Source organism: Microbacterium radiodurans, from assembly GCF_008710705.1.
In the GTDB taxonomy this organism is placed as follows: domain Bacteria; phylum Actinomycetota; class Actinomycetes; order Actinomycetales; family Microbacteriaceae; genus Microbacterium; species Microbacterium radiodurans.
On the sequence record NZ_VYRZ01000001.1, the window covers coordinates 505,129 to 735,814 of the forward strand.

The window sequence follows — 230,686 nt, forward strand, 5'->3', positions numbered from 1 at the left end:
GCGTGCCGGTCTTGTCCCAGACGGAGGCCAGCCAGTCGCGGACGATCTGCTTGTCGTAGCTCGCCATGCGCTCCTCCGGGGTCGCGCCGGTGCGCCAGGCCGCGGCATCCCAGTACCGCGACGAGTCGCTCGTGAGCACCTCGTCGGCGAGGGTCAGGGTGCCGTCGGCGTCGAGCCCGAACTCGAACTTCGTGTCGGCGAGGATCAGGCCCTTCGCCTCGGCGAGTGCGGCGGCGCGGGAGTAGATCTCGAGCGAGGTGTCGCGCAGCGCGACCGCGATGTCGGGGCCGACGAGCTCGACGGTCCGCTCGAACGAGATGTTCTCGTCGTGCTCGCCCAGCGGGGCCTTGTAGGCCGGTGTGAAGATCGGCTCGGGTAGGCGGTCGCCATTGACGAGTCCGGACGGCAGCGGGATGCCGCACACCGTCCCGTCGGCCTGGTACTCCGCCCAGCCCGATCCGGTCAGGTACCCGCGCACGACGCATTCGATCGGCTGCATGTCGAGCTCGCGCACGACCATCGAGCGGCCGGCGACCTCCGCGGGCGCCGCCGCGCCGGCGACGAGGTGGTTCGGGATCGCCCGTCCGCCGTCGGCGCCGCCCAGCTGGTCGAACCACCAGCGGCTGAGCCGGGTGAGCAGCTCGCCCTTGCCCGGGATGCCGGGCTCGAGCACGTGGTCGAATGCGCTCACACGATCGCTGGCGACCACCAGCATCCGCTCGGTCGCACCGCCGTCATCGGCACCGTCGCTCGTGCCCTCGTCGGGCCGGTACAGGTCGCGGACCTTGCCGGAGTAGACGTGCTTCCAGCCGGGCAGATCGAGGGCGCTCACCCGGCCATTATCGCGGACGCGCGCGTCGCCGCCGGATCGGGCGTATAGTCCACGTGGACTAATCGAGCGTCGATCCAATAGAGGGGTGCCATGACGGATGCCGTCGAGCGACTCACACCGCTCGGGCTGATGGTGCTCGCCCTTCTCGACGAAGACGACATGCACGCCTACGAGATGCTGCGGCTCATGCGCGCGCGCAACCACGGCCGCATCGTCGCTCTGACGCAGGGCACGCTCTACCACACGGTCGCCCGACTCGAACGGCACGGCATGATCGTCGATCTCGGCGTCGACCGGGCGGGCAACCGTCCCGAGCGGACGACCTACCGGCTGACGGATGCCGGGGCCGCCGCGCTCCGCGAGTGGGTCCGGCGCGAGCTGCCTCGCGCCGACCGACCCGACCGGTTCGCCGTCGCGCTCGCCGAGGCCCACAACCTGCCGCGCGACGACGTCATCGCTCTGCTGGGCGAGCGCCGGCACGCCGTCGCCCGACGCCTCGCCGAGCACATCGAGCGACGGGAGCAGGTCCTGGCCGCGGGCGTGCTGCCGCAGTTCCTCCTGCAGGCCGAGCGCGAGGATGCGCTCGCGGCCGCGGACCTCGACTGGCTGGATGCGGCGATCGACCGCATCCGTCGACCCGACCTGGTGTGGGGCGTCGCCGACATCCCGCCCACCGACCGCTATCTGGCACAGAGAGAAGCCGCCCGCTCATGAGCGAGAAGACCACCACCGCCGCCCCGGCCCGGGGCGCCGCCGATCCCACCGCGAATCCCTGGCCCGCTCTGTGGGCCATGGTCATCGGCTTCTTCATGATCCTCGTCGACACGACGATCGTGTCGGTCGCCAATCCGGCGATCAAGGCCGCGCTCGATCCGGGCACGGCGAACCTCGACAACGTCGTGTGGGTCACGTCGTCGTACCTGCTCGCCTACGCGGTGCCGCTTCTCGTGACGGGCCGGCTCGGCGATCGGTTCGGGCCGAAGAACATCTACCTGATCGGCCTCGCGATCTTCACCGTCGCCTCGCTCGCCTGCGGGCTCTCGGGATCGCTCGCCGTGCTCGTCGTCGCGCGCGCCGTGCAGGGACTCGGCGCCGCGCTCATGACGCCGCAGACCATGGCGGTCATCACCCGCACCTTCCCGCCGGAGCGACGGGGTGCGGCGATGGGCCTGTGGGGCGCGACGGCCGGTGTCGCGACGCTCGTCGGACCGCTCGCCGGCGGCCTTCTCGTCGACGGCTTCGGCTGGGAGTGGATCTTCTTCGTCAACATCCCCGTCGGTGTCGTGGCCTTCGTCCTCGCGTGGCGTCTGGTGCCGCAGCTCGAGACCCACGCCCACCGCTTCGACGTGCTCGGCGTCGTCCTGAGCGCCATCGCGCTCTTCCTCATCGTGTTCGGCCTCCAGGAGGGCGAGCACTACGACTGGGCCGCGTGGGTCTGGGGCATGATCGCCGCCGGCGCCGTCGTGCTGGTGGTCTTCGTCTGGACGCAGGCGCGCACGAAGAACGAGCCGCTCGTGCCGCTCGAGCTGTTCCGCGACCGGAACTTCTCCGTCGCGAACCTCGCGATCGTGGGTGTCGGTTTCACGGTGACGAGCATGGCGCTGCCCCTCGCCTTCTTCACCCAGCTCGCCCGGGGGCTCACCCCGACCGAGTCGGCGCTGCTCCTCGTGCCGATGGCGGTGCTCTCGGGAGGGCTGGCCCCGGTCGCCGGACGTCTGCTCGACCGGGTGGACCCCCGCATCCTGCTCGTTCCGGGACTCACCCTGATGGTCGCGGGTCTTGTCGGGTACGCCCTGCTCATGAACACGGATTCGCCCGTGCTGCTGCTGCTCATCCCGGCCGCGGTCATCGGCGTCGCGAACGCCGGCATGTGGGGTCCGCTCGCGACGACGGCGACGCGCAACCTGCCGCCGCGGCAGGCGGGCGCGGGCGCCGGCATCTACAACACCACGCGCACCGTCGGTTCGGTCATCGGCTCGGCCGCGATCGCCGCATTCATGCAGGCGCGACTCGAGGCCAATCTCCCCGGCGCGGGGGATGCCGCGGGCGCCGACTTCGGCGGCGGCTCGGGCGCGGGCATGCCGCCGGCGGTCGCCGAGGGATTCTCGGCGGCGATGGCCCAGGCCATGGTGCTGCCGGCTGTCGTCATCGCGCTCGCGGCGATCATCGTCCTGTTCCTGAAGCGCCCCGCGCACCTCGTCCGCGACTGAGTCGCGGCGTCGCTCGCGTCGCGACCCGGGTCAGTCCGCGACGCGGGCGGCGATGTCGGTGCGGTGGTGCGCGCCGTCGAGGGAGATCTCGCCCAGGGCGCGGTAGGCGCGTTCGCGCGCCTCGGCGAAGTCGGCTCCTCGCGCGACCACGTTGAGGACGCGTCCGCCCGTCGCCACGAGCTCCTCGGCGCCCGTGGCCGTGCTGAGAGCGGTGGCCGCGTGGGCCAGGTGCACGCCGTCGACGGATGCCGCGGCATCCAGACCCGTGATGGTGCGACCTGTGAGGGGGCTCTCGGGGTAGCCCTCGCTCGCCAGCACGACCGTGACGGCGGCGTCCGGCGAGAACGTCGGCTCGGGCTCGTGCTCGAGGCGGCCGCTCGCCGCGGCCATCAGCAGCTCCGACAGCGACGAGGTGAGCCGGGCCAGGACGACCTGGGTCTCGGGGTCGCCGAAGCGCGCGTTGAACTCGATGACCTTAACGCCGGCGTCGGTGAGGATGAGTCCCGCGTAGAGCAGGCCGATGAAGGGCGTGCCCTCCTGGTCGAGGTGGCGGATGACGGGCTCGGCCACCGTGCGGGTCACCTCGTCGACGAAGGCCTGCTCGCCGCCGAAGCCGTCCGCGAGCCAGGGGAGCGGCGAGTACGCTCCCATGCCCCCGGTGTTAGGGCCCGCGTCGCCGTCGTAGGCCCGCTTGTAATCCTGCGCGGGGCTCAGGGCGCGGACGGTGTCGCCGTCGGAGACGAAGAAGAGCGAGACCTCGGGCCCGGCGAGGAACTCCTCGACGAGCACGGCTCCGCTCGGCAGGTAGGTCTCGGCGTGCGCGAGGGCGGCGTCGCGGTCGTCGGTGACGATGACGCCCTTGCCGGCGGCGAGCCCGTCGGCCTTCACGACGTGGGGCGCTCCGAACTCGTCGAGCGCGGCGGCGACCTCGGCGCGGGTCTGCGCGCGGACGGCGCGGCCGGTCGGGACGCCGGCCTCGTCCATCACCCGCTTCGCGAAGGCCTTCGATCCCTCGAGCTGCGCGGCGACGTGGCCGGGGCCGAAGACCGGGATGCCGCGCTCGCGCAGCGCATCGGCGACGCCGGCGATGAGCGGCGCCTCGGGGCCGATCACGACGAGGTCGATGGCCGCGGCGTCGGCGTACTCGGTGACGGCGGCGGGGTCGTTCTGGTCGAGGCCCGGCACGAGCTCCGCGTCGCCGGCGATACCGGCGTTGCCGGGAGCCGCGAGCAGCTCGTGGCCGGCTCCCTCCGCAGCGAGAGCGAGGATGATGGCGTGCTCGCGCGCGCCCGAGCCGAGGACCAGGATCTTCACCCCGCCAGCCTACCGACGGCAGCGGTTCGCCCACCCGGCCGCCGACGCGGTCACCGACGCGATCGAGGGAGGCCCCTCCCCGCAACACGTTCTCAGGACATCAGGCGGGGATCGGGTCTGGCAGGGGCCCGACCGCGGGCTCGTCCTGAGAACCGCACGCTGCGAGCGTCGCGCGCAGATCATCCCCGCGCGTACGAGCCCTTCGGCCACGCACGTTCTCAGGAAGAACGCGGCATGCTGGCCGCTTCAGCCGCGCGGTCGCCGAGCTTTCCTGAGAACCGCCCCATTCGGGTGGCCGCCCAGCGGGGACCGCGCCGGCGGTACGGTGAACGGCATGGCACGCACGATCGACACCGGAGACGGGCGGGCGGCCCTCGCAGCCGTCACGGCCGCCGAGGCCGCCGGCGGCAAGCCGCCACGCACCGACCTCGCCACCGCCGTGCGCTATCTGCTGCAGCTCCTCGTCGAGAAGGCGCCCGGCACCTCGGTCGAGATGCGCGTGCCGCCCTTCGGCGCCGTGCAGGTCGTCGAGGGCCCGCGTCACACGCGCGGCACGCCGCCGAACGTCGTCGAGACCGATCCCGCGACCTGGATCGCCCTCGCGACCGGTGACCTCGCCTGGGCGGATGCCGCGACCGCCGGCCGCCTGCGGGCGTCGGGCACGCGCGCGGATCTCTCGCCGCTGCTCCCGCTGCGACCCTGAACGGGAGGCGGCACCGGCCGCGCTAAGGTTAGGTAAGCCTGACCTCATCTCGCATCCCGTCGCGGATGCGCGACCCGACCACAGGAGCCAGCGATGCGTTCTGCCGTCCTCCGCCGTGCCGCCGTGCCGGCGCTGATCGCCGCGACCCTGCTGACCGCGGCCGCACCGGCCGCTGTCGCATCGGCGGCGCCCGGGGTCGCTGCGCCTGCCCCCGCCGCCTGCACGATCACCGACGCGAGCGTCACCTGGGGATTCAAGGAGTCGTTCCGCTCCTACATCTCCGGCTCCATCGCGAAGGGGGCATGGGAGCCCTTCGGCGGCGTCGGCTACGAGACTCCGGCCTTCACCTGGACCGGCGGCGCGGGTGCGTTCGACCCGGCGACCGGTACCGGCTCGATCGCGTTCCCCGGCGGCATCCGATTCACCGGGCACGACGGACTGCTCGACACCACGGTCCAGAACGCCACCCTCGAAATCAGCCCCGGCACCGGGCGCGTGCTGCTCGATCTCTCCGGCGTCTCGATGGAGGACGTCCTCGCCGGCGATGCCACGGTCGCGACGACGCCGCAGGTCCCGCTCGTGACCCTCGACCTGTCCGCCCTCGCCGTCGATGCCTCGGGCGACGCGCTGTCGCTGACCGCGACGGATGCCGCGACGGCGATCACCGCCGAGGGCTACGACGCCTTCGGCAACTACGAGACCGGCACGGCCTTCGATCCGCTCACCCTCACGGCGTCGGGAACCTGCGCCGCCCCGACCCCGACGGCCGAGGAGACGCCCGAGGCCGCCGAGCCGGTCGTCACGTCGACGCCGGCCGCGGCGGAGTCGGACGATCCGCCCGGATCCGCTCTGCCGATCGCGTTGTTCGCGTCGATCGGCGGTGCCCTCGTGGCCGTCATCGGCGGCACGACGGCGGCGGTCGTGGCGACCAAGCGCAAGCGCGCCGGCGCGTGACGCGCCGCTCGCGGCGGATGCGTTCGGTCGTCGCCGCCACCGCCGCCCTGACGGTCGCTCTCGTGGCGTCGCTCGCGGGGTGCGCCCCGGCGGGTGCGCCCTCGGGCGATGTCGCGGTCGCGATCGATCGTCCACCGCTGGCCGAGCTGACGGCGCTCGATGACCCCCGGTCGTTCGAGGGACCCTCGACCGCGATGCTCGCCGATGCGGCCGTCGAGCCGGTGGCCGCCGAACCCGCGCAGAGTCTGCCGGTCACGATCACCTCACGCGATCTGTCGGGCGAGGTCGAGGTCACCGTGGCCGACACGTCCCGCGTCGTCGCGATAGATCTCTCGGGCTCCCTCGCGGCGACGGTCTGGGGACTCGGCTTCGGCGACAGTCTCGTCGGACGCGACGTGTCGACGACCTTCCCCGGTGCCGAAGACCTGCCGGTCGTGACCGGGAGCGGGCATACGGTCAACGCCGAGGCGATCATCGCGCTCGCCCCGACCCTCGTCATCACCGACGGCAGCATCGGACCCGTCGACGTCGTCCAGCAGCTGCGCGACGTCGGCATCGCGGTGGTCTTCGTCGATCGATCGTCGTCGTTCGACGGCGCCGCCGACCTCGCACGTCAGGTGGCCGCGGTCTTCGGCGCCCCCGCCGCCGGGGAGCAGCTCGCGGAGCGCATCGCCGGCGAGGTGGATCGGACGCGCGTCGAAATCGACCGACTGGCTCCGGATGCGGCATCCGATCGCCTCCGGATGGTGTTCCTGTATCTGCGCGGCTCCGCCGGTGTCTACTACCTGTTCGGCTCGGAGTCGGGGGCCGACGAACTCGTCTCGGCGCTCGACGGTGTCGACGTCGCCGGCGAGCTGGGGTGGGAGGGGATGCGCCCGTTGACCGACGAGGCCATGGTCGCGGCCGATCCCGACCTCATCCTCGTGATGACCGACGGGCTCGCGTCGGTCGGCGGTGTCGACGGGCTGCTCGGCGACAAACCGGCGATCGCGCTGACGACGGCGGGACAGCATCGGCGCATCGTCGACATGGCCGACGGCCAGATCCTGTCGTTCGGACCGCGCAGCGCCGCCGTCCTCGACGCGCTCGCGCGCGCGATCTACGCACCCGAGGCGGGCTCGTGACGGCGAGGCTCCATCGGCGGAACCTCGTCGTGATCGCCGCCGCCGGGCTGCTCGGCTGCGGCGTCGTCGCGTCCGCGGCTCTCGGCCAGCTGCCGATCGGTCCCGCCGAGGTCGTCGGGTCGATCGCGCGCGGCGTCGGCATCCCGAACGCGTGGGCTCCGGCCGAGCCGCTCATCGAGCAGACGCTGTGGCAGATCCGCTTTCCGCGGGTGGCAATGTCGCTCCTCGTCGGGGCGCTCCTCGCCGTCGCGGGCGCGGTGATGCAGGCGATCTTCGCCAACCCGCTGGCCGAGCCCGGCGTCGTCGGGGTCTCATCGGGCGCCGCCGTCGGCGCGGCAGCCGCCATCACGTTCGGGCTCACCCTGTTCGGTCCCTGGTCGATCGCGGTCTGCGCGTTCGTCGGCGGACTGATCGCCACACTCGTCGTCTACGCGGCAGCGCGGTCGCAGGGCCGAACGGAGTCCATCACGCTGATCCTCACCGGCATCGCGGTCAACGCGTTCGCGGGGGCGGCGCTCGCGCTGCTCATGTTCGCGGGCGACTCGGCCTCGCGCGAGCAGATCGTCTTCTGGCAGCTCGGATCGATGAACGGCTCGCGATGGAACGAGGTCGCGGTCGTGGCCACGGTCGGTCTCGTCGGCCTCGCCGTCGCGATCGTGCTGGCGCGGCGGTACGACCTGCTCGCCCTCGGCGACCGGACGGCAGCGCACCTGGGGGTGCGTGTGGAGGCGCTGCGCATCGGATCGATCGTCATCGTCGCCCTGTTGACGGGCGTCGCGGTCGCCTTCGTCGGCATCATCGCGTTCGCGGGCCTCGTCGTTCCCCATATCGTCCGGATGCTGCTGGGCCCGGCGCACCGCGCGCTGCTCGTCGTCTCGGCGGTCGGAGGCGCCGTCGTGCTCGTCTTCGCCGACCTGCTCGCCCGCACGCTCGTCACCTCGGCCGACCTGCCGATCGGCATCCTCACCTCCCTCGTCGGCGGGCCGTTCTTCTTCTGGCTCATCCGGCGCCAGCGTCGCCGGGCCGGAGGATGGGCATGAGCGGCGTCGCGTTCGCCGTCGAGCGGGTCGGGCTGCGACTCGGCGCCGCGAACGTGCTCGAAGACGTCTCGCTCGACATCCGCTACGGCGAGGTGCTCGCCCTCGTCGGTCCCAACGGGGCGGGCAAATCGACCCTGCTGTCGGTGCTGACCCGCGATCGGGTGCCGACGTCGGGGGCGGTGTCGCTCGACGGCCGCCCCCTCGACGCCTGGACCTCGCGCGAGCTGTCGCGCGCGCGATCCGTGCTGCTGCAGGCCAACGCCGTGGCGTTCCCCTTCACGGCCCGGCAGGTCGTCGAGATGGGGCGGACGCCGTGGGTGGGCACGGCGCAGTCGGATGCCGACGACCGCGTCATCGCCGAGGCCGTCGCGCGCGCGGACGTGGGCCACCTCGCCGACCGGGCGTATCCGTCGCTCTCCGGCGGTGAGCAGGCGCGAGTCTCGCTCGCGCGCGTGCTCGCGCAGAACACGGCCGTCGTGCTGCTGGACGAACCGACCGCGGCCCTCGATCTGCGACATCAGGAGGACGTGATGACGCTCGCGCGAGAGCTGACAGGCGCCGGACGCGCGGTCGTCGTCGTGCTGCACGATCTCTCGCTCGCGGCGGCCTACGCCGATCGCGTCGCGGTGCTCGCGGCCGGTCGGCTCGTCGCGCACGGCGAACCCGCAGCGGTGCTCACGGCGGAGCGCGTCGCCGACGTGTACGACATCGCCGTGCGCGTCATCAGCGACCCAGATACCGGGCGACCGGTCATCCTCCCGCGGCGTCCACCCGTCTGACGCGCTTTCAGCCAGTTCCCATCCTGTACTAAGGTGAGGCTAAGCTAACTTCGCATCAGGGGGATCTCCGCATGAACAGATCGAGGAGGGCGGCCGTGCACCGGTCGCTCGCGAGCGTCCTGACCGGCGCGCTCATCGCCATGGCCGCCGTCGTCGGTGTCGGCGCCCCGGCCTCCGCGGCCGGTGCCGCGCTGACCACGACCGAGGCACCGCGCTCCGGCGGAACGGTCACGGTCACGGGTTCCGGCTTTGCCGCCGTCGATCCGGGCGTCTACGTGGGCTTCGGCCCCGCGGGCCTGCCCGGCTTCTATGCCGGCTCGAGCGCCATGCTCGACGTCGTCTGGGTCGCACCGAAGAACGTCGACGGCACCGGCGACGCGGGCCGAACGGCCCACCTGGCGGCTGACGGAACCTTCTCCGTCACGTTCAGCGCCCCCGCGCACACCGCCGGCGCCGCGCTCGCCGTGTACACCTCCAAGGCGCACGGACAGGGCTTCGCCGACCCGAGTCAGAACACGACTCAGGCGGTTGCGTATGCACCTGCTCCCGCGCAGCAGACCTCCACGACGCTCGCCATCTCGCCGATCGGCACCGCGGTCGAGGGGGCCGAGGTGTCGCTGACGGCGACCGTCGCCCCGGCGGCAGCCGGCACGGTCACGTTCTCCGACGGCGCGAGCCCGCTCGGTTCCGCACCCGTCGAGGGCGGCGTCGCGACACTGAAGACGAGCTCGCTCGCCGTCGGAGCCCGCAGCCTCGCGGCGTCCTTCGCGCCGGCTGACACTGCGGCCTTCACCGCCTCGTCGTCGGATGCTGTCGCCTACACCGTCACGGCGAAGCCCACTGTGCCGGTCGACCCCGAGCCCGAAGAGCCCGCCCAGCCGCAGCAGGCGAGCGTCGTCGTCTCGAAGACGACCGGCCTGAACCCCGCCGGCGAGACGGTCACCGTCACCGGCTCGGGATTCCTGCCGAACGCGCCCGCGACCGACGCGACGCGACGGCCCCTCGCGACCGATACCGGCACGACTTTCGGCGGCGCCTACGTCGTCTTCGGCTCGTTCGCCGACTCATGGAAGCCGTCCGAGAAGGCTCCGAGCGCGACTCGATCGGTGCTTTCCCAGATGTGGGCTCTGCTGGCCGATGATGTTCCGAAGCTCGGTAACGCGGCGTCCAGTGCCGTCGTCGTGAACACCGACGGCACCTTCTCCACCGAGCTCGTCCTGACGCAGGATGACGCGAAGGCGATCGCGAACGGCACGTGGGGCGTCTACACCTACGCCGCCGGCGGCGCCGTGTACGCGCCGTTCGAGACCGCGACCCCGGTCACCTTCGCCGCCGCGCCCGTCGAACCGCAGCCCGAACCCCAGCCCGAGCCGCAGCCGGGCCCGAAGGTCACGGTCACGCCGAGCGCCGCACTCGACCCGGCACAGGACAACGTGCTGACCGTCGCCGGAACCGGCTTCACCGGACCCGGCGCTGCGAACGGCGCATATGTGCTCTTCGGTGAGACCTCGATCTGGTCGGGCGGAGAGAACAACCCGCTCCCCGCCGCTGGATGGATCGCGCAGGCGCACGTGCCCAGCGAGAAGAGCGGCGGGCTGAGGAACGGCGCCTTCTCCATCACGCTCACCGTTCCCGCCGGCGCCCTCGACGCGTCGAAGAGCTACCAGGTCGTGACGTCCGCCGCGCACGGCCTCTCCGAGAAGAACCGGTCGCTCGACACGTTCACGCCCATCGCCGTCGCGCAGCCCTCGAAGCCCTTCGTCGGCTTCCCGCAGTCAGCGACCGTCCAGCCCGGCGGCACGCTGCAGATCGTCGGCGGCGGCTTCGTTCCCGGCGACCTCGTGACCGCGACGGCGTTCTCGGAGCCTGTCGTGATCGGCACGGCCGCCGCCGATGCCTCGGGACGCGTGAGCTTCTCGTGGGCCGTTCCCGCGTCGTTCGCGGCCGGGTCGCACACGCTCGAAATGAGCGTGAACGGCGTCGCCGTGGCATCCGCGCCCTTCTCCGTCGTCGCGGCCATTGTGCCGCCGGCGGTCGAGGTGCCCGCCGCACAGCCGTCGTGCGTCGCACGCTCGGTCTCGGGAGCGACGATCCAGTGGGGAGTGAAGGAGTCGTTCCGCAGCTACATCACGGGTGCGATCGCGAAGGGCGAGATCTCGGGCGGCTGGGGCACCGGCTCCGGCGCGTTCAGCCCCGAGAACGACCGCGGCCGCGTCAGCTTCGGCGGGGCGGTGCACTACACCGGGCACGACGGCCTGCTCGATGTGACGCTGTCGAACCCGCGCATCCAGATCACCGGCCAGAACACGGCCGCGCTGATCCTGAACGTGCAGTCGAAGGGCTTCAACGGCTCGCCCGACGTGAACGCGAACGGGGTCGTCTTCGCGAACCTGTCGCTGCCCGCCGCGACCGAGTCCGCCGGACGCGTCAGCTGGAACGGCGCGGGCGCCACGCTGACCGCCGCCGGTGCCGAGGCCTTCGCCGGGTTCTACGAGGCCGGCGACGCGCTCGACAGCGTCAGCTTCACGTTCCCGCTCGGGGCCGAGGTCGCGTGCGACGGCACGACCGACGCGACGCTCGCCGCCACCGGTGGCGACGCTCCGGCCGGGACGCTCTGGCTCGGCATCGGAACGCTGCTGCTCGGTGCGCTCGCCCTGTCGATCGCACGGCGCCGCGTCGAGGCGTGAGCTCGCGGGGCGTCCGGTTCGATCCGGGCGCCCCGCTGCCGCTCTCGCGGTGAGCAGTGCGACCCCGCGACCGCTCTCGCGGTGAGACAATGAAAGCATGGCTGAAGAGATCACCGAACGGGTCGAGACGGCGAGCGTCCGTCGCGTCCCCAAGTACGGCGTATTCCTTCTGCTCGGAGCCGCCCTCGGCATCATCGCGGCTCTGGCCCTCACCTTCGGATTCGACGACGGCACGGCCACATCGGCGTCGGGACTCGAGTACTCGGTCGGTCAGGTCTTCGGCTTCACCGCTCTCGGCGCGATCCCGATCGGCATGGCTCTCGGCGGCGTCGTCGCCCTCGTGCTCGACCGCGTCAACCGTCGCCACACCCGTGAGGTGCGCATCGCGCACGATCGCGTGCGCGTGCTGCCCGACGACGAGCCCGCCGCTCGCGCAGCGGACTGAGCCGCCGGCATCCGTTTCAGGCGCACTTCTGCGCATCCGGCGCGGGTATATCTGCGCCCGACGCGCGAAAGTGCGCCGTACGCTGCGGAGCCCGGGCCAGACGCGGAACGGATGCCGCCGGGTCAGGCGATCTCGGCGATGATCGGCGCGATCGCGGCGTCGAAGGCCACGACGTCGCCTCGCAGGCCATCGGTCACCGCGATCGTCAACGAGCCGATCCACCAGACGCCGCGTTGGGTCAGCGGGAGCACCTGGACGTTCAGCTCGAACGAGTGTGCGCGGCGCCCGACGCGTCGCTCGTGCTGGGCCAGGGCGCTCGCGTATCCGCGGTAGGCGACGCCGCCCGCGGCCTCGGCGCGAGCGGCGTACCGGGCATGCGCCGACCGCGCGAAGTCGACGGCGTCCGCGGCGTGGGGAGCGATCGCGGATGCGAACTCGGCGAAGCCCTCTGTGGGAAGCGCGACGAGCGTCTCGAAGCCCTCGATGAGATCCAGCGGCACGGGAGAGGGATGCGCCTGCGGCTCGATCGTCATCTCCCAGTACGCGCGCCACTGCGCGGCGAGCACTTCCTGCTCAGCGGTCGTCCGCTCCGGCGGCGTCGTCGGCGCGATCCCTCGGAGGTGTGGCACCTCGTCGAGCTCGCGGATGCCGAGTACCTGACGCAGATGCAGCGCCACGAGCGCGGCCGGGGCGGCATCCTCCCGCACCACCCACTCCGGAGCCCCCGCCGCGTTCATGGCGCCCAGTTTAGGGCGGACGCGGTGCCACGCGGCCGGGCCCGACGGCGACGGGATGCCGCCGAGCCCGATGCCGCGCGCGGGTCAGACGAACTCGATCGTCGCCTGCTCGTTGTTCAGCACGATCACGGGGGTGATCGCGGAGTAGCCGGCGTCGCGGATGGCCGCGGCATCGAAGCGCAGCAGCTCTGCGCCGGCCCGGACCTCCTCGCCCTGCTCGACGAGCGGTTCGAAGCCGCGGCCCTTGAGCTCGACCGTGTCGACGCCGACGTGGATGAGCAGCTCGGTGCCGTCGGCGAGTGTGAGACCGATTGCGTGCCCGGTCGGGAACACGGTGGTGACGGTGCCGTCGGCGGGCGCCACCACCGTGTCGGCGGTCGGTTCGATCGCCAGCCCCGGCCCCATGGTCCCCTGCGCGAACATCGGATCGGGCACCTCCGACAGCGGGCGCACCGCACCGGCGATCGGCTGAGCGAGGCGCACGACCGCGGGCGCCGCGGTGACGGTCGTGGCCGCCGCGGCATCGGTCGACGCGGATGCCGCGGGCTCGACGGAGCGTCCGGCGATGACGTCCTCCATGGCGTCCTTCACGAACTGCACGTTGAGCCCGTAGACGACCTGCACTGACTTGGCGCCCGAGGTGATCGTGCCGGCGGCGCCGGCGCGCTTGAGGGCCGCGGCGTCGACGCGAGATGTGTCGGCGACTTCGAGGCGCAGCCGCGTCGCACAGTTGTCGAGCTGGACGATGTTGTCTCTACCGCCGAGTCCCGCGACGAACTTCTCGGCCGTCGGGCGGTATCCCGCGTCGCGGACAGCGGCCGGTCCGATGTCCTCGAGGAGCTCGTCGTCGTCCTCGCGGCCGGGCGTCTTGAGGCGGAACTTCAGGATGAGGAAGCGGAACACAACGAAGTAGACCGCGAACCAGAAGACACCCATCACCGGGATCATCCAGGGGTTCTGCGCGAGCGGGTTCACCCAGCCGAGCACGAGATCGATGAAACCGGCCGAGAAGCCGAAGCCCATGCGGGTCGGCAGCAGCGCCGCGATGAACAGCGAGATGCCGGTGAACGCCGCGTGCACGAGGTAGAGCCACGGGGCGAGGAACATGAAGGCGAACTCGAGCGGCTCGGTGATGCCGACGAAGAACGCGGCGACGGCCGACGAGAGCAGGATGCCGGCGACCGCCTTCTTGCGCTTGGTCTTCGCGGTGACGTACATCGCGAGGGCCGCGCCCGGGAGGCCGAACATCATGATCGGGAAGAAGCCGGTCATGTACTGGCCCGTGACGCCGTAGACGCCGTCACCGCCGGAGCCGGCGAGGAAGTTGTTGAGGTCGTTGATGCCGGCGACGTCGAACCAGAAGACCGAGTTCAGAGCGTGGTGCAGGCCGAACGGGATGAGCAGGCGGTTGAGGAATCCGTAGATGCCGGCGCCGACGGGACCGAGTGTGGAGATCCATTCACCGAAGGTCACGAGCCCGCCGTACACGACCGGCCAGACGAACAGCAGCACCACGGCGACGACGAGTGAGACGCCCGCCGTCACGATCGCGACCGATCGCTTGCCCGAGAAGAACGACAGGGCGTCGGGCAGTCGCGTGTCCTTGAAGCGGTTGTACGCCCAGGCGCCGATCAGGCCGCAGATGATGCCGACGAAGACGTTCTTGATGTTGCCGAACGCGGGGTCGACATCGGCGACATCGGCGATGCCGAGGAATCTGCCCACGGTCTCGGGCGCCAGGAGGGTGGTGACGGTGAGCCAGGAGACCAGCCCTGCGAGCGCGGAGGTGCCGTCGGACTTGTTGGCCATGCCGATCGAGATGCCGATGGCGAACAGCAGCGCCATGTTGTCGAGCACCGCAGCGCCGGCGGCGAGGAGGAACGTCGAGGCGATGTTGGCGCCGGCCGCCGCCACGATCCAGTTGCCGAGACCCATGAGGATGGCGGCGACGGGCAGGACGGCGACGGGCAGCATGATCGACCGGCCGAGTCTTTGGAAGAACTTCACGAGTCACTCCGATGTGCATGGGATCTGGGGGATCTGACAGGATTGATTAAGAACGTTTCCGAATTATCCTCGGGGAACTGTACTCGACCGGAAGGCGGATGGCGATGACACCTGCGGCAGCATCCATCTCCGCGCGGTCGCGCGGTCGCCGCATCCGTCCCGAGGACGCCCGCAGCAACAACCGGGTTCTGGTGCTCCAGGCACTCCACCGCGAGGCCGGACTCTCCCGCGCCGACATCGCCCGGGCGACCGGGCTGTCGCAGGTGACGATCTCAGACCTCGTGGGCGAGCTCGTGAGCGAGCAGCTCGTCATCGAGAGCGGACCGGCGCGACGCTCCGGTCCCGGCGCGCCCTCGCGCGCCCTCGCCCTCGCGAGCGCAGCGCGGAACGTCGTCGCCGTGTCGATCTCGAGCGGCGATACGTTCGAGGGAGTCGTCGCTGACATGGCCGGGGTCGCGGTCGCTCGGGAGGTACTCGCCCGCGACGGCGCGACCGGTGCCGACGCGCTCGCGCTGCTCGTCGACCTCATCGACCGTCTCATCGACCGCGCCGAGGCGCCGCTGCTGGGTGTCGGCGTCTCGACCCCGGGTGTCGTCGACGGCGCGGGGATCGTGCGCGAGTCGTCGCACCTCGCGTGGACCGACGTCGCGCTGCGCGACCTCCTGCGCGAGCGCACCGGACTTCCCATCGTCGTCGCGAACGGCCTCAACGCGGCGGGAGTCGGCGAACTCAGCCACGGGCAGGTCGACCACGACCTGCTGCTCGTGCGCATCGGCGCCGGTGTCGGCGCGGCGGCGATCGTGAACGGCTCGGTCGTACACGGTCGCAATTGGACGGCGGGCGAACTCGGCCACGTCGTGGTGACGGAGGGCTCGGGCCCGGTCTGCGCCTGCGGCCGAACCGGCTGCCTCGAGGCCTGGCTGTCGGTGCCGAAGCTCGAAGCGCGACTGCGGAAGGCGCCCGATGCGGATGCCGCGTCCGCCGTCCGCCGGCAGGCCGGATACTGCCTCGGCATCGCACTCGCTCCGCTGGTCGCGGCGCTCGGCCTCACCGATGTCGTCCTGAGCGGGCCGGCCGAGCTCATCGACGGCACCCTCGTCGACGCGGCGCGCGCGGCCATCGGCGCCCGCGTGCTCCCCATCGTCTTCGACGATCTCGTCGTCCGCCGCGCCGAGGCCGACGGCGATCTTCGTCTGCGCGGCGCCGTCGCGCTCGTGCTCGCCGAGACCCTCGGGCTCGCCTGAGCCGCCCGGCGCGGGCGTGCCGACCACCTGACCCCACCCGATCCATCCGACCGAAAGGCAGCAGCGCCATGGCAGAAGTGATCATCGTCCCCGGCGAGGAGGACGGCGGCCGTCTCGTCGCCGACGCCGTCGTCGACCTCGTCCGCGCCCGCCCCGATGCGGTGCTCGGCCTCGCCACCGGTTCGACGCCGCTCGCCGTCTACCGGCACCTCGCCGCACGCGTGCGGGACGAGGCGCTCGACGTCTCGCAGGTGCGCGGATTCGCGCTCGACGAGTACGTCGGGCTGCCCGCCGGACACCCCGAGAGCTATCGGAAGGTCATCGAACGCGAAGTCATCGAGCCGGTCGGCCTCGACCCCGAACGCATCGCGGTGCCCGCGGGCGGCCTCGACGGCGTCGAGACGGCCGGCGAGCGGTACGAGGCGGCCATCCGGGAGGCCGGCGGCATCGACCTGCAGATCCTCGGCATCGGACGCACGGGCCACATCGGCTTCAACGAGCCGGGCAGCTCGCTCGCATCCGCAACGCGTGTGAAGACCCTGACCGAGCAGACCCGCGCCGACAACGCGCGCTTCTTCGACTCACCGGACGACGTGCCGATGCACTGCATCACGCAGGGGATCGGCACGATCCTCCGCGCGCGTCACCTGGTGCTGCTGGCCTTCGGCGCGGCGAAGGCCGACGCCGTCGCCGCGGCCGTCGAGGGCCCGGTCAGCACCTCCGCGCCGGGATCGGCGGTGCAGCTGCATCCGCACGTCACGGTCGTCGTCGACGAGGCCGCAGCCGGCGCTCTCACTCAGGCGCCGTACTACCGGCACGCCTGGGCGAACAAGCCGGCCTGGCAGGGGATCTGACCGCGCGCGAGCCGCTCCGGCGGCCGCCGCGGCTCGGGAGTGCCGTCCCTGCCGGTACTCTGGACGACGTGGCCTCGAGTCCCACTGATCCCTATACCCAAGCCGGCGTCGACACCGCGGCGGGAGACCTCGCCGTCGAATTGATGAAGTCGGCCGTCCGTCGCACCCACGGTCCGGAGGTCCTCGGCGGCGTCGGCGGCTTCGCCGGCCTCTTCGACGCGTCCGCTCTGCTGGGCTACACCAAGCCCCTGCTGGCCACCTCGACCGACGGCGTCGGTACGAAGGTCGCCATCGCGCAGGCGATCGACAAGCACGACACGATCGGCCAGGACCTCGTCGGCATGGTCGTCGACGACATCGTCGTGGTCGGCGCCAAGCCGCTGTTCATGACCGACTACATCGCGTGCGGCAAAGTCGTGCCCGAGCGCATCGCCGACATCGTCCGCGGCATCGCCGACGGATGCGCGGCGACCGGCACCGCCCTCGTCGGGGGCGAGACCGCCGAGCATCCGGGCCTGCTCGGCATCGACGACTACGACGTCGCCGGTGCCGCCACCGGCATCGTCGAGTCCGCCGGAGTCCTGGGCGCCGAGCGCGTGCGGGACGGCGACGTGGTGCTCGCCCTCGCCTCGAGCGGTCCGCACTCGAACGGCTACTCGCTCGTCCGGCACATCGTCACGGGTGCCGGCATCGGCTACGGCGACCACGCCGCGGAGTTCGGACGCACGTGGGGCGAGCAGCTCCTCGAACCGACCCGGCTCTACACGACGCCGCTGCTGCGCCTGATCGAGCAGCTCGGCGACGGCATCCACTCCCTCAGCCATGTCACCGGCGGCGGCATCGCCGCGAACCTGGCTCGCGTGCTCCCGAAGGGCTCGTGGGTCGACGTCGACCGCTCCACCTGGTCGCCCTCGCCGGTGTTCCGGGTGCTCGCCGACCTCGGCGGTCTCGAGCTCGAGCGCACCGAGGGCACGTGGAACCTGGGCGTCGGCTTCTTCGCGGTCGTCGCATCGGACGTGGCGGATGCCGCGACCGCGGCGCTCCGGGCCGAGGGGATCGACACGTGGCAGGTCGGCGTCGTGGGCACGGGTGCCCGCCCCGCCGGAGACTACGAGCAGGGCGCCAAGGGCGTCGACGGCGGCGCCGTCCGCCTCATCGGCGCCTATCGCGAAGCAGGAGCGAACTAACACCCCATGTGCGGAATCGTCGGAATCGTCGGGCAGTCTCCGGCGAACCAGGAGATCTACGACGCCCTGCTGCTGCTGCAGCACCGCGGTCAGGACTCGACCGGGATCGCGACCGCGGAGAACAGCGGCGTCTTCCACATCTTCAAGGCGAACGGGCAGGTGCGCGAGGCCGTGCGCACGCGCGACATGCGTTCGCTGCTCGGCAACATCGGCCTGGGCCACGTCCGGTACGCGACGAAGGGAACGGCATCCAGCGAAGAAGAGGCGCAGCCCTTCTACGTCAACGCCCCCTACGGCATCGTGCTCGTCCACAACGGCAACCTGACGAACACGCGCGAACTGACCGGCGAGTTGTTCAGCAAGGACCGCCGGCACCTGAACACCTCGAGCGACACCGAGCTGCTCGTGAACGTCCTCGCCAACGAGCTGCAGACGACGGTCTCGGGTCTCGATCTCGACCCCGAGCAGGTGTTCCAGGCCGTCGAGCGGGTGCATGAGCGCGTCGAGGGCTCGTACGCCGCGATCGCCCTCATCGCCGGGCACGGCTTGCTGGCCTTCCGCGACCCCTTCGGCATCCGTCCGCTCATCCTCGGCACGCGCCGCGCCGAGAACGGCCGCGACGAGTGGACCGTGGCATCCGAGTCGCTCGTGCTCGAGAACGGCGGCTTCGACGTCGTTCGCGACGTCGAGCCGGGCGAGGCCGTCTTCATCGACAGCGCGGGCACGCTCTTCACGCGTCAGTGCGCCGAGCAGACGCAGCTGGCGCCGTGCTCGTTCGAGTACGTCTACCTCGCACGGCCCGACTCGATCATGAACGGCATCTCGGTGTACGAGGCTCGCCTGCGCATGGGGGAGCGCCTCGCCGACACGATCGCGAAGTACACCCCGCGCGAGGCCATCGACGTCGTCATGCCGATCCCCGACTCGGCGCGTCCCGCGGCGATGCAGGTCGCGCGCAAGCTCGGCATCGAGTACCGCGAGGGGTTCTACAAGAACCGCTACGTGGGTCGGACGTTCATCATGCCCGGCCAGGCCGTGCGCAAGAAGAGCGTGCGCCAGAAGCTCAATGCGATGTCGAGCGAGTTCACGGGCAAGCACGTCCTGCTGATCGACGACTCCATCGTGCGCGGCACGACGTCGAAGGAGATCATCCAGATGGCGCGGGATGCCGGGGCCACGAGCGTCACGTTCGCCTCGGCGGCGCCGCCCGTGCGCTACCCCCACGTCTACGGGATCAACATGCCGTCGCGCCACGAGCTCGTCGCCCACGGCCGCACGATCCCCGAGATCGCCGAGGAGCTCGGCTGCGACTACCTCGTGTACCAGGAGATCGACGACCTGAAGGCCGCGATCGTCGAGGGCTCCGACATCGACGACCTCGACATGAGTTGCTTCGACGGCCGCTACGTCACCGGAACGGTCAGCGAGGAGTACCTCGACTGGGTCGAGGGCACGCAGCAGTCGTGAGTTCGCTCTGGCGCGGCCGTCTCCTCGCCTTCGTCGGCGTGATCCTCGTCGCCTTCTCGCTGCGCTCCGCGGTCGCCTCGCTGTCGCCGATCCTCGCCGAGATCGACGCCGACCTCGGGGTCGCCTCGTGGGTCGCCGGGCTCATCGGCGCCGCACCGCCGGTGTGCTTCGCGGTCTTCGGTCTGCTGACACCCGCCCTGGAGCGCCGGTTCGGCCTGCAGCGACTGGCCGTCGGCGCGATGGTCGTGGCGGCGATCGCGCTGCTCGGACGCTCGCTCGCGCCCGACGCGGTGACACTGCTCGCCGCGACGACGGTGCTCTTCGCGGCGATCAGCATCGGCAACGTGGTGCTGCCGCCGCTCATCAAGACGTATTTCCCCGACCGGGTCGGCACGATGACGTCGATCTACTCGACGATGCTGGCGGTCGCCGCCTTCGTGCCGCCACTGGTCGCCGTCCCGATCGCGGATGCCGCGGGCTGGCGTCTCTCGCTCGGTCTGTGGTCGGTGTTCGCCTTCCTCGCGATCATCCCGTGGGTCACGGTGCTCGTACGATCGCGTGCGGCCGCCGGCGTCGCCGCGGACGGCGTGGAGGTCGCCGAGCCGGCGCCCCGGGCGCTCGCGCGCATGCTGCGGCTGCCGACGGCCTGGGCGATCGCGGTGACGTTCGCGGTCTCGGCATCCAGCGTCTACGCGTCGTTCGCGTGGCTGCCGGTCATCCTCGTCGACATCGCCGGCGTCTCCCACGGTGCGGCAGGTGCGCTGCTGGCCCTGTTCGGCGGGATGGGTCTGCCGTGGTCGATCCTCGTGCCGCTCGTGATCACCCGGTGGCGACGTCTCGGCGTCGTCTACGCCGTCGCCTTCACCGCGGGGATCCTCGCGGTCGCGGGGCTCCTGATCGCGCCCGGCTCGGCGGTGGTGCTGTGGGTCGTGCTGCTGGGCACGCCGCAGATGCTCTTCCCCGCGGCCCTCGTGCTCATGCAGCTGCGCGCGCGCACGCACGAGGGCACGGTCGCCCTGAGCGGATTCGCGCAGAGCGTCGGCTACGCCGTGGCGGCGATCTTCCCGATCGCCTTCGCGGTGCTGCACGAGGCGACCGGTGAGTGGGCTGCTCCGATCCTCATGATCGGGGTGCTCATGATCGCGACGATCCCTGCCGGAATCGTCGCATCACGACCCTCCACCGTCGAGGACGAGTGGGAGCGGCACCACGGACCGTGGCGCTGAGCGTCAGGCCTTCTCGTCCTCGTACTCGTCCGAGTACTGGTCAGCCCACTTGTCGACGTACTGTTCGTCGTCCTGGTGGCCCAGCTCCTTCTCGAGCGAGGAGAAGTTGACATTGTAGGTGTCGTACTTCAGCTCACGCGCGATCTTGGTGTGCTTAGCCTTCTGACGGCCACGCCCCATGCGAGACCCCCTCATTTCTGAGTCACGGGCAGTGCGGCTACGCCCGGAGCATTTCACGATCCGGCGCAACGCCGGCAAAGAGTAGCATTCAGAATAACACGGTGGCCACGGGCGCTCGCTGTCCTCGTCGCCGAGACGGGGGGAACGCCATGACCGAGCACCGGATCCACGACGACGAAGCGCGGCTGCCACGGACGCCGGTGATCGTCGGGGTGATACCCGGCCAGTACACCCGGGTCACGACGGAGGCCGCGCGCTACGCGAAGCTGCACGGCGTCGGACTCATCGTGGCTCACGTCGACGTCACCCGATTCGTCACCTACGAAGACCCCGACGGCTACGTCCACACCGCGCCGATCGACCTCGGCGCCGTCTCCAGCGCAGCGCAGCTCGAGCAGATCCGGGATGCCACGGCCGCCGCGCTGACAGGATCCGGGGTCGAGTGGGTCGTCCACCAGCTCGTCGGCGATCCGGCCCTCGCGATCAAGCACCTCGCCGACCGTCTCGACGCGCGGCTCCTGGTCGTCGGCACCCGTCGGCGCCGATTCGGCGAGTCGATCCGCGAGTTCCTCACCGGGTCGGTCGCCGCTCGACTCGCCCACCGGCAGAAGCGACCGATCCTGGTCGTGCCGCTCGGCGAGTCGGCGTCCGACGACGAAGAGCTCTGGACCGAGGCCTGACGTCGCCGCGATCGACCCGCGAGAATATCGAGGTGGCACTCACGCAGACCCTCGCCTCCATCGAGTTCGAGGTGTTCACCAGGTTCGGGCACCGCGAGATCGCCGACGAGCTGTGGCGCCGAGGTCTCGAGGTCGACCGGGATGCCTCCCGCGAGGCCCGGCGCCGGGTGCGAGCCCGGTTCGGCGAACGGTCTGAGTACGGCGGCCGCATCCTCCCCCTTCTGGGCGTCGCCACGATCATCGGGATGAGCGGGGCGATCGTGGGCGCCATCGCTCCGACGCACCGCAATACGCGTTACTCGCCGCTCGCGACGTACGCGGACGCGATCCTCCTCGTCTCCGTGGTCGGTCTCGTGCTCGTCTATGCGGTCGCCGTCGTCATGGCAGGATCGCGGCCGGTGTCGGCCGGCGTGCTGGGCTTCGCCACGCGCATCCTCCTGCCGTGGGTTCCCGCTGTGGCGGCGGCGGGCTTCGCAGCGGACCGCGCCGCGGCGCCGTGGCCGTTCGTCTTCGCCGCGACGGGAGCGGGCGTCGCCGCGCTGATGACCGGATGGTTCTGGATCGTCCGACGGTGCCGCCCCGTCGACGCGGGCACGATCGACGCGGCGCCCGCGTCGGCGATCGAGGAGCAGCTGCCGCTGCTGCGGGACGCTCAGGAGCAACTGCGGATCGACGTCGCCGAACGGCTGCGACAAGTCGGGGCTGACGAGGCGCAGCTCGTCGAGTGGCGGACGGGCGTCGCGGGCGAGCAGGGACTCGAGGATTCGGCCGCGGCGCCTGCGGGCGATGCGATGATCCGCGAACAGACGGAGCGATGGCTTCAACGCGACCACCGGTTCCGTTCCCCGGCGAGGGGAGCGGAACCGGTGGGTGAGGCGGGTGACGGGTCAGCCGCGTAGCGCGCGCTGGACCTCCGATCTCGCCGCGTCGAGGGCGGCGACGAGATCGTCGACGACGGACTCCTCGAGCGAGCCGCCGCGGGCGACGTGCGTGCGGAGGTCCGCACGCAGGTCCGAGCGGAAGCCGTCGACGGCCGCGTCGGCCCGCTGCACCTGAGCCCGGGACGATGCTCGTGGGCTCTCGGGCTCGGGTGGGCGCGTCGAAGCGGAGCGACCGGCGTCATCACGCGCCGCCGCGAGGTCCGCCTGCAGGCTCTTCATCGCCGCGCGGACGCTTCCACGCACCTCGTCGGCGATCAGTCGCACGGTGTCGGCGAGACCGGCCTGGATGCCGTCGAGGTCGCCGCGCCTCGCCTCGAGATGCTCGCGACCGGCATCCGTGATCTCGTAGACGGTCTTCCGGCCGTCGACGGTCTTGGTGACCAGGCCGTCCTCCTCGAGCTTCGCGAGGCGCGGATAGATCGTGCCGGCGCTGGGGGAGTAGGTGCCGCCGGTCCGGTCGGTCAGCGCCTGCATGAGGTCGTAGCCGTGACGAGGCGACTCGTCGAGCAGGGCGAGCAGATACAGGCGCAGATCGCCGTGGGAGAAGACGGGGGGCATGTCAGTACTCCTCGGGAGTCGGCTGCGAGGGCTCGGACGGGATGCCGGCGGCATCCGGAGCGCCGTCGAGCGGCGCGGTCGGTCGGCGCAGAACCGTGAGGTCGCCCGAGACCGAGTTCGCCCGGAGGTCGACGAACGAGCCGCTGAGCTCGCCGGTCGAACCGGCGAAGCTCGTCGTGGGGCCCGCGCCCTGGCCCGAGCGCACGACGCCGTCGATGAGTACCCGGCCGCTGACGCTGCGCACCTGGTAGTTGGCGGCGACGTCCTCGTCGAGTCGGACGGTCGCGTCGCCGCCGACGGTGTGCAGCGAGATCGACTGCACCGGCCCGGTGGAATCGACGAGCATCGCACCCGACACCGTGTCGATGGACGCCTTGCGCAGAGCTCCCGCGGCCGTGACGTCACCCGAGACCGAGTTGGCGCTGAGCGCGCCCTCGAGCCCACGGATCTGAACGTCGCCCGAGACGGCGTTCGCGCTGACGTCGCCCGTGATGCCGTCGACGATCACGTCGCCCGAGACGGTGTTGACGCGGGCGTCGGCGGCGAGCCCGGTGATCAGCGCGCTCGCGCTGACGACGCCCAGGTTCAGTTCGGTGCCGCGGGGGACGGCGACGCTGATCTCCGCTTTCGGTCCGACCGATCCGAAATTGCGGAAGACCTGCAGGAAGTTGTCCCAGCGCAGCTGGGGGTGGTCGATCTCGACGATGTCGCCGGTCGCCTCGATGCGCAGGTCCTTGCCGGTGACGGCGTGCACTTCGATGCGGATGCCGGGCTCGTCCGACGCGACGATGTCGATCTGGCCGCCGACGAGTCCGACTTTGAGCTTGCGGACGTCGTCGACGTCGATGACGCGGGTCTCGCCGGGGTGGACGATCCACTTCTGCAGAGTCATGGTGCTCCTTCGATTCAGCGACCGAGGCGGCCGTGTCGTTCGCGATATATCGCGTTCTACAGACGATAACACGATATATCGCGTCTGTCAGCCCCGTCCCACCGAAAACGCCGGACGCCCCCACCACAGGGCGGGGGCGTCCGGCGTGCGGTGCGCGTCGTCAGGCGCGCTTGTTACCGCTGATCAGTCGGAAGAGGAACGCGATGAGCGCGATCACACCCACGATCAGGGCGACCCAGAGCAGCCAGTTGAGGGCGCTGCTGAGTCCGCCGACGATCGCGAGCACGATCGCGACAACGATGATGATGATCAGGAAGATGTTCATGGGGGCTCCTTGTCTGTCTCCCAAAAGTCCGTCCCGGAGGACGAGCACGCCGGTGAGCGCTGATTGAACGTTAGAGATCCCCGAACATGCGTCGCGAGGTCTTGACGCCGAATCCGGCACGGTGGTAGCCGCGCGCCCGTGCGATATCGGGCTGTCACGGTGCGTCCGGCGTGTCAAGGACGTGCACGCCCGCGTCGAGCGCTCGTACGGTTCGACCAGGACTGGGAAGGGAGCGAGTCATGCCCCAGGGACGAGGATCGAACAGCCTCAAGGACCCCGAACTGTACGAAGAGCTCCGCGACGACGGCGCCTCGAAGGAGAAGGCCGCACGCATCTCGAATGCCGCCGCCCGTGACGGGCGGAAGGCGGTCGGACATCGCGGCGGCACCTCCGGCGACTACGAGGACTGGACGGTCGCCGATCTGAAGAAGCGCGCGAAGGAGCTCGGGATCTCGGGCTACTCGGGCAAGAAGAAGGCGCAGATCATCTCGATGCTGCGCGACCACTGACGTGCCGCGGCTCATTCGGGTTCGCCCCGACGAGGATGCCGGCATCCGCCGCGTCCGCGCGGGCAAGAACTTCCGCTACGTCGGCGCCGACGGCTCGACGGTCGGTCGCCGCGACCTGGCCCGCATCCGCGCCATGGTCATCCCGCCGGCGTGGAAGGATGTCTGGATCAGCGCCGAAGCCCAGGGGCACATCCAGGTCGTCGGCACCGACGATGCGGGGCGACGCCAGTACATGTACCACCCCGACTGGACCGCGCGCCGCGATAAGGGCAAGTACGCCCGCGCGCTCGAGCTCGCCGATGCTCTGCCGCGAGCGCGCTCGCGCGCGACCGCGGGGCTGCGCCGATCCGAGCTCGACCGGGAGCGGGTCCTCGCGACCGCGTTCCGCATGCTCGACCGGTCGGCGCTGCGCATCGGCTCGCAGCGCTACCTGCTCCAGCACGGCAGCCGCGGGCTGACCACGCTCCGGCGCCGCGATGCGACGGTCGCCGACGCGATCGTGAACCTCGCGTTCTCGGGCAAGAGCGGGCAGAAGCAGGCGCTGCAGATCGACGACCCCGATCTCGCGGCCGCCATCCTCCTTCTCATCGAGGGACGGCCGGCGTCGCCCCTGCTCGCCTGGCAGCGCGAGCGCCGACGCGTGCCGCTCACCCCGAACGACGTCAACGCCTACGTACGGGCGCTGACGGGAGGCCCGTTCACGGCGAAGGACTTCCGGACCCTCCGTGGAACGGTGATCGCTGCCGACGCCCTCGCGCGCATCGGCATCGCCGAGACCGCCCGCGCCATCCAGAAGGCCGAGGTCGAGGCTGTGCGCACAGCGGCGACCGCCCTCGGCAACACCCCGTCGGTCGCGCGCAGTTCGTACATCGACCCGCGCGTCTTCCAGCGCTACCGGTCGGGAATGCTCCTCGACACGGGAGTCTCTCCCGAGAAGGCGATCCGCGCCCTCGTGCTCGGCTGATCCGGTGGGTTCGCCCCGCCACGGGCGCCGGTGTGGCGGCAAGCGATCGGCGGCGCGCGACGCTACGGTGACGACGTGGCGCAGCCGGTGCGGATCTCACCCTTCACGCTGCTGGTCGTGATGATCGGCGGCGCGATCGGGGTCTCGGCGCGGGCCGCGCTCACCGTGCCGATCACCGGCTGGACCCATCCTCTCGTCGTCCCGGCGGTCACGCTCGGGTGCAACGTCGTGGGCTCCTTCCTCCTCGGCGTCGTCGCCGGCCGCCTGGGCGACGCCGCTCCACGCCGGCGCGCATTCCTCGGCACCGGCGTGCTCGGCGGGTTCACGACCTACAGCGCATTCGCGGTGCAGTCGATCCAGGTCGCGACGGCGGCGCCGGTCGTCGGGCTCGCTCTCGTCGCGCTCTCTCTGGCGGGCGGGGTGGTCGCAGCGGCGCTCGGCCTCGTCATCGGCGGTCGGGCACGTCCGCACACCGCCGACGGAGCCGCGTCGTGAACGGCGGGATGCTGGTCGCGCTCATCGTCGCCGGCGGCCTCGGAGCCGGCGTCCGCTACGTCGTCGACGCGCTGGTGACCCGCGGTCGGCAGGGCGCGTTCCCCATCGGCATCCTCGTGGTCAACGTGACCGGGTCGACGCTGCTCGGCCTCGTCACCGGTCTCGGCGCCCTCGTCGGGCCGGACTGGCTCGCAGTGGTCGGGGTCGGACTGCTCGGCGGATACACCACGTTCAGCACCGTCTCGCTCGACACCGTCGAACTCGCACGTCGCGGACGGCGGGACTGGGCCGTCGTCAACCTCGCGGGCACTTTCGCCGCTTCGGTCGTCGGCGCCGCCATCGGTCTCGTGATCGGCGGCATCCTGCCCCGTTGACCGCGGCGCCGGATCTCGCCGGGCCTCACGGTCGCCGCGCGGAGTGCGCGTGGGATACTTGCCTCGATACATCCGTGTATCGACCGGGTGATCCACCGCCCGGACTCACCGTCCCCGCCCGCACCGCAGACCGCGTCACCACCCCGACGCTCCGAGGGATCCCGTGTCGAAACTCGCCGTCCTGAGCCTCAAGAACCGTGCGCTCATCGCGCTCATCACGATCGTCGCCGCGGTCTTCGGCGGTCTCGCCCTGACCAGCCTCAAGCAGGAGCTCATCCCCTCGATCGAGTTCCCGCAGCTGTCGGTCGTCACGACCTACCCGGGCGCGTCGCCCGAGGTCGTCAACACCGACGTCTCGACGCCGATCGAGACGGCGATCCAGGGAGTGCCGGGACTCGAGAGCACGACCGCGACGAGCTCGACGAACGCGTCGATCATCCAGGCGTCGTTCACCTACGGCACCGATCTCGCGACGGCCGAGCAGAAGATCCTGCAGGCGATCAACCGCATCGAGAGCCAGCTGCCCGACGGGATCACCCCGAACGTGCTGAGCTTCTCCATCGACGACTTCCCCGTCATCCAGCTCGCGGTGACCGGCTTCGACGACGAGGAGTCGGTGCAGGCGCGGCTCGAGCAGACCGTCATCCCCGACCTCGAGGACGTCGACGGGGTCAACTCCGCGCAGGTCGTCGGCGGGCGCACCGAGCGCATCACCATCACCCCCGACCAGACGGCGCTCGCCGAGGCGGGCTTCACGCAGCAGGCGATCCGCGATGCGCTCGAGCAGAACGGCGTGCTCTTCCCGGGCGGTCAGATCGTCGAGGGCGACCAATCCCTCACCGTGCAGACCGGCGCGAAGGTCGCCTCGATCGACGAGCTCTCGGCGCTGCCGCTCGTCCCCTCGGACGCTGCGCAGCTGGCAGCCGGCACCACCACCATCGCGGATGTCGCCACGGTCGCCCAGGAGCCGTCGCCGATCACGTCGATCTCCCGGGTCGACGGCGAGCCGGCGCTCACCATCGCCGTCAACAAGCTCCCCGCCGCCAACACCGTCGACGTCTCGCGCGGCGTGCTGGCCGCGCTTCCGGCGCTCGAGGACGACCTCGGCGGCGAGGCCGCGTTCACCGTCGTGTTCGATCAGGCGCCCTTCATCGAGGAATCGATCGCCGCACTCGCCCAGGAGGGCCTGCTCGGCCTCGTCTTCGCCGTGCTCGTGATCCTCGTGTTCCTGCTCTCGGTGCGTTCGACGATCGTCACGGCGATCTCGATCCCGACGAGCGTGCTCATCACCTTCGTGGGCATCCAGGCGTTCGGGTACTCGCTCAACATCCTGACCCTCGGCGCGCTCACCATCGCGATCGGCCGCGTCGTCGACGACTCCATCGTCGTCATCGAGAACATCAAACGGCACTACGTCGACGGCGCCGACAAGCTCGCCGCGATCACGCTCGGCGTGCGCGAGGTCGCCGCGGCGATCACCGCCTCGACCATCACCACGGTCGCGGTGTTCCTGCCGATCGCGTTCGTCGGCGACCTCACCGGTGAGCTGTTCCGCCCGTTCGCGCTCACGGTCGCCATCGCGATGTCGGCCTCGCTGTTCGTGTCGCTCACGATCGTCCCGGTGCTCGCCTTCTGGTTCCTCCGTCCGGGAAAGCCGGTGACGGACGCCGCCGGCAACCGCATCGACCCGGAGCACCCCGACGCGCCGCCCTCCCGCCTGCAGAAGGCGTATCTGCCGGTGCTGCGCTGGACGCTCCGGCATTCCGCCGTCACCCTCGTCGTCGCGGGGCTCGTGCTGCTGGGCACCGGGTTCACGGTGCCGCTCATGAAGACGAACTTCCTGGGCGACTCGGGGCAGAACACGTTCACGATGACCCAGACGCTCGGCCCCGCGGCTTCCCTCGACGCCGAGGATGCCGCGGCCCGGCGCGTCGAGGAGGCGATCACCGGCATCGAGGGCATCGACGCCGTGCAGGTCTCCATCGGCTCGTCGGGCTCGCAGCTGCGCGACGCCTTCGCCGGTGGCGGCGGCGGGATCACGTACTCGATCACCACCGACAGCTCGGCCGACCAGCTCGAGATGCGCGACCGCGTGCAGCGGGCCGTCGCGGATCTCGACGACGTCGGCGAGATCCAGATCGCGGCCAGCGGCGGCGGGTTCGGCTCGAGCGACATCGAGATCGAGGTCACGGCGCCCGATCAGGGCGACCTGCAGCAGGCGACCGACGCGGTCATCGCGTCGCTCGACGGCGCCGACGGCATCAGCCAGGTGGCGTCCAACCTGTCGGCGTCGCTGCCGTACATCGCCGTGACCGTGGATCGGGAGGCCGCGGCATCCCTCGGTCTGTCGGAGGTCGCCGTCGGCGGCATCGTCTCGAGCACGATGCAGCCCCAGTCGATCGGCACGGTCGAGATCGACGACACCTCGGTCACCGTCTACCTCGCCGCGGCGCAGGCGCCCGCATCGATCGACGAGCTGCGCCAGCTGACGATCCCGACGGCGACCGGGCCGATCCCGCTGCAGGATCTCGCCTCGGTCGAGGAGAGTCAGGGCCCGACCTCGGTGACGACGCAGCGGGGTCAGCGCACCGCGACGGTCACCGTGACGCCCTCGGGTGACGACCTGACGACGGCCTCCGCGACCGTGCGGACGGCGCTCGACACCGTCGATCTGCCGCAGGGAGCCGACGCCGAGATCGGCGGTGTGCTCACGCAGCAGCAGGACGCGTTCGGCCAGCTGGGCCTGGCCGCGCTCGCAGCCATCCTCATCGTCTACATCGTCATGGTCGCGACGTTCAAGTCGCTGCGCCAGCCGCTGCTGCTGCTCATCTCGGTGCCGTTCGCGGCGACCGGTGCGATCCTGCTGCAGATCGCCACCGGCATCCCGCTCGGCGTCGCATCGCTCATCGGCGTGCTGATGCTCATCGGCATCGTGGTCACGAACGCGATCGTGCTCATCGACCTCGTCAACCAGTACCGCGAGAAGGGGCTCACGGCCCACGACGCCACGATCGCGGGCGGGTCGCGGCGCCTGCGGCCGATCCTGATGACCGCGCTCGCGACGATCTTCGCGCTGACGCCGATGGCGCTCGGCATCACGGGGCACGGCGGGTTCATCTCGCAGCCGCTCGCGATCGTCGTGATCGGCGGGCTCATCTCGTCGACCGTGCTGACGCTGCTGGTGCTGCCGACCCTCTACAACCTCGTCGAGGGCGCGCGCGAGCGCCGTGCGCAGCGGCGCGCCGGTGGAGCGCACGCCGACGGCGAGGACGAGGATCCGGAGCGCCACCCCCGCCGCGCGCTGCGCCACGCCGACGACCACTGACCGGTGCCCGGCCCGCGCGGCCCGGCCCGCTGCGGGGCCGGGTTCCCTGCGGGGTCGGGTTGGCTGCGGGGTCGGGTTGCCTGCGGGGTCGGGTTGCCTGCGGGGCCGGGATGCAAGGGATCGCACGCGACACCCCGGGGTCGGGGGCCGCGTGCCGGCGCGGCGGGCACATTTCCTTGCATCCGGGCTCATGTCCGGGCTCGGGGCGGGCTGCGGGGTCGGGTTGCCTGCGGGGCCGGGATGCAAGGGATCGCACGCGACACCCCGGGGTCGGGGGCCGCGTGCCGGCGCGGCGGGCAGGATCCCTTGCATCGCGGCGCGCGCCGCAGCGAACGAGGTGTCGGCGGACACGTCCGATTCCCAGGGGGATGCCGTATCGTTGGCGGGTCGGCTCGGGACAGCGCGTGATCGCGACAGGTTTTGTGAGTCCCTGGGGCCGATGGTGAGCGCCGATCGGCGCGCATGACCATCATGTGAATGGCCCCCGGCCGACGGATGTCCGGGTTTGCCCGCGTGCGCGCGGGCGCTGTTCTCGTGCAGAGAACCCAGAAGGACACACCCATGCCCAAGAACAAGAAGCCGGCCGGCGGCCGCGCCCAGAACTTCGAGCCCCGCTACGGCAAGAAGACCTCGTATCAGGATGCGAAGCGCCGCCCCGGCCAGTCCTCGGCGGGCACGCCCGGCAGCAAGAGCCCCGGTCACCGCGGGTACCGCCCGGAGGCCGAGGAGGCCCCGCGCAAGAACCGCTGGAACGCGCAGGAGCGCGCCGGGCGCGACGAGGCCCGTGGCATCCGTTCGCAGGCCCGCGACGATCGCGCGCCGCGCGGCGGCCGCGATGGCCGTGACGACCGCGCGCCGCGCGAGCAGCGCGGCTACGGAAACGACCGTCGCTCGGATGCCGGCGGCCGCCGCCCCTACGAGGGCCAGCCGCGCGACGACCGCCGCACCTTCGGCGACGCACGTCCCTCGTACCGCGACGATCGTCCGCGTCGAGACGATCGTCCGGCGCGCTCGTTCGATGACCGTCCGCGTCGTGAGTTCTCGGACCGCCCGAACCGAGACGACCGTCCGCGTCGCGACTTCTCCGACCGTCCGAACCGGGATGACCGTCCGCGTCGGGACGATCGTCCGGCGCGTTCGTTCGATGACCGTCCGCGTCGGGACTTCTCGGACCGTCCGAACCGAGACGACCGTCCGCGTCGGGACTTCTCCGACCGTCCGAATCGCGATGATCGTCCGCGTCGTGATGACCGTCCGGCGCGTTCGTTCGATGACCGTCCTCGTCGCGACTTCTCCGACCGTCCGAACCGCGATGACCGTCCGCGTCGGGATTTCTCGGACCGTCCGAACCGCGATGATCGTCCGCGTCGTGATGACCGTCCGGCGCGTTCGTTCGATGACCGTCCGCGTCGTGATTTCTCGGACCGTCCGAACCGCGATGACCGGCCCCGCCGCACCGACGGCCCGAGCCGCTCGAACTGGGCTGCGGAGACGGGCGCGAAGGCGCACCAGGATCACGTCGACACCGTGCACGAGCGGCTCCAGGCCGAGGCGGTGGATGCAGCATCCGTCGCCCAGTCGTCCTTCTCCGATCTCGGACTCGGCGACAACATCGTCCGCCAGCTCGACGCGCTCGGCGCGGCATCCCCGTTCCCGATCCAGGCGGCCACGATCCCGCCGATCCTCGAAGGCAAGGATGTTCTCGCGCGCGGCCGCACCGGTTCGGGCAAGACCATCGCGTTCGGCGCACCGCTCGTCGAGTCGATCCTGCGCAGCCAGGCCGGCAAGCGCCGCGAGTTCGGCCGGTCGCCGAAGGCGCTGATCCTCGCTCCGACGCGCGAGCTCGCCCTGCAGATCGACCGCACCGTTCAGCCCATCGCTCGCAGCGTCGGCCTCTTCACGACGCAGATCTACGGCGGTGTGCCGCAGGCCCGCCAGGTCGGTGCGCTGAAGAAGGGCGTCGACATCATCATCGGCACCCCCGGTCGCATCGAGGACCTGCAGAACCAGGGCAAGCTCGACCTGTCGGAGGTGCAGATCGTCGTCCTCGACGAGGCCGACCACATGAGCGAGTTGGGCTTCCTCGAGCCGATGCAGCGCATCCTGCGCCTCGTCCAGGACGGCGCCCAGAAGCTGCTCTTCTCGGCCACGCTCGACCGCGAGGTCGCCGCGCTCGTCGACGAGTTCCTCGTCGAGCCCGCGGTCTACGAGGTCGCCGGTGAGAGCCAGGACACCTCGACCATCGACCATCGCGTGCTCGTGCTCGACCACCGAGACAAGGCCGAGATCCTGAACTCGCTCGTCGATCGTGACGGCAAGACGCTCGTCTTCTCGCGGACGCGCGCCTACGCGGAGATGCTCGCCGAGCAGTTCGAGGACGTGGGGATCCCGGCTGTCGCCCTCCACGGCGACTTGAACCAGGGCAAGCGCACGCGCAACCTGCAGCGCCTGACCGACGGCAAGGTTCGGGTGCTCGTCGCGACCGATGTGGCAGCGCGCGGCATCCACGTCGACGACATCGACCTGGTCGTGCAGGCGGACGCGCCCGACGAGTACAAGACGTACCTGCACCGCTCCGGCCGCACCGGACGGGCCGGGCGTACGGGAACCGTCGTGACGCTCATCACCCGTCAGCGCCGCCGCCGCATGACCGAGATGCTCGAGCGCGCCGAGATCGAGGCGCCGTTCGACGACGTCCGTCCCGGCGACGACCTGCTCGAGGAGGTCTCGGGCCGCCAGGCGTCGAACGTCGACGCCTGACCCCGCCCGGGCCGACCCGCCAGCCGGCCCGATCGCCAGCCGGCCCGCGAGTCGAAGGATCGATTCGCGGGCCTGTGCGTGTGCGGGCGCGGGCGCACGTGCGTGCGCGCGCACGCGATAGTGGGGCGAGAGCGAGAGGGCTACGGGGTTGGCGCGTGGACGGGATGCCGGTGAGATCAGGGCATGCGACGACAGGCCACGCTCCGATCGTCCGTGATCGCCGCCGCGGGGATGCTCGTTCTCGCGGGATGCGCACCGCCGGCGGCGGAGGCCCCGGCGGCATCCGGATCCTCGACCGCGATCGCACCGGCACCGGACGCGACACCTGATGTGACGACGCCGTCGAGCACCCCCACGTCGGCTTCGAACGGCATCGCGACCGGCTTCGCGGTCCCGGCGTGCGAGCAGCAGGTCGACGAGGCGGCGGTCCAGTCCGCCTTCGGTTCCGACGTCTCGTTCATCGCCGACGTCACCGAGACCTGGGAGCCGGTGGGTCCGGCGGCGCAGGAGGCACTGGCCGGTGCGACCGCGGCCGTCGCGTGTCTCTGGGGCGTGCCGAACTCGGGCCGGGGCGTGTCGATCGCGGTCGCCGACCTCGGAGATCCCGCAGCGGACCTGATCGCCGCACTTCGCGACTCCGACGCCTACGTCGAGTCGGATGCCGAGGGCGCGCTGCTCTTCGCGGCGGACGCCATCGAGACCGGAGACGTGACGTCCTCTGTCGCGTACGTCTTCGACGGCGTCGCGTGGGTCAGCGTGAGCGGCGGCGAACTCGCCGATGCCACGTCCGCGCGCGAGGTCGCGCTGGCGGTGCACGCGGCCCTGCGCGCCGGATGACGCCCGCGCGTCAGAACAGGGTCGGTGCCTCGGCGCGGGCTGCGGCGGCGCGACCCCGCGCGGTGGTCACCACGGGCCCCGGGCGGAAGCGCCGCGTGGTGGGCTGCGCCTCCTCCTCCTCGAGTCCGCCGCGCATCCGATGCCGTGCGAGCAGCGGGCGGACCCGCTCGGCCAGCATCCGGCGGTACCCCTGCGGCGTCTGCACCGCGGCCCCCGGGTAGAGACCGCGGTACGCCGGCACCAGATCCGGACGCTCGCGCGCGAGCCACTGCTGGAACCACGGCTTCACGCCGGGGCGCAGGTGCATCGCGCCGTACACGACACGGGCCGCTCCGGCATCCGCGATGTCGCTCAGGGCGGCGTCGAGCACCTCCACCGAATCGGTCAGATGCGGCACGATCGGCATGAGGAACACCGTCACCCGGAAGCCCGCGGCGTTGGCCGCGCGGACCGTCTCGAGCCGCGCCGCGAACGTCGGCGCGCCCGGCTCGAGCAGGTGACGCAGCGGCTCGTCGAGGACGGCGATCGACATGGCGATGTCGACGGGCACGGATGCCGCGGCATCCGTCAGCAGCGGAAGGTCGCGACGCAGCAGCGTGCCCTTGGTGAGGATCGAGAACGGCGTGCCGCTGTCGACGAGCGCCGAGATGATGCCTGGCATGAGCCGGTAGCGCCCCTCGGCCCGCTGGTACGGGTCGGTGTTCGTGCCGAGCGCCACCTGCTCGCGGGCCCAGCTCGGCTTCGCGAGCTCCCGCCGCAGCACATCGGCGACATTGAGCTTGACGACGATCTGCGAGTCGAAGTCGGCTCCGGCGTCGAGGTCGAGGTACTCGTGCGTGCCGCGGGCGAAGCAGTAGACGCATGCGTGGGTGCAGCCCCGGTAAGGGTTGACGGTCCAGTCGAACGGCATCGCCGAGGGGCCGGGCACACGGTTGAGGACCGAGCGCGACATGACCTCGTGGAAGGTGATCCCCGCGAACTCCGGAGTCGTCACCGAGCGCACGAGACCGTTCAGGTGCTCCATCCCGGGCAGGGCGGTGTCGTCCGCCACGCCCAGCTGCTGCCCTTGCCACCTCATGCGTACATTCGAACATCGCTTCGACGAGCTGTCAACCTCGGCGGGCGCGGGGCACAATGGACGGGTGGCGGACCCGACCGATCCCGAGTCGCGTCGCGCGCGCCGACAGCGCGAAGCGGCGACGCGTCCGCTGCCGACCCGTCGCGAGGCGCGGGCCGCCGCCACGCGCGGCCAGCGCCGGCATCCTCCCGCCGTCTACCTGCGTCGGCGCATCGTGGCCGGCGCGATCGCCCTGGCGCTCGTCGGCAGCGCGGTCGGGGGCATCGCCGCCGGCGTCTCGGCTCTGCTGGGCACGTCGACGGTCGACACGGATGCCGCCGCGCTCGTCGACCTGCCCGCCGGAGTCAGCGCCTCGCTCGCCACCGTCCTCCCCGCTCCGGCGCAGACGGGTACGGCGGCGGCTCCCGACGCGGCCCCCGACGCCGCCGACACCGCTCCGGAGGGTGATGCGAGCGTCGCGGCGGCGTGCAACGATCCCGCCGTGCAGCAGGCCCTGGACGAGGGTCGCGACGGCGATGTCATCGCCGCGTTCGGCGGGGGCGAGGGGTTCCGCGCCGCGGTCGCGAACGGGGAGGCGCCGTGCATCGACCTGCACCAGGCCCGCCACGTCTGGGTCGTCGTGAACAAGCTGAACGCCCTCGATCCGATCGACTACTGGCCCGAGCCGCAGGCGCGTGCCGAGGGCGTGCAGCGTACGAGCGGCGGTCACATGCGCTCCGACGTCGCGGGTGCCGTCGTCGAGCTGGCCCGCGCAGCGGAGGACGAAGGGGCCGGCGCGATCGGGGTGAACAGCGGCTTCCGGTCCTTCGATCTCCAGACCTCGACCTACCGCGGCTACGTCGGACAGCTCGGCCAGGAGGGAGCCGACCTCACGAGCGCCCGCCCGGGCTACAGCGAGCATCAGACCGGTCTCGCGGTCGACGTCGTCGCCTGCGCGGACGGATGCGGCACGATCGAGCGTTTCGGCGGAACGGCGCAGTCCGAGTGGGTCGCCGCCAACGCGTGGCGGTTCGGCTTCATCGTCCGCTACGGCGACGGCGACACCCCGACGACGGGGTACGAGTACGAGCCGTGGCATCTGCGCTACGTCGGTGTCGACCTCGCGCGCGCCTACTCGGACGGCGGATACCGCACCCTCGAAGACTTCTTCGGGCTGCCCGCCGCGCCCGATTACGCCGACTGATCCAACCGGCCGTCCGTCGACTCGCCACGTTCTGCGGATGCGGGCGCTGCGGCATCCGCTATTTCTGGCGAGTCGACCGATGCGGGTCAGCCGGCGCGGCGGCGGGCGAGGCTGGCGACGCACAGGGCGAGACGCGCGCGACCCCCGACCGCGGCGAGCGGCTCACCCCGATGCCCGTTCGCTCGCGCCGATCCGCCAGTAGCCGACGAAGCTGACGCTGTCCTTCGACACCCCGCGCTCGTTCACGAGCAGCCGGCGCCCCGCCGCCACGAGCGACTGCTCGCCGACGATGAAGGCGTGCAGCGGTGCCGGCGGCAGGTCGGCGGCGGCGAGTGCGCCGAGGGCGGACGACCCCGGCTTCGCCCCGTGCCCGCGGACGAGCCAGCGGACCTCCACGCCCGTCGGCGCATCGAACGGGAGGACGTCGTCGGCGGTCGGCGCCTCGATCAGCGCCAGCCCGGATGCCGTCGCCGGCAGCGCGGAGCAGATGGATGCGACGGCGGGTGCCCCGGTCTCGTCGGCCACGAGGACGACGCGGTCGACCCCGCGGTCGGGATTGAACCGCAGCCCCTCGTCGATGATCACGACGCTCTCGCCGGCGTGCGCCTGCTCTGCCCAGCGCGACGCCGGACCCGCGGTCGGACCGGACCCGTGGAGGACGAAGTCGACGTCGATCTCGGGCCCGCCGGACGGGCCGGTCGCGCGATAGGCGCGCACCGAGTAGTTACGCATCACGGGGCGTTCCCCTTCGGGGATGCGCAGGTACTTGAGGTACCCGAACAGCGTGTTCGCCTTCGCGGGAACGCGGTCGAGACCAGCATCCCCGCCGACGGGCAGGAAGATGCGGAACCACTGGTCGTAGCCGAGGGGGACGAAGCCGCCGACATCGCCGCCGCCGAGTGTGACGCGCATCCAGTGCGGCGCGATGCGCTCGGCTCGGACGACCCTCAGGTGCAGCAGCCCGGCGGACGCTGGTTCGACGAGGCCGGCGGTTCGGGCCATGCGGGTGTCCTTTCGTGGAAGTTCGAGCGACGTCAGGGAGCCCAGGGGACGAGCGCGACGAGCACGACACCCGACACGAGCCAGAAGACGGCGACGAAGACGACGTCGCGGCGCCGGAACGGCACGGAGTGACGCTCGGTGCGGTCGCGGTGGGCCCCGAACGCGCGGGAGTCCATCGCCAGGGCGACGCGTTCGGCGTGCCGGATCGCACCGGCGAGGAGCGGCACGACGTAACCGCTCCACCGGGCGACGGCGGCGAACGGTCCTCGGCCGCCGTGCGCTCCGCGGACGCGGTGGGCCTGCCGGATGAGGTCGAGCTCGTACGCGAAGCGCGGGACGAACCGGAACGCCGCGAGTGCCGTGTAGCCGACGCGATAGGGCACGCGCAGCTGCTGCACCGTCGCACGGACGAGGTCCGGGCCGGTGGTCGTGAGGCCCGCGATGAAGGCGAGCGCCGCGATGGCCCCGAGCCGGAGGCCCGTCGCGAGTCCCACCTCGAGTGCGCCCGCATGCAGTGTCCAGGCCCCGAGGGACACGACCGCGCGCGTGTCCGACACGCGCGCGGCATCGACCCACAGCGACATGCCGAGCGAGAGCAGCGCGATGCCGATCGGCAGGGCGATCAGCAGCAGCGCGGCCGAGCGTGCGGTCCACCGCGCGCCGACGAGCAGCACGGCGTAGGCGATCCCGAGGAAGACGAGCGGCGTCGTCAAGTCTCGGGCGAAGACGAGCGCGAGCATCGCGGGAACCGGGGCGGCGAGCTTGGCGAGCGGATTCAGCCGGTACAGCGCCCGCCGCGACGGGACGGCGGGAGCGCACGGGTCGATACCCGTCGCGGCCGTCCCGCTCGTCGCGCTCATCGGAGGGGCGCTCATGCGCGCGCCCGCGGCAGGTCGTCGAGGCGGACGAGGTCCGACAGCTCGGGCGCGGCATCGAGGCCCTGCAGCGCCCGCCGGAGGGGTGGCATCCGCAGCGACGCCGAGCGCAGCAGGGCGTCGTCGCCGAGCACCTCCGCCACCGGGGCGTCGGCGAGGATGCGGCCGGCGCCCACCACGACGGCCCGGTCGGCGTGCTCGCTGACGAGCTGCATGTCGTGCGTGACGACGAGGACGGTCGTGCCGGCCGCGTTGACCTCGTGGAGGAGGCCCAGGAGTTCGTCGGCGCGGGCTCGATCCTGCCCGAACGTCGGCTCGTCCAGGGCGAGGACGGGGGCGCCGGCGATGAGCGCGGTTCCCACCGAGAGCCGCCGTTTCTGGCCGCCGGAGAGGAGGAACGGATGCCGGTCGGCGTGACGCTCGAGACCGAAGCGCGCCAGCATCCGTCCGACTCGATCGCGCACCTCGTCGTCGCCCAGCCCCTGACGGCGGAGGCTGTGCGCGAGCTCGTCGTGGACGGTGTGAGCCACGAACTGGTGCTCGGGGTTCTGGAAGACGAACCCGATCCGGCGGGCGAGCGCACGCGCGTCGGTACAGGTCGGATCGACGCCGTCGACGACGATGCGACCGCGCGGTGCGCGCACGACGCCCGCGATCGCCTGGATGAGACTCGTCTTGCCGGCGCCGTTGGCGCCCACGATCGCGACGAACTCGCCGCGGCGCACCTCGAGGTCCACGCCGTGCAGCACCTCGGTGCGGCCCCGCCGCAGCGTGAGCCCGCGCACGGACACCGCGGCATCCGACACCGCGGCCTCGGCGCCGCGCTCGCCGCGCTCGCCGCGCGCGATCCTCGGAGAATCGCGCCGATCTCGGACGATGGCGGCCGAATCGTCCGAGACCGGCGCGACCTTCCGGGCTTCGTGAGCGGATGCCGCGGCCTCGAGGCCCGCGCGGAGCTCCTCGGGCGTGAGGGGCAGTGGATCGAGTGTCCAGCCGGCGTCGCGGAGTCGGAGGGCCGCGAGCGTCGCGACCGGCAGCCAGACGCCGAGCGCAAGGAGTTCGGCGCCGCGGGCGCGGAGGACCTCGTCGACGGTGCCGTCTGCGACCGTCCGCCCCTCGTGGTCGAGCGCGACGACCCGATCGGTGAAGGCGATGGCGGCGTCGAGGTTGTGCTCGACGAGCAGGATGGCGCGGTCGCCGGCGGCGGAGATCTCCGCGAGTGCGGCGTAGACCTCCTCGATGCCCGCCGGGTCGAGGTTCGCCGTCGGTTCGTCCAGGACGATGAGCGGTGAGTCCATCGCGAGCGCGCAGGCGATCGCGAGGCGCTGCCGGCCGCCTCCCGAGAGCCGGTCGGGGTTGTCGTGTCGACGATCCCAGAGGCCCATGCGGCGAAGGGCCCGCTCCGCTCGGGCGAGCACCTCGTCGACGGGCATGCGGAGATTCTCGGGACCGAAGGCCACCTCATCGAGCAGCGACCCGGTCACCAGCTGCGCGTCGGGATCCTGGAAGACCATGCCGACGCGCGTGCTCAGCTGCGGGATGGGGGTGGTCGCGGCATCCATCCCCGAGACCCGCACCGCACCCTCGACGACGGCGGGGATCGACTGCGGGATCAGGCCGTTCGCGGTCAGAGCGATCGTCGACTTGCCCGACCCGCTGGGCCCGAGAAGCAGCACGACCTCGCCCGGCGCGACGTCGAAGGTCGCCCCGCGGGTGGCTGCGGCATCCGAGCCCTCGTACGTCACCGCGAGGTCGCTCACGGCGAGCAGCGGCGCGGGGGAGGTCACGGGCGTCCTCGGATCAGCGAGTCGGGTCGGGTCGGGTCGGGTCAGGTCGGGTTTAGCTTAGCCGACCCTAACTTCCGCCGCGGGGCGGAGTCAGCGCCGGGCGACGCCGGCGCGACGGAGGCCGGCCCCGACGCCGAGTCCGATCGCGGTCCACACGACCGGGCCGAGCACGGCGAGCGTCAGGTAGACGATCTGCGCCCACAGCGCGAGGGCCCCGAGATCGGCGATGAAGAACACCGCCAGAGCCACGACGAGTCCGATCACCACGGCGGAGACGAAGAACCGCCACGGCGCCCACGACCTGTACCGCACGAGGGCGGCGACCCCCTCCTGCAGAGCTCCGAACAGCAGCGCCGTTCCGAGGAAACGGAAGGTGTACGGGGGAGCGACGGCCGCCGAGGCGAGCGCGGCGATCAGGTGCGAGACGAGCGCGACCCAGGGCAGGCGCAGCACCTCCTGCGCGACGATGCCGGGCAGCACGTGCACGCCGAGGACGAAGCCGTAGAGGATCGGCGCCGCCGCGATCACCGGAGCGGCGAGCCACCCCTCGATTCCGCCGAGAAGGCCCGTGGCGACCCCGATGGCGGCGCACACGAGCAGAACGCGCGTGGAGAGACGGGATGCCGGGGCCACCCTCTCAGCGTAGCCGCGCGGCACCGCGTCCCGTTCCGGGTGTCGTCGGCCTCGGCGCAGACGAGCCCGACCTGACAGGAACCCCAGGGTTCCTTGAGCGCAGCCTGTGAGCTAGGTTCGACTTCACCGCGCGCCGACGACGCCGCGCGGATCGCTCATCCATCCCCCCACTGGAGCGCACATGGTTCGCACCACCCTGCGGACAGTCGCGGCCGTATCCCTGGCCGCACTGTTCACGAGCACCGCCGCAACGGCATCCTTCGCTGCAACGGGAGAGGGGGTGAACATTCCGGCTCCGGTCACCGGAGAAGACGGGCGCTACATCGTCCTCCTCGAGGAGGCGCCCGTCGCGACCTACGAGGGCGGCGAGTCCGGTCTCGCGCCGACCAAGCCCGACGAGGGCGATCGCCTCGACGCGCAGTCACGCGCGGCGACGGATTACTCCGACTTCCTCGAGCAGCGCCAGGAGGCCGTGGCCGACGAGGTCGGCGTCACGCCCGACACGACCTACAGCACGACCCTGAACGGCTTCGCCGCCGACCTCACCGCCGATCAGGCGGGCAAGCTCGCGGCGACGAAGGGCGTCCTCGGGGTCTTCCCCGATGAGATCCGCCACGTCGACGCCGTTCCGTCGACGGAGTTCCTCGGGCTCGAGGGCGCCGGCGGCGTCTGGGAGAAGGTCGGCGGTATCGACGCCGCGGGCGAGGGCGTCGTGGTCGGTGTCGTCGACACCGGCATCGCGCCCGAGAACCCGGCGTTCGCGGGCGACGCGCTCGGCACGTCGGCCGGGAACGCCCCGTACATCGACGGCGGCGACGTCGTCTACACGAAGGCGGACGGCGGCGAGTTCCGCAGCGCCATCGTCGACCAGGATGCCGGAACCAAGGACGCCTGGGACGCTTCGCTGCTGAACACCAAGCTCATCGGCGCCCACTACTTCGGCGAGGGTGCGGCGGCGAACGGGTTCTCGTTCGACGCCGACTACCTCTCGCCCCGCGACGGCGACGGGCACGGCTCGCACACCGCCAGCACCGCCGCCGGCAACGACGGCGTCGAGGCGACGGTCGAGGGAATCGACTTCGGTGCGATCTCGGGTGTGGCCCCGGCCGCGAAGGTCGCCTCGTACAAGGCGTGCTTCGTCGGACCCGACCCGCTCGTCACGACCGATGACATCTGCGCGCTGAGCGACCTGCTCGGCGCGATCGACCAGGCCGTCGCCGACGGCGTCGACGTCATCAACTACTCGATCGGCGGCGGCTCGGCCACGACCGTGCTCGCCCCGGAGGACATCTCGTTCTTCAACGCGGCAGCGGCCGGGGTCTTCGTCGCCACGAGCGCCGGCAACTCCGGTCCCGACCCGGTCACGGCCGACCACGCATCGCCGTGGTACGCGACCGTCGCGGCATCCACCGTCCCGACGTGGGAAGGCACCGTTCGTCTGGGTGAGGAGGGCGACACCGCCGCGGCGCAGTTCGCGGGCGCGTCGGTCTCGGTCGGCTTCGGCAGCACGATCTCGGGTCCGTCGGTCTTCGCCGGCGACGCCGGCCTGGCCGGTGCCGAGACGCCGAACCTCTGCCTGCTCGGATCGCTCGACCCCGCGGCGGTGACCGGCAAGATCGTCGTCTGCGACCGCGGATCGAACGCCCGCGTCGAGAAGTCGCAGGCGGTCGAGGAGGCCGGCGGTATCGGCATGATCCTGACGAACGTCACGCCCGCCTCGCTCGACAACGACTTCCACGTCGTCCCGACGGTGCACATCGCCGACACGGCCCGCGCCGCGGTGCTCTCGTACGTGCAGGGCGGCACCGACCGTGTCGTCACGCTGATCGGCGAGAACATCACGGGCATCGAGACGCCCGTGCCCCAGGTCGCCGGCTTCTCGAGCCGCGGGCCGATGCTCGCGGACGGCAGCGACGTCATCAAGCCCGACATCACCGCTCCGGGCGTCGCGATCCTCGCGGCCACCCAGAACGGAGTCGACGAGGACCCGACCTTCGGCATCCTCTCCGGCACGTCGATGTCGTCGCCGCACGTCGCCGGCCTCGCCGCTCTGTATCTCGGCGAGCGTCCGAACGCGACCCCGGCCGAGGTCAAGTCGGCGATGATGACCACCGCCTACGACACCGTGGACGCCGCGGGCGACGCCGTCACCGACCCGTTCACGCAGGGTGCCGGTCACGCCGACCCGACGAAGTACTTCGAGCCGGGTCTGCTGTACCTGAACGGTCCCGCCGACTGGGCCGCGTACCTGCAGGGGCTCGGGCTGCGCGACTTCCAGGTCGACCCGATCGATCCGAGCGACCTGAACCTGCCGTCCATCGGCATCGGCGCTCTCGGGGCGCCGCAGACGGTGAAGCGCACGATCACGGCGACGGAGGCGGGCACCTTCGCGGCGCAGGCCTCGGTTCCCGGCGTGGACGTCTCGGTCTCGCCGTCGTCGGTGACGCTCGCCGCCGGCGAGTCGGCCGACGTCGAGGTGACGTTCTCGCGTACCGACGCGCCGCTCGGCGAGTGGGCCACGGGGTCCCTGACCTGGACGGGCGGAGCGAACGACGTGCGCTCGCCGATCGCGGTCTTCCCGGTTCCCGTGGACGCACCCGCTCAGGTGACCGGCACCGGCACGAGCGGGAGCGTCGACGTGACCGTCGCGCCGTCGCTCACCGGTGAGCTGGCTCTCGGGTTGTCGGGTCTCGTGCCGCAGGAGCTGCTCGTGAACCCGGACTTCCCACCGGTTCCCGGTCACTCCGGTGACCAGGACTCGTTCTACGACGAGGGTGACGCCGGCTTCAACGCGTACGAGATCGTCGACGTCCCGGAGGGCACCGAGTACGTCCGGTTCGCCGTCGAGACGGAGCAGACGGAGACGACCGACCTCGACATGACCGTGTACCGCGTGGTCGGCCCGGACGACCTCCGGTACTACGAGCAGTGGTCGTCGGCGACGGCGTCGGCGAACGAGTCCGTCTCGCTCACGACGCCGACGGCGGGAACGTACCTGGTCATGGTGAACCGGTACTCGTACAGCGCGCCGTTCACCTACGACCTCACCTCGGCCGTGGTGGCCCCGGGCGTCAGCGGCGGAGACTTCACCGCGACCCCGAACCCGCTGCCGACGGTGCAGGGCGAGGACGCCACGTACACCCTCTCGTGGTCGGGTCTCGAGCCCGAGCGCACCTACCTGGGCGTCGTCCGCTACGGCGATTCATCGATCCGCACGATCGTCGAAGTGGAATCGGGTGCCGCCGCTCCGGTCGCCGTGGTGGCCCCCGAGGTCACCGGCAAGGCGAAGGTCGGCAGCACGCTGAAGGCCACGGCGGGCGAGTGGGATCCCGCCGAGGTGACGGTCGCGTACCAGTGGCTGCGCGCGGGCGAGCCGATCGAGGGCGCGACGTCGGCCTTGTACCGGGTGACCCGTGCCGACGTCGGCACGGCCCTGTCGGTGCGCGTCACCGCGACGGCCGAGGGCAACCCGACGGCGGGTACGTCGGTCTCGAACGAGGTGTTCGTGAAGTACAACTCCTCGACGACCGCGTCGGTGAACCGCTACGTCGGGACGTCGTCGCAGTCGTACGCCGTCACGGTGCGGGTCACTCCTACCGGTGGCGAGCCCGCGACCGGTGCGGTCGAGGTCTGGGTGAACGGTTCGACGTACGCCGGTGAGCTCGTCGACGGTGTCGCCCGGATCGAGCTGCCGAGGCAGTCGCGAGGCATCAAGATCGTGCTCGCGACCTACCCGGGCAGCGAGACGGTCGAGGGCTCGGTGGGCCTCAGCGGATTCCTCGTGCTGTGGTGATGACCGGCTGATCCCGCCTCCGCGGGAGCGCGCGGGGCGTCCGGACGTCGGTTCGGACGCCCCGTTCGTCGTGGCGGCGAGCCCGAACGCCCGCGTCACACGACGATCGGCCGCGGGACGACGACGTCTCCGCTGTCGATGACCGAGCGCAACCCGGTCAGGATCGCCTCCTCCGGTCGGTACGCCGGGAGATAGCCGAGCACGCGCTCGGACTTCTCGATCGACAGCACGTGGTTGCGGTGCAGGTGACCCCAGCTCGCGTCCGCGAACTCGTTCGTGGTCCCCGCCCGGAACGTGTCCCACCCCACCGACTCGAGGTGCGCCTGCTGTCCGAACCAGCCGGCGGCGATGTGCGCGAAGCCGGTCACGTTGAGTGCGGTCGCCGCGACGGCGTGGAAGTCCTCGCCTGCCGCCGCGTCACGCTGCTCGAGGGCGAGCTGGAAGAGCTGCGCGACGTCGTCGGCGTGCACGTGGTGCATGTACTCGGCGCCGCTTCCCGGTATCCGCAGGATCTCGCCCGCGGCGAGCGTCGACCAGGCGCGCGGGTCGAGGTTGCCGAGGGGGCCGATGGGCGCCCAACCGGGTCCCGAGATGTGACCGGGGTGGATCGACGTGGTCGTGAGGCCCCCGGCGGCGGTCTCGGCCTTCAGAAGCTGCGCGATTGCCTCCTTCTGTTCGCCGTACTCGTCGATGGCGGGCGTCCCCTCGCCCTCCGCGATCGGGGCGAACAGCGCCGGACCGTACCGCCAGAGCGACCCGCAGTGCAGCAGGTGCGCAACCTCGCCGCGGATCCCGTCGACGAGGGCACGCGCCGAGTCGGTGGTGAAGCAGAGGAGGTCGACCACGGCATCCGGTCGCAGGTCGGCGACGCGGCGTGCGAACACGCCGTTGCTGTCCTCCTGTGCGCGGTCGGCGGTGACCTGCTCGACCTCGCGCCACTCGACGGCATCGGTGTACGACGTGCGCGTACCCCGCGTGATGTTCACGACCTCGTGACCCGCTCGAACGAGGCGGGGCACCAGGAAGGTTCCGATGTGACCACTGCCACCGACCACGACGACTCTCATGCGACCCTCTTCCCCGCGGCCCGCACCATCCGACCGACGCCACCACGCTAGAGCGCGCGCCGTCGTCGGAACACGCACTGGCGCCGAGCGGAGGGACGTGCTTCGCGTGGATCGGGCCCGAGGGCCGACGGGCATGAGAGCATCGCGTCATGAGGATCACCCAGGTGCGCAACGCGACGGTGTTGATCGAGTTCGCCGGGTTGATGGAGTTCGCCGGGCTCCGCGTGCTCGTCGATCCGATGCTGGGGGCGAAGGGCTCGCAGCCGGGCTTCCTCGGCGTGCGGCGCAATCCGCTCGTGGATCTCCCCGTGCCGCTCGACGACCTGGTCCACCCGGATGTCGTGGTCGTCACGCACACGCATCCCGATCACTGGGATGCCGCGGCCGCCGCGCTCCTGCCGCGTGACGTTCCCATGCTCGTGCAGCACGCGGGTGATCGGCAGATCCTCCTCGATGCCGGTTTCGAGGACGTCACCGTCCTGAACCCGTCCCACATCGTCTCCGGGACGACTTTCACCCGCACCGGCGGCCAGCACGGGTCGGACGAGACGCTCGCCGCACGACCGGGCCTCGGCGAGGTGATGGGCGTGGTCATCGGGCGCCCCGGCGAGAGGACCGTCTACATCGCGGGAGACACCGTCCTGACCGGCGCGGTCGAGGATGCCGTGTCGACGCACCGCCCCGATGTGATCGTGCTGAACACGGGCGAAGCCGTCCTCCCCGGGCTGGACCCGATCCTCATGGGAGCCGACGACGTCGTCAGCGTCAACGCGCTCGCGCCGGCGGCCACCCTCGTCGCCGTTCACATGGAGGCCCTCGATCACTGCACCGTCACCCGGGCGCACGTGCGCGAGACGGCTGCGGCGCACGGCATCTCGGGAGTCGTCCTCGTTCCCGAGGACGGCGAGACGCTCGAGGTCTGACCCTCCCGTCGGGGCGACGCGCCCGGCCTGCGTCAGAGCGCGCTCTCGATGAGCCGCCAGGTCAGCTCCGGGTTCTCGAGGAACATGGCGTGCCCCAGCGAGTCCTCGCGGACCACGCGCCACCCTGCGGCCTCGAGCTGCGAGGGCAGCGGATCGGGAACGACGTAGCGGGCGTCGCCCGAGAGGATGACGGTGGACTCGGCTGTCTGCCGCACGACGGCGAACGGGTGCGTTCCGACATCCTGGAGCACCGCCAGCGCCATGCGACGATCCCAGCGGGTCTGCGCCGTGCGCTCGACCTCGCGGCGCTCGGGTGTGAGAGCGGGCGTCCGGATCCCGCGGCTCTGCGCCGCCGCGAAGAGGGGGATCGTCCAGCGTGCGCGGCGGACGAGGAACCCGCCGAGACCGCGGTCGGGAAGGGCGAGCTTGAAGCCGGGATCGAGGTAGACCGCGCGCCGCGGCCCCAGGCGGCCGACGGCGCGCGCGACGACGGCGCCGCCGAGCGAGTGCGAGACGACGGCGTGCAGGCCGCGGGGCAGCGTGTCGACGAGGTCGTCAGCGAACTCCTCGAGCGAGTAGCCCGGGGCGCGCGCCGAGCGACCGTGACCACGGAGGTCGACGGCCGTCAACGTGTACCGCCCGGTCGCGTCCGCGATCCCGAGGAGCTCCTCCCACACGGTCGCATCGTTGCCGAGCCCGTGCACGAACGCGACATGCTCCGGTCCCGAGCCTGCGCTCTCGACGTGCAGCTTCATGCTTCGACTCCGTTCGAATGCCTCGAGGTCAGACGCGTCGGCGGCGCGGCGTCAGCCGCACGTGGGGGAGCGGCGGGGCCGGAATGCGCTCGTCGCCGTGCCCGACGACATGGCCGAAGCGATCGGATGCCGCCTCCCACGCATCACGCGCGACCTCGATCTCGTCGTGGCTGCGGCCGACGAAGTTCCACCACATGACGATCTCGTCGCCGAACGGCTCGCCGCCGAGAAGGAACACGGTCGTGTCCTCGTCACCCGCGGCGAGGCGGACCCCGCCTCGCCTGTCGCCGAGGTAGACCAGGGCGCCGGGGGCGACGGCATCCGCGCCTGCGTCGTCCGCGTCGTCGGTCTCCACCCGGATGGAACCGAACACGGGCACGAGGGCGTGCTCCCATGCCGGGTCGAGAGGAAGGTCGACGGTGGAGCCCGCCGGCATCCGGATCTCCGCCCCGACGATCGGCGTGTGCATGGTCGCGGGCGAGCGCGTGCCGCCGAGCGAACCGACGACCACCGTCGCCTCCGCGCCTGCGCCGAACGCGAGGACGGGCAAGTCGTCGTGCCGTTCGAAGGCGGCGGCGCCGTGACGCCGTCCCTCCGGCAGAGCCACCCACAGCTGGAGTGCGTCCAGCGGGATCGGCTCGTCACCGACCGAGTACTCGGAGTGGGCGATCCCCGCGCCGCTGGTCATGATGTTGAGCGCCCCGCGCTCGATGACGACGTCGCTGCCGAGGGTGTCGCGGTGATGCACCTCTCCGGCGAGCGGCCAGGTCACCGTCTGCAGGCCGATGTGCGGGTGCGGCTCGACCCGCATCCGCGTGCGCTGCGGACCGAACCGGTCGAGGAAGCACCACGCCCCGACGAGCGGCAGGTCGCGCTGGGGCAGGAAGCGGTGCACCGACATCGCCCGCACCCCGCCGAGAGGAACCTCGCGCGCCTCGAGCGTGAGCGTGCGCGGCCCGGGCGAGCCGTCGCCGGGATCCTCGTCGACCGGTGCCGCCTCGGCGTCGAAGCGCGTCACGCCGAGGGCTCTCCCGTGTTCGGCGCCTCGGCAGCCGCGGGGGCGTCCTCGTCGCGCCAGTCGATCTGCAGTCCGGCGACCTCGTTCTCGCGCAGGTACTTCACGATGAACGGGCACTCGGGCACGACGATCTCGCCGCGCTGCGCGACGTCCGCGAGCGCGTCGGCGGCCAGCGCCTTGCCGAGCCCGCGTCCCGAGAACGCATTGTCGACCACCGTGTGATCGAAGACGAGCCGGTCGCGGCTGTCGCGGCGGAAGCCGGCGAAGCCGGCCGGGACGTCGTCCACGAACAGGTCGTAGCGGTTCTTCTCGTCGTTCCGGGTGACGGTGTGTGCAGCATCGGCCATCGGTCTGCTCCTCTCGCTTGTCTCCACCGTAGGCGTCGCCCGAATCGTTGCGCCAGGGCGTGCAGAACTCCGTCGATTCTGCTCCGCGCCGACCGGGCGGATGCAACCCGGTGCGCGGCGCGGCCGATCGGGCGACGATGGAGCGATGAGGATGATGCGCACCGGCTCGCTGCGCCGCCGACCGCCGCGCGGCCGATCCCGGCGCAGCCGATCGCCGCGCGTGGGCAGCGCCCTCGCGATCGGCCTCCTCGCGGCGGCGCTCGTCGCGGGGTGCGCCCCCGAGCCGGCGCCGTCCGGGACGTCCGACCCGGACCCGACGCCGTCGCAGGCCGCCACGAGCACCCCGACACCGACCCCGACCCCGACTCGGAACGCGGCCGACGAGCTCGGCGCCGCCGTATGCGTCGGTCAGCTGTTCATGGTCGGCACCGAGGTCGACGCGCTCACCCCCGAGGCCGTCGCTGCCGTGCGCGACCGGGGCGTCGGCGGGCTCTTCCTGCACGGCCGATCCACCGCGGGGGTGGCGGCGACCGCCGCGCTTGTCGAGCAGGTCCGCACGCTGGTGCCGGCGGCATCCCCTCGGCTGTGGGTCGCGACCGATCAGGAGGGCGGCGAGGTGCAGGTGCTCCGCGGGCCCGGCTTCGACGACATCCCGTTCGCGATCCGTCAGGCCGATCTCGGCCCCGAGGCGCTGCGCAGCGCGGCGGCGACGTGGGGCGGGCAGCTCGCGGCGGCGGGGATCGACGTCGACCTGGCACCCGTCGCCGACATCGTCACGAGCGCGGACGTCCGCTTCGACAACGCGCCGATCGGCGCCCTCGGGCGGCAGTACGGCTACGACGAGGCGACCGTCGCGGCGGATGCCGGGGCCTTCGCCGCCGGCATGCGCGATGCCGGCGTGATCCCGACGTTCAAGCACTTCCCCGGGCTCGGCCGCGTGCAGGCGAACACCGACTACTCCGCCGACGTCGTGGACACGACGGTGGGTCCGGACTCGCCGGACGTCGACGTGTACCGAACGCTGACGGCATCCGGGCCCGCGCTCGTCATGGTGGGCACCGCGCACTACGCGAACATCGATCCCGACAACCCGGCCGCGTTCTCGCCCGCGGTGCTCGATCTGTTGCGCGAGCGCGTCGGCTTCGACGGCGTGGTCATCACCGACGACCTGTCGGCGGCCGCGGCAGCCGAGGTGCTGAGCCCCGGCGACCGGGCGGTCTCGGCCATCGCCGCAGGCGCCGACATCGTGCTCGCCTCGGCCGACCCGACGGTGCTGCCGGCGATGCACGACGCCGTCGCGGGCCGTGTGCAGTCCGACGCGGCCTTCGCGCAGCGGGTGCTCGGCTCGTGCGAGCGGGTGCTCGAGGCGAAAGAGGCGGGCGTGCGGGGCTGACCGCCGCCGGCAGTGCCGCCGCCGGCCGACGCGGGTAAGGCAGACTCGAGGGATGACCGCTGCGCCGCTGCTCGACCTCATCGGGCCGGAGCCCTCCGACGACGCGATCTACGACGCGTTCACGGCCTGGGCCGACGGGCGCGGTCTCACCCTCTACCCGGCGCAGGACGAAGCCGTCATCGAGCTCGTCTCGGGCGCGAACGTCGTGCTCGCCACTCCGACGGGCACGGGCAAGTCGCTCGTCGCGGTCGCGGCGCACGCGGCATCCATCGCCCGCGGCGGACGCACGTATTACACCGCTCCCATCAAGGCGCTCGTGAGCGAGAAGTTCTTCGCCCTCGTCGAGATCTTCGGCGCCGACAAGGTCGGCATGGTCACGGGCGACTCGTCGGTCAATCCCGAGGCGCCGATCGTCTGCTGCACCGCCGAGATCCTCGCGAACCTCGCCCTCCGTCAGGGCGCCGACGCCGACGTCGACCAGGTCGTCATGGACGAGTTCCACTTCTACGGCGACCCCGATCGCGGCTGGGCCTGGCAGGTTCCGCTGCTGACCCTGCCGCGCGCGCAGTTCCTGCTCATGTCGGCCACGCTCGGCGACGTCACCGACCTCGCGGACGACCTCTCACGTCGTACGGGACGGCGGACGGCCCTGGTCACGGGCGTCGAGCGCCCCGTGCCGCTGCACTTCTCGTACGAGCGGCGTCCGGTGCACGACGTCCTCGAGCGCCTGCTCGAGGAGCGCGAGACGCCGGTCTACATCGTGCACTTCTCGCAGGCCGCCGCCCTCGAACGCGCCCAAGCGCTGTCGAGCGTGAAGATCACGACACGCGAGCAGCGGGACGCCATCGCCGAGGCGATCGGCGGCTTCCGCTTCACGACCGGCTTCGGCAAGACCCTGTCGCGCCTCGTGCGCGCCGGCATCGGCGTGCACCACGCCGGGATGCTGCCGCGCTACCGGCGCCTCGTCGAGACGCTCGCGCAGCGCGGCCTGCTGAAGGTCATCTGCGGCACCGACACGCTGGGGGTGGGCATCAACGTGCCCATCCGCACGGTGGTCATCACGGCGCTGTCGAAATACGACGGAACCCGGATGCGGCAGCTCACCGCCCGTGAATTCCATCAGGTCGCGGGTCGTGCGGGCCGGGCCGGTTTCGACCCGCACGGCAACGTCGTCGTCATGGCTCCGGAGTGGGAGATCGAGAACGCCGTCGCGCTCGCCAAGGCGGGCGACGATGCGGCCAAGCGTAAGAAGATCGTGCGCAAGAAGGCGCCGACCGGGGTGGTCAATTGGGGCGAGGGATCGTTCGAACGGCTCATCGACGCGCAGCCGGAGCCCCTGACGCCGCAGCTCCAGCTCAGCGCGGCGATGCTGCTCAACGTCATCGGCCGCGGAGGCGACGTGTTCGGCAACGTCCGGTCGCTCGTCTTCGACAACCACGAGCCCCGGGCGCGGAAGTACGCCCTCGCCCGCCGCGCCCTCGCCATCTTCCGCACCCTGGTCGCCGCCGGCATCGTCGAGATCGTCCGCCCCGCTTCGCCCGCGCCCTCCGTCGAGTCGCCACGGAATGTGGATGCGGCGGGTGCGGCATCCGCGATTTCTGGCGAGTCGACGATCAGGCTCACGGTCGACCTGCAGCCGAACTTCGCGCTCAACCAGCCGCTGTCGCCGTTCGCGCTCGCGGCGATCGAGCTGCTCTCTCCCGATGACGCCGAGACGGGCACCGGGCACTACGCGCTCGATGTCGTGAGCGTGATCGAGGCGACGCTCGACGACCCTCGCGCGATCCTGTCGCAGCAGGAGTACAAAGCCCGCGGTGAAGCGGTCGGCGCGATGAAGCGGGACGGCATCGAGTACGACGAGCGGATGGCGCTGCTCGAGGAGATCACCTGGCCGAAGCCCCTCGCCGACCTGCTCGCCCAGGCGTTCGAGACGTTCGCGTCGAGCCAGCCGTGGGTGCGCGACTTCGAGCTGTCGCCGAAGTCGGTGGTGCGCGACATGTTCGAGCGGGCGATGTCGTTCGGCGAGTTCGTGTCGTTCTACCAACTGGGTCGCAGCGAGGGTCTCGTGCTGCGCTATCTGAGCGACGCGTACCGGGCGATCCGGCAGACGGTGCCGGCCGAGGCGCGCACCGACGACCTCATGGACCTCATCGAGTGGCTGGGCGAGCTCGTCCGTCAGGTCGACTCGAGCCTCGTCGACGAGTGGGAGGCGCTGGCGAACCCGACCGACGACCCGGACGCTCCGGTGGTGCCGCCCGCACCGCCGTCGATCCTGACGAACCGTCGCGCCTTCACGGTGCTCGTGCGCAACGAGCTCTTCCGCCGCGTGCAGCTGGCCGCGCTGCAGGACGACGAGGCGCTCGAGGCGCTCGACCCCGAGGTCGACTGGCCCGCGGTGCTCGACCGCTACTACGACGACCACAACGTGGTGCTGACCGGCGGTCCGGCGCGCTCGCCGTCGCTGTGCGTCATCGACGAGTCGTCGACGGATGCCGGTGTCTGGCGCGTCGAGCAGATCATCGACGACCCCGCGGGCGACCACGACTGGCGCATCCGCGCCGAGGTCGACCTCGAGGCGTCTGTCGAGGCGGGCACCGCCGTCGCGCGGGTGATCGAGGTCGTCCGGCTCTGAGGGGTCGGCGGCGGGTGCGGCCCGCGGCGGCGCCGGATGGCGGCGGCGATGTGGGCGGGTGGCGGCATGATGGGCGCGTGGCCACACATCTCGGGTTCCTGCGGGCGATCAACCTCGGCGCGACGCGCGTCTTCCCGAAGGACGACATCCGCCGCGTGACCGAGGTCGCCGGGTTCGAGAACGTGCAGACGCACATCAATTCCGGAAACATCCGCTTCGACACCCGGATGCGCGCCCGTGCCCGGATCGAGCACGCGATCGAGCGCGCCTACGCCGCCGATCGGGGCTTCGACGTGCCGACGATCACCTTCCGCGCCGACGAGTTCGCCGCGCTCGCCGCCGACGCGGCGGCGCTGAGCGACGAGAACCCCGGGCTCGCTCGCCACTACGTCTACCTGCTCAAGGACGAGCTCGACGCCGAGACGTCGGAGCTCGTCGAGGCGCGGACGACCGATGCCGGGCGCATGATCGTCCGTGGCCGCGCCGTCCATGCACTGCTCCAGCCCGGCTATCAGGACGGCGTCGTCGACCCTCTCGGCGCCGCGAGACTGCTCGGCGTCGCCACGAACCGCAATCTCACCGTCGTGCGCACCCTCGCCGAGAAGTGGTGCTGAGCAGGCCGTCCCTGTGAGCTCGCGAGGCGGATTGTCGGATGCCGCGGCTATCGTGAATCGGGTGAGTCGAGAGCAGCCGTCCTGGGAATCCGACCCGTACGCCGACCTCGACTGGAACCCCGACGACGTTCCGCCGCCCGAGGACTTCGACGCGCCGCCGCCACCCGAGTTCGACGGATACGGCGCCGCGGTGGCGCGCGCCACGCGCGACCGGGCGGGGTCGGATGCCGGCGGCTCGGCCCCTGCCGGCTCGTACGCCACCGCGCGACGCACCGCCCGTCCGAACGCGAGCGCGGTGGCGGCGGCGCCGGCATCCGTCCTCTCGCTCGAGCGTCGCGACTTCACGAACGCCGATCCGCGCACCGTGCTGAAAGAGGTCTTCGGCTACGACGACTTCCGCGGCGATCAGGGCGACATCGTCGCCCACGTGGTCGGCGGCGGCGACGCGGTCGTGCTGATGCCCACCGGCGGCGGCAAGTCGATCACGTACCAGGTTCCCGCGCTCGTGCGTCCCGGCACGGGGCTCGTCGTCAGCCCGCTCATCGCGCTCATGCACGATCAGGTCGATGCCCTGATCGCCAACGGCGTGCGGGCGGCCTACCTCAACTCGACCCAATCGCCGGCCGAGCGCGCGGGCGTCGAGCAGGCCTACCTCTCGGGCGAGCTCGACCTGCTCTACGTCGCCCCCGAGCGTCTGAGCGTGCCTCAGACGACGCAGCTGCTCCAGCGGGGCGCCCTGAGCGTCATCGCGATCGACGAAGCGCACTGCGTGTCGCAGTGGGGTCACGACTTCCGGCCCGACTACCTCGCGCTGGGCGACCTCGACGAGCGGTTCCCGGGCGTTCCGCGCATGGCACTGACGGCGACCGCCACACGGGCGACCCATCAGGAGCTGACCGAGCGCCTGCGTCTGCCGCAGGCCCGGCACTTCGTCGCGAGCTTCGACCGCCCGAACATCCAGTACCGCATCGAGCCCAAGGTCGACCCGCGTCGTCAGCTCGTCACGTTCATCCGCTCGATGCCCGAGGGCTCGGCCGGCATCGTCTACGCGCTCAGCCGCAAGTCGGTCGAGCAGACCGCCGACTTCCTCGCCGCGCAGGGGCTCGACGCCCTGCCGTACCACGCGGGCCTGCCGGCCGAGATGCGCGCGAAGCATCAGTCGCGCTTCCTCCGCGAGGACGGCGTCGTCATGGTCGCCACCATCGCGTTCGGCATGGGCATCGACAAGCCCGACGTGCGTTTCGTCGCCCACATCGACCTGCCGAAGTCGGTCGAAGGGTACTACCAGGAGACCGGACGCGCGGGTCGCGACGGCGAGGCGTCGATCGCGTGGATGGCCTACGGTCTCGGCGACGTCGTGCAGCAGCGCCGCCTCATCGACCAGAGCCCCGGCGACCGCACCTTCAAGATGCGCATGGGTCAGCACCTCGACGCGATGCTCGCGCTGTGCGAGACGGTCGCGTGCCGGCGCCAGAACCTGCTCGGGTACTTCGGTCAGGAATCCGAGCCCTGCGGCAACTGCGACACCTGCCTCACGCCGCCCGACACGTGGGATGGTCTCGTCCCCGCGCAGAAGCTCCTCTCGACGATCGTGCGCCTGCAGCGCGAGCGCAACCAGTCGTTCGGCGCGGGACACCTCGTCGACATCCTGCGCGGCGCCTCGACCGAGCGCATCCGGCAGCAGCGCCACGACGAGCTCGCGACGTACGGGCTCGGCTCCGACCTGTCGGATCAGGACTGGCGCAGCGTCATCCGTCAGCTGCTCGCCCGCGGCATCCTCGTCGCGCGCGGCGAGTACGGCGTGCTCGCGGTCGGCGATGCCGGGGCGCCCGTGCTCAAAGGCGAGGCCGCCGTGCCGCTCCGCCGCGACGTGCTCGGCCGCGGCTCGAGCAGCGGCGGCTCGCGGGTGCGCAAGGCGGCCGCCGCCGAGCAGGTCGCCGAGGGCGATCGCGACCTGTTCGAGGCGCTGCGTGCGTGGCGCGCCGAGCAGGCCCGGGAGCAGGGGGTGCCCGCGTACATCGTGTTCGGCGACGCCACGCTCCGTGCGCTCGCCGATCGCCGGCCGCGCTCGGCCGCCGACCTCGAGGGCATCACCGGCATCGGCGCCAAGAAGCGCGAGGCATACGGCGACGCGGTCCTGGCCGTCGTGGCATCCCACTGAACACGCCCACCCCACCCGTCCAGCTCGCGAGTCGATCGACGTCGCGCGAATCCATCAGGGCAGCACGTCGGCGAGGTGCGCGGCCAGGTGCGCGGCGACGTCGACGGCGTCGTTGTCGTAGAGCCATTGGTACTGCAGGCCCTCCCAGAGCGCGAGCAGCCAGATCGCCTCGACCGCCGGATCGCGATGCGCTGACAGGATGCCGTCGGCCTGCGCGACCCGGAACAGCTCCGCGATCCCGTCCATCGCCCGCTCGAACCGATCGCGGAAGTAGTCGTGCGCGGGGTGGGCGTCCGGGATCGCCTCGCAGCTCAGCACCGCGTAGACCTCGATGAGTCCGGGTTCGTTCCGTGCGTTGTACGACGCGCCCGCGGACATCGCCCGCAGCTGCGACGCGGCATCCGCTTCGGCGACGGCCTCCGCCGTGATCGAGATGCGCGTGTCGCGTTCGAGGAGGACCGCGCGCAGCAGGTCCTCCTTGGTCGGATAGTGGTGCATCAGCGCCGACTTGGACGCACCCACAGCCGAGGCGATGTCGCGCAGGCTCGTGTCGATGTAGCCCTGGGTCGCGAAGAGCGCCATCGCGTCCGTGACGATGCGCTCGCGCCGGCGCCGTCCCACCCGATACCCCTCGGGCGGCGCCGCGATCCCGGGTGCGAGCGTCCAGCGGGGTTCGACGATCGAGCCGGGCTCCCGGCGCGGCGCCGTCGCGGGATCGACCCAGCGCGGCTGCCTTCGGAGGTGCTCCGCGTGCGTCGCGAGCGCGGCGGCGACGTCGACCCGATCGGGCAGGTACAGGCGCATGACCTGCAGGCCGTCCCACGCCGCGGAGATCCGGATGCTCTCGTCGCGCGGATCGCGGTCGGTGTGGACGGCGCCTGCGGCGGCGAACTCCCGCATCGACCGGGTCGCCAGCTCGCGCAGGCGCGCGTACCGCGCGGCCATCGGTCCGTGCGCGGGATGCGTGCGCGCGCATGCCTCGCCGCTGAGTGCCGCGAAGAGCTCGAGGTAGCCCGGTGTCCGTTCGTTCCGGGCGGCGAGGGCTGCGAGCGGCAGCTCGGCGCCGTCCGCCCCGGCGGGCACCAGCGCCTCGTTCTCGGCTTCGAAGGCTGCGACGATCTCGGCGAGCAGCTGCTCTTTCGAGGCGTAGTGCTTCCGGAGCCCCGGGTGGCTGATCCCGGCCTCGCCCGCGATGTCGCGAAGCGACGTCGTGCGGTAGCCGCGCTCGACGAAAAGCGTCCGGGCGGAGTCGAGGATGCGCGTGCGCGTGAGCTCTGCCCGCGCGCTGCGCGTCCGGCCCGGGGTCCGGCCCGGGGTGTCGGGGGTCGGCGTCCGCGCCGTCGATGCCGCTGTGGCCACGCCGTCCTCCTCGATGTCAGTCTAGGCCGTCGGGTTTCCGATCGGACGGATTTCAGTTACGGAGCGGTCGGTTTTGCGCGTACCATCGGTCGCACCGGCGAGGAAGCCGGCATCAGAGGAGTGACATGACCACCGAACGCCCCTGGCTCGACACGAGCCTTCCCGTCGCCGACCGTGTCGAGCTGCTCCTGGCCGAGATGACCGTGGAGGAGAAGGCGGGGCTCTTCTTCCAGACGATGATCGCCCTGGGGCCGGACGGCGAGCTCTCCGACGGCGACGCGGCCTTCGGCCTGCCCTCGACTGCCGAGTACGTGAACGAGCGGCACATGACCCACTTCAATCTGCTCGGGGCCGCGCCGACCGCCGGCACGATCGCGCGGTGGCACAACCGGCTGCAGGAGCTGGCGGCATCCACCCGTCTCGGCATCCCGGTGACGATCTCGACCGATCCGCGCCACTCGTTCACCGACAACCCGGGCGCGGCGATGCTGGCCGGGCCGTTCTCGCAGTGGCCCGATGCGCTCGGCCTCGCCGCGACGCGGGATGAGGAGCTGGTGCGCCGTTTCGGCGACATCGCCCGCCGGGAGTACCTGTCCGTCGGCATCCGGGTCGCGCTGCACCCGCAGGTCGATCTCGCGACCGAGCCGCGGTGGGCGCGCCAGCTGCAGACCTTCGGCGAGGACGCGGAGCTGTCGGCCCGCATGGGAGCGGCGTACATCCGGGGGTTCCAGGGCGACGAGCTCGGCGCCGAGTCGGTCGCGGCGATGGTCAAGCACTTTCCGGGGGGCGGCCCGCAGCAGGACGGCGAGGACCCCCATTTCGCCTACGGCCGCGAGCAGGTGTATCCGGGAGACGCGTTCGAGCTGCACCTCGAGCCGTTCGCCGCGGCGTTCGAGGCAGGTGTCAGCCAGGTCATGCCCTATTACGGGATGCCGGTGGGCACCGAGTACGAGGAGGTCGGCTTCGGCTTCAACAGATCGGTGCTCACGGGTCTGCTGCGCGAGCGCTTCGGTTTCGACGGCATCGTCTGCACCGACTGGGGCCTCGTGACCGACAGCGAGATCCTGGGAACAACGTTCCCTGCCCGCGCGTGGGGTGTCGAGCACCTCACGCCGGCGGAGCGCATGGCGAAGATCCTCGATGCCGGAGCCGACCAGTTCGGCGGCGAGAAGTGCACCGAGATCCTGCTGCAGCTCGTCGCCGAGGGAGTGGTGACCGAGGAGCGCCTCGACGTCTCCGCGCGCCGGCTGCTGCGCGAGAAGTTCGTGCTCGGGCTGTTCGACGCCCCGTACGTCGACGCCGATGCAGCCGACGACATCGCGGGTTCGGCGGAGTTCCGGGCGGCGGGGGATGCGGCGCAGCGCGCCTCGATCACGGTGCTGCAGTCGTCGTCCGCCCTGCCGTTCGAGCGCGGCGCGAAGCTGTACGTCGAGGGCGTCGACCCCGAGGTCGCCGCCCGATACGGACAGGTCGTGGCCACGCCCGACGAAGCAGACCTCGCGGTGCTGCGGCTCCAGGCGCCGTACGAGGAGCGGGGCTCGGCGTTCGAGAACTTCTTCCACGCCGGATCGCTCGATTTCGCGGCCGACGTCATCGCGCACGTGGCCGAGGTCGCTGCGGCGGTCCCGACCGTCGTCGACGTCTACCTCGACCGGCCCGCGATCCTCGGCCCGATCGTCGAGACCGGCGCGGCCGTCCTCGGCAACTGGGGCGCGAGCGCGGCGGCGCTGCTCGACGTGCTGAGCGGCACCGCGCGGGCCGAGGGGCGGCTCCCGTTCGACATCCCCCGGTCGATGGCGGCGGTCGCGGCATCCCGGCCCGACGTCCCGTTCGACACCGAGGACCCGCTGTTCCGGTTCGGCCACGGCGTGGCGCTGTAGCCGGCGCAGGAGATACGGCGGAGGCAGGACGTTCCCGAGGGATTCGTCCTGCCTCCGCCGTTTCGCCGGGCTTCGCCGGCGCCCCGGCCGTCCGGCCTATTTGATCGAGCCGCGCATGACCCCGGAGATGACCCAGCGCTGCGAGAAGATGTAGACGATCAGCAGCGGCGCCATGGCCATGAGGTACGAGGCGAAAGCGACGGTGTAGTCGGTGTTGTACTGCCCCTGGAACACGTACTGCGCGAGCGACAGCGTCCGGTCCGACGGCGAGGTCAGCACGACGAGCGGCATGATGAAGTCGTTCCACGCCCAGACGCACGTGAGGATGCCGACCGTGGCGTTCATGGGCATGAGCAGGGGGAAGATGATCTGCCGGAACACCCGCCAGGTCGACGCCCCGTCCATCCGCGCCGCTTCCTCGAGCTCGATGGGGATCGAGCGGATGAAGGCCGTGTAGATGAAGATGTTCAGGCTCAGCCCGTAGATCGTGTACAGGACGATCATGCCCGCGGGGTTGTCGAGCCCCAGGATCGAGGTCTGCTTCACGAGCGGCAGCATGATGATCGGGAACGGGATGAACAGCGCCGCGAGCAGGTAGTAGAAGACGCCCTTGAAGAACGGCCGGTGGATGTTGCGCGCCAGCGCGTAGGCGACCAGCGAGCTCGTGAAGAGCGTGAACACGACCGAGCCGACGGTGATGATCGCCGTGTTCATCAGGGCCTGCGGGAAGTCCGTGCGTTCCCACGCGATCGCGAAGTTGCCCCAGTTGATCGGCCACGGGAGCTCGAACCCGGTGCCGCCGCTGAGCTGGCCCGGTGTCTTCAGCGCGACGGCGACCGCGAGGTAGAGCGGGATGATGACCGTCAGCGAGCACACCGCGATGAGCGCGGTGGCCCACCAGTTGGTGCGGCGGGTGTCGTTCTCGGCGTCGCCGTCGCCGCGCCGACGGCGACGGGGGAGGACGACCGCGGTCGTCGATTCGGCGGTTTCGATCGGGGTGGTGACGGAGCTGGACATCAGAAGTCGGCCTCTCTGCGCTGAAGGACCCGGAATTGGAGGAGCGAGACGATCGTGATGACGATGAAGAAGATCACCGCGTTGGCCGTCTGGTAGGCGAATTCGCCACCGGTGAAACCGCCGCGGAATATCAGCATCGTCACGGATTCGGTGGAGGTCCCGGGCCCGCCGTTGGTGAGGGCGATGATCGGGTCGAAGACCTGCAGGAAGCCCTTCAGGCTCAGCACGACGTTGATCGTGAAGAACGCGCTGATGAGCGGGAAGGTGATCGAACGGAACTGACGCGCCGCGGTCGCGCCGTCGATGGATGCCGCCTCGTAGATGTCGGCCGGGATGGTCTGCAGCCCCGCGAGGTAGATGATGATCGAGAAGGCGCAGGCCTGCCAGACGGCGAGCACGACGACCGCCGTCCACGCCCAGTCGGGGTTCGTGAGGATGTTGTCGCGGAAGAGCGGGATGCCCGACAGAATCTTCGGCAGCGAGTTCGAGAACAGGAACTGGAAGACGTAGCCGACCACCAGCACCGCGAGGATGTACGGCACGAAGTAGACGCCCCGCCAGAAGTTCCGTGCCCGGATCTTCGCGTTCAGCCCCAGCGCGATGGCGAGCGAGATGGCGTTGGTGAGCACCGTCGCGACGATCGCGAAGAGGAACGAGAACTCGTAGGCCTCGAGCACGCGGTCGTCGCGGAAGATGTTCGCGTAGTTCGCGATGCCGACGAAGTCCCACGTGCCGTACCCGGCGTAGTTCGTGAAGCTGAAGAAGATGCCGATGACGACCGGGACGGTGTGGAACGCCGCGAAGGCGATCACGGCCGGCCAGACGAACCAGTAGTAGGCGCGCGGTGCGAGCGTCTTCCGGCGCCGCTCGGCCGGGCGGGTGCGCGAGATCGAACGGGTGCGTTCGTCGGACGCGGTGAGCGTGGCCATCTCAGTCCTCCGTCGGAGTGATCGTGCGAGCGGCGACCTTGCGCCACTCGTTGTCGAGCGTGCGGAGCGCCCCGTCGGCGTCGTCGTCGTACAGGAACTGCTGCACGACTCCGACGAGCGGGATGGCGGTGGGCACCTGATGGTCGATGAAGCCGGTGATGCGGCTGTCGTCGAAGTACGGCGCCACCGACTGCAGGGCCGGGTCGTCGCTGAGCGTCGCGCCCTGGACCGACGGCACCATGGTCTGGGATGCGGCGAACCGCTCGATCACCTCGGGCTGGAAGAGGTAGTCGATGAAGCGGAGCGCCTCCTCCTTGTGCGGGGTGTTGCGCGCCATGGTGACCGTGACGTCGACGCCCGATACCAGCATCCGATCGGCCGGGTCCTCGGGCACGGGGTACGGGAAGATCGCCGCGTCGATGTCGGGGTTCACCGCCTTGACCGGGCTGAGCGCCCAGATGCCCTGGAGCATCATGGCCGCGCCGCCCTGGGCGAACAGCGAGGTGCTGTCGTCGTACGACGCTCCGCGGTAGCCGTCCTGCGAGTAGGAGAAGAGCTGGGCCTGACGCGCCATCGCGTTCGGAAAGTCCTTCTCGAACGACACCGATGCGTCCGGCCCGACGTTCTCGCCCTCCGTGCGCATCTCGTCGAAGAAACCGTCCTGGCTGTAATAGGCGCCGATGCCGTTCCACGACGGCATCGCCGTCCAGTTCTCGGCGAGCGAGGTCGAGAACGGCGTGATGCCGCGCTCGACGAGCAGGTCGCACAGCGCGATGAGCTCGTCCCACGTCTCGGGGGCCTCGAGACCCTGCTCGTCGAAGATCGCGCGGTTGTAGATGATGCCGTTGGCGTTGTTGACGTATCCCAGGCTGTTGACCTCGCCGGGGGCGTTCCCGAGCTGCGCGAGGATGTCCTGCACTCCGGGGTTGATCGTCTCCAGCACCGGCTCGTCGCTGAAGTCGTAGAACACCCCGGCTTCGGCGAGCTTGCCGAAGTTGCCGTTGGCGTTCAGGGTGATGACGTCGGGCGTCCGGTCCTTCACCAGGAGGGTGCGGATGAGGGTCTCGGAGTCCGCGACCTGGTTCTGCACCACCCGGATGTCGGGATTCTCGGCCTCGAAGTCCGCGATGATCCGGTCGAAGTCCTCGAGGGCCTCGCCCTTGAACTGGAAGAAGTCGAGCGTTGTCACCCCGTTCGAGGGGTTCGCCGCGCAGCCGCCCGTCGCGATCGCCAGCCCGGCGAGGCCGACGACCGCTGCGGCGGCGCGAAGGAATCGATATCTCATGAGTGCGCCTCCTCGCGCTGATGGGGATGCCGCGTCTATGCGGCAGGTGTCTCTTCGGATTCGGCCGCGGTGATCTCGACCACCACGGACTGCTGCGGGTTCTGAACGGGCGGGCGAACGCCGACGACGCCGAGCTGGCGTCCGGTCAGGACGGTGTCGTGGTGCGCCCAGACGAGCGGCGACTGCGCCGGCTGCTCGACGATGCCGCCCGGGGTGACGAGGCGGACGCGGTACTCGCGGTCATCGTCCAGGCCCGGGAAGCGGACGCGGCCGGTGGGCGAGGAGATGAGCGTCTGCGTCTGCGAGATCGTGAAGAACGCGGCATCCCGATCCGCCGACACGACGCCGCGCACGTCGAGGCCCGGGTCGGCGACGTCGGTGTTCACGAGCGTGCCCGAGGCGACCAGCGGGCGGACCCGCTTCGAGAGCGCGACCCAGGCGCCGACGGCCGCGGCATCCTCGTCCGAGAGCGTCGTGACGTCCCACTCGATCCCGAAGTGTCCGAACAGGGCCACGGCGCCGCTCATCGCGAGCGAGACGGTGCGGCCGGTCGAGTGCACGTGCGGAGTGGTGAGGTGCATGCCCATCATCTCGGGCGGCACCACCAGTGCGGTGTAGCGCTGGTTCTCGAGGCGCTCGACGGGGTCGAGGCAGTCGCTCGTCCAGATGCGATCGGTGCGGTCGAGGATGCCGAGGTCGACCCGGGCCCCGCCCGAAGCGCAGCTCTCGATCTCGAGACCGGGATGCGTCGCCTTCAGCTCGTCGATGAGGCGGTACACCGCGAGGGTGTGCGCGTGCACCTGACGCGCCCCGCCGGGACCCGACGAGGCGTCGAGGAGGTCGCGGTTGTGGTCCCACTTGATGTACGAGATCGGGTATTCGTCGACGATCGCGTGGATCCGCTCGGCGAGGTACGCGTACGCGCCGGGATGCGCGAGGTTCAGCACCTGCTGCTGGCGTGCCGACGGCGGCAGCTCGATGCGTCCGCGGAACAGCCACTCGGGGTGCTCGCGCGCGAGGTCGCTCTCGGGATTGACCATCTCGGGCTCGAACCACAGTCCGAACTCGATGCCGAGCCCGGTGACGTGATCGGCGAGCGGGTGCAGGCCTTCGGGCCACACCGTGCCATCGACGTACCAGTCGCCGAGGCCCGCGGTGTCGTCGCGACGGCCGTGGAACCAGCCGTCGTCGAGGACGTATCGCTCGACACCCAGCCGCGCGGCGGCGTCGGCGAGCTGCATCAGCTTATCGAGCGAGTGGTCGAAGTAGACCGCTTCCCATGTGTTGAGGGTCACGGGGCGGGGGCGGGTGGGATGCTGCGGGCGTGCGCGCCACTCCTGGTGGAACCGCGCCGCGAGGGCATCGAGTCCGTCGCCCCAGGAGCCGAGAAGATCGGGCGAGGCGACCGACGCGCCTGGAGCCAGGATGATCTCGCCGGGCGCGTAGAGCTCGCCGCCGGAGAGGAAGACCTCGCCCGTGGTGCCGCGCTCGGCGAGCACGCGCTGATTGCCGCTCCAGGCGAGGTGGATGCCGTGGACGCGGCCGTGTTCGAAGCCGAAGCCCGGACGACCCGCCGCCAGCAGCAGAGTCGCATCGGCGCCCGGGCGACCGCGGCGGCTCTCGCGCAGGTGGGTGCCGAAGGTCAGGTCGTGGCGCTGCGACGACCGTTCGCGGAGGTGCCGACCCGTCGTGTCGAGAATCTCGGTCGCGTCCCAGGGGAGGGGCAGGAGCGCCTGCAGCGCCTGCACGGTGTACGGCGTCTCGCCGGTGTTGCGCAGGGTCGAGCGGCTCCGCACCAGGCCCGAGGTGCCGACGGAGAGCTCGATGAGCAGGGCGAGGCCGGATTCCTCGTCGACGAGCTCGAGCTCGAGGGCCGACGTGGTCGATCGTGCTTCGTCGAGCACGAGGAGGACGCTGACGCCCTCGCCGTCCCGGTGGCCTTCGACCGCCGGAGTACCGAGCCAGCCGGCGGCCTCGGTGGGGACGAGCGTCAGCTGCGCGGTCCGGTCGAGGCCGCCCGAGACGCGTTGCTGGCGCGCGGCGGCGGCGAGCGAGGACAGTGCGCGGTCGGAGGTCTCGCCGAGGTCCTCGCCCCAGTGCACGATCGCCGGGTTCGGCTGCGCGGCGAGGTCGACCACGACGCTCGTGCCGCCGTTGCGCAGGTGCACGACCGGCGTCGTGGCCGGCGAGACGAGCGATGCGGAGTGAGGGACGTCGTTGTCGATGTCGAGCATGGGTTAGTTCTATCACGGAAATAAAGGACGGACAATAGTCGGCTGGGGTCGGTCTGGCCCTCGATTCCGGCCGGAGTTCGTGCCAGGATGGAACAAACGTCAGGAGCATGATGAGCGACAGCGAGGCCGCACTCGCCCGTGCCGTGCTGATCCACGGACCGCTGTCGCGGCGCGACCTCACCGCTCGGCTCGGGCTGTCGGCGGCGAGCCTGACGCGACTCGCGAAGCCCCTCCTCGACAGCGGCCTGCTCATCGAACTCGACGACGTCGCCGATGGGTCGATCGGCCGCCCCTCGCGGCCGCTCGACATCGCACCGGACGCAGGACGATTCGTCGGCATCAAGCTCACCGGCGACCAGCTCGTCGCGGTGGGCACCGACATCCGGGCCGAACCCGTCGCAGCCCTCGAGCGCACGCTGACCGACCGCTCGCCCGATGCCGTCTCGGCGGCGATCGTCGATGCGGTGGGCGCCCTCGATCTGCCCGGAATCGTGGGCGTCGGCATCAGCCTGGGCGGCAACGTCCGTGACGGGGTCGTCCGGTACGCCGACTTCCTCGGCTGGGGCGAGGTCGATCTCGCCGGGCGGCTCGAGCCGGCGCTGGGGGTGCCCGTCACGGTCGAGAACGACCTCGTGGCTCTGACCGAGGCCGAGCGGTGGTTCGGAGCGGGGCGGGGCCTGCCCGGCTTCACCACGATCACGATCGGCGCAGGAGTCGGCTACGGCCTCGTCGTCGCCGGCGAGGTCGTGCGGACGGCCGACGCCTCGGTCGGGACGGGCGGGCACATCCCTCTCGATCCCTACGGGCCGCTGTGCTCGGGCGGTCATCGCGGATGCGCCCAGGCGATGCTGTCGTCGGGGTCGATCACGGCTCAGGTCTCCGCCGCGCTCGGTCGCCCCGTCGGCTATGCCGAGACGCTCGCTCTCGCGGCCGACGGCGAGGCTGTCGCGCGCTCCGTCGTCGCCGGTGCCGGACGGGCTCTCGGGCGGTTCATCGCGCTCGCCGCCAACCTGTCTCTGCAGTCCACCGTCGTGCTGGCGGGCGAGGGCATCGGCCTCTTCGGCGTGGCGGAGGCGGAGGTGCGCGCCGAGATCTCGGCCGGTCGCGACCCCGAGGCGACCCCGGTCGACATCCACGTCGACGACAGCGGCTTCCGTGCGTGGGCGCGCGGCGCGGCGGCGGTCGCCGTTCAGGCCGCGATGGCCCGCATGCAGTCCGCCCGCTGACGGCCGCCCGGCAGCGCGATGTAGCCCGGGCACAAGCCCCCGCGCAGACGTCGCGCGCACTTGTTGTGCGGATCAGCCAACGCAGTTGGGTGAGCGTTGTGGGAGTCCTACCGTGGACGGGTAACTCCGATCCTTCCGACGTCGAAAGGCACGTGATGACCGACGCCGCTGTTCGCCCGCAGAAGCCCGCGACCGCACCCCGCACCCCCGCCGGGGGTGCTCCGACCGCTGCCCACACCGCCGACGAAGCGCACGAACCGCGCATCGACATCGGCGGGGTGACCGATCTGCTCCTGGGCACGTGGGCGAAGACCCGGCGCGAGGCGCGGGAGATGATCAAGGATCCGGTGTTCTGGCAGATTCCGGGCGAGCCGATGGCCGAGCATCGGGAGCGCATCCTGAAGCAGTTGCACCTGCTCGTCGAGCGCGGCGCCTCCGGGCGGGCCTACCCCGAGGAGTACGGCGGCGGCGGCGACAACGGAGCGAACTTGGCCGGCTTCGAGGAGCTGGTGCTCGCCGACCCGAGCCTGCAGATCAAGTCGGGCGTGCAGTGGGGACTGTTCGGCTCGGCGATCCATCAGCTCGGCACCAAGCCCCATCACGACGCGTGGCTGCGCGACGCGATGGAGATGCGTCTGCCCGGAGCGTTCGCGATGACCGAGACCGGCCACGGCTCGGATGTCGCGGCGATCGGCACGACGGCGACCTACGACCCGGCGACGGAGGAGTTCGTCATCCACACGCCCTTCCGCGGCGCATGGAAGGACTATCTCGGCAACGCGGCGGTTCACGGCAAGGCGGCGACGCTCTTCGCGCAGCTCATCACGAACGGCGTGAACTACGGCGTCCACTGCTTCTTCGTCCCCCTCCGCGATGACGAGGGGAACTTCCTCCCCGGCATCGGCGGCGAGGATGACGGGGTCAAGGGCGGCCTCAACGGCATCGACAACGGTCGCCTGCACTTCGACCGGGTGCGCATCCCCCGCTTCAACCTGCTCAACAGGTATGGCGACGTCGCCCCCGACGGCTCGTACACGTCGGCGATCGAGAGTCCCGGTCGCCGGTTCTTCACGATGCTCGGAGCCCTCGTGCAGGGCCGCGTCTCGCTCGACGGATCCGCGACGACGGCGTCGGCGCTCGCGGAGTACATCGCCATCACCTACGCCAACCAGCGTCGGCAGTTCGACTCGGGCGCGGGAACCGACGAGGTGACCCTCCTCGACTACGGACGGCACCAGCGTCGTCTTCTGCCCCGTCTCGCGCAGACGTACGCGCAGTACTTCTCGCACGACGAGCTGCTCCAGGCGTTCGACGGCGTCTTCTCGGGCCGTACCGACACCCCCGAGGGGCGCGAGAACCTCGAGACCCTCGCCGCGGCGCTCAAGCCGCTGTCGACGTGGAACGCGCTCGACACGATCCAGGAGTGCCGTGAGGCCTGCGGCGGCCAGGGGTTCCTCGCCGAGAACCGCATGGTCGACCTCCATCACGACCTCGACGTCTACGTCACGTTCGAGGGCGACAACAACGTGCTTCTCCAGCTCGTCGGCAAGCGGCTACTGAGCGACTACGCGAAGCGGTTCCAGGGGGCGGATGCCGCGGCGCTCGCCAAGTTCGCCGCGGTATCCACCGCGGAGCGCGTCTTCCACGGCGCCGGGCTCCGCCAGCTCGGGCAGTCGGTCGCCGATTTCGGTCTCACCTCGCGCTCGGTGGAGCTCGGTCTGCGGGCTGACCAGCAGCACGAGCTCCTCGCCGGGCGCGTCGAGCAGATGGTGGCCGACGTCGCCGCCGCGCTGCGCCCGGCCGCGAAGCTCTCGCAGGACGAGGCCGCGGCGCTGTTCAACACGCATCAGTCCGAGCTCCTCGACGCGGCGCGCGCGCATGGCGAGCTGCTGCAGTGGGAGGCCTTCGCCGAGGGCATCAAGCGCGTCGAGGACGACGGCACGCGGCAGGTGCTCGTGTGGCTGCGCGACCTGTTCGGCCTGACGCTCATCGAGCGGCACCTCGCCTGGTACCTGCTGAACGGCCGCCTCTCCGCGCAGCGGGCGGGCTCGGTCACGCGATACGTCGATCGGCTCTGCGCTCGGCTCCGCCCGCACGCCCAGGATCTCGTCGACGCCTTCGGGTTCGCGCCCGAGCACGTGCGCGCGCCGATCGCCTCGGGTGCCGAACGCGCCCGTCAGGACGAGGCGCGCAGCTACTACGCCGATCTCACCGCCTCCGGCGAGGCGCCGGTGCCCGAGAAGAAGGCGGCGAAGGCCCGCGCGAACTAGCCGGGCGGCCAGGTCCGGCATCCCGGTCCCTTACGGCCGGTTCTCAGGACGAAGCGGGGGTACGGGCCGGTGGCGGCTGTGCCCGGTGCCGTTTCTCCTGAGAACGGACCGGCACGGCTGGCGGAGAGCCGCAGGCGCGGAGGGAGGGGTCGGACGTGCGGGCGCCTGCCTCCCGGGCGGCCCTTTCGGCCGGTTCTCAGGACGAAGCGGGGGTACGGGCCGGTGGCGGCTGTGCCCGGTGCCGTTTCTCCTGAGAACGGACCGGCACGGCTGGCGCAGAGCCGCGGGCGCGGGGAGGGGACGCGTGCTCAGCCGGCGCGATGGCAGCCGACGAGGTGGTCGTCGACCATGCCGCCGGACTGCATGAGCGCGTACATCGTCGTCGGGCCGACGAATCGGAAGCCTCGCGTGCGCAGCGCCGCGCTCATGGCGGTGGATTCGGGCGTGACGGCGGGGACGTCCGCGAAGCTTCGCGGCCGGGGGCGGCCCGGTGCCGGCGCGAATGACCACATCAGCTCGTCGAACGCACCGGGGGCCAGCTCGAGCAGGAGGCGCGCGTTGCCGATCGCGGCCTCGATCTTGGCGCGATTGCGGATGATGCCGGCATCCAGCATCAGTCGTTCGACGTCGTCGCCATCGAAGGCCGCCACGCGAGCGGGCTCGAATCCTGCGAACACCTCGCGGAAGCGGGGACGCTTGCGCAGGATGGTGATCCAGCTGAGGCCCGCCTGGAAGCCCTCGAGGCTGAGCTTCTCGAACAGCGCCCGGTCGCCGTGGAGCGCGCGACCCCACTCCTCGTCGTGGTAGCGGCGATACTCGGCGTCGTCGCCCACCCAGCCGCAGCGCGCGAGGCCGTCGGGTCCGAGGATGAGGTCCGGCATCCCGTCAGGCTAGCCGCCGGCCGGGGGACGAGGGGGACGCGCGGATGTCGGCATCGCACGCCATGATGAGAGACGACCGACAGGAGGGCCCGTCATGGCCGCGGCATCCGACGACCACATCGCCGACGCGCACGACACGATCCGGGTGCGGGGCGCCCGGGCGAACAACCTCACGGGGGTCGACGTCGACATCCCCAAACGCCGCCTCACGGTGTTCACCGGCGTGAGCGGGTCGGGAAAGTCCTCGCTCGTGTTCGGCACCATCGCCGCCGAGTCGCGCCGACTCATCAACGAGACGTATCCGACGTTCATCCAGCAGTTCATGGCGCAGATCGGGCGCCCCGATGTCGACGCGCTCGAGAACATCAGCCCGGCGATCATCGTCGACCAGGAGCGGATGGGCGCGAACGCGCGCTCGACCGTCGGCACCGCCACCGACGTGCACGCGATGCTCCGCATCCTCTTCAGCCGCCTCGGCCAGCCCTTCGTCGGATCGCCGCAGGCCTTCTCGTTCAACGTCCCATCGGTGTCGGGCGCCGGCGCCGTCACGATCGCCGTGGGCAAGGACAAGGGCAAGAAGGAGCGCCGCTCGTTCGAGATCACCGGCGGCATGTGCCCGAACTGCGAAGGCCTCGGCGAAGTCAGCGACATCGACCTCGACGAGCTGTTCGATCGCTCGAAGTCCCTCGCCGGTGGCGCGATCAGCGTGCCGGGCTACAGCCCCGACGGGTGGATGGTTCGCGGGTACAGCGAGTCGGGACTCCTCGACGCCGAGAAGCCGATCGGCGAGTACTCCGAACGGGAGCTGCAGGACTTCCTCTACAAGGAGCCCACCAAGGTCAAGATCCAGGGCATCAACATGACCTACGAGGGACTCGTCCCCAAGGTCACGAAGTCGATGCTGCAGAAGGATCGCGACGCGCTCCAGCCCCACGTCCGGGCGTTCGTCGATCGCGCGGTGAAATTCATGCCGTGCCCGGAATGCGACGGCACGCGACTCAACGAGGGTGCGCGGTCATCGAAGATCCAGGGTGTGAGCATCGCGGATGCCGCAGCCATGCAGATCACCGATCTCGCCGCCTGGCTGGCCACCGTCGACAGCCCCGAGGTCGCGCCGCTCATCGACGCGCTCCGGAGCGCCGTGAGCTCCTTCGTCGACATCGGGCTCGGCTACCTCTCGCTCGACAGGTCGTCGGGCACGCTGTCGGGTGGGGAGGCGCAGCGCACGAAGATGATCCGCCACCTCGGGTCGAGCCTCACCGATGTGACCTATGTCTTCGACGAGCCGACCGCCGGTCTGCACCCCCACGACATCCAGCGGATGAACCGGCTCCTCGAGGGGCTGCGCGACAAGGGGAACACCGTGCTGGTCGTCGAGCACAAACCCGAGGTGATCGAGATCGCCGACCATGTCGTCGACCTGGGGCCCAGGGCCGGGCGGGGCGGCGGCCGGATCGGCTTCACCGGCGACGTCGCCGGTCTCCGGGCATCAGACACGCTCACCGGCCGTCACCTCGATCACCGCGCGCGGCTGAAGGATGCCGTCCGCGTCCGGACGGGAGCGCTCGCGATCCGCGGAGCCGACCAGCACAACCTGAAGAAGGTCGACGTGGATGTGCCGACCGGCATCCTCACCGTCGTCACCGGCGTCGCCGGGTCGGGGAAGTCGTCGCTCATCCACGGGAACCTCCCCGGCAGGACCGGAGTGATCGTCGTCGACCAGTCGCCCATCACCGGCAACCGGCGCAGCAGCCCCGCGACCTACACCGGCATGCTCGACGCCATCCGATCGGCCTTCGCGAAGGCGAACGGCGTGAAGCCGGCGCTCTTCAGCGCGAACTCGCAGGGCGCGTGCCCCGCGTGCAAAGGGCTCGGCGTCATCGTGACGAAGCTCGGCATCACCGCTTCGGTCGAGACCCCGTGCGATCTGTGCGAAGGCACCGGATTCAGCGCCGAGGTGCTCGAGTACACCCTGAACGGCAAGAACATCGCCGAGGTGCTCGCCCTGAGCGCGGCCGAAGCGGCCGAGTTCTTCACATCCGGTCCGGCTCGCGCCACCCTCGGCCGGCTCATCGACGTCGGCCTCGGCTACCTCACACTGGGTCAGGCGCTCAACACTCTCTCGGGCGGCGAGCGGCAGCGCCTCAAGCTCGCGATCTCGATGGCGAACACGGGCGCGGTCTACGTCCTCGACGAGCCGACCACGGGCCTGCATCTCGCCGACGTCGACAACCTCCTCGCGCTGCTGGATCGCCTCGTGGATGCCGGCAACACCGTCATCGTGATCGAGCACCACCAGGCCGTGATGGCCCACGCGGACTGGCTGATCGACATCGGCCCCGGTGCCGGCCACGACGGCGGTCGCGTGGTCTTCGAGGGCACGCCGGCGCAGCTCGTCGCGGACGGCGACACCCTCACCGCACAGCACCTGCGCCGGTACGTCTCCTCCTGACTCACATCGGCGCGTCGATGCACATGGGGAGAACTCCCCATGTCAAGCGTGACGGGCCGGTCGACGCCTGACGTAGGGTTGACTCGCAGTTTGGTCCAGTGCGCGCCCGGTTTCTTCTCGGAGCTCGACGCCGCGCACTCGCCCGGGGGGAGCCGAGCACGATGAAATCCGCAGCGTGGCTGCGCGCACGTCCGCGCACGCTGATCTCGACCGGCATCGTCACGATCGCCGCCCTGACCGTCGGCACGCTCGCGGTCGCCTACGAGGGCGACCCCACCACCGAGGTCGACCTCCACGACGGCGGCGTCTGGGTCACCAAGCAGTCGAGCCTGCTCGTCGGGCACTTCAACAACGAATCGCGCGTCCTCGACGGGAGCCTTCGCACCGCGACTGCCGACTACGACATCCTCCAGTCCGGCGCACGGGTCATCGTCGTCGACGCCGACGGGTCGGCGATGTCGGCGGTCGACCCCGCCCAGGTCGTCCTCTCCGGAACGGCCGAGGTGCAGCCGGGAGCGAGCATCGCGCTCGGCTCCGACACGGTGTCGGTGCTCGACGCCGCCGGTGATCTCCGGACGGTCCAGTTCGCCGGCGTGAACGGCTTCAGCTTCGACGGGAACGATCCGATCGCCGAGCTCGGCGACGGCGCCGCTGCCACGGTCGGCACGGACGGCACGATCTACGCCGCCTCCGCGGCGGGCGCCTCGCTCTACGCCTACGCTCCGGTCGGCGACGGCACCGTCGCGCAGACCGCGGAGCGCGACCTCCCGGGCGTCGCGGAGGACCACCCCCTCGCGATCACGTCTCTCGGCCGCGTCCCCTTCGTCCTCGACGAGGAGACATCGACCCTCTTCGGCGGCGACGGGAGTCAGACCTCCCTGCCGAGCGAGGCGCGTCTGCAGCGGCCGTCGAACTCGACGGACGCGCTCACCGTGAGCACCAGCAGTGCTCTGCTGCGCGTGACCCCGGGCGGACAGACGACGACGATCGACGCCGGCGCGGAGGGCGTGGCGGCCGAGCCCGTCTTCGTGGGCGGCTGCGCCTACGGCGCCTGGTCGGGGTCGGGTATGTTCGTCCGCGACTGCCCCGGCGAGGCCGACGACGTCGTGCAGCAGATCGAGGGCATCGAGCCCACCGCGCAGCTCGAATTCCGGGTGAACCGCGACGTCGTCGTGCTCAACGACGTGTTCGGCGGCGCCGCCTGGCTCGCCAGCGAGAACATGCAGCGCGTCGACAACTGGCCCGACATCACTCCCCCCGAGGGCACCGGTGACGAGGAGCAGGAGACGACGGAGGAGACCGTCGAGACGGCTCTCCCCGAACGCAGCGAACAGAACACGCCGCCGATCGCGGTCGACGACCAGTTCGGTGTGCGCCCGGGCCGCACCACCGTGCTGCCGGTGCTCTTCAACGACACCGACGCCGACGGCGACGTCCTCGTCGCCTCGGCGACGAGCGATCCCGCCTTCGGCGAGATCTCGCAGATCCAGAACGGCGGGGCGCTTCAGATCGCCGTCCCCGAGGACGCCTCGGGGTCCACCTCGTTCACCTACACCGCCGATGACGGTCGCGGCGGGCAGGCGTCCGCCACCGTCTCGCTGACGGTGCGCGACTTCGACGTCAACTCCCCGCCCGCGCAGCAGCGCGTGACGCCGGTGACGGTGGAGGCGGGAGGCACCGCCTCGTACAACGTGCTCACCGAGTGGATCGACCCCGACGGCGACGACATCTTCCTGAAGTCCGTCGTCACGGACGGCGGCGACGAAGCCGACTTCACCTCGGACGGCCAGATCACCTACCGCGCGATCGGCGCCGTGCAGGGGCGCAAGGACGTCCCGATCATCGTGTCGGACGGCACCGACGACGGCCCCGGTGTCCTCCGCATCGATGTCCGCCCGCCGGGGACGACGGTACCGGTGACCAACGCCGATCACGTCGTCACGCGCGTCGGCCAGTCGGTGACGGTCTCGCCGCTGACGAACGACACGAGCGCCGGCCGCGAACCCCTCCGCCTCACCCGGGTCGACGACGTCGAGGGCGCGACGATCCAGACCGACTTCGCCGAGCAGACCTTCACGTTCTCCTCCGACGTCGTCAACACCTACTACGTCGACTACCTGGTCTCGTCGGGGCCGAACAGCGTTCCCGGCCTCGTGCGCGTCGACGTGCTGCCGGCCGCCGACACCGATCTGCCGCCGGTGGCGGTGCGCGATGTCGCGCTCCTGCCGACGGGTGGCGACGTGCTCGTCAACGTCCTCGGCAACGACACCGATCCCGCCGGCGGCATCCTCGTCGTCCAGTCGGTGACGTCCGATTCCGAGAGCGGCGTCAACGCCGCCGTCCTCGGGCACGAGACCGTCCGCATCACCGACCAGGGCTCGCTGAGTCAGCAGACGCGGGTGTCGTACACGATCTCGAACGGCAAGCAGTCGGCCACGGGCGAGATCGTCGTCATCCCGATCCCGGCACCCGAGCGCCTGCGGCCTCCGATCGCGAACAACGACACCGCCGTCGTCCGGGTCGGCGACGTCGTCACGATCGATGTGCTCGCCAACGACTCGCACCCCAACGGCGACAAGCTCACCGTCGCGCCCGACCTGATCCCGCCGCTCATCGACGAGGCCGACGGCCAGATCTTCGTCTCCGAAGACAAGCTCCGCTTCCGCGCCGGCCCCGAGGCCAAGACCGTCAACGCGACCTACGAGGCCGTCGACAGCACCGGCCAGCGCGCGGGTGCGTACGTCACCATCCAGATCCTGCCGATGCAGGACGAGGCGAACGCCGCGCCGCGACCGCGCGACCTGACGGCGCGCACGCTGAGCGGGTCGCGCGTCACGATCCCCGTGCCGCTCGACGGCATCGACGAGGACGGCGACTCGGTCGAACTGACCGGTATCGCGAGTTCCCCGGGCAAGGGGCGCATCGTCGAGACCGGATCGAACACGTTCGTCTACGAGGCCTTCGACACGAGCGTCGGCTCGGACTCCTTCACCTACCGGGTGCGCGACCGCCTCGGCAAGGAGGGAACCGCCCGCGTGCAGGTGGGCATCGCGCCGCCCGAGACGACGAACCAGGCCCCATACGCGGTGAAGGACTCGGTCATCATGCGCCCCGGCCGCCAGGTGGCGGTCTCGGTGCTCGAGAACGACTCCGATCCCGACGGCGACCTCTTCGGTTTCGCAGCCGACGCGCTCGAGATCCCCGACGTCCCGGGCCTGGATGCCGAGGTGTCGGGCGAGCAGGTCATCATCACCGCTCCGCCCGAGCCGATGAACACCAGCATCCAGTACACGATCGAGGACGCCCGCGGCCTCCAGGCGACCGCACCGGTGCAGATCACGGTCGAGGAGGACGTGCCGCTCCAGCGGCCGATCGCCCGCGACGACCGCGTGCGCGCCGAGGACGTCGATGAGAACGGCGTGGCCGAGGTCGCCGTCCTCGACAACGACGACGACCCCGACGGCACGCGAGCCGCCCTCGAGGTGACCCTCGGTGAGGGGGCGGAGAACGCGACGCTGCTTTCCAGCAAGTCCGTCAGCGTGCAGCTGACGGAGGCGCGCCAGCTCATCACGTACTACATCACCGACGAGGACGGCCTGACGGCCGCCGCCTTCATCCACGTGCCGTCCCTCACCGAGCTGCCGCCGAGCCTCATCTCGACCGAGCCCCTCGTCGTCCAGAGCGGTGAGACGGTCGACCTGCCCCTCGCCGAGTACGTCCGGGCATCGGGCGGGCGGACCGTCGTGGTGACCGAGGCCGAGAAGGTCACGGCCGCACACGCCAACGGCGGCTCGCTCATCAAGGACGAGCAGACCCTCACCTACACCTCCGCGGCCGACTACTTCGGCCAGGACGCGCTCACCTTCGAGGTGACCGACGGCGCCGGGCCCGACGACCCGAACGGTCGCAAGGCGACGCTGATGATCCCCATCACGGTCACCCCGCCCGACAACCGTCCGCCGACCATGACCGGCGCACAGCTCGACGTCGCGCAGGGCGAGGATCCCCGCACGCTCGACCTCGCGGCTCTCGCGTCGGATCCTGATCCCGACGACGCCGGCAACCTGGAGTTCGATCTCGCCGGCGGCACACCCGCGGGCATCAGCGCCTCCGTGGACGGCTCGGTGCTCTCGGTCTCGGCCGACACGACGATCCAGAAGGGCACGACCGTCTCGCTGCAGGTCAGCGTGACCGACGGTGAGTCCGACCCGGTGACCGCGGCGATCGCGGTGACGGTGACGGCATCGACGCGTCCGCTGGCGACGGCCAACGACGACGTCATCACCGAGGCCGACCAGGGCGCCACCATCTCGGTGCCCGTGCTCGACAACGACGTCAACCCCTTCCCCGAGACACCGCTGAAGGTCGTCGGCGCCTACACCGAGACGACGGGTGCCGACGCCATCGTCTCCGGCGACCGCGTCGAAGTGACGAGCCGGTCGGACTTCGTGGGCACGCTCGTCGTCCGCTACCGCATCGCGGATGCCACGAACGACCCCGACCGCGAGGTCGAGGGGCACATCCGCATCACCGTGCAGGGGCGTCCCGACGCTCCCGGCAAGCCCACGGTCACGAGCGTCGAAAGTCGCACCGTCGTGATGTCGTGGTCGCCGCCGATCGACAACGGCACGCCGATCACGGGGTACACCGTCACGTCGACCTCGGGTGGGTACACGAAGGCCTGCCGCTCGACGACCTGCACCCTCGACGGTCTGACGAACAACGTCGAATACAACTTCGTCGTGACCGCCACCAACCGCGTCGGCGAATCGGACCCCTCGCTGCCGTCGGAGACGGCCCGTCCCGATCAGCGTCCGGAGACGCCCAATCCGCCGAGCCTCGTGTTCGGGGACCGCAGCCTGCAGGTCTCGTGGACGGTGCCCCGCACCGAGGGCTCGCCCGTCGAGAGCTACAGCCTCCAGATCTCGCCCGCGCCGCCGAACGGCGTGGCGGAGAAGACCGGCGTCACCGGCACCACCATCACGTGGGACGGCCTCCAGAACGGCATCTCGTACCAGGTGCGCGTCCGCGCCCACAACCGCGCGCCCGAGCCCTCGAGCTGGAGCGTGTGGTCGCAGGCGATGGTGCCGGCCGGCAAGCCGGATGCTCCGAACGCGCCGAGCACGCAGCGCCTCGATCCCGTCGGCAACCGCTCGCAGATGCAGGTGTCGTGGAACAAGCCCGCGACCAACGGCGACGAGATCGCCGGGTACCAGCTGAACGTGCAGCGTGGCGGATCGGTCGTCAATACGATCAACGTGCCCGCCGGGCAGACCAGCCAGGCGGTCACCGTCGACACCTCGACGACCGACTACACCTTCACCGTCCGCGCCCAGAACAAGGCCGGCTGGGGCGAGTGGAGTTCACCGTCCGCGCCGCGCCGTGCCTTCACGCCGCCCGGCGCGCCGACCGGGGTGGCCGCGACCGAGGGTGACAACCGTGTGGGCGTCACGTGGACCGCGGGTCCCCTCAACGGCGCGAACGCCGGCGAGGTCCGCTACGAGTACTCCGTCAACAACGGCGGCTGGCGCAGCGACTGGGCCGGCGGCGGCAACGGCGGATCGGGCACGATCGGCAACGGTCAGGTCAACAACAACGGCTCGTACTCGGTGCGGGTGCGCGCCATCGCCAGCGCCGACGGGTCGACCTACACGAGCGATCCCTCGGGAGCATCGAACCAGGTGGCGCCGTACGGCCAGATCGGCAACCCGTCGGCCAGCGCGACGCGCGACGGCAACCGCGTCACGCTCTCGTGGTCGTCGCCGGCACGGAACGGCCGGGACATCACCACCGAGATCCGCATCAACGGCGGCGGGTGGCAGCGGGTCGATGCGAGTGGCACGAACAACCGTGGCGACGTCGGCTGGAGCAGCACCCAGTCGATCGAAGTGCGCACGAGCGCGGCGGGCAGCAACACGACGTCCGCCTCCGCCTCGGTGCGCACGCCGGATCAGCCGCCGCCGCCCCCGGCGCGCGCGTGGGTCGAGAAGGGCACCCCGGTCGGCGGCTGCGTGAACGGCTGCTTCCGCCTGCGCGTGCACACGTCCAACTTCCCGGGCGGCAGCTACAACGTCGACTGCTACGACGCGGGACGCAAGTTCAACACGTGGAGCGGCCCGTACAACGTGCCGTCGAACGGAACGTTCGAGCTGCAGTGCTACATCGGTGCGGACGGTCGCGACATCTACGCCAAGATCGTCGGCTGGGGTGACACCGAGCATGCGCCCTGGTGATCGGCGCGTCGGCACGATCGCACGGAAGACCCGCGGACCCCACCCCTCATGAGGAACGAGAACGAACGATGAGCATGACACCCGAACAGGCGGCCTGGTTCCGGGAGACCTTCACGCGCCTGATCGACAACGTCGACACCGCGGTGCTCGGCAAGCGCGAGGTCGTCGCGCTCGTCCTCTCGGCGATGCTCGCCGAGGGGCACGTGCTGCTCGAGGACGCGCCCGGCACGGGAAAGACGAGCCTCGCGAAGGCGATCGCGGCCAGCGTTCAGGGCACGTCGAACCGCATCCAGTTCACGCCCGACCTGCTGCCCTCCGACGTGACGGGTGTCACGATCTACGACCAGGCGAACAAGCGGTTCGAGTTCCACCGCGGGCCGATCTTCTCCTCGATCGTCCTCGCCGACGAGATCAACCGCGCCTCGCCGAAGACGCAGTCGGCCCTGCTGGAGGTCATGGAGGAGTCGCGGGTCACCGTCGACGGCGTCGCCCACGAGGTCGGTCGTCCCTTCCTCGTGATCGCGACGCAGAACCCGATCGAGCAGGCCGGAACCTACAAGCTCCCCGAGGCCCAGCTCGACCGCTTCATGGTCAAGACCTCGATCGGCTATCCGACGCTCGCCGTCTCGGAGCGGATCCTCGTGGGCGCCGTCGACCGCAACCCGTCGGCGGGACTGAAGCCCGTCATCACGACGCGCGCGGTCGGCGAGATGGCCGACCTCGCCTCGACGGTGCACATCGACCCCGTCGTCGCCCGCTACGCCGCCCAGCTCGTGGAGGCAACGCGCGACGCGCCCACCACCCGACTCGGCGTCTCGGTGCGCGGGGCGATCGCGATGATCCGCATCGCCAAGGTCTACGCCGCCGCGCAGGGCCGGCACTACGTCGTGCCCGATGACATCAAGCTGCTCGCCGTCCCGGTCTGGGCGCACCGCCTGGTGCTCGACCCCGAGGCGGAGTTCACCGGCACGACCGCCGAGTCGGTCATGACGAACGCCCTCGCCGACGTCGAGGCGCCCCTGGCGCGGGCAGACGCTCGATGACGACAGCCCCGGCGGCCGAGACGACGGCCGCGAACACCGCAGCCGAGACGACGGTCGGGCGGACCGTGACGGTCGGGTCGACGACACTGTCGGCGGATGCCGCACCCGTCACCGCGGTCGCGCCCACGCGCGTCGAGGTGGTGCGCGAGCGACTCGAGACGTGGTGGGGCGTCACCCGCCGTGCGATCGCTGTCATCACCCGGACCGTCCGCCCGCTCGGCTGGGTGCTCCTGGCGGCGACCGTCGTGCTGTGGTGGGTGGCTCTGGCCTTCGGATGGCAGGAGATGATCATCGCCGCCGTCGTGCTGACGGCGATCGTCGTGCTGAGCGTGCCGTTCCTCTTCGGCGGCACCGCCTACGACGTCGAGCTCGACCTGACCCGCACGCACGTCGTGGTGGGCGAGCGCGCCATCGGCGGGCTGTCGCTCGTCAACAGCACGTCCCGGTCGATCCTGCCCTCCCGCGTTGTTCTGCCGGTCGGCTCGGGCCGCGGCGAGTTCGATGTGCCCCGGCTGGCGCCGAAGGCCGAGCACGACGAGCTGTTCGCCATCCCCACGACCGCGCGCGGTGTCCTCGCGGTCGGCCCGGTGAGCGTGCTGCGCGGCGACCCCCTCGGTCTCTTCGAGCGCAGCAGCGACCGCCGTCAGGCCGTCGACCTCTACGTCCACCCCCGCACGGTCGCTCTCGAGGGACTCTCGCTCGGTCGCCTGCGCGACCTCGAGGGTCTGCCGTCGACGCAGCTCGCGAGCGACGACGTGTCGTTCCACGCCCTTCGCGAGTACCAGCCGGGGGACGACCTCCGGCACGTGCACTGGAAGTCGACCGCGCGCGTCGGCGAGCTGATGATGCGGCAGTACGAGGAGACGCGCCGCTCGCACTTCGTGCTCGGGCTCTCGACCCACCCGTCGGACTACGACGGCGCCGAGGAGTTCGAGCTGGCCATCTCCGTCACGGGGTCGCTCGGCCGACGCGCTCTGCGCGACTCGCGGATGCTGGAGGCCCGCACCCAGCGCGGCCCGCTCCGCACCGACGGCGGCCGCCGCCTCCTCGACTCCCTGTCGGCGCTCGACTACTCCCGCCCCCGAGACGGCGGCATCGTCGCCCTGGCCGGGACCATCGCGGCCGAATCGCACGCGGCCGCCATCGTCGTGCTGATGTGCGGATCGGGTGCCGCCGCGGCCGAGCTCAAGCTCGCCTGCGCGCGGCTGCCCCAGGGCGTGCGCACCCTGGCGGTCGTGACCGATTCCTCGGTCGACTCGCCCCTCCTCCGGCGCGTCGGCGACGCCGACGTGGTCAGGATCGGCGCGCTCGACCAGCTCGCGCCCGCCATCCGCAAGGTGCTCTCGTCATGACCCTCGTCACCCGCCGCCTGATCCTCGACCTCACCGCGGTGGCGCTGCTGCTCGCCGTCGCCGTTGTCGGCTTCGGACCGACCTTCGACGGGCCGGCCCACCTCGTCGCCGGATTCGGCGCGATCGTCCTGGGCCTCGGCATCGCCTGGCTGTGCGCGTGGCGCCGGTGGGGGATCCTGCCGGCGGCGGGCCTGACCGTCGCCGCCTACTTCCTCTTCGGCGGCGCGCTCGCGCTTCCCCAGACGACCGTCCTCGGCGTCATCCCGACCCTCGACACGTGGAATCAGCTCGCCGTCGGCGCCATCCAGTCGTGGAAGCGGCTGCTCACCACCGTCGCCCCGGTCGCCCCGTACGACGGGCACCTCATCGTCCCGTTCCTGCTGACCCTCGTCGCGGCGGTGCTCACGGCATCCCTCGCGCTGCGCCTGCGGCAGGCCGCGTGGAGCCTCATCCCCGTGACGGCGTTCCTGACGGGCCAGATCCTCCTCGGCATGACCGAGCCCGCCGTGCCGATCGTGCAGGGCGTCGTCTTCGCCGTCGTGGCCGCCGTCTGGCTGGCGCTGCGCCAGGCGTGGGACCCGAACAATGCGGCCGTCCGCATCGAGCCGACGGACGTCTCGGACGCGCAGACCGTTCGCCATTCCCGCATCCGCCGACTCGTCTCGGGAGCCGCGGTCGTCGCGATCGCGGTCGGAGCGGGCGTCGCCACGGCGGCCTTCGCGAGCACCCCCACCACCCGGTACGTCCTGCGCGACATCGTCATCCCGCCGTTCGACGTGCAGCAGTACGCGAGCCCGCTGCAGTCGTTCCGCGGGCTCGTGCGCGACGACGCCGACACCGAGCTGTTCACCGTCTCGGGCCTGCCCGAGGACGGCCGCATCCGTCTCGCCACCATGGACGCCTACAACGGCATCGTCTACAACGTCTCCAACGACGGGGCGGGTTCGTCGAGCTCGTTCACGCCGCTGCGCTCGAACATGTCGCCGGATGCCGTCGGCTCGCCCGCCGAGCTCGACATCACCATCGGCGACCTCGGCGGCGTGTGGCTGCCCGATGCCGGGGCCGTCCGCAGCATCGAGTTCACCGGCGACCGTGCCGACGAGCTCCGGCGCACGGCGCACTACAACGACGCGACCGGGACGGCGGCGGTGACGGCGGGGCTCACACCCGGCGTCACCTACACCGTCGACGCGGTCATGCCCACCGTCCCGAGCGACGCGGCTCTCGCCGATGCGGAGTTCGCACCCATCAAGATGCCGCGGCAGGACGGCATCCCCGATGGCCTGTCGCAGGTCGCGACCGACGCGGTGGGCGACGCCGACACCCCGATCAAGCAGGCTCGCGCCCTCCAGACCTGGCTCTCGACCGACGGCTACTTCAGCCACGGGCTCGAGGACGACCCGTACTCCCCGTCGGGCCACGGCGCGGCGCGGATCACGAGCTTCTTCGGCGGCGACGAGATCATCGGCGACGACGAGCAGTACGCGGCCGCGATGGCGCTGCTCTCCGCTCAGCTCGGCATCCCGGCGCGTGTCGTGATGGGCTGGCGCCCCGACGAGGGCGCGCCGTCCGGCGACTTCGTGGCGACCGGCGACAACGTGCACGCCTGGGTCGAGATTGCCTTCGACGGCTTCGGCTGGGTCCCCTTCGATCCGACGCCCGACGAGGACAACGAGCCCAACGAGCAGACGACCACACCGCGCGCCAACCCCAAGCCGCAGGTGCTCCAGCCCCCGCCGCCCGCGCAGGAGCCCGCCGAGCTGCCCCCCGCGATCGCCAACGACCGCGATCAGGAGGACGAGGAGGAGGCCGGCTTCGACTGGATCGGCGCCATCCTCGCGCCGGTCGGCATCGGCCTCGGCGTGCTGATCGTCCTGTTCGCGCCGTTCGTGATCATGGGCGCCGTGAAGACCGCCCGGCGGACGCAGCGCCGGAACGCCGCGCGTCCGGCCGATCGGATCTCGGGCGGATGGGACGAGCTCGTCGACCGGGCCGTCGACCTCAATGCGCCGGTGACCGCCGGCGCCACCCGCACCGAGAGCGCCGCGATCGTCGGCACCGCTATGGCCCAGCCCGAGGTCACCGAGCTCGCCCGCTCGGCCGACGCGCGGGTCTTCGGTCCGGGCGATCCGACGGCGGAGGACGTCGACGCGTTCTGGCGCGAGGTGGACGCTATCGTCGTGGGCATGACATCGCGGGTCTCGGTCTGGCGGCGACTCGCCGCCCGGCTCAGCGTGCGGTCGCTGCGGCGTCGGCGTCGATCGGCGACGGCGCCGGAGGGGGTGGCCCGATGAGCGCGCTGCTGTACGACACCGAGCCCCTCTCCGGGGTGCCCCACCTGCACTCCGGGGCGCGCGCGACGCTGCGATGGGACGACGGCGCCACGATGGCGGTCTACGGTCGCACGGTCTTCGGCCGCGATCCGATCCGCGTCCCGGGCAGCGACACGGTCGTTCTGCGGGACGAGACGCTCACCCTGTCGCGGACGCATTTCGAACTCGTGCCGCTCGCCTCGGGCGGTCTGGCCATCATCGACAGGTCGTCGACGAACGGCGTGGTCGTCGACCGCGACGGCGGGCCGCGACCGCTCGTGGCGGGTCAGCCCATCGAGCTCCGCAGCGGCGACCGGCTGCAGCTCGGCGATCGGTGGCTGACCGTCGAGGTCGCGCGGTGACCGCTGTCGCCATCACCGTCGGGCACGGCGCAGCGACCCACCCGGGCCTGCGCGGTCGCGCGAACGAGGACGCCTACCTCGCCGCGTCGCCCATCTTCCTCGTCGCCGACGGCATGGGCGGACACGAATCGGGTGCGCGCGCCAGTGCGGCGGCGATCGGCGAGTTCCAGCGCTTCGTCGGGGCGTCCAGCGTGTCGAACACCGACGTGCGCCAGGCGATCGCCCGCGCGCGCGAACGTGTCGACGCCCTCGCCTCCGACCAGCGCGCCGCGGGCACCACGTTGACGGGCGTCGTGCTGACGCTCGTCGGCGACGCCGGGTACTGGCTCACGCTGAACATCGGCGATTCGCGCACCTATCGCTGGGCGCGAGGCGCCCTCGAGCAGGTGAGCGTCGACCATTCGGTCGTGCAGGAGCTCGTCGACGCCGGCGAGATGGACGCCCTGACGGCGGCCACGCACCGGCGCCGCAACGAGATCACGCGGGCGATCGGGGCGGGCAGTCGGGGCGAAGCGGATTTCTGGATGCTGCCGGCCGAGCGCGGCGACCGCATCCTGGTCTGCTCCGACGGCCTGTCGACCGAGCTCGACGACGAGCGCATCGCCCGCATCCTCGACGAGGAGCGCGAGCCGCAGGATGCCGCGCAGCGCCTGGTGCACGAGGCTCTGCTGCACGGGGGCCGCGACAACGTGACCGTCATCGTCGTCGACGCCCTGGGAGACCCCGGCGACGACGACTTCGACACGGTGCCCGCGGGCGGACGCGATGCCGACACCGACACCCGGCCGCGTGCGGCCCTGGGAGGGAGATCCTGATGGTCGAGGTCCGGTACGTCCCGGCGACGGGAACGGAGCCCTGGCGGGTCGCGCTGGCTCCGGCGACGGTCGTGGCGCTTCCTCCGAACGTGTCGATTCCGACGGTGGAGGCGGTGTGGCGCCGCCTCGGCGAGCGGGGCATCGGCGCCGTCATCGAAGCGCTGACCGGCGCGTTCGGAACGTCGCTCGCGGCGATCCCGGACTTCGTGCTGGTGATCGCCGAAGAGGGCGGCCTCCGCGTCGCTCTGCGGGGGCCGGTCGAACTCGTCGTCGAGACGGCGACCGAGCCCGTCGCGATCTCCGGCACCGGCGTCTCGACCTGGGTGGAGCGCTGGGTGCCCGATGCCCACCGCGCCACGGCGGTCTTCGGAGAGGGAGCTGACGACACGCTCGCGCTGCCCGTCGTGCAGGGAATCGTCGCCGCCGACGCCGTCGCGGTCAGTCTCGCGGCGATGCGCCCGCTGGCGCGCCCGGCGGCGGCGCCCGAGCCTGCGGCGCCCGAAGCCCCAGCGCCCGAACCGGCCGAGCCGGCCGGACCGGCCGAGCCCGCCGCCGATGCCGAAGCCGATGCCGGTGATCGGGAGCCCGCGGTCGACTCCGTGCCCGTCGCGCTCATCGTGCAGTCGGCCGAGCCCGCGCCGGTCGAGCCCGCGCCGGCGGAGACCGTCGTGCCGTCGACCGGCGAGACGGCCGCCGCCGACGACCACCTCGCGATCTGGGGCGAGACGATCGTGCGCGAGAGCCCGGCGCCGAACGAGGCGCCGTCCGACCCGCACGTGCCGCTGTCGCCCGAAGACGAGGCGACGATCGTGTCGACCCCTCCCGCGGTCGTGCCGATGGATGCCGCGGCCGCGCCGCGCGCGGGAGACCACGACGGCGAGACGATCGCCGTCGCCGACATCCGCGCGATGCGCCGGGGCGCGGCGGGCGATGCAGGCGCGGCGGTCTACGAGTCGACGGAGATCCCGGCGCCGCGGCGGCGCGGCCGCATCCGGATCTCCGACGGCCAGGTCATCGAGCTCGACGCCACCGTCATCGTCGGGCGCCGACCGCGTTCGCCCCGCGCGACCGGCGACGCCCTGCCGACGCTAGTCGCGGTGGAGAGCCCCGAGCAGGACATCTCGCGCAACCACCTCGAGATCCGCGCCGAGGGAGAGCACGTGCTCGCCGTGGACCTCGACACGACCAACGGCTCCGTGCTGCTGCGCGGGGGGCACGACCCGGTGCGGCTGCACCCCGGCGAGCCGACGATGATCGTGGGCGGCGACGTGATCGACATCGGCGACGGCGTCACGATCTCGTTCGAGGATCTCGCGTGAACGCCAAGCGACCGCCGGCGCCACCGCCCCAGCTGCCCGGCTTCACCTACCTCGAGCTGCTCGGCTCGGGAGGGTTCGCCGACGTCTACCTCTACGAGCAGCACCTGCCGCGGCGCAAGGTCGCCGTGAAGGTCCTGCTCCCGGAGAAGATGGCCGGGGGATCGGCCGAGCAGTTCACGGCCGAGGCGAACGTCATGGCCATGCTCTCGACGCACCCCGCGATCGTGACGATCTACCAGGCCGGCATCGCCGAGGACCGCAGGCCGTACCTCGTGATGGAGAACTGCCCGCGGCCGAACCTGCAGGTGCGCTATCGCGCGGCGGCGTTCTCGGTCGCCGAGGCGCTGCGGGTGGGCGTCCAGGTCGCGGCGGCCGTCGAGACCGCGCACCGCGCCGGCATCCTGCACCGCGACATCAAGCCGGCGAACATCCTCGTCACCGAGTACAACCGCCCCGCCCTCACCGACTTCGGCATCGCGACCACCACCGACGCCGCCGACGCGTCGGCGGCGATGTCGATTCCGTGGTCGCCGCCCGAGGCGTTCGGAGAGGGCCCCGACTCCGGCGTGCGGTCGGACGTCTACGCGCTCGGCGCCACCGTGTACACGCTGCTCGCGGGCAGGTCGCCGTTCGAGGAGTCGGGCGGGCGCAACGGCGCCGCCGACCTCATCACCCGCATCGAGACGACTCCGCTGCAGCCTCTCGACCGAGCGGACGCGCCCGCCTCCCTGCAGCAGGTGCTCGCCCGCGCGATGGCCAAGAGCCCCGGCGAGCGGTTCGACACGGCCGTCGCCTTCGCGCGTGCGCTCCAGCGTGTGCAGATCGAGCTCGCGCACTCGGTCACCCCGATCGACATCCTCGACGATTCGCCCGAGCCCGAGGAGGAGGACGACGCCGAGGGCGAGCTGACGCGCGTCCGCGGCATCGTCAGCATCGAGCCGACGACGGCGCCGCCGGCGGGTTCGACGCGTCGCAAGGACGCCGCGCCCGCGTCGGGCGGGGTCGGGTCGCCGTTCGCGCCCGGTGCCGGGTCGCCCGGCACGCCGACGGCCGGCTCGCCGTTCGCCCCCGGCGCGATCGACGACGCGACGGCCCTCCGTCCCGGGGGCGACCCGACCGTTCGCCGCCCGCGGACCGTGGCGCCGTCCGCGCCGCCGGTCGATGCCACGGTGCAGCGGCGGTCAGCCGCGCCGTCGCACGGCGCAGCATCCGCGAGCCCGGACGCGACGGGTGCCGCCGTCGCCCCGGCGACGACGGGTGTCGACGCCGCCCACGGCGCAGGAGCCGGCGTCGCCGGTGGGGCGGATCCCGCGCCGAAACGGTCGCGCACCGGTCTCTGGGTCGGGCTCTCGATCGGCGCCGCGGCGCTCGTCGTCGTCGCGATCGTGGCGGGCGCGACGCTCCTGCGGCCGCCGGCGGCTGCGGAGTCCGATCCCACGGCGACCCCGACCGGCGCGCCCCAGGATCCCCTCGCCGGGTTCGTCCCGAAGCTCGGCGACGTCGCGGGAACGGCCGCGGGAGCAGACGTGGTCTTCACGTGGACCAATCCCGACCCGCGCGAGGGCGACAGCTATCTCTGGTACCCCGTCACCCTCGACGGTGAGGCCGCGGCACCGCAGCGCGTCTCGGAGGCGACGGCGACGCTCCCCGCGGATGCGTCCGGCCGCACGTGCATCGAGGTGCAGCTCGTCCGCGAGAACGGCGGCGCGGGCGAGGCGACGCGCAGCTGCATCCCCTGAGCCCCGCCCCGCGAGTCCCGCTGGGTGCGGGATCAGACGGCGCGCGCGCCCAGGACCTTGACGATGATCGACCGGCGGCGGAGCTCCGCGATCGTGCGCGTCTCCTCGTCGGCATCGCGCCCGAGGGCATGCACGTCGGCGACGACGACGACGTCCCCCGCGGTCAGATGCCCGAACAGGCGCGAGAGGCGCTGCTCCCAGCTCTCGCCGATCTCGGGCGCCGGATGCCGGAACCCCTCGATCGGCACCCCGAACTGCGCGAGGGCGTCGCGCTGGGCCACGATGGTCGGCATGTCGTCGCGTGAGACGACGAGGCCGACGAGACGCGCACCGGCGGGACGGGCGGCCCACCAGGCGGGATTCGGCTGCAGTGCGGCGATGCTCGCCGGCAGCTCGCCGGCGTCGGCCACGGCCTCGGCCAGCGCGATCGTCTGCGACTCGGCGTAATCGGCCGGAGGCAGCGGGGTCCGGTCGTCATCGGTCGGCGTCGTCACGCTTCCATTGTCGCCGAACCGGTGCCGAATCCGACACGTCACGGCCCGACACGCGTTCAGTCGTCGCTCTGGCGCATCTCGAGACTCACCTGCTGCGCGTCGAGGCGGCGCTGCGACTCGCGCAGGGCCTCCGAGGAGTAGGCGCCGGCGCGCGCGAGCTCGAGAAGTCGTGCTCGCATCGTCGTGATCGTGAGCAGCTGGAGCTCGCGGGCGAGTATGCCGGCATCCTCGTCGGCCGCCCGTTCGAGGCGCGCGCGGGCCCGTGACACCGCGACCGGATCGAACCTCCCGCCCTCGTCGGTCGTCAGGGTCGGATCGGCCAGCCGCTCGAGCGCCGCGATCCGCAGATCCCGCTCGAGCGCCGCGCGCTCCTCGCGTTCGAGCGTCGCATCGTCGCCGCCGGGGATGCGCAGCATCCGGACGAGGGCGGGAAGGGTCAGCCCCTGCAGCAGCAGGCTGATCACCGCGACGAGGAAGGCGGTGAGGATGAGGAGCTCGCGATCGGGCGTCTCGCGCGGCAGGGTCTGGGCCGCGGCCAGGGTGACGACGCCCCGCATCCCGGCCCAGACGATGATCGTGCCGTGCTTCCACCCGAGCGGAGACGCCTCGTAGTAATCGAGGTCGTTGAACGCTCGGGTGACGCGGTCGCGCATACCCGGGAGTCGGCGCCGGGTGATGCGCGGGTCGCGCCACCGGCGCTCGAAATCGGGCGGGAGGTTCTCGAGCCGCTCCGAGATCTGCTCGAGGCGGTCTCGCTGCCGGCTGCGGGCGCGGCGGCCCTGGACGAACAGCAGCGCCGACACGTACAGGGCGCGGATGAGCAGCAGGATCGCGAGGGCGGCGACCGCGAGCAGCAGCGCCTTGCCGGGACCGCTCTGCTGCCGGTAGTTGTCGTCGAGGATGCCGCGGAGCTCGAGCCCCATGAGAAGGAAGACGCCGCCCTCGAGGATCAGCTCGACCGTCCGCCAATTGATCTCGTCCGAGACGCGCTGCTCCGCCGTGAAGCGTCGAGCCGCGCCCTGACCCGTGGTGATGCCGGCGGTGACGGCGGCGACCAGTCCGGAGCCGCCGAGGTGCTCGGTCGGGAGGTACGCGACGAAGGGGACGACGAAGCCGAGGGCGGTCGCGGCGACCGTGTTCATGCGGGCGCGGATCCACAGGTTGAGCAGGCCCACCAGGATGCCGACCACGACGGCGGCGACGATGCCCCAGACGAACATCCCCACCGTGTCGGCGAACGCGAACCCGCCTGCGATGGCCGCGACGGCGCTCCGGAGCAGCACGAGAGCGGTGGCGTCGTTGAGCAGGCTCTCGCCTTCGAGGATCGTGACGACGCGCGGCGAGATTCCGAGGCGCTTCACGATCGAGGTCGCGACCGCGTCGCTCGGAGACAGGATCGCCCCGAGCGCGACCGCGAGAGGGAACCCCAGCTGCGGCAGCACGAGCATGAGGAAGCCGCCGATGGCGAGCGCGCTGACGACCACGAGGGCGACGGCGAGGCCCGAGATCGAGGGCAGATCGCGTCGGAACTCCACGGCGGGCAGCCGCACGGCCGCCGCATAGAGCAGCGGCGGCAGGACGCCGATGAGGATCCATTCGGGATCGACCTGGATCGGGGGGAAGAACGGGAGCCACGACGCCGCGAGCCCGATCGCCACCAGGATCAGCGGGCCGGCGACCCCGAGGCGCTTCGACAGCGACGTCGAGATCGCCACGACGACGACGCCGAGGATGAGAGCGGGGAGGAGTTCCACGCGTGGCGGTTCAGATGAGACCGAGCGCGCGGACGGCGTCGCGCTCCTCGACGAGCTCGGCGACCGAGGCGCCCAGGCGCGCGCACCCGCGGTCGTCGAGGTCGAGGTCCTCGACGATGCGGTAGCCCGAGCCGTCGCTCGTCACGGGGAAGGAGCAGACGAGGCCCTCGGGCACGCCGTACTCGCCGTGGGAGACGACCGCCGCTGAGGTGCGGCCGCCGCCGGTGCCGAGCAGGTCGTCGCGGACGTGGCGCAGCGCGGCATTGGCCGCCGAGGCCGCCGACGACGAGCCGCGCACCTCGATGATCTCGGCGCCGCGCCTCGCTACGCGCGGAACGAACTCCTCGTCGAGCCAGCGGGTCGCGGCATCCGTGCCCCCCAGACGCTCGGCGAGCAGCTCCGGTGCCGCGCGCCCGCCCACGGTCGCGTGGGCGATATCGGGGAACTGCGTCGCCGAGTGATTGCCCCAGATCGCGACGCCGGTGACGTCGGCGACGGGCGCCTCGAGCCGTGCCGCGAGCTGGGCGACGGCACGCTCGTGGTCGAGACGGGTGAGAGCGGTGAAGCGCTCGGCGGGAACCCCGTCGGCGGATGCCGCGGCGATCAGCGCGTTCGTGTTCGCCGGGTTGCCGACCACCACGACCCGCACGTCCGCGGCGGCCGCCGCGGCGATCGCCGCACCCTGCGGAGCGAAGATGCCGCCGTTCGCCGCGAGCAGGTCGCCCCTCTCCATCCCGGCCGAGCGCGGCCGGGCGCCCACGAGCATCGCGACGTTCGCACCGGCGAAGGCGGCCCGCGGGTCGTCGGTCACCTCGACGGCCTGCAGCAGGGGGAACGCGCCGTCCTGCAGCTCGAGCGCGGTGCCCTCGGCCGCGCGGATGCCGGCGGGGATCTCGAGCAGGCGGAGCCGGACCGGGCGATCGTGCCCGAGCATCTCTCCGGCCGCGACGCGGAACAGCAGCGCGTAGCCGATCTGACCGGCGGCGCCGGTGACGGTGATGGTGGTGGCGTCCATGCCACCGAGCCTATGCCCGGCGTTCCACCGTCGCGAGGCGCAAGTCATCTCATTTGACCTATACGGTCGTATAGTGAATAGTGAAGCTCGCGAAGCCGCACGAGTGGGGCTTCTTGACATCACATCCATGTTCGCTTATATCGGTGACTTACCCATTTGAGCGCTCGAGAAAGAGAAATGCCATGGTCACCTACACACCCGTCGGCCGCGACACCCTCGCCCTCCGCGGCCGGTACGGCTGGCCTGTCGCCGCCGGATCGCTGATCGCGACGGGCGGGGTGCTGCTCACCGCCGCCACCGCGATCGAGGTATGGGTCGGTGTCGCGTCTTCCGCGACCGCCGCGGTGGCCTTCTGGTCGTTCTTCGTCGTGAGCACGATCGCGCACGTAGCGGCGATGTTCCCGCTCGCGCTCGGCGCCGGCGACGGCCGCGGCGCCGCCGGTTCCTCGGTGATCGGCAAGGTCGCGCTGCTCGGCTTCGGCGCGGTCCTCCTCACCAACCAGAGCACATACCTCCTCCGCGCCTATCTCCTGCCGGAGGCCGCCCCCCTGGCGCCGGGCGGTGCGGCCTTCCTCCTCTCCCTCGGTGTCGCTCAATCGCTGTTGTTGGTCGCCGGTGGATTCGCCATCGCGCGGGCCCGGGTCCTGCGAGGGTCCGCGCGCTGGGCGGTGCTGGTGCTGGCTGCGGTCGCGCTCCTGCTCGGCGTCACCATCACCGTCAGCACCGACCTCGATGTCGTGACCACCGCGTACTTCGCCTCCACGATCAGCCAGATCGTCGCCGGCATCCTGATCGCACGAGCGGCCGTCTCCGCGCAGGCGAAGTAGCGTTCTCTCGTGACCCGCAGCTACCACTCGCCGCAACGCCAGGCGGAGGCGGCGTCGACCCGCGCGAGCATCGTCGACGCAGCGGCGCGCCTGTTCGTCCGCGACGGCTACGTCGCCACGTCGGTCAAGGCCATCGCCGCCGAGGCGAGGGTGTCCATTCCGACGGTGAACCTCAACGGGCCGAAGCACGCCCTCCTCATCGCCGCCTTCGAGCGATCGTTCGCGGGAGACGAGGGCCGGCACTCGCTCACCGAGCGCCCCGCGCTCGCCGCCATCATGGCCGAGCCCGACACGGAGCTCGCCATCACTCGATACGTCGACTTCCTCATCGCGGCCAACCAGCGATCCGCCGCCATCGTGCGCGCCATGCTTGCGGCATCCGACAGCGACGACCACGTCCGTGCGGCCTATCGCGATCTGGAGCTGCGCCGCCACCGCGACATGACGCTCGCCGCGGGATGGTTTCTGCAGCGAGGGCGCATCCGCGTCGAGCAGCTCGCGGTGGCGGCCGACGTTCTCGGGCTGATCACCGGCCCCGACCCCTGGACTCACTTCACGGTGGTCCGCGGATGGGATGTCGACGCGTACCGCGCCTGGCTGATCGCGCAGCTCGTCCACCTCGCCGAGAATCTCGGCGCCGGCATCGCAGCCCCGGGGGCGAGAGCGTGAGTCGGTCCGCTCTGCTGTGCAGCATGCCCGCCGTCGGCCACGTCGGCCCGCTGCTGGTCGTCGCGAGGGAGCTGCAGCGACGCGGCTGGCGGGTCCGGATGCTCACCGGAGCCCGCTACGAGTCGATGGTGACCCGCGCGGGCATCGCATTCCACCCTCTCCCTCCCGAGGCCGACACGCTCGACTCGATCGGCGAGGACGACCGCGACCGCGGACTCGCCACGATCAACCGGGGCGTGGAGCGTGCATTCGTCGAGCCCGCCGCTCCGGCCGCCGCGCGGCTCGAGGAGCTGCTGCGTGCCGAGCCTTCCGACGTGGTCCTCCACGACATGACGTTCCTCGGCGTGCAGACGCTCTTCGGGCGCCCCGCGTCCGAGCGGCCCCTCACGGTGATGTGCGGCATCGGACCGGCGGGCTTCTCGAGCAGGGATGCCGCGCCGTACGGCCTCGGCATCACGCCGACCCGACCGCGCGTGGTCAATCGCGTCCGCAACCGGATGCTGGGCGTCACCGCGCGGGCTGTCCTGCGTCCGGTGCACCGGGCGCTCGACCGGTTCCTCGCGGATGTCGGTGCGCCGCCGCTCGACGGCGCCTTCTTCATGGACGCGCTGTCGCGCAGCGATCTGCTCGCGCAGTTCACGGTGCCGGGTTTCGAGTACCCGCGCAGCGACGCCCCCGGGCATCTGCAGTTCTACGGGCCGATGACGGAGCCGTCGGCCGATCGCACCGCGGCGCCACCGTGGTTCGCGGACCTCGATCCGAGTATTCCGCTCGTCCACGTGACCCAGGGCACGGTGGCCAATACGGACTTCCACGAGGTCGTCCTCCCCACCGTGACGGCGCTGGCCGACGAGCCCGTGCAGGTCGCCGTCACCACGGGCGGCCGCGATGTCGCCGACCTCCCGGATCTGCCGCCGAACGCATTCGCCGCGAGCTACCTGCCCTACGATGAGTTGCTCGAGCGCACCCGTGTGCTCGTCACGAACGGCGGGTACGGCGGCCTCCACCACGCCATGCGTCACGGCGTGCCGATCGTCATCGCGGGAGATTCCGAGGACAAGGTCGAGACATCTGCGCGGGTTCAGTACGCCGGCGTGGGAATCAACCTGCGAACCGGCACACCGTCGGCGGACGCCGTCCGGGTGGCCGTGCGGCGCATCCTCGCCGATCCGAGATACGCGGCGAACGCGCGGCGCCTGGGCGACGCGGTCGAGGCCTCCCGCGGAGCCCGGGGCCTCGTCGACGACATCGAGGCGGCGCTCGCGGTGTGATCGCGGACGGTACCGGTGGCAGCGGCAGGCCGGAGCCGCCGGTACCGTGAAAGCATGACTTCCTCCACCGCCGCGGGTACGCGGTGAGCGTGCCGTCGGTGCTGGCCGACGTGCTGTACCCCGACCTCGAGCCGTACGAGACCGGCTTCCTCCTCGTCGGCGACGGCCAGCGCGTCTACTGGGAGCAGTCGGGCAACCCCGACGGCAAGCCCGTCGTCTTCCTCCACGGCGGCCCCGGCGGCGGGACGAGCCCCTGGCATCGGCGGTTCTTCGACCCCGAGAAGTACCGCATCATCCTCTTCGACCAGCGCGGATGCGGCCGCTCGACCCCGCATGCGAGCGACCCCGCCGCCGACCTCCGGTACAACACCACCTGGCATCTCGTCGCCGACATCGATCTGCTGCGACGCAACTTCGGCATCGAGCGATGGATGGTCTTCGGCGGCTCGTGGGGGTCGACGCTCGCCCTGGCCTACGCGCAGACGCACCGCGACGCGGTGACCGAGCTGGTGCTCCGCGGCATCTTCACGCTGCGCCGGCACGAGCTGGAGTGGTTCTACGAGGGCGGTGCCGGCGCGCTCTTCCCCGACCTGTGGGAACGCTTCATCGCACCGATCCCGGTGCTCGAGCGCAGCCGCATGATCGAGGCGTATCACCGGCGGCTGACCGACCCCGACCCGGAGGTCCACGGCCCGGCCGCCCTCGCCTGGACCACGTGGGAGGCCTCGACGATCACCCTGCGGCCCGACCCGGGTCTGGTCGCCTCGATGACCTCGGCCGAGGCGGCGACGGCGTTCGCCCGCATCGAGAACCACTACTTCGTGCACGGCGGGTGGATGCGTGAGGGCCAGCTGGTGGCCGATGCCGCCGCGGGTGCGCTCGCCGGCATCCCCGGAGTGATCGTGCAGGGACGCTACGACGTCTGCACGCCCGTGATGACCGCCTGGGACCTGCACCGCGCGTGGCCCGAGGCCGACTTCGTCGTGGTCGACGACGCCGGGCATTCAGCGGCTGAGCCCGGCATCGCCGCAGCCCTGGTCGCCGCGACGGATCGGTTCGCCGCGGCATCCTGACCGCGAACGCGAGAAGTCGTCGCGACCTGCTGCCTCCCGGGGCGGGAAACAGCGGATCGCGACGACTTCTGAGAGCGGATGCCGCGGGTCAGCGGCTGCTGCGACGTCCGGCGCTGTTCTGGCGGACGACCGAGCCGACCATGAGCTTGCCGCCGGCGCCACCGGTGGAGGAGGCGCGGCGACCGGTGCGGCGCGGGTTGCCGGCGGGCGCGGCATCCCGCGTCTCGCGCGGGGCGCGCTCCGCCGGCTGACCGCCGCGGGCGGGCTGCTGCGCGCCGCGACCCGACTGCTGACCGCGGCTCTGCTGACCGCGACCGCCGGCGCCGCCGTCGCGGGTCTGGCCGCCCTGGCCGGACTGGCCCTGGCCGCCGCGACCGCCGCCCTGGCCGCCGCGGCCGCGACCGCCGGAGCGGCCACCACCCTGCGGGGCGGCGCCGTCGCGGGCATCGCGAGCGGCGCGCTTGCGCTGTGCGTTCGCACCCTGGCTCGTGCCGCGGGGAGTCGCCTCGACCGGGGCCGGGGTGACGTAGGGAGCGACCGTGCCGACGAGCGCGACCACCTCGGGCGAGGTGGCGGTGACCGACTGCGGGGTGACCGCGATGGCGGCCTTGCGCAGCAGATCCTTGACGTCGCGCTCCTGGCCGGGCATGACGAGCGTGACGACCGCGCCCTCGGCGCCGGCGCGGGCGGTGCGGCCCGAGCGGTGCAGGTACGCCTTGTGCTCCATGGGCGGGTCGACATGGACGACGAGCTCGACGTCGTCGACGTGCACACCGCGAGCGGCGACGTCGGTCGCGACGAGCACCTTGGCCGTGCCGGCCGAGAATGCCGCGAGGTTGCGGTCGCGCTGCGGCTGCGAGAGGTTGCCGTGCAGGTCGACTGAGGGGATGCCCTGCGAGGTCAGCTGCTTGGCGAGCTTCTTCGCGGCGTGCTTGGTGCGGGTGAAGAGGATGCGGCGGCCCATACCCGAGGCGAGCGCCTTGACGACGTCCTTCTTCTCCTCGGCGCCGGCGAGGTGGAAGACGTGGTGGGTCATCGCGGCGACGGGGGAGTGCGCCTCGTCGACGGAGTGCAGCACCTCGTTCTGCAGGAAGCGCTTGACCAGCTTGTCCACGCCGTTGTCGAGCGTGGCGCTGAACAGCATGCGCTGTCCGTCGCGCGGCGTCTTGTCGAGGATGCGCGTGACGGCCGGGAGGAAGCCGAGGTCGGCCATGTGGTCGGCCTCGTCGATGACCGTGATCTCGACCGAGTCGAGCGTCAGGTGGCGCTGCTGCAGCAGGTCTTCGAGGCGGCCGGGGCAGGCGACGACGATGTCGACGCCGGCGTTCAGCGCCTGCACCTGGCGGGTCTGGTTCACGCCGCCGAAGATCGTCGTGGTCTTCATGCCGTAGGCCGCCGCGAGCGGGGCCAGGGTCGCGTTGATCTGGGTGGCCAGCTCGCGGGTGGGGGCGAGGACGAGGCCCAGGATGCGGGTCGCGCGACGGGTGCCGCCGGCGAGCTCGCCGCCCAGGCGCGCGGCCATCGGGATCGAGAAGGCGAGCGTCTTGCCCGAGCCGGTCTTGCCGCGTCCGAGGACGTCGCGGCCGGCGAGGGTGTCGGGGAGGGTGTCGACCTGAATCGGGAAGGCCGTGGTCTTGCCGTCCTTCGCGAGGGCGTCGACGAGCGGAGCGGGCACGCCGAGCGTGCGGAAAGTGGTGTCAGTCATGGGGAGTTGTTCTCCGGGCGCACGTCGGCGCCCTGGTCGGTGGCCCGGATGCGGGTGCGCATGCGGGGTCGCCGTACGAAAGTGTCCGCGGGATGCCGGTCGTGACCCGGTGCGCGGAAGGCGTTCTACGACGCGTGCGGCGCGAGCGCGCCACAAGTCCCCCCAGCCTACCAGTGCCCGCCCGTCCGCCGGTCGCCGCCCGGGCGGCCCTCGAGTGCCTGTGGTGCGGTCGCCGCCCTGTGCCTCACGTGCCGCTTGTGCCGCCTGCGCCGCGCGTGCCGGGATGCGAGGTTTCCGACCCGACACGCCGGCTCACCGGCATCCGCTGCGGCGTGTCGGTCCGAATGCCTTGGATCGCGGCACACGGCGGTGGTCCGGCAGGGCGGTGGTCCGGCGAGGCGGTGGTGCGGTGGTGCGGTGGTGCGGTGGTGCGGCTGCAGCTCGGTCCGGCGGGGGACGAAGAGCCGGCAGTCGGTCCGAGCCGGTCGATCGGATGCCGCGGTGCCTGTGCCGGGATGCAAGGTTTCCGACCCGACACGCCGGCTCACCGGCATCCGCTGCGGCGTGTCGGCCAGAATGCCTTGGATCGCGGCACGCGGCGGTGGTCGGACGGGGCGGTGGTCGGACGGGGCGGTGGTCGGACGGGGCGGTGGTCGGACGGGGCGGTGGTCGGACGGGGCGGTGGTCCGACAGCGCGGTGGTGCGGCTGCCGCTCGGCGGGGCACCGCACGGTTCGGAGTCGGCAGTCGGTCGGAGCCGGTGGATCGGATGCCGCGGCGCCTGTGCCGCGATGCAAGGTTCTCGACCCGACATGCCGGCTCACCGGCATCCGCTGCGGCGTGTCGGCTCAGGTCCCTTGCATCAAGGCACGCGCCACGCACGCGCCAGGCGCGCGCCACGCACGCGCCCGGCGCCACCCCGGGGGGAGCGGGTCAGATCAGCGACAGCTCGCGCAGCTTCGCGGCGACGTCGTCGTTGCTCGGCTCGACGTGGTGGGTCGCGTCGGGGTAGACCACGACGGGGATCTGGGTGCGACCGGAGATCTCGCGGGCGACGTCCGCGGCGGCGGGGTCGGCCTCGAGGTCGACGTAGGTGTAGGCGACGCCGAGGTCGTCGAGCTGCGACTTGGTGCGACGGCAATCGCGGCACCAGTCGGCGCCGAACATCGTGATGGTGGCGGCGTCGTCGATGGTGGCGGTCTCGGGAGAAGTCATGATCCCAGGGTACGTCCGCTCAGTACTCAGCGGCTCGGGCGCGCTCGGGGGCGACGGCGAGCGAGGCGTCGACGGGCTGGCGCTTGGGCGCGTACACGACGAGGGCGTGGAAGACGAACCGCACGACGAACGCGGCGATCAGGGTGAGCCCCGCGGCGATGACGCTCGGGATGTGGGCGTTCTCGACGAGCACCCACAGCACCGGTATCCGGATGATCGCCTCGACGTTGTTGAACGTGAACGACTTCACGAATCGCTGCCGCATACTGCCGGACTCGGCGCGCATGTCGGAGAAGACGAGGTACTCGAGCAGCAGGAAGTTGCCGATGATCGTGATCTCGCTCGCGATGATCGACGCCGGCAAGTAGTCCATACCGAGGCGGATGAGCCCCCACATGATGACGAGGTTCGCGATCGCGCCGACGCCGCCGACGAGGGCGAACGCCGACATGCGGCCGAATCGGAGCATGAGCAGCTGCGTCAGGAAGCGGATGCCCTGCGTGAACGACGCCTTCGACGCGCCGGCGAAACGCGATGCGAAGGCGAACGGGACCTCCCCGACGCGCAGGTGGCGCCGGGCGAGGATCTCGAGCAGGATCTTGAACCCGCGCGGCCGGAGCGCATCGATGTCGATGGCGTCGCGATTCACGAGGAAGAATCCGGTCATCGGGTCGCTGCAGTCGCCGAGCTTGCGGGGGAACATCGACTTCGTGAGCAGGGTCGAGGCCCGCGAGACGGTGGTGCGGGTCGCGTCGGCGAGGCCCTTCGAGTCGCCGCCGGCGATGTAGCGCGATGCGACGACGACGTCGACGTCGTCGCGGTCGGCCCGCGCGAGCAGGCGGGGGACGTCCTCGGGCGGATGCTGCAGGTCGCCGTCCATCACGAGGCACCAGTTCGAGGTCGCCGCCCGGAGCCCCTCGACGACGGCGCCGCCGAGTCCGGCGGTGGGCGCGTCGCGGTGGATGAGGCGCACGGGGAAGTCGGCGGTCTGGGCGGCCGCGGCGATGATCTGCGGGGTGTCGTCGGTCGAGTCGTCGACGAAGACGACCTCGAAGAGCCGGTCATCGACCGCGTCGCCGATGCGACGCAGCAGCTCGGCGACGTTCGGACCTTCGTTGAAGGTCGGCACGACGATCGTCAGATCCATGTGTCGCTCGCGTTCTCCTGGCAGGGAACTCTCAGATTAGTGACGATCGGTGAACGGTCGCTGAAGTTGTCCTATGGCTATCCAATGAGCACAGCCGGGGGTATCGTTCCCGGTTCCGCGCCCGCGAGCCGTCAGCCGATCGCACGTTTCAGGTCGTCGACCGTCATCCCGTAGTTGATGCGGATGCAGGGGAGGGCGAGCTTGTCGGTGCCGATCGAGACGTAGCCCTGCTCGATCGTGCGGGCCATCTCGAACCCGGCCGCGGCGACGCCCTCCTTCGCGGTCTCGTTGTAATGGCCGAACGGGTAGGCGACGACCTCCTTCGTGCCGCCGAGGACGCTCGCGGAGGTGTCCAGATCGGTGACGATCTGGTCCTTCGACCAGTTCACGATGCGGCCCTGGCCGTTGTCGCCGGCGGTGTGCATGTCGTGCGTGTGCGACCGCTTGAGCACGTAGGGCGTGAGGTCGGGGCCGGGGCCGTTGACCGTGATGACGAAGGAGGTGGTCATCACCTGGTGCTTCTCCACGAGCGGCACCGCCAGCTCGAGCCACGACGGATCGGCGTCGTCGTCGGTGACGATGACCGAGTGATCGGGCAGGTAGAGGGCGCCGTCGATGAAGGCGCTGAGCTCCGGCCAGGTCGGCAGGTAGAACTGCTGCTCGGAGATGTAGGCCAGGTGCGCGTCCCAGTCGCCGACGTACGCGTAATTGCCGCGCAGCCAGCCCGACTCGCCCTCGGGCTTCGTCGTGAACTGGTGGTACATGAGGATCGGGATGCGGGTCTTCGCCGCCTCGTTGTCGGCGGGGCTCATCCAGGATCCGTAGAGGGTGCGTTGCTGCGCGTCGCAGGCCACGGCATCCGCTCCGTTGATCCGGCCGGGGATGGCGCGGGCGGCAGCGTCGTCGGGCGTCGCGTACCACCCGGCGAACACCTCGCCGTCGCGCGTCGGGATCGGGAGCGACGCGTACAGCGATCCCTGGCTCTCGAGGAGCGGGGCGAGGTCGATGCCCTCGCCCGCGAACGACACGGCGCACGCCGCCGGGTCGGTCGTACCGGCGAGCAGCTGCTGGGCCGGGGTGAGCGGCGTGGGGTCCGGCGTCGGCGTCGGCGTCGTGACCGCGGGCGTCTCGTCGCCGGCGGCCGGGGCGCTCGGCGGTTCGGAGCGCTGCAGGACGGTGACGACGCCCACCGCGGCGACGGCGACGGCGGCGACGACCGCGCCGGTGATCGTCCCGATGAGGATGCGGCGGCGTCGCTGCTGCCGGCGGCTCGTCGATCGTCGTGTCGCGGCCATCGGGTGTCTCCTCACGCGGGCGCGTCGCTGCGCGCTCCGTCCCGCATCCTAAGGCGCCGAAGCCGGGATCCTCTGGTGCCGAGGCCGGGCGGCGAGGAGGATGACGGCATCCGAGTCGATGGGGGATGCCGCCGTGCCGATGTATCTGATCTCGTTTCCGAGCGCCGCGATGGTCGTCGCGGACGATGAGCTGCCCGCGGTGTCGGCCGCGTCGCGAGTCGTCGTCGATGAGGCGCGTGCTGCCGGTGTGTGGGTGTTCGGCGGCGGAATCGACGGGTCAGTGCCGCCCGTTCGTGTCGACGCCGACGGCGTGGCGGTCGCCGGCACCTACGAGCAGACGCGGAGCCTCGAGGGCGGCTACGCGGTTCTCGACCTTCCGACCGTCGAGGACGCGCACGCGTGGGCGGCGAAGCTCGCTGCGGCGTGCCGGTGCGCGCAGGAGGTGCGGCTCTTCGGCGACGGTGCGGGCACCTGATCTGCGCGGCGCCTGTCTCAGCGCCGTAGTCCGGCTCGCTCGCTTCCGACAACCCCCTTCGCCGAGGCGCCGGGGTCGGGATAGTCCTGGGGCATGAGCAGCCCCGGCATGCGCGGTGAGAAGAGAGGCCGTGTGCGGATCGGCATCTCCGGCTGGCGTTACCCGAGCTGGCGCGGCGACTTCTACCCGCCCGGCCTCGTGCAGCGACGGGAGCTGTCATACGTCGGCGAGCGGATGACGACCGCCGAGGTGAACGGCTCGTTCTATTCGCTGCAGCGGCCGGAGAGCTACTGCCGGTGGCGGAGCGAGGTGCCGGCGTCGTTCGTCTTCGCGGTGAAGGGCTCGCGCTACGTGACGCACATGCTGCGGCTGCGCGGTGTGGAGACGGCGCTGGCGAACTTCTTCGCGTCGGGCGTGCTCGCCCTCGGAGATCAGCTCGGGCCGGTGCTGTGGCAGCTGCCCGAGCGAGAGGCGTTCGATCGCGACGTGCTCGAGGAGTTCCTGGCCGTCCTGCCGCGGACGATGTCCGCAGCGCTCGCGCTCGCCGAGCGCCACGATGAGCGGTTGGACGGGCGCGCCTGGCTGCAGATCGACGAGGACCGTCCGATCCGGCACGCGCTCGAGCCGCGCTCGGAGACCTTCGGAACCCCGGATGCCGTCGCCGTCCTGCGTCGCACCGGCACCGCCCTCGTCGTTGCCGACACGGCGGGGCGCTGGCCCCGGTTCGACGAGGTCACGGCGGACCACGTCTACGTGCGGTTGCACGGGGCGACCGATCTCTACGCGAGCGGGTACACCGAGGCCGAGCTCGCGACGTGGGCGAAACGGATCCGGGGATGGGCGGACGGCTCGGATGCGCCGGACGGACGTCCGCGCGACGTCTGGGTCTACTTCGACAACGACGCTCGCGGTCACGCCCCGCACGACGCGGTGGCGCTCGCGGCGCGCGTGGCCGCGTCGTACGGGGGATGACGGATGCCGCGTGTGCTCGGGGAGCGCGTCGCCTGTCAGTAGGCGGCGGACTGCCCGCCGTCGATCGGCAGCACCGTCGCATTGACGTACGAGGCGTCGTCCGAGAGCAGGAAGGCGACGACCGCCGCGATCTCGGGAGCCTCGCCGTACCGCTTGGTCGGGTTGGCCTGGATGAACTCCTCGGCGGCCTTGCGGGGGTTGTCGGGGTCGATCTGCTTCATCGAGTTCTCGACCATCGGTGTCCAGATGGCTCCGGGGGCGATCGCGTTCAGGCGAACGCCGTACCGGCCGTACTCGACGGCGGAGTTGCGCGTGAGGCCGACGACGCCGTGCTTGGCGGCGGCGTAGCCGGACTGGTTGCCGACGCCCCGGATGCCACCGACGCTCGCGGTGTTCACGACGGAGCCCGAGCCCTGCTCGCGCATGATCGGCAGCACCTTCTCGAGCCCGAGGAAGACGCCGCGCAGGTTGATCGCCACGACCTTGTCGAACTCGTCGGCGGTGAAGTCCTCGGTGAGGTTCTGCTTGCCCTCGATGCCGGCGTTGTTGAAGAAGCCGTCGATGCGGCCGAACTCGTTCTTCGCCGCGTCGACGTAGTCCTGCACCTGCGCCTCGTCCGACACGTCGGCGACGGTCGTGATGACGCGGGCATCGGGTGCGACCTCGCGGATGGCGTCGACCGTGGCGGCGAGGCCCGGTTCCGACACGTCGACGAGCGCGAGGTTCGCGCCTTCTGTCGCCAGTCGCACTGCGGTGGCTCGACCCAAGCCGGAACCGCCTCCGGTGATGAGGATGGTCTTGTCGGTGAAACGGGCGTCCGTCATATCTGCCTCCTGGGCTCGAGATGCGACGATCAGCGCCCCGTCGCGTGGAGCGCCGGTCGGGCCGGCCGTCGTGGGCCGACCGTCGTCAACGCTACGTCGCTGCGCGCCCACGGGCACGGGGTTGCGGCGGTCCGCCGCGGCACCTACCGTCGCGCGCGCCCGATGCTCGTCTGAGTCCGGCCGCCCGGCGGCGCTTGTCGGCGCTTATGCTCGGGCCGTGACCGCGCCAGCTGCGACACCGTGGGTGTGCCCCACCTGCGGTGATGCGCTGCGCTTCGAGATCCTCGACGACGAGTCCTTTCTCGTCGCGTGGTCATGCCTGACCTGCGGACTCGTCCGGATGAGCGAGCCCGGGCAGACCGGCTGAGCCAGGGCAAAGCAAAACCCCCGCCATGTAGAAGCTAGGCGAGGGTTTCTGGGACCGTTGTAACGACGGTCCGTGTGGCTCCGACGGGCGTCGATCCCGTGACCTCACGATTTTCAGTCGTGCGCTCTACCAACTGAGCTACAGAGCCGCATGGCTTCGAAAAAGCCACGTCCTACACGACAGGCCCTCTGGAAACCAAAGGGCCCGTCGCTTGAGAGCGACCCTGACGGGACTTGAACCCGCGACCTCCGCCGTGACAGGGCGGCACGCTAACCAACTGCGCTACAGGGCCATGCTTATTCAATTGTGGGTGTGACCCCAACGGGATTCGAACCCGTGCTACCGCCGTGAAAGGGCGGCGTCCTAGGCCGCTAAACGATGGGGCCGAGTGAGTCCCAGAGGATCACGCTTACCGAGGGTCAAGCATACGAGAACTTTCGCGAATGTGCGAATCGAGGGCGCGGCGTCCCCCGATCGGGCGTGTCGCACGGTCAGACTGAGCCGAGTCGCGCGATCGGATGCCGGCATCCCGACGCTTTGGTCCTGTGACGTGTGTTGCTACTGTGAACGGAGTTGTTCACGCGATAGGGAAGGTCACCCGCGTGCGATCCGAAAGCCTGGAATCCCCCGAAGAGTGCGGCTGCGCGCCGACTCCTGCCGAACGCAGCAGACTGGCGCAGCTCATCTCGCGGCGCGGCGCGCTCGGACTCGGAGCCGTCGGCTTCGTGGCAGCGACCGCGTTCCTGGCACCCGGCGGCATCCCGTCGGCGTTCGGCATCGAGGGGTATCCCTCGTGGGACGACGTGCAGAGGGCGAAGAACAACGAGGCCGCCAAGGGCAGCGAGATCGCCCGCATCGAGCAGCTCATCGCCGACCTCACCGCCGACGTCGCGAACAAGCAGGCCGAAGCCGAGCGCCTCGGCCAGGAGTACGCCGTCGCGCAGTCCGCCTACGAGGACGCCGTCTACCGCGCCGAGTCGCTGCAGTCGCAGGCCGACGCGCAGGCCGCCGCCGCGACCGAGACTGCCCGCCGCGCCGGCAAGCTCGCCGCGCAGCTCTACCGCAACGGCGGCGACGACACGAGCCTCAAGCTCTTCTTCTCGGACTCCGCAGCCTCGGCCGACGACCTGCTCGCGCGCCTGGGCACGATGGACAAGCTCCTGCAGACGAACCGCGGCGTCTACGCCGACGCGGTCGCCGCCCGCGACACGGCGCAGAGCCTCAGCGACCAGGCGAGCGTCGCCCGCGACGAGCGCGACCGCCTGAAGCAGGAGGCCGAGCAGAAGCTCATCGCGGCGCAGAACGCGGCCCAGGCCGCGCAGGAGGCCCTCGCCGCGCAGACCGAGCACATGGCGACGCTGCAGGCGCAGCTCGCCGCCCTCAAGGACGAGACCGCCGCGACCGTGGCCGGCTACCAGGCCGGTGTCGAGGAGGAGCGTCGTCGCGAAGAAGAGCGCAAGCGCCGCGAGCGCGAAGAAGCAGCGCGCCGCGCCGCCGAGGAGGAGCGCCGGCGCCAGGAGGCCGCCGCGGCGGCTGCCGCAGCCAACAGCGGTGGCGGAGGCGGCGGTGGCGGCAACTCCGGCGGCGGAGGCGGCGGCGGTGGCAACTCCGGCGGTGGCGGCGGCGGCGGCGCAGGCCAGGTCCAGCCGTCGGGCTGGGTGCGCCCGGGTCCCGGCTACATCAGCTCGTGGTTCGGCAACCGCGGCACGATCTGCTCGAGCGCCGGCTGCACGACCGGACACCGCGGCATCGACTTCGCCGGCGGCTGCTCCGCCCCCATCTACGCCGCGGCGTCGGGCACCGTCGTGCACGCCGCCTGGACGGGCGACTGGGGCAACTACATCAAGGTCGACCACGGCGGCGGCATCGTCTCGGCCTACGCGCACATCCAGAACGGCGGCTACGCCGTCGGCTGGGGTCAGCGCGTCTCGGCCGGTCAGGTCATCGCGTACGCCGGCAACACCGGCGTCTCGGCCGGCTGCCACCTGCACTTCGAGATCTACCAGAACGGCACCCGGATCGATCCGGCGCCGTTCCTGCGCAACCGCGGCATCTCGGTCTGACGCCGGCCCGGTTCCGCAAAACAGCGAGGGGCGGATGCTGCAGCATCCGCCCCTCGCTTCAGCCTCTGATCAGAGGGAGTTGGGCGCTTCGCCCTCACCCTGCGTCTTGGTCTGGCCCTCGTGCTCCTCGAAGCGGTCGAACGCCTCGCCCACGAGGCGCTCGGCCTCGGCGGCGTTCGCCCACTCGTCGACCTTGACCCACTTGTTCGGCTCGAGGTCCTTGTAGTGCTCGAAGAAGTGACCGATCTCGTTCCTGGTCCACTCGTCGATGTCGTCGACGTCCTGGATGTGCGCCCAGCGCGGGTCCTTCGCCAGCACGGCCACGACCTTGTCGTCGCCGCCGGCCTCGTCGCTCATCTTCAGCACGGCGACGGGGCGGACCTTCGCCAGCACGCCCGGGTAGATGTCGCGGTCGAGGAGGACGAGCACGTCGAGCGGGTCGCCGTCCTCGCCGAGGGTGTTCTCGAAGAAGCCGTAGTTGCTGGGGTATCCCATCGGCGTGAACAGCACGCGGTCGAGGAAGACCCGGCCGGTGCCGTGGTCGACTTCGTACTTCACGCGGCTGCCGCGGGGGATCTCGATGACGGCGTCGTACGCGCCCATACCTGTGCTCCTTCGATAAGACGGTGGGATGCCGCGACCAGCCTACTGGCGACCGGCCGCCCGCCCGGGCAGCCCGTTCTCAGGAGACCCCGGGCCTCACCGGCCGAGCGGACGGATGGGCCGGCGGGATTCCTGAGATCGTGCCCGTGCGACGGCGCGCTGCCAGATGCCAGCCGGTGCTGCCGGGCGACCGGACGCTCCCGCCGGCGCCCGCCCCGCCCCGCCGGCAGCCGCCGCAGGCACGATCTCAGGAGACCCCGAGGTGCGCGGCGCGTGTGGGGACGCTCGACCGGCAATCCTCCTGAGATCGTGCACGCGATCGGGAGGCAAAGACCGGGCGGATACGGTGGGCTGGTGCCGAGCCTCGACCCCGCCATCGCCGAGATCCGCCGCGCCGTCCGCGCTGCGCTGAGCTCGCTCACCGCGGGCTCGACGGTGCTCGTCGCCCTCTCGGGCGGTGCCGACTCGCTGGCCCTCGCCGCCGCGACGGCGTTCGAGGCGCCGAAGCTCGGGTTGCGCGCGGCATCCGTCACGGTCGACCACGGCCTCCAGTCGGGCTCGGACGCGGCGGCCCTCGCGGCCGCCCGCGCCGCTGCCGCGCTCGGCCTCGACCCGCTCGTCGTCCGCGTCGAGGTGGGCACCGAGGGCGGCCCGGAGGCCGCCGCCCGCGAGGCGCGCAGGCGGGCTCTCCGCGACGCGGCTCGGGGTGCCGGCGCCGCCGCCGTGCTGCTGGGACACACGCTCGACGACCAGGCCGAGACGGTGCTCCTCGGGCTCGCGCGCGGCGCGGGCGCGACGAGCCTGGGGGGCATGGCCGCCGACCGCGCCGACGATGAGACCGGCGTGCGCTGGCTGCGTCCGCTGCTCGCGGTGCGCCGCGCGACGACCGCCGCCGCGTGCGGCGCGGCCGGGCTCACTCCGTGGCGAGATCCGCACAACAGCGACGACCGATTCCGCCGGGTGCGCGTCCGCGAGCGGGTGCTGCCCGTGCTCGAGACGGAGCTCGGACCGGGCATCGCCGAGGCCCTCGCGCGCACGGCCGAGCAGCTTCGCGAGGACGCGCAGGCCTTCGACGACATGATCGCCGAGACCATTGAGGACATCGTCGAGCCCGCCGAGGCCGGCATCGCCGTCTCGGTGGCCGCACTCGCCGCCAATCCGCCGGCGCTTCGTCACCGCATCATCCGTCATGTCGTGCAGAGCGAGTTCCACGAGAGTCTCACGCGGGCGCAGACCCTCGAGGTCGCCCGCCTCGTCACCGACTACCGCGGGCAGGGACCGATCGACCTCCCCGGATGCCGCGCCCGCCGCACCGGACGGCTCATTGAGTTCTCGGCCGCGCCCGGCGCCGCCTAAACTCGTCGCATGCGTGCCGCCGAGATCGCCGACCAGCTGACCGACGTCCTCGTCACGGAGGAGCAGATCCAGGCGAAGCTCGTCGAGCTCGCCGAGCGGGTCGAGGCCGACTACGCGGGCAAGGAGCTGATCCTCGTCGGCGTCCTGAAGGGCGCGGTCATGGTGATGGCGGACTTCGCCCGCGCCCTCAAGCGCGACATCACGATGGACTGGATGGCCGTCTCCTCGTACGGGGCCAGCACCAAATCGAGCGGCGTCGTGCAGATCCGCAAGGACCTCGACGCCGACCTGCACGGCAAGCACGTGCTGATCGTCGAGGACATCATCGACTCGGGTCTGACCCTCAGCTGGCTCCTCGAGAACTTCCAGTCGCGCGGCGCCGAGTCGCTCGAGGTGCTCGCGCTCCTGCGCAAGCCCGAGGCCGCGAAGGTCGAGATCGACTGCCGCTACGTCGGCTTCGACATCCCGAACGACTTCGTCGTCGGCTACGGCCTCGACTACGCCGAGAAGTACCGCAACCTCCGCGACGTCGCGATCCTCGCCCCGCACGTCTACAGCTGATCCATCCCGGTACGCCCAAAACGAACGCACAGACCCCCCATAGTCCGCGCGGGGTAGCCTGATCGCACCATGGACGTCAAGAAAGTCACGCGCAACCCGCTGGTGTACGTGCTCCTCATCGGCGCGCTCCTGCTGATCGGCTTCATGCTGATCTCCAGCCTGACGGGCGCGAAGCAGATCACCACCCAGCAGGGATTCGAGCTGCTCCGCGGCGACACGGTCACCGAGGTGCAGACCACCGATGGCGACCAGCGCGTCGACTTGACGCTCGCGCAGCCCTTCGAGGGCTCGAATCAGGTGCAGTTCTACTACACCTCCGCGCGCGCCGACGAGGTCGTCTCGGCCATCGACGCCGCGAACCCGTCGGACGGGTTCAACGACCTCGTGCCGCGGCCGTCGTGGTTCGACGGCTTCCTCTCGCTCCTGCTGCCCCTCGTGCTGCTGGGCCTGCTGTTCTGGTTCCTCATGTCGAGCGCCCAGGGCGGCGGCAGCAAGGTCATGCAGTTCGGCAAGTCGCGCGCCAAGCTCGTCACGAAGGAGACGCCCACCGTCACCTTCACCGACGTCGCCGGCTCCGACGAGGCGATCGAAGAGATGCAGGAGATCAAGGACTTCCTGAAGGACCCCTCGAAGTTCCAGGCCGTCGGCGCCCGCATCCCGAAGGGCGTGCTGCTGTACGGTCCCCCGGGAACCGGAAAGACGCTGCTCGCGCGCGCCGTCGCCGGCGAGGCGGGCGTGCCGTTCTACTCGATCTCGGGCTCGGACTTCGTCGAGATGTTCGTCGGCGTCGGCGCGAGCCGCGTCCGCGACCTCTTCAAGGAGGCGAAGGAGAACGCGCCCGCCATCATCTTCATCGACGAGATCGACGCCGTCGGACGCCACCGCGGCGCCGGCATGGGCGGCGGGCACGACGAGCGCGAGCAGACGCTGAACCAGATGCTCGTCGAGATGGACGGGTTCGACCCGAAGGTCTCGGTGCTCGTGATCGCCGCGACGAACCGCCCCGACATCCTCGACCCCGCGCTCCTGCGTCCGGGCCGCTTCGACCGTCAGATCGGCGTCGACGCCCCCGACCTCAAGGGGCGCCAGAAGATCCTCGAGGTCCACGGCCGCGGCAAGCCGCTCTCGCCCTCGGTCGACCTCGCCGTCATCGCCCGCAAGACCCCCGGCTTCACCGGTGCCGATCTCGCCAACGTCCTGAACGAGGCGGCGCTGCTGACGGCGCGCTCCGATGCGCAGCTCATCGACATGCGCGCCCTCGACGAGGCGATCGACCGCGTCATCGCCGGTCCGCAGCGGCGCACGCGCGTCATGAAGGACAAGGAGAAGCTCATCACGGCGTACCACGAGGGCGGCCACGCCCTCGCCGCCGCGGCGATGAACCACTCCGATCCGGTGACGAAGGTCACGATCCTCCCGCGCGGCAAGGCGCTCGGCTACACGATGGTGCTGCCGCTCGAAGACAAGTACTCCGTCACGCGCAACGAGCTGCAGGACCAGCTCACCTACGCGATGGGCGGACGCGTCGCCGAGGAGGTCGTGTTCCACGACCCCACCACGGGGGCATCGAACGACATCGAGAAGGCCACGGGCATCGCCCGCAAGATGGTCACCGAGTACGGCATGACCACCGAGGTCGGCCCCGTCAAGCTCGGTTCCTCGTCGGGCGAGGTGTTCATGGGCCGCGACATGGGTCACGGCCGCGACTTCTCCGAGCGCATCGCGGAGCGCGTCGACGCCGAGGTGCGCCTTCTCATCGAGCAGGCCCACAACGAGGCGTACGAGGTCATCAACGCCAACCGCGACGTCCTCGACAAGCTGGCGCTCGCCCTCCTCGAGGAGGAGACGCTCGACCACCTGCAGCTCGCCGAGATCTTCGCGGACATCAAGAAGCTCCCGCCGCGCCCGCAGTGGCTCTCGAGCGACGACCGCCCCGTCTCGAGCCTGCCCCCGATCGACGTCCCGAAGCGTCGCGAGGAGGCCGGTCTGGCCGCATCCGCCGTCGCCGAGACCGAGGCCGAGGCCGCCGCCGAGCGCTCGCCGCAGCGTCGCCCCTCCGGGCAGGCGCGACCCGCGACCGCGTAGGCTCGCCGCGTGGCCGTCGACCGGGAACGCGTCGCCGCCCTCGTGCGGGACCTGCTCGAGGCGATCGGGGAGGACCCCGACCGCCCGGGCCTGAAGCAGACCCCGCAGCGGGTCGCGGACGCCTACGCCGAGTTCTTCTCGGGCGTCGGGGCGGATGCCGCCGAGCCGCTCGCGCACACGATCTCGGTCGCGCGCGGGCCCGCCCCCGACACGCTGCCCTCGGGCGCGGTGATGGTGCGCGGCATCCGGTTCCGATCGTTCTGCGAGCACCATCTCCTGCCCTTCGCGGGGCACGCGCACATCGCCTACCTGCCCGGCGAGCAGGTCGTGGGGCTCGGCGCCCTGCCGCGCGTCGTCGACGTGCTCGCCGCGCGACCCCAGGTGCAGGAGCGCCTGGGAGAGCAGATCGCCGACACGATCGACGCGGCGCTCGACGCGCGCGGTGTGCTCGTCGTGCTCGACGCGGCGCACGAGTGCGTCACGATGCGCGGCGGTCGGCAGACGGATGCCACGACCCTCACCGTCGCCGCGCGGGGCGTCTACGCCGACCCCGTCGCTCGGGCCGAGCTCATCGCCCTGATCGCGGGAGGCGGCGCATGACCGTCATCATGGGGATCCTCAACATCACCGCCGACTCGTTCAGCGACGGCGGCTCCTATCTCGATGCCGAGGCCGCCCTCGCGCACGGACTCGCGCTGCGCGACGCCGGCGCCGGGATCGTCGACGTCGGCGGCGAATCGACGCGCCCCGGCGCCACGCGCGTCCCCGGTGAGGTGGAGCGCGCGCGGGTTCTCCCCGTCGTCGAAGCGCTCGCCGCGACCGGGGTCGCGGTGAGCATCGACACGATGAACGCGGCGACCGCCGTGGCCGCCGTGGCCGCGGGCGCGACGATCGTCAACGACGTCTCGGGCGGTCTCGCCGACGGCGACATGCTCGCGGCCGTAGCCGCGTCCGGAGCCGACCTCGTCATCGGGCACTGGCGGGGGCACTCGGCCGACATGTACGCCGGTGCGCGCTACGACGACCCGGTCGTCGACGTGCTCCGCGAGCTCGAGGAGCGCGTGGGCGCCGCCGCGCATGCGGGCATCGACCCCTCGAGGATCGTGCTCGACCCGGGCATCGGCTTCGGCAAGCTGGCGGCGCAGAACTGGCAGCTGCTCCGCCACCTCGACCGGCTCGTCGCAGTCGGGCGCCCGGTGCTGGTCGGCACGAGCCGCAAGGGCTTCCTTCGCGACGCCCTCGGCGAAGACCCCGCCCAGGAGCGACGGGATGCTGCGACCGCCGTCACGAGCGTCCTCGCCGCCGAGGCCGGGGCGTGGGGCGTGCGCGTCCACGACGTCGCGGCGACGCGCGACGCGCTCGCGGTGCGCCGGCACTGGCGGGGGGAGTCATGACCGACCGCATCCGTCTCACCGGCGTTCGTGCGCGCGGCTTCCACGGCGTCTACGACGCCGAGCGTCAGCACGGCCAGGACTTCGTCGTCGATCTCGACCTCGAGCTGTCGCTCGCCGCGGCGGCGGCCAGCGACGACGTCGCCGACACCGTCCACTACGGCGAGCTCGCCGAGCGCGTCGTGGAGATCGTCGCGGGCGACCCGGTCGACCTCCTCGAGACGCTTGCGACCCGCATCGCCGAGGCGGCCCTCGGGTTCGGGCTCGTCGACGCGGTCACCGTGACGGTGCACAAGCCGCAGGCCCCGATCGCCGTGCCGTTCGGCGACGTCAGCGTCACGATCGAGCGACGGCGGGCCGGACGATGAGCCGCCGTCTCGCGCAGGAGAGCCCGGGGGCGACGCCCGCGGGATCCGTTCCCGCCGTCCGCGCCGTCATCGCGCTCGGAGCGAACCTCGGCGACCGCGCGCAGGCGATCCGGGCCGCGCTCGCCGCGCTCGACGCGCTGCCGCTGACGACCCTCGTCGCCGCCGCCGACCCCATCGAGACGGTCGCGCTGACCCTCGACGGGCCGGATGCCGCGGCGCCCGCCTACCTGAACACGGTCGCGCTCGTCGACACCCGCCTCGCGCCGACCGTGCTGCTCGGCTACCTGCACGCGATCGAGGAGCGCCACGGCCGCGCGCGCGGCGCGCAGGTGCGGCGGTGGGCGGATCGCACCCTGGATCTCGACCTCATCGTCCACGGCGACACCGTCGTGGACTCGGCCGCCCTCGCGCTTCCGCACCCGCGGGCCGCCGAGCGCGACTTCGTCCTCGAGCCCTGGCTCGCCGTCGACCCGGTCGCCGAACTACCCGGACACGGCTCGGTCGCCGCGCTCCTGGAGCGGCTGCGCGACGGCGGCGGAGGAGGTGCCGCGTGAGGCGCACGTCACCCGCCGTCCTCGCCGCGACGGTCGCGATCGGCGTCGGCGCCGGCTTCGTCCTCGACCAGGCGCTGACGGGGTCGGGCCGCCCGACCTTCACGCCGTCGATCATGCTGCCGGTCCTGTACGTGATGCTCGGTGCCGCTGTCGTGGCGGCGGCGCTCCCGATCCGCCGTGCGGTGCGCGGGGGAGCCGTGCGCGTCGACCCGTTCCGGGCCCTCCGTATCGCGATGCTCGCGCAGGCCTCGAGCCTCGTCGGAGCCTTCACCGGCGGCATGGGCCTCGGTCTCCTCCTGTTCCTCCTCACACGTCCGGTGCCGCCGTCACTAGGCTCGACTGGTGCGGTGATCGCCGCGGTCGTCGGGGCAGTGGTCCTGGTCGTGGCCGGCATCGTCGCAGAACAGCTCTGCACGATTCGGAAGGACGACGATGACGACCAGCCCGGACCACCCGAGCCCGACGCCACTCCCTCCCACCACTGAGCCCGCAGCCGCCGGCGAAGCCGGTCCGGGACGGGTGCTCGACGACGGCGCGTACGACCGGCTCATCGAGCCGCGGAGCGCGAACCGCCTCGAGCTCGAGCGGGGCATCTGGCATCAGATCTCGCGCAAGTACCTCATCGTGCAGCTCATCGGGAACGGCTTCTGGCTCGTCGTGATCCTGGCGGCGGTGGTCGCCTTCGTGCTGTGGCTGGACCAGCCGTGGGCGTTCATCCCCGGAGTCGTGGTCGCCGTGCTGCTGCTCGCCACGATGGCCGTGCTGCCGCGCCAGGTGCGCTCCATCGGATACCAGCTGCGGGAGGACGACCTCGTCTTCCGCCGCGGCATCCTGTGGCAGCGCATGGTCGCCGTCCCCTACGGCCGGATGCAGCTCGTCGACATCACGCACGGACCGCTGGACCGCGGGTTCGGCATCGCCCAGCTCAAGTTCGTCACCGCCGCCGCAGCCACGGGCGTCACGATCCCCGGATTGACACAGCAAGCCGCCGAAGCGCTGCGCGACCACCTCATGTCGGTCGCCGAGTCGCGGCGGACCGGCCTGTGACCGACCCCCGGCCCGCGGGCGCTCCCGAGGCGCCTCCGGCCGATCTCGTCCGCTCGCCCCTGTCGGACGGCGAGTGGCACCGGCTGCATCCGCTCACCCCGCTCCTGCGCGGCGGGCTCGCGCTGCTCGTCGTGCTGGGCATCGTGGTCGCGAACTTCCGCGACCGCCTGATCGCGATCTTCGTGCCGGTGTTCGCCCCCGATGCGCCGGTCGACCGGTGGCAGGACTTCGAGAGCTCGGGCGATCCGGTCGACTTCGTGCTCGCCAACAACCTCGTGCTGGTCGCGCTCGGCGTCGTCGTGGTGGGCCTCGCGGTCATCATCGGCGGCTTCTATCTGTCCTGGCGGTTCCACACCTTCCGCATCACCGACGACGACGTCGAGGTGCGAAGCGGCATCCTCTCGCGGACCCAGCGCCGCGCGCCGCTCGACCGGGTGCAGGGCGTCAACCTCACCCGTCCCGCGATCGCGCGCCTGCTGGGCGCGGCCAAGCTTGAGATCATCGGCGCGGGCGCCGACGCCAACGTCAAGCTCGAGTACCTCTCCACCGGCAACGCCGAGACCATCCGCGCCGACATCCTGCGCCTCGCCTCGGGGCGACGCCTCGCGGCGGAGGGGCGGGCCGAGGGCGCTCGCGGCGACGCCCGGTCGGCGATCGCGGGCACCGTCAGTCGCGGCCTGACCGGCATGATCGACGGCGACGATGCGGATGCCGCCGAGCCCGCGTCGGTCGTGAGGATCCCGCCGGGCCGGCTGATCGCCTCGCAGGTGGCCGGTTGGGGCACCGTGATCATCCTCGCCGGTGCGGTCGCGTTGGCGGTCGCGGCCGCCAACAGCGTGTTCTGGGTCTTCTTCGCCTATGTGCCGGCGCTCCTCGGTCTCGGTGCGTACTGGATCCGCACGATCGTGCGGTCGCTGCGGTATTCGATCGCCCCGACGCGCGACGGCGTCCGCATCACGTTCGGTCTGTTCACGACCGTGTCGGAGATCCTTCCGCCGGGGCGCGTCCACGCGATCGAGATCTCGCAGCCGATCTTCTGGCGCGCGTTCGGCTGGTGGACCGTGCGGATCAACCGGCTGAGCGGGCGGAGCGCGACCGACACGACGACCGATCAGTTCACGACCGTGCTCCCGGTCGGCACGCGCGCGGACGTCGAGCGCGTGCTCGGACTGCTCCTGCCGACGGTGCCGGAGCAGGCGCGAGCCGCCTTCGTCGCCGAGGGGCTCCTCGGTCCCGTCGCGGGCGACCCGTACGTCACGACGCCGCAGCGAGCGCGCATCCTGCGCCCGCTCTCGTGGCGCCGCAACGGCTACGCCGTCGCCGACGGGATGCTGCTGCTCCGCGTGGGCATGGTCTGGCGCCGACTGGCGGTGGTTCCCCTCGCCCGCCTGCAGAGCGTCGGCATCCACCAGGGGCCCATCGCCCGCGCGCTGGGGATCGCGCGCCTGCGCGCCCACACGGTCGCCGGCCCCGTCATCCCGTACGTCGGGGCTCTCGACCGGCGCGACGTGCTGACGGCGTTCGAGCGCGTGAGCGAGGTCGCCGTGTCGGCGGCCGCGACCGATCACTCGCACCGGTGGGCGGAGGACGAGCAGGCTTCGTCGAGCGCCGAGGCATCGATCGCGCCGCCGCCTCCGCCGCCGTACCTTCCGGGTTCCGGGGCCGTCGGCACGCCACCGCCTCCGCCCCCCTACGTGCCCGGTGCGCTCGGCGCCCCCGGCGCGCCCGTGACGCCGCCCCCGCCGTACGTGCCGCGGACGCGTGCCGAGGCGCGAGAGAACGCCGCCACCGCGGGCGCCGCTCTCGACCCGGCGGCCGACGGCACGGCCGAGGACCGGTCGTGACGGCCGCATCCCGCCTCGGTGTGGGCGTCATCGGCGCCGGGCGCGTCGGGCCGGTGCTGGCCGCGGCTCTGGCCGGCGCGGGACACGCGCTCACCGGCATCACTCCCGGGTCCGATCGCGACCGCGTGGAGGTCATGCTCCCGGGCGTCCCCGTGCTCGACGCCGACGAGGTCGTGCGCCGCAGCGAGCTGGTCGTCATCGCCGTGCCGCACGACGAACTGCCGCGGCTCGTCGCCGGCCTCGCGGACGTCGGCGCCTGGCAGGTGGGGCAGCTCGTGCTGCACACCGACCCCGCCGCCGGCCTCGATGTGCTCGCCCCCGCGGCGGCGCGCGGCGCGATCCCGCTGGCCGTCCACCCCGCCATCGCCTTCACCGGCTCGACCCTCGACCTCCGCCAGCTGGTCGGGGCGTACGCGGCCGTGACGGCTCCGGCCGCGGTGCTGCCGATCGCGCAGGCGCTCGCGGTCGAGCTGGGCTGCGAGCCGGTCGTCGTCGCCGACGCCGACCGGGCCGCCTACGGCGAGGCGATCGCGACGGCCACCCAGTTCGCGTCCTCGATCGTCCAGCAGTCAGCGGCGCTCCTTTCGGAGGCACAGGTCCCGGCGCCGGGGCGCTTCCTCTCCGCGCTCGTGCACTCCACCGTCGACCGTGCGCTCGTGGCGGCCGGTCGCGGCTCGGAGCCCGACGAGGAGCTGCTGTGATCGGCATCCGATCGTGAACTGGGAGCCCGCGTGAGCGACGTCGAGCTCGCGCAGATCCCGGCCGGCGAGCTGCGGGGGCCCGGAACCCGTCGCCCGATCGAGGTCGCCGGGTTCGAGATCGGCGTCTATCCCGTGACGCAGGAGCAGCTCGGCGAAGTGCTCGGCATCGCGGCGTCCGCCCCGCGACGTCCGGCCGTCGAGCTGTCGTGGTTCCGCGCGGTGCGATTCTGCAATGCGCTCTCGGAGTGGGAGGGTCTCGACTCCGCGTACGCGGTCGACGGCGACGAGGTGCGCTGGCACCGCGATTCCGACGGATACCGGCTGCCCACCGAGGTCGAGTGGGAGTACGCGTGCCGGGCCGGGTCGACAGCCGCGCACTACGGACCGCTCGCCCAGATCGCGTGGAGCGCCGCCGACGGGGTCTCGTCGCCGCAGCCGGTGGGCGGCAGGCATCCCAACCTCTTCGGACTCTTCGACATGCTCGGCAACGTCTCGGAGTGGTGCTGGGACCTGCTCGATCCCGCCGGCGACCGGCCCGACCGCGTGTTCCGCGGCGGCGGGTTCGCCGATGACGCCTGGTCGCTGCGCGCCGGAACGCGCCGCGGCGCACCCCCGCGGGCGGTGTTCGACGACGTCGGCCTGCGCGTCGCGCGCGGCGCCGCAGACTGACCCCGCCCCGCCCCGCCCCCGTGGGCCTGCGCCGACCCCACCCCATCGTGCCGAGCCCACCCCTCCTTCCCTGCCAGGGAGGGGTGGGCTCGGTGATGACGGGTGGGGCCGGCGCCGCTGATCATCCGGGTGCCGCAGGTCGCTCGGTAGACTGGCGAGTCGAATCCCGAGGAGTTTGTCTGTCATGAGCGACGCGCCCGTGCCCCCGACCGCCGACGTCCCCGACGCCGGTGAGCAGGACGTCATCGAGCAGAAGGCCGTGCGTCTCGCCAAGCGCGAGCGCCTGCTCACCGAGCGGACGGATGCCGGGGGCGGCGCCTACCCGGTCACGGTCGCCGTGACCGACACGATCCCGGCCCTGCGTCGCCGATACGCCGAGCTGGCCGCGGGCGACGAGTCCGGCGACATGGCCTCGGTCGCCGGCCGGGTGGTGTTCAGCCGCAACACGGGCAAGCTGTGCTTCGCGTCGCTGCAGTCGGGTGACGGCAGCCGAATCCAGGCGATGGTCTCACTCGCCGAGGTCGGCGACGAGTCGCTGCAGGCGTGGAAGGAGCTCGTCGATCTCGGCGACCACGTCTCGGTCACCGGTCAGGTCATCTCGAGCCGCCGCGGCGAGCTGTCGATCATGGTGTCGGGATGGCAGATCGCGGCCAAGGCCCTGCTCCCGCTGCCGAACCTGCACTCCGAGCTGAGCGAGGAGAGCCGCGTCCGCTCGCGCTTCCTCGACCTCATCGTCCGCGACACCGCGCGCGAGACGGTCGTCGCTCGTGCGAAGGTCAACGCGTCGCTACGCCGCACGTTCGATGAGCACGACTTCCTCGAGGTCGAGACCCCCATGCTGCAGGTGCAGCACGGCGGCGCCGCGGCCCGGCCGTTCGTCACGCACTCGAACGCGTTCGACACCGAGCTGTTCCTGCGCATCGCGCCCGAGCTGTTCCTCAAGCGAGCGGTCGTCGGCGGCATCGATCGCGTCTTCGAGATCAACCGCAACTTCCGGAACGAAGGCGCCGACTCGACGCACAGTCCCGAGTTCGCGATGCTCGAGGCCTACCAGTCGTACAGCGACTACAACGGCATCGCCGACCTGACCCAGGAGCTGATCCAGAACGCCGCGGTCGCCGTCGCAGGATCGACCACCGTCACGTGGGCCGATGGTACGGAGTTCGACCTCGGCGGGCAGTGGGACCGCATCTCGATGTACGACTCGCTGTCGGATGCGGCCGGCCGGGCCATCACGCCCGAGACTCCGCTCGACGAGCTTCAGGCGCTCGCCGCGGAGGTGGGCGTCGTCGTGCCCGAGAAGGTGGCGACGCACGGCAAGCTCGTCGAGGAGCTGTGGGAGCACTTCGTCAAGGGCGGCCTCGAGCGGCCGACGTTCGTGATGGACTTCCCGGTCGACACGAGCCCGCTCGTGCGAGAGCACCGCAGCATCCCGGGCGTCGTCGAGAAGTGGGACCTCTACGTCCGCGGTTTCGAGCTGGCCACCGGATACTCCGAGCTCGTCGACCCCGTCATCCAGCGCGAGCGCTTCGTCGAGCAGGCGAAGCTCGCCGCGCGCGGCGACGACGAGGCCATGCGCGTCGACGAGGAGTTCCTCCGTGCCCTCGAGCACGGGATGCCGCCCACCGGCGGTATGGGGATGGGCATCGACCGCCTCCTCATGGCGATCACCGGGCTCGGCATCCGCGAGACCATCCTGTTCCCGCTCGTGAAGTAGGCGGGGTGGGGCGACGGCGTCGCCTCCTCCTCGCTCCGGACGCCCCACCGCGCCGTCCACAATCGGTCCGTGCCGCCGGGGGTGGCGCCGGCGATCCGGCCAGTCTGGTCGCCATGACCACGACCGTTTCCGCCGCGGGTGCCGCGCACTTCCTGTCCCTCGTTCCGCTGATGCTCGGCTTCACCCCGACCGACAGCCTCGTCATCGTCCCCTTCGCCGGGTCGACGAGCCTCGGCGCGCTGCGCGTCGATCTGGCCGAGGACGAGGATCGCGATCTCGGCAGCCGCGCGTCCACCGTGCTCGGGATGGTCTGCCGCATCCCCGATGCGACGGGACTCGCGGCCATCGCGTACTCACCCCGATCGGCAGCTGCGGCGCTGCCGGGCGCACCGCAGCTGCGAGAGATCCGCCTCGCCGCGGAGGCGTGCGGGATCCGCGTCGTCGACCTGCTCACCGTCGCGAGTGACGGCTGGGGGTCGCACCTGGGGCCCGAGACGCCCGCGCGCGGCCGACCGCTGCGCGAGATCGACGCGGCGCGCCGCGGCGATGCGGTCGCACGCCGGGCGGCTGCGCGCCGACCGCCGCGCGGCGACCAGGCATCGGGGTCGCGGCTGCCCGGCTACAGCAGCCCCGACCGCCGGGCCGTCGCAGCGGCGCTCGAGTCGGTGAACGTCGCGGCGGAGGCGGTCCGCGGCATCCTCAGCCTCTCCGGAGGGGGCATCGCGCCGACGGCCCTCGCGACGGTGCTCGAGCTGGACGACCCGCCCGAGCTCTTCGAGAACGCGCTCGATCTGGCCCTGCCCGGCGTCGCTCCGGCCGACCTGCACTCCTCCGATCCCGACCTGCTGCGGATCGCGCTGCTCATCTGGTGCCTGGCCCGGCCGTCGCTGCGCGACATCGCGCTCGTGCAATGGGTCCTCGGTCGCGACGGCGGCGATGATGCCCTGGTGGCGCAGCAGGGCTGGGAGGACGGCGAGGCGTACCCCGAGCACCTCGCTGCCGTCGTGTGGGGCGACGGCGAGAGACCCGATCCGGTGCGCCTCGAGCGCGCGCTCGAGCTCGTGCGCCACCTCGCCTCGCTCGCCGGCCGCGCCGAGCGTCCCGGCCCGCTCGCGCTGTGCGCCTGGCTCTCGTGGGCGCTCGGGCGCTCGACGCACGCCGACCGGTACGCGCGACGCGCCCTCGAGATCGACCCCGATCACGGTCTCGCCGAGATCATCCTGACCTTCGTGCAGAACGGACATCTGCCCGACTGGGCGTTCCGCGCCCGGCGCACCGTACGATAGACCCGTGGACGAATACGTGGGCGCGGTCATCTGGGCGCTGCTGCCCACCCTGGTGGTCTCGGTCCTGTTCGTCTTCGTGCTCCGCAGCATCCTCCGGATGGACCGCACCGAGCGGCGTGTCTACGCCAAGATCGAGGCCGAGGAGCGCGCCGCGCGCGGTCTCGACGCCCGCGCCGCCGACGGTTCGACCGCCTGAGCGTCGGCGTGACCACGTGACGCTGGAGTTCCCGACCTTCGAGCTCCCGACGTGGTGGCTGTACCTCGTCTTCGTCCTCGACCTCGTCATCCGCATCGCGGCGATCATCGTCGTGCCGCGCAACCGCCGCCCCACCGCGGCGATGGCCTGGCTGCTGGCGATCTACTTCATCCCGTTCGTCGGGGTGGTGCTCTTCCTGGTCATCGGCAATCCTCGGCTGCCGCGCAAACGTCGACGGATGCAGCGGCAGATCAACCAGTACATCCGCGAGACCAGCGAAGGTCTCGACTTCGGAACGCTCCGGCCCGACGCACCCGAGTGGTTCACCTCGGCCGTCACCCTCAACCGCAACCTCGGCGCGATGCCGCTCTCGGGCGACAACGCCGCGGAGCTCATCTCGGACTACGAGGAGAGCATCCGGCGGATGGCGGAGGAGGTGCGCGCGGCGAAGAACTACGTCCACGTCGAGTTCTACATCCTGCAGTCCGACAAGACGACCGACGTCTTCTTCCGCGCCCTCGAGGATGCCGCTGCGCGGGGCGTCACGGTCCGCGTGCTGCTGGACTACTGGGCCAATCGCGGCAAGCCGTTCTACCGGGCGACGGTCGACCGGCTGACGGCGATGGGCGCCGACTGGCACCACATGCTGCCGGTGCAGCCGCTGCGCGGCAAGTACCAGCGGCCCGACCTGCGCAACCACCGCAAGCTCGTCGTCGTCGACGGCAAGATCGCCTTCACCGGATCGCAGAACATGACCGACTCGACCTACAACCTGCGCAAGAACATCAAGCGCGGGCTGCACTGGGTCGACCTCATGGTGCGCATCCAGGGTCCCGTGGTGGCGAGCATCGACGCGGTGTTCCTCTCGGACTGGTACAGCGAGACCGAGGAGGCGCTGACGGAGGACGTCGGCCTCTTCGACGTCGCGCCGGGGCCGGGCGACCTCGACTGCCAGATCATCCCGTCGGGTCCGGGGTTCGAGTTCCAGAACAATCTGAAGCTGTTCACCGCCCTGCTCTTCGCCGCTCAGCACCGGGTCATCATCGTGAGTCCCTACTTCGTACCCGACGAGGGCCTGCTGCTTGCGGTGCAGACCGCGTGCCAGCGCGGCCTGCAGGTCGAGCTGTTCGTGTCGGAGGAGGGCGACCAGGCGATGGTCTACCACGCGCAGCGCAGCTACTACGAGGCGCTGCTGCGGGCCGGCGTGAAGATCTGGATGTACCGGCGGCCCTACATCCTCCACACCAAGAGCCTCACGATCGACGACGACGTGGCGATCATCGGGTCGAGCAACATGGACATGCGCTCCTTCGGTCTGAACCTCGAGATCTCGATGCTCGTGCGCGGCGAGGAGTTCATCGAGCAGATGCGCGAGGTCGAGGACCGGTACCGGTCGCTCTCGCGCGAGCTGACCCTCGAGCAGTGGATGAAGCAGCCGCTCCGCTCGACCGTTCTCGACAATCTCGCCCGGCTCACCTCCGCTCTGCAGTGATCCGCCGGTTCCGGCCGACCCCGGCGGAACTCCGGTGAGACGGAAGCCGCGGTCGTGACACTGTGGGGGTGAACCGGAAGGATCGACTCATGCCCACGACACGAATCGCCGCAGCATCCGCCCTCGCGCTGTTCGCCGCCCTCGCCCTCGCCGGCTGCGCCACGACCCCCGGGGGCGGCGCCGCCGTCCCCTCGGATCCGTCGTCGCCGACCGCGTCGCCGTCGGAGGGCGGTGCTGCGGACGACAGCGAGCTGGATGCCGCGTGGCTCTCGGGCGGCCAGGGATTCGGGCTCGTCACGTGGGGCAGCTCGACGTGCCTGCCGACGGTGGGGGAGGTCACGGCATCCGGTCAGACCGTCACGGTCGAACTCGTCGACCCGCAGGACCGGATGTGCACGATGGACTACGTCCCGCGGGCGTCGTACGTCGCGCTCCCCGCCGGGGTCGACGCGACGCAGGAGGTCGAGATCGCCGTGACCGGCGGGACGTATCGCGGCGACACCGACCTCGACGGGCTTGCGGAGGCCGTGCCGCCCGCGACGGGCGACGAGGCGGACTTCGCGGCCAGCGCCGGGTGGTTCGGCGACGGCGGCATCGTCCTGCTGACCTACGGCTCGTCCAGCTGCCCGCCGGTGTTCGCGTCGGTCGAGGTGTCCGGCGCCGAGGTGCAGGCCAGCATCGCCGAACCGCCGGCCGACCAGGTGTGCACCGCCGATTACGCCCCGCAGCTGAGCGTGCTGCAGGTCGAGGCGACGGACCCCCGTCCCGCCGAGCTCGTCCTCCTCTCGCCGCCGGCGCAGGGCGCCGACCCGCAGCGCATCGCCATCCTCGCCTGACCCGGGTCGCGCCCAGCCGGCGCCGAGACAGGCGATCGCCCCGGGGCAGGACGCTTCACGCCGCGGCATCCTGTCTCCGGTAGTTCGCCTGCATCGACCGTGCCGCGAGCCGGGGGCTGCGAGGTGGAGCGGTCGCGTTCGGATGCTGCTGGGCTCAGCCGTAGGCGATCGGGAGGTCCTCGTCGGCGCGTGGCGGTTTCGCGATCAGCCGCGCCGCGTCCTCACGGCCGACGTGGGTGGGGAAGTTGTACCGGGAGAATCGGCCCTCGGGGTCTTCCGGGGCTCGAGGCACCTCGATCGAGGACGCGTGCACGACGCGCGCGACGAGCTCGCGCTCGTCGGGTGTCATGACGAGTCGGTCGCGTCGACGTACCGGCAACGGGACCCGTCGTCCATCGGAGGTCGCGAGGGTGAGGAAGACCGTCCGCGGTGAGCCCGGCCATACGCGCATCGCGGACACCTGGGCCGATACGAGGTCGGCCCAGACGATTTCGTCGTCCCGGATCCGGATGAGGCTGCGCCGCTCGTCGACCCAGACCTCCGGGTACCTGCGGAATGCCCAGGCGGCGCCGCCGACCAGCACGCCCATCGCCACGGCTGCGCTCACGACGAACCCGACCGCGCGCCCGCCCGCCAGTTCGCCCGGCAGCCGAACCACCTGGAGGAGCAGGTACGCGACGAGCACGAGCACGGGCGCGCTGTACAGCGCGATGGTGACGGGATCCCGTCGGCTGACCCGTCGCCAGCCGGAATCGTCGGACGAGTCCGCTCCGAGGGCGGGTTCCGTATCGCCGTCCGGGAGGCTGCGCGAGCGCCCGAACCGGATCAGGGTCACGCCGGTGATGATCCCCGCAGCCGTCACGATCGTCAGGCTGACCGACGCCGGACCGAGGCCGCCGACGACGGTCGCGACCGCCACCATCGTCAGCGATCCGAGCGAGCTCACGATGACGACGAAGCCGGTGACGAGGGCGGTCCGGCGTGAGCGCCGGATGCGGACCGCGGCGTCCGGTTCGACGGCCGCGGGTTCCGCACCCCACGTCGTGCGGGTCGTGCAGGCGACCCCGAGTCCCACGCCCGCCATCGAGGCGCTCAGAACGACGGCGGCGACCAAGCCCCACCACCCCGATGTCGTGAGGAACGCCGCCGCCGCGACTCCCGCGACGACGGATGCCGTGATCAGCGTCGCTCCGGCTCGCCTCGGACTCATCGCGCCTCCTCTGCCCGCGACCTGCATACCCGGAGGGGGCGGCCGCGGTCCAGACCTTGCGCGCGTCGGCGTGGCGATGGCGCGCGCCGGGACAGGCGTTCGCCCCGAGGCAGGACGCTTCCCGCCGCGGCATCCTGTCTCCGCCGGTTCGCCTGCAGCCGCGGTTCCAGGACCGCGCCGGGCGGCCGGCGCAGGCGAGCGGCGCGGGGGTCAGTCCGCGCGGACGAGGAGGTCGCCGATCTCGCAGTCCAGGGCGCGGCAGATCGCCGAGAGGGTCGAGTAGCGGATGGCGCGGGCTCGGTCGTTCTTCAACACCGAGAGGTTCACCACTGAGACGCCGACCATCTCGGACAGGCGGGTGAGGGTCATCCCGCGCTCGGCGAGCAGCTCATCGAGGCGGCAGTGGACGCCGCTCGGGCCTTCTTCGTCTGCGGGGCTCACACCAGGCCTTCCGTGTCGCGCTGCAGGCGCACGCCGCGTCGGAATGCGACCGCGATGAGGCCGATGGTCACACCGACCGCCCATACCGGCGCCCATTGCCAGAAGTCGAGGAAGTGCAGCGGCTCCACCTCGCCGACGCCCAGAGCGGTGAGGATGCCGTTGCGCCCGACGTTCTCGAGGATGAGCACGACGAATCCTCCGCCGACCAGCGCCCACCCGATGACGTCGAAAGCGCGAGCGGTCGCCGGGACGAAGAACCGTCCGCGCAAGAAGCTGCGTGCCACGTACATCACGGCGGCGATGACGGCGAGGCACGTGATGCCCCACACCACGATCGAGCCCGCGAGCGCGGCTGCGGTGCCGCCGTCGACCTCGGGCGCGATGACGAGGGCGTTCTGCACGATGCCGTCGACGTACCCCGTGCCCGACCCGACGGAGGCGGAGAACGGTTCGTCGTCGATGTCGATCCGCCAGGCGACGCCCGCCTCTCGAAAGACGTCGAGGAAGCGCGCGACGACTGTCAGGACGACGGTGATCGCCGCGCCGGTGCCGAGCAGGAGGACCGTGATCGCGTCGGCGGCATCCGAGCGGGGTCCGCGGGTGAGTGTCATCACACCAGTCCTTCCGTGTCTCGTTCGAGTCGAGAGCCGTACCGGAACACCGCGGCCAGCGCGGCGAGGCCCAGTCCGGCAGCGATCGGCCAGAACGGGAGAGTGACGTTGAGTGTCGCTTCCGGCCACCACGCGAACGGATCGTCGATTCCGGGGATCTCGGTCCACTGCGCGCTTCCCCGGGCGAACAGTTCCTGCGATGCCATGCTGCCGGCGAGGTCCGAGAGCACCTGAGCGGCGGTGCCGCCGGCGGCGACGATGACGGCGGTCGCCATGGTCACGCGCACGATGATGCGATCGAAGGCGCGTCGGGCGAGCAGCTGGAAGCACGCGACGGCGATGAGCGCCGCGATCGCGGTGGGAATGAGCGTCCACAACGCCTGCCCGGCGGTCCAGAGCCCGCGCGCGAGCGGGCTGATCCCCGCAACGTCGACCTCGGCGACCATGAAGCCGCCACCGGCGACCTCGGCCGTCGGGCCCGCGTCGATCGTGACGCCCGGGAGCAGGTCGGGCCAGAACGGCGCGACCGGAACGCTCATGCGCGGCGCGTCTGCGGCGAGATTCTGAATCACCGAGATGACCGCCCCGAGCAGGCCGAATGCCGCCCAGGCGGCAGACAGGGTGAGCGCGAGGCTCACGACGGGAGAAGGGTCGCCACGGCGACGGGCGCGGGCCGCGGCGGCGACGAGGAGTGCGATGGCCACGACGAGAGCGGCCGCAGCAATCCACACGATCGGGCCGATGGTCCAGAGGCTCAGCATTCGAGAACGCTCCATATCGATAGTCGTTGTTATCGACAAACGTTATGCTTCGGTCCGGCCGACCGCAACCCCGCCGGACGCTATGCCGACGGCGAACACGGGCATACCCGCATCCCCGCCTGGTTACTCTCTTTCGTATGCGCCCGGACTCGCGGCGCTCGAAGGAGGCTGACGATGTTCGAGAGATTCACTGATCGTGCCCGTCGCGTGGTCGTGCTCGCCCAAGAAGAGGCGAAGATGCTGAACCACAACTACATCGGGACCGAGCACATCCTCCTCGGCCTCATCCACGAGGGCGAGGGTGTCGCCGCGAAGGCCCTCGAGAGCCTCGGCATCTCGCTCGACGCCGTGCGCGAGCAGGTGCAGGACATCATCGGCCAGGGGCAGCAGCAGCCGACGGGTCACATCCCGTTCACGCCGCGTGCGAAGAAGGTCCTCGAGCTGTCGCTGCGCGAAGCGCTCCAGCTCGGCCACAACTACATCGGAACCGAGCACATCCTCCTCGGCCTCATCCGTGAGGGCGAGGGAGTCGCGGCTCAGGTGCTCGTCAAGCTCGGCGCCGACCTGAACAAGGTCCGCCAGCAGGTCATCCAGCTGCTCAGCGGCTACCAGGGCAAGGAGCCCGCCGGCGCGACCGTCGGTGCGGGCGAGCAGGCACAGGCGCCGCAGGGCGGCTCGGCCGTGCTCGACCAGTTCGGGCGCAACCTCACGCAGGCCGCGCGCGACAACAAGCTCGACCCCGTGATCGGCCGGGAGAAGGAGATCGAGCGGGTCATGCAGATCCTCTCGCGTCGCTCCAAGAACAACCCCGTGCTGATCGGCGAGCCCGGCGTCGGCAAGACCGCCGTCGTCGAGGGCCTCGCCCAGGCCATCGTCAAGGGCGACGTGCCCGAGACGCTCAAGGACAAGCAGGTCTACTCGCTCGACCTCGGCTCGCTCATCGCCGGTTCCCGCTACCGCGGTGACTTCGAAGAGCGTCTGAAGAAGGTCACGAAGGAGATCCGCACCCGCGGCGACATCATCGTCTTCATCGACGAGATCCACTCGCTCGTCGGTGCCGGTGCCGCCGAAGGCGCGATCGACGCCGCCTCGATCCTCAAGCCGCTGCTCGCCCGCGGCGAGCTCCAGACGATCGGCGCCACGACGCTCGACGAGTACCGCAAGCACTTCGAGAAGGATGCCGCGCTCGAGCGCCGGTTCCAGCCGATCCAGGTCGGCGAGCCCAGCATCCCTCACGCGATCAACATCCTGAAGGGCCTGCGCGACCGCTACGAGGCGCACCACAAGGTGCAGATCACCGACGGCGCCCTCGTCGCCGCGGCGAACCTCGCCGACCGCTACGTCAGCGACCGCTTCCTGCCCGACAAGGCCATCGACCTGATCGACGAGGCCGGCGCGCGCCTGCGCCTGTCGATCCTGTCGTCGCCCCCCGAGCTGCGGGAGTTCGACGAGAAGATCGCGAAGGTCCGCGAGGACAAGGAGCGCGCGAGCGAGGAGCAGGACTTCGAGAAGGCCGCGTCGCTGCGCGACGAGGAGAAGTCTCTCCTCGCCGAGCGGCTGCGTCTCGAGAAGCAGTGGCGTTCGGGCGACGTCGCGACCCACGCGGTCGTCGACGAGGGTCTGATCGCCGAGGTTCTCGCGCAGGCCACCGGTATCCCGGTGTTCAAGCTGACCGAGGAGGAGACCAGCCGTCTCGTCTTCATGGAGAAGGCCCTGCACCAGCGGGTCGTCGGACAGGAAGAGGCGATCGCCGCGCTCTCGCGCACGATCCGTCGTCAGCGTGCCGGTCTGAAGGACCCCAAGCGCCCCTCGGGCTCGTTCATCTTCGCGGGCCCGACCGGTGTCGGAAAGACCGAGCTCGCCAAAGCGCTCGCCGAGTTCCTCTTCGACGATGAGGGCGCGCTGATCTCGCTCGACATGTCGGAGTTCGGCGAGAAGCACACGGTTTCGCGTCTGTTCGGTGCCCCTCCCGGATTCGTCGGGTTCGAAGAGGGCGGCCAGCTCACCGAGAAGGTGCGTCGCAAGCCGTTCTCGGTCGTGCTCTTCGACGAGATCGAGAAGGCCCACCCCGACATCTTCAACTCGCTGCTGCAGATCCTCGAAGAGGGACGTCTGACCGATGGTCAGGGCCGCGTCATCGACTTCAAGAACACCGTGATCATCATGACGACGAACCTCGGTTCGTCGGCGATCGCCGGCGGACCCGTGGGCTTCCAGGTCGAGGGCAACGCGCAGACGAGCTACGAGCGGATGAAGGGCAAGGTCGACGAGGAGCTCAAGCGCCACTTCAAGCCCGAGTTCCTCAACCGCGTCGACGACGTCATCGTCTTCCCGCAGCTGAACAAGACCGAGCTCCGTCAGATCGTGGGCCTGTTCACGAAGCGGCTGAGCGACCGTCTCCTCGACCGCGACATGACGGTCGAGCTGTCCGACGCCGCGAAGGACCGCCTCATCGAGATCGGGTTCGACCCGACGCTCGGCGCTCGGCCGCTGCGCCGTGCGATGCAGCGCGAGGTCGAGGACCAGCTCAGCGAGAAGATCCTGCACGGCGAGCTCAACCCGGGCGACCACGTGAAGGTCGACGCCGAGGGCGGTCGGTTCGTCTTCGAGACCGCACCTCGCGAGGGCAAGGTCTCGGTCGGCGTCGGAGCCGCGGGCGAGATCGCCGCGACCCCCGACATCGCCGCGTCGGGCGACTGACCCGGGCCGCGCGAGCGCGGGTTCACACGAAGGGGCGGATGCTGCGGCATCCGCCCCTTCGTCGTCCTCCGCGCCTCGCGTGCCGCCGCTCCGCGCGTGCCGGGATGCAAGGGTTCGTCGACGACACCCCGGGGCCGGCCGCTCCGCGGCGGCGTGTCGGCCGCGATCCCTTGCATCCGCGCACGACTGGGGGCGGGATGCGGGGCACCCGATCAGGGGGCGAGCGGGGCCACGTCGACCGAGACGCGCAGGGTCGAGGTCTTCGCCTCGGTGAAGATGATGCCCTTGACGGGGGAGACGTCGCCGTAGTCCCGACCCCACGCGACGGTGATGTAGCGGTCATTCGCCCACTGGTCGTTGGTCGGATCGATCGCGAGCCACTCGTCGGTGCCCGGCAGCCACACGGCCAGCCAGGCGTGCGAGGCGTCCGCGCCGAACACCCGCTCCTTGCCCGGCGGCGGCTGCGTCGCGAGGTAACCCGAGACGTAACGGGCTGCCACGCCGTGCGAGCGCAGGCAGGCGAGGGCGACGTGCGCGAAGTCCTGGCAGACTCCGGCGCGCTTCTCGAGAGCATCGCCGACCGTGCTGGTGACCGTCGTCGCGGTGCTGTCGTAGTCGAAGTCGGTGTAGATCCGGCGCATGAGGTCGGTCGCCGCCTCGCCGATCGGGCGGCCCGGCTGCAGCGAGACGGCGCCGTAGGCGGCTGTCGCGTCGGACTGCGCGACACGGGGCGAGGGCAGCGCGAACTCCGCGGCCCGCCACGCGTGATCGAGCTCGGGATGCCGCAGCGGCCGCGCGAGCTCCCAGGGCTGCGCGAGGGCGGCATCGTCGTAGGCCGGCGCGGTGACGGCGACCTCGCTCGAGGACTCGATCGACAGCGCCTCGTGCGGATCGGTCACGTGGAAGTAGGTCGACCAGTTGCCGAAGTAGTCGGTCTCGCGCCGCAGGTCGCCCGGATCGGGCGAGAGCGTGACGGCCGCGTCGCGCACGCTCTGCCACGCGAGCTCGCGCGGTGTCAGGTGGAACTGCCCGACGCTGTCGTCGACCGGCGCACTGTAGGTGTAGGCGGTGCGGTGCCAGACCCGGTACTGCTTCACGCGCGGACCTCCATGAGCTCTTCGATGAGAGCGAGCGACGACAGCGCGACGGGCGGCGGACCGCTCTCGAAGTGCAGGTCGCCGATGGCGTCGCCGAGCTGCTCGAGCTGGGCGGTGAGCTCGGCCAGCAGATCGGCGAGAGCGGTGCGGATGCCGTCGGGCGCGGCCACGAGGTCCGCGGCGTCGACCCCTGCGACGAAAGCCTCGACGTCCTCGACGAGCCGCTCCGGCCGCGTCGAGCCCGTGGAGGCGGGGGCCGCGGCGAGGTGCGTCCGCAGCTCGGCGAGCGCGAAGGCGACCGAGCGGGGATTGTCGGGGTCGCGAAGCAGCAGGTCGAGCACGTCGGCGGGACGCACGGCTCCGCGGTACCGGCGCCGATGGGTCACGATGCTCTCCGAGGCCGACAGCAGACCTTCGAGAACCGACCGCTCGGTGCGCGCGTCGCGTCGCTCGATCGCCGTCTGCAGCAGGAACGTCACCTGCAGCGCCCGCTCGAGGAAGCGGCCGGCCTCGATGAGGTGCCACGCGGCATCCCGCATCATGTTCGCCGTCACGCCCTGGAGTGACAGGATGACGGTGAGCATCCGCCCCGCCGACTCCGCGGTGCGGTGGGAGTGAGGCGATGCGCGCAGCGCCCGCGACGCCCGCTCGATGCCGGCGAACACGCGCCAGGTGTCTCCGGAGAGCTGGTCGCGCACCCCCTCGAGCGCATCCCGCATCCGGGCCAGGGCGTGAGCCGTCGATCCGGTGCGCGAGGGATCGAGCAGGAGAGAGCGGAAGTCCGCGTCGGCATCGTCGGACCGGGCTGCGGAGGCGGCGGGCACCGGGGTCGGGGCGGGCCCGGCGAGACGGTGGATGGCCTCGCGCAGCGCGCGGGCGCTCGTCTGCGGTGCCCGTCCCGCGCCGGCGAGGTCGATCTGCTGCTGCGCGGTGATGACCAGGCGCAGCAGGTCTTCGGCGCGCTCGGCGTAGCGGCCCGACCAGAACATGTCGGCGAGGGCGCGCGGGGCGACGCTCGGGTTGCTGCGGCCGCCCGGGAGAGGAGCGATCTCGGTGAGACCCTGATCGGGGTCGGTCTCGGCGGCCTTGAGCACCCAGACGTCCTTCGTCGTCGGCGCGGATCCGGCGTCGGCGCGGACCGTGGCGAGCCCGCCGAGCAGCGGCCGGTAGACCGAGCCGTGCCGCAGCGTGAAGGCGCGGAGCACGAGCGACTGCGCCGCCGCTCCCGCCCCGGCCCACACGGGCGCCTGCGAGAGCGGCAGTCGCTCCTGCCCGACGAACCGGTGCGGCGCGGCGGCGATGCGGGCCGCCAGCGCCTCGGGGCTCATTCCCGCCACATCATGGCGCGAGCCGTCGATCGTCTGCACCACGAGAGCGGGGTCGCCGGAGCGCAGGCGATCCAGCACGACCTCCCGACCCGTGTCGTCGCCGCACCACCACGTCGGCACGGCCGTCAGGCGCAGCTGCTCGCCGAGGAGCGCCTCGGACGCCGCTGGAAGGAACGGCAGCAGCCCGGGGTTCTCGAGCACCCCGGCGCCCAGCCCGTTCACGAGGCGCACGGTGCCGCGGCGGACGGCCTCGGCGAGACCGGCGACGCCGAGGCGGGAGTCCGGGCGCAGCTCGAGCGGATCGCACCATTCGGCGTCGACGCGGCGCAGGATGACGTCGACCTGCTCGGTCGGTTCGCGACGCGGCCACCCGACGGGCTTCAGCCACACCCGCCCGCGGCGCACGACGAGGTCGCTGCCCTGCACGAGCGGCAGACCGAGACCGCGGGCCAGGAACGCCTGGTCGAAGGCCGTCTCGGAGTGGGGGCCCGGGGTCAGGACGACGACGCGGGGTTCGTCGACGCCCGCCGGGGCGGAGGCGGCGAGCGTCGCGTGCAGCGCGGAGAAGTACGGCTCCATGCGGTGCGGGTCGCTCTGCTGGTAGAGGTCCGGGAGCACCTGCGAGAGCACCCGCCGGTTCTCCATGGCGTAGCCGAGACCCGACGGCGCCTGCACGCGGTCGGCGAGCACGCGCCATTCGCCGTCGGCGTCCCGGCCGAGATCGGTGGCCGACAGGAGCAGTGGATGCCGGTCGCCACTGTCACCACCGTCGCCGCGGGCGACCGGCCGGACGAATCCGGCGTGGCCGAGCACGACGGCTGCCGGCACCACGCCCGACGCCAGCAGCGTCTGCGATCCGTAGAGATCGGCGAGGACGGCCCCGAGGAGTTCGGCGCGCTGCGCGAGCCCGGCCTCCAGGCGCGCCCAGCTCGCCGCGTCGACCACGAGCGGCATGGGGTCGAGCTGCCACGGCTGCGCCCCGGTGTCGGGGCGGACGTACGTGACGCCGTCGTCCGCGAGGAATCGGGTGATCTCGCCCTCGACGCGCCCGAGCTCGGCCGGGGTCAGGGCGAGGGCGAGTCCGGCGAGGGACTGCCAGGCGGGACGGAGCCCGCCGTCGCGGTCGACGACCTCGTCGTAGCGAGCGGTCGCGTTCCCCACCCCGGCGCCGGGCACCTCGAGGGGCAGCGTCGGCTGGGACACTGCGGCGGCGTAGTCGCGGAGCACGCTCACGTCGGCACTCCTGGGCGGGACGGATCTCGGGTCGGATGCCACACTACCGGCGCGCACTATCGTTGAGGCGTGACCTCCGACTCGCCCGCCTTCCTCGTGCGTCCCGCGCGCGCGAGCGATGTCCGCGGCATCCGCGCCATGCTCGAGCCATGGGTGCAGCGCCGCATCCTGCTGGGCAAGGACCTCGTCGTGCTGTTCGAGTCCGTGCAGGAGTTCGTCGTCGCCGAGGCGGATGGCGAGCTCGTCGGATGCGGCGCCCTCCACGTCATGTGGGAGGACCTGGGCGAGGTGCGCACCCTCATCGTCGTCGACGAGTGGCTGCATCGCGGTGTCGGCGGCGCGATCGTCGAGCGTCTCGAGGAGGGTGCCCGCGAGCTGGGCCTCTCGCGCCTGTTCTGTCTGACCTTCGAGGTCGACTTCTTCGCTCGGCGGGGTTTCGAGACCATCGGCGAGCAGGTCGTCGACGCCGACGTCTACTCGCAGCTGCTGCGGAGCCCCGACGAGGGCATCGCGGAGTTCCTCGACCTCGCGCACGTCAAGCCGAACACGCTCGGCAACACGCGCATGCTCAAGCACCTGGGCTGAATCGGGCGCGTCCTCGCAGGACGAGCTCAGGCGGGTGGCAGGCGCAGGGTTCCCGGGGTCTCGCCGACGGTCAGGTCGTCGACCACGCGGAGCGAGCGCGCGAGGTGATCGAGCTCGTCGAGCGCCGTGCCGACGCGCTCGCGGTCGCCGAAGACCGCGGTCAGCGTCACGAGGTGGGTGCCCGTGTCCCACGTGTACGACACGAACGGCGGGGTGCGCGCGTCGGGCGGAAGCGTCATGACGAGCTTCTCGCCGGCTCCGAGATAGGGCGAGCGGAAGTCCTCGGTGTCGTCGTACTCCATCGGCATCATCGCCCGCGCCGTTCGCAGCTGCGACGTGAGCTCCTGCATCTGCGCGAGCACGACGACGACCTCGGGGTCGGTCTTCCACATCCAGGCGCGGACGCGGCCGCCGGCGCGTCGCATGAGCGCGGGCACCGCCTGGCTGGCGGCCCACGCGGCGAAGCGGCCGCCGGGGCGCGGTGCGGCGCCCATCGCCGTGTTCGCCTGACTCAGCAGCATCCCGATCGCGCGCTTGCGGGCGCGGCGGCCGGAGAAGCCGAAGGATTCGGTGACCGGGACCCAGCGGGCGGGGTCGGCGTCGGCGTCGAGTCGTGCCATGGCCCCAGCCTAGGGATGCCGCCTGGACAACAGCCCGCCGCGGCGGAATCGCGGAACGGGGTGTGGCTCCGAGGGGCGCTCGGCCCGCTCGGGTAAGCTCGGGGCGCCGTCGCGGCCACAGCCGCCGGCGCACCGCCGCACAGATTGGCCCTAACCCCCGTGACCGAATCCGCGACGACTCCGAGCGCATCCCGCGACACCTCGCGCCGCCCGCTGCGCATCGTGATGGGAGCCGACACGTTCGCTCCCGACGTCAACGGAGCCGCCCGTTTCGCCGAGCGGCTCTCGGCGGGACTCGCCGCGCGCGGTCACGAGGTGCACGTCGTCACCCCGAGCGTCACCCATTCGCAGTCGGGGGTGTTCACCGAGAACATCGAGGGCGCCGATCTGACGATCCACCGGTTGCCGGGATGGCGCTGGTACCCCCACGACTGGCTCCGCTTCGTCCTGCCGTGGCGCTCGAAGCACTACGCCCGCCGGGTGCTCGACTCGGTGAAGCCCGACGTCGTCCACAGCCAGTCGCACATCGTCATCGGCCGCGGTCTCACCCGCGAGGCGGTCAAGCGCGGCATCCCGGTCGTCGCGACGAACCACGTCATGGCCGAGAACGTCATCGACTTCACGACGCTGCCGCCCATCATCGACAAGCCGCTCATCAAGCTCTGCTGGGACGACGCCAAGCGCACCTTCGACATGTCGCGTGCGGTAACCACCCCCACGCGCAAGGCGGCGGAATTCCTCGAGAACACGATCGACATCACGGGCGTCATCCCGATCAGCTGCGGCATCGACAAGCGCAACTACACCCCGGACCTCTCGCCGCGGGAGCACCGTCGCATCCTGTTCGTCGGTCGCCTCACGACCGAGAAGCACGTCGAGGTCACCCTCCAGGCCGTCGCGAAGCTGGCCCCCGAACTCGACGTGCACTTCGACATCGTCGGCGGCGGCGACCAGCGCCGGAACCTCGAGCAGGCCGCGCAGCAGCTCGGCATCACCGAGCGCGTGACCTTCCACGGCCGCACCGACGAGGCCGAGCTGCGGGCCGCGTACACGCGCGCCGACGTCTTCTCGATCGCCTCCATCGCCGAACTGCAGTCCATCGCGACGATGGAGGCCATGGCCTCGGGGCTCCCGATCGTCGCTGCGGATGCCGTCGCCCTCCCGCACCTCGTGCAGTCGGGTGTGAACGGCTACCTGTTCGAGCCCGGCAACGCCGACGATCTCGCCGACAAGCTGCGACGGGTGCTGACCGCCGGCCCGGAGGAGTACCTCCGGATGCAGCAGGCCTCCCTCGACGGCGTCGAGATCCACGACATCGAGCGCACCCTCGACACGTTCGAGAAGCTCTACCGCGGCGAGCCGCTCGACGCCTGACGATGCGCCTCTTCTTCGACGCGCGCTACATCCGCACCGACTTCCACGACGGCATCAGCCGTTTCTCGCACGAGCTCGCGCACGCGGTCTTCGCTGCGGCGCCGGCCGAGGACGTCGAGGTCACCTTCGTCGTGCACGATCCCGCGCAGGTCGCGTTCCTCCCGGAGGGCGCGCCGCACGTCTCGCTCCACGCGCCGACGTCGGTGCTCGAGCCGCTGGCCGCCCTCCGCCTCAACCGTCATCGGCCCGACGTCGTCTACTCGCCGATGCAGACGATCGGCGCGCTCGGCCGGCGCTTCGGCCTGATCCTGACGCTCCACGACACGATCTACTACCGTCACCGCACGCCCCCGCGCGACCTGCCGTGGTTCGTGCGGCTGGGGTGGCGGCTGTTCCACCTCACCTACGCGCCGCAGCGTGCGACCCTGAACGCCGCCGACGTCGTCGCGACCGTGAGCGAGACGAGCAAGCGGCAGTTCGCGGCCGTGAAGCTGACCAAGCGCGAGGTCGTCGTGCTGCCGAACGCGCCGCAGCGGCTCGCCGACCTCGCGCCGGCGGGCGCGATGCCGGGGGCGGCGGCGCCCCGCAACGTCGTCTACATGGGGTCGTTCATGCCCTACAAGAACGTCGACACGCTCGTGCGGGCGATGCAGTGGCTGCCGGGGCGCACGCTCCACCTGCTGAGCCGCATCTCCGGGACCCGACGCGCCGAGCTCGAGAAGCTGGCGCCGGCCGGCGCTCGGATCGTCTTCCACGGCGGGGTCACGGACGCCGAGTACGCGGCACTGCTGGCGGATGCCGGCGTGCTCGCGACGCTCAGCCTCGACGAGGGGTACGGTCTGCCGATCGCGGAGGCGCTCGAGCTGGGCGTGCCCGCCGTCGTCAGCGACATGGAGATCTTCCACGAGGTCGGCGGCGACGGCGCGCTGTACGTCCCGGCGCGCGACCCGCGGGCGTTCGCCGCCGCTGTCGAGTCGCTCGACGACGACGACGCGCGGGCTGCGCTCGTCGCGGCCGGTCGGGAGCACATCGCCCGGTTCACGTGGAGTGAATCCGCGTCACGGCTGCTCGCGGCATCCCGTCGCGCCCGCGCGATACGCGCCCGCTGACTGCCGGAGCCGCTGCGGGGGCCGCCGCGGCGGTGACGTCGGTGGGCGGGAGAGCGCGGGCGGGATCGGTGGGGACGCGGCGGTAGCCGTCGCGGAGGACCAGCATGAGCGTGCCGACGACGCCCGCGGCCGCGAGCATCGCGAGGACGAGAAGAAGCAGTGTCGTTCCCATGGCAGGAACGCTACGATGGTCGTCATCCTGCCGAGAAGCGGCAGGCGAGACAGCGTCCGGAGGAATACTGCCATGCACACCGTCGCCTGCATCGTCCAGCCCGGGTTCGCGCCGTTCGAGTTCGGCCTCGCCTGCGAGGCCTTCGGCCTCGACCGGACCGACGACGGCATCCCGAACTTCGACTTCCGCATCGTGACCCCCGATCCGGGCGCCGTGCCCGCGAACATCGGCTTCTCGATCAACATCGACGACGACCTGGGCTTCGCCGACGAGGCGGACCTGGTGGTCGTGACCCCGATCCCGCGGTCGTCGTGGGATGCGGTCGACCGCCGTGTGACCGACGTCATCCGACGCGCGGTGGAGCGCGACGCCTGGGTTCTGACGGTCTGCAGCGGTGCGTTCGCGGTCGCCGCCGCCGGGGTGCTGGACGGCAGGCGCGCGACGACGCACTGGCGCTACGCCGAGACGATGAAGCGGATGTACCCCGAGATCGACGTCGACCCCGACGTGCTCTACGTCCAGTCCGGTCGCATCATCACCTCGGCCGGAACCGCGGCCGGTCTCGACGCGTGCCTGCACCTGCTGCGGCTCGAGCTGGGTCCCGAGGCGGCCAACACGATCGCGCGGCGGATGGTGGTGCCGCCGATGCGCGACGGCGGTCAGGCCCAGTTCATCGCGCGCCCCCTGCCCGAGGTCGCCTCGCTGTCGCTCGCGCCCATCACCGACTGGATGATCGAGAACCTCGATCTCGACCTCTCGGTCGACCTGCTCGCGTCGCGGGCGCACATGTCGCCGCGCACCTTCGCCCGCCGGTTCAAAGCCGACTACGGCACGACGCCCGCGGCCTGGCTCGGGCGGCAGCGGATCCTGCGCGCGCAGCACCTGCTCGAGAAGACCGATCTCGGGCTCGAGCAGGTCGCCGCCGACAGCGGGTTCGGGTCGGCCTCGGTGCTGCGGCAGAACTTCGCCCGGGCGCTGGGCCTCAGCCCGTCGGCGTACCGCGCGCGCTTCGCCTGCACCGTCGACGAGGCTGTGGCATCCTGAACGATCCGATGCTAAAGTTGAGCCACCCAGACTCAACTTTGAGCCGATCAATATCAGGAGACGCATGAACGCCACGCAGCAGCCCGGACAGGAGGACGCGCAGAGCGCCCTCGAGCAGTTCGGCATCAACCTCACCGACCGGGCCCGGCAGGGCAAGCTCGACCCCGTGATCGGCCGAGACGGCGAGATCCGCCGGGTCAGCCAGGTGCTCACCCGGCGCACGAAGAACAACCCCGTCCTCATCGGCGAGCCCGGCGTCGGCAAGACCGCCGTCGTCGAGGGGCTCGCGCAGCGGATCGTCGCGGGCGACGTCGCCGAGAGCCTGAAGAACAAGGAGCTCGTCTCGCTCGACATCTCGGCGCTCGTCGCCGGTGCGATGTACCGCGGGCAGTTCGAGGAGCGCCTGAAGAGCGTGCTCAAGGAGATCACCGAGTCCGATGGCCGGATCATCACCTTCATCGACGAGCTGCACGTGCTCATGGGCGCCGGTGGCGGCGAAGGCTCCGTCGCGGCATCCAACATGCTCAAGCCCATGCTCGCCCGCGGTGAGCTGCGCCTGATCGGCGCGACCACCCTCGACGAGTACCGCGAGTTCATCGAGAAGGATGCCGCGCTGGAGCGCCGCTTCCAGCAGGTCTACGTCGGCGAGCCGAGCGTCGAGGACACCATCGCGATCCTCCGCGGGCTGAAGGAGCGCTACGAGGCGCACCACAAGGTGGCGATCGCCGACGGCGCGCTCGTGGCCGCGGCATCCCTGTCGAACCGCTACATCCCGGCGCGCCAGCTGCCCGACAAGGCCATCGACCTGATCGACGAGGCGGCCTCGCGGCTGCGCATGGAGATCGACTCGGCGCCGCTCGAGATCGACGAGCTGCGCCGCCACGTCGACCGGCTGAAGCTCGAGGAGCTCGCGCTGAAGAAGGAGAAGGACGCCGCGTCGCGCGAGCGCCTCGAGGCCCTCCGCGCGACCCTGCAGGCCGAACAGCAGAAGCTCGACGACCTGCACGCCCGGTGGGAGCGCGAGCGCGCGTCGCTGAACCGCGTCGGCGACCTCAAGACGCGCCTCGACGCCGCCCGCGTCGAGGCGGAGCGCGCGCAGCGCGAGGGCAACCTCGAGAAGGCGTCGCGCCTGCTGTACGCCGAGATCCCCGCGCTCGAGCGCGAGGTCGTCGAGGCCGAGCGGGCGGAGACGGCCGTCGACGGACCCGAGCGGATGGTGGGCGACCAGGTCACCGACGAGGACATCGCCGCCGTCATCGCGGCGTGGACCGGCATCCCCGTCGGACGCCTGCTGCAGGGCGAGACCGAGAAGCTCGTGCGACTGGAGTCCGAGCTCGGCAAGCGCCTCATCGGGCAGAAGGTCGCGGTGAAGGCGGTCGCGGATGCCGTGCGCCGCTCGCGTGCGGGGATCAGCGACCCGAACCGGCCGACCGGATCGTTCCTGTTCCTGGGCCCGACGGGTGTGGGCAAGACCGAGCTCGCCAAGGCGCTCGCGGAGTTCCTCTTCGACGACGAGCACGCCATGGTGCGCATCGACATGTCGGAGTACGGCGAGAAGCACTCGGTCTCGCGCCTCGTCGGCGCCCCTCCCGGGTACATCGGGTACGAGCAGGGCGGCCAGCTCACCGAGGCCGTGCGGCGGCGCCCGTACTCGGTGGTGCTGCTCGACGAGGTCGAGAAGGCGCATCCCGAGGTGTTCGACGTGCTGCTCCAGGTCATGGATGACGGCCGCCTCACCGACGGCCAGGGGCGGACGGTCGACTTCCGGAACGTCATCCTGATCCTCACCTCGAACCTCGGCTCGCCGATCCTGATCGACCCGGTGCTGACCCGCGAGCAGAAGCGCGAGCAGGTGCAGGTGCTGCTGCGCCAGGCGTTCCGGCCCGAGTTCCTCAACCGGCTCGATGACACCGTCATGTTCGAGGCGCTCAGCCAGGACGACCTCGCGCAGATCGTCGAGCTGTCGGTCGACGCGCTGCAGCGGAGGCTGAAGGACCGGCGTCTCGCCCTCGCCGTCACCCCGGATGCGCGCGCCTGGCTCGCCGAGCGCGGCTACGACCCGGTGTTCGGCGCGCGGCCGCTGCGGCGCCTCATCCAGTCCGAGATCCAGGACCGCCTCGCGATGGCGATCCTCTCGGGCGGGGTGCGCGACGGCGACGTCGTGCGGGTCGATGTCGCCGCCGACGGCGGGACGCTCGTGCTGACGAGTGCGGGACCGGCCGCCGATCCTGCGCCTGTGGACGGCGATGAGGTCATCGAGGCGGAGCTGCTCGACGACTGACGCGCAAGCCCCGGGTGCCGTGCTCCGCGGTCGTGAGAGCATCGGGGGATGCGCACGCTCCGGGCCCTCTGGGGCGCCTCCCACCCCGGACCCTCGGTCGTCGTCACCACGCTGTCATTCGCTCTCGGACTCGCGGTCGGCCTGGATGCGTGGCGACTCGCCCTGCTCGCCGTGGCCGTCCTGCTCGGACAGCTCTCCATCGGCATCTCCAACGACGCCCTCGACGCCGAGCGCGACCGGGCCGTCGGACGCCGCGACAAGCCGCTCGTGCGCGGCGAGGTGTCGCGCCGCACGGCGTGGATCGCCGCGGCGCTCGCCGTCGTGCTCGCTCTCGGGCTGTCGGCGCCGCTCGGGTGGGCGATGCTGCTGGCGCACGCCGTCACGATCGCGTCGGGGTGGGCCTACAACCTCGGGCTGAAGGCGACGCCCCTCTCGGTCGTCCCGTTCCTCGTGAGTTTCGGGCTCTTCCCGTCCCTCGCCTCCCTCGCCGCGCCGGAGCCGAGCCTCGCCGCGCCGTTCGCGTGGATCGCCGGCGCCGCGCTCGGCGCGGCCGTGCACCTGACCAACGTGCTGCCGGACCTCGATGACGACCGGCGCACCGGCATCCGCGGGCTGCCGCACCGACTCGGGGCGACCGCCTCCGTCTCGATCGCCGTCGCGGGCATCGTCGTCGCCGCTGTCGCGGTGCTTCTCGGCGGGCGGAGCGACGGCGTCGTGCCGTGGGTCTTCTTCGGCGCCGTGCTGGTGCTCGCGGTCGCCGTCGTCGTGCGGATGCGGCTCCACGGCCCCGATCGCGTCGGTTTCCGGCTCGTGATGGCGGCCGCGCTGCTGCTGGCCGCGCAGCTGGTGGTCGCCGCCGGCGGGCTCACCTGAGCCCGATCCCACCTCGGCTGAGCCTGAGCCCACCCGGTGCGCCCGAGCCCACCCTTCGTGGCCGAGAACGGAGGGGTGGGTTCGGCGATGACGGGTGGGTTCGGCGGCAGCGCAGCCCCGCCCCGCTACCTCAGCGCGCGGCCGCGTCGAGCCCCATCGCGTAGGCCCGCGGGACGAGCGATCCGGTCGCGCTGAGGACGGCTCCCAGCGACCGCGCCCGCAGCGCGTGGGTCGGCGCGCTTACGGGTCGTCCCAGCCGCATGTTGACCGCGGCGATGCGACCGGCCGTGCGGGCCGACCGCAGGCGCTCCCGCTCCCACCGGGCGAGAGCGTCGGCCGGTTCGCGGCCCGTGCGGACCCAGTCGCCCAGCAGGGGCGCGAGGGTCGCGGCATCCAGGAGTCCGAGGTTCATGCCCTGGCCGCCGATCGGGCTGATCTCGTGGGCGCTGTCGCCGATGACGAGGAGCCGCCCGCGGCGCATCGCGGGAGCCAGGACACGGCGCACCCGGAACCCCGTCGCCCCGGTCAGGGCTTCGGCGGCCTCGGGTTCGCCGCGCTCGCGCATCGCCGCGCGCAGGCGCGCCAGCCGGGCGCCGGGGGAATCGTCCGGTCCCGCATCCGACTCCCCGTCCCAGGCGACGAAGCGTCGTCGATCGCCGGGCAGGGGGAAGGACTCGAGCACGCCCCCGCGGGCGAGATGCACGACGGCGACGTCGGCGTCGGCACGGCCGGGCACCGCCACGTCGCTCATCAGGTACCGGTCGGGGTACGACGTGCGCCGCACCGCCGACGGCCGGAAGACGAGGTCTCGGGCGCCCACGCCCGCCGCGACCACGACGATCGGCGCGACGCGTTCGCGCTCGGCGCCCGCGGCGTTCGTCGTCGCGACGTGCGCCCGATGGCCGTCGAGGCGGATCCGGCGCACGGTCGTTCCGCGCTCCGGCTCCGGCGCGCCGGCCGACAGCGCCGCCTCCGTCATCGCCTGCGGGAGCGTCGCGACGTACGGATGCCGGAGCGAGAGCCGGTCGAAGCGGACGGTTCCGATGAGCTCGCCGTCGGAGCGGGCCTCGCCGCGCGACACGCGGAGCGCGTGCTCGAGGATGCGGTCGGTGGCCCCGCCCGCCTCGAGCGCAGCCAGGACCGGCGCGTGGAGTCCGATCGCGCGCGAGCCGCCCCCGCTGGTCTCCCGCCGCTCGAGCACCGCGACGTCGACGTCGCGCCGCGCGAGCTCGGCGGCGAGCAGCATACCGACCGGTCCCGCGCCGACGACGACGACGTCAGTCACGTTCGCGTCCGACCGCCAGCACCCGGAACGGCGCCGGTCGCAGCACGTGCCACTCGCCCTGGGACGCGAGGGTCTGCCGCAGCTCCGTTGCGCGATAGCTGCGACGGATCGAGCGCAGCCCGTCGGTGCGCAGGAACGTGCCGCGCTGCAGGGGCAGGATGCCGGCGGCGTACAGCGCGTACGCGATGCGGCCGCGCTCGATGTCGGCGTGGAGCACGAGTCCGCTCGAGAGCGCGCGGGAGTCGGCGAGGAAGGAGCGCAGCTCGGCGTCGCCGAGGTGGTGCAGGACGTGGTTGGAGACGACCGCGTCGAACCGCTCGCCGGTGGCCCGCAGGGCCGCCGAATCGGTGCTGCGGAACTGCAGCCCCGGTCGCGCCCGCTCCCGGGCGACCTCGAGGGCGCGGGGATCGGGGTCGATACCGACCCACTCGACTCGGACGCCGTCGCGCTCGGCGAGGCGGGCCAGTCGGGCGGTGACATCGCCGCCGCCCGACCCGATGTCGAGCACGCGCGCCGGTCGGTCCAGCCGCTCGAGCGCCGGACGCAGGTGACGCCGCCACACGGTGCCCCACGCGCTGACGACGCGGTTGACGGTGTCGAAGCGACGCAGGGTCGCGGCGAGGGCGACCGGATCGCAGTCCGGGTCGTCCATCAGCTCGCGGAGGGCCGTGTCGCGCCGGCTCAGGTCCACGATGCGACGGGCTCGGCGAGGGGGCGTGCGGCCCCGGCGGCTGCCGGACTGCCGGCGGTCGCTGCGACGCCGGCGGTCAGCATCGCGGCCTCCAGGGTGAGTCCCGGTCCGAAGGCGAGCGCCGCGATCGTCTCGCCGTCGCCGAGCGCCTCGCCGTGCAGGAGCGAACGCAGGATGAAGAGGATCGTCGCGCTCGACATGTTGCCGTGGTCGCGCAGCACCGCCCGCGACAGCTCCAGGGCGTCGGGCGCGAGGCCGAGACCCGACTCGACGCGATCGAGCACGCTCCGCCCGCCCGGGTGGACGGCCCAGGTGTCCACCCGGGCACCCGCGACGACTCCGTCGACCGCGGCGCGGATCTCCCGTCCGATGATGCGGGGCACCTCGGCGGAGAGCACCATCTCGAAGCCGGCGTCGCCGACGGTCCACGTCATGTCGCTCTCGCCCTCGTCGGTGACGGCCGTGCCGAACCGGTCGAGATCCAGCCAGCGCTCGCCGCGTCGGGCGGGATCGGCGCTGACGACCGCGGCGGCGGCCCCATCGGCGAAGAGCGACGCGGCGAGGATCTGATCCGGGTCGTCGGCGACGCGGAAGTGCAGGGTGCACAGCTCGGCGCACACGACGAGCACGACGGCCTCCGGGTCTGCGGCGCACATGCGGGCGGCCGCGCGCAGCGCCGGCACGGCGGCGGCGCAGCCGATGAAGCCGAGGTGGTACCGCTCGACGCTCGTTCGGAGCCCGAGGTCGCGGACGAGCCGGTAATCCGGCCCCGGAGCGAACATCCCGGTGCACGAGACCGTCACGACGTGGGTGACGTCGGCGGGATCGACGGATGCCGCCCCCAGCGCCTCGCGGGCTGCGGCGGCGAACAGGCCGGGCGCCGCGGCGATGTACGCGTCGTTCCGGGCGCCCGTGGTGGGGGAGAGGAGGGCGCCCGCGTCGGAGATCACCGGCAGGCGGGCAGGTGCGGCATCCGACGGTGCGGCGTCCGTCGCCGGGTCGCCGAGCGCGCTCGCCAGGTCGTCGAGCACCGTGTGGCGCGTCTCGATCGCGGAGGCGTCGAAGGCGGCGCGGACGAGCCGCTGCGAGAGTCGGCCGATGCCCGGCTGCGACGCGAAGAGGTCGCGCACCTCGTTCTGGCGGAGCAGGGCCGGAGGCACGGCGGTGCCGATGGCCAGGATGCGGGCGGTCATGCTTGACCCTAACTCCCGTCGGCCGTGGCCGGAGCGGGACTGTCGGATGCCGCGGCCCTCGTCTATGGTGCGCCGGCGCCGCGAATGCGACAGCGCCCCGCCGGCGGATGTTCGGCGGGGCGCTGTCGTCCGACCAGCGCGGTCAGTCGTCGATGAGCACCGACTCGGCGACGGGGCGGCGGGTACGGGGCGACAGCTCGCGCTCGCGGATCGCGGCGGGGGCGCCCTCGACGTCGCCGAGGTCGCCCACGGCCATCACGGTGACGGGGACGAGGGGCGCTTCGATGCCGAGATTCGCCGCGAGCAGCTCGGCGTCGTACCCGGTCATCTGGTGGGTGTAGAGGCCGTCGGCGTGCGCCTGGACGGTGAAGTGCGCGGCTGCCTGGCCGAGGTCGTAACGCGCGGTGGGCACGGGCTTGCCGTCGATCTCGGTCTCGGCGACGAAGACGACGAGGGCGGCGGCGGGGCCGGCCCAGGCCTTGTTGAAGTCGACGAGCGCGTCGACGACCTTCGCGTGGGTCCCGGTGCCGCGGCGGGCGACGACGAAGCGCCAGGGCTGCGCGTTGAAGGCGGACGGCGTCCAGCGGGCTGCCTCGAGGGCGCTCGCGAGGGCGTCCTCGTCGATCGGCGACACGTCGTCGTAGAGACGCGTGCTCCAGCGCGCGGCGAGGATGTCGAGGACGGGGGCGTCGGTCTCGGCGACGCGCTCTTCAACGAGGGACATGGGATTCTCCCGATCTGTTCAGTGGACTGCGTCGGACCCCATTGTCCTGACACCGCCCAACGCCCGGTGCTCCGCCGTCATTCCCCGACATGCCGGGTCGGTCCAAGGCCCTCTTGTGCGGGTGTCGCCGCGCCGCGACCCTGAGGGCATGAGCGCATTCACCACAGACGGGGCCTTCAGCGGCTTCAGCGTCGACGACATCGATGCCGCCCGCACCTTCTACGCCGACACCCTCGGGCTCGATGTCGAGACCAACGCGATGGGGTTCCTCGAGATCCGGCTCGCCTCCGGCGGCGGCATCCTCGCCTACGCCAAGCCGAACCATGCGCCGGCGAGCTTCACGATCTTGAACTTCCCGGTCGACGACATCGACGCCGCCGTCGACGATCTGCGGCAGCGCGGCGTCGAGACGAAGATCTACCCCGACGACCTCTTCGCCTCCGATGAGCGCGGGATCGTCCGCGGCGAGGGCCGAGGCCCCGACATCGCCTGGTTCCGCGACCCCGCCGGCAACGTGCTCGCCGTGATGCAGGCCTGAACACGCAGAAGTCGGCGCCAGCCGCGGTCATCCGACCAGGGATGCCGCAGCTGACGCCGACTTCTGCCGTGCGCGAGACCCGTCAGCGCTTCAGCGCCTCCGACAGCTTCACGCGGGCGCCCATGCGCAGGAGCGAGTTCTCGTAGATCTTCGCGCCGACGAGGATCGCCCCGACGCAGGTCGCGAGGAGCACGGCGAGCGAGAGCAGCGGCTCCCACCACTGCGCATCGCCGAGGAACAGGCGCATCGGCATTCCCACGGGCGCCGAGAACGGCACGTACGACATGATCCCGAGGATGAGCGGGTTGTTCCAGGCGAAGATCACGAGGAAGTACGGCGCCATGATCAGCATGAGCAGCGGCGTCGTCGTCGTGCCGATGTCCTCCTGGCGCGACACCATGGCGGCGGCCGCGGCGAACAGGGCCGCCAGCAGCACGAAGCCGAAGAGGAAGAACACCGCGAACCATGCGATCGGCGCGCCGATGCCGGTGAGGAGCTCGGTCTGATCCGTCACCGTGAGACCGATCACCGCCACGGCCGCGAGGATGAGGATCTGCCCCATCGCGAGGACGGTGTTGCCGATCACCTTGCCGGCCAGCAGCGCCCGCACCGGCACCGCCGAGATGAGCAGCTCGACGACGCGGGTCTGCTTCTCCTCGACGACCGACTGCGCGATCGTCGCGCCGAAGATCTGCGCCGAGATGAAGAAGACCGCGCCGAAGCCGACGGCGACGAGGTAGCCGAGGAAGCCGGCGTCGCCCGACGGATCGAGCAGCTCGACCGGCGGCAGCTGGGCGAGCGAGAGCAGGATCGTGTTGGAGACCGCCGTGTCGCCGATCACGACGAAGCCGGTGGGCGAGGAGCTGTCGGCGACGATCGCCGCGTCGACGTCCCCGCCGCGCACGGCCGCCTCGGCGGCGGCGCGGTCGGCGACCTGCTGCACCTCGAGGCCCGGGGCGTTCTGCACGTACGAGGACGCGTCGGAGGTGACGGCGACGGGCGATCCGCTCGCATTGCCGGCGCTGAAGCCGCCCCAGATCACGAGGGCGAGGGCGGCGAGGAAGAGGATCGCGAACGAGATGATGAACGACTTGCTGCGCAGCTTCGAGCCGATCTCGCGCTCGGCGACGAGCCACGTGCTCTGGGCGAACGAGGGGGATGCGGTGCTCATGAGGCGACCTCCTGGGTGCGGTCTTGCGGCATCCGGTCTTCCGGGGACGCGTCGTCCTGGATGACCTGCGCGAAGATCTGGGCGAGGGTGGGATGCTGCGGGCTGAAGCTCAGCACGTCGCCGGCGGCGACCGCGCGCTGCAGCACGCGCTGCGCGGTGCCGTCGCTGTCGACGTCGAAGAGGGCGTAGCCGCCGTCGAACTCCACGACCTCGATGCCGGGTTCACCGCGGAGCCATCCGGCGTCGCCGGTCGAGACCAGCTCGTAGCGGTGGCCCTCGTGGCGGCGACGCAACTCGTCGCGGGTGCCGGCCGCGCGGATCGTGCCGCCGGCGATGATGACCAGGTCGTCGCAGAGGCGCTCGACGACATCGAGCTGGTGGGAGGAGAACAGCACGCCGACGCCCTGCGCCGCGCGGGACTGCAGCACGCCGGCCACGACGTCGACGGCGAGGGGATCGAGCCCCGAGAACGGCTCGTCGAGGATCAGCACCTCGGGGTCGTGCACGAGGGCCGCCGCGATCTGGGCTCGCTGCTGGTTGCCGAGCGAGAGGGTCTCGATGTTGTCGTCCAGCCGTTCGCCGAGTCCGAGCTCCTCGAGGAGGGCGCGGGCGCGGGTCGTGGCATCCGTCTTCGAGAAGCCGTGCAGCCGCGCGAGGTAGACGATCTGCTCGAGCACCTTCATCTTCGGGTACAGACCGCGCTCCTCGGGCATGTACCCGAAGCGTCGACGGTCGGATGCCGTGAGCGCGGCGCCGTCGAGGGTCACCTCGCCCGCGTCTCGGGAGAGCACGCCGAGCATGATGCGCATGGTCGTGGTCTTGCCCGCGCCGTTGCCGCCGACGAAGCCCGTCAGGCGACCGTCGGGGACGGTGAAGCCCACGTCGTCGAGGACGCGGTGCGTCCCGTAGTTCTTGGTGATGCCGCGAAGTTCGAGCATTCCGTCTCCTTGAGCGGTCCGTCATCCGGTGTTCTCCGGTGACTCAACGCTAGGGATCGGGCCGGGGTCGAGACATCCCCCGGTCGGCGGATTCCGGCCCGTGACGGCCCCCGTCCGGCGGGGGAGGCATCAGTGCTGCGGGCTCAGTGCTGCGGCCACCCCTCGGGGGAGGAGACGCCGGCCGGGTACTCGTCCATCGGCACCTCGCCGGCTCGCCACGCGTCGAGCACCGGCTGCACGATCCGCCAGCATTCGACGGCCGCGTCGCCGCGCACCGACAGCATCGCGTCGCCGTCGAGGATGCCCGAGAGCACCTCGGCGTACGCCTTCAGGGCGCCCTCGCCGAGGTCGGCGACGAGATCGGCGCGTTCGAGCTCGAACGGGTCGGCACCGCTGTTGACGTTCATCTCGAGCGTCATGGTGTCGGGGCCGAGCGAGAAGCGCAGGATCGTCGGGTCGGGGTCGCCGCGGAATCCCTGCGGCAGATGGCGCACCGGATGGAAGCGGACGATGACCTCGGCGTCCGCGTGCCCCAGTGCCTTGCCCGAGCGGAGCGTGATCGGAACACCCTGCCAGCGGGCGTTGCGCACCTCGACCGTCACCTCGGCGAGGGTCTCGGTGTCGCGGGCCGGGTCGACGCCGGGCTCGTCCACGTAGGAGGGGAAGTGCCGGCCCTCGATCTCGCCGGCGGTGTAGCGGGCCCGCCGCGACGAGGCCGCCGGGTCGTCGTTCCAGATCGCCGTGGCCCGCAGCACCGCGGCTGTCGCGGCGCGCAGGTCGCGTTCGTCGAGGGATGCCGGCGGCTCCATCGTCGCGAACGCCATCACCTGCAGCAGGTGGCTCTGGATCATGTCGATGAGCGCACCTGCGTGGTCGTAGTAGCCGGCGCGGCCCTCGAGCCCGAGCGACTCGTCGTACTGGATGACGATCGACGCGATGTCGTCCGCCGACCACACCGGCTCGACGAGGCGGTTGGCGAATCGAACGCCCAACAGGTTCAGCACCGTCGAGCGGCCGAGGAAGTGGTCGACGCGGAACACCTGCTCCTCGGGGACGAGGTGCGCGAGCGTCTCGTTCAGCTCGGTGGCGGTGGCGGCATCCGAGCCGAACGGCTTCTCGAGTGCGAGGATCGTGCCCTCGGGGATCTTGACCGACGACAGGGCCGTGCACGCGGCGGCCGCCACAGCCGGCGGCACGGCGAAGTAGAGCGCCGGACGCCCCTCGGCGCGGTCGAGGAGCGCCTGCAGGTCTTCGGGCCGGGTGATGTCGGCGCGCGAGTAGGCGGTCTCGGCGATGGCCTCGAACGCGGCGGCCGAGTCGGTCGTCGCGAACGATTCGCGGACGCGGTCTCGCCACCGGTCGTCGCTCCAGTCGTCGACGCCGGCACCGTGCAGGCGCACCCGGCGCTCGGGCTCGCGTGCGAGGAGCTGCCCGAGAGCGGGCAGCAGCAGCCGTGCGGTGAGGTCGCCCGAGGCGCCGAGGATGATGAGGGTGGTGTCGGCGGTCATGGGCGCCACCCTACGGGCGCCGCACCCGCGGCGCCTGTGATCGCCCGATGCTTGTCGTGCGGGTCCGCGAGGGGGCACAATGACGACGATGCCCGCCCCGATCGAGAGCTACGCGCTGCTCAGCAGCTGTCGCACGGCGGCCCTCGTCTCCGACGCCGGGAGCATCGATTGGCTCTGCCTGCCGCGCTACGACTCCGCGTCGATCTTCGCCGCGCTGCTGGGAGACGAGACGGCGGGATGCTGGAGCCTCCGGCCCGTCGATCCCGATGCCGTCGCGACTCGCCGGTACGACGGCGACACGTTCGTGCTGATCACGCGGTGGGAGAGCGCCGCGGGCGTCGTCGAGGTGCACGACTTCCTGCCGACCGACGACGGCGTCGAGGCCGTCGTGCGGCGCGTCCGCGGGGTGTCGGGCACGGTGGCGATGCGGACGCAGCTGCGACTGCGCTTCGACTACGCCCGGGCGGTGCCGTGGGTGCGCCAGATCGTCGACGACGACGAGCCGGTGCTGCTCGCCGTCGCGGGGCCCGACGCCGTGACCCACCGCGGACCGCGGCTGCGCGCCACCGACACGATGCACGAGGGGCAGTGGCGCGTGACGGCCGGCGACGTCGTCGATTCGGTGCTGCGCTGGGAGCCCTCGTTCGGAGCGCTGCCGGCGGCCTTCGACGTCGACGCGGCCCTGGCGTCCACGCGGGAGCGCTGGCGTCGCTGGGCGGAGCCGGTCGACCGTTCCGGCCCCTGGGCCGCGCACGTGCAGCGATCGATGCTCGTGCTGCGGGCCCTCACCCACGCCGACACCGGCGGGATCGTCGCGGCGGCGACGACATCGCTGCCCGAGACTTTCGGCGGCTCGCGCAACTGGGACTACCGCTACGTGTGGCTGCGCGACGCCGCGCTCACCCTCGAGGCCTACATCGCGCACGGCTACCTCGACGCCGCCGAGCGCTGGCGCGACTGGCTGTTGCGCGCCGTCGCCGGCGACCCGGCCGACGTGCAGATCATGTACGGCATCGGCGGCGAGCGCGACCTGCCCGAGCGCGAGCTGCCGAACCTGCCCGGGTACGCCGGATCGGCCCCCGTCCGCATCGGCAACGGTGCCGTCGACCAGTACCAGGCCGACGTCATCGGCGAGGTGCTCGTGGCCCTCGAGGCCGCGCGGCTGGCGGGAGTGGCCGAGACGCCGTACTCGTGGGCCCTTCAGCGCGCCCTGCTCGATCAGGTGGCCGATGAGGTGGATCGTCCCGATCACGGCATCTGGGAGATGCGCGGCGACCTGCACCTGTTCACGCACTCGCGGGTCATGGTGTGGGCGGCGTTCGACCGCGGCGTGCGTGCCGTCGAGGAGCAGGCCATGACCGGCGACGCAGCGCGGTGGCGGACACTGCGCGACCGGGTGCGGGCGCAGATCGACGAGCAGGGTGTGAGCGCGGCGGGCGGCCACTTCACGCAGCACGAGGCGACCGACGAGACGGACGCGTCGCTGCTGCTGCTGCCGCAGGTCGGATTCTGCGCGGCCGACGACCCGCGCATGCTCGCCACCGTGGAGCGCATCGAGCGGACCCTTCTGCGCGACGGTCTCGTGCTGCGCTACCGCACCGGCGGGAACGTCGACGGTCTCAGCGGCGACGAGCACCCGTTCCTCGCATGCTCGTTCTGGCTCGTGCAGCAGTACGCGGCGAGCGGCCGGAACGAGGATGCGGCGGCGCTGATGCAGCGGCTGTGCCGGCTCGTCAACGACGTCGGGCTGCTCTCGGAGGAGTACGACACGGGTGCGCAGCGGCAGGCGGGCAACACGCCGCAGGCGCTGTCGCACCTCGCGCTCGTCGGTGCCGCCGACGCCCTCGCCGGCCATTCCGGACGCGCGGCTCACCGCAGGTGACGGGAACGTCCGCGGCATCCGGAGAGACGCGTTCACTTCCCGCTCATGCCGCGGCCCTATGATGCCGTCGTGACGTCCACCCCGGCATCCCCCCGCCCGGCGACCAGGCGAGAGCGGCTCGCCGCCTTCGGTCGCACCCGTCGGGGCCTCGCGACCGGGTTCGTCGCCCTGCACGCGGCCTACATCCTCGCCCTTCTCCCGCTCATCGTGACCGGCGGAACGGAGGGCGATCTGCCGCTGTACCGGCAGTGGGCGCAGGACGCCGTCCAGGGCACGTGGCCGATCGTCGACTTCGACTGGGTCTATCCGGCCGGCGCCCTCGTGCCGATCATGCTGCCGATCGCTCTGGGGCCCTACCTCTATCAGCTGCTCTGGCTGCTCATGATCGCGGGGGCGAACTGGCTGGCCCTGGCGGCGCTCGCCGGTCCGCGGCTGCAGCGGCGCTCCGGCTACCCGGCGGCCTGGTACTGGCTTCTCAGCGTGCTGCTCCTCGCGCCCGTCTCGATGCTCCGTCTCGAGGGCATCGCGGCGCCCCTCGCGATCGCCGGCCTCGTGTGGATCGCGCGTCGTCCCGTGGTCGCCGGCGCCCTCATCGCCTGCGCGACCTGGGTCAAGGTCTGGCCCGCCGCCATCGCCGCCGCCGTCGTTGCGGTGAGCCGCACGCGGTGGTGGGTCACCCTCGGCGGACTCGCCGCGAGCGTGGGCATCATGGTCGCCGTGGTCGCCGCGGGCGGCGGCTCGAACCTGTTCAGCTTCCTGACCATCCAGGGCCAGCGCGCCCCGCAGCTCGAGGCGCCGGTCGCGACCCCCTGGGTCTGGGCGACCATCTGGGAGCTGCCGGGTGCCCGCATCCGCCAGAACTACGAACTCGCCACGCGCGAGGTCATCGGTCACGGCGCCATGGCCGCGGGCGAGATCGTCGGCTGGCTCATGATCATCGCCTTCGTCGCGATCGCGCTGCTGCTGCTGCGGGCCCGCATGACCTGGGTCGGCGACGCCCGCCGCACCGACATCGCCGAGAGTCAGCTCATCGTGCTGGGAGCCTTCGCGATGACGACGGCGCTCATCGTGTTCAACAAGGTCGGATCGCCGCAGTACATGCTGTGGCTCGCGCCGATCGTCGCGGTCGGCATCCTCGTCGATCCCGACCGCTGGCGGACGCCCGCCCTGTGGATGGCGATCACGAGCTTCTTGACGACCCTCGTCTTCCCGATCTTCTACATGCCGCTCGTCCGCGCCGATCCGTTCGCCGCCTCGCTGCTGCTCGCGCGGAACGCGCTGCTGGTGGCGCTGTTCGTCTGGAGCGTCCACGCGCTGTGGCGCGTCGCGATGCCCCGGCGCACGCGCGACGAGCCGGTGCACATCGCTCCGCAGCGGCCGCGCCTCTCGCCCATCGGCGACCCGGTCTGACCGGACCTCGGCCGTCGGCCGCGGTCTCCGGCGCCGGCCTCAGACGAGGCCGTGCCGGTGCGCGAAGACGACGGCGGCGACGCGATCGCGCACGGCGAGCTTGATGAGGATGTTCGACACGTGCGTCTTCACGGTCGCCTCGCCGATGAACAGCTCGCGGGCGATCTCGGCGTTGCTGAGCGCCGTGGCGAGCAGGCGCAGCACGTCGCTCTCGCGCTCGGTGAGGCCGACGTCGCTGCCCGCGACCCGCGCCGGCGGTGTCGGTTCGGGCCCCGGCGCGGCGTCCCCGGCGAACCGCGAGATCACCCGACGCGTGACCTCCGGCGCCAGCAGCGCATCCCCGGCGGCCGCGACCCGCACGGCGGCGGTGAGCTCCTCGGGCCCGGCGTTCTTGAGCAGGAATCCGCTCGCGCCTGCCTCGAGCGCCTGGAACAGGTAGTCGTCGCGGTCGAAGGTCGTCACGATCACGACGGCGCTGGTGTTGCCGGCATCCGCGATGATGCGGCGGGTCGCCTCGAGGCCGTCCATGCCGGGCATCTGCACATCCATGAAGACGACGTCCGGACGCAGCCGCGACACGAGGTCGACCGCCTCCGCGCCCGTGCCCGCCTCGCCGACGACGTCGATGTCGCCGCCGGCCTCGAGGATCATCCGGAACCCCGCCCGCATGACGGTGTGATCGTCGACGAGGACGATCGTGGTCGCGGCCGGCGCGGTCATGCGAGGACGCCGTGATCGGTCGTGGCGGATACGCCGCCGGATGCCGCTCCCGCCCCCGCGGGCACGCGCGCCCGCACGAGGAAGCCGCCGCGCGGCCGGGGTCCCGCCTCGAGCCAGCCACCCGACGCCGCCGCGCGCTCCCGCATGCCCACGAGCCCGAGGCCCGGCGTGCCGCCGTACCGCACGCGTCCGTCGTTGGCGATCTCCAGCTCGACCTGGTCGCCGTCGAACCGCAGCCGCACGTCCGCACGCGCGTCCGGCCCGCCGTGCCGGCGCGCGTTCGTGAGCGCCTCCTGAGCGATGCGGTAGAGGTTGACCTGCGCGACCTCGGATGCCGCGATCGGCTCGCCGACGACGGTGAGGGTCGTCGGCATCCCGTTCTCGGTCGAATACCGCACGAGCTCGCCGATCGCGTCGAGCCGCAGGGTCGACCCGCCGGGCGATGCGGTGTCGGAGGTGCGCAGCGTCTCGAGGAGCTGGCGCAGCTCGACGAGCGAGGCGCGCGCGGACTGCTCCACCACGGCGAGAGCCCCGCGCGCCTTCTCGGGATCGCGTTCGAGCACGGTGCGCGCGGCTCCCGCCTGCACGCCCATCGCCGAGACGTGGTGGGCCACGACGTCGTGCAGCTCGCGGGCGATGCGCACGCGGTCGAGCGCGACGGCCTGCGCCGCGGTGAGTTCGCGCTCCCGTTCGAGCTCGCGCGTGCGCTGCTCGAGCGCCTCGCGACTGAGCGCGCCGACGTACGCGCGCTCGCCGAAGGCGAACGCGCCCGCGAAGAACACGACGTTGAAGAGGAACTGCAGCATCATCAGCGCCGCGGCGGGGGAGAAGAGCGAGAACTCCGCGGCCGTCTCCTCGCCGGCGGTCGCCGCCGAGCGGAACATCGACGCGAGCAGCCAGACGAACATGCCCACGATCACGACGACGCGCACGATCATCGCGCGGCGTCGATCGGTGACCCACGCGCCGACGGAGTACATGGCGATGAACAGGGCGATGCTGCCGACGTACATCTCCGGGATGTGCACCGACATCCCCACGAAATAGACGATCGCCACGACGACGAGCGCGATCTCGGGTGCGCGACGACGCAGCGCGAGCGGGGCGGTCAGGGCGACCGAGTAGAGCAGCCCCCAGCCGAGATGGGGCGGCTCGAGGGCGTACACGCCGGCGACCTGACCGAGCCAGGTGCTGAGGATGGCGCTGACGAGGAGGGCCGCCGCGAGCCAGACGTCGTTGCGCAGCTGCTCGGGTGTCGCGGCCGGGCGCTCATCGGGGGCGGAGGAGACCACGGGCATGGCCACAACGCTACGGGGCGGGTGGTCGCGCGGCATCCCCCGCGCGGGGGAGCAGCGGCGTCGAGCGGGGTGCTGGTCAGAAGATCATCGGGCGGTCGTCGTCCTCGGTGCCGTCGAGGTCGAGGTCCACGACGACCGGTACGTGGTCGCTGGGCGCCTCCCCCTTGCGCTGATCGCGGTGGATCGCGGCGCCGACGACGGCGTCGGCGAAGGGCGCCGAGCCCAGGATGAAATCGATGCGCAGGCCCTCGTTGCGGGGGAACCGGAGCTGCTTGTAGTCCCAGTACGTGAACCCCGTCGGCACGAGCGGGCGCACCGTGTCGGCGAGTCCGGCATCGAGCAGCGCCTGGAACGCCGCGCGCTCGGGCGGGGACACATGGGTGGTGACGCCCTCGACGAGCGTCGGGTCGCCGACGTCGTCGGGGGTCGGGCAGATGTTGAAGTCGCCGGTGAGGGCGAGTGCGAGATCCGGCCGGGTGCGGAGCGTGTCGCGCGTGTAGCGCTCGAGCGCCTCGAGCCAGTGCAGCTTGTAGGCGTAGTGGGGATCGTCGAGCGATCGGCCGTTCGGGACGTAGAGGCTCCACACGCGCACGCCGCCGACCGTCGCGGCGATGGCGCGGGCCTCCTGCGGGGCGTCGGGACCCTCGTGGCCCTTGAGGAAGCCGGGCATGCCCGGGAATCCGACCTCGACCTCGGTCATCGGCTCGCGGCTCGCGATCGCCACGCCGTTCCACTGGTTCAGGCCGTGCAGCTCGACGTGGTAGCCGGCCGCCTCGAACTGCTCGAGCGGGAACTGCTCGGGCTTGCACTTGATCTCCTGCATGGCCAGCACGTCGATGTCCTCGTTCACCGCGAACCCGACGATGCGGTCGACGCGTGCTCGGACCGAATTGACGTTCCAGGTGGCCAGGCGCATGGTGTCCAGCCTATTGCCCGCGCCCGCCCGCGCCGCTGCCCGCCCGCGCCGCTGCCCGCCGGCGCCGCTGCCCGCCCGTGCCGCTGCCCGCCCGCGCCGCTGCCCGCCCGTGCCGCTGCCCGCCCGTGCCGCTGCCCGCCCGTGCCGCGATGCAAGGGATCATCGCCGCCACGCCGCGCGCCGGGCCCTCGCGGCGGCGCGTCGCGCAGCATCCCTTGCATCGCGGTCCTCGCGGTCGTCTCGACCATCGGTGATCCGGTCCGTCGTGCGGTGCGGCTCGCCCGCGCCGCGATGCAAGGGATGGTGGTCGACATGCCGCGCGCCGGGCCCTCGCGGCGGCGCGTCGCGCAGCATCCCTTGCATCGCGGTTCGGGCCCAGCGCTTCGCGGCGGCGCGTCGCGCAGCATCCCTTGCATCGCGGTTCCGGGCGTTCTGGTACGCGGTCGAGCGCGCCGGCCGGGTACCGTCGGGTATGGCCACGACCCTGCTGCTCATCGCCGACACGCACATCCCCGGGCGCGCTCGCGCGCTGCCGGATGCGGTGCTCGCGGCCGCCGACGCCGCGGACCTCATCGTCCACGCCGGCGACTGGGTCGCGGCATCCGTCCTCGACGAGCTGGAGCGGCACGGCGAGGTGCTCGGGGTCTACGGCAACAACGACGGCGACGATCTGCGCGCCCGGCTTCCCGAGGTCGCTCGGCGACGGGTGGAGGACGTGCGGCTCGCGGTGGTGCACGAGACGGGCGCCTCGACGGGACGCGAGAAGCGGATGGATGCCGCGTACCCCGACACCGATGTGCTCGTGTTCGGACACAGCCACATCCCCTGGGACACCACGACACCGGCCGGTCTGCGTCTTCTCAATCCCGGGTCGCCCACGGATCGGCGCCGGCAGCCGCACAAGACGTTCCTGACGCTCACGATCGACGGCGCCGAGCTGCGGCACGTCGACCTCGTGGTGGTCTGAGCGCGGCAGGCGGCGGCAGCGGCGGCAGCGGCGGCAGCCGCGGCATCCGAGAACCCGCGGCTCGTAGAATCGGCGGTATGACCGTCGCCGCGACCGCCGAACTCGAAGCCGACCGCCAGGCACTCATCCGCCTGATCCAGGACGAGGCGGTGTTCCACGGCGACTTCACCCTCTCGAGCGGCAAGAAGGCGACCTATTACGTCGACATGCGCCGCCTCACCCTCGATCACCGCGCCGCTCCCGCGATCGGCCGCATCATGCTCGACCTCGTCGCCGGCATCGACGACGTCGTCGCCGTGGGCGGGCTGACCCTCGGCGCCGATCCGATCGCGAACGCCGTGCTGCACGAGTCGGTGCGCGCCGGGACGCCGCTCGACGCGTTCGTCGTGCGCAAGGAGCCGAAGGATCACGGCCGCGGCCGGCAGATCGAGGGCGCGGATGTCGCGGGCAAGCGCGTCGTCGTGGTCGAAGACACCTCGACCACCGGGCAGTCGGCGCTGAAGGCCGTCGAGGCGCTCCGTCGCGAGGGTGCGGAGCCCGTCGCCGTCGCCGTCATCGTCGATCGCAAGACCGGCGCGCAGGCCGCCGTCGAGGCCGCGGGACTGCAGTGGCTCGCCGCGATCGACCTCGACGACCTGGGGCTGCAGCCCCAGTAGCCGTGGCGCCCGAGCGCGCAGCTCGGAATAGCCGACGGGGTCGCGGCGGTTGCCCCTCGTCATGAGTCTGTACGAGCCCACCCGCTTCGGCGCCCTGAACCTCTCGAACCGCGTCGTGATGGCGCCGCTGACCCGCACCCGTGCGACCGAGGACGGCGTCCCGACCGACATCATGGTCGAGTACTACCGGCAGCGCGCGGGCCAGGGGCTCATCGTCACCGAGGGCACGTGGCCCGTCGCCGAGGGCAAGTCGTACCCGGGTCAGCCGGGCCTGGTCACCGACGAGCAGATCGCGGGCTGGCGACGGATCGCCGATGCGGTGCATGCCGCTGGCGGCACCATCGTCATGCAGCTCATGCACGGCGGCCGCGTCTCGCACCCCGACATCACCGGCGCCGATCGTGTCGTCGCGCCGAGCGCGCTCGCCGCGCCCGGCCAGACGCGCACCCCGAAGGGCAAGGCCGACATGCCCGTCGCGCACGCCCTCACCGAGGACGAGATCCCGACGGTCATCGAGCAGTTCGTGCAGCAGGCCCGTGCAGCTGTGGCCGCCGGTCTCGACGGGGTCGAGGTGCACGGCGCCAACGGCTACCTCGTGCACGAGTTCCTCTCACCGGTCTCCAACGTCCGCGAAGACGCGTACGGCGGGTCGCCCGAGAACCGCGCACGCTTCGCCGTCGAGGTCACGCGCGCGGTCGCGGACGCGATCGGGGCGGACCGCACCGGCATCCGACTCTCGCCCCAGCACAACATCCAGGGGGTGCTCGAAGAGGACGATGCGGATGCCCGCGCCACCTACACCGCGCTCGCCGAGGGTCTCGCCCCGCTCGGTCTCGCCTTCGTCGACGTGCTGAGCGCCACCCCGACGGGCGACCTCGTGCAGCACATCCGCCGCACCGTCGGCGCGCCGCTCGTGCTGAACTCCGGCTTCGGATCGCCGACCACGCGCGACGAGGCCGAGCGCCTCGTCGACGAGGGATGGGCCGAGGCCGTCGCTGTCGGCCGCCCGGTCATCGCCAACCCCGACCTCGTCTCGCGCTGGCAGCAGGATGCCGAGCTCAACGCGCCCCGGCCCGAGCTCTTCTACGGCTCGACCGCCGAGGGCTACACCGACTACCCGACGCTCGACGAGGTGCGCGCGGCGGTCTGATCCGCGCGACGGCTGTCGGTGCTCCGGGGCGACTCAGCCCTGGAACACCGGCAGCTGCGAGGCGAGCGCGAGCACCAGGCCGAGGAACGTCAGCAGGATGAGACCGCGCCGGGTCGAGCCACGGTTGGTGCCGTCGTCGCCGATCCGCTGATTGCGCACGAAGATGACCAGCGCGATGAGCAGCACGATGAGGCCCGTGAGGGCGAGGACCACCGCCATCAGTCGTCCTTCCCGCGGCGGCGCACGAGCTGGACGACGACGATCACGAGCGTCGTCGTCAGCATGAGGGCCGCGCTGATCAGCAGCAGGTTCTGCTCGATGTCGTTCATGGGATGCCGGTGACCGCCGATCGCGTCAGAGGAGGTCGGATTCCTCGACCTCGTACGGCTCGGCGCTGAGGAGGTCGGCCACCGAGTCGAGGATCTCGTCGGGTCGGAACGGATAGCGCTCGATCTCGGCGTCGTCGGCGATGCCGGTGCGCACGAGCACGGTGTGCAGGCCCGCCTCGATGCCCGCGACGACGTCGGTGTCCATCCGGTCGCCGATCATCCCGGTGTTCTCGGAGTGCGCGCCGATGCGGTTCATCGCCGAGCGGAACATCATCGGGTTCGGCTTGCCGACGACGTAGGGCGCCTTGCCGGTCGCGTGCGAGATGAGTGCGGCGAACGAGCCGGTCGCCGGGACCACGCCCTCGGGCGTCGGCCCGGTGGCATCCGGGTTCGTGATGATGAATCGCGCGCCCGCGTTGATGAAGCGGATGGCCTTCGTGATGGCGTCGAACGAGTAGTTGCGGGTCTCGCCGACGACGACGTAGTCGGGGTCGGTCTCGGTCATGATGTATCCGGCCTCGTGGAGGGCCGTCGTCAGGCCCGCCTCGCCGATCACGAACGCCGAGCCGCCGGGATGCTGCGAGCGCAGGAAGTCCGCGGTGGCGAGCGCCGAGGTCCAGATGCGTTCCTCGGGCACCTCGAGGCCGGAGCGGGCGAGCCGCGCGCTGAGGTCGCGCGGGGTGAAGAACGGGTTGTTCGTGAGCACGAGGAACGGCGTGCCGGTCTCGCGCCACTGCGCGAGCAGCTCGGCCGCTCCCGGGATGGGGTGGTTCTCGTGGACGAGAACGCCGTCCATGTCGGTGAGCCAGCACTCGATATCGGCGCGTGTCCGCATGGCCCCAGCCTAGTGCGGCGCTCCGCGACGTAGTCTTCACTCGTGGCGCGCGACGACTGGGACCCCCGGAAGCTTCCCGATCTGTCGGGCAAGCGTTACCTGGTAACCGGATCGAACGCGGGCCTCGGCTACTTCTCGTCGCTGCAGCTCGCCTCGGCGGGCGCGCACGTCATCATGACCGGCCGCAGCCCGCAGCGTCTCGCGACCGCCCGCGCCTCGGTGCTGCGGGCCCTGCCCGAGGGCGTCGGATCGGTCGAGACGCTGCTGCTCGACACCAGCAACCTCGGCTCGGTGCGCGCGGCCGCCGCCACCGCGCGCGGCCGCAAGCCGCTGCACGGGCTGCTGCTGAACGCCGGCGTCGTGCACCCGCCGCGCCGCCGCAAGACCACCTACGACGGTCACGAGCTGGTCTTCGCGACCAACGTGCTCGGTCACTTCGCCCTCGCGGGCGAGCTGCTCATCGCCCTCGCGGCCGGCCGCGGCCGCATGGTGTGGCTCGGATCGGTGTCGACCTCGATCTGGAAGTACGACCCCGCCGACATCGAGCTCGAGCGCGAGTACTCGCCGTGGCGCGCCTACGTGCAGTCGAAGGTGGCCACGACGGCGCTGGGGCTCGAGGCCGACCGCCGCCTCGCCGGGGGCGGCGTTCCCGTCGACAGCCTCGTCGCGCATCCCGGTTACTCGACGAGCGGGCGCACCCGCGGCATCGCCGGAATCAACGAACCGTCGCGCCGCACGCGGTTCGCCGACGGCCTGCAGGCAGCGGTCACGCAGTCGAAGGAACAGGGCGCCTGGCCGCTCGTGCGCGCCCTCGTGGATCCGGATGCCGTGGGCGGCGAGTTCTACGGACCGTCCGGCGTGCTGCGGGGCGCGCCGGTGCGCGCGACCCCCGCCGCCATCACCCGCGATGCCGACGTCGCGGAGCGCGTCTGGACGCATTGCGAGCAGGCGACCCGGGCGCCGTGGCCGTACCTCAAAGCGAGCCGGACCCGCGCGAAGGGCTGAGGGCGCCCCGGGCGGGGTGCCGGGGGCGGGCGCGACCGGAGGTCAGGCCGTGATCCAGACGGCGCTGACGGCGCCGTCCGGCAGGGCGACCGGCTCGGCCGCGTCGATCGCCACGGCGCCTCGGCCGGTGACCGTGACGCTGTGGCCGACGTCGAGGCCCGCTTCCTCGAGCGCCCGCAGCAGGGCCGGGTCGCGGTCACTCACCCGCAGGATGCGTCCGAGGTGGCCGACCGGGGCGTCCGCCAGCAGCACGAACGGCTCGCGATGGACCTCGCCCGCGGCATCCGGGATCGCATCGCCGTGCGGATCGAACCGGGGATCGCCCAGGCGCGCCGAGATGCCGGCGAGGAGGCGGTCGCTGATCGTGTGCTCGAGCACCTCGGCCTCGTCGTGCACCTCGTGCCACGCGTAGCCGAACTCGCGGACGAGCCAGGTCTCGATGAGCCGGTGCCGCCGGATGACGGATGCCGCGCGCAGCCGCCCCGTCCCGGTGAGGGTGACGGGACCGTACGGCCGATGCGAGACGAGGTCCTGGGCGGCGAGCTTGCGCACCATCTCGGTGACCGTCGAGGGCGCGAGCCCGAGGTTCGCGGCCAGCTGCGACGGGGTGATCGGCGCGGTCTGCCACTCGGTGTGGTGGTAGATCGCCTTGAGGTAGTCGTCGACGGCGGGGGAGGGCACACCCCAGGATATCCAGCCCCCGCCGGCGGCCGAGTGGACGGCATCCCGTCGAGTGCACGGCACGCGGACGTCTGGATGCCGTGCATTCGGCGCCCGGCCGTGCATCCGGCTCCGGATAGCCTGGGTCGGTGGATGCAACCGACCCGGCGGGCGAGCCCGAGCCTCAACTGCCGGTCGGGGTGGGACCGTGGCCGGGCGGCGCGGACGCCTGGCCGGACGATCCGCGATTCGACCCCGAGCTGCTCGCCGAGGGCGATCGGCGCAACGTCGTCGACGGATACCGCTACTGGCGGCTCGAGGCGATCGTCGCCGACCTCGACGAGCACCGGCATCCCTTCCACGTCGCCATCGAGAACTGGCAGCACGACATGAACATCGGCTCCATCGTGCGCAGCGCCAACGCGTTCGGCGCAGCCGAGGTGCACATCATCGGGCGCCGGCGGTGGAACCGGCGCGGCGCGATGGTCACCGACCGCTACCAGCACGTCCGCCACCACGAGGACGTCGCCTCCTTCGCCGCGTGGGCGGCGGATGCCGGCATCCCGGTCGTCGCGGTCGACAACGTCGACGGGTCGGTCCCCGTCGACCGGGCCGATCTGCCCGAGCGCTGCGTGCTGCTGTTCGGACAGGAAGGGCCGGGGCTCTCGCCGGAGGCGGTGGCCGCGGCATCCGTCGTCGTCGAGATCACCCAGTACGGCTCGACACGCTCGATCAACGCGTCGGCCGCGGGCGCCGTCGTGATGTACGAGTGGTGCCGCCGCTGGGCGTGACCGCTCGGACCCCGAGACCGCTCAGACCGCGATGCGCAGCCAGTCGCCGCGCCGCACCCGCCAGCCGAGGGTGAGCAGGCGGGCGAGCATGTAGACGCCGAAGAAGGCCGTCGCGAGCAGGGCGAGCCCGCCCGCGCCGGCGGGCTGCAGAGCCGCCACCACGACGAGCGCCGGGACGAACGGCACGAGGTTCAGCCCGCCGACGATCGCGAGGTAGCGGGCGTCGCCCGCTCCCATCAGCACGCCGTCCAGCACGAAGACGACGCCGCAGATCGGCTGCGCGACCGCGAGCACGAGCAGGGCCGGCTGCACGAGCGCGGCGACCGCGGGCTCGCCGGTGAACAGCAGTCCGATCGCACCCGAGAGCGCCGCGATCGCCGCGCCGACGACGACGCCGAACCAGGCGCCCCACGCGACGGTGCGCCGCAGCACCCGCTGCACGAAGGCCTCGTCGCCCGCGCCGAGGCCGCGTCCGATGAGCGCCTGGGCGGCGATCGCGAGTGCGTCGAGTGCGAAGGCGGCGGCCGAGAAGATGGTGAACGCCACCTGCCAGCCGGCGAGCTCGTCGGTGCCGAGCCCCGTCGCGACGGCGACCGTCGACAGGAGCGCCACCCGCAGCGACACCGTGCGCAGGAAGAGCCAGCCGCCGAGGCGCGCCGAGCCGCGCATGCCGTCGGCGCGAGGACGCAGGGATGCCGCGTGCCGCCGCGCGAGGCGGCCGACGACGACCGCGTACGCGCCGACCATGCCCCACTGGGCCACGATCGTGCCGAGGGCCGAGCCCGCGATGCCCCACCCGAAGCCGTAGATGAAGAGCACGTTGAGCACGGTGTTCGCGCCGAAGCCGAGCCCGGCGATCCAGAGCGGCGTGACGGTGTCCTGCATCCCGCGGAGGAGCCCGGTCGCGGCGAACACGATGAGCATCGCCGGCAGCCCCCACATCGAGAGGCGCAGGTACGTCTCGGCGTCGGCGGCCACAGCGTCGGAGGGGCCGAACATCCCCACCAGCAGGGGCGTCGCGGCCGAGCCGACGACGGCGAGCACCGCTCCGAGGCCCAGGGCCAGCCAGAGTCCGTCGATGCCCGCGCTGACGGCGCTCGTGGAGTCGCCCGCTCCGAACCGCCGTGCGACGGCGGGGGTCGTCGCGTAGGCGAGGAACACCATGAGGCCGACGATCGTCTGCAGCACGGCTCCGGCGATGCCGAGCGCGGCGAGCGGGACGACCCCGAGGTGACCGATGAGCGCCGCGTCGACGATGAGGAACATCGGCTCGGCGATGAGGGCGCCGAGGGCCGGAACCGCCAACCGGAGGATCTCGCGGTTGAGGGTGCGGGCGCGGGCCATGCTCCGAGCCTAGGGGCCCGTCCTCGGCGTCCGCGTCTTGCACGTCCTGCGTGCGCTGTCGAGCGACCCGGCGCACCCGGGCCGCTTCGCTACGGTTGATCGCTCGGGACGTGTGCGACTTCGCCGCGTCGGGGAGGAATCGGATGCGGCTGCTGCAGCGCCTGGCGATCGGGCGCCTCTACGCCCGCCTGCCCGAAGGGGTGCGCATCGCCGTGGCGGTCGTCGCCGTCGTCCTCGGCGTCGTCATCGTCATCCGCCCGACGACCGCCCTCGACGTGCTCGCGTGGCTCCTGGGCGGCGGCATGGCTCTGACGGGCCTGCTCGAGCTCACCGGTCGCGACGGCGAGGGCGAGCGCCCGCGCTGGCGGACGGTCACGGGCGCCGCGTGGCTCCTGGGCGGGGCGATCGTGCTGCTCGCGCCCGGCCTCACCGTCCGCGTCGTCGCCGTCGTGGTCGGCGTCCTGCTGCTGCTCGGCGGCATCCTCGGGGTCCTCTCGGTCTTCGGGCGCGGACGCACGCTCGATGCGCGCATCGCCGACGGCGCCTTCGGCGTCTCGGGCGTCATCTTCGGCGCGCTCGCCCTCTTCTGGCCCGACATCACGCTGCTGGTCGTCGCGGTCGTGTTCGGCGCGCGGCTCATCATGAGCGGCGTGGTCGACCTGTGGACGCGCCTGCGCCGCCGGCGCGACGAGCGTGCCGGCGGCGCGGAAACCGACGGGGCCCCGCGTCGCCGGTGGGGGCGCACGGTCATCGCCGTCGCCTCCGTGGCGCTCGCCGTCTCGACGACGATCGTCACCACGCCGCTGCGCGAAGGGTCGACGGTCGTCGACGACTTCTACGCCGCCCCCCGCGATCTGCCCGACGAGCCCGGCCGGCTGGTGCGCGCCGAGCCGTTCACGGGCGGCATCCCCGCGAGTGCCGAGGGGTGGCGCATCCTCTACACGACGACCGGGGTCGACGGCCGGGTGCGGGTCGCGAGCGCGATCGTCGCCGTGCCGCGCGAGGGCGACGGCCGCTGGCCGGTGATCGACTGGAGCCACGGGACGACCGGTTTCGCCGAGCACTGCGCGCCCTCGTTGCAGCCGCGCGGCCTCTGGGCCGGCGCGTTCTACATGCTCCCGCGCGCGATAAAAGAGGGGTGGGCGGTCGTCGGCACCGACTACATCGGGCTCGGCACCGAGGGGCCGCATCCGTACCTCGTCGGTCCGCCGAGCGCTTACGCCTCCCTCGACGCCGTCCGCGCCGCGCGCGAGCTGGAGGAAGCCGACCTCGGTGCGCGCACCGTCGTGTGGGGCCACTCGCAGGGCGGCGCCGCGGCGCTGTGGTCGGGGTCGCTCGCCAGAGAGTACTCACCCGACGTCTGGGTGCAGGGCGTCGCGGCCCTCGCCCCGGCGAGCGACCCGGCGGCCCTCGTGCAGGGCATCTCGAGCGTGACCGGCGGCAGCATCTTCGCGTCCTACGCGTTCCGGTCGTTCTCGGAGATCTACCCCGAGATCGACTACCGCGACTACGTCAGACCGGGTGCCGAGACGGCGCTGCGGCAGATGTCGGAGCGATGCCTCTCCGACCCCACGATCGTCCTCTCCGTCGCGGCGGCGCTCGGCATGAGCCGCGACCCCGCCCTCTTCTCGCGGTCCCCGGCATCCGGTGATCTGGGAGCACGCCTGCGCGAGAACACGGCGCCGCTGCGATCGACCGCGCCGCTCCTGCTCGCCCACGGCGGCGCGGACAGCGTGATCCCGGTCGCCTCGCAGGCGGCCTTCGTCGACCGGATGTGCGCAGCGGGGCAGGACGTCGACTTCCGCATCTACGACGGGTTCGAGCACGCCGGCGTGGTCGAGCGGCCCTCGCCCCTCATCGACGAGCTGTTCGACTGGACGCGGGACCGCTTCGCCGGTCTGCCGGTAGCCGAGGGGTGTACCACCACGGAACGCTGAACGCGCTCCTCAGGTAGCGTCGGCGTCGCGGCCTAGCATGGGTGCCATGACCGATCCCGCCTCCCGTTCCGGCATCGCCGTCGACGAGCTCAGCACCGACATCCGCCCCCAGGACGACCTCTTCCGGTACGTCAACGGCAGCTGGCTCGAGCGCACCGAGATCCCCGACGACAAGGCCCGCTGGGGCTCGTTCCACCTCATCGCCGAGCAGGCCGAGAAGGACGTCCGCGCGATCATCGACGACGCCGCCGCCGCCGAGCCGGGCACGGTGGAGCGCAAGGTCGGCGACATGTTCGCGAGCTTCATGGACACCGGCCGCATCGACGCCCTCGGCGCGGCGCCGCTGCAGCCCCAGCTCGCCCGCGTCGATGCGATCGACTCGATCCCCGCGCTCCTGCGCACGGTCGGCGAGCTCGAGCGCGAGGGCATCGGCGGGATGATCGGCACCTACATCGAGCCCGACCCCGGCGACCCCCGGCGCTACGTCTTCTTCTTCGTCCAGGGCGGGCTGTCGCTGCCGGACGAGAGCTACTACCGCCTCGAGAGCTTCGCCGAGACCCGCACCGCCTTCCGCGGGTACGCCCAGCGCATCCTCGAGCTCGCCGGCGTCGCCGACGGCGAGGAGCACGCCGAGCGGATCCTCGCGCTCGAGACCGAGCTCGCATCCCATCACTGGGACAACGTGAAGAACCGCGATGCCGTCGCGACCTACAACCTCATGCCCTGGAGCGCGGTCCAGGAACTCACCGGGATCGATCTCGAGCCGTGGCGCGACGGACTCGCCCCGCGCCACACCGACGGCTTCGCCGAGATCAACGTCAATCAGCCGAGCTTCCTCAGCGGCCTCGGATCCCTCCTGGTGCCCGCGCGCCTCGAGGAGTGGAAGTCGTGGCTGCGACTGCAGGTCGTGCGGTCGTCGGCGCCGTTCCTGCCCGACCCCTTCGTGGCCGAGAACTTCGCCTTCTACGGCACGCAGCTCAGCGGCGTGCCGGTCAACCGCGAGCGCTGGAAGCGCGGCGTGAGCATCGTCGAGGCGGCCCTCGGCGAAGCGGTCGGCCGCATCTACGTCGAGCGCCACTTCCCGCCGCAGGCGAAGGCCGAGATGGACGAGCTCGTCGCGAACCTCATCGAGGCCTACCGACGGTCGATCGAGCAGCTCGAGTGGATGACGCCGGAGACGCGGGGGCGCGCGCTCGAGAAGCTCGCGGCCTTCACGCCGAAGATCGGCTACCCGGTGCGGTGGAAGGACTACTCGGCGCTCGAGATCGACCCGACCGACCTGCTCGGCAACGTGCTGCGCTCGACGGAGTGGGAGTACGAGCGTCAGCTCGGCAAGCTGGGTCGCCCGATCGACCGCGACGAGTGGTTCATGACGCCGCAGACGGTCAACGCGTACTACAACCCGCTGATGAACGAGATCGTCTTCCCCGCGGCGATCCTGCAGTTCCCGTTCTTCGAGTCCGATCGGGATGCCGCGGCGAACTACGGCGGCATCGGCGCGGTCATCGGCCACGAGATCGGCCACGGCTTCGACGATCAGGGAAGCGCCTTCGACGGCACCGGCGCCCTCAACGACTGGTGGACCGACGAGGACCGCGCCGCGTTCCAGGACCGCACCGGCGCGCTCATCGAGCAGTACAACGCCCTCGTCCCGCAGGGGCTCGCCGCCGAGCACACCGTCAACGGTGCGCTCACGATCGGCGAGAACATCGGCGACCTCGGTGGGCTCGGCATCGCGATCAAGGCGTACCGTCTGCACCTCGCGGCGACCCTGCCGGCCGAGGAGCTCGCCGAGGCGCCCGACGGCCCCGTGATCGACGGGTTCACCGGCATCCAGCGCCTGCTGCTCAGCTGGGGACAGATCTGGCAGCAGAAGGGACGCGACGCCGAGACGATCCGGCTGCTCACGATCGACCCGCACTCGCCCAACGAGTTCCGCTGCAACCAGATCGTGCGCAACATCGACGCCTTCTACGACGCGTTCGACGTCTCGGATGCCGATGAGCTGTGGCTCGAGCCGGAGCGCCGCGTCACCATCTGGTGACCCGTCCGGCGAGGATCGGAGACCGGCGAGTGATGTGCGAGAAGCGAGGGAGATGACGGTGGACGGCTCCGAGCGCACTCCCGAGGCCGCTCGCTCGCGCTCCGAGCAGCGTGCGGCGTCGCATCCGCGGCGCCGCAGCGCTCCGGTGCGTCGGGGCTTCGCGGCGACCGAGAAGACCCTCGACGCCCTCGCCTCGGCCGGGGCGCGGGTATCGGTGCGCGTGAGCGACCTCGATCGCGGCACCCCGGTCCTCGTCGGCGACGACTTCGTGACCCTCCCCGTCGCGGGTCTCGGGATCGTCCCCCTCCTGATCGAGGTGGCGGCGCGGTTCGAGGCCGGGTCGCTCGACCCGCTCGAGATCGTCGACCGCTCGGCCGGCGACGAGGTCGGCATCGCCGGCCTCTGGCGCCATCTCGCCGCCCCCGCGCTGCCGCTCGGCGACCTCGCCGTTCTCGCTGCGGCGACCGGCGACGCGCGGGCCGCGAACGCGCTCCTCGACCGCGTCGGACTCGACGCCGTGCGGGCGCGGCTCGGGAGCCTCGGCTTCCCGAGGTCGGCGCTCCTCGACCGGTTCCGCGACGAGCGCGGCCCCGACGACGCGCCGCACTACGCGCTGGGCACCGCGCGCGAGCTCGCAGCGGTCTTCGCGGCGCTCGTGAACACCGCCGTCGTCTCACCCCGGGTGAGCGCCCAGGTGTCGGAGTGGCTGAGCCTCAACCACGACCTCGCGCTCGTGGGTGCCGCGACCGGCCTCGATCCGTTCGCGCACGACGACGACCCCCATGGGCTGCTGTTCGTCAACAAGACCGGGCGCGCCGACGGCATCCGGGTGGATGCGGGTGTGCTCGCCGGGCCGCGCGCCGGTGTCGCGTACGCGCTCATCGTCGCGTTCGACGACGTCGCGATCGCCGACCGGCTGCGGGCGCACGAGGCCTTCCGCGCCTTCGGCCTCGACCTCATGGAGTACGTGTTCTGACGTCGGGCGTGCCGTGACGGACGACGCCGCGCGCGTCAGAAGACGATCGTGTGGTTGCCGTGGCGGATGACCCGGTCCTGCGCGTGCCACAGCACGGCGCGCGAGAGCACCTGGCGCTCGACGTCGGCACCGCGTCGCGCGAGCTCGGCGGCGGTGTCGGCATGGGTGACGCGGATCGTGTCCTGCTCGATGATCGGCCCCTCGTCGAGGTCGGTCGTGACGTAGTGGCTCGTCGCTCCGATGAGCTTGACGCCGCGCTCCTTGGCCTTCTTGTAGGGCTCGGCGCCGATGAACGCGGGCAGGAAGGAGTGGTGGATGTTGATGACCGGCACGCCGAGCTTCTCGAGGAAGTCCGACGACAGGATCTGCATGTAGCGCGCGAGCACGACGAAGTCGACGTTGCCGACGAGGAGCTTGAGGATCTCGGCCTCCGACGCCGACTTGTCGGGTCCGGGGGTGGAGGGGACGTGGAAGAACGGGACGTTGAACGAGCGGACGTCCTCGGCCGAGGTGGTGTGGTTCGACACGACCATCGGCACCGTGACGGGCAGGTCGCCGCGTCGGTGCCGCCACAGCAGGTCGAGCAGGCAGTGGTCCTGCTTCGACGACAGGATCGCCATGCGCTTGGGCACCGACTGATCGGTGAGCGACCACTGCAGGTCGAAGCCCGTGAGCGTCTCGGCGATCTCGGCCTCGATAGCCGGCCGGTCGACGGTGAAGTTCGGCCGGTGGAAGACCACGCGACAGAAGTACGCGCCGCCGGTGGGGTCGTCGGAGTACTGGTCGAACGCGACGATGTTGCCGCCGACCCGGGTGACCATCGCCGAGATCGCCGCGATGATGCCCGGCTTGTCCTGCCCGAACACGATGAGGCAGGCGTGGGCGGGATGCAGCGCGGAGACGGTCATCCTCCGATTCTGCCCTGTCGCGGCGCTCGCGCGAGCACGGCGCCTTGCTCCGGGGCCTCAGTCGACGTCGAGGTAGTCCTCGATGATGAAGGCGGCCTCGCCGGCGTGCGTGGCGGGGAAGAGGTGCCCGCCGCCGTCGAGGGTGACGAGGCTGACGAGGTGCGGGTGGGCATCGCGGAGCCGCTCGCCGTTGGCCGGCGGGGTGACGTCGTCCTCGCTGCCCTGGATGAGCATGACGGGCACCGTCGGCGCGATCGCCTGCCACTGCTCGGCCGAAGCGGATGCCGCGACCGCCGCCTGCAGCGGTTCGAGATCCGTGCGGGGCTCCGGCCCCTCGGCGCCGAGCAGCAGCACGCCGTCGACGCGGTCGGTGTGCAGGGTCGAGATCGTGCGCGCGACGACGCCGCCGAAGGCGTGGCCGCCGATCCAGGCGTCGCCGAGGCCGACGTGGTCCATGACGTCGACGACGTCCTGCGCGAGATCGGCGAGGGTCGCACCCTCGGTGCGCCCCGTGCGGTAGCCCACGCGCAGCAGCCGGAAGTCCTCCTCGGCGAGCACGTGCGCGAGGGTTCCGAGTGCGGCGATGTTGCTGAATCCGGGGATCAGGACCAGCACCGGCTCGCTGCCGGCATCCTCGATGTACGGGATCGCGCGACCCTCGGGCTCGAAGATGCGGGTGTTCGTGTCGGTCATGGCTTCCTCTCGAGCGGTGCTGCGACCCTCCACGGTAGTCGACTCGCCGCTGCGCCCGCGGGCACGGATGCAAGGCTTCGTGGGAGGCATGCCGTCCGTGGGGTCCTTACGGCGGGGTGTCGGCCCGGATCCCTTGCATCGCGGCGCGGGGCCGGCCGCCGGGGCGGCCCGGGGCGGCCCGCCGTGTCGGGCTCAGGCGCGGCCGGCGGCGATGCGGGCGCCCTGGCCGAGCGAGGCGAGCTTCGCCCAGGCGAGATCGGGATGGATGCGGCCCCCGAGGCCGCAGTCGGTCGAGGCGATGACGCGGTCGACGCCGACGATGCGCGCGAACCTCTCGATGCGCTGGGCCACGAGCTCGGGATGCTCGACGACGTTGGTCGCGTGGCTGACGACGCCGGGCACGAGCACGAGGTCGTCGGGCACCGACGCCTCCGCCCACACCCCGGACTCGTGCTCGTGCCGGACGTTGCCCGCCTCGAACGAGATCGATCCGACGTTCGCCTCGAGGACGACCGGCAGGATGTCGGCGAGCGCGACGTCGGTCGTGTGGGGCCCGTGCCACGACCCCCAGCACAGGTGCAGGCGCACGAGCTCTCTCGGCAGACCGGCGATCGCGTGGTTGAGCGCCTCGATCCGCAGGCGGGTGAAGGCCTGGTAGTCGGCGATCGAGGGCTCCGGATCGATCTGGTCGAAGTTCTCGGCGAGCGAGGGATCGTCGAGCTGCACGATGAGCCCTGCGTCGGTGATGGCGCGGTACTCCTCGCGAAGCACGTCGGCCCAGGCGAAGAGGTGCTCCTCGTCGCTCGCGTAGAAGTCGTTCCGCACGCGCGAGGCCGACCCGGGGGCAATCGCGGTGAGGAAGCCCTGCTCGCCCGGCCGGAGCGTCGCCGTGAGATGCGCGATGTCGGATGCCACGGCGTCGTGTCCGCGGTACGACAACGGTCCCGTCGTGGTCGGGAAGGCGGTGGCGCCGGCGCCGACCTCGACGGCCTCGGCGTAGACCGCGGGGAAGAGCTGCCGATCGCGGCGACCGAGGAAGGACGTCAGGCGGATGCGGCCGGGTTCGGAGTGCACTGCGGGTTCGTTGAACGCGTTGACGTCCGTCAGCGACAAGCCGGCCGCGCGCTGGAAGGAGTACGACCACCACGCGCCGTAGTCGACGGCGTTCGACATCGCCTTGCCGAACTCGCCGTCGCCGACCTGCGTGATGCCGGCGTCGCGCTGCCGCTCGACGACGTCGGCGACCGCGCGCGCGGTGAGTTCGCCGACCTCCGCCGAGGACTCGAGCGTGAAGCCGTCGTCGGCGAAGGTGCGCGCACCGTTCGCCGCGATGAGAGCCGGCGTGCGGGGGAGGCTGCCGGCGGTCGTGGTCTGGATCTCGGTCATGGCGTGGCTCTCTCGTCGGGGACTGTCGCGACTCTATTGCCGGGTGCGGCGGCCGGCCGCATCCGTTTCAGCCCGTGACGGCCAGCATCAGGTCACCAGATCGTGCCGCCGCCGATGGAGATGCCGCCCCAGGTCAGCAGCACGAAGATCGCGGCGAACACGACGGGGCCGATGCCTTTGCCGCTGCGAGCGAGGCCTTTCAGCAGCCCGATCACGATGAGCACCGCCGCCACGAGCGACAGGCCGCCGCCGAGGATCAGTCCGATGAAGAGGGGGATGGGCATGAGGGCGAGGCCCAGCAGGGCGGTCCAGAAGGCGGCCCAGGCGGTCCGGTTCGTGCGGCGTTCGATGGAGGACGACATGCCACCATCCTCTCCCGCTCCCGCGTCGGGGATCGAGGGGTTGCGCTCGTGGTCAGCGCACGTCGCGCATGAGGGCGAGCACCGGGCGCCGGGCGAGGGCCAGGGCGATGCCGAGCGCGATGGCGATCGCGCCGAGGATCGAGAAGTAGCCCACTTCGTTCTCCGGGTCGTAGAACTGCGCGAGCCATCCCGAGATGGCCGTGCCGAGCGAGACCGAGAGGAAGAACAGCGCGACCATCTGCGTCTGGAAGACGGCGGGAGCGAGCTTGGTGGCCGCCGACAGGCCGACCGGCGAGAGCAGCAGCTCGGCGACGGTGAAGACGAACAGGATGCCGACGATCGCCAGCAGCGGCGTCGACATCGCACCGCCGCCGGCGAACGGGAGGAACAGCAGGAAGGCGACGCCCATGATGGCGACACCCGCGGCGAACTTCACCGGGGTGGAGGGCTGCCGGCTGCCGAGACGCGTCCACAGGGCAGCGAAGACGCCCGACAGGATGATGATGAAGACGGGGTTGATCGACTGCACCCAGTCCGGCGGCATCTGCCAGCCGAGGAGGTTCAGGTCGAGCCGCTTCTCGGCGTAGATCGGGATCACGGTGAACTGCTGCTGGTACAGCGACCAGAACGCGACGCTCGCGATGAACAGCGGAACGAAGCCGACGACCCGTGAGCGCTCGGCCCGGGTGATGCGGGCGCTGGCGAGGATGACCGCGAAGTAGGCGATCGTCGCGGCGATGACGACCACGATCACGACGAGCGACAGGTTGTCGGCGCGGATCACCCCGACGGCGACGAGAAGGGCGACCGCGGCGATCGCGGCGACGGCGATGCCGATGGCGAGCGGATAGCGCGACCGCGGCAGCGGATTGGGCACGCGCCGCGCCGCCTCCGGCAGCGAGCGCCGACCGACGGCGTACTGCAGCAGTCCGAGCGCCATGCCGACCGCGGCCGCACCGAACGCCCAGTGGAAGCCGAGACTCGTGCGGAGGAAGCCGGTGAGCAGCGGTCCGGCGAAGGCGCCCAGGTTGATGCCGAGGTAGAAGAGCGAGAAGCCGGCGTCGCGTCGCGGGTCGCGCTCGGCGTACAGGGTGCCGACGACAGCGGTGGCGTTGGCCTTCAGACCGCCGGATCCGACGGCGACGAGCACGAGGCCGACCCCGACCGAGAGCAGCCCCGGCAGCACCGCGAGCGCGATGTGCCCGGCGACGATGACGATCGCGCTGACGAAGAGCACGCGCTCCGACCCGAGGAGCCGGTCGGCCACCCAGGCGCCGAGGATCGTCGAGAGGTAGACGGCGCCGCCGTAGGCGCCGACGATACCGACGGCGGTGGCCTGCGGCATCCCGATGCCGCCCTCCGAGACCGAGAAGTAGAGGTAGTAGACCAGGACGATCTGCATGCCGTAGAAGCTGAAGCGCTCCCACATCTCGACGCCGAACACGTGCGCCAGCGCCCAGGGCTGACCGAAGAACCGGGTGTCGCGATCGCCGGTGCGCTCCGATGCGATGGTGGCTGCATCCTTCTCGCTCATGGGTGTCGAGGGTAGTCCGGTCAGGGCAGCGAGGGGCGGGCCTCGTGGGGATCGCGCCGCTGCGGTATGCACAGCGCGACGACGAGCGCGATCGCGGCGGCGGCGATGCCGAGCACGAACGACATCTGGAACGCGGCGGGTGTCGGCACGGCGACGCCGCCCCGCGGCACCGACAGCGTCGCGAGCACCGCGCCGACGAGCGCGGCCGCGAGGCTCGTGCCGAGCGAGCGGAACAGGGCGTTCAGGCCGTTCGAGGCGCCCGTCTCGGTCGGCGGCACCGAGCGCATGATGAGCATCGGCATGCCCGCGTAGCCGAATCCGATGCCGACGCCGATCAGGAGGTTGGCCACCAGCAGGTGCCAGACCTCGGTCGCCCAGAGCAGGGAGAACCCGTAGGCGGCGATGAGGGCGATCGAGCCGAGCACGAGCAGCAGGCGCGGTCCGACGGTGCGGGCGAGGCGACCCGAGAAGGGGGAGAGCACCATCATCACGAGGCCGGCGGGCATGACGATGAGGCTCGCCTGCAGCAGCGTCAGCCCGAATCCGCCGAAGGATGCCGGCAGCTCGAGCATCTGCGGGTACGACACGTTCGAGGTGAACAGCGAGAAGCCGATCGCGACCGAGGCGAGGTTCGTCAGCAGCACCGCGGGGCGCGCGGCGACGCGGAGGTCGAGCAGCGGCTCGGCGATGCGCAGCTCGTACCAGCCCCAGACGAGCAGCACGGCCAGGCCGCCGATCCCGCAGCCGAGGGTCGCGGGCGACAGCCAGCCCCACTCGTTGCCGCGGGAGACGGCGAGCAGGACTCCGGTGAGACCGACGGCGAGCCCGATGGCGCCGACGAGGTCGAAGCGACCCGGGGTGCGCAGCACGCTCGGCGGGATCACGAGAACGACCAGGACGAGGACGATCGCGCCGAGGCCCGCCGACATCCAGAACAGCACGTGCCAGTCGCTCGTCTCGGTGATGATCGCGCTCACCGGCATCCCGACCGCTCCGCCGACGCCGAGAGTGGCCGACATCAGTGCGATCGCGGAATCGACGCGGTTCTCGTGCAGCACGTCGCGCATGATCGAGATGCCGAGCGGTACGACGCCGGTCACGGCGCCCTGCAGTGCGCGGCCGACGATGATGCCGCCGATGTCGGTCGAGACGGCGGCGACGACGGATCCGACGATGAGCAGCACGAGCAGCACGAGCACGATCCGGCGCTTGCCGTACATGTCGCCGAGGCGGCCCGCGATCGGGGTGAAGACGGCGGCGGCGAGAAGGGTCGCGGTCACGACCCATGCGGTGTCCTCGCGGCTGGCGTCCAGCAGTTCGGGCAGCTTCGACTGGATCGGCACGACGAGCGTGAACATGAAGGACGAGGCGAGGCCGGCGATCGCGAGGACGGCGACGATCGCGCCCTGCGGTGGCATGCGGGTCAGTCGTCGTCGATCATTCTCCCGCGATGGTGCCATCGGATCAGGCTACGCCCGGCAGGAGACGCCGGACGTCGTGCGGGCGCCGTCGGCGTAGGGTGGCCTCATGAGCGAGACCGTCCCCCCGATCGACGCCGAAGTGCCCGCCGGGATCGACATCCGCCCCCTCGAGACCGTCGCCGACATCTTCGCCGGAGCCGCCGTGCTGCGCGAGGTGTGGGGCGGCGACCGGGATTCGGTGCCGACGAACCTCATGCGCGCGCTCGCGTACTCGGGCAATTACGTCGTGGGCCTCTACGACGGCGACCGCGTCGTCGGAGCCTCCGTCGCCTTCTTCTCGGCACCGGGCGAGCGGTCGATGCACTCCCACGTGACCGGCGTGCTGCCGCAGTATCAGCATCAGGGCCTCGGCCGGGTGCTCAAGCATCACCAGCGCGCCTGGGCCTTCGCCCGCGAGGTCGGCACGATCACCTGGACCTTCGATCCGCTCGTCGCGCGCAACGCCGACTTCAACCTGCGCGTGCTGGGCGCGCGCATCAGCGATTACCTCGTCGACCAGTACGGGCTCATGGACGACGGTCTCAACCGCGGCAACGTGACCGACCGCCTCATGGTGACGTGGCCGCTGGCGGCTCCGCCGCAGCAGAACCCGGCCGACGACCGCGTCGTCGCGTCGATCGCCGTGCCCGCCGACATCCACGCGATCCGCGCGCAGTCGTCCGACGAGGCCGACGCCTGGCGCACGCGCGTCCGCGATCAGTTCGCCGAGCACCTCGGCGCCGGACTCGTCGTCGGCGGCTTCGACACCGAGCGCGGCTACCTGCTCGTCCGGCCGTAAGCCCTGCCGTCGCCTGCCAGACCCAGCGAGGTCCCACTTGGGCCGGATATGGGTTGCGCATAACCGGCCCAAGTGGGACCTCGGGGTGTGGGTGCGTCGCTACTCGGCGCCGGCGCTGCGCCATTCGTCGGACTCCAGGTGCGACCCGGCCTGCGGGCCCATGTGCAGCATCCCGCCGTCGACGACCCAGGTCGCCCCGGTCACATACGACGACGCCGGCGACGCGAGGAACGCCACGACCGCAGCGATCTCCTCGGGCTTGCCGGGACGCGGGATCGGGATGCCGGCGCGGTGCGTGCCCTCGGCATCCTCGCCCTCCATGTCGTTGATCGGCGTGGCGATCTCGCCCGGGGCGACGGAGTTCACCGTGATGCCGCGGTCGCCGAGCTCCTGCGCCATCGTCTTCACGAGCCCCTCGAGCCCGTGCTTGGAGGCGACGTAGGCGGCGGAGCCGACGCGCGGCTGCGAACCGTGAACGCTCGTGACCGCGATGATCCGGCCCTCGCCGCCAGCGCCGGCCATGAGCTTCGCCGCCGTCTGCATGCCGAGGAACGCGCCGTCGAGGTTCAGCGCGACCACCGTCCGCCACCCGTCGAGGTCCAGGTCGAGAACGGGTCCGCCCGTGCCGCCGCCGGCGTTGTTGACGAAGACGTCGAGGCCGCCGAGGTCGGCGGCGAGCTGCTCGATGACGCCCGGGACCGCGTCGAACTCGGTCGCGTCGAACTGCGCGACGACGGCCTTCCGACCGCGCTCGCGGACGGCGGCCGCGGTCTCGTTCGCGCCGTCCTCGTCGGAGTGCCAGGTGACCCCGACGTCGAGGCCGGCGTCGGCGAGGGCGATGGCCGTGGCGCGGCCGATGCCGGAGTCGGAGGCGGTCACGATGGCGCGGCGGGGAGTGAAGGTCATGCCCCGACGCTATGAAGCTCCGAGCTGCTGTCGCACCCGGTTGACAAGGCGCAGGCTTCGAGAGAGAGAGAGGCGTCGGTCGAGGTCTGGACTCGCGAGAAGCACGACCCGACGCCGGTATGTCGTGTCTATCCGGGCGGCGGGCTCCGGTATTTCCCGAGTTCTGCACCGTCGGCGGTTCTCACGCCGACGGTGCAGAACGCGAAGCGCCTCATTCCGCGGGAGAGATCACTCCGCCGAGGTGTCCTCCGGCGTCGGGATCGTGGTGTCGGCCGGGCCCGTGGGTGCTGCGGCGGACGCGGGCCGGCGGGTGCGGGCGGCGGCCGGGGCCGCGTCGTCGTCCTCGCGCAGGCCCTGCGCGACCCCGCGGCCGGTGGCCTGGCCCTGGATGATCTGACGCAGGTCGATGCCGGTGGTGGCCTGGACCGCGTCGAAGGTGGCGCGCATGCTCGAGGCGCTCTCGGAGGCGATGTGGCTCGAGGCCCCGTCGCCGCCGAGGACCGTGATCGAGCCGACCTTGTCGAAGCCCCGGGCGAACTCGGTCATGAGCGGCACGAGCGCCTCGATGGCGCGCTGGGCGAGCAGCGCCTCCTGGTTCTTCGCGATGGCCGCGGCCTCGGCCTCGATCGCCTCGGCGCGGGCCACGCCGGCGAGGCGGACGGCGTCGGCCTCGGCCTCGGCGCGCAGGCGTGTGGCCTCGGCCTCCTGCGCGGCGATCTGGGCGCGAGCCTCGGCGGCCTTGACCTCGCCGTAGGCGGCGGCGTCGGCCGAGCGCTGGCGCTCGTAGAGCGAGGCGTCGGCGACCTTCTTCACGTCGGCGTCGAGCTGGGCCTGCCGGTTCTCGGCACCCTGGAGGAGGACGTCCTGCTCGCGCTGAGCGCGGGCAAGGGCCTCGGCCTGCTCGGCCTCGGCGCGGGCGCGACCGACCTCGGCCGACGCGGCGGCGGAGTTCTTGTCGTACGCGGTCTGCTCGATGAGGTTCGCCTCGTCGGTCGCGAGCTGGCGCGCACGCACCTCGCGGGCGGCATTGATGCGGGCGACGTCGGCCTCGCGGCGGACGCGCTCGACCTCGGTCGCACCGAGGGCGTCGATGTAGCCGTTCTTGTCGGTGATGCCCTGGATCTGGAACGAATCGAGGATGAGGCCCTGGGCGAGCAGGTCGCTCTTGATGCCCTCGGCGATCTGGTCCGACAGCTTCTGCCGGTCCTTCATGAGCTGCTCGACGGTCAGCGTCGCCACGACGCCGCGGAGCGCACCCTCGAGCTGCTCGGTCGTGAACTGCTCGATCGCGCCGTCCTGCGAGAGGAAGCGCTCGGCCGCGCGGCGGACGAACTCGGGGTCGGATCCGATCTTCACGAGGGCGACGCCCGCGACGCTGACGGTGACGCCGTTGGACGCCTGAGCGGTGGGCTCCATCTTGATCTGCCGGGCGCGCAGCGAGATCATCTCGGCGCGCTGCGTCAGCGGGTTCACCAGGGCGCCGCCGCCGGTGATGATCGAGATCCTCGAGGAGTCGCCCGCGGCGTTCTTCTGGTTGCGACCGACGATGACGAGCGCCTGGTCGGCCTTCGCGACCTTGTACCAGGCGCGCACCATGATGAGCAGGAAGATCAGAAGGACGATGACGCCGACGACGGCGATGCCGGCGATGACGAGCGCGCCGCCGGTGAGCACTGGATCCATGACGATGTTCCCCCTACGTAACGATGTGTCCTTCGACCGTATCGGGGTCCGCCTCCGGCGCGCGACTAGAATCGGGGATGCCGTTGCCTGCGGCATCCTGCGCTCTTCTGCGCCTCTCGACAACGACCATTTGGAGCCACCTGTGGCCGAGCAGTCCCGTCTCGACAAAGTCATCGCCCTCGCCCGCCACCGCGGGTTCGTGTTCCAGGCGGGCGAGATCTACGGCGGATCGCGCTCCGCATGGGACTACGGCCCCCTCGGCACCGAGCTCAAGGAGAACATCCGTCGCCAGTGGTGGCAGACGTTCGTGCGGGGCCGCGGCGACATGGTCGGTCTCGATTCGTCGATCATCCTGCCCAAGCGCGTGTGGGAGGCGTCGGGTCACGTCGCGACGTTCACCGACCCGCTGGTCGAGTGCCTGCAGTGCCACAAGCGGTTCCGCGAGGACACCCTCATCGAGGACTTCGAGGCGCGCAAGGGCCGCCCCGCCGAGAACGGTCTGGGCGATGTGCCCTGCCCGAACTGCGGCACGAAGGGCCGCTACACCGAGCCGAAGTCGTTCTCGGGTCTCGTGAAGACCTACCTCGGCGTCGTGGATGACGAGTCGGGCCTCCATTTCCTGCGCCCGGAGACCGCGCAGGGGATCTTCGTGAACTTCTCGAACGTGCTCACGGCGAGCCGCAAGAAGCCGCCGTTCGGCATCGGCCAGGTCGGCAAGGCGTTCCGCAACGAGATCACGCCCGGCAACTTCATCTTCCGCACCCGCGAGTTCGAGCAGATGGAGATCGAATTCTTCACTCCGCCCGCCGAGGCGCAGGAGTGGTTCGAGCACTGGGTGGAGGCCTGCTGGAGCTGGTTCATCGACCTGGGCATCGACGCCGACAACATGCGCCGCTTCGACGTGCCCGAGGACGACCGGGCGCACTACTCGGCCGGCACCATCGACGTCGAGTACCGCTTCGGCTTCCCGGGCAAGGAGTGGGGTGAGCTCATGGGCGTCGCGAACCGCACGGACTACGACCTGGGCAGCCACACCGAGGCGTCGGGGCAGTCGCTGACGTACTTCGACCAGGCATCCGGCGAGAAGTACACGCCGTACGTCATCGAGCCGTCCTTCGGCCTCACCCGCGCCATGATGGCCTTCCTCGTCGACGCGTACGACGAGGAGGAGGTGCCGAACGCCAAGGGGGGCGTCGACACGCGCACCGTGCTGCGTCTCGACCCGCGCCTGGCTCCCGTGAAGGCCGCCGTGCTGCCGCTCAGCCGCAACGAGCGCCTGTCGCCGCTCGCGCGCGAGGTCGCCGACACGCTCCGCGGTCGCGGGTGGAACGTCGACTTCGACGACGCCGGCGCGATCGGTCGCCGCTACCGCCGTCAGGACGAGGTCGGCACGCCGTTCTGCGTCACGGTCGACTTCGACTCGCTCGACGACCGCGCGGTGACCGTGCGCGACCGCGACACGATGGCCCAGGAGCGGGTGCCGCTCGACGCGCTCGAGGCGTACCTGGCCGAGCGCCTGCGCGGCGCCTGACGCCCGCCCGCGGGTCAGGAACCCGATCTCGCGGCGGCCTTCGCCGCGCGCTTGTACTCGCGGACCTTCGTGAGCGACTCGGGCGAGACGATGTCGGCGACGGATCGGAACGATCCCTCCTCGCCGTAACCGCCGGCGGCCTCGCGCCAGCCCGCTCCGGTGAACCCGTACTGCTTGCCCAGGAGCGCGAGGAAGATCCTCGCCTTCTGGTCCCCGAACCCGGGCAGCGCCTTCAAGCGCGTGAGGACGGTCGCGCCGTCGGGGTCTCCCGCGGTCCAGATCGCCGCAGCATCCCCGCCCCAATCGCCCACGATCGTCTGGCAGAGGGTCTGCACGCGCCCGGCCATCGAGCCGGGGAAGCGATGCACCGCGGGGGTCTCCCGGAACACCTCGACGAACTCGTCCGGATCCCGACCGGCGATGGCGGCGGCATCGAGCGAGCCGGTGCGCTGCTGGATCTTCAGCGGTCCGATGAACGCCGTCTCCATCGCGATCTGCTGGTCGAGCAGCATCCCGATGAGCAGGGCCAGCGGACTGGTCGTCAGCAGCGCGTCGGCGTCGGCGTCGTCGGTGATGTGCAGGCTCATGCCCCCATGCTCTCACCACCTCCTCGGCCTCGCCCGGGCAGGATGGGAGCATGACCGATCTCGCCGCCCGCGCGCAGCAGAAGCACGTCGTCGTCGTCGGAGGCGGCATCGCCGGCATCGTCGCCGCGCTCGAGTGCGCCAGGCTCGGCCTGCGCGTGACGCTGCTCGAGGCCGCAGGGCACCTCGGCGGATCCCTCGATCGCGTGCAGCTCGGCGACCTGACGGTGGATGCCGCTGCCGAGGCCTTCCCGGACGGGGCGCCGACCCTGTCGGCCCTGGTCGAGGAGGTCGGCCTCTCCGGAGAGCTCGAGCCGGCGCGGGGCGACGTCACGTGGCTGGTCGGTGCGAACGGCGCGGCTCCGGCACCGGCCGACACGGTGCTCGGCATCCCCGCGAACCCCTGGGCGGCCGACGTCCGCCGCCACATCGACACCCGCGGATCGTGGCGGGCGTACCTCGACCGCGTGCGGCCGCCCCTCACGATCGGCCACCGGCACAGCCTCGGCGAGCTCGTCGAGAGCCGGATGGGGGAGCGGGTGCGCGACCGGCTCGTGGCTCCCTACGTGCTCGCGGTGCACGGCGTCGCGCCCGAATTCGTCGACGTCGACGTCGCGGCGTCGGGGCTCAACGCCGCGCTCACGCGGACGGGCTCGTTGAGCGGCGCGGTCTCGCTCATCCTGCGCGAGCCGCGGCGACGGATGTCGCTGCGCGGCGGCCTGTTCCGCCTCGTCGACGCCCTCGCAGCGCGTCTGCACGACTACGACGTCGACGTCCGCGTCGCTGCGCCGGTGGCCTCGCTCGCCCGCGCGGGCGCCGGCTGGACGGTCGGCGTCGACGCCGCGATCCCGAGCGAGCCGGATGCCGCGTCCCCGCCTGCCAGCCTGCCCGCCGACCTGCTCGTCCTCGCCGTCGACGAGGAGACCGCCCGCTCGCTTCTGCGCGGGCACGTCGAGCTGCCCGAGAGCGCGGGGCCGCGCCCCGCTCCGCTGGAATCGGCGATGCTGCGCGTCACCGGCGTCGACCTGCCCGATCGCGGCGCCCTCGCGATCGGTGCCGGTGCCGATCCGACGACCGTGCGCACCGTGTCGCGGACCTGGGCCGGTCTGGCCGCATCGCTCGCCGCCGACGAGCACGTGCTGCGGGTGACGCTTCCCTCCCGGCCGGGCGACGAGGACCGTGTGGTCGTCGAGCGGGCGCGCGTCGCTGCATCCGCTCTGTTCGGAGTCGAGGTCCCGCCGCAGGCGGTGACGGCGTCGGCCCGTGTCGCGTACCGCCGTGCTGCGCCGAACTCCCTGCTCGGTCACGCCGAGGCGACCGAGCGCATCCGAGCGGTCATCCGGCGCGAGCCGGGGCTGGCCGTCGTGGGCGGCTGGCTGTCGGGCAACAGCCTCGAGCGCGTGGCCGCGGACGCGCGCGACGAAGCTGACGCCGCACGGCACCGGACCCTCTGGGACGCCCCGGCCGGCGAGAACGACCCGGCATGATAGCCCCCAGCCGCGGGTTGCGGGAGTGGATACCCCGCGCGGCATACGGCGATAGCCTGGGACCACGCAGCAACGCCGAACGTGAGGAGACCCCATGAAGGGCAAGATTGGCATCGCCGTCGGGCTCGCCGCGGGCTACGTGCTCGGCGCTCGCGCCGGGCGCCAGCGCTACGAGCAGATCAAGCAGAAGGCGCAGCAGGTCTGGGAGCTCGACCCCGTGCAGAAGCAGGTCGACAAGGTCGCCGAATTCGGCAAGTCGGCGGCTCTCGCCGTGCCGAGCGTCGTCTGGGACGGCGCGAAGCGGGTCGTGAAGGCGATCAACAAGGGCGATTCGGCCGGCGAGAAGATCGACAACGCCGCAGCCGAGGGCAAGAAGGCCGCCGACGATGTGCGCAAGGCCGCTGAGCGCGACGCTCGCAAGGTCGCCGACGCCAGCGCCGCGGCGGACAGCTGAGATGAGCACGCCCCGCGGCTTCCGTGATCGCGCCGACGACAGCCTGCTGAGCCTCGTCGGCGAGTTGCCCGAACTCATCCGCAACCTCGTCGTCGCCGAGATCGACTCGGCGAAGGCGTGGCTGAAGAGAACCGGGAAGGATGCCGGACTCGGCGGCGCCTGGTTCATCGTCGCGCTGTTCTTCCTCTTCTGGACGATCCCCGCCATCGGCGCGTTCGCGATCATCGGTCTGTCGTCGTGGCTCGCGCCGTGGCTGTCGGCCCTGATCGTGATCGGGATCCTCGTGCTCGCCGCCATCGTCTTCGCGCTGCTCGGATGGCTGCGGTTCAAGAAGCTGAGCTCGCGACAGAACCCCGCCCAGGCGCTCAGCGCAGACGCGAAGATCGTGAAGGATGTGGCCGATGAGTTCTGAACTCCCCTCCACCGCCGTGCCCCTCGGCATCACCGACCCCGTCGAGAAGGCTCGCGCAGAGCTGAAGGCGGCCCTCGCCGCGATCGAGCACAAGGCGAACCTGCCGAAGCGCATGATCCTCGCAACCGAGGATGCCACCGGGCAGGCGCGGGCCTATGCGCGCCGCAATCCGGGAGGTGCGACCGCGGCCGCCGTCGGCGCCGCGGTGGCGGTCGGGGTCGCCGTCTGGGGCATCGCCCGGCTCCTCGCGCGCTGACCCGAGACCGGATCGATACGTCCCGGGCTGGGCTCGGGACGCGGACCCGGGGGTATGCTCGGGAACCAGCAGCGGCGATGGAGCGAAGGCTGCTGATGCCCCGCACCCGGAGCGCACCGGTCCGGGTGGAAGTTCGCGCGTCGACCGCTCCGATCACGAGTGGCGTCGCCCCAGGAGAGCCACGGAATGAACACTGAGCCCGAGACCGGAGAGATCCGCAGACCGCTGCGCGGATGGCGGGTTCTGGTTCCTCGGGGCGGACCGTGGGGCGATCAGGTCGCGGCGCTGCTGCGGACCGAGGGGGCGATCCCCGTGATCGCGCCGCTCGTGAACTTCGCGCCGACCACAGAGGTCGCCGAGCTCGACACCGCGCTCGCCGATCTGGCGTCGGGCGCGTTCGACTGGATCACGCTGACCAGTGCCACGACGGTCGACGTGCTCTACGCCTATCGTGCCGTGATCCCCGCGACGACGCGCGTGGCCGCGGTCGGCGAGACGACGGCCGCCGCGCTCACCGCTGTCGGCTACCGGGTCGACCTCGTCCCCGACGAGGACGACTCCGCCGCGGGACTCGCCGAGCAGATCATCGATCTCGAGACCGAGCCGCGCCGCGTGCTGGCGCTCCGGAGCGAGGTCGCGAAGCCCGTGCTGACCCGCCGCCTCATCGAGGCCGGTCACGATGTCCGCAGCGTCGTCGCGTACCGCACCGTGGGGGTGCCGGTCACCGAGCGGATCGCGGCGGACGTCGCCAGCGGCCGTATCAACGCTGTCCTCGTGACGAGCGGGTCGGTCGCCGAGCAGGTGGGCGAGCAGTTCCCCGATCTCCCCGAGACGACGCTCGTCGCCGCGATCGGCCCGCGCACCGCGCGCGACGCCCGCAAGCTGGGCCTGCGGGTCGATGTCGTCGCCGCCGAGACGAACGTTCCGGCCCTCCTCGTGGCGATCTCCGGTCAGCCGGTGCCCGAGACGGGTGACGTCCCGCGCTGAGGAAGGCGCAATCGTTGCCGGTCTGTGAGCAAACGCCGGGGACCCGGCTGGCAGACTGAGCGGATGGTCACCCTGCTGCTCGATTCGACGCAGCTCGAAGTCGCCCTTTCGGCGACCGAGCGGGCGATGTCATTCCGGCGCCGGAATGTCACGGTCGCGCGCGAGCACATCGTCAAGGTGCAGCTCACCGACGACGCGTGGAACTGGCTCCGCGGGGTGCCGCGTCCGGGCGTCCTGGTGCCCGGAGTCGTCGCGATGGGGTCGTGGGAGTCCGCCGGGGGACCCGATTTCGTCGTCGTCCGGCGCCGCCGGCCATCGGTGGTCGTCGACCTCGAGGGCGACCCCGAATTCCACCGCCTCGTGCTCTCGACCCGTCACGGGCTCGCGCTCGTGCAGGCGCTCCGCCTCGACGTGCGCGACGAACCGGTGGACGTCGTCGACATCGTCGGCGGCTGAGGCCCGCTCAGACGACGTCGCGACGCCACGACAGGATGCCGCCGAGCACCAGCAGCACGGCGGCATACCCGGCGAGGACGAGACCGCCCGCCCACCATTCGAGCGCGTCGGCGGTGCCCCCGCCGAGCGCGTTGAAGACGCTGTCTCCGGCCAGCGCGTCGGACGCGGCTCCCGGCAGGAATCGCACGACCGGGGCGAGACCGTCGACGAGGGCGGCGCCGAGGCGGGCGATCGGCTCGACGAACTGCGTGAACGCGAGGACCCCGACGACGGCGCCGATCTGATTGCGGATGAGAGCGCCGAGGGCGATGCCGACGAGGACCCACAGGACGAGTGCCAGCAGCATCCGGCCGATCGACGCCCACGTGGCGGGCTCGGTCAGCTGCGGGTCGACGCCGAAGACCGCGAACATCGCTGCGCCCGCCCCGACCGTCGACACGACCGCGGCGACGCCGTAGAGAAGACCCATGACGACGCCGGCGAGGACTTTCGCCGCGAGGGCGGCACCGCGCCGCGGCGTGGCGAGGAAGGTCGGGGTCAGCGTCTTGTGCCGGTATTCGCCGGTGACCATCAGCGTGCCGACGATGAGGGGGAAGACGTAGCCGATCGCGGTGGCGGTGCCGTAGACGATGACGGGCAGGCGGTCGCCGAGCCCGCCGGGAAGCGACGCGGCGCCCGCGAGCCCGCTGTCGCTCGCGCCGAACGCCGCCGCGAGCGACCCCGCGGTGCCGCCGACGTAGAGCACGAGGACGATGAGCAGGATCCACCAGACCGACACCGAGAACTGCTTCGCGAGCTCGGAGCGCGTCGCGTTCATCAGAGCGCTCATCGGCTGTCCTCCTCGGGTGCGAAGGCGGGATGCACGCGCACCCCGCTGACGAGATCGAGGAAGACCTCTTCGAAGGCGGGCCCCTTCCGCTGCAGCGCGGTGAGCGGGATGCCGGCCGATGCCGCGATCCGCCCGACGGCGGCGGTGTCGGCGCCGCGGACCGCGAGGCCGGTCCGGCGCTCGTCGGTCGCGTACCCCGCGCCCTCGATCGCGGCGCGCAGCGCATCGCGGTCGTCGGCGTCGACCACGGTGGCGATCTCGTCGGCCGGGACGACGGACTCGATGCCGCCCTCGTAGACGAGACGTCCGTGGGCGATGATGAGGAGCGAATCGACCGACTGCTGCACTTCGGCGAGCAGGTGGGACGACACGAGAACGGTGCGCCCCTCGGCGGCGAGGGCCTGCAAGAACCGGCGGATCCAGCGGATGCCCTCCGGGTCGAGCCCGTTGGTCGGCTCGTCGAGCACGAGCACGCCGGGGTCGCCGAGCAGCGCCGTCGCGAGCCCGAGGCGCTGGCGCATGCCGAGCGAGAACCCGCCCACCTTGCGACCCGCGACGTCGGCCAGGCCGACGAGTCCGAGCGTCTCGTCGATGCGCGTCAGCGGGATGCCGCCGGCGAGCGCCGACACGCGCAGGTGCCCCGCCGCGGAGCGCCCCGGGTGGAAGCTCGAGGACTCGAGCACGGCGCCGACGGTGCGGAGCGGATGGCGCAGGTCGCGGTACCGCTCACCGCCGATGGTGGCGAGACCCGAGGTCGCGCCGACGAGACCCAGGAGGATGCGCAGCGACGTGGTCTTGCCCGCGCCGTTCGGGCCGAGGAAGCCGGTGACGGCGCCGGGCTCGATGCGGGCGGTCAGATCGTCGACGGCGGCGACGGCGCCGAACCGCTTGCTCACGCCGTGGAACTCCAGAACCTCGCCCGTCGCCATCACGCCCCCTTTGTCGCGTCGATGCTCCCCCCATCCTGCCCGAGGCGGCCCGTCGATCGCGAACCCGAGGAGGCTGCCCGGACGCCCCGCCGGTAGCGTGAGCGGGGTGACCGACCTCGAATCGAACGCCGCGGCATCCGGGTCCGCCGTCCAGGTGCGCGTGGACCGCGCGCTCGGGCACCTCACGCTCGACCGGCCGCGCGCCATCAACGCGCTCGACCTCGGGATGCTGCGGATCCTCCGACGCACCCTCGAGGCCTGGGCCGTCCATCCCGGTGTCGACGCCGTGCTCCTCGACGGCTCGGGCGACCGGGGCTTCTGCGCGGGCGGCGACGTGCGCGGGCTCCGCGAGCAGGTGATCGGCGGTCGCATCGGCGACGTCGCGTCGTTCTTCCGCGAGGAGTACGCGGTCGATGCGCTCATCGGGTCGTACCCGAAGCCCGTCGTCGTCTTCGCCGACGGAGTGACGATGGGCGGAGGCATCGGTCTCGCCGGTCACGCCGCCGTGCGCATCGTCACCGAGCGGTCGCGCCTCGCGATGCCCGAGGTGCGCATCGGCTTCACCCCCGACGTCGGCGGCAGCCTGCTTCTCGGGCGTGCGCCGGGACGCGTGGGCGAGTACCTGGCGCTGACCGGCGGAACCATGGATGCGGCCGACGCGATCTACGCGGGATTCGCCGACCACCTCGTTCCCGCCGACAGGCTGGGCGACCTCCGCGAGGCGCTCACGAGCCGCGCCGACCCGCAGACGCCGACCGAGCTGGCGCTGCTGTTCGACGAGACGCCCGAGCCGTCGCGGCTGTCGCTCGCCCGCCCGTGGATCGACGACGCGTTCGCGGGTGAGAGCGTCGACGAGATCGAGGCGCGACTGCGCGCGCGCCCCGAGCCGGAGGCGCAGCGGACCGCCGATGACCTCGCCGCTCTGCCCCCGACCGCGCTGACCGTGACCCTCGCGGCGGTCCGCGCTGCCCGTCAGCTGCCGGATCTGCCGGCCGCCCTCGAGCGGGAGTACGGACTCGTGATGTGGTTCGCGCAGACGCAGCCCGACCTCGCCGAGGGGATCCGCGCCCGCCTCGTGGACAAGGACGATGCCCCGACGTGGAGCCCCGCGTCGAGGGCCGAGCTTGCTGAGCGCCTCGTCGACGAGGCGTTCTCGTTCGAGCCGCGACCGCCGCTGTGGGATCGCCCCGACCCCGACCCCGACCTCGGGCGGGGCTGACGCCTGACAGGCCGGTCATAGCGCGGGGCGGATAGTCTCGGGGTGCTGCATTGCAGCGCGTCGAGGAGGGGTTCGTGTTCGACAGTCCGCTGTCCGCGTCGGCATACGAGGTGATCGGCGTCGCGCCCGACGCGTCCGACGACGACCTGCGCAAGGCGTATCGCCTGCGGCTCCGCGAGACCCACCCCGACACCGGCGGCGATGCCGCGCGGTTCGTCCAGGTGCAGCGTGCGTGGGATCTCGTCTCCACCCCCGAGGCCCGCGCGGCATACGACCGCGGTCACGGGTTCGCCGATGCGCCCTCCTACGCACCCGATGCGCCGACATGGCGACCGCCGCAGCGGACGGCCGACACGCGCCCGCGTGCCCGCTCCTTCGGCCAGCCCGGCGGCTGGCGCCGCGAACGCTACCTCGGACTCATGCGCGAGTGGGTCGGTCGGGGTGCGCCGCTCGAGGACCCGTACGACCCCGCGCTCGTCCGCACCGCCCCGCACGAGATCCGGCATCTCCTCGCCGACGCGCTCGCCGAGGAGGCGACGGCGCGGATCGTCGCCGATCTCGGCATGGGCTACACGGTCTGGCACGACGTCGCAGCCGACCCGCGGGATCCCGAGGCGAAGCTCGACCACATCGTGCTGGGACCGTCGGGGCTGTATGCGATCCTGTCGGAGGACTTCGGCTCGGCCGTGCGCACGCGCCGGGGCGAGCTCATCGGCGAGGGCGTCGACAACCCCGTCGCGATGCTCGCGCAGCGCGCCCGGGCGCTCGGGCGCGCAGCCCGCGTGAAGTTCAGCGGCGCGATCGTCGTGCTCCCCGACGACGACGTCGTGCAGCCCATCGAGGAGCTGGGCCGCGTCCGCGGCATCGCGGTCGCCGTCGCCGGGCGCTCGGCCCTGTCGACGGTCCTCCGCCGCGGTGTCGCCGGCGCCCGCGAGATCGGCGGCAACGAGCTGTTCGATGTCCGCACCCGCCTGCAGCAGACGGTGCGATTCGTCTGAGCCGGTCTGAGCCGGTCTGAGCCGGTCTGAGCCGGTCTGAGCCGGTCTGAGCCGGTCTGAGCCGGTCTGAGCCGGTCTGAGCCGGTCTGAGCCGGTCTGACGCGCGTCAGTCGATGAGGCCCCAGAGCTCGAGCGGGTGGGTCAGGCGCCACCACGCGTCGGGGTCGGGGATGTCGGCCGAGAGCGTCACGGGGGTCGAGGCGCTCGCGAGCGGCCCGGTCAGCGTGAACTCGCCGGCGGTCGCGCCGGCGGTGCGCGCGTCGCCGAGGTCGAGGACCGCGGCGGTCTCCGCGGGCTGGGTGTTCCACAGCGGCACGCGCAGGTCGCCCGCGGTGCGCAGGTCGGCCGAGGCGCCCCACGGCGTGGTCACAGTTCCGGCGACCGTGCCCGCCGGCAGTCCGGGCGTCTCGGCGATCTCGGCGATCGTGCGGTCGAGGACGGCGGCGGCCGTCGCGTGGCGCGCGTCGTCGTCGAGCTGGCCGAGCACGACGGCATAGGCGCGGACGATCGTGCCGTCGATGTCGGCGTCGCGGGCGGCCACGAGGTTGTACTCCCCGAACAGGCTTCCGGTCTTGATGCCGACGACGCCGGGATCGGCCAGCAGCGCGTTGGTGTTCTCGATCGTGCCGACGCCGGGGAGCTCGGCCGTTCGCTGGCGGACGATGTCGGCGATGACCGGGTTCGCGAGGGCCGCGCGGCCGAGGGCGATGAGGGATGCCGGGTCGGCGGCGTTGCCCGGATCGATCCCGCTCGAGTCGGCCACCGTGATCCCGCCGAGCCCGTGCTGCTCCAGCCACGCGTTCGCGGTTCGGGCGTAGACCTCGTCGTTCGGCCAGATCTCCGAGACGAGGCGGTCGGCGTAGTTGTTCGCCGAGGCGATGAGCACGCCCTGCAGCAGCTGGTACTGCGTCAGGGTGCCCCCGACGGGCACATCGAGGGCGGACTGGTCGTCGGCGAGGTAGTCGCGGTACTCGCGTCGGTCCGCGGCGGTGAAGGAGAACTCGGGACCCGCCTCGCCGGCGGCGAGCGGCATCTGATCGAGGACGAGGAGCACGGTGACGAGCTTCGTGATGCTCGCGATGGACGCGGCATCCGTCGTCGTCGCGGCGACGCCGCCCAGACCATCGACCGCGGTCGCCGCCGAGCCGTCGACGGGCCAGGCGGGCGCCGCGGGGGCGGCGATCGGCGCCGTGACGGCGACCGTCGTCGCGACCGGCGGCACCGCCTCGAGCGGCCACATCAGGGTCGCGGCGGCGTACGTGCCCGCCGTCAGTGCCGCCACTGCGAGCAGCGGCACCGTCGTGCTCGCGCGGACCGGGGAGCGGCGCGGGCGGTCGGCGAGCAGATCGGCGTGGGCGAGGGCGTAGGGGCCGGCCGACGCGGCCAGATCGCCGCGCGTGCTCCGGGAACCGACGGCGTCGTCGTCGACCCAGCCGAGGGCGACGGGCCGGCCCGGTTCCGCGGCGAGGTCGGCGATGAGCTCGGCGGCGTCCCGTATCGATCGACGCGTCGCGGGAGGCGCGTCGATCGGGTTCACCCGCCCAACGTACAACCCGGTGCGTGGTTATACTTCATCGAACCCACGGGAGTCCGGTGAGCCGGGCTGAGAGGAAGCGATCCACGCTTCGACCGTCGAACCTGATCCGGATCATGCCGGCGCAGGGAGGAGAGAGACATGCACACTGCTGCGTCTACCCGCACGAGCAACGCACCCGCCGACCACGGTCGCCGTTCCCCCGGCCGATTCCGGTGGCGAGTCGTCGACATCGTCGTCGCCAGCGTCCTCGGCGTCGCATCCGGCCTGATCTTCCTGCTGTGGAACATCGGCTACCTCGGCCCCAAGACGCTGCTCGAGCCGCTGCTCCCGGGGCTGCAGGGGCTGCTCGACGGGCCGTGGCTGTTCGCGGGCGTCCTCGGCGCGCTCGTCATCCGCAAGCCCGGCGCGGCGCTGTACACCGAGACGCTCGCCGCGGTCGTCTCGGCGCTCGTCGGCAACACGTGGGGCGGCTTCCTGACGATCGAAGCCGGTCTCGTGCAGGGTCTGGGCGCCGAGCTGATCTTCCTGCTCTTCTTCTACAAGCGCTTCAGCCTGCCCGTCGCGACGCTCGCCGGCGCCGGCGCCGCACTCGCCGGTGGCATCAACAACCTCGTGCTCTGGTACGCCGGCGCCGATGCCGCCTTCACGGGGGTGTACCTCGTGTCGACGGTCGTCTCGGGCGCCGTCATCGCCGGCGCGCTCTCGTGGGTCCTCGCGCGGGGGCTCGCGGCGACCGGCGCCCTCGACCGGTTCGCGATCGGACGCGAAGCGCGCGCACGTGTCTGACGTATGACGGGCGCCGCTTCCGTCGAGGTCCTCGGTTGGGGCTGGCGCCACGCGTCGCGGCGGGCCTGGGCGGTCCGGGGCGTCGACCTGGCGATCGCCCCCGGTGAGCGGGTGCTGCTGCTCGGGGCCTCCGGTGCCGGCAAGTCGACTCTTCTCCACGGCCTCGCCGGCGTGCTCGGCGGCGACGACGAGGGCGAGTCCGAGGGCGAGCTGCTCGTCGACGGGATGCCGGCGGGCGCCGCGCGCGGTCGCGCCGGCCTCGTGCTGCAGGACCCCGACTCGCAGGTCATCCTGGCGCGCGTGGGCGATGACGTCGCGTTCGGCTGCGAGAACCTCGGCGTGCCGCGCGCGCAGATCTGGCCGCGCGTCGACGCCGCCCTGAGCGCCGTCGGCCTCGACCTCGCGCGTGATCGCCCGACGAAGGAGCTCTCGGGCGGGCAGAAGCAGCGCCTCGCGCTCGCCGGCGCGCTCGCGATGCGCCCCGGGCTGCTGCTGCTCGACGAGCCGACGGCCAACCTCGATCCGGGCGGTGTCACCGAGGTGCGCGACGCCGTGGCGGCCGTGCTGGCCGATCGCGCCGCGACCCTCGTGGTGGTCGAGCACCGCATCGACGTCTGGCTGCCGGTGGTGGACCGGGTCATCGTCCTGGGTGCGGCGGGGTCCGGCGTGCTGGCCGACGGCGACCCGGCGCACGTGCTCGAGGTGCTCGGCCCGCAGCTCGCCGCCGCCGGGGTATGGGTGCCCGGCATCCCGCCGGCCGTGCCGGGTCCGCCCGTCGGTCGCGGGGTCGAGCTCGAGACGGCGCGGGAGCTCGCCGTGCAGCGGGTGGCCGGCCGGCCCGTGGCCAGCGGCATCCGACTCGAGGTGTCGGCCGGCGAGGTCGTCGCCGTGACGGGCCCGAACGGCGCGGGCAAGTCGACGCTCGGGCTGACGATGGCCGGTCTGCTGAAGCCCGCGTCGGGCGAGCTGACCGCCTCGGCCGAGCTGGCGGGCGAGGCCGGGCCCCGCCCGATCTCGTGGACCTCGCGGCAGCTGCTGACGCGTATCGGCACGGTCTTCCAAGACCCGGAGCACCAGTTCCTCGCACGCACGGTGCGGGCCGAGCTCGAGGTCGGCCCCCGGGCCCTCGGGCAGGATGCCGGCGAGATGGCGGCGCGGGTCGATCAGCTGCTCGAACGGCTGCGGCTGGCCGGCCTCGCCGAGGCCAACCCCTACACGCTCTCGGGGGGCGAGAAGCGGCGGCTCACCGTCGCCGCGGCACTGGCCACCGCGCCGCGGATGCTCGTTCTCGACGAGCCGACGTTCGGGCAGGATGCGCGCACCTGGGCCGGGCTCGTGAGCCTCCTCGCCGAACTCCGCGACGCCGGGTCGGCGATCGTGGTCATCACGCACGATCTCGCGCTCGTCGATGCGCTGCACGCTCGTCACGTCCGCCTGGGGGAGTCGGTATGACGCTTCTCGACGCGCGGGCGCGGACGGGGATGGTCGCGCGGATCAATCCGGTGGCGAAGCTCGCCGCCAGCGGACTGATCGCCATCCCCCTCGTCCTCACGCTCGACTGGCTCTCGGCCGGGGTGGCGCTGCTGCTCGAATGCCTGCTGATCCCCTTCGCCGGCCTGCGGTGGCGCGAGTTCTGGGTCCGTACCTGGCCGGTGTGGCTCGCCGCGCCCCTGACGGCGCTGACGATCGCGCTGTACGGCGAGGCGTCGGGTGAGATCTACGTCGAGTGGTTCCTCGTGCGGGTGAGCGAGGGGTCGCTCGTGCTGGCGCTCGCGACCCTCGTGAGAGTGCTCGCGATCGCCCTGCCGTCGGTGGTGCTGTTCGTCACCGTCGACCCGACCGACCTCGCCGACGGGCTCGCTCAGGTCGTCCGGCTTCCCGCGCGGTTCGTGCTCGGTGCGCTGGCGGGCCTCCGCATGATCGGGCTCTTCCTGGACGACTGGCGCGCGCTCGAGCTCGCCCGCCGGGCGCGGGGAGTGGCGGATCGCGGTCGGATCCGGCGCTTCCTGGGCATGGCGTTCGCGCTGCTCGTGCTCTCCATCCGACGGGGGTCGAAGCTCGCGACGGCGATGGAGGCGCGCGGTTTCGGAGCACCCGGACGGCGGACCTGGGCGCGTGAGTCGCCCTTCGGCGGACGCGAATGGCTGCTGCTCGCGATCGGCGCGCTGATCGCGGCGATCGCCGTCGGTGCGGCCGTCTGGGCCGGAACCTGGAACTTCATCCTCGGTCCGTCCTGAGCCGGCGGTTCAGAGGTCGTAGGCGAAGCAGACCGAGCGCGGCATGGTCTCGACGTACGGCTCGTACACCGGGATGCGGGTGAACCCCATCGAGGCGTAGAGCTGCATCGACTCGGGCTGCTGCAGCCCGGTCTGCAGGATGACGCGCGACGCGTCGCCGTCGCGAGCGATCGCGAGGGCAGCGGCGACGAGTCCGCGCGCGATGCCGCGCCCGCGGAAGGGCGCCGCGACGACGAGGCGCTTGATCTCCCACTCGTCGTCGAGTCGGCGCAGCACGACGTGCCCCGCCGGCTCGTCGGCGTCCGTCACGGCGATGAGCGTCGCGATGATCTGGTCCGGATGCAGCGCGAGCGCTCGGGCCCGGGCGATGCGCCGCTCCTCGGGCTCCTCCCCGTGAAAACCGTCGTAGCGGGCGCCGAGGTCCTCGTCGAGCTGCCGCCGGAGCTCGAGGGCGCGGGGGTCGTCGGAGGGGACGCCGATGATGCGCCACGGCTGATCATGCACCGACCGAGCCTAGCCGTGAGCATCCCCGGAGGGATCAGAGCCGGTCCACGAGGCGCCGGGGCGCCGAGCGGCGGAAGGACGCGTCGAGGAGTTCGGCGAGCTCGCCCGGTGCGGTGTCGGCGACGTCGATGCCGAGCCAGCCGCGTGGACCGAGGTATGCGGGCATCCAGAACCTCTCGTCCTGGCGCATCGCCGGCTCGTCGTCGTGATCCGGGAGGATCAGCACCGAAGCCGGATGCTGCACGTGGTCGCCGGGGCCGCGACGCTCCCCGCCGCCGTAATAGGCGAAGACCTTCGTCGTAAAGAACGTCGGCCGCCCGTGCGCGATCTTCTCCGCCGCCTCGGGCAGCGCGAGCGCCGCCGCGCGGACGATTGCCAGGAGGGGATCGTCGTCGTCGAACATCCGGGGGTGCGCGGCCATGCGCCCATCATGTCGCGTTCGACCGCGCGCGGTGACGGTCGAACGGCACAGGCGGGACGTCTGCGTGTCGGTCGAGACGCGGAGGCGGTGGGCGGTGTCAGAACGGCGGTGGGTGTTCGGGCGGGGGCCGTTCGGCGACGAACTCGGGTGAAAAGCACACCGAGGGGACGGGGAGGTCTTCTCGGTAGACCCGGCCTGTCGGGGAAGTCCATTGGATCACCCCGCCGCCGAGTTGGAGGACGAGTCAGTCGGTGAACTGCTTCATCGAATGATGCCGCTGACACAGGCTGCACAGGTTCGATTCGCACGTCGGCCCGCCGAGGCGTGGTCGATCGTGTGGTCGAGTTCGCAGCGGATCGCGGGCAGGTGGCATCCCGGCCACCGGCAATGTCGATCCCGCGCCTGAAGCATCCTCCGCAATGCAGCCGGTGGCCGGTACTGATCGACACGCGTCACCGTCTTGGTCGTCGCATCCAGATACACGCGGTCCCAGAGGGTGGCATCCCCGGCGAGCGTCCTGGCGGTGTCCGCGTCGATCAGTCCGACGCCGACGAGTTCGGCGGCGCGGTCGTTGTTGCCCGAGAGGGTGTCGGCGGTGACGACAAGCTGCACCCGAGCGCGGATCGCGCCGAGCGAGGTCTTCCCGTCCACGCCGTGGGTGGGGTCGACGGCGGGTCCGCCGGTGAGGCCGAGGTCGCACAGGACGTCCGCTCGGACCTGCTGGCGGGTGCGCGTGTCGGGCTCGTGCTCCTCACCTGCAGCACGGGCATCCGCGGCTGCTTCCCTCGCGGCGTCGATCGTCGACACCGCCATCTGGTTGAGCCGGTCATCGATCGCGACCAGCAGCGTCGTCGCACCTCGCAGGGTGAGCTCCGACATCCCGTCACCCAGGTCACGCAGGTACACACCCCGGTCCGCGACGGCCGCTTTGTGGCGCTCCGCGAACGTGCGGGCGGTGAAGTGCTGCGCCAACGACTCCAAAGCGCCGTGAACCCGCGCGGGCACATCCCGCTCAGCCACCGCGATCGCGGCTTCCTGCCACTCGTCGTGGTTCTCCTCCGGGATGTTCCGCCCGAGCTTCACGATGTCGTCGACGTGCCGCGTCGTCAGCCGGCCATGTTCCCACGCGGTGAGCACGAGCGAGTTCCCGTCGACGATCTCCAGCGCACGCCCGATCTCGTTCTGCACCCGCCGATCCCCGCACCGCGCGATCGCGGCGAACTCCGCCGCGACCGCCCGCAGCTGCATGTCGGTCTCACGACCCAGCAGGCCGTTCCGCCGCGACATCGAGAGAGCCTCACGGCCGAGCACGGCGAGCTTGCGCAACCGGGCGATATCGGCAGCATCCTGAGCCCGAACCACATCGAGCACACCGTCGAGCTCGGCGCGGATGCGCGCCCACGACTCCTCGTCGCTGCTCGATCGGTTCGTGCCCATTTCTTACATCATGCCATACAACACCGACATGAGTCTAGAACATAGCTACGACTCGTGGAGAATTCGATCCGTGCCTCGCCTGTGCAGGCGCCCATGCGCGGGACGTGCCTGCGATCGCGAATCCCCTCAGGTCGCGTTCCATAGCTCCCGGTAATAGGACATCCGGGCGGGATCGGGGGGCACCCCGTACGCCTCGACGAGAAAGTCCTCCCACCCGGGGCCGTAGTTCCATCCCGTGGACATCGCGGCCACCGCGATGTCGGCCCACCGGTCGGCGACCCCGAGGGCGCCGAGGTCGACGTGGGCCACCCACCGGCCGTCCGAGCCGATGAGGGTGTTCGGACAGCAGGCATCGCCGTGACACACGACAGCCCGGTCCACGGGCGGCGGCGTGCGGAGCGTCCGGGGAACGTCGATGCCGCGGGCCGCGGCGTTCACGAGGCGTGCGGCGACGCTCCAGTCGTAGGGGCAGTCCGCGACGGGCAGGGCGTCGTGCAGCTTCCGCAGTCCCGCCCCGACCGCCCGCACCGCCGTCGCCGGGTCCGCGAGCCAGCGCGGGTCCACGGCCGAGTGCCCGGGGAGCGCGCGGGTGACGAGCCACTCGACGTCGTCGCGTTCCCCGGCATCCATCACCTCGGGTACCGGAGTGAACCTCCGGGCCCACCGCATCCGCTCCGCTTCGGCCGTCATCGACGTCTCGAGATTGCGCGGTCCCGCCTTCACGACTCGGCCGTCGTCGGTCGCGAAGGTGGCACCCCCGATCTCGTTGCGCCACAGCGGCGTGAGGGCGGCGGTGCCCGCGAGCCGTCGCACCTGAGCGTCGACGTCGGCCCGCATCGGCGCGTCGAGGTCCGGCGGCGGCAGGGGCATCAGGCCATCCTGCCGGGTGCGCGGGCGAAATGTGCGAGGGTGGGAAGCGAGTTCGAAGGAGAACGATGAGCGACACGATCCTGCTGCGCCGCGACGGCGCCCTGGCCCGGATCACCCTCAATCGGCCTGCATCGCTGAACGCGGTGGACACCGAGATGGCGGCGCGCTGGCGAGATGTCGCTGCCGAGGTCGCGTCCGACGCGAGCGTCGGAGCGGTCATCCTGGACGCCGCGGGGCGCGCCTTCTGCGCCGGCGGCGACGTCTTGTCGATGTCGACCTCGGGCCTCGGCGGCGCCGAGGTGACCGACACCGCCCGCATCATCAACGACGGCATCGTCTCGCTGACCTCCAGCGCCGTCCCGATCGTCGCCGTCGTCCAGGGCGCGGTGGCCGGCGGTGGCCTCGGCATCATGCTCGTCGCGGACTACATCGTCGCCGCGCCGACGGCCGCCTTCGTCAGCAAGTACGCGAACATCGGGCTGACACCCGACCTCGGCGTCTCGACGCTGCTGCCGGCGGCGATCGGCCAGCGGCGCGCCCTGCAGCTGCTGCTCACCGACACCACGATCGATGCCGAGACCGCCCGATCCTGGGGTCTCGTCGCCGAGGTCGACGCCGACCCGGCGGGGCGCGCCGAGGCGATCGCGCAGTCGTGGCTCACCGGGGCTACCGGGGCGTTCGGTCAGGCCAAGCGCCTCGTCCGCGGCGGATCCGACCGCCCGTTCCACGACAGCCTCGACGACGAGGCGCGGACGATCGGCGGCCGGTTCGACACCGACGAGGCCCGCACCCGCATCGAGGCGTTCGCCGCGGCATCCGCCCGCCGCACCCGACCCGAGGAGACAGCATGACCGACCGGCGCCCGCTCGAGGGCAAGACGATCCTGATGTCGGGCGGCAGTCGCGGCATCGGCCTCGCGATCGCCATGCGCGCCGCCCGCGACGGCGCCAACATCGCCCTCCTCGCGAAGACCGATCAGCCGCATCCGAAGCTCGAGGGCACTGTCCACACGGCTGCCGCGCAGATCGAGGGGGCCGGCGGGCGGGCTCTGCCGATCGTGGGCGACGTCCGCGACGAGGACTCCATCACCGAGGCCGTGCTCATGGCGAACGGCGAGTTCGGCGGCATCGACATCGTGGTCAACAACGCCTCCGCGATCGACCTGTCGGGCACCCTCGATCTCGCGACCAAGCGATTCGACCTCATGCAGGCGGTGAACGTGCGCGGCACGTTCCTGCTCTCGCGGGCGGCGCTGCCGATGCTGCGCGAGAGCGCGAACCCGCACATCCTCTCGCTCTCGCCACCGCTCAACCTCTCGCCGAAGTGGCTCGGTGCCCACACCGGCTACACCCTCGCGAAGTACGGCATGACGATGGCGACGCTCGGCATCGCCGCGGAGTTCGCCCAGGACGGTATCGCGGCGAACACCCTGTGGCCGCGGACCACGATCGCGACGGCGGCCGTACAGTACTCGCTCGGCGGCGACCGGATGATGGCCGTCAGTCGCACGCCGGAGATCTACGCCGACGCGGCCTACGAGGTGCTCGTGCAGCCGGCTCGGTCGTACACCGGGCAGACGCTCATCGTCGAGGATGTGCTGGCGGAGGCCGGCATCACCGACCTGTCTGAGTACGCCGCCGTGCCCGGCACCCCCGACACCGAGCTCTTCCCGGACGTCTTCCTGGATTGATCGGCCGGTCGCGGCTGATCAGCCGATCGGGACGGACCCGTCAGAGCTGCTTGCGGAGGAAGACCTGGAACGTGCCGTCGTCGTGCGGCACCCGTTCGGACTCGGCGTAGCCCTCGCGCTCGTACAGGCGGAGGTTCGCCTCGCTGAGTGATCCGGTGAACAGTTCCGCGATGCTCGCGCCGGCGTCGCGGCCGCGGTCCTCGACCGCCGACAGCAGCGCGGTGCCGAGCCCTGCTCCCTGCTGGTCGGGGGCGATGGCGATGCGGCCGATGAGCAGCACGTCGCCGTCGGCGCGCGCCCGCACCGCGCCGACGATGCGGCCGGCGTCGACGGCGACGCAGCCGAGGTTCTCTTCGAGCTCGGCGCGCAGCTCGTCGAGGCTCTGGGTCAGCGGGGGCATGTCGGGAGAGCCGTAGATGAGGGCCTCGCTCACGAACGCGGCACGCTGCAGCGTGAGCACCTCGCCGGCGTCGTCGGGCCCGATCGGGCGGATGTCGGCCGTCACGCGGCCGTTCCTTCGGCCGTGCCGTCGACCGTGCCGTCGATCAGGCCGTGGCGCACGAAGGCGTTCCAGATGCCGTCGTCGAGCACCCCGGTGGTGACCTCGCCCGCCAGCTCCTGGAGCACGGGATCGGCCTCGCCCATCGCGATCGGAGTGCCGACGACCTCGAACATCTCGACGTCGTTCCAGCTGTCGCCGATGCCCACGGCCTCGTCGGCGGTGCGCCCGAGGTGCTCGAGGATCGCCACGATGCCGGTGCCCTTGTTGGTGCCGCGCATGCCGATCTCGCCGTTGGAGCCCTCCGGCAACGGCATGCTGCCGGGGATCACGTGGAACCGCTCGCCGAGATCGCGCTGGGCGCGCTCGACGGTGTCGGGATGCGGGCTGACGAAAACCGCCTTCGCGATGCGGTCGAGGTCCGCCTCCTCGACCGGGGCGAAGTGCGGTCCGTCGCTCGGGGCGTCGTCCTCGGCCGTGCCGATGGTGGCGACGTCCTCGGCGTGTCGGCGCCGACGCTCCTCGATGAACTCCGCGATGTAGGCGCGCACCCCGGCGCTCGCGTAGACCCCGTGGTGGGACTGGACGAAGTAGCGGATGCCGTGCTCGTCGAAGTACCGCATGACCTGCTCGACCGCGGCCCGGGGCATCGTCTCGGCGAGCACCGTCTCGTCGCCGGCGACAGCGAGGGCTCCGCCGTTGGAGATGGCCCCGTCGAAGCCGATGTCGAGCACGCGGGCGTTGATGTCGCCGGCGGCACGCCCCGTGCAGAGGTACACCAGGTGCCCGTTCGCACGGGCGGCGCGGATGGCGGCGACCGTGGACGGGGCGATGGCGTCGCCGTGCGCGAGGATGGTGCCGTCGACGTCGAGGAAGATGATGCGAGATTCCGACGTCACCCCTCCAGCGTAATGCGCCGGCTCTAGAGTGAGCCCGTGCCCGATGTCCGCGACGCGCTCGCCGTCCGACCGCTCGTCCTCGACGGGGGGCTCGGCACGTGGCTCGAGGATGCCGGCCACGACCTGACGGGGGACCTGTGGTCGGCGCGGGTCCTCGCCGAGGAACCCCACGTGATGCGCGCGGCACACGCGAGCTTCGCCCGAGCCGGAGCCGACATCCTGACCACCGGGTCGTACCAGATCGGCTTCGACAACCTGGCGACCGCCGGGTTCGATCGCGGCGAGATCGAGCACCTGCTCGCGCTCTCGGTGCGCGTCGCCCGCGACGGTGCGGCCGATGCCGGCCGGAGCGCGTGGGTCGCGGCATCCGTCGGTCCATACGGGGCGACGCGGGCCGACGGCAGCGAGTACACCGGCGACTACGGGCTGGGGGTGGCCGAGCTCGCGCGCTGGCACCGCCGCCGGCTGGAGGTGCTCGCCGCAGCCGCGCCCGACCTGCTCGCGGTCGAGACGATCGCCTCGCCCGTCGAGGCCGAGGCGGTCGCCCGCGCGGTCGAGGGCGTCGGCATCCCGTCGTGGATCGCCCTGTCGGCGGCGAGCACCGCCTTCACCGAGACCTCGCTGCGCGACACGCTCGTCGCGGTCTCGCGCACGCCGGGCGTGATCGCGGTCGGCGTGAACTGCTGCCCGCCCGAGGCCGTCGCCCCGGCGCTCGCCGATCGTGCGGCGGCGCCCTTCGTCGTCTATCCCAACAGCGGCGAGAGGTGGGACGCCGCGGCGCGCGGGTGGACGGGCGAGCGGGGTCTTCCGCTCGCCGACGTCGATGCCTGGCTCGCGGCCGGTGCGCGGATCGTCGGCGGATGCTGCCGCACGACGCCCCACGACATCGCGACGCTCCGCGCGCGCATCGCCTGACGCCGTCGCCCGGCCCGGGGCCGGCTCAGATCAGGCGGTGGCGAACGAATGCGTTTCGGATGCCGTCGTCGTCGATCGCGGTCGTGACCTCGTCGGCGAGGGCCTGGACCTCGGGGGAGGCGTTGCCCATCGCGATCGCGGTGCCGCAGACCTCGAACATCTCGACGTCGTTCCAGTTGTCGCCGATGCCGATCGCGTCGGCGGGATCGACACCGAGGTGGGCGAGCACCTCGAGGATCGCCGCGCCCTTGTTGACCCCGCGCGGCGCGATCTCGCCCGAGCTCCCGTCGGGGAGCGGAATGGTGCCCGAGACGACCGCGAAGTCGGGGGCGAGATCGGCGAGCAGATCGGCGACGGTGCCGGCGTCGTGCCCGAGGATCACGGCTTTGGCGACCTCGGCGTCGGAGAAGTGGATCTCGTCGTCGAAGGTCTTCATACCGATGCTGAAGAACTCGAGCTCGTCGGGATCGACGCCCGCGGCACGGGCGCGCTCGGCGTGCAGCACGCGGTCGCGCTCGAGGCGGTCGGCGAGGAGCGTCGGCAGCCCGGGACTCGCGAACAGGCGGTCGTAGGACTGGAAGTACCAGTGGATGCCGCGGGCGTCGAACTCCGCCGAGAGTCGGGCGATCTCGGCCGCCGACATGAGCCGCGACACGACCAGCTCGTCGCCGATGCCCGCGAACGCGCCGCCGTTCGTCACCGCGCCGTCGAAGCCGATGTCGAGGATCGGCCCGCGTAGCTCGGCCATCCCGCGGCCGGTGCTGAGGAGGACGAGGTGGCCGTTCTGGCGGGCGCGGCGCACCGCGGCGACAGCCGACTCTGGCAGGTGGGTGCCGTTCTGGAGCAGCGTCCCGTCGACGTCGAGGAAGACGGCGCGGCGACGGGCGGGGGACTCGGTCATGGTTTCCTCGGGGTGGCGAACGGGCCCGGCCCCGAGTCGACGATCGAGTCGGGGCCGGGCAGGAGCGGGGACGACGTCAGCGGGTGAGGGAGGCGCCGTTCGTGCGGATGACCTCGGCGTACCAGTTGAACGACTTCTTCTTGTAGCGCTCGAGCGAGCCCGAGCCGTCGTCGTTCCGGTCGACGTAGATGAAGCCGTAGCGCTTGCTCAGCTGCGCGGTCGAGGCCGACACGAGGTCGATGCAGCCCCACGTCGTGTACCCCATGAGGTCGACACCGTCGGCGACGGCCTCGCCGACCGCCTCGAGGTGGGCCTGCAGGTACGCGATGCGGTAGTCGTCGACGACGGTCTTCGCGCCGTCGACCTCGACGAGCTGATCCTTCGCGCCCAGACCGTTCTCGACGATGAACAGCGGCTTCTGCCAGCGGTCCCAGAACTGGTTCAGGACGAGACGAAGGCCCACCGGGTCGATCTGCCAGCCCCACTCCGATTCCTTGAGCGTCGGGTTCTTGACCCCGCCGAAGAGGTTGCCCTCTCCCATGACGCGCTTCGATTCGTCGGTCGTCTCGCAGATCGAGGAGTAGTAGCTGAATGACACGAAGTCGACGGTGTTCTCCTTCAGGAGCGTCCGGTCCTCGTCGGTGATCTGCAGCTCGACGCCCTGCTCGCGGAGGCTCCGCAGGTAGTAGCCGGGGTACTCGCCGCGCACGTGGATGTCGCCGAAGGCGAGGTTGACGCGCTCGGTGGTGAGTGCGGCGAACACGTCGTCGGGGTTCGGGGTGAGCGGGTACACCGGCATCGACAGCACCATGCAGCCGATCTGCGCATCCGGTGCGAGCTCGCGGGCCACCTGGGTCGCCAGGGCGGACGCCACGAGCTCGTGGTGGATCGCCTGGTACAGGTCGGTGGGCGAGAGCTGGTCCTTGGGGGTGTTGATGCCGCCCGACATGAACGGCGCGTGGACGATCGAGTTGATCTCGTTGAAGGTCAGCCAGTACTTCACACGGGCGCCGTAGCGCGAGAAGAGCGTCCGCACGTAGCGCTCGTAGAACCCGATCATGTCGCGGTTCACCCAGCCGTCGTAGGTCTCGGCGAGGTGCAGCGGGGTCTCGTAGTGCGAGATCGTGACGAGCGGCTCGATGCCGTGACGCTCGAGCTCGTCGAGGACGCGGTCGTAGAAGGCGAGCCCGGCCTCGTTGGGCTCGGTCTCGTCGCCCTTCGGAAAGATCCGGCTCCACGCGATCGAGAATCGGTAGGTCTTGAAGCCCATCTCGGCGAAGAGCGCGATGTCCTCGGCGTACCGGTGGTAGAAGTCGATGCCGACCTGCTTCAGGTTGTCGTCGGTCGGGCCCTCGCTGCGCGGGGTCATGATGCCCTGCGGCATCACGTCCTGGATCGACAGTCCTTTGCCGTCTTCGAGGTACGCGCCCTCGAGCTGATTGGCGGCGGTCGCGCCGCCCCAGAGGAAGCCGTCGGGGAACACGGTGGTGCTCATATCTCTCTCGTTTCGTATGGGTTCGGTTTCGAGTGATGGGACCGGGCGGAATACGGAGTGCACCCCGCCCGGTCCGCGGCGATCACTTCGCCAGCGCGGTCTCGACCGAGACGGCTGTGAACAGCGGCTCGCCGTGGGCGAGGGGGCCGGATGCTGCGTCGGCGAGGTTCGGGTAGAGCTCGCCGTTGGTGATGATCACCGGCGTGGTCAGGTCGTACCCGGCGCGCTCGATCGCGTCGCCGTCGAACTCGACGAGCAGATCGCCGGCCTTCACGTCCTGCCCGGTCGTGACCTTGACGTCGAAGTGCTCGCCGGCCAGCCGAACCGTGTCGATGCCGATGTGGATCAGCAGCTCGGCGCCGTCGGCATGACGCAGTCCGATCGCGTGGCCCGTCGGGAACGCGGCGGCGATCACGCCGTCGAACGGGGCGTAGACGGCACCCGAGCGCGGCTTGATGGCCACACCGTCGCCCAGGCTCCCCTCGGCGAACGCGGCGTCGGGCGTCTCGCTCAGCGGGACGACCGTTCCGTCGAGCGGGCTGAGGACGATGACGTCGTTGCCGGATGCGGCAGCCGTCGCCACCGCGGGAGCGGCGGTCTCCTCGGGCTCGCGGAAGCCGACGATCGCCGTCAGCAGGAACGGCACGACGATCGCGACCGCGAGTCCGATGACCAGCATCACCATGTTGCCGTTGCCGAACAGGGCCGGGAGGGCCAGGCCCGAGGGCACGACGAATGCGGTCGAGAACACGCCGCCGAGCGAGATCAGCGCACCGCCGATGACACCGCCGACGATGCCGAACGCGAAGGGGCGCTTGAGCGGCAGGTTGATGCCGTAGATCGCGGGCTCGGTGATGCCGGCGAGGAAGCCCGAGAGGGTCGCGGGCGCGGCGAGCGACTTCAGGTTCTTGTTGCGGGCGCGCACCCAGACACCGGCGACGGCGGCGGCCTGTGCGAGAACGGCGGCGAACACGGGGCCGATGAGGAGGATCTGACCGGTGGTCTGGTACTCGAGCGTGAACAGCGGGACGAGGCCCCAGTGCAGACCGAAGATGACGAAGACCTGCCAGAAGCCGCCCATGATGGCGCCGCCGGCCCACGGAGCGTTCTCGAAGACCCAGCCGATGCCGTTGCCGAGCGCGCCGCTGAGGATCGCGGAGATCGGCCCGATGACGACGAAGACGATCGGCACGGCGATGAGCACGACGATCATGGGGGTGACGAAGCGGCGGACGGCGCCGGGGAGCTTCGCGTAGAGGAACTTCTCGGCGTGGCTCTGCAGCCAGACGATCACGATGATCGGGATGACGCTCGAGACGTAGGTCACCATCGTGAAGGGGATGCCGAAGAACGTCAGGCCCTCCGCGCCGACGAGCGGCGTGATGGTCGGGTAGAGCAGGGCCGCCGCGATGGCGAAGGCCGTGAACTCGTTCGCCTTGAAGTAGCGTGCGGCGGTGAAGGCCAGTGCCATCGGGAGGAAGTTGATGAGGCCGTCCGACAGGGCGTTCAGCACCGCATAGGTGGAGTTGTCGGTGCCGATCCACCCGAAGGTGACGGCCGCGGCGAGGAACGCCTTCAGCAGGCCGGTGCCCGCGAGCGCCCACAGCAGCGGGGTGAAGATCGACGAGATCATCTTGATGAAGCGGTTGAAGAGGTTTCCCTTCGGGCCCTCGTCGACCGCGGAATCGTCCTGACCGCCGCCGAACTTCGAGATCTTGCCGATCTCGGCGTAGACCTCGGGCACGTCGTTGCCGATGACGACCTGGTACTGGCCGCCCGCGCGGGCGACCGTCACGACACCGGGAACGCCCTTGACGGCGGCTTCGTTCGCCTTCGACTCGTCCTTCAGGACGAAGCGCAGTCGGGTCGCGCAGTGCACGAGTGAGCGTACGTTCTCCTCGCCGCCGACGCCCGTGAGGACCCCGGCCGCGGTCTTCGAGTAATCCATCGGGACTGCTCGCTTTCTGCCGCAGCTTCGCGGCTTTCGGGTGGGGGAGAGCCGCCGCATCCTGTTTTCGGGCAACAAAAAAACCTGAACTCGTTCACCGCTCGAAGAAGCGATGTGAGTTCAGGTTTTGCCCGCTGCCGCGGTAACAATCCGGAGACTTCCACAGGGCTGCAGCGCCCTGCGCCGGTCACTCTAACACGGGTGGCGGGGTCGCGCCAGGATCGGCACCGCGCGGGGCGGCCGGCGCCACCTGGTTCGCGAGCCGCTCGACGTGGACGATGACGTAGAGCAGCTCCTCGTCGGTGAGCTCGGACTCGGTCGCCGCCCGGACGTACGCCTTGACCTCCTGCGCGATCGCGTACGACCGCGGGTAGCTGTGCTTCGCGAACTCGAAGAACGAGGTGTCGGCGCTGCGCAGCATCGTCTTCGAGACGAGCCGCTGCAGCAGGAACTGGATGTGGAGGATGAACCGCGCGTAGTCGGGGCTGTCGACGTCGAGCTTCACCCCGAGCCCGTTCTCGACCGTGAGGACGACGTGCTGCAGCCGGCGGAAGAGCAGCGCTGCGGTGCCGTTGGGCTCATCGCGCGTGGCGTTGAGGAGGTGCATGGTGAGGAAGACCGCTTCCTCCGCGGGCAGCGGCCGGCCGAGCGAGTCGGCGATCGCGGTCGCCATCCGCTGCGCCGCCGAGAATTCGTGAGGATGCAGGACCCGGAGCTCGGGCATGTTCGTCGCCGGAATCCGGATGCCGCCGTCGAGCCGCTCGAGGACGAACTGGATGTGGTCGATGACCGCCATCGTGAAGTGGCGGTCGAGGTGATGCCCGAGGCGGCGCTCGGCCTCGTCGACGGCTCGGGTGACGGCCTCGATCACCGGGTAGGGCACGTCGGTGAGGAGCTGCCGTTCGCGATCGCCCTGATCGCCGGCATCCAGGATGAAGGTCTTCTCGACCTTGTCGGGGTCGAGCGCGTCGTCGGGCTTCAGCTGGAAGCCGAGTCCTCGGCCCATCAGCACGCGCTCGCGGCCCTGTTCGTCGAGGGTGATGACGACGTTGTTGTTCAGCACCTTGTGGACGACGGTGCCGCGCGGCGGCGGAGCGTCGGCGGTCGGCATGGGTGCAGTCTAGGCGGGCCGCGTGAGCGGGATAGCGTGGTGCGGTGACCGCGAGAACGCCCCCGTGCCCGAGCTGAGCGTCCTCGCCTGGTCGCTGCTGGCGCTCGGCGCCGTGGTGATCGGGCTGTCGAAGGCGGCCCTTCCGGGCGCCGGCACGATCGCCGTCGCGCTGTTCGCCGCGGCCCTGCCGGCGAAGCAGTCGACCGGCACGATCCTGCTCCTGCTCATCGTCGGCGACCTCTTCGCTCTGTGGGCCTATCGCCGGCACGCCGATCTGCGCGTGCTCGTCCGCCTCATCCCCGCGGTGGTGGCCGGACTGCTGCTGGGTGTCGTCTTTCTGGCGTTCTCGTCCGACGCCGTCGTCCGCCGCGTGATCGCCGTCATCCTGCTGGTCGTCATCGCCGTCACCCTCTGGCGCCGACGCGCCGGCGCCGCGCTGCCGACCGACGGGGCGACGCGGCCTCATCCGGTCGTCGCCGCGGTCTACGGCGGACTCGGCGGCTTCACGACGATGGTCGCGAACGCGGCCGGGCCGATCATGTCGATGTACTTCCTGGCGCTGCGCTTCCCGGTCCAGGCCTTCCTCGGCACGGCCGCCTGGTTCTTCGCGATCGTGAACGTGGCGAAGATCCCGTTCTCGGTCGGCCTCGGCCTCATCACCCCGTCGGGGCTCGTGATCGTCGCTGTGCTCGTGCCGCTGGTGATCGGCGGCGCCCTCGCCGGTCGTGCCATCGCGACGCGCATCCCGCAGCGTCTGTTCGAGCGGCTCGTGATCGTCCTCACGATCATCGGTGCGCTGTACCTGCTGCTGCCGCTCTGACGAGCGCCCGGCGGGCGCCGGAGCGTGGCCGGCCCACGGGCGGGCTCACGCTCCTCAGCCCTCGCGCAGACGGCCCCGGTAACCTGGAGACCATGACCGATACACCTCCCGTCCGCGGGACCGCTTCCGCCGTGCGCTCCACCCAGCCGCGTCAGATGCAGCCGCGCCAGGTGCGTCCGGCGACCGAGGGCTGGTCGCAGCAGAAGGACGAGTCGGGTCGTCCGCTGCTGCAGTTCGCGAGTCCGAAGCGCGGCAAGCCGCCCGTGCACCTCGCCGATCTCACACCCGAGCAGCGCGTCGCGAAGGTGAAGGAGCTCGGCATGCCGGGCTTCCGCGCGAAGCAGCTCGAGAAGCACTACTTCACGCACTTCACCTCGGACGCCGCCCAGATGACGGACCTGCCGGCCGCGGGCCGCGACGAGCTCGTCGCCGGGATGCTGCCGCCGCTGCTGACGGAGGTGCGCCGCCTCGAGACCGACCGCGGCGACACGATCAAGTTCCTGTGGAAGCTCCACGACGGCGCCCTCGTCGAGTCGGTGCTCATGCGCTACACCGGCCGCATCACGCTGTGCGTCTCGAGCCAGGCGGGATGCGGCATGAACTGCCCGTTCTGCGCGACCGGCCAGGCCGGGCTCACCCGCAACATGTCGGCGGCCGAGATCGTCGAGCAGGTCGTGCGAGCCAACCGTCTCATCGCCGACGGCGGCCTCGGCGACCCGCGAAAGGTCGGCCACGAGGGCGAGCGCGTCACGAACATCGTCTTCATGGGCATGGGGGAGCCGCTCGCCAACTACGCCCGCGTCATGCAGGCGGTGCGCACGATGGTCGACAAGGACCACGGCATCGGCATGAGCGCGCGGGGCATCACGGTGTCGACCGTCGGACTCGTGCCGGCCATCCAGAAGCTGACGAAGGAGGACATCCCGGTCACCTTCGCCCTCTCGCTGCACGCCCCCGACGACACTCTCCGCGACGAGCTCATCCCGGTGAACTCGCGCTGGAAGGTCGACGAGGCCCTCGATGCCGCCAAGGCGTACTTCGATGAGACGGGCCGTCGCGTGTCGATCGAGTACGCCCTCATCAAGGACATGAACGACCACGCGTGGCGGGCCGACCTCCTCGCCGAGAAGCTCAACGCGCGCGGCCGCGGCTGGGTCCACGTCAACCCGATCCCGCTCAACCCCACGCCGGGGTCGATCTGGACATCGTCCGAGCCGGAGGTGCAGGACGAGTTCGTGCGGCGCCTGAACGAGGCCGGCATCCCGACGACCCTCCGCGACACCCGCGGCAAGGAGATCGACGGCGCCTGCGGTCAGCTCGTCGCGACCGAGGACGACGAACGCGCCGCGGACACCGTTCCCGCTCCCTGATCCCCGTATCGGATGGATCGGCTGTGAGGCCGCCCCGCGGGCTCCCTCCGGCGGTAGCGTTTTCGCATGGAGTATCGCTACCTCGGCAACAGTGGATTCAAAGTCTCGGAGATCACCTACGGAAACTGGGTGACCCACGCATCGCAGGTTGAGAACGACGCGGCGATCGCGACCGTTCACAAGGCGCTCGACCTCGGCATCACCACCTTCGACACGGCCGACGCCTACGCCAACACCGCGGCCGAGGAGGTGCTCGCCGAGGCGCTGAAGGGCCAGCGCCGCGAGAGCCTCGAGATCTTCACGAAGGTGTACTTCCCGATCGGGCCCAAGGGGCCGAACGACCACGGCCTGTCGCGCAAGCACATCATGGACGGCATCAACGGGTCGCTCCGTCGTCTGAACGTCGACTACGTCGACCTGTTCCAGGCCCACCGCTACGACCACGAGACCCCGCTCGAAGAGACGATGCAGGCCTTCGCCGACATCGTCCGCCAGGGCAAGGCGCTCTACATCGGCGTGAGCGAGTGGACCGCCGAGCAGCTGCGCGAGGGCCACGCCCTCGCCACGAAGCTCGGCTTCCAGCTCATCTCGAACCAGCCGCAGTACTCGGCGCTGTGGCGCGTCATCGAGGGCAAGGTCGTGCCGGCCTCGGAGGAGCTCGGCATCTCGCAGATCGTCTGGTCGCCGATGGCGCAGGGTGTGCTCTCGGGCAAGTACCTGCCCGGACAGCAGGCACCCGCGGGTTCGCGTGCCACCGACGAGAAGAGCGGCGCGCAGTTCATCCAGAACTTCCTCCGCGACGAGACGCTCGAGGCCGTGCAGAAGCTGAAGCCGGTCGCCGAGCAGGCGGGTCTCACGATGCCTCAGCTCGCGATCGCGTGGGTGCTGCAGAACTCGAACGTCGCCGCAGCGCTCGTCGGAGCATCCCGCCCCGAGCAGCTCGAGGACTCGGTGAAGGCATCGGGCGTCACGCTCGGCGACGACACGCTGCGCGCGATCGACGAGGCGCTGCTGCCGGTCGCCGTCACCGACCCCGAGAACACGTACTCGGTGTCGCCGAAGGCGCGCCTGGTCTGAGACGCCGGACCGCGGGCCCGGAACCGACATGGCGACGACGAGCGCCGGCATCCTGCTGTACCGCCTGACCACGGACGGCGGGGTGTCGGTGCTCGTCGCCCACATGGGAGGGCCGTACTGGGCGTCGAAGGACGAGGACGCCTGGTCGATCGTGAAGGGCGAGTTCGAGGCGGCGAGCGAGGCGGCGCTGGATGCTGCGAAGCGCGAGTTCGGCGAAGAGCTGGGGCTCGAGCCTCCCGCCGCGGACTACGCCGAGCTCGGCACCTTCGCGTACTCCTCGGGCAAGCGCGTCACCGTCTTCGTCGCGGACGGAACCGGGTTCGACACGGACGGCGCGACGTTCGGCGAGTTCGAGATGGAATGGCCGCCGCGGTCGGGGCGCACGGCATCCTTCCCCGAGGTCGATCGCGTCGAGTGGGTCGCTCTGGCGAGGGCTCGGGATCTGATCGTGAAGGGTCAGCGACCGGCGCTCGACCGGCTCGAGGAGCTCATGGGCGACCTCCGGGCGGAAACCGCCCGCTGAGCCCGAGCCCGCCGCCGCGACCGAGTCGCCCGCGAGGGTCAGCGCTTCTTCTTCGGAGCCTCCGACACGTCGAGCTTGTCGTGCAGCCCGCCGAGCGACGACCACGCGCTGGCCGTGCCCTTCGCGGCGTGCTCGGCGCCGCGCACGGCGCGCTCGTCCGCCCACTCGTTGAGCACGTGGCCCCGGTGGCCGCGCACGTGCTCGAGCACGACGTCGGGCATACCGCGGCCGCGCCGCTCGTCGCGGACGGCGATGAGCTGCTCGAGGATGTCGCGGTTCTTCGTCGGGGCGCCGGTCGAGGTCTTCCAGCCGCGCCGGCGGTGGCCGTCCATCCACGACGCGTAGGTGTCGATCGCGTACTTCGAATCGGCCTGCACGACGAGCTCGCGGACGTCGGGGTGGTCTTCGATCGCCTTGAGGAGGCCCAGCAGCTCGCCGATGTTGTTCGTGCCCTGCGGCAGGGCGCCGGCGGCCCAATGGCCGTCCTCGCCGACCCAGGCCCAGCCCGTTGGTCCGGGATTGCCCTTGCAGGCGCCGTCGGTGGCCACGGTGTAACGCTCGGAACTCACTCGGGCAAGGGTACCGGGCGGTCGTCGTCGCTCGAGGCGGAAACGCAGCGGGGCCCGGATGCCGCAGCATCCGGGCCCCGCGAAGATCGGGCGACGCGGGTCAGCTCACCCGGCGACGACGCGCGCCCACGAGCACGCCCCCGGCCACGAGGGCGAGTCCCGCCGCCAGGGCGATGCCCATCGGCAGCGCCCCACCGCTGTTCGCGAGCTGTCCGGTCGGCGCCGCGGCGGTGACCGTGACGCCCACCTCGATGGGTGCGAGCGCGCCGGAGGTGATCACGAGGCGATGGGCGCCGACGGCGAAGTCGCGCGGGATCGATACGGTGAACGACAGGCGTCCGTTCGCGTCGGCGGCGGGGATGCCCGAGACGACGAGCGGCTCGCTGAACAGCGTCGCGTCGATCCGCTGACCGGGCTCGAGGCCCGATACGGTCGCCGTCAGGCTCCCGCCCTGCGCGACGGTCGACGAGCCGAGGGCGACGAGCGCCCAGGGCTGCGCCGGCTCGCCGGCGCCCGGGCCCCCGCCGGGGTTCTCACCGGGGTTCTCTCCCTCGCCGGGCTCGCCCTCACCGGGGTTCTCGCCCGGCGCGCCGGGCCCGGGGAAGCCGGGCTGCTCGACCGGCGGCTGCGCACCCACGAGGTAGGCGCGGCCGAGCGGAGCGGGTGCGACCGGTCCGACCGCCGCGAAGAACTCCACGGTCGCCTGGAGGTCGACCTGGCCCGAGTCGGCCACGCCCGTGCCCGTCGCCAAGGAGGCGAAGTTGTCGCCCCCGCCCGCGAGGAACGAATTGGTGACGACGCGGATCTTCGTGGTCGTGTCCTCCGGCGCCAGCTGCTCGCCGTTCAGCTGCATCGAGCGGATGTGCTGGCCGCGAGAGGCCGCGGGGTCGTACTCGAAGGTGAATCCCTTCGACACGCCCAGGGCGAGCTTCGCGCGCGACGCGCCGTCGGGCTGCCACTGCTCCTCGAGCGCCTGCTTGATCTGCGCGGGCGTGAGCTCGAGGGTGACGAGCGTGTTGGCGAAGGGCTGCACGTTGGCCACCTCGCGGTACGACATCGCACCCCCGTCCGTGCCGTACAGGAGGTCGGCGCGGAGGCCGCCCGGGTTCATGAACGCGACCTCGGCCTTCTGACCGCCGTAGTTCGGGTTCTGCGTCGTCGCCCACAGGTACACGTCGGCGACGGTGTTGCCGAGCGTCGAGTGGATGCCGCGGTCCTCCGACCCCGAGGCGGTCTTGCCGCGCAGGATGTCGGCGGTGATGGTGCCGACCTGCACCCTGCCCTTCTCTTCCGCGACGGTGACCGCTCGGTCGACGACGGCCTTCGTGTCCGCCTGCGGGTACGCGATGTACTGGCCCAGCGTCTGGTTGTACAGCGAGACGGTGCCGCCGGTGATGGACTCGAGCTCACCGGCATCCGTCAGCTCGATGTCGAGCGTGCCGAGCGTCGTGCCGTACTGGTGGGCCTGGATGACCGGACGGCCGCCGATCTCGCACGCGTACTTCTGGTGCGTGTGGGCGGAGACGATCGCGTCGATGTCGGCCGACGCGCCGCGCACGATGTCGCCGAAATCGCCCGACTCGGTCGCGATCGCTGCGCAGTCCGATCCCGCCGACCCCTCGTGCGAGAGCAGGACGACGACGGCCGCGCCCTCCTTCTTCGCCGCCGCGGCGGCCTCGTTCGCGGAGGCGACCTGGTCGCGGAACTCGATGCCCGCGATGCCCTGCGGGCTCACCATGCCGGCCGTCTGCTCGGTCACGGTGCCGACGAAGGCGACCCTCGTGCCGTCGACCTCCTTGATCGTGTACGGCTTCAGGGCGTGCTCGTCCGTTCCCGCCACGTACACGTTCGCGCCGAGGGCGAAATCGCTGAACGCGTCGGCGTTCTCGTCGCCCTCGAAGCGCGGGATGACCCGGTCGGTGAGGTCGGCGAAGCCGCGGTCGAACTCGTGGTTGCCCACGGCGCTGACGTCGAGGCCGGCGGTCTTCAGCGCGTCGATCGTCGGGTTGTCGTCGTCGATGAACGACTCGAACGCCGAGGCGCCGATGTTGTCTCCGGCCGAGACGAAGAGGGTGTTCTCGTTCTGCTGGCGGTACTTCTCGATCGCGCCGGCGAGCACCGAGGCTCCGGCGACGCCGTTCGATTCCTGCACGAGGCGGCCGTGGAAGTCGTTGATCGTGAGCACCTGGATGTCGGGCTGCGTGGCGGGTGCGCCGCCGACGAGCCGGTCGATCGCGTAGACGGTCGTCGTACCCGAGACCTCGCTGCCGGTCACGAGCAGCGGCTGGCCCGTGGGAGAGCGCTGCGCACCGATGAACTGGACGCCCTCGGGCCCGAGGTCGCCGGCTTCGGGGGTGCCCGGCTTCGCGCTGAAGTCGCGGTTGTTCACGTAGGTGACGTAGGACGCCGCCGTCGGGTCGGTGATGTCGTAGACCATCACGCCGCCGACGCGCTCGAACACGATGAACGCGTAGGTGCGGTCGTCGATCGTCCCGATCGCGACGTTCTCGGGCTCGGGCCCCTTGTCGTCGCTGCGGCCCTTCAGGTTCGCCTCGGAGTGGTTGGAGTTGAAGTACTGGGGTGCGACGCGCGCGAGGATGCGCTCGAACTGGTCGCCGGAGTCGAAGACGCGCGTGCCGTCGGTGCCCCAGATCGAGAAGGAGCGACCGCCGAAGGCGTAGAGCTCGCCGTAGCAGGGGGTGCCGTCGGGGCCGGTGCGCAGGCCCTCCTCGATCGAGACGTTGAGGCGTCCGAGGTCGTTGTCGCCGAGCTGAGTGGCGAGCTCGGAGTCGGCGCAGACGGGGGCGAGTCCGTCCTTGCCGAGGTCCTTCACGCGAGCGGGCTCCTCGTAGTCGCCCCATTCGCGTGCGTCGCCCTCGTTCGCGGTCACGAGGTAGGTTGCGGTCTTTCCGGCCACGGCGGCGGAGTAGGACGCGATGCCGTCGGGCATGGGGATGCCCTTGACGCCCGGATGCGGCTTGATGTCGATCACGCCGCCGCGGTCGCTCGCGTCGAAGCCGTTGCCGGCGAGGCCGTGATCCGTGAAGCGGAGCGGGAGGATCGAGGTCACCTCGGCCCTCGGCAGGTCGATGACCGCGATGGCGTTCGCCTCCTGCAGGGCCGCGTAGGCGGTCGTGCCGTCGACGGTGATGTACTCCGGCTCGAGGTTGCGGCTCACGCGGTTGGCGCTGAGCGGCTTGTCGCCCTGGTCGGGCGCGGCCACGTCGGGGCCGAATACGCGGACGTTGTCGTGCAGCTTCTTGGCGCCGTCCTCCTCGAACGCACCGAAGCCGGCGATCCTGACCGCGGACTGCGCCGGCGCGCTGACGGTCTTCGGCAGGGTCACGATGCCGATCGAACCCTCGGGGTCGACCGAGAAGTCGCCCGCGGGCTCGCCTTCGTTGGCGACGACAGCGTAGGCGCCGTCCTTCGAGATGGTGACCATGTCGGGCAGCGCGCCGACGGTGACCGCGCCCAGGCGCGCGCGCTGCGGGGCGTCGGCGTTGGCGTCGAAGAAGACGAGCGAACCGTTCGCGGTCTTGTCGTCCGCTTCGAACGCGATGACGCCGAGTCCGTCGTCGCGGATGGCGAGCGAGTTGGCCGTTCCGGTGTCGGCGAGCGAGAAGAGCTCGGTCGGCTCAGTCGGGTCGCTGTTGTCGAGCACCGTGACCGAGCCGGCCTGGGCGTTCACGACGTAGAGGCGATCGCGGTAGGACTGCACGATCTCAGCAGCCGACTCGTCGAAGACGCCGGTGTCGTGGCTGCCGATGGGGGTCAGCTTCAGGGCGGCGCCGGCAGCGGCGTCGGAGATGGGGCTCGGCACGACCGCGGCCGACGCCGCGGCGAGCGGCGTCAGCGCGAGCGTGCAGGTCAACGCGGCCGTGGCGACGGCGGCGACCGTGCGGGGAACCGTGCGGTTCCGGGCAGGCGAAGGCATGGGTGTCCTCTGATCGGGTGAACGGGTGCCCGTCGTGTGTACCGCCGCCGGGTGGCCGGACGGTGAACCACGGGGATCCGATCGGGGTCGCCGATGAGGACTGAGGGCGCGCGGAACCGAGGTGAGCTGCCTGCGGGAGGTCGAGATGCGGCATCCCGAACCGCCGGAGTGCGGATCGCCTCCGCTGCGCGGGCGAGGCCGGACGCGGGTCAGCGGGTGAAGCGGACCTCGGTCAGCGTCTCGCCGAGGAACGGCTCGGTGTGGGTCGCGCCGTCGAGCGCGAAGCCGTTGCGCTCGTAGAACCGGTGCGCACGAGGATTGTCCTCGGCCACCCAGAGGTAGAGCTCCTCGTCCTTCTCGACGGCGGCGTCGAACAGGCGCTGGCCGATGCCGGTGCCGTGCCACGCATCGAGCAGGTAGATGAAGTAGAGCTCGCGCAGGCGCGGGGCGTCACGATCGCGAGCCGGTCCCGAGCCCACGAAGCCGACGATCTCGCCGCGGACGAGAGCCGCGTGCATCCGGAAATCCGGCCCCTGCGCCGCCCAGTGGGTCCACAGCTCGGCGAGGCGACGGGGCGAGACGCTCTGCAGCGCAGCGGAGCTGATGAGGTGGTCGTAGGTCTCGTGCCAGCAGGTGGCGTGGACGCGACCCAGGGCTTCGGCGTCGACGTCCCGCACCGGACGGACGACGATGTCGGTCTGCAGTTCGGGTTCCATGGCCAGACTCTACGCGCGGCCGACGATGGCAAGAAATCGAGCCGACGGCCTTCGCACGTGGTGCTAGGGTCGGGTCCCGACACGGGGTGCCCGCATCCGCGAGCTGAGATCAGACCCGTCGAACCTGCTCCGGTTAACACCGGCGAAGGGATGTCGTATGCGCTCCGTCGTACCCACCGCTCGAGACCCCCGCGAGGCGCTGACAGCGCTGCGCGCGGCAAGCCCCCTCACTCACTGCCTCACCAACAACGTCGTCAGCGGGTTCACGGCGAACGTGCTGCTGGCCCTCGGCGCCAGCCCTGCGATGGTCGACATCGAGGGGGAGGCCGGCATCTTCGCGGGCATCGCCGACGGCGTCCTGGTGAACCTCGGCACGCCGTCTCCCGAGCAGCGCGCCTGTGCACGCGAGATCGTCGCGGCGACCGACCGCTGGGTGCTCGACCCGGTCGCCGTCGGCTCACTGCCGGTACGCACGGCGCTCGCCGCCGAACTCGTCGCCGCCGGTCCCGCGATCATCCGCGGCAACGCCTCCGAGATCCGCGCGCTCGCCGGTCACAGTGCCGGTGGGCGCGGCGTCGACAGCACGGATGCCGCGGACGCGGCGTCCGAGGCGGCGTCCGAGCTCGCCGGCGAGACCGGTGCCGTGGTCGCGGTCTCGGGCGAGGTCGACCTCATCGTCGGAGCAGGCCGAACCGTGCGGATCCCCGGCGGTGACCCCCTCCTGACCCGCGTCACCGGCGGCGGGTGCGCGCTCGGCGCCACGATGGCCGCCTTCCTCGGGGTCTGCGATCCCTTCTCGGCAGCCGTCGCCGCCTCGGTCGTGCACGGGCGGGCCGCGGAGCGCGCGGCATCCCTCGCCTCGGGGCCGGGATCGTTCGCGGTCGCGTTCCTCGACGCGCTTGCCGCCCTGTCGCCCGAGGAGCACGACGACGCGGTGCTCGACGCGGAGCCGATCGGCGCCGAGCGATGACGGTGAGGGACCGCGACCACGACCTCGCGCTGCATCTCGTCACCGACGACCGCATCGAGTTCGACGTGCTCGTCGGGGTCGTCGACCGCGCCATCGCGGGCGGGGCCACGATCGTCCAGCTCCGCGACAAGCGTGCGACGGCGCGCGAGCTGCTCGAGCGCGTGATCGCCCTCACCGACGTGGTCGACGGCCGCGTGCCCGTCGTCGTCGACGACCGTCTCGACGTCGTGCTGGCTGCACGCGACGCCGGTGCGCGGGTCGACGGGGTGCACCTCGGGCAGAGCGACATCCCGCCTCTCGCCGCGCGCCGTCTCCTGGGCCGCGACGCGATCGTCGGCTGGACGGCGAACGAGCCCGCGCACCTCGCCGCTGCCGCCGCAATGCCGTCGGGCACGCTCGACTACCTCGGTGTCGGTGTCATCCGGCCCACCACGACCAAGCCCGACCATCCGCCGGCGCTCGGGATCGACGGGTTCGCGCGCCTTGCGGCGGCGACGGCGCTGCCGTGCGTCGCGATCGGGGGAGTCGCGCCCGGAGACGTCGCTCCGCTGCGCGCGGCGGGTGCCGCCGGCGTCGCCGTCGTGTCGGCGATCTGCGGCGCGATGGATCCGGCCGCGGCCGCGCGGTCGTTCCGAACGGCGGCGCCGGCCGCGGAGGTGCTCCGATGACGGCCCCGAGCGCCCCGCACGGGGTCGCCGACCGCAGCCAGGCGCGGGCGAGCGCTGCTCCCGAGACAGGCGATCCTGCCGAGGCAGGACGATCCGGGGGCGAACGTCCTGCCTCGGCAGGACCGCCTGCGTCGACGGGTACCCCGGGCGCCCCGCACGCGGTCGCCGGCCGCGGCGAGATCCGGCCGCGCGCGATCCCGCGGGTGCTGAGCATCGCGGGGACCGACCCCGCCGGCGGGGCCGGCATCCACGCCGACCTGAAGACGATCGCGGCTCTCGGCGGCTACGGCATGGCGGCGGTCACCGCGCTCGTCGCCCAGAACACGCGCGGCGTGCGCTCGGTGCACGTGCCGCCGCCGGCGTTCCTGCGCGAGCAGCTCGACGCCGTGAGCGACGACGTCGAGGTCGACGCCGTCAAGCTCGGGATGCTGCATTCCGCCCCGCTGATCGACGTCGTCGACGCGTGGCTGGCCGACCACGAGGTCGGGATCGTCGTCCTCGACCCGGTCATGGTCGCCACCAGCGGCGACCGTCTGCTCGACGCCGATGCCGAGGCGGCGATCCGTCGCCTGTGCGCGCGGGTCGATCTGGTGACCCCCAACCTGCCCGAGCTCGCCGTCCTCGCGGATGGGCCGGTGGCACCGGACTGGGAGACCGCGGTGACCCAGGCGCGGGGGCTCGCCGCAGCATCCGGCACGCTCGTGCTGCTCAAGGGCGGGCATCTCGACGGCGCCGACTGCCCCGACGCGCTCGTCTCGGATGCCGGGATCGTCGCCCGCTTCGACGGGCGACGCCTGGCCTCGACGAACACGCACGGCACCGGCTGCTCCCTGTCGTCGGCGATGGCGACGCTCCGCGCGGCAGGCCTCGCCTGGCCGGACGCGCTGGAACGTGCGAAGACGTGGCTCGCCGGGGCGATCGTCGCGGGCGCGGCGCTCGAGGTGGGGCGCGGGAACGGGCCGGTCGATCACCAGCACGAGCAGCGGGCGGATGCCGCGGCAGTCGCCTCGGCCGGGGCGGCCTTCTCACGCGACGCGTGGGACGCCTCCGCCGACGTGCGCGCCGCCGTCGACGCGTGCGCATTCGTGCGCGGGTTGCGCGACGGCGACCTCTCGAGCGCGTCGTTCGACTGGTACCTGGCCCAGGATGCCGCGTATCTGGTCGAGTACGCACGCGTCCTCGCGCGGGCCAGCGCGCTCGCGCCCGACCCCGCCGACCAGGTCTTCTGGGCGCGCTCGGCGGCCTCGTCGATCGCGGTCGAGGCCGAGCTGCACCGCTCGCGGGTGGGCTCGGCGCTGCCGGAGCCGGCGCCGGCGACGCTCTCGTACACCGACCACCTCCACGCGGCGGCGTCGCGCGGGTCGTACGGCGAGCTCGTCGCCGCGCTGCTGCCGTGCTTCTGGCTCTACTCCGACCTCGGCGCGAGCCTCGCGGCGGCGAGTCACCCGGCGCATCCGTACCGTGACTGGCTCGAGACCTACGCCGATCCGGAGTTCGCCGAGGCCACCGCGACCGCCGTCGACATCGCCGACCGTGCCGCGGCATCCGCCGGCGCGGTCGAACGCGAGCGCATGCGCACGGCTTTCGCCCGCTCGATGGCGCACGAGCTCGCCTTCTTCGAGGCGCCGACCGCGACCGCCGGACGGTGGGAAATCGTCGCCAGATGCGCCATCGCGGGGTGTGAGGCGACCGGTGGCGCCGGGTTTGAGGGGCGGCGAGGGGCGGCGCGGGGCAGCGTGGCGTGAAGTCGTCGCCAGATGCGCCATCGCGGGGTGTGAGGCGACCGGTGGCGCCGGGTTCGCGGGCGGGGGGCGGGTGGCGACCGCGGCGGCGCCTGCGCCGGGGCCTAGTCTGAGCAGATGCCGCACGAGCGATCCGGCCGCGCCACCATGAAGGACGTCGCCGCCCTGGCCGGGGTCTCGGCCAAGACGGTGTCGAACGTCGTGACGGGAACCGCCGTCGTCCGGCCCGAGACGCGTGAGAAGGTCGGCGCGGCCATGCGCGAGCTCGACTTCGTCCCCAATCTCAGCGCCCGCGGACTGCGCAACGGCCGGTCGGGCATCATCGCCCTGGCGTTGCCCGATCTCGCCACGGCCTTCTCGGCCGACATGCTCCACCACCTCGTGGAGGCCGCGCACGAACGCGGGTTCGCGGTTCAGATCGAGGAGACCGCGGCCTCGCCCGAGCGCGAGCGGGACCTGGTGTCGCGAGCCCGCACGCATCTCGTCGACGGCCTCATCCTGAATCCGATCCGCATCGAGGACAGCGTCATCGAGCGCGACGCACGGCTGCCGCCGATCGTCGTGATCGGCGAGGTCGAGCAGCACTCCACCGACCGCGTCCTCGTCGACAGCCGCGCGGGCGCGCGGGACGTGGTGGCGCACCTCATCGCACAGGGTGCGCGGCGCATCGCCGCCATCGGTGGCGACTCCCGCGCCGAGGGCGCGACCGCGACGAGCCGCCTGCGGCTGGCCGGGATGCACGACGCGCTCGCCGAGGCCGGGCTCGAGCCCGAGCCCGATCGCGAGGTCGACACGCTGCCGTGGAACATGTCCGCGGGAGCGCAGGGCGTGCGCGAGCTCCTCACCCGCGGCGCGGCCTTCGACGCGGTCTTCTGCTTCACCGATTCCCTCGCGGTCGGCGCCCTGAGCGCGCTGGCCGGCGCCGGCATCCGCGTGCCCGGTGACGTGCTCGTGTGCGGCTTCGACGACGTCGAGCTCGCCCGATACACGACCCCCGACCTCACGACGGTCTCGTTCGATCGCGCCGATTTCGCTCGGGCGACGATCGCCCTGCTCGAAGAGCGCATGGCGGATGCCGCCGCGCCGGTGCGCGCGGTCGCCGTGCCGCACCGCGTGGTCACCCGCTCGAGCACCACTCGCCACGGCTGAGGCCGCAGCCGACGGGGCTCACCCGACGGGGACTCTGCACGGCAGGGTCTTGCGCGGCGATTACATCGATGTAATGGTGGGACCACCTCGGATCGTCGGATCGTCGGATCGTCACAAGGGAGTGACCCATGGCCCCACCGCTCGAACTCAGTCGGCGCCGGTTCCTCACCGGAGCCGCCGCCCTCGCCGGAACGGCGTTCCTCGCGTCGTGCGCCGCCACCCCCGGGGGCGCCGGGGCGAACGCGCGGACGCTGCAGTTCTGGCATCTGCTCTCCGGCGCCGACGGCGTCACGATGTCGGGACTGCTCGACGCCGTCAACGGGGCGCAGAACGACTACCGCATCCGGCCGACCGTGCTCGCCTGGGGCGAGCCGTACTACACCAAGCTCGCGATGGCCGCGGCGGGAGGTCGGGCGCCGGACGTGTCGATCATGCACGCGTCGCGCGTCGTCGGCTACGCCCCGGGCGGTCTGCTCGACACGTGGGACACCGGCCGACTCGCCGAGCTCGGCGTGAGCGCCGACAACTTCCCCGACGCGGTCTGGAACAAGGGCTTCATCGGGGACGATCTCTACAGCATCGCCCTCGACGCGCACCCGTTCATCCTCATGTACAACACCGACATCTGCGGCGAGGCGGGAGTGCTGGATGCCGACGGCAAGCTCCTGCCGGTCGGTTCGCCGGACGAGTTCCTCGAGCTCGTCCGGTCGGTCGCCGCCGTCTCGCAGTCGCACGGCCTCTCCTACGGGTATCTCGGCGACGGCGCGCAGATGTGGCGCCTGTTCTACACGCTCTACACGCAGCACGGCATCGAGATGGAGCTCCCGCAGGGCGGCCCGGCCGAGATCGACGACGACGCCGCGCTCGCGTCGCTGACCTTCATGCAGCAGCTGCTCGACGACGAGCTCGCCGCCCGCAGCGCCGACTACCAGAGCGCCATCGCCGAATTCGCGACGGGTCGCAGCGGACTGTTCCTCACCGGCGTCTGGGAGCTGCGGTCGATGCAGCAGGCCGGCCTGCCGATCGATGCGACGATCATCCCCACCCTGTTCGGCACGCCGTCGGTGTACGCCGACTCGCACGCCTTCACCCTGCCGCACCAGAGCGCGCCCGACGAGGCGTCGCGCGACCTGGTCTACCGCTTCGTCGCCGACATCCTGAAGGGATCGTTCGACTGGGCCGAGGCCGGGCACATCCCCGCCTACCTGCCGGTCACGCAGTCGCCGGCCTACGCCGAGCTGCTGCCGCAGGCGCATTACGCCGAGGCGGCGGAGCTCGTCCGCTACGACCCGCCGGCGTGGTTCACCGGCTCGGGGTCGCGCTTCCAGGCCGACTTCGGGGCCGCGGTGCAGAACGTCCTCCTGCAGGGCGCCGATCCCGCGGCGGCGCTCAGCCGCTTCCGCGCCCGCATCGACCAGCAGCTGCAGACACCGAATCCGGCCGACCCCGACGGATCCGCGGGAGGTGCGGCATGACCCTCGACACGAGCTCGGGGCGCACCGGCATCGCCGACACCGCCGCCACCCGCACGATCGTCACCGGCCAGCGCGGCGGCCGGCACCGGCACGTCGGCGACCGGGGCGAGCAGCGGATCGCGTGGGGTTTCCTCGCGCCGTTCCTCGTCGCCTTCGCCCTCTTCCTCGTCTGGCCGCTGCTGCACGGGCTCTACCTGAGCTTCACCGACCAGTCGCTCACCGGCACCGGCGGATCGTTCGTCGGCGTCGCCAACTACGTGGAGGCGCTCGGCGACCCCGTCATGTGGCGCTCGCTGGGCAACACCGCGTGGTTCACGGTGCTCTCGACCGTGCCGCTCGTCGTGCTCGCCCTCGTCATGGCGCTGCTCGTTCACCGGGGGCTGCCCGGTCAGTGGCTCTGGCGGCTGTCGTTCTTCATGCCCTACCTGCTGGCCTCGACCGTCATCTCGCAGATCTGGGTCTGGATCTTCAACCCGCAGATCGGGGCGGCCAACGGCCTCCTCGAGGCCGTCGGACTCGAGCCGATCGCGTGGTTGCAGAACCCCGACACCAACATGCTCGCGATCGTCATCGCGACGGTCTGGTGGACGGTCGGCTTCAACTTCCTGCTCTACCTCGCGGCCCTGCAGAACATCCCCGAGACGCAGTACGAAGCGGCATCCATCGACGGCGCGGGGGAATGGCGCAAGCTGTTCTCGATCACGATCCCGCAGCTCGGTCAGATCACGCTGCTGATCGTGATCCTGCAGGTTCTCGCCTCGCTCAAGCTGTTCGACCAGGCGTACCAGATGCTCGGAGGCATCGCGAGCGAGACCACCCGCTCGATCGTGCAATACGTCTACGAGGCCGGCTTCGTCGGCTACCGCTTCGGGTACTCCGCCGCGATCTCGTACGTCTTCTTCGCCGTCATCGTCCTCATCGGGGTCGTCCAGGCCCTCGCCACGCGTCGCCGGAAGGAGCACTCGTGAGCACGACAGCACCGGGCACCGCAGCATCGGACACCGCCGCGCCCACCCGCTCGATCGTCGCGCCGGGCGTTCCCGCCGACCGACGCGCCTCCGGAGCCGGGCACCGCCGGTTCGGGCCCCTCAACATCATCGCGTTCATCGCGCTGGCCCTCATGGCGATCGGCTGGTTGCTGCCGTTCCTCTGGGCGCTCGCCACCGCCTTCAAGACCGAGACGGATGCCGCATCCGGCGCCGGCGGCTGGGTCGGTGAGAGCGGACCCACCACCGAGGCCTTCACGTCGATCCTCTCGCAGGGCAACGTCTGGATCTGGGCGGGCAACAGCCTGTGGACCTCCGCCGCGATCACGCTCATCACGCTCGCGATCTCGGCCGTGGCCGCCTACGCGTTCTCGCGATTGGAGTTCCGCGGCAAGCGGCTGCTGTACGGCGCCGTCATCGCCTCGATCGTCATCCCGCCGCAGGTGCTGATCATCCCGCTCTTCTACGAGATGCTCGCCTTCAACCTCGTCGACACCCCGTGGGGCCTGATCCTGCCGCAGGTCGTCGCCCCGGCGATGGTCTTCATCCTGAAGAAGTTCTTCGACCAGGTGCCGGTCGAGCTCGAGGACGCCGCGCGCGTCGACGGCGCCGGACGCTTCCGCGTGTTCTGGTCGATCGTGCTGCCGTTGTCGCGCCCGATCCTCGGCGCCGTCGCCATCTTCGTGTTCATCACGGCGTGGAACAACTTCCTCTGGCCCTTCCTCGTGATCAACGACACGACCCTCATGACCCTCCCCGTCGGCCTCCAGACCGTCATCAGCGCCTACGGCGTGCAGTACGCCCAGGTCATGGCCCAGGCCGTGCTCGCCTCGCTGCCGCTGATCATCGTCTTCCTGATCTTCCAGAAGCAGATCGTCCGCGGCGTCGCGACGACAGGCTTCGGCGGTCAGTGACGCGCGGCCGCACCGACATCCCCACCCCGAAAGAACAGGAGCATCATGCCCCGCGCCCGCATCGTCATCGATCGCGACTTCACCGTGGCCGAGGTGCCGCGCCGCCTCTTCGGCTCGTTCGTCGAGCACATGGGCCGCTGCGTCTACACCGGCATCTTCGAGCCCGGCCACCCGCAGGCCGACGAGCGGGGGTTCCGCCGCGACGTGCTCTCGCTCGTGAAGGAGCTCGGTGCCACCGTCGTGCGCTACCCCGGCGGCAATTTCGTCTCGGGATACAACTGGGAGGACGGGGTCGGCCCGGTGGCCGATCGCCCGCACCGGCTCGACGGCGCCTGGCACACGGTGGAGACGAACGCGTTCGGACTCCACGAGTTCGTCGACTGGGCTCGTGAGGCCCAGGTCGAGGTCATGGAGGCGGTGAACCTCGGCACGCGCGGTGTGGACGAGGCCCGCGCGCTCGTCGAATACGCCAACCACGCCGGAGGCACGTACTGGTCGGACCTCCGACGCCGCAACGGCTCGGCCGACCCGTTCGACATCCGCCTCTGGTGCCTGGGCAACGAGCTCGACGGGCCGTGGCAGATCGGGCACAAGACCGCCCACGAGTACGGACGGCTCGCGCAGGAGACGGCCAAGGCGATGCGGCTCGTCGACCCCGACATCGAGCTCGTCGCGGTCGGATCGTCGAACCGGCAGATGCCGACCTTCGGCTCGTGGGAGCACACCGTGCTCACGCACGCCTACGACGAGGTCGACTACATCTCGATGCACGCCTACTACCAGGAGGACGGCGGCGACGCGGCATCCTTCCTCGCCGAGGCCGTCGACATGGACGCCTTCATCGACGGCGTCGTCTCGACGATCGACGCGGTCAAGGCCGCCGGAAAGCACCGCCGGCAGGTCGACATCTCGTTCGACGAGTGGAACGTCTGGTACCAGCGCGGCCTCGACACGGAGGACCAGCCGCACATCGTCTCGGCGTCGAAGCAGTGGCGCGCCCACCCGCGGCTCATCGAGGACGCCTACAACGTCACCGACGCCGTCGTCGTCGGCACGTTCCTGCACAGCCTGCTGCGCCACGGCGACCGCGTGCGCATCGCGAACCAGGCGCAACTGGTCAACGTCATCGCCCCGATCCGCTCGGAGGAGGGCGGGCCCGCGTGGCGCCAGTCGATCTTCTGGCCGTTCGCGCGGATGTCGCAGCTGGCTCAGGGCCGCGTGCTGCGCCTCGCCGTCGACGCCGACCAGACCCCGACGGCGAAGTTCGGCGATGTGGACGTCGTCGACGCCGCCGCGACGTGGGACGACGCGACCGGCCGCGTCGCGCTGTTCGTCGCGAACCGCTCGCTCGAGTCCGAGACCGAGATCTCGCTCGAGCTGCGCGGACTCGGGGCGTCGAGCGTCGTGTCGGCCGAGGTGCTGACCGTTCCCGAGGGCGGGGACCGGCTCGCGGCGAACACCGAGCAGGACCAGGATGCCGTCGGCCTCAAGCCCCTGCGCGGGGTCGGGCTCGACGAGGGCGTGCTGCGCGCGACGCTGCCCGCCCTGTCGTGGTCGGTCATCGTGCTGGAGGCCGCGCGGGCGTGAGCCCGGCCGGCGGTGTCTTGTCGGAAGGGGACAACGGATGCCGCCGGGGGGATGCGGCATCCGCTAGTGTCGCCCCTCGTGAACGTGTGGTGGCGGACCCTTCTGACCATGTGGCGAGCGCGGGCGCTGCTGCGCCGGCAGGGAGCCCGGCCCCCGATGACCGTCGGGCGGCTGCGGCTGCGGACGCTGCCGACCGACATCGACCTGCTCGGCCACATGAACAACGGGCGCTACCCGTCGCTGTTCGACCTCGGCCGGTTCGATCTGCTCATCCGCACCGGCATCTGGGGCGTCTTCGAGAAGCAGGGCTGGTACGGCGTGGTCGCCAGCAGCACGATCACCTTCCGCAAGTCGTTGAACCTCTGGCAGCGCTTCACGGTCGAGACCCGGCTGCACGGGCACGACGACAAATCGGTGTACATGGTGCAGCGCGCCGTGGTGGACGGCGAGGTCTACGCCGAGATGCTCGTCCGTTCGCGCTTCCTGCGCCGCTCCGGCGGCATCGTGCCGCTCGACGAGCTCTTCGCAGCGCTCGGGCGGCCCGACGACCTGCCCGAGCTCGAGCCGTGGATGGCCGAGTGGGCCGCGGCGACGGCGCTTCCCTCGACCCGCGCCGAGGCCCCGAGCATCTGGACCTGACACCGCGGCCGTACCGCCGCGACGCGAACCGGAGCGGCGCGGCGACGCCCGGTGGGGTGCGACATAGGCTGACGGCATGTCCGACACCGTCCCGTCCGGCACCACCCCCGCCGGCTCCTCCGACACTCTGGCCGGTCGCGCCGTCGCCCTCGCCGAACGATGGGTCCACGCCGAGGCGGAGGTGGCCTCGGATGCCGCGGCGCAGCGCCTCGCCGGTGTTCTGAACGACCCCAACGGACTGCCCTTCACGATCGGCTTCGTCGACGGCGTCATGCGCCCCGAGAGCGTCGCCGCCGCGGCCACCCGACTGCATCACGTCGCCCCGCTCGTTCCCGGCTTCCTGCCCTGGTACCTCCGCGGCGCGGTGCGGATCGGCGGGGCGGTCGCTCCCGTCCTCCCGACGCCGGTGGTGCCGATCGCCCGGGCGGCGCTGCGCGAGATGGTCGGGCACCTCGTGGTCGACGCCCGACCGCACAAGCTCGGACCGGCGCTCGCCCGCATCCGCGAGTCGGGCGCGCGACTGAACCTCAACCTGCTCGGCGAGGCGGTGCTCGGCGAGGCCGAGGCGGAGCGGCGGCTCGCCGGCATCCACGACCTCATCCGGCGGGACGACGTGGACTACGTCTCGGTGAAGGTGTCGGCGATCATGAGCCGCATCTCGATGTGGGCCTTCGACGAGGTCGTCGCGGACGTCGTCGAGCGGCTGCTCCCGCTGTATCTGGACGCCGCGCGCGACGGCACGTTCATCAACCTCGACATGGAGGAGTACCGCGACCTCGATCTGACGATCGCCGTCTTCACGCGGCTGCTCGAGGACGAGCGGCTGCGCGGACTCGAAGCGGGCATCGTGCTGCAGGCCTACCTGCCCGACGCGGGCGAGGCGCTCGACGAGCTGACCGCCTGGGCGGCCGAGCGGGTCGCCGCCGGCGGCGCTCCCATCAAAGTGCGCCTGGTCAAGGGCGCGAACCTCGCGATGGAGCGGGTGGATGCCGCGATGCACGGCTGGGCCGAGGCGACCCACGCGAGCAAGCTCGACACCGACGCGACCTACCTGCGCTGCCTCGACGCCGCGCTCCGTCCCGAGCGCACGAGGGCCGTGCGGATCGGAGTCGCCGGTCACAACCTGTTCGACATCGCCTTCGCCTGGCTGCTCGCGACCGAGCGGGGCGTCACCGCCGACGTCGAGGTCGAGATGCTCCTCGGCATGGCCCAGGGTCAGGTCGCCGCGGTCTCGCGCGAGGTCGGGCAGGTGCTGCTCTACGTCCCCGTCGTGCGTCCCGACGAGTTCGACGTCGCCATCAGCTACCTGGTGCGCCGCCTCGAGGAGAACGCCTCGAGCGAGAACTTCCTCTCCGCCGCCTTCGATCTCGCGACCGACGCGTCGCTGTTCGAGCGCGAACGCGATCGGTTCCTCGCGTCGCTCGAGCGTGCTCACGATCCGGGGCTCCCGACCGGTCCGCGCCGCATCCAGGACCGCACGGTCCCGCTGCGGGCGCTCCTGCCCAACCGCATCACCCGCGACCCGGCGGACGGCGACGACGGTCTGACCCAGGCGGTGCTCGGGATCGCGGATGCCGCGCAGGCATCCGACACCACCGCGCTGAGCGACGGCGACGATGTGCTGTTCGGCGGCGAGAGGTTCGTCGAGACCGCCGTCTACGCGCCGCGCGAGTCGCGCAGCACCCCCGCGCTCGGCGCCCCCGGCTTCTCGAACGCCCCCGACACCGACCCGGCGCTCGCCGTCAACCGCGCGTGGGCCCGCGGCATCCTCTCGCGGATCGACGGCAGCACCGCGGGGGTCGAGACGATCGCGGCGGCGCGGGTCGCCGACGCGGACGCGCTCGAGGGGATCGTCGCGACCGTGGCCGGCGCGGCCGGCTCGTGGGGCGCCCTGCCCGCCGCCGACCGGAGCGCCGTGCTGCTGGCCGCGTCGCGGGCCCTCGAGTCGCGCCGGGCCGAGCTCATCGAGGTCGCGGCGGCCGAGACGGGCAAGGTGCTCGCCGAGGCCGACGTCGAGGTCAGCGAGGCCGTCGACTTCGCCGCCTACTACGCGGCGACCGCTCGCGAGCTCGACCGTGTCAGCGGCGCCCGGTTCGTGCCGGCCGCCGTCACCGTCGTGACACCGCCGTGGAACTTCCCCATCGCGATCCCCGCCGGCGGCGTGCTCGCTGCGCTCGCGGCCGGCTCGGGCGTCGTCTTCAAACCCGCTCCGCAGGCGCGGCGGTGCGCTGCCGTCGTCGCCGAGGCGCTGTGGGAGGCCGGCGTGCCGCGTGAGGTGCTCGCGCTGGTCGACATCGACGAGGGCGAGCTCGGGCAGCGGCTGATCACGCACGACGCCGTGGATCGTGTCATCCTCACGGGATCGTGGGACACCGCGGCCCTCTTCCGCTCGTGGCGCGCCGACCTGCCGCTGCTGGCCGAGACGAGCGGAAAGAACGCGATCGTCGTCATGCCGTCGGCCGACCTCGACCTGGCCGCCGCCGACCTCATCAGGAGCGCGTTCGGCCACGCCGGCCAGAAGTGCTCCGCGGCGTCGCTCGCGATCCTCGTCGGACCCGTCGGACGCTCGAAGCGGTTCGCGCGGCAGCTCGTCGACGCGACGCGCTCGCTGCGGGTAGGGCCGCCGAGTGACCCGACGAGCGAGGTCGGGCCCGTGATCGAGCCGCCGAGCGGCAAGCTCGAATGGGCGCTGACGACCCTCGACGAGGGGGAGCGGTGGCTCGTCGAGCCCCAGCGGCTCGATCCCGACGGCGAGGACTCGGGGCGGTACTGGAGCCCCGGCATCCGCACCGGCGTCAGCGCGGGGTCGCGCATGCACCTCGAGGAGTTCTTCGGTCCGGTGCTCGGCATCCTGCACGCGCGGACCCTCGACGAGGCGATCGAGCTGCAGAACGCGGTCGCCTACGGGCTGACCGCGGGGCTCCACACCCAGGACCCCGACGACCTCGAGCGCTGGCTCGACCGGGTCGAGGCGGGCAACCTCTACGTCAATCGCGGCATCACCGGGGCGATCGTGCAGCGCCAGCCCTTCGGCGGCTGGAAGCGCTCATCGGTCGGAGCCGTCACGAAGGCCGGCGGCCCGAACTACCTCATCGGTCTCGGCTCGTGGCGCGCGACGAGCGGCGCGGCATCCTCCACCCTTCACCTGCGCGGCCTCGACTCGCGGATCACGACGATCATCGAGGCGGCGCAGCCGACCCTCGACTACGAGTCCTTCGAGTGGCTGCGCCGCGGCGCGCTCTCGGACGCCGTGAGCTGGGACCGCGAGTTCGGTCGCGTGCGCGACGTCTCGCGGCTGGGTGTCGAGCGGAACCTGTTCCGCTACCGGCCCGTCGACACGGCGGTGCGGGCGACGGCCGATGCGCCGTGGCAGGCGGTGCTGCGCGTGCTGGTCGCCGGGATCCGGGCCGGCTCCGCGGTGAGCCTGAGCGTGCCCGTCGGGCTGCCCGCCGAGGTGCGCCGCGCGCTGGGAGACGTCGACATCCCGGTGTCGGTCGAGACCGACGGCGAGTGGCTCGAGCGACTCGCCGCGCCCGGGCGCCGCCCGGCGCGCGTACGTCTCGTCGGCGGTGTCGGGGACGACGGCCGTGCCGCTGTCGACGACCTGAGGGGGCTGCTCGCCGAAGCCACCGGCGGAGATCCCGATCTCGCGGTGTACGCCGATGAGGTGACCACCGCCGGCCGCATCGAACTGCTGCCGTTCGTGCACGAGCAGTCGGTGACGATCACCGCCCACCGCTTCGGCAATCCCGACGACTGGTCCGCGTCGGTCATCTGAGCCGCGGCCGAGTCGGCGCCGGGTTGCGGCCGGCCTGATGGTGCCGTGCGGACCCGCAATGCCCGAGCCGGCCCCTCATTCGCGGTCTGCACGGGGTGGGTTGCAAGCTTTCGGGTGGGCTGGGCGTCATGGCGTGCCGGTCCTCGTCGGGGCCGCCGGCGGTGCGGTGATGCTCGTCCACGGCATCCTGCGCCGTTCGGCTGCCGGCTGCACCGCGGTTTGCGCCCGAGCCCACCCCTGACAACCGAGCCCACCCCTTCCGCCCTGCTCATTCAGGGTGGGCTCAGGCAGACGGGGTGGGCTCGGGAGGACCGCGGTCAGACCTCGATGCCGAGCGAATCCGACAGGCGGGTGAGCTCGTCGGAGGAGAGCTGCAGGTCGGCGGCCTTCGCGCTGTCGACGATCGACTCGGCCCGACGCGCGCCCGGGATCGGGATGACCGTGTCGCCGAGGCTCAGCTCCCACGCCAGCACGACCTGCTGCGCGCTCACGCCGTGGTCGCGGCCGACGTCGGCGAAGGCGGCGAAGCGCTCGCCGACCGAGCGACCCGGACCGCCGGTGCCGCCGAGCGGGCTCCACGGCAGGAACGCGAGTCCGTGCTCGGCGCAGTGGCGCAGCTCGTTGTAGGCGAACGGATGCCGCGGCGAGAACTCGTTCTGAACGCTCACCAGGGTGTCGCCCAGCACCTCCTGGGCGATGGCGATCTCCTCGACGCTCGCGTTCGAGATGCCGAGGGCGCGGATCTTGCCCTCCTGCTGGATCGTCTTGAGGTTCTCCATCACCTCGCCATAGACCATCCAGCGGTCGGGCCGGTGGTACTGGTACAGGTCGATGACGTCGACCTCGAGGCGGCGCAGCGAGGCGTCGACGGCGCTGCGGAGGTAGTCGAGCGATCCATCGCGGCCGAAGTCCTTCTCCTCGGTGCGGGTGATGCCGCCCTTGGTGGCCACGACGATCTGCGACCGGTCGCCGCCCCACGACGAGAGGGCCGCCGCGACGATCTCCTCGTTGTGGCCCATCGCGTCCCAGCTGGGGGCGTAGATGTCGGCGGTGTCGATCAGGGTGACGCCGGCGTCGAGGGCGGCGTGCACGGTGGCGACGGCGTCCTCGCGCTCGGGGAGCTGGTTGTCGCTGTTCATCGACATGGGCATGGCGCCGAGGCCGATGGCCGAGACGGTGAACGGTCCGAGGGTGCGCTGCTGCATGGGTCTCCTTCGACGGGGTGGGGTCTCAGCCTGGCAGGCGGATGCGGGCCGGCGACAGAGGGTTGCGCCGGGGTATAGGCGCCCTTCAGTGATACATCCGTCGGACGGGCGGGGCTGCCGAGCCGTCACGGGCCGTTCGAGCGCACTCGTGCACCACATGCCCGACAAACGTATCGCTGCGTCGGGGCGCGCCCGAGTCGCCGACGCCCCGAACGGGCACACGGAACCGGCGCGCCGGTGTCAACACGGCGGCGGGAAACACTGGCGCAACACGGCCCGGATTAGGCTCGCACCCATGGGTGACCTCTTCGACGGCTACGGCTCGACCCTCGCGCCCCGCAAGACCGTGTCGGGCGTGCCGGCCTTCGACGAGATGTTCGACACGAGTGCGGGACCGGGGGCCACGGCATCCTCGCGCGGCGCCTACCGCGAGCTCCACCAGGCCCTTGCGCAGATGACGCAGGAGGAGCTGCGGGGCCGCACCGAGTCGCTCGCGAGCTCCTACCTCGCGCAGGGCGTCACCTTCGACTTCGCGGGCGAGGAGCGGCCCTTCCCGCTCGACGCCGTGCCCCGCGTCATCGACTACGACGAGTGGTCGCACGTCGAGTCCGGGGTCAAGCAGCGGGTGCGGGCGCTCGAGGCCTTCCTCGACGACGCCTACGGCCACCAGTTCTGCGTGCGCGACGGGGTGCTGCCGGCGAAGCTCATCGCCTCGTCGCAGTACTACTACCGGCAGGCCGCCGGCATCCGCTCGGCCAACGGCGTGCGCATCCAGGTCGCCGGCATCGACCTCATCCGCGACGAGCACGGCGAGATGCGCGTGCTCGAGGACAACGTGCGGGTGCCCTCGGGCGTCAGCTACGTCATCTCGAACCGGCGCGTCATGGCGCAGACGCTGCCCGAGCTGTTCGTCTCGATGCGGGTCCGCCCCGTGGGCGAGTACCCCAACAAGCTGCTGCAGGCGCTGCGCGCGTCCGCCCCGCCCGGGGTCGACGACCCGAACGTCGTGGTGCTCACGCCGGGCGTGTACAACTCGGCGTACTTCGAGCACACGCTCCTCGCCCGCCTCATGGGCGTCGAGCTCGTCGAGGGTCGCGACCTCGTCTGCTCGGGCGGCAAGGTCTTCATGCGCACGACGCGCGGCCCGCAGCGCGTCGACGTCATCTACCGCCGGGTCGACGACGACTTCCTCGACCCGCTGCAGTTCCGCGCCGACTCGATGCTCGGGGCTCCCGGGCTCATGCTCGCCGCGCGCCTGGGCAACGTGACGATCGCGAACGCCGTGGGCAACGGCGTCGCCGACGACAAGCTGCTCTACACCTACGTGCCCGACCTCATCCGGTACTACCTCGCCGAGGAGCCGATCCTCAAGAACGTCGACACGTGGCGCCTCGAGGATCCGAACGCCCTCGAGGAGGTGCTCGACCGCCTCGACGAGCTCGTCGTGAAGCCGGTCGACGGCTCGGGCGGCAAGGGGCTCGTGGTCGGTCCCGACGCGTCGCCCGCCGAGCTCGAGAAGCTCCGCAAGAAGCTCCTCGCCGACCCGCGCGGGTGGATCGCGCAGCCGGTCGTCATGCTCTCGACCATCCCGACGCTCGTCGAGGACGGGATGCGCCCGCGTCACGCCGACCTGCGCCCCTTCGCGGTCAACAACGGCGACGAGGTCTGGGTGCTCCCCGGCGGCCTGACGCGCGTCGCGCTGCCGGAGGGCCAGCTCGTCGTCAACTCGAGCCAGGGCGGCGGTTCGAAGGACACGTGGGTCGTCGGCGGCGACGCGCCGCGCACGCTCGAGTACAGCCAGGGCAACCTCGCCGGTCTCGTCGCCGATCAGGCGTCGACGCAGGCGATCCCGATCATCTACGAGGAGCAGGACGAGCCCGCCCACTCGCCGCAGGATGCGCCGGGCGGCCTGAGCGAGCAGCAGGAGCAGCAGCAGCAGGCCGGGGGGGCGACGTGCTGAGCCGCATCGCCGAGAGCCTCTTCTGGATCGGTCGCTACATCGAGCGCAGCGACGGCACCGCCCGCATCCTCGACGTGCACCTGCAGCTGCTGCTCGAGGATCCGTGGATCGACGAGGACACCGCGTGCCGGTCGCTCCTGTCGGTCATGGGCTCGTTCCCGCCCGAGGGCCAGGATGCCGTCACCCGCCAGGACGTCCTGACCCGCCTCGCGGTCGACCGGACGAACCCCTCGAGCATCGCCTACTCGCTGCAGTCGGCCCGCGAGAATGCCCGCCGCGCCCGTGAGATCGTCTCCACCGAGCTGTGGGAGACCCTGAACACGACGTACTCCCGGATGCCGCGGCGCCTGAACGCCGAGAAGGTGCACGAGTTCTTCGGCTGGGTGCGCGAGCGCGCGGCGCTCGCCGTGGGCGTCACCGACTCGTCGACGAGCCGAGACGAGGCCTGGCAGTTCTTCACGCTCGGCCGATCGATCGAGCGCACCGACATGACCGCGCGGCTGCTCGCGACGCGCTCGCTGACCGAGGAGTCCGGGCCCTCGTGGACGACGATCCTCCGCTCGTGCGGGGCGTACGAGGCCTACCTGCGGACGTATCGCGGGATGCCGTCGGCCCGCAACGCGGCGGAGTTCCTGCTGCTCGACCGGCTCTTCCCGCGCTCGATCATCCACTCGATCCAGCGGGCGGAGGAGTGCATGAGCGCGATCGACCCCGTCGCCGATCGCGTCGGCCATTCGAACGCGGTGCTGCGGGCACTCGGCCGCATCCGCAACGACCTCGAGTACCGGCCGCTGCCCGAGATCCTCTCGGAGCTGCCCGAGCACATGGACAACGTCCAGCGGGTGACCCGGGAGGCGTCGGAAGCCATCCGCGGCCGATTCTTCCCCACCGCCGCGGAGCCGAACTGGATCGGAGAGACCTCGTGAAGCGTCTGCGCATCGAGCACGCCACCGGATTCACCTATCCCGGCGACGTCGGTGCGTCCTACAACGAGGCTCGGATGCTGCCGAGCTCCACCGACAGTCAGTTCGTGCTGAGCTCGCAGCTCGACATCGAACCCACCACGGCGGTCAACCACTACGCCGACTACTTCGGCACGCGCGTCGCCGCCTTCGACGTGCTCGCCGCGCACCGGTCGCTCTCCATCACCGCGCGGTCGCTCGTCGAGGTGCGCCCGCGCCCGATCGAGCACCGCGGGATCTCGTGGGACGACCTGGCCGCCGAGGCGGAGCGCTCGATCCACACCGTCGAGCAGCTCGGTCAGACGGCCCGCACCGCCCCGCACCCCGAGGTCGCGAAGCTCGCCCGCGAGATCGCGGTCGCGCACGACGAGCCGGGTCCGGCGGCGCACGCGATCGCGATCGCGATCGGCGATGCGGTCGAGTACATGCCCGGTGTCACCGGCGTCCACTCCACCGCAGCGGAGTCGTGGCCCGAGCGCAAGGGCGTCTGCCAGGACATCGCCCACATCACGCTCGGGGCGCTGCGCAGCGTCGGCATCCCCGCGCGGTACGTGTCGGGGTACCTGCATCCCGATCCGAACGCCGAGGTCGGTGTGCCCGTCACGGGCGAATCGCACGCATGGGTCGAGTGGTTCGCGGGCGACTGGCAGGGCTTCGACCCGACCAACAACATCGAGATCAGCGATCGCCACGTGCTCGTCGGCCGCGGGCGCGACTACAGCGACGTGCCGCCACTGCGCGGCGTGTTCGCGGGACCCTACAAGAGCGCGCTGCACGTGGCCGTGACGATCACCCGCGAGGCCTGAGGCCTCTCCGCCGCGTCGGCGAAGTCGGCGCGTGCTGTCATTTCGCGCCCGCGGCGACGACAGGTGGCGCCGGGTTCGTACGGGGTGCGGTTGGCGGGGTCGGCGAAGTCGGCGCGTGCTGTCGTTTCGCGCCCGCGGCGACGACAGGTGGCGCCGGGTTCGTGCGGGGTGCCTCAGGAGGCGCGGGTCGCGTCGGGAGCGCGCTCCTCGTCGCGGCGCGCCCCGCGGCCCAGCGACAGAGTGGCCAGGAAGCCGAGCACGAGGAATCCGCCCGCGGCGAAGCTCGCCGCCTTCGTGCCGTCGGAGAGCGCGGCCTTCGCGTCGTCGGCGATGGCGGCGGTGTCGGGCGACGCCTCGAGCCCGGCGATGGCACCGCCCGCGCTGTCGACGACGGCGCTGACGACCTGGTCGCGCTGGTCGGCCGGGATGCCGCGGTCGTCCAGGCGTGAGGCCAGCGCGCCCGAGGTGGTCGTGAAGAGGATGGTGCCGAGGATCGCGATGCCGAGCGCGGCGCCGAGCTGACGTGCGGTCGACTGCGTGCCCGAGGCCTGGCCGCCCTCCGAGATCGGCACGTCGGCGAGGACGACCCCGGTGAGTTGCGCGGTCGCCAGTCCCACGCCGATGCCGTAGACGAACAGCGCCGGCACGAGAAGGCCCCACGTCGCGTCGGGGGCGATCACGAAGCCCACCGCGACGACGCCGACGATCTCGGCGAGCAGGCCCGCGCGGACGATCCGGACCGGCGCGACCTTGCCCGACAGTGCGCCCGCGATACCGCTCGCGACGAACGAGCCGGCCGCGAGCGCCAGGAGGATGAGGCCCGTCTGCACCGCCTCGAACCCCAGCGCGAACTGCAGCCACAGGGGGAGGGCGAGGATGATGCCGAACTCGCCGAGTGCCACGACGGTGGCCGCGATGTTGCCGTTGCGGAACGACGGGATGCCGAACAGCCCGAGGGCGAGCAGAGTCGGACGCCCCTGCCGCCGCCGGTGCACGCCCCAGCCGATGAACGCGGCGATCGCGACGAGGGAGACGGCGAAGGACAGCGGGATGGGGGAGAGGTCCCCGGGCCAGGACCAGTCCCCGATCCGGAGCGGCTGATCGACGGTCCACCACCCGTAGGTGCGTCCCTCGATGAGACCGAACACGAGGGTGCCCATCGCGATGACCGACAGCACCGCGCCGACCGCGTCGATGCCGGCCGCGCCGCCGCGCGATTCTCCGACGGTGAGGAGCACGCCGACGACGATGACGATGCCCAGGGGGATGTTGATGCCGAAGGCCCAGTGCCAGGAGAACGTCGTCGTGAGCCAGCCGCCCAGAAGCGGGCCGACCGCCGCCATGCCGCCGATGGTCGACCCCCAGACGGCGAAGGCGATCCCGCGCTCCCGGCCGCGGAAGGTCGCGTTCAGCAGCGAGAGCGTCGTCGGCAGGATCATCGCGCCGCCGACGCCCTGGACGAGCCGGGCGAGGATCAGCAGGTCGCCGGTCGTGGCGAGGGCGGCCCCGATGGACGCGAGGCTGAACACGACGACGCCGATGAGCAGCATCCGTCGTCGTCCGAATCGGTCGGCGAGGTTGCCGAACACCAGCAGCAGCGAAGCGAAGACGAGGGTGTAGGCCTCCTGCACCCACTGAACCTGCGTGGAGGTGATGCCGAGGTCGTCGACGATCGACGGCACGGCGACGTTGACGATCGTCGAGTCGACGATGATCAGCGCGACCGCGATGCTGATGAAGACGAGGCCGGCCCAGCGCCGGCGCACCATGGTGTCCATAATCGCTAGAATAGCTAGCAAAATGGAAACCGCAA

General features: G+C 71.6%; 199 protein-coding genes, 3 tRNA genes and 2 riboswitches (1 of these 204 cut by a window edge). Of the genes, 118 read left to right on the top strand and 84 right to left on the bottom strand.

The window, feature by feature from the left end; genetic code table 11:
• On the bottom strand, window positions 1-832 hold the 5' portion of the coding sequence (locus F6B42_RS02475) for a phosphoribosylaminoimidazolesuccinocarboxamide synthase (protein ID WP_150418003.1). It extends 77 nt beyond the left edge of the window; 832 of the gene's 909 nt are visible here — the first part of the coding sequence; the start codon lies at window positions 830-832; its stop codon lies beyond the left edge, outside the window.
• A 90-nt stretch (window positions 833-922) separates the two neighbouring features.
• On the opposite strand from F6B42_RS02475, the gene F6B42_RS02480 reads away from it, so the two are divergent.
• A complete protein-coding gene (locus F6B42_RS02480; RefSeq protein ID WP_150418004.1) occupies window positions 923-1,546 on the top strand; it encodes a PadR family transcriptional regulator in 624 nt (207 codons plus the stop codon).
• Complete coding sequence (locus F6B42_RS02485; RefSeq protein ID WP_150418005.1) at window positions 1,543-3,042, top strand: DHA2 family efflux MFS transporter permease subunit; 1,500 nt, start codon at window positions 1,543-1,545, stop codon at window positions 3,040-3,042. The genes F6B42_RS02480 and F6B42_RS02485 overlap by 4 nt, the downstream gene beginning before the upstream one ends.
• A gap of 30 nt (window positions 3,043-3,072) precedes the next feature.
• Here the strand turns inward: F6B42_RS02485 and purD are convergent, their stop codons facing one another.
• Entirely contained in the window at window positions 3,073-4,356 is a 1,284-nt protein-coding gene (gene purD, locus F6B42_RS02490) for a phosphoribosylamine--glycine ligase (protein ID WP_150418006.1), read from the bottom strand.
• Between the two features lie 334 nt (window positions 4,357-4,690).
• Here purD and F6B42_RS02495 point away from each other — a divergent pair, with 334 nt between their 5' ends.
• The 7 genes from F6B42_RS02495 (at window position 4,691) to F6B42_RS02525 (ending at window position 12,088) form a co-directional block, all read left to right on the top strand.
• Window positions 4,691-5,059, top strand: a complete 369-nt coding sequence (locus F6B42_RS02495) for a sterol carrier family protein (protein WP_150418007.1) — start codon at window positions 4,691-4,693, stop codon at window positions 5,057-5,059.
• A gap of 93 nt (window positions 5,060-5,152) precedes the next feature.
• Window positions 5,153-6,013 carry an HtaA domain-containing protein gene (locus F6B42_RS02500; RefSeq protein WP_150418008.1) on the top strand — a complete coding sequence of 287 codons (861 nt, stop codon included), beginning with the start codon at window positions 5,153-5,155 and terminating at the stop codon, window positions 6,011-6,013.
• A complete protein-coding gene (locus tag F6B42_RS02505; protein ID WP_223878296.1) occupies window positions 6,010-7,137 on the top strand; it encodes a heme/hemin ABC transporter substrate-binding protein in 1,128 nt (375 codons plus the stop codon). The genes F6B42_RS02500 and F6B42_RS02505 overlap by 4 nt, the downstream gene beginning before the upstream one ends.
• The gene (locus F6B42_RS02510) at window positions 7,134-8,177 is read left to right on the top strand and encodes a FecCD family ABC transporter permease (protein ID WP_150418009.1); all 1,044 of its coding nucleotides are present in this window, start codon (window positions 7,134-7,136) and stop codon (window positions 8,175-8,177) included. The genes F6B42_RS02505 and F6B42_RS02510 overlap by 4 nt, the downstream gene beginning before the upstream one ends.
• A complete protein-coding gene (locus F6B42_RS02515) occupies window positions 8,174-8,956 on the top strand; it encodes a heme ABC transporter ATP-binding protein (protein ID WP_150418010.1) in 783 nt (260 codons plus the stop codon). The genes F6B42_RS02510 and F6B42_RS02515 overlap by 4 nt, the downstream gene beginning before the upstream one ends.
• 95 nt (window positions 8,957-9,051) lie before the next feature.
• Window positions 9,052-11,643, top strand: coding sequence for an HtaA domain-containing protein (locus F6B42_RS02520; RefSeq protein WP_191089241.1), 2,592 nt, complete (start codon window positions 9,052-9,054; stop codon window positions 11,641-11,643).
• 97 nt (window positions 11,644-11,740) lie between these two features.
• Window positions 11,741-12,088, top strand: a complete 348-nt coding sequence (locus F6B42_RS02525) for a potassium transporter Trk (protein WP_150418012.1) — start codon at window positions 11,741-11,743, stop codon at window positions 12,086-12,088.
• A 122-nt stretch (window positions 12,089-12,210) separates the two neighbouring features.
• Here F6B42_RS02525 and F6B42_RS02530 read toward each other — a convergent pair whose 3' ends face one another.
• Window positions 12,211-12,825: a zinc-binding alcohol dehydrogenase gene (locus tag F6B42_RS02530; protein ID WP_150418013.1), complete on the bottom strand. Its 615-nt coding sequence runs from the start codon at window positions 12,823-12,825 to the stop codon at window positions 12,211-12,213.
• Window positions 12,826-12,909: 84 nt separating this feature from the next.
• Window positions 12,910-14,832, bottom strand: coding sequence for an N-acetylglucosamine-specific PTS transporter subunit IIBC (gene nagE / locus F6B42_RS02535; RefSeq protein WP_150418014.1), 1,923 nt, complete (start codon window positions 14,830-14,832; stop codon window positions 12,910-12,912).
• 104 nt (window positions 14,833-14,936) lie between these two features.
• On the opposite strand from nagE, the gene F6B42_RS02540 reads away from it, so the two are divergent.
• From F6B42_RS02540 to F6B42_RS02560, 5 genes are all read left to right on the top strand, one after another.
• Window positions 14,937-16,076 (top strand): ROK family transcriptional regulator, encoded by a 1,140-nt coding sequence (locus F6B42_RS02540; protein WP_191089242.1) that lies wholly within the window; start codon window positions 14,937-14,939, stop codon window positions 16,074-16,076.
• Between the two features lie 68 nt (window positions 16,077-16,144).
• Window positions 16,145-16,930 (top strand): glucosamine-6-phosphate deaminase, encoded by a 786-nt coding sequence (gene nagB / locus F6B42_RS02545; RefSeq protein WP_150418016.1) that lies wholly within the window; start codon window positions 16,145-16,147, stop codon window positions 16,928-16,930.
• A gap of 68 nt (window positions 16,931-16,998) precedes the next feature.
• Window positions 16,999-18,117 (top strand): phosphoribosylformylglycinamidine cyclo-ligase, encoded by a 1,119-nt coding sequence (gene purM, locus F6B42_RS02550; protein ID WP_191089243.1) that lies wholly within the window; start codon window positions 16,999-17,001, stop codon window positions 18,115-18,117.
• A 6-nt stretch (window positions 18,118-18,123) separates the two neighbouring features.
• Window positions 18,124-19,584, top strand: a complete 1,461-nt coding sequence (gene purF / locus F6B42_RS02555; protein WP_150418018.1) for an amidophosphoribosyltransferase — start codon at window positions 18,124-18,126, stop codon at window positions 19,582-19,584.
• The gene (locus F6B42_RS02560; protein ID WP_150418019.1) at window positions 19,581-20,810 is read left to right on the top strand and encodes an MFS transporter; all 1,230 of its coding nucleotides are present in this window, start codon (window positions 19,581-19,583) and stop codon (window positions 20,808-20,810) included. The genes purF and F6B42_RS02560 overlap by 4 nt, the downstream gene beginning before the upstream one ends.
• 3 nt (window positions 20,811-20,813) lie before the next feature.
• On the opposite strand, the gene F6B42_RS02565 is transcribed toward F6B42_RS02560, so the two are convergent.
• Window positions 20,814-20,990 (bottom strand): DUF3073 family protein, encoded by a 177-nt coding sequence (locus tag F6B42_RS02565; protein WP_150418020.1) that lies wholly within the window; start codon window positions 20,988-20,990, stop codon window positions 20,814-20,816.
• A gap of 149 nt (window positions 20,991-21,139) precedes the next feature.
• On the opposite strand from F6B42_RS02565, the gene F6B42_RS02570 reads away from it, so the two are divergent.
• Together F6B42_RS02570 and F6B42_RS02575 are read left to right on the top strand one after the other, a co-directional pair.
• Window positions 21,140-21,670: a universal stress protein gene (locus tag F6B42_RS02570; protein ID WP_150418021.1), complete on the top strand. Its 531-nt coding sequence runs from the start codon at window positions 21,140-21,142 to the stop codon at window positions 21,668-21,670.
• Between the two features lie 32 nt (window positions 21,671-21,702).
• On the top strand, window positions 21,703-22,569 hold the full coding sequence (locus F6B42_RS02575) for a hypothetical protein (RefSeq protein WP_150418022.1): 867 nt from the start codon (window positions 21,703-21,705) through the stop codon (window positions 22,567-22,569).
• Here F6B42_RS02575 and F6B42_RS02580 read toward each other — a convergent pair.
• From F6B42_RS02580 to F6B42_RS14780, 3 genes are all read right to left on the bottom strand, one after another.
• Window positions 22,558-23,169: a PadR family transcriptional regulator gene (locus tag F6B42_RS02580; protein ID WP_150418023.1), complete on the bottom strand. Its 612-nt coding sequence runs from the start codon at window positions 23,167-23,169 to the stop codon at window positions 22,558-22,560. The genes F6B42_RS02575 and F6B42_RS02580 overlap by 12 nt on opposite strands.
• Window position 23,170: 1 nt before the next feature.
• On the bottom strand, window positions 23,171-24,061 hold the full coding sequence (locus tag F6B42_RS02585) for a DUF4097 family beta strand repeat-containing protein (RefSeq protein WP_150418024.1): 891 nt from the start codon (window positions 24,059-24,061) through the stop codon (window positions 23,171-23,173).
• A gap of 160 nt (window positions 24,062-24,221) precedes the next feature.
• Entirely contained in the window at window positions 24,222-24,386 is a 165-nt protein-coding gene (locus tag F6B42_RS14780; RefSeq protein ID WP_191089244.1) for a hypothetical protein, read from the bottom strand.
• Between the two features lie 239 nt (window positions 24,387-24,625).
• On the opposite strand from F6B42_RS14780, the gene F6B42_RS02590 reads away from it, so the two are divergent.
• The 7 genes from F6B42_RS02590 (at window position 24,626) to F6B42_RS02620 (ending at window position 33,650) form a co-directional block, all read left to right on the top strand.
• Window positions 24,626-24,895, top strand: coding sequence for a DUF7218 family protein (locus tag F6B42_RS02590; protein ID WP_150418025.1), 270 nt, complete (start codon window positions 24,626-24,628; stop codon window positions 24,893-24,895).
• Between the two features lies 1 nt (window position 24,896).
• Window positions 24,897-25,859, top strand: coding sequence for a DNA topoisomerase IB (locus F6B42_RS02595; RefSeq protein ID WP_150418026.1), 963 nt, complete (start codon window positions 24,897-24,899; stop codon window positions 25,857-25,859).
• 75 nt (window positions 25,860-25,934) lie between these two features.
• Window positions 25,935-26,354, top strand: a complete 420-nt coding sequence (locus F6B42_RS02600) for a fluoride efflux transporter FluC (protein ID WP_223878297.1) — start codon at window positions 25,935-25,937, stop codon at window positions 26,352-26,354.
• Window positions 26,351-26,728: a fluoride efflux transporter FluC gene (locus F6B42_RS02605; protein WP_150418027.1), complete on the top strand. Its 378-nt coding sequence runs from the start codon at window positions 26,351-26,353 to the stop codon at window positions 26,726-26,728. Before F6B42_RS02600 ends, F6B42_RS02605 begins: the two co-directional genes overlap by 4 nt.
• 163 nt (window positions 26,729-26,891) lie before the next feature.
• Window positions 26,892-30,053, top strand: coding sequence for an efflux RND transporter permease subunit (locus F6B42_RS02610; protein ID WP_150418028.1), 3,162 nt, complete (start codon window positions 26,892-26,894; stop codon window positions 30,051-30,053).
• 561 nt (window positions 30,054-30,614) lie between these two features.
• A complete protein-coding gene (locus F6B42_RS02615) occupies window positions 30,615-32,813 on the top strand; it encodes a DEAD/DEAH box helicase (protein WP_150418029.1) in 2,199 nt (732 codons plus the stop codon).
• A 183-nt stretch (window positions 32,814-32,996) separates the two neighbouring features.
• Window positions 32,997-33,650 (top strand): hypothetical protein, encoded by a 654-nt coding sequence (locus F6B42_RS02620; RefSeq protein WP_150418030.1) that lies wholly within the window; start codon window positions 32,997-32,999, stop codon window positions 33,648-33,650.
• A gap of 10 nt (window positions 33,651-33,660) precedes the next feature.
• Here the strand turns inward: F6B42_RS02620 and F6B42_RS02625 are convergent, their stop codons facing one another.
• Window positions 33,661-34,728: an Rv2578c family radical SAM protein gene (locus F6B42_RS02625; protein ID WP_150418031.1), complete on the bottom strand. Its 1,068-nt coding sequence runs from the start codon at window positions 34,726-34,728 to the stop codon at window positions 33,661-33,663.
• A 64-nt stretch (window positions 34,729-34,792) separates the two neighbouring features.
• Between F6B42_RS02625 and F6B42_RS02630 the strand changes: the two genes are divergently transcribed.
• Window positions 34,793-35,911: a M15 family metallopeptidase gene (locus F6B42_RS02630; protein ID WP_223878298.1), complete on the top strand. Its 1,119-nt coding sequence runs from the start codon at window positions 34,793-34,795 to the stop codon at window positions 35,909-35,911.
• Window positions 35,912-36,073: 162 nt separating this feature from the next.
• Here the strand turns inward: F6B42_RS02630 and F6B42_RS02635 are convergent, their stop codons facing one another.
• From F6B42_RS02635 to F6B42_RS02650, 4 genes are all read right to left on the bottom strand, one after another.
• Window positions 36,074-36,913: a siderophore-interacting protein gene (locus F6B42_RS02635; protein ID WP_150418033.1), complete on the bottom strand. Its 840-nt coding sequence runs from the start codon at window positions 36,911-36,913 to the stop codon at window positions 36,074-36,076.
• A gap of 32 nt (window positions 36,914-36,945) precedes the next feature.
• The gene (locus F6B42_RS02640) at window positions 36,946-37,788 is read right to left on the bottom strand and encodes an energy-coupling factor transporter transmembrane component T (protein WP_396652438.1); all 843 of its coding nucleotides are present in this window, start codon (window positions 37,786-37,788) and stop codon (window positions 36,946-36,948) included.
• Window positions 37,785-39,575 carry an ABC transporter ATP-binding protein gene (locus F6B42_RS02645; RefSeq protein WP_150418034.1) on the bottom strand — a complete coding sequence of 597 codons (1,791 nt, stop codon included), beginning with the start codon at window positions 39,573-39,575 and terminating at the stop codon, window positions 37,785-37,787. Before F6B42_RS02645 ends, F6B42_RS02640 begins: the two co-directional genes overlap by 4 nt.
• 90 nt (window positions 39,576-39,665) lie before the next feature.
• Entirely contained in the window at window positions 39,666-40,208 is a 543-nt protein-coding gene (locus tag F6B42_RS02650) for an ECF transporter S component (RefSeq protein WP_150418035.1), read from the bottom strand.
• A 181-nt stretch (window positions 40,209-40,389) separates the two neighbouring features.
• Here F6B42_RS02650 and F6B42_RS02655 point away from each other — a divergent pair, with 181 nt between their 5' ends.
• A complete protein-coding gene (locus F6B42_RS02655; RefSeq protein WP_150418036.1) occupies window positions 40,390-44,001 on the top strand; it encodes a S8 family serine peptidase in 3,612 nt (1,203 codons plus the stop codon).
• A 95-nt stretch (window positions 44,002-44,096) separates the two neighbouring features.
• Here the strand turns inward: F6B42_RS02655 and F6B42_RS02660 are convergent, their stop codons facing one another.
• Window positions 44,097-45,068, bottom strand: coding sequence for an NAD-dependent epimerase/dehydratase family protein (locus F6B42_RS02660; protein WP_150418037.1), 972 nt, complete (start codon window positions 45,066-45,068; stop codon window positions 44,097-44,099).
• Between the two features lie 149 nt (window positions 45,069-45,217).
• On the opposite strand from F6B42_RS02660, the gene F6B42_RS02665 reads away from it, so the two are divergent.
• Window positions 45,218-45,991 (top strand): MBL fold metallo-hydrolase, encoded by a 774-nt coding sequence (locus tag F6B42_RS02665; RefSeq protein ID WP_150418038.1) that lies wholly within the window; start codon window positions 45,218-45,220, stop codon window positions 45,989-45,991.
• 32 nt (window positions 45,992-46,023) lie between these two features.
• Here F6B42_RS02665 and F6B42_RS02670 read toward each other — a convergent pair whose 3' ends face one another.
• From F6B42_RS02670 to F6B42_RS02680, 3 genes are read right to left on the bottom strand one after another with little or no spacing between them, the layout of a single operon-like run.
• Window positions 46,024-46,746: an alpha/beta fold hydrolase gene (locus F6B42_RS02670; RefSeq protein ID WP_150418039.1), complete on the bottom strand. Its 723-nt coding sequence runs from the start codon at window positions 46,744-46,746 to the stop codon at window positions 46,024-46,026.
• Between the two features lie 28 nt (window positions 46,747-46,774).
• Entirely contained in the window at window positions 46,775-47,764 is a 990-nt protein-coding gene (locus F6B42_RS02675; protein WP_223878299.1) for a pirin family protein, read from the bottom strand.
• Window positions 47,761-48,111 (bottom strand): GNAT family N-acetyltransferase, encoded by a 351-nt coding sequence (locus F6B42_RS02680; RefSeq protein ID WP_150418040.1) that lies wholly within the window; start codon window positions 48,109-48,111, stop codon window positions 47,761-47,763. The genes F6B42_RS02675 and F6B42_RS02680 overlap by 4 nt, the downstream gene beginning before the upstream one ends.
• A gap of 145 nt (window positions 48,112-48,256) precedes the next feature.
• Between F6B42_RS02680 and F6B42_RS02685 the strand changes: the two genes are divergently transcribed.
• From F6B42_RS02685 to recQ, 4 genes are all read left to right on the top strand, one after another.
• Window positions 48,257-49,504: a glycoside hydrolase family 3 N-terminal domain-containing protein gene (locus F6B42_RS02685; protein ID WP_223878300.1), complete on the top strand. Its 1,248-nt coding sequence runs from the start codon at window positions 48,257-48,259 to the stop codon at window positions 49,502-49,504.
• A gap of 52 nt (window positions 49,505-49,556) precedes the next feature.
• Entirely contained in the window at window positions 49,557-52,136 is a 2,580-nt protein-coding gene (locus F6B42_RS02690) for a DEAD/DEAH box helicase (RefSeq protein WP_150418041.1), read from the top strand.
• A 77-nt stretch (window positions 52,137-52,213) separates the two neighbouring features.
• Window positions 52,214-52,750 carry a DUF1697 domain-containing protein gene (locus F6B42_RS02695; RefSeq protein WP_150418042.1) on the top strand — a complete coding sequence of 179 codons (537 nt, stop codon included), beginning with the start codon at window positions 52,214-52,216 and terminating at the stop codon, window positions 52,748-52,750.
• A 61-nt stretch (window positions 52,751-52,811) separates the two neighbouring features.
• Window positions 52,812-54,911 carry a DNA helicase RecQ gene (gene recQ, locus F6B42_RS02700; protein ID WP_150418043.1) on the top strand — a complete coding sequence of 700 codons (2,100 nt, stop codon included), beginning with the start codon at window positions 52,812-52,814 and terminating at the stop codon, window positions 54,909-54,911.
• 54 nt (window positions 54,912-54,965) lie between these two features.
• Here recQ and F6B42_RS02705 read toward each other — a convergent pair whose 3' ends face one another.
• The gene (locus F6B42_RS02705) at window positions 54,966-56,270 is read right to left on the bottom strand and encodes a TetR/AcrR family transcriptional regulator (protein WP_150418044.1); all 1,305 of its coding nucleotides are present in this window, start codon (window positions 56,268-56,270) and stop codon (window positions 54,966-54,968) included.
• Between the two features lie 125 nt (window positions 56,271-56,395).
• Here F6B42_RS02705 and F6B42_RS02710 point away from each other — a divergent pair, with 125 nt between their 5' ends.
• Complete coding sequence (locus F6B42_RS02710; protein WP_150418045.1) at window positions 56,396-58,150, top strand: glycoside hydrolase family 3 protein; 1,755 nt, start codon at window positions 56,396-56,398, stop codon at window positions 58,148-58,150.
• A 96-nt stretch (window positions 58,151-58,246) separates the two neighbouring features.
• Here the strand turns inward: F6B42_RS02710 and F6B42_RS02715 are convergent, their stop codons facing one another.
• The 4 genes from F6B42_RS02715 to F6B42_RS02730 are packed head-to-tail and all read right to left on the bottom strand — an operon-like array spanning window position 58,247 to window position 63,615.
• A complete protein-coding gene (locus F6B42_RS02715; protein ID WP_150418046.1) occupies window positions 58,247-59,167 on the bottom strand; it encodes a carbohydrate ABC transporter permease in 921 nt (306 codons plus the stop codon).
• Window positions 59,167-60,096, bottom strand: a complete 930-nt coding sequence (locus F6B42_RS02720; protein ID WP_150418047.1) for a carbohydrate ABC transporter permease — start codon at window positions 60,094-60,096, stop codon at window positions 59,167-59,169. The genes F6B42_RS02715 and F6B42_RS02720 overlap by 1 nt, the downstream gene beginning before the upstream one ends.
• A gap of 1 nt (window position 60,097) precedes the next feature.
• On the bottom strand, window positions 60,098-61,381 hold the full coding sequence (locus F6B42_RS02725) for an ABC transporter substrate-binding protein (protein WP_150418048.1): 1,284 nt from the start codon (window positions 61,379-61,381) through the stop codon (window positions 60,098-60,100).
• A 35-nt stretch (window positions 61,382-61,416) separates the two neighbouring features.
• Complete coding sequence (locus F6B42_RS02730; protein ID WP_150418049.1) at window positions 61,417-63,615, bottom strand: alpha-galactosidase; 2,199 nt, start codon at window positions 63,613-63,615, stop codon at window positions 61,417-61,419.
• A gap of 110 nt (window positions 63,616-63,725) precedes the next feature.
• Here F6B42_RS02730 and F6B42_RS02735 point away from each other — a divergent pair, with 110 nt between their 5' ends.
• Together F6B42_RS02735 and F6B42_RS02740 are read left to right on the top strand one after the other, a co-directional pair.
• Window positions 63,726-64,841: an ROK family transcriptional regulator gene (locus F6B42_RS02735; protein ID WP_223878301.1), complete on the top strand. Its 1,116-nt coding sequence runs from the start codon at window positions 63,726-63,728 to the stop codon at window positions 64,839-64,841.
• A gap of 155 nt (window positions 64,842-64,996) precedes the next feature.
• Window positions 64,997-67,111: an acyl-CoA dehydrogenase family protein gene (locus F6B42_RS02740; RefSeq protein ID WP_150418051.1), complete on the top strand. Its 2,115-nt coding sequence runs from the start codon at window positions 64,997-64,999 to the stop codon at window positions 67,109-67,111.
• 308 nt (window positions 67,112-67,419) lie between these two features.
• Here the strand turns inward: F6B42_RS02740 and F6B42_RS02745 are convergent, their stop codons facing one another.
• Complete coding sequence (locus F6B42_RS02745) at window positions 67,420-67,992, bottom strand: DNA-3-methyladenine glycosylase I (protein WP_150418052.1); 573 nt, start codon at window positions 67,990-67,992, stop codon at window positions 67,420-67,422.
• Window positions 67,993-68,086: 94 nt separating this feature from the next.
• Between F6B42_RS02745 and F6B42_RS02750 the strand changes: the two genes are divergently transcribed.
• From F6B42_RS02750 to F6B42_RS02790, 9 genes are all read left to right on the top strand, one after another.
• Entirely contained in the window at window positions 68,087-70,444 is a 2,358-nt protein-coding gene (locus tag F6B42_RS02750; RefSeq protein WP_150418053.1) for an ATP-binding cassette domain-containing protein, read from the top strand.
• Window positions 70,445-70,605: 161 nt separating this feature from the next.
• Window positions 70,606-76,677 (top strand): Ig-like domain-containing protein, encoded by a 6,072-nt coding sequence (locus F6B42_RS02755; RefSeq protein ID WP_150418054.1) that lies wholly within the window; start codon window positions 70,606-70,608, stop codon window positions 76,675-76,677.
• A gap of 68 nt (window positions 76,678-76,745) precedes the next feature.
• Window positions 76,746-77,720 (top strand): AAA family ATPase, encoded by a 975-nt coding sequence (locus F6B42_RS02760; protein ID WP_150418055.1) that lies wholly within the window; start codon window positions 76,746-76,748, stop codon window positions 77,718-77,720.
• Window positions 77,717-79,072 carry a DUF58 domain-containing protein gene (locus F6B42_RS02765; RefSeq protein WP_150418056.1) on the top strand — a complete coding sequence of 452 codons (1,356 nt, stop codon included), beginning with the start codon at window positions 77,717-77,719 and terminating at the stop codon, window positions 79,070-79,072. Before F6B42_RS02760 ends, F6B42_RS02765 begins: the two co-directional genes overlap by 4 nt.
• Window positions 79,069-81,366, top strand: coding sequence for a transglutaminase-like domain-containing protein (locus F6B42_RS02770; protein WP_150418057.1), 2,298 nt, complete (start codon window positions 79,069-79,071; stop codon window positions 81,364-81,366). Before F6B42_RS02765 ends, F6B42_RS02770 begins: the two co-directional genes overlap by 4 nt.
• On the top strand, window positions 81,363-81,746 hold the full coding sequence (locus F6B42_RS02775) for an FHA domain-containing protein (protein WP_150418058.1): 384 nt from the start codon (window positions 81,363-81,365) through the stop codon (window positions 81,744-81,746). The genes F6B42_RS02770 and F6B42_RS02775 overlap by 4 nt, the downstream gene beginning before the upstream one ends.
• Entirely contained in the window at window positions 81,743-82,561 is an 819-nt protein-coding gene (locus F6B42_RS02780; protein ID WP_150418059.1) for a PP2C family protein-serine/threonine phosphatase, read from the top strand. Before F6B42_RS02775 ends, F6B42_RS02780 begins: the two co-directional genes overlap by 4 nt.
• Window positions 82,561-83,880 (top strand): FHA domain-containing protein, encoded by a 1,320-nt coding sequence (locus F6B42_RS02785; RefSeq protein WP_150418060.1) that lies wholly within the window; start codon window positions 82,561-82,563, stop codon window positions 83,878-83,880. Before F6B42_RS02780 ends, F6B42_RS02785 begins: the two co-directional genes overlap by 1 nt.
• Window positions 83,877-85,619: a serine/threonine-protein kinase gene (locus tag F6B42_RS02790; protein WP_150418061.1), complete on the top strand. Its 1,743-nt coding sequence runs from the start codon at window positions 83,877-83,879 to the stop codon at window positions 85,617-85,619. The genes F6B42_RS02785 and F6B42_RS02790 overlap by 4 nt, the downstream gene beginning before the upstream one ends.
• Before the next feature lie 32 nt (window positions 85,620-85,651).
• On the opposite strand, the gene F6B42_RS02795 is transcribed toward F6B42_RS02790, so the two are convergent.
• From F6B42_RS02795 to F6B42_RS02805, 3 genes are read right to left on the bottom strand one after another with little or no spacing between them, the layout of a single operon-like run.
• Window positions 85,652-86,113: a dehydrogenase gene (locus F6B42_RS02795; protein ID WP_191089245.1), complete on the bottom strand. Its 462-nt coding sequence runs from the start codon at window positions 86,111-86,113 to the stop codon at window positions 85,652-85,654.
• Window positions 86,114-86,169: 56 nt separating this feature from the next.
• The gene (locus F6B42_RS02800; RefSeq protein ID WP_150418062.1) at window positions 86,170-87,867 is read right to left on the bottom strand and encodes a cation:proton antiporter; all 1,698 of its coding nucleotides are present in this window, start codon (window positions 87,865-87,867) and stop codon (window positions 86,170-86,172) included.
• A 10-nt stretch (window positions 87,868-87,877) separates the two neighbouring features.
• The gene (locus F6B42_RS02805) at window positions 87,878-88,882 is read right to left on the bottom strand and encodes a malate dehydrogenase (protein ID WP_150418063.1); all 1,005 of its coding nucleotides are present in this window, start codon (window positions 88,880-88,882) and stop codon (window positions 87,878-87,880) included.
• Window positions 88,883-89,064: 182 nt separating this feature from the next.
• Between F6B42_RS02805 and F6B42_RS02810 the strand changes: the two genes are divergently transcribed.
• The 4 genes from F6B42_RS02810 to pip all read left to right on the top strand — a co-directional run bounded on the left by F6B42_RS02810 (window position 89,065) and on the right by pip (window position 92,722).
• On the top strand, window positions 89,065-89,709 hold the full coding sequence (locus tag F6B42_RS02810) for a hypothetical protein (RefSeq protein ID WP_150418064.1): 645 nt from the start codon (window positions 89,065-89,067) through the stop codon (window positions 89,707-89,709).
• Window positions 89,710-89,718: 9 nt separating this feature from the next.
• Complete coding sequence (locus tag F6B42_RS02815; RefSeq protein WP_150418065.1) at window positions 89,719-90,378, top strand: TetR/AcrR family transcriptional regulator; 660 nt, start codon at window positions 89,719-89,721, stop codon at window positions 90,376-90,378.
• Window positions 90,379-90,401: 23 nt separating this feature from the next.
• Complete coding sequence (locus F6B42_RS02820) at window positions 90,402-91,649, top strand: glycosyltransferase (protein ID WP_191089246.1); 1,248 nt, start codon at window positions 90,402-90,404, stop codon at window positions 91,647-91,649.
• Window positions 91,650-91,732: 83 nt separating this feature from the next.
• Window positions 91,733-92,722: a prolyl aminopeptidase gene (pip, locus tag F6B42_RS02825; protein ID WP_150418067.1), complete on the top strand. Its 990-nt coding sequence runs from the start codon at window positions 91,733-91,735 to the stop codon at window positions 92,720-92,722.
• Between the two features lie 88 nt (window positions 92,723-92,810).
• Here pip and F6B42_RS02830 read toward each other — a convergent pair whose 3' ends face one another.
• The 4 genes from F6B42_RS02830 to F6B42_RS02850 form a co-directional block, all read right to left on the bottom strand.
• Window positions 92,811-94,427 (bottom strand): DEAD/DEAH box helicase, encoded by a 1,617-nt coding sequence (locus tag F6B42_RS02830; protein WP_150418068.1) that lies wholly within the window; start codon window positions 94,425-94,427, stop codon window positions 92,811-92,813.
• 932 nt (window positions 94,428-95,359) lie between these two features.
• Window positions 95,360-95,641: a glutaredoxin family protein gene (locus F6B42_RS02840; RefSeq protein WP_150418070.1), complete on the bottom strand. Its 282-nt coding sequence runs from the start codon at window positions 95,639-95,641 to the stop codon at window positions 95,360-95,362.
• Between the two features lie 19 nt (window positions 95,642-95,660).
• Entirely contained in the window at window positions 95,661-96,788 is a 1,128-nt protein-coding gene (locus tag F6B42_RS02845; RefSeq protein ID WP_150418071.1) for a glycosyltransferase, read from the bottom strand.
• Window positions 96,789-96,919: 131 nt separating this feature from the next.
• Window positions 96,920-98,083, bottom strand: a complete 1,164-nt coding sequence (locus F6B42_RS02850) for a polysaccharide deacetylase family protein (protein WP_150418072.1) — start codon at window positions 98,081-98,083, stop codon at window positions 96,920-96,922.
• Window positions 98,084-98,216: 133 nt separating this feature from the next.
• On the opposite strand from F6B42_RS02850, the gene F6B42_RS02855 reads away from it, so the two are divergent.
• Together F6B42_RS02855 and F6B42_RS02860 are read left to right on the top strand one after the other, a co-directional pair.
• The gene (locus tag F6B42_RS02855) at window positions 98,217-98,558 is read left to right on the top strand and encodes a YciI family protein (RefSeq protein ID WP_150418639.1); all 342 of its coding nucleotides are present in this window, start codon (window positions 98,217-98,219) and stop codon (window positions 98,556-98,558) included.
• Window positions 98,559-98,651: 93 nt separating this feature from the next.
• Window positions 98,652-99,530, top strand: coding sequence for a DUF72 domain-containing protein (locus tag F6B42_RS02860; RefSeq protein WP_223878302.1), 879 nt, complete (start codon window positions 98,652-98,654; stop codon window positions 99,528-99,530).
• Between the two features lie 35 nt (window positions 99,531-99,565).
• On the opposite strand, the gene F6B42_RS02865 is transcribed toward F6B42_RS02860, so the two are convergent.
• Window positions 99,566-100,354 (bottom strand): glucose 1-dehydrogenase, encoded by a 789-nt coding sequence (locus F6B42_RS02865; protein ID WP_150418073.1) that lies wholly within the window; start codon window positions 100,352-100,354, stop codon window positions 99,566-99,568.
• Between the two features lie 217 nt (window positions 100,355-100,571).
• Between F6B42_RS02865 and F6B42_RS14785 the strand changes: the two genes are divergently transcribed.
• Complete coding sequence (locus F6B42_RS14785; RefSeq protein ID WP_191089247.1) at window positions 100,572-100,721, top strand: hypothetical protein; 150 nt, start codon at window positions 100,572-100,574, stop codon at window positions 100,719-100,721.
• Between the two features lie 75 nt (window positions 100,722-100,796).
• Here the strand turns inward: F6B42_RS14785 and F6B42_RS02870 are convergent.
• The 3 genes from F6B42_RS02870 to F6B42_RS02880 all read right to left on the bottom strand — a co-directional run bounded on the left by F6B42_RS02870 (window position 100,797) and on the right by F6B42_RS02880 (window position 101,107).
• Window positions 100,797-100,869: transfer RNA gene (locus F6B42_RS02870), tRNA-Phe, on the bottom strand.
• 70 nt (window positions 100,870-100,939) lie between these two features.
• Window positions 100,940-101,013 (bottom strand) — tRNA-Asp (locus F6B42_RS02875).
• Between the two features lie 21 nt (window positions 101,014-101,034).
• A tRNA-Glu gene (locus tag F6B42_RS02880) sits at window positions 101,035-101,107 on the bottom strand.
• A 216-nt stretch (window positions 101,108-101,323) separates the two neighbouring features.
• On the opposite strand from F6B42_RS02880, the gene F6B42_RS02885 reads away from it, so the two are divergent.
• Window positions 101,324-102,784, top strand: coding sequence for a M23 family metallopeptidase (locus F6B42_RS02885; RefSeq protein WP_223878303.1), 1,461 nt, complete (start codon window positions 101,324-101,326; stop codon window positions 102,782-102,784).
• Window positions 102,785-102,853: 69 nt separating this feature from the next.
• On the opposite strand, the gene F6B42_RS02890 is transcribed toward F6B42_RS02885, so the two are convergent.
• The gene (locus F6B42_RS02890; RefSeq protein ID WP_150418075.1) at window positions 102,854-103,387 is read right to left on the bottom strand and encodes an inorganic diphosphatase; all 534 of its coding nucleotides are present in this window, start codon (window positions 103,385-103,387) and stop codon (window positions 102,854-102,856) included.
• Window positions 103,388-103,741: 354 nt separating this feature from the next.
• Here F6B42_RS02890 and tilS point away from each other — a divergent pair, with 354 nt between their 5' ends.
• From tilS to F6B42_RS02975, 17 genes are all read left to right on the top strand, one after another.
• Window positions 103,742-104,743: a tRNA lysidine(34) synthetase TilS gene (gene tilS / locus F6B42_RS02895; protein ID WP_150418076.1), complete on the top strand. Its 1,002-nt coding sequence runs from the start codon at window positions 103,742-103,744 to the stop codon at window positions 104,741-104,743.
• Between the two features lie 9 nt (window positions 104,744-104,752).
• A complete protein-coding gene (gene hpt / locus F6B42_RS02900) occupies window positions 104,753-105,304 on the top strand; it encodes a hypoxanthine phosphoribosyltransferase (protein ID WP_150418077.1) in 552 nt (183 codons plus the stop codon).
• 69 nt (window positions 105,305-105,373) lie between these two features.
• Window positions 105,374-107,389: an ATP-dependent zinc metalloprotease FtsH gene (gene ftsH, locus F6B42_RS02905; protein WP_150418078.1), complete on the top strand. Its 2,016-nt coding sequence runs from the start codon at window positions 105,374-105,376 to the stop codon at window positions 107,387-107,389.
• A 9-nt stretch (window positions 107,390-107,398) separates the two neighbouring features.
• Complete coding sequence (folE, locus tag F6B42_RS02910) at window positions 107,399-107,989, top strand: GTP cyclohydrolase I (RefSeq protein ID WP_150418079.1); 591 nt, start codon at window positions 107,399-107,401, stop codon at window positions 107,987-107,989.
• Window positions 107,986-108,783, top strand: coding sequence for a dihydropteroate synthase (folP, locus tag F6B42_RS02915; protein WP_150418080.1), 798 nt, complete (start codon window positions 107,986-107,988; stop codon window positions 108,781-108,783). Before folE ends, folP begins: the two co-directional genes overlap by 4 nt.
• Entirely contained in the window at window positions 108,780-109,148 is a 369-nt protein-coding gene (gene folB, locus F6B42_RS02920) for a dihydroneopterin aldolase (protein WP_150418081.1), read from the top strand. Before folP ends, folB begins: the two co-directional genes overlap by 4 nt.
• Window positions 109,145-109,702 (top strand): 2-amino-4-hydroxy-6-hydroxymethyldihydropteridine diphosphokinase, encoded by a 558-nt coding sequence (gene folK / locus F6B42_RS02925; protein ID WP_150418082.1) that lies wholly within the window; start codon window positions 109,145-109,147, stop codon window positions 109,700-109,702. The genes folB and folK overlap by 4 nt, the downstream gene beginning before the upstream one ends.
• Window positions 109,699-110,187, top strand: coding sequence for a DUF3180 family protein (locus F6B42_RS02930; protein WP_150418083.1), 489 nt, complete (start codon window positions 109,699-109,701; stop codon window positions 110,185-110,187). Before folK ends, F6B42_RS02930 begins: the two co-directional genes overlap by 4 nt.
• Window positions 110,135-110,749, top strand: a complete 615-nt coding sequence (locus tag F6B42_RS02935) for a PH domain-containing protein (protein ID WP_150418084.1) — start codon at window positions 110,135-110,137, stop codon at window positions 110,747-110,749. Before F6B42_RS02930 ends, F6B42_RS02935 begins: the two co-directional genes overlap by 53 nt.
• Complete coding sequence (locus tag F6B42_RS02940; RefSeq protein ID WP_223878304.1) at window positions 110,746-112,593, top strand: PH domain-containing protein; 1,848 nt, start codon at window positions 110,746-110,748, stop codon at window positions 112,591-112,593. The genes F6B42_RS02935 and F6B42_RS02940 overlap by 4 nt, the downstream gene beginning before the upstream one ends.
• Window positions 112,590-113,294 (top strand): DUF2520 domain-containing protein, encoded by a 705-nt coding sequence (locus F6B42_RS02945; RefSeq protein WP_150418085.1) that lies wholly within the window; start codon window positions 112,590-112,592, stop codon window positions 113,292-113,294. The genes F6B42_RS02940 and F6B42_RS02945 overlap by 4 nt, the downstream gene beginning before the upstream one ends.
• A 30-nt stretch (window positions 113,295-113,324) precedes the next feature.
• The gene (locus tag F6B42_RS02950; RefSeq protein WP_150418086.1) at window positions 113,325-113,963 is read left to right on the top strand and encodes a formylglycine-generating enzyme family protein; all 639 of its coding nucleotides are present in this window, start codon (window positions 113,325-113,327) and stop codon (window positions 113,961-113,963) included.
• Between the two features lie 184 nt (window positions 113,964-114,147).
• Window positions 114,148-115,680, top strand: coding sequence for a lysine--tRNA ligase (gene lysS / locus F6B42_RS02955; protein WP_150418087.1), 1,533 nt, complete (start codon window positions 114,148-114,150; stop codon window positions 115,678-115,680).
• A gap of 113 nt (window positions 115,681-115,793) precedes the next feature.
• Window positions 115,794-116,966: a DUF4192 family protein gene (locus tag F6B42_RS02960; RefSeq protein WP_150418088.1), complete on the top strand. Its 1,173-nt coding sequence runs from the start codon at window positions 115,794-115,796 to the stop codon at window positions 116,964-116,966.
• 4 nt (window positions 116,967-116,970) lie between these two features.
• Window positions 116,971-117,162: a hypothetical protein gene (locus F6B42_RS02965; RefSeq protein ID WP_150418089.1), complete on the top strand. Its 192-nt coding sequence runs from the start codon at window positions 116,971-116,973 to the stop codon at window positions 117,160-117,162.
• 22 nt (window positions 117,163-117,184) lie between these two features.
• On the top strand, window positions 117,185-118,654 hold the full coding sequence (gene cls, locus F6B42_RS02970; protein ID WP_150418642.1) for a cardiolipin synthase: 1,470 nt from the start codon (window positions 117,185-117,187) through the stop codon (window positions 118,652-118,654).
• An 89-nt stretch (window positions 118,655-118,743) separates the two neighbouring features.
• Window positions 118,744-119,490 (top strand): hypothetical protein, encoded by a 747-nt coding sequence (locus F6B42_RS02975; protein WP_150418090.1) that lies wholly within the window; start codon window positions 118,744-118,746, stop codon window positions 119,488-119,490.
• A 154-nt stretch (window positions 119,491-119,644) separates the two neighbouring features.
• Here F6B42_RS02975 and F6B42_RS02980 read toward each other — a convergent pair whose 3' ends face one another.
• From F6B42_RS02980 to F6B42_RS02995, 4 genes are all read right to left on the bottom strand, one after another.
• On the bottom strand, window positions 119,645-120,700 hold the full coding sequence (locus F6B42_RS02980) for a hypothetical protein (protein ID WP_150418091.1): 1,056 nt from the start codon (window positions 120,698-120,700) through the stop codon (window positions 119,645-119,647).
• A 210-nt stretch (window positions 120,701-120,910) separates the two neighbouring features.
• The gene (locus tag F6B42_RS02985) at window positions 120,911-121,141 is read right to left on the bottom strand and encodes a helix-turn-helix domain-containing protein (RefSeq protein ID WP_120264106.1); all 231 of its coding nucleotides are present in this window, start codon (window positions 121,139-121,141) and stop codon (window positions 120,911-120,913) included.
• Window positions 121,138-121,752 (bottom strand): hypothetical protein, encoded by a 615-nt coding sequence (locus F6B42_RS02990; protein ID WP_150418092.1) that lies wholly within the window; start codon window positions 121,750-121,752, stop codon window positions 121,138-121,140. Before F6B42_RS02990 ends, F6B42_RS02985 begins: the two co-directional genes overlap by 4 nt.
• Entirely contained in the window at window positions 121,752-122,513 is a 762-nt protein-coding gene (locus tag F6B42_RS02995; RefSeq protein WP_150418093.1) for a hypothetical protein, read from the bottom strand. The genes F6B42_RS02990 and F6B42_RS02995 overlap by 1 nt, the downstream gene beginning before the upstream one ends.
• A 174-nt stretch (window positions 122,514-122,687) precedes the next feature.
• Here F6B42_RS02995 and F6B42_RS03000 point away from each other — a divergent pair, with 174 nt between their 5' ends.
• Window positions 122,688-125,213, top strand: coding sequence for an ATP-dependent Clp protease ATP-binding subunit (locus F6B42_RS03000; RefSeq protein ID WP_150418094.1), 2,526 nt, complete (start codon window positions 122,688-122,690; stop codon window positions 125,211-125,213).
• A gap of 212 nt (window positions 125,214-125,425) precedes the next feature.
• Here the strand turns inward: F6B42_RS03000 and F6B42_RS03005 are convergent, their stop codons facing one another.
• Window positions 125,426-126,310, bottom strand: a complete 885-nt coding sequence (locus F6B42_RS03005; RefSeq protein WP_150418095.1) for a transglutaminase family protein — start codon at window positions 126,308-126,310, stop codon at window positions 125,426-125,428.
• The gene (locus F6B42_RS03010) at window positions 126,307-128,871 is read right to left on the bottom strand and encodes a circularly permuted type 2 ATP-grasp protein (protein WP_150418096.1); all 2,565 of its coding nucleotides are present in this window, start codon (window positions 128,869-128,871) and stop codon (window positions 126,307-126,309) included. Before F6B42_RS03010 ends, F6B42_RS03005 begins: the two co-directional genes overlap by 4 nt.
• A 69-nt stretch (window positions 128,872-128,940) precedes the next feature.
• Between F6B42_RS03010 and F6B42_RS03015 the strand changes: the two genes are divergently transcribed.
• Window positions 128,941-129,456, top strand: coding sequence for an amino-acid N-acetyltransferase (locus F6B42_RS03015; RefSeq protein WP_150418097.1), 516 nt, complete (start codon window positions 128,941-128,943; stop codon window positions 129,454-129,456).
• A 26-nt stretch (window positions 129,457-129,482) separates the two neighbouring features.
• On the opposite strand, the gene F6B42_RS03020 is transcribed toward F6B42_RS03015, so the two are convergent.
• The gene (locus F6B42_RS03020) at window positions 129,483-130,076 is read right to left on the bottom strand and encodes a hypothetical protein (protein WP_150418098.1); all 594 of its coding nucleotides are present in this window, start codon (window positions 130,074-130,076) and stop codon (window positions 129,483-129,485) included.
• A 159-nt stretch (window positions 130,077-130,235) separates the two neighbouring features.
• Between F6B42_RS03020 and F6B42_RS03025 the strand changes: the two genes are divergently transcribed.
• Complete coding sequence (locus F6B42_RS03025; protein ID WP_150418099.1) at window positions 130,236-131,450, top strand: glycosyltransferase; 1,215 nt, start codon at window positions 130,236-130,238, stop codon at window positions 131,448-131,450.
• A gap of 2 nt (window positions 131,451-131,452) precedes the next feature.
• Window positions 131,453-132,559, top strand: coding sequence for a glycosyltransferase family 4 protein (locus F6B42_RS03030; RefSeq protein WP_150418100.1), 1,107 nt, complete (start codon window positions 131,453-131,455; stop codon window positions 132,557-132,559).
• Here the strand turns inward: F6B42_RS03030 and F6B42_RS03035 are convergent.
• Complete coding sequence (locus F6B42_RS03035) at window positions 132,489-132,731, bottom strand: hypothetical protein (protein WP_150418101.1); 243 nt, start codon at window positions 132,729-132,731, stop codon at window positions 132,489-132,491. The genes F6B42_RS03030 and F6B42_RS03035 overlap by 71 nt on opposite strands.
• Before the next feature lie 72 nt (window positions 132,732-132,803).
• Here F6B42_RS03035 and F6B42_RS03040 point away from each other — a divergent pair, with 72 nt between their 5' ends.
• From F6B42_RS03040 to F6B42_RS03050, 3 genes are all read left to right on the top strand, one after another.
• Window positions 132,804-133,775: a helix-turn-helix domain-containing protein gene (locus tag F6B42_RS03040; RefSeq protein ID WP_150418102.1), complete on the top strand. Its 972-nt coding sequence runs from the start codon at window positions 132,804-132,806 to the stop codon at window positions 133,773-133,775.
• A 64-nt stretch (window positions 133,776-133,839) separates the two neighbouring features.
• Window positions 133,840-136,056, top strand: a complete 2,217-nt coding sequence (locus F6B42_RS03045) for an ATP-dependent Clp protease ATP-binding subunit (protein ID WP_150418103.1) — start codon at window positions 133,840-133,842, stop codon at window positions 136,054-136,056.
• Between the two features lie 48 nt (window positions 136,057-136,104).
• A complete protein-coding gene (locus F6B42_RS03050) occupies window positions 136,105-136,929 on the top strand; it encodes a UbiA family prenyltransferase (RefSeq protein WP_150418104.1) in 825 nt (274 codons plus the stop codon).
• Window positions 136,930-137,059: 130 nt separating this feature from the next.
• Here F6B42_RS03050 and F6B42_RS03055 read toward each other — a convergent pair whose 3' ends face one another.
• From F6B42_RS03055 to F6B42_RS03070, 4 genes are all read right to left on the bottom strand, one after another.
• Entirely contained in the window at window positions 137,060-138,214 is a 1,155-nt protein-coding gene (locus F6B42_RS03055; RefSeq protein WP_150418105.1) for an FAD-dependent oxidoreductase, read from the bottom strand.
• A complete protein-coding gene (locus tag F6B42_RS03060; protein WP_150418106.1) occupies window positions 138,207-138,905 on the bottom strand; it encodes a methyltransferase domain-containing protein in 699 nt (232 codons plus the stop codon). Before F6B42_RS03060 ends, F6B42_RS03055 begins: the two co-directional genes overlap by 8 nt.
• Entirely contained in the window at window positions 138,896-140,098 is a 1,203-nt protein-coding gene (locus F6B42_RS03065) for a type III polyketide synthase (RefSeq protein ID WP_150418107.1), read from the bottom strand. Before F6B42_RS03065 ends, F6B42_RS03060 begins: the two co-directional genes overlap by 10 nt.
• A 142-nt stretch (window positions 140,099-140,240) precedes the next feature.
• Window positions 140,241-140,822, bottom strand: coding sequence for a nitroreductase family protein (locus F6B42_RS03070; protein ID WP_150418108.1), 582 nt, complete (start codon window positions 140,820-140,822; stop codon window positions 140,241-140,243).
• A 148-nt stretch (window positions 140,823-140,970) separates the two neighbouring features.
• Between F6B42_RS03070 and F6B42_RS03075 the strand changes: the two genes are divergently transcribed.
• Window positions 140,971-141,360, top strand: a complete 390-nt coding sequence (locus F6B42_RS03075) for a VOC family protein (RefSeq protein ID WP_150418109.1) — start codon at window positions 140,971-140,973, stop codon at window positions 141,358-141,360.
• A gap of 82 nt (window positions 141,361-141,442) precedes the next feature.
• Here F6B42_RS03075 and F6B42_RS03080 read toward each other — a convergent pair whose 3' ends face one another.
• The 3 genes from F6B42_RS03080 to F6B42_RS03090 all read right to left on the bottom strand — a co-directional run bounded on the left by F6B42_RS03080 (window position 141,443) and on the right by F6B42_RS03090 (window position 144,977).
• Window positions 141,443-142,531, bottom strand: coding sequence for an ABC transporter permease (locus tag F6B42_RS03080; RefSeq protein WP_150418110.1), 1,089 nt, complete (start codon window positions 142,529-142,531; stop codon window positions 141,443-141,445).
• Window positions 142,528-143,469 carry an ABC transporter ATP-binding protein gene (locus F6B42_RS03085; protein ID WP_150418111.1) on the bottom strand — a complete coding sequence of 314 codons (942 nt, stop codon included), beginning with the start codon at window positions 143,467-143,469 and terminating at the stop codon, window positions 142,528-142,530. The genes F6B42_RS03080 and F6B42_RS03085 overlap by 4 nt, the downstream gene beginning before the upstream one ends.
• 143 nt (window positions 143,470-143,612) lie before the next feature.
• Window positions 143,613-144,977 carry a glucose-6-phosphate dehydrogenase gene (locus F6B42_RS03090; RefSeq protein WP_150418112.1) on the bottom strand — a complete coding sequence of 455 codons (1,365 nt, stop codon included), beginning with the start codon at window positions 144,975-144,977 and terminating at the stop codon, window positions 143,613-143,615.
• A gap of 88 nt (window positions 144,978-145,065) precedes the next feature.
• Here F6B42_RS03090 and F6B42_RS03095 point away from each other — a divergent pair, with 88 nt between their 5' ends.
• Together F6B42_RS03095 and F6B42_RS03100 are read left to right on the top strand one after the other, a co-directional pair.
• Window positions 145,066-146,859, top strand: a complete 1,794-nt coding sequence (locus F6B42_RS03095) for a glycoside hydrolase family 15 protein (protein WP_191089248.1) — start codon at window positions 145,066-145,068, stop codon at window positions 146,857-146,859.
• A 69-nt stretch (window positions 146,860-146,928) separates the two neighbouring features.
• Complete coding sequence (locus F6B42_RS03100) at window positions 146,929-148,269, top strand: DUF2029 domain-containing protein (protein ID WP_150418114.1); 1,341 nt, start codon at window positions 146,929-146,931, stop codon at window positions 148,267-148,269.
• A 39-nt stretch (window positions 148,270-148,308) separates the two neighbouring features.
• On the opposite strand, the gene F6B42_RS03105 is transcribed toward F6B42_RS03100, so the two are convergent.
• The 3 genes from F6B42_RS03105 to F6B42_RS03115 form a co-directional block, all read right to left on the bottom strand.
• On the bottom strand, window positions 148,309-148,989 hold the full coding sequence (locus F6B42_RS03105; protein WP_150418115.1) for a response regulator: 681 nt from the start codon (window positions 148,987-148,989) through the stop codon (window positions 148,309-148,311).
• Entirely contained in the window at window positions 148,986-150,287 is a 1,302-nt protein-coding gene (locus F6B42_RS03110) for a sensor histidine kinase (protein WP_150418116.1), read from the bottom strand. Before F6B42_RS03110 ends, F6B42_RS03105 begins: the two co-directional genes overlap by 4 nt.
• Window positions 150,288-150,363: 76 nt before the next feature.
• Entirely contained in the window at window positions 150,364-151,203 is an 840-nt protein-coding gene (locus F6B42_RS03115) for an exodeoxyribonuclease III (protein WP_150418117.1), read from the bottom strand.
• A gap of 472 nt (window positions 151,204-151,675) precedes the next feature.
• Here F6B42_RS03115 and F6B42_RS03120 point away from each other — a divergent pair, with 472 nt between their 5' ends.
• From F6B42_RS03120 to F6B42_RS03130, 3 genes are all read left to right on the top strand, one after another.
• Entirely contained in the window at window positions 151,676-152,170 is a 495-nt protein-coding gene (locus tag F6B42_RS03120) for a metallophosphoesterase family protein (protein WP_150418118.1), read from the top strand.
• Between the two features lie 77 nt (window positions 152,171-152,247).
• A complete protein-coding gene (gene pyrE / locus F6B42_RS03125) occupies window positions 152,248-152,826 on the top strand; it encodes an orotate phosphoribosyltransferase (protein WP_150418119.1) in 579 nt (192 codons plus the stop codon).
• Between the two features lie 61 nt (window positions 152,827-152,887).
• A complete protein-coding gene (locus F6B42_RS03130; protein ID WP_150418120.1) occupies window positions 152,888-153,976 on the top strand; it encodes an alkene reductase in 1,089 nt (362 codons plus the stop codon).
• A 33-nt stretch (window positions 153,977-154,009) separates the two neighbouring features.
• On the opposite strand, the gene F6B42_RS03135 is transcribed toward F6B42_RS03130, so the two are convergent.
• Together F6B42_RS03135 and F6B42_RS03140 are read right to left on the bottom strand one after the other, a co-directional pair.
• Complete coding sequence (locus tag F6B42_RS03135; RefSeq protein WP_223878306.1) at window positions 154,010-154,195, bottom strand: hypothetical protein; 186 nt, start codon at window positions 154,193-154,195, stop codon at window positions 154,010-154,012.
• Window positions 154,196-154,330: 135 nt separating this feature from the next.
• On the bottom strand, window positions 154,331-155,140 hold the full coding sequence (locus tag F6B42_RS03140) for an HAD-IIA family hydrolase (protein ID WP_150418122.1): 810 nt from the start codon (window positions 155,138-155,140) through the stop codon (window positions 154,331-154,333).
• 42 nt (window positions 155,141-155,182) lie between these two features.
• On the opposite strand from F6B42_RS03140, the gene F6B42_RS03145 reads away from it, so the two are divergent.
• On the top strand, window positions 155,183-156,145 hold the full coding sequence (locus tag F6B42_RS03145) for an SDR family NAD(P)-dependent oxidoreductase (RefSeq protein ID WP_150418123.1): 963 nt from the start codon (window positions 155,183-155,185) through the stop codon (window positions 156,143-156,145).
• A 42-nt stretch (window positions 156,146-156,187) separates the two neighbouring features.
• Here the strand turns inward: F6B42_RS03145 and F6B42_RS03150 are convergent, their stop codons facing one another.
• Complete coding sequence (locus tag F6B42_RS03150) at window positions 156,188-156,826, bottom strand: metal-dependent transcriptional regulator (protein ID WP_150418124.1); 639 nt, start codon at window positions 156,824-156,826, stop codon at window positions 156,188-156,190.
• 128 nt (window positions 156,827-156,954) lie between these two features.
• Between F6B42_RS03150 and F6B42_RS03155 the strand changes: the two genes are divergently transcribed.
• Window positions 156,955-157,596 (top strand): TrmH family RNA methyltransferase, encoded by a 642-nt coding sequence (locus F6B42_RS03155; RefSeq protein WP_150418125.1) that lies wholly within the window; start codon window positions 156,955-156,957, stop codon window positions 157,594-157,596.
• A 21-nt stretch (window positions 157,597-157,617) separates the two neighbouring features.
• On the opposite strand, the gene F6B42_RS03160 is transcribed toward F6B42_RS03155, so the two are convergent.
• Window positions 157,618-158,940 (bottom strand): MATE family efflux transporter, encoded by a 1,323-nt coding sequence (locus F6B42_RS03160; protein WP_150418126.1) that lies wholly within the window; start codon window positions 158,938-158,940, stop codon window positions 157,618-157,620.
• A 143-nt stretch (window positions 158,941-159,083) separates the two neighbouring features.
• Here F6B42_RS03160 and F6B42_RS03165 point away from each other — a divergent pair, with 143 nt between their 5' ends.
• Genes F6B42_RS03165 through F6B42_RS03175 form a run of 3 tightly spaced genes read left to right on the top strand, consistent with a single transcriptional unit; the run spans window position 159,084 to window position 163,897 of the window.
• The gene (locus F6B42_RS03165; RefSeq protein WP_150418127.1) at window positions 159,084-160,877 is read left to right on the top strand and encodes an alpha/beta fold hydrolase; all 1,794 of its coding nucleotides are present in this window, start codon (window positions 159,084-159,086) and stop codon (window positions 160,875-160,877) included.
• Window positions 160,878-160,923: 46 nt separating this feature from the next.
• Window positions 160,924-162,921: a M13 family metallopeptidase gene (locus tag F6B42_RS03170; protein ID WP_191089249.1), complete on the top strand. Its 1,998-nt coding sequence runs from the start codon at window positions 160,924-160,926 to the stop codon at window positions 162,919-162,921.
• Between the two features lie 52 nt (window positions 162,922-162,973).
• The gene (locus F6B42_RS03175) at window positions 162,974-163,897 is read left to right on the top strand and encodes a serine hydrolase (RefSeq protein ID WP_150418129.1); all 924 of its coding nucleotides are present in this window, start codon (window positions 162,974-162,976) and stop codon (window positions 163,895-163,897) included.
• Between the two features lie 35 nt (window positions 163,898-163,932).
• On the opposite strand, the gene purU is transcribed toward F6B42_RS03175, so the two are convergent.
• The 6 genes from purU to F6B42_RS03205 form a co-directional block, all read right to left on the bottom strand.
• The gene (gene purU, locus F6B42_RS03180) at window positions 163,933-164,805 is read right to left on the bottom strand and encodes a formyltetrahydrofolate deformylase (RefSeq protein WP_150418130.1); all 873 of its coding nucleotides are present in this window, start codon (window positions 164,803-164,805) and stop codon (window positions 163,933-163,935) included.
• Window positions 164,806-164,862: 57 nt separating this feature from the next.
• Window positions 164,863-165,498, bottom strand: coding sequence for an alpha/beta fold hydrolase (locus F6B42_RS03185; RefSeq protein WP_150418131.1), 636 nt, complete (start codon window positions 165,496-165,498; stop codon window positions 164,863-164,865).
• Window positions 165,499-165,690: 192 nt separating this feature from the next.
• Window positions 165,691-166,884 carry a cobalamin-independent methionine synthase II family protein gene (locus F6B42_RS03190; protein WP_150418132.1) on the bottom strand — a complete coding sequence of 398 codons (1,194 nt, stop codon included), beginning with the start codon at window positions 166,882-166,884 and terminating at the stop codon, window positions 165,691-165,693.
• Window positions 166,885-166,976: 92 nt separating this feature from the next.
• Window positions 166,977-167,246, bottom strand: coding sequence for a hypothetical protein (locus F6B42_RS03195; RefSeq protein WP_150418133.1), 270 nt, complete (start codon window positions 167,244-167,246; stop codon window positions 166,977-166,979).
• A gap of 52 nt (window positions 167,247-167,298) precedes the next feature.
• Window positions 167,299-168,780 (bottom strand): peptide MFS transporter, encoded by a 1,482-nt coding sequence (locus tag F6B42_RS03200; protein ID WP_150418134.1) that lies wholly within the window; start codon window positions 168,778-168,780, stop codon window positions 167,299-167,301.
• A gap of 20 nt (window positions 168,781-168,800) precedes the next feature.
• Window positions 168,801-170,198: an MFS transporter gene (locus F6B42_RS03205; RefSeq protein ID WP_150418643.1), complete on the bottom strand. Its 1,398-nt coding sequence runs from the start codon at window positions 170,196-170,198 to the stop codon at window positions 168,801-168,803.
• A 109-nt stretch (window positions 170,199-170,307) separates the two neighbouring features.
• Between F6B42_RS03205 and F6B42_RS03210 the strand changes: the two genes are divergently transcribed.
• Complete coding sequence (locus F6B42_RS03210) at window positions 170,308-171,039, top strand: GNAT family N-acetyltransferase (RefSeq protein WP_191089250.1); 732 nt, start codon at window positions 170,308-170,310, stop codon at window positions 171,037-171,039.
• A gap of 99 nt (window positions 171,040-171,138) precedes the next feature.
• On the opposite strand, the gene F6B42_RS03215 is transcribed toward F6B42_RS03210, so the two are convergent.
• Entirely contained in the window at window positions 171,139-171,945 is an 807-nt protein-coding gene (locus tag F6B42_RS03215) for an SDR family oxidoreductase (RefSeq protein ID WP_150418135.1), read from the bottom strand.
• 228 nt (window positions 171,946-172,173) lie between these two features.
• Window positions 172,174-173,628, bottom strand: coding sequence for an SPFH domain-containing protein (locus F6B42_RS03220; RefSeq protein ID WP_150418136.1), 1,455 nt, complete (start codon window positions 173,626-173,628; stop codon window positions 172,174-172,176).
• A gap of 142 nt (window positions 173,629-173,770) precedes the next feature.
• Between F6B42_RS03220 and F6B42_RS03225 the strand changes: the two genes are divergently transcribed.
• Window positions 173,771-175,159, top strand: coding sequence for a glycine--tRNA ligase (locus F6B42_RS03225; protein WP_150418137.1), 1,389 nt, complete (start codon window positions 173,771-173,773; stop codon window positions 175,157-175,159).
• A 14-nt stretch (window positions 175,160-175,173) separates the two neighbouring features.
• Here F6B42_RS03225 and F6B42_RS03230 read toward each other — a convergent pair whose 3' ends face one another.
• A complete protein-coding gene (locus F6B42_RS03230) occupies window positions 175,174-175,746 on the bottom strand; it encodes an HhH-GPD-type base excision DNA repair protein (RefSeq protein ID WP_150418138.1) in 573 nt (190 codons plus the stop codon).
• A 50-nt stretch (window positions 175,747-175,796) separates the two neighbouring features.
• On the opposite strand from F6B42_RS03230, the gene F6B42_RS03235 reads away from it, so the two are divergent.
• From F6B42_RS03235 to F6B42_RS03260, 6 genes are all read left to right on the top strand, one after another.
• A complete protein-coding gene (locus F6B42_RS03235) occupies window positions 175,797-177,230 on the top strand; it encodes a protoporphyrinogen/coproporphyrinogen oxidase (protein ID WP_150418139.1) in 1,434 nt (477 codons plus the stop codon).
• A gap of 94 nt (window positions 177,231-177,324) precedes the next feature.
• On the top strand, window positions 177,325-177,684 hold the full coding sequence (locus tag F6B42_RS03240; RefSeq protein WP_150418140.1) for a hypothetical protein: 360 nt from the start codon (window positions 177,325-177,327) through the stop codon (window positions 177,682-177,684).
• A gap of 1 nt (window position 177,685) precedes the next feature.
• Window positions 177,686-178,096, top strand: coding sequence for a phage holin family protein (locus F6B42_RS03245; RefSeq protein WP_150418141.1), 411 nt, complete (start codon window positions 177,686-177,688; stop codon window positions 178,094-178,096).
• Window positions 178,086-178,352: a hypothetical protein gene (locus tag F6B42_RS03250; protein WP_150418142.1), complete on the top strand. Its 267-nt coding sequence runs from the start codon at window positions 178,086-178,088 to the stop codon at window positions 178,350-178,352. The genes F6B42_RS03245 and F6B42_RS03250 overlap by 11 nt, the downstream gene beginning before the upstream one ends.
• A gap of 186 nt (window positions 178,353-178,538) precedes the next feature.
• Window positions 178,539-179,339 carry a uroporphyrinogen-III synthase gene (locus tag F6B42_RS03255; RefSeq protein WP_150418143.1) on the top strand — a complete coding sequence of 267 codons (801 nt, stop codon included), beginning with the start codon at window positions 178,539-178,541 and terminating at the stop codon, window positions 179,337-179,339.
• A gap of 63 nt (window positions 179,340-179,402) precedes the next feature.
• Window positions 179,403-179,795: a hypothetical protein gene (locus F6B42_RS03260; protein ID WP_150418144.1), complete on the top strand. Its 393-nt coding sequence runs from the start codon at window positions 179,403-179,405 to the stop codon at window positions 179,793-179,795.
• Between the two features lie 7 nt (window positions 179,796-179,802).
• Here F6B42_RS03260 and F6B42_RS03265 read toward each other — a convergent pair whose 3' ends face one another.
• Entirely contained in the window at window positions 179,803-180,624 is an 822-nt protein-coding gene (locus tag F6B42_RS03265) for an ABC transporter permease subunit (RefSeq protein WP_150418145.1), read from the bottom strand.
• Complete coding sequence (locus tag F6B42_RS03270) at window positions 180,621-181,553, bottom strand: ATP-binding cassette domain-containing protein (RefSeq protein WP_150418146.1); 933 nt, start codon at window positions 181,551-181,553, stop codon at window positions 180,621-180,623. Before F6B42_RS03270 ends, F6B42_RS03265 begins: the two co-directional genes overlap by 4 nt.
• A 106-nt stretch (window positions 181,554-181,659) precedes the next feature.
• Between F6B42_RS03270 and F6B42_RS03275 the strand changes: the two genes are divergently transcribed.
• Together F6B42_RS03275 and F6B42_RS03280 are read left to right on the top strand one after the other, a co-directional pair.
• Window positions 181,660-182,772, top strand: coding sequence for an enoyl-CoA hydratase/isomerase family protein (locus F6B42_RS03275; RefSeq protein ID WP_223878307.1), 1,113 nt, complete (start codon window positions 181,660-181,662; stop codon window positions 182,770-182,772).
• A 74-nt stretch (window positions 182,773-182,846) separates the two neighbouring features.
• Entirely contained in the window at window positions 182,847-183,770 is a 924-nt protein-coding gene (locus tag F6B42_RS03280; protein ID WP_150418148.1) for a J domain-containing protein, read from the top strand.
• A 106-nt stretch (window positions 183,771-183,876) separates the two neighbouring features.
• Here the strand turns inward: F6B42_RS03280 and F6B42_RS03285 are convergent, their stop codons facing one another.
• Window positions 183,877-185,307 carry a D-alanyl-D-alanine carboxypeptidase family protein gene (locus F6B42_RS03285; protein WP_223878308.1) on the bottom strand — a complete coding sequence of 477 codons (1,431 nt, stop codon included), beginning with the start codon at window positions 185,305-185,307 and terminating at the stop codon, window positions 183,877-183,879.
• Between the two features lie 35 nt (window positions 185,308-185,342).
• A riboswitch (TPP riboswitch) is annotated at window positions 185,343-185,452 on the top strand.
• Between F6B42_RS03285 and F6B42_RS03290 the strand changes: the two genes are divergently transcribed.
• The 3 genes from F6B42_RS03290 to F6B42_RS03300 all read left to right on the top strand — a co-directional run bounded on the left by F6B42_RS03290 (window position 185,446) and on the right by F6B42_RS03300 (window position 188,330).
• Window positions 185,446-186,093: an ECF transporter S component gene (locus F6B42_RS03290; protein WP_150418150.1), complete on the top strand. Its 648-nt coding sequence runs from the start codon at window positions 185,446-185,448 to the stop codon at window positions 186,091-186,093. Its footprint overlaps the riboswitch before it by 7 nt.
• Window positions 186,094-186,096: 3 nt before the next feature.
• Window positions 186,097-187,545 (top strand): ABC transporter ATP-binding protein, encoded by a 1,449-nt coding sequence (locus tag F6B42_RS03295; protein WP_150418151.1) that lies wholly within the window; start codon window positions 186,097-186,099, stop codon window positions 187,543-187,545.
• Entirely contained in the window at window positions 187,542-188,330 is a 789-nt protein-coding gene (locus F6B42_RS03300) for an energy-coupling factor transporter transmembrane component T family protein (RefSeq protein ID WP_150418152.1), read from the top strand. The genes F6B42_RS03295 and F6B42_RS03300 overlap by 4 nt, the downstream gene beginning before the upstream one ends.
• A gap of 9 nt (window positions 188,331-188,339) precedes the next feature.
• Here F6B42_RS03300 and F6B42_RS03305 read toward each other — a convergent pair whose 3' ends face one another.
• The 4 genes from F6B42_RS03305 to F6B42_RS03320 all read right to left on the bottom strand — a co-directional run bounded on the left by F6B42_RS03305 (window position 188,340) and on the right by F6B42_RS03320 (window position 191,562).
• Window positions 188,340-188,834, bottom strand: coding sequence for a GNAT family N-acetyltransferase (locus tag F6B42_RS03305; RefSeq protein ID WP_150418153.1), 495 nt, complete (start codon window positions 188,832-188,834; stop codon window positions 188,340-188,342).
• Window positions 188,835-188,868: 34 nt separating this feature from the next.
• The gene (locus tag F6B42_RS03310) at window positions 188,869-189,255 is read right to left on the bottom strand and encodes an MmcQ/YjbR family DNA-binding protein (RefSeq protein ID WP_223878309.1); all 387 of its coding nucleotides are present in this window, start codon (window positions 189,253-189,255) and stop codon (window positions 188,869-188,871) included.
• 261 nt (window positions 189,256-189,516) lie between these two features.
• Window positions 189,517-190,692: a 13E12 repeat family protein gene (locus F6B42_RS03315; protein ID WP_223878310.1), complete on the bottom strand. Its 1,176-nt coding sequence runs from the start codon at window positions 190,690-190,692 to the stop codon at window positions 189,517-189,519.
• Window positions 190,693-190,818: 126 nt separating this feature from the next.
• On the bottom strand, window positions 190,819-191,562 hold the full coding sequence (locus F6B42_RS03320) for an aminoglycoside 3'-phosphotransferase (protein ID WP_150418154.1): 744 nt from the start codon (window positions 191,560-191,562) through the stop codon (window positions 190,819-190,821).
• Between the two features lie 65 nt (window positions 191,563-191,627).
• On the opposite strand from F6B42_RS03320, the gene F6B42_RS03325 reads away from it, so the two are divergent.
• Window positions 191,628-192,413: an enoyl-CoA hydratase/isomerase family protein gene (locus F6B42_RS03325; protein WP_150418155.1), complete on the top strand. Its 786-nt coding sequence runs from the start codon at window positions 191,628-191,630 to the stop codon at window positions 192,411-192,413.
• Window positions 192,410-193,252: an SDR family oxidoreductase gene (locus F6B42_RS03330; RefSeq protein ID WP_150418156.1), complete on the top strand. Its 843-nt coding sequence runs from the start codon at window positions 192,410-192,412 to the stop codon at window positions 193,250-193,252. Before F6B42_RS03325 ends, F6B42_RS03330 begins: the two co-directional genes overlap by 4 nt.
• A 40-nt stretch (window positions 193,253-193,292) precedes the next feature.
• Here F6B42_RS03330 and F6B42_RS03335 read toward each other — a convergent pair whose 3' ends face one another.
• Complete coding sequence (locus tag F6B42_RS03335) at window positions 193,293-193,757, bottom strand: GNAT family N-acetyltransferase (protein WP_150418157.1); 465 nt, start codon at window positions 193,755-193,757, stop codon at window positions 193,293-193,295.
• The gene (locus F6B42_RS03340; RefSeq protein ID WP_150418158.1) at window positions 193,754-194,650 is read right to left on the bottom strand and encodes a Cof-type HAD-IIB family hydrolase; all 897 of its coding nucleotides are present in this window, start codon (window positions 194,648-194,650) and stop codon (window positions 193,754-193,756) included. Before F6B42_RS03340 ends, F6B42_RS03335 begins: the two co-directional genes overlap by 4 nt.
• 36 nt (window positions 194,651-194,686) lie before the next feature.
• Here F6B42_RS03340 and mmuM point away from each other — a divergent pair, with 36 nt between their 5' ends.
• Window positions 194,687-195,565 carry a homocysteine S-methyltransferase gene (mmuM, locus tag F6B42_RS03345; protein WP_150418159.1) on the top strand — a complete coding sequence of 293 codons (879 nt, stop codon included), beginning with the start codon at window positions 194,687-194,689 and terminating at the stop codon, window positions 195,563-195,565.
• Window positions 195,566-195,590: 25 nt separating this feature from the next.
• Here the strand turns inward: mmuM and F6B42_RS03350 are convergent, their stop codons facing one another.
• The 4 genes from F6B42_RS03350 to F6B42_RS03365 all read right to left on the bottom strand — a co-directional run bounded on the left by F6B42_RS03350 (window position 195,591) and on the right by F6B42_RS03365 (window position 201,020).
• Complete coding sequence (locus F6B42_RS03350) at window positions 195,591-196,466, bottom strand: HAD family hydrolase (RefSeq protein WP_150418160.1); 876 nt, start codon at window positions 196,464-196,466, stop codon at window positions 195,591-195,593.
• Window positions 196,467-196,542: 76 nt separating this feature from the next.
• The gene (locus tag F6B42_RS03355) at window positions 196,543-197,961 is read right to left on the bottom strand and encodes a glycoside hydrolase family 1 protein (RefSeq protein ID WP_150418161.1); all 1,419 of its coding nucleotides are present in this window, start codon (window positions 197,959-197,961) and stop codon (window positions 196,543-196,545) included.
• An 82-nt stretch (window positions 197,962-198,043) separates the two neighbouring features.
• Complete coding sequence (locus F6B42_RS03360; protein WP_150418162.1) at window positions 198,044-199,909, bottom strand: beta-glucoside-specific PTS transporter subunit IIABC; 1,866 nt, start codon at window positions 199,907-199,909, stop codon at window positions 198,044-198,046.
• Window positions 199,910-200,096: 187 nt separating this feature from the next.
• A complete protein-coding gene (locus F6B42_RS03365) occupies window positions 200,097-201,020 on the bottom strand; it encodes a PRD domain-containing protein (protein WP_150418163.1) in 924 nt (307 codons plus the stop codon).
• A 22-nt stretch (window positions 201,021-201,042) separates the two neighbouring features.
• Here F6B42_RS03365 and F6B42_RS03370 point away from each other — a divergent pair, with 22 nt between their 5' ends.
• The 4 genes from F6B42_RS03370 (at window position 201,043) to F6B42_RS03385 (ending at window position 204,810) form a co-directional block, all read left to right on the top strand.
• The gene (locus tag F6B42_RS03370) at window positions 201,043-201,840 is read left to right on the top strand and encodes a sulfite exporter TauE/SafE family protein (RefSeq protein WP_396652439.1); all 798 of its coding nucleotides are present in this window, start codon (window positions 201,043-201,045) and stop codon (window positions 201,838-201,840) included.
• A gap of 92 nt (window positions 201,841-201,932) precedes the next feature.
• The gene (rlmN, locus tag F6B42_RS03375; RefSeq protein ID WP_396652440.1) at window positions 201,933-203,210 is read left to right on the top strand and encodes a 23S rRNA (adenine(2503)-C(2))-methyltransferase RlmN; all 1,278 of its coding nucleotides are present in this window, start codon (window positions 201,933-201,935) and stop codon (window positions 203,208-203,210) included.
• Window positions 203,211-203,276: 66 nt separating this feature from the next.
• Window positions 203,277-204,287, top strand: coding sequence for an aldo/keto reductase family protein (locus tag F6B42_RS03380; protein ID WP_150418164.1), 1,011 nt, complete (start codon window positions 203,277-203,279; stop codon window positions 204,285-204,287).
• 28 nt (window positions 204,288-204,315) lie between these two features.
• Window positions 204,316-204,810, top strand: coding sequence for an NUDIX domain-containing protein (locus F6B42_RS03385; RefSeq protein ID WP_150418165.1), 495 nt, complete (start codon window positions 204,316-204,318; stop codon window positions 204,808-204,810).
• 38 nt (window positions 204,811-204,848) lie between these two features.
• On the opposite strand, the gene F6B42_RS03390 is transcribed toward F6B42_RS03385, so the two are convergent.
• The 3 genes from F6B42_RS03390 to F6B42_RS03400 all read right to left on the bottom strand — a co-directional run bounded on the left by F6B42_RS03390 (window position 204,849) and on the right by F6B42_RS03400 (window position 210,032).
• Window positions 204,849-205,379 (bottom strand): ribonuclease H family protein, encoded by a 531-nt coding sequence (locus tag F6B42_RS03390; protein ID WP_150418166.1) that lies wholly within the window; start codon window positions 205,377-205,379, stop codon window positions 204,849-204,851.
• 100 nt (window positions 205,380-205,479) lie between these two features.
• Complete coding sequence (locus F6B42_RS03395; RefSeq protein WP_150418167.1) at window positions 205,480-209,316, bottom strand: choice-of-anchor I family protein; 3,837 nt, start codon at window positions 209,314-209,316, stop codon at window positions 205,480-205,482.
• 209 nt (window positions 209,317-209,525) lie between these two features.
• Window positions 209,526-210,032, bottom strand: coding sequence for a GNAT family N-acetyltransferase (locus F6B42_RS03400; protein WP_150418168.1), 507 nt, complete (start codon window positions 210,030-210,032; stop codon window positions 209,526-209,528).
• A 72-nt stretch (window positions 210,033-210,104) separates the two neighbouring features.
• Window positions 210,105-210,200, top strand: a riboswitch (TPP riboswitch).
• On the opposite strand from F6B42_RS03400, the gene thiM reads away from it, so the two are divergent.
• The 10 genes from thiM (at window position 210,190) to F6B42_RS03450 (ending at window position 223,940) form a co-directional block, all read left to right on the top strand.
• Window positions 210,190-211,002, top strand: coding sequence for a hydroxyethylthiazole kinase (thiM, locus tag F6B42_RS03405; protein ID WP_150418169.1), 813 nt, complete (start codon window positions 210,190-210,192; stop codon window positions 211,000-211,002). (Overlaps the previous riboswitch by 11 nt.)
• Window positions 210,999-211,670, top strand: a complete 672-nt coding sequence (thiE, locus tag F6B42_RS03410) for a thiamine phosphate synthase (protein ID WP_150418170.1) — start codon at window positions 210,999-211,001, stop codon at window positions 211,668-211,670. The genes thiM and thiE overlap by 4 nt, the downstream gene beginning before the upstream one ends.
• Before the next feature lie 203 nt (window positions 211,671-211,873).
• On the top strand, window positions 211,874-213,415 hold the full coding sequence (locus tag F6B42_RS03415; RefSeq protein WP_396652441.1) for a bifunctional hydroxymethylpyrimidine kinase/phosphomethylpyrimidine kinase: 1,542 nt from the start codon (window positions 211,874-211,876) through the stop codon (window positions 213,413-213,415).
• A gap of 114 nt (window positions 213,416-213,529) precedes the next feature.
• Window positions 213,530-214,561 (top strand): LacI family DNA-binding transcriptional regulator, encoded by a 1,032-nt coding sequence (locus F6B42_RS03420; RefSeq protein ID WP_150418172.1) that lies wholly within the window; start codon window positions 213,530-213,532, stop codon window positions 214,559-214,561.
• Window positions 214,562-214,689: 128 nt separating this feature from the next.
• Window positions 214,690-216,036: an extracellular solute-binding protein gene (locus tag F6B42_RS03425; RefSeq protein ID WP_150418173.1), complete on the top strand. Its 1,347-nt coding sequence runs from the start codon at window positions 214,690-214,692 to the stop codon at window positions 216,034-216,036.
• A complete protein-coding gene (locus F6B42_RS03430; RefSeq protein ID WP_150418174.1) occupies window positions 216,033-217,004 on the top strand; it encodes a carbohydrate ABC transporter permease in 972 nt (323 codons plus the stop codon). Before F6B42_RS03425 ends, F6B42_RS03430 begins: the two co-directional genes overlap by 4 nt.
• Entirely contained in the window at window positions 217,001-217,936 is a 936-nt protein-coding gene (locus F6B42_RS03435) for a carbohydrate ABC transporter permease (RefSeq protein ID WP_396652442.1), read from the top strand. Before F6B42_RS03430 ends, F6B42_RS03435 begins: the two co-directional genes overlap by 4 nt.
• 45 nt (window positions 217,937-217,981) lie before the next feature.
• Complete coding sequence (gene arfA, locus F6B42_RS03440) at window positions 217,982-219,523, top strand: arabinosylfuranosidase ArfA (protein ID WP_150418175.1); 1,542 nt, start codon at window positions 217,982-217,984, stop codon at window positions 219,521-219,523.
• A gap of 78 nt (window positions 219,524-219,601) precedes the next feature.
• Entirely contained in the window at window positions 219,602-220,162 is a 561-nt protein-coding gene (locus F6B42_RS03445) for an acyl-CoA thioesterase (protein ID WP_150418176.1), read from the top strand.
• A gap of 76 nt (window positions 220,163-220,238) precedes the next feature.
• Window positions 220,239-223,940: a bifunctional proline dehydrogenase/L-glutamate gamma-semialdehyde dehydrogenase gene (locus tag F6B42_RS03450; protein ID WP_150418177.1), complete on the top strand. Its 3,702-nt coding sequence runs from the start codon at window positions 220,239-220,241 to the stop codon at window positions 223,938-223,940.
• Between the two features lie 317 nt (window positions 223,941-224,257).
• On the opposite strand, the gene F6B42_RS03455 is transcribed toward F6B42_RS03450, so the two are convergent.
• A complete protein-coding gene (locus tag F6B42_RS03455) occupies window positions 224,258-225,145 on the bottom strand; it encodes an aldo/keto reductase (RefSeq protein ID WP_150418178.1) in 888 nt (295 codons plus the stop codon).
• A gap of 295 nt (window positions 225,146-225,440) precedes the next feature.
• On the opposite strand from F6B42_RS03455, the gene F6B42_RS03460 reads away from it, so the two are divergent.
• From F6B42_RS03460 to F6B42_RS03470, 3 genes are read left to right on the top strand one after another with little or no spacing between them, the layout of a single operon-like run.
• Window positions 225,441-227,105, top strand: a complete 1,665-nt coding sequence (locus F6B42_RS03460; protein ID WP_150418179.1) for a circularly permuted type 2 ATP-grasp protein — start codon at window positions 225,441-225,443, stop codon at window positions 227,103-227,105.
• Window positions 227,099-228,031 (top strand): alpha-E domain-containing protein, encoded by a 933-nt coding sequence (locus F6B42_RS03465; protein WP_150418180.1) that lies wholly within the window; start codon window positions 227,099-227,101, stop codon window positions 228,029-228,031. Before F6B42_RS03460 ends, F6B42_RS03465 begins: the two co-directional genes overlap by 7 nt.
• Window positions 228,028-228,873, top strand: coding sequence for a transglutaminase family protein (locus F6B42_RS03470; protein WP_150418181.1), 846 nt, complete (start codon window positions 228,028-228,030; stop codon window positions 228,871-228,873). Before F6B42_RS03465 ends, F6B42_RS03470 begins: the two co-directional genes overlap by 4 nt.
• A gap of 173 nt (window positions 228,874-229,046) precedes the next feature.
• Here the strand turns inward: F6B42_RS03470 and F6B42_RS03475 are convergent, their stop codons facing one another.
• Entirely contained in the window at window positions 229,047-230,651 is a 1,605-nt protein-coding gene (locus F6B42_RS03475) for a DHA2 family efflux MFS transporter permease subunit (RefSeq protein WP_150418182.1), read from the bottom strand.
• Window positions 230,652-230,686: the final 35 nt, after the last annotated feature.

Bases quoted from the DNA above. Each gene is read 5' to 3' on its own strand.
- nagB (WP_150418016.1), top strand. From the start codon at position 16,145: ATGGCAGAAGTGATCATCGTCCCCGGCGAGGAGGACGGCGGCCGTCTC.
- F6B42_RS03385 (WP_150418165.1), top strand. From the start codon at position 204,316: ATGGCGACGACGAGCGCCGGCATCCTGCTGTACCGCCTGACCACGGAC.
- F6B42_RS02860 (WP_223878302.1), top strand. From the start codon at position 98,652: ATGAGCAGCCCCGGCATGCGCGGTGAGAAGAGAGGCCGTGTGCGGATC.
- F6B42_RS03270 (WP_150418146.1), bottom strand. From the start codon at position 181,553: ATGGCGACGGGCGAGGTTCTGGAGTTCCACGGCGTGAGCAAGCGGTTC.
- F6B42_RS02690 (WP_150418041.1), top strand. From the start codon at position 49,557: ATGACCGCTGCGCCGCTGCTCGACCTCATCGGGCCGGAGCCCTCCGAC.
- F6B42_RS03395 (WP_150418167.1), bottom strand. From the start codon at position 209,316: ATGCCTTCGCCTGCCCGGAACCGCACGGTTCCCCGCACGGTCGCCGCC.
- F6B42_RS03380 (WP_150418164.1), top strand. From the start codon at position 203,277: ATGGAGTATCGCTACCTCGGCAACAGTGGATTCAAAGTCTCGGAGATC.
- folB (WP_150418081.1), top strand. From the start codon at position 108,780: ATGACCGACCGCATCCGTCTCACCGGCGTTCGTGCGCGCGGCTTCCAC.
- F6B42_RS03190 (WP_150418132.1), bottom strand. From the start codon at position 166,884: ATGACCGAGATCCAGACCACGACCGCCGGCAGCCTCCCCCGCACGCCG.
- F6B42_RS03365 (WP_150418163.1), bottom strand. From the start codon at position 201,020: ATGCCGACCGCCGACGCTCCGCCGCCGCGCGGCACCGTCGTCCACAAG.
- F6B42_RS03290 (WP_150418150.1), top strand. From the start codon at position 185,446: ATGCACACTGCTGCGTCTACCCGCACGAGCAACGCACCCGCCGACCAC.
- F6B42_RS02685 (WP_223878300.1), top strand. From the start codon at position 48,257: ATGAGGATGATGCGCACCGGCTCGCTGCGCCGCCGACCGCCGCGCGGC.
- F6B42_RS02935 (WP_150418084.1), top strand. From the start codon at position 110,135: ATGACGACCAGCCCGGACCACCCGAGCCCGACGCCACTCCCTCCCACC.
- F6B42_RS02500 (WP_150418008.1), top strand. From the start codon at position 5,153: ATGCGTTCTGCCGTCCTCCGCCGTGCCGCCGTGCCGGCGCTGATCGCC.
- F6B42_RS02755 (WP_150418054.1), top strand. From the start codon at position 70,606: ATGAAATCCGCAGCGTGGCTGCGCGCACGTCCGCGCACGCTGATCTCG.
- thiE (WP_150418170.1), top strand. From the start codon at position 210,999: ATGACGGTGAGGGACCGCGACCACGACCTCGCGCTGCATCTCGTCACC.
- purF (WP_150418018.1), top strand. From the start codon at position 18,124: ATGTGCGGAATCGTCGGAATCGTCGGGCAGTCTCCGGCGAACCAGGAG.
- F6B42_RS02840 (WP_150418070.1), bottom strand. From the start codon at position 95,641: ATGACTTCTCCCGAGACCGCCACCATCGACGACGCCGCCACCATCACG.
- F6B42_RS03105 (WP_150418115.1), bottom strand. From the start codon at position 148,989: ATGACCGCGCCGGCCGCGACCACGATCGTCCTCGTCGACGATCACACC.
- F6B42_RS03110 (WP_150418116.1), bottom strand. From the start codon at position 150,287: ATGCCCGTGGTCTCCTCCGCCCCCGATGAGCGCCCGGCCGCGACACCC.
- F6B42_RS03300 (WP_150418152.1), top strand. From the start codon at position 187,542: ATGACGCTTCTCGACGCGCGGGCGCGGACGGGGATGGTCGCGCGGATC.
- F6B42_RS02850 (WP_150418072.1), bottom strand. From the start codon at position 98,083: ATGGCCGCGACACGACGATCGACGAGCCGCCGGCAGCAGCGACGCCGC.
- F6B42_RS03030 (WP_150418100.1), top strand. From the start codon at position 131,453: ATGCGCCTCTTCTTCGACGCGCGCTACATCCGCACCGACTTCCACGAC.
- F6B42_RS03460 (WP_150418179.1), top strand. From the start codon at position 225,441: ATGGGTGACCTCTTCGACGGCTACGGCTCGACCCTCGCGCCCCGCAAG.
- F6B42_RS02995 (WP_150418093.1), bottom strand. From the start codon at position 122,513: ATGCTGAGCCTCTGGACCATCGGCCCGATCGTGTGGATTGCTGCGGCC.
- F6B42_RS03175 (WP_150418129.1), top strand. From the start codon at position 162,974: ATGACGGTGGACGGCTCCGAGCGCACTCCCGAGGCCGCTCGCTCGCGC.
- F6B42_RS02640 (WP_396652438.1), bottom strand. From the start codon at position 37,788: ATGAGCGCCCCTCCGATGAGCGCGACGAGCGGGACGGCCGCGACGGGT.
- F6B42_RS02725 (WP_150418048.1), bottom strand. From the start codon at position 61,381: ATGAGATATCGATTCCTTCGCGCCGCCGCAGCGGTCGTCGGCCTCGCC.
- F6B42_RS02865 (WP_150418073.1), bottom strand. From the start codon at position 100,354: ATGACGGACGCCCGTTTCACCGACAAGACCATCCTCATCACCGGAGGC.
- F6B42_RS02565 (WP_150418020.1), bottom strand. From the start codon at position 20,990: ATGGGGCGTGGCCGTCAGAAGGCTAAGCACACCAAGATCGCGCGTGAG.
- F6B42_RS03315 (WP_223878310.1), bottom strand. From the start codon at position 190,692: ATGGGCACGAACCGATCGAGCAGCGACGAGGAGTCGTGGGCGCGCATC.
- F6B42_RS03455 (WP_150418178.1), bottom strand. From the start codon at position 225,145: ATGCAGCAGCGCACCCTCGGACCGTTCACCGTCTCGGCCATCGGCCTC.
- F6B42_RS02590 (WP_150418025.1), top strand. From the start codon at position 24,626: ATGCCCCAGGGACGAGGATCGAACAGCCTCAAGGACCCCGAACTGTAC.
- F6B42_RS03120 (WP_150418118.1), top strand. From the start codon at position 151,676: ATGGCCACGACCCTGCTGCTCATCGCCGACACGCACATCCCCGGGCGC.
- F6B42_RS02580 (WP_150418023.1), bottom strand. From the start codon at position 23,169: ATGCCCCCCGTCTTCTCCCACGGCGATCTGCGCCTGTATCTGCTCGCC.
- F6B42_RS02655 (WP_150418036.1), top strand. From the start codon at position 40,390: ATGGTTCGCACCACCCTGCGGACAGTCGCGGCCGTATCCCTGGCCGCA.
- F6B42_RS03295 (WP_150418151.1), top strand. From the start codon at position 186,097: ATGACGGGCGCCGCTTCCGTCGAGGTCCTCGGTTGGGGCTGGCGCCAC.
- F6B42_RS02745 (WP_150418052.1), bottom strand. From the start codon at position 67,992: ATGCCGGACCTCATCCTCGGACCCGACGGCCTCGCGCGCTGCGGCTGG.
- F6B42_RS03330 (WP_150418156.1), top strand. From the start codon at position 192,410: ATGACCGACCGGCGCCCGCTCGAGGGCAAGACGATCCTGATGTCGGGC.
- F6B42_RS03250 (WP_150418142.1), top strand. From the start codon at position 178,086: ATGAGTTCTGAACTCCCCTCCACCGCCGTGCCCCTCGGCATCACCGAC.
- F6B42_RS02710 (WP_150418045.1), top strand. From the start codon at position 56,396: ATGACCACCGAACGCCCCTGGCTCGACACGAGCCTTCCCGTCGCCGAC.
- F6B42_RS03205 (WP_150418643.1), bottom strand. From the start codon at position 170,198: ATGCCACCGCAGGGCGCGATCGTCGCCGTCCTCGCGATCGCCGGCCTC.
- F6B42_RS03040 (WP_150418102.1), top strand. From the start codon at position 132,804: ATGCACACCGTCGCCTGCATCGTCCAGCCCGGGTTCGCGCCGTTCGAG.
- F6B42_RS03185 (WP_150418131.1), bottom strand. From the start codon at position 165,498: ATGACCGACACGAACACCCGCATCTTCGAGCCCGAGGGTCGCGCGATC.
- purU (WP_150418130.1), bottom strand. From the start codon at position 164,805: ATGACCGTCTCCGCGCTGCATCCCGCCCACGCCTGCCTCATCGTGTTC.
- F6B42_RS03265 (WP_150418145.1), bottom strand. From the start codon at position 180,624: ATGAGCGCTCTGATGAACGCGACGCGCTCCGAGCTCGCGAAGCAGTTC.
- F6B42_RS02635 (WP_150418033.1), bottom strand. From the start codon at position 36,913: ATGGCCCGAACCGCCGGCCTCGTCGAACCAGCGTCCGCCGGGCTGCTG.
- F6B42_RS03355 (WP_150418161.1), bottom strand. From the start codon at position 197,961: ATGAGCACCACCGTGTTCCCCGACGGCTTCCTCTGGGGCGGCGCGACC.
- F6B42_RS03195 (WP_150418133.1), bottom strand. From the start codon at position 167,246: ATGTCGTCCTCCATCGAACGCCGCACGAACCGGACCGCCTGGGCCGCC.
- F6B42_RS02715 (WP_150418046.1), bottom strand. From the start codon at position 59,167: ATGTCCAGCTCCGTCACCACCCCGATCGAAACCGCCGAATCGACGACC.
- F6B42_RS02515 (WP_150418010.1), top strand. From the start codon at position 8,174: ATGAGCGGCGTCGCGTTCGCCGTCGAGCGGGTCGGGCTGCGACTCGGC.
- thiM (WP_150418169.1), top strand. From the start codon at position 210,190: ATGCGCTCCGTCGTACCCACCGCTCGAGACCCCCGCGAGGCGCTGACA.
- F6B42_RS03130 (WP_150418120.1), top strand. From the start codon at position 152,888: ATGAGTCTGTACGAGCCCACCCGCTTCGGCGCCCTGAACCTCTCGAAC.
- hpt (WP_150418077.1), top strand. From the start codon at position 104,753: ATGCGTGCCGCCGAGATCGCCGACCAGCTGACCGACGTCCTCGTCACG.
- F6B42_RS03360 (WP_150418162.1), bottom strand. From the start codon at position 199,909: ATGGATTACTCGAAGACCGCGGCCGGGGTCCTCACGGGCGTCGGCGGC.
- F6B42_RS02525 (WP_150418012.1), top strand. From the start codon at position 11,741: ATGGCTGAAGAGATCACCGAACGGGTCGAGACGGCGAGCGTCCGTCGC.
- arfA (WP_150418175.1), top strand. From the start codon at position 217,982: ATGCCCCGCGCCCGCATCGTCATCGATCGCGACTTCACCGTGGCCGAG.
- F6B42_RS02990 (WP_150418092.1), bottom strand. From the start codon at position 121,752: ATGACACTCACCCGCGGACCCCGCTCGGATGCCGCCGACGCGATCACG.
- F6B42_RS02805 (WP_150418063.1), bottom strand. From the start codon at position 88,882: ATGGACGCCACCACCATCACCGTCACCGGCGCCGCCGGTCAGATCGGC.
- F6B42_RS03095 (WP_191089248.1), top strand. From the start codon at position 145,066: ATGCCCGCCCCGATCGAGAGCTACGCGCTGCTCAGCAGCTGTCGCACG.
- pyrE (WP_150418119.1), top strand. From the start codon at position 152,248: ATGACCGTCGCCGCGACCGCCGAACTCGAAGCCGACCGCCAGGCACTC.
- F6B42_RS03350 (WP_150418160.1), bottom strand. From the start codon at position 196,466: ATGACCGAGTCCCCCGCCCGTCGCCGCGCCGTCTTCCTCGACGTCGAC.
- F6B42_RS02760 (WP_150418055.1), top strand. From the start codon at position 76,746: ATGAGCATGACACCCGAACAGGCGGCCTGGTTCCGGGAGACCTTCACG.
- F6B42_RS02820 (WP_191089246.1), top strand. From the start codon at position 90,402: ATGCCCGCCGTCGGCCACGTCGGCCCGCTGCTGGTCGTCGCGAGGGAG.
- F6B42_RS03140 (WP_150418122.1), bottom strand. From the start codon at position 155,140: ATGCGGACACGCGCCGATATCGAGTGCTGGCTCACCGACATGGACGGC.
- F6B42_RS03220 (WP_150418136.1), bottom strand. From the start codon at position 173,628: ATGGATCCAGTGCTCACCGGCGGCGCGCTCGTCATCGCCGGCATCGCC.
- F6B42_RS02845 (WP_150418071.1), bottom strand. From the start codon at position 96,788: ATGGATCTGACGATCGTCGTGCCGACCTTCAACGAAGGTCCGAACGTC.
- F6B42_RS14780 (WP_191089244.1), bottom strand. From the start codon at position 24,386: ATGAACATCTTCCTGATCATCATCATCGTTGTCGCGATCGTGCTCGCG.
- F6B42_RS02720 (WP_150418047.1), bottom strand. From the start codon at position 60,096: ATGGCCACGCTCACCGCGTCCGACGAACGCACCCGTTCGATCTCGCGC.
- F6B42_RS02775 (WP_150418058.1), top strand. From the start codon at position 81,363: ATGAGCGCGCTGCTGTACGACACCGAGCCCCTCTCCGGGGTGCCCCAC.
- F6B42_RS02810 (WP_150418064.1), top strand. From the start codon at position 89,065: ATGGTCACCTACACACCCGTCGGCCGCGACACCCTCGCCCTCCGCGGC.
- lysS (WP_150418087.1), top strand. From the start codon at position 114,148: ATGAGCGACGCGCCCGTGCCCCCGACCGCCGACGTCCCCGACGCCGGT.
- F6B42_RS03235 (WP_150418139.1), top strand. From the start codon at position 175,797: ATGACCGATCTCGCCGCCCGCGCGCAGCAGAAGCACGTCGTCGTCGTC.
- F6B42_RS02785 (WP_150418060.1), top strand. From the start codon at position 82,561: ATGGTCGAGGTCCGGTACGTCCCGGCGACGGGAACGGAGCCCTGGCGG.
- F6B42_RS03050 (WP_150418104.1), top strand. From the start codon at position 136,105: ATGCGCACGCTCCGGGCCCTCTGGGGCGCCTCCCACCCCGGACCCTCG.
- F6B42_RS03240 (WP_150418140.1), top strand. From the start codon at position 177,325: ATGAAGGGCAAGATTGGCATCGCCGTCGGGCTCGCCGCGGGCTACGTG.
- F6B42_RS02890 (WP_150418075.1), bottom strand. From the start codon at position 103,387: ATGGGCGCGTACGACGCCGTCATCGAGATCCCCCGCGGCAGCCGCGTG.
- F6B42_RS02770 (WP_150418057.1), top strand. From the start codon at position 79,069: ATGACCCTCGTCACCCGCCGCCTGATCCTCGACCTCACCGCGGTGGCG.
- folK (WP_150418082.1), top strand. From the start codon at position 109,145: ATGAGCCGCCGTCTCGCGCAGGAGAGCCCGGGGGCGACGCCCGCGGGA.
- F6B42_RS02830 (WP_150418068.1), bottom strand. From the start codon at position 94,427: ATGACTGACACCACTTTCCGCACGCTCGGCGTGCCCGCTCCGCTCGTC.
- F6B42_RS02540 (WP_191089242.1), top strand. From the start codon at position 14,937: ATGACACCTGCGGCAGCATCCATCTCCGCGCGGTCGCGCGGTCGCCGC.
- F6B42_RS03200 (WP_150418134.1), bottom strand. From the start codon at position 168,780: ATGAGCGAGAAGGATGCAGCCACCATCGCATCGGAGCGCACCGGCGAT.
- F6B42_RS03210 (WP_191089250.1), top strand. From the start codon at position 170,308: ATGAGCGAGACCGTCCCCCCGATCGACGCCGAAGTGCCCGCCGGGATC.
- F6B42_RS02620 (WP_150418030.1), top strand. From the start codon at position 32,997: ATGCGACGACAGGCCACGCTCCGATCGTCCGTGATCGCCGCCGCGGGG.
- F6B42_RS03165 (WP_150418127.1), top strand. From the start codon at position 159,084: ATGCGGCTGCTGCAGCGCCTGGCGATCGGGCGCCTCTACGCCCGCCTG.
- F6B42_RS03070 (WP_150418108.1), bottom strand. From the start codon at position 140,822: ATGTCCCTCGTTGAAGAGCGCGTCGCCGAGACCGACGCCCCCGTCCTC.
- F6B42_RS03430 (WP_150418174.1), top strand. From the start codon at position 216,033: ATGACCCTCGACACGAGCTCGGGGCGCACCGGCATCGCCGACACCGCC.
- ftsH (WP_150418078.1), top strand. From the start codon at position 105,374: ATGGACGTCAAGAAAGTCACGCGCAACCCGCTGGTGTACGTGCTCCTC.
- F6B42_RS03090 (WP_150418112.1), bottom strand. From the start codon at position 144,977: ATGACCGCCGACACCACCCTCATCATCCTCGGCGCCTCGGGCGACCTC.
- folP (WP_150418080.1), top strand. From the start codon at position 107,986: ATGACCGTCATCATGGGGATCCTCAACATCACCGCCGACTCGTTCAGC.
- F6B42_RS02960 (WP_150418088.1), top strand. From the start codon at position 115,794: ATGACCACGACCGTTTCCGCCGCGGGTGCCGCGCACTTCCTGTCCCTC.
- F6B42_RS02495 (WP_150418007.1), top strand. From the start codon at position 4,691: ATGGCACGCACGATCGACACCGGAGACGGGCGGGCGGCCCTCGCAGCC.
- F6B42_RS03260 (WP_150418144.1), top strand. From the start codon at position 179,403: ATGGTCACCCTGCTGCTCGATTCGACGCAGCTCGAAGTCGCCCTTTCG.
- F6B42_RS02585 (WP_150418024.1), bottom strand. From the start codon at position 24,061: ATGACTCTGCAGAAGTGGATCGTCCACCCCGGCGAGACCCGCGTCATC.
- F6B42_RS02765 (WP_150418056.1), top strand. From the start codon at position 77,717: ATGACGACAGCCCCGGCGGCCGAGACGACGGCCGCGAACACCGCAGCC.
- F6B42_RS03420 (WP_150418172.1), top strand. From the start codon at position 213,530: ATGCCGCACGAGCGATCCGGCCGCGCCACCATGAAGGACGTCGCCGCC.
- F6B42_RS02665 (WP_150418038.1), top strand. From the start codon at position 45,218: ATGAGGATCACCCAGGTGCGCAACGCGACGGTGTTGATCGAGTTCGCC.
- F6B42_RS02670 (WP_150418039.1), bottom strand. From the start codon at position 46,746: ATGAAGCTGCACGTCGAGAGCGCAGGCTCGGGACCGGAGCATGTCGCG.
- F6B42_RS03230 (WP_150418138.1), bottom strand. From the start codon at position 175,746: ATGAGCCTGCACATCACCGACGACGCCGACGCCGACGCGCTGCTGACG.
- F6B42_RS03400 (WP_150418168.1), bottom strand. From the start codon at position 210,032: ATGGAACCCGAACTGCAGACCGACATCGTCGTCCGTCCGGTGCGGGAC.
- F6B42_RS03425 (WP_150418173.1), top strand. From the start codon at position 214,690: ATGGCCCCACCGCTCGAACTCAGTCGGCGCCGGTTCCTCACCGGAGCC.
- F6B42_RS03045 (WP_150418103.1), top strand. From the start codon at position 133,840: ATGAACGCCACGCAGCAGCCCGGACAGGAGGACGCGCAGAGCGCCCTC.
- F6B42_RS02750 (WP_150418053.1), top strand. From the start codon at position 68,087: ATGGCCGCGGCATCCGACGACCACATCGCCGACGCGCACGACACGATC.
- F6B42_RS02980 (WP_150418091.1), bottom strand. From the start codon at position 120,700: ATGAGTCCGAGGCGAGCCGGAGCGACGCTGATCACGGCATCCGTCGTC.
- F6B42_RS03450 (WP_150418177.1), top strand. From the start codon at position 220,239: ATGTCCGACACCGTCCCGTCCGGCACCACCCCCGCCGGCTCCTCCGAC.
- F6B42_RS02975 (WP_150418090.1), top strand. From the start codon at position 118,744: ATGCCCACGACACGAATCGCCGCAGCATCCGCCCTCGCGCTGTTCGCC.
- F6B42_RS03475 (WP_150418182.1), bottom strand. From the start codon at position 230,651: ATGGACACCATGGTGCGCCGGCGCTGGGCCGGCCTCGTCTTCATCAGC.
- F6B42_RS03000 (WP_150418094.1), top strand. From the start codon at position 122,688: ATGTTCGAGAGATTCACTGATCGTGCCCGTCGCGTGGTCGTGCTCGCC.
- F6B42_RS03080 (WP_150418110.1), bottom strand. From the start codon at position 142,531: ATGAGCACCGCATCCCCCTCGTTCGCCCAGAGCACGTGGCTCGTCGCC.
- F6B42_RS02735 (WP_223878301.1), top strand. From the start codon at position 63,726: ATGAGCGACAGCGAGGCCGCACTCGCCCGTGCCGTGCTGATCCACGGA.
- F6B42_RS03020 (WP_150418098.1), bottom strand. From the start codon at position 130,076: ATGGCACGACTCGACGCCGACGCCGACCCCGCCCGCTGGGTCCCGGTC.
- F6B42_RS03255 (WP_150418143.1), top strand. From the start codon at position 178,539: ATGAACACTGAGCCCGAGACCGGAGAGATCCGCAGACCGCTGCGCGGA.
- F6B42_RS03135 (WP_223878306.1), bottom strand. From the start codon at position 154,195: ATGGCGGTGGTCCTCGCCCTCACGGGCCTCATCGTGCTGCTCATCGCG.
- F6B42_RS03325 (WP_150418155.1), top strand. From the start codon at position 191,628: ATGAGCGACACGATCCTGCTGCGCCGCGACGGCGCCCTGGCCCGGATC.
- F6B42_RS03215 (WP_150418135.1), bottom strand. From the start codon at position 171,945: ATGACCTTCACTCCCCGCCGCGCCATCGTGACCGCCTCCGACTCCGGC.
- F6B42_RS02570 (WP_150418021.1), top strand. From the start codon at position 21,140: ATGACCGAGCACCGGATCCACGACGACGAAGCGCGGCTGCCACGGACG.
- F6B42_RS03085 (WP_150418111.1), bottom strand. From the start codon at position 143,469: ATGCTCGAACTTCGCGGCATCACCAAGAACTACGGGACGCACCGCGTC.
- F6B42_RS03170 (WP_191089249.1), top strand. From the start codon at position 160,924: ATGACCGATCCCGCCTCCCGTTCCGGCATCGCCGTCGACGAGCTCAGC.
- F6B42_RS02485 (WP_150418005.1), top strand. From the start codon at position 1,543: ATGAGCGAGAAGACCACCACCGCCGCCCCGGCCCGGGGCGCCGCCGAT.
- F6B42_RS02615 (WP_150418029.1), top strand. From the start codon at position 30,615: ATGCCCAAGAACAAGAAGCCGGCCGGCGGCCGCGCCCAGAACTTCGAG.
- F6B42_RS03160 (WP_150418126.1), bottom strand. From the start codon at position 158,940: ATGGCCCGCGCCCGCACCCTCAACCGCGAGATCCTCCGGTTGGCGGTT.
- rlmN (WP_396652440.1), top strand. From the start codon at position 201,933: ATGACCGATACACCTCCCGTCCGCGGGACCGCTTCCGCCGTGCGCTCC.
- F6B42_RS03035 (WP_150418101.1), bottom strand. From the start codon at position 132,731: ATGGGAACGACACTGCTTCTTCTCGTCCTCGCGATGCTCGCGGCCGCG.
- F6B42_RS03245 (WP_150418141.1), top strand. From the start codon at position 177,686: ATGAGCACGCCCCGCGGCTTCCGTGATCGCGCCGACGACAGCCTGCTG.
- F6B42_RS02740 (WP_150418051.1), top strand. From the start codon at position 64,997: ATGACCGACGCCGCTGTTCGCCCGCAGAAGCCCGCGACCGCACCCCGC.
- F6B42_RS02625 (WP_150418031.1), bottom strand. From the start codon at position 34,728: ATGAGGTGGCAAGGGCAGCAGCTGGGCGTGGCGGACGACACCGCCCTG.
- F6B42_RS03310 (WP_223878309.1), bottom strand. From the start codon at position 189,255: ATGGCCGCGCACCCCCGGATGTTCGACGACGACGATCCCCTCCTGGCA.
- F6B42_RS03075 (WP_150418109.1), top strand. From the start codon at position 140,971: ATGAGCGCATTCACCACAGACGGGGCCTTCAGCGGCTTCAGCGTCGAC.
- F6B42_RS03065 (WP_150418107.1), bottom strand. From the start codon at position 140,098: ATGACCGCCCGCATCCTGGCCATCGGCACCGCCGTGCCTCCGGCCCTG.
- F6B42_RS03115 (WP_150418117.1), bottom strand. From the start codon at position 151,203: ATGCGCCTGGCCACCTGGAACGTCAATTCGGTCCGAGCACGCGTCGAC.
- F6B42_RS02530 (WP_150418013.1), bottom strand. From the start codon at position 12,825: ATGAACGCGGCGGGGGCTCCGGAGTGGGTGGTGCGGGAGGATGCCGCC.
- F6B42_RS02480 (WP_150418004.1), top strand. From the start codon at position 923: ATGACGGATGCCGTCGAGCGACTCACACCGCTCGGGCTGATGGTGCTC.
- F6B42_RS02730 (WP_150418049.1), bottom strand. From the start codon at position 63,615: ATGCTCGACATCGACAACGACGTCCCTCACTCCGCATCGCTCGTCTCG.
- F6B42_RS03320 (WP_150418154.1), bottom strand. From the start codon at position 191,562: ATGCCCCTGCCGCCGCCGGACCTCGACGCGCCGATGCGGGCCGACGTC.
- F6B42_RS02660 (WP_150418037.1), bottom strand. From the start codon at position 45,068: ATGAGAGTCGTCGTGGTCGGTGGCAGTGGTCACATCGGAACCTTCCTG.
- F6B42_RS02680 (WP_150418040.1), bottom strand. From the start codon at position 48,111: ATGGCCGATGCTGCACACACCGTCACCCGGAACGACGAGAAGAACCGC.